Source organism: Mesorhizobium sp. 113-3-3 (assembly GCF_016756495.1).
Lineage (GTDB): Bacteria > Pseudomonadota > Alphaproteobacteria > Rhizobiales > Rhizobiaceae > Mesorhizobium.
Window position 1 is genome coordinate 1,079,981 of sequence record NZ_AP023243.1, and the last position, 224,181, is coordinate 1,304,161.

Below are 224,181 nucleotides of genomic sequence, written 5' to 3' on the forward strand. Positions count from 1 at the left end.
CAGGCGGCGGGCTTTCGCCAGATCGTAGCGGTGATCGGCGACGGCCATGCCGACAGCGCCTCGGTCAGGCTGCACGAAAAGCTCGGCTTTCGCCATTCAGGCCGGCTCGAAGGTTCCGGCTACAAGCACGGGCGCTGGCTGGACACGGTGTTCATGCAGCTGTCGCTGAACGGCGGTGCGTCACTGCCGCCCGATCCGGCCTCGCTGCCGGAACGGAAGTTTCGGGGAGGGAAAGAGGAATTGAAGAACTGAGGAATTGAAGGACTGAAGAAAAATGAAATAATATCAGGTGTTTAGCGCCTCAATTCCTCAATTCTTCAATTCTTCAATTCCCTAGTTCCCCAGTTCCCCTTCACGCCTCGACCACTCTCAGCTTGCTGTCGAAGACGCCGAGCACGCGGCCGAGCTCCTGGCCGCGCTTGAGGATGCGGCCGCCTGCGGCGATGACCGCGAAGGCGCCCTGCTTGCGCGCCAGTTTCGGATCCTTGACGATCTGGAACAGCGGCACTTCGCTGGCGCGGCGGAAGACGGAAAACACCGCCCGGTCGGTCAGATGATCGATGGCGTAGTCGCGCCATTCATTGGCGGCGACCATGCGTCCGTAGAGCCTGAGGATCTGGTCCAGTTCACGCCGGTCGAAGCGCACCGGCTGGTCGAGGCGTGCGCTGCGCGCCTCGTGCAGCGGGATTAATATTGCGGATGCGTCACCATCCCCCGTCCCGCCGCTGTCGTCAGTCATGCCTCGATCCTTCAAAATGAATCTTTGCCAACCAAAATTGGCCCCTTCGCGCGGCAATTGCAAGAGCCGGCGAAGCGGCGGCGGCGGCGCGCCGTTTCGGTCACGTCCAGTCACGTTTGCAAACCGCATGTTGGAATTGGTGATGCTTCGCCACATTTCTGCCTTTTTTTATCCGCGCTCATGCCCCAATGTCCGACGAATTTACCGGCGTTGCCTGAGACGGTTCGGTCCGGCACCGGCTCGTAAACCCCAAGCCCCCCGCCCACGGGTCTGCGTCGGATCGAACCAACCTCGGTTTTTCCTTGGAAAAATCGGGTGCGACGATCCCAAAACCTAAATGACCGGCGTCAGAAGCAAGCTGACGTCGGTTTTTTCATGCCTGAAGTCCGGACCGGGACAGATGTTGCCGAGCTTGCGCCACGGATCTTGCTTCGCATAGGTCGTTGTCCCAAAACGACCGCACGCAGATGACTGCATCGAGCCGCCCCGACCTGAGCGACATCCACCCCGGTGACTGGGTCGATCGCCGTTTGCCGTCGGCATGGCGCCCATACACAAGGCTGGCGCGCCTGGATCGGCCTGTCGGAATATGGCTCACGCTTTTTCCTTGCGTTGCCGCGCTCATCCAAGCCTCGCATGGATTTCCTGCCTTCTGGCAATTGATCGTCTTTTCTCTCGGCGCCCTGCTGATGAGAAGCGCCGGCTCCACGGTCAACGATATCGCCGATCGCAAGTTTGATGCGCATGTTGAGCGGACACGCTTTCGACCGTTGGCAAGCGGGCAGTTTGGGATCCGCCAGGCCGTTATCTTCCTGATTGTCGAACTCGCTCTCGCGGGCGCACTGCTGGTTTTCTTGAGCCCATACACGCGTTTGATCGCAATTTGCGTGCTGCCGCTTGTCTTCATCTATCCGCTTTGCAAGCGGTTCACCCACTGGCCGCATGCGGTCCTGGGGGCATCGTTCAACTGGGGAATGCTGATGGCGTGGGCCGAGGTGACCGGGCACGTGCCTACAGGTGCCATTGTCATGTGGGCCGGCGCCATCGCATGGCAAATCGGCTACGACACCGTCTACGCCTACGTGGATGTCAAAGACGACACGCGCCTCGGCTTGAAGTCGACAGCAATCCTGTTCGGCCGGAGGGGCAAGACCTATATTGGCCTGTTCTACGCTCTCACGGTCGCATTGTGGTCGCTGGGAGGCTGGCTGTCAGGCATGTCCCTGCCATACGCCGCCGGAATGGCGGTGATCGCCGCTCATTTGGCCTGGCAGGCCTGGTGTATTGTCCTCCAGCGCCCGGCGCTGAATTTCAGGCTTTTCCTGTCAAACATTTTGACCGGCGTGCTGCTGGCATGCACGGCACTCGCCGGAACATGGTGAGGGTTATCCGGCTTGCCGGAGATGGCTATAGTTCCTGAGCCTTGTTCTATGGCTTGTGGATGAAGGCGGCGCCGAGGATGGGGCCAGGCATGCCGTCCTTGCCGACAGACTGCAGAAGCACGGCGCAGCCGCCCTTCTTGGCGATCTCGCTCATCGGCAATTCATAGCGCTGCGCCTTGCCGTGCCACATGCCGGCGGTCTGGATGCCGGTGACGGCGTTCCAATAGGTCATCTTGCGGCCGGAGTTCTCGCCCTGGGCGATCTTGACCGTCTGCGGCGGCTCGAAATAGACGATGACGACATGGGCGTCGTTCGGACCGCCGCCCGCATCGCCGGCATCGATGATCACGCGATCGCTGGTGCGGCTGACCTTGACGGGCACACGCATGCCTTCGCCGGATTTCGCCATGCGGGCGAGCGCGCCGTCGACCTCGCCACGATTGGCGCCGTTGACATGCGCGCGGCCATTGAGGACCGCTTGCGGCGTATAGACCGAGCGGCTGCCGAAGGCGCGCATGTAATCATTTTGACGCTCGGTGTTTTCCTTGCGGCTCAGCGTGTCCTTCCAGCCGAGATAGTCCCAATAGTCGACGTGATAGGAGAGCGCGACAACGTCTTCCTTGGTGGCAAGCTCGGCGAAGAAGGCATCGGCCGGGGGGCAGGAACTGCAGCCCTGGCTGGTGAACAGTTCGACCACGCCAAGCGGCCTGTCGGATTGAGGTTTATCGGCCTGGATTCTCTCGGACTCCGCGGCATGGCCGGCACCGGCAAAAGCCGAGAAGGCCAGCGCAAAGGCTGCCAGCCAAAGTGATCTTCGCCAGGCCATGACCATTCCAATTCCCGCCGGTGGCGCCGGCTTTGTTCTGATTGTCAGAAATATGTGGCAGAAGCGGAAGTCAACGGGAAGTCACGTTGCGGTGAAATTTTGCCGTTGCAGCCGCATGTAAGGCCGCAATAGGAGAGACACTGCATTTTACGACGCGGTTCGATTCGGGAGTGGCATCAACACCATGTGGCAGATTCTCCTGACCCCGGTCGATCTCTATTGCGAGCGGACCGGGCCTGGACTTTGGGCCGAGCCGATAAATGCTTTGACCAATCTCGCTTTCATTGCCGCGGGATTATGGGGCGTGCGGGAAGTGCGCCGATGCAAGGCCGGCACCTTCGCCGAGGTGTTGGCCTGGTGGGTGGTGGCGATCGGCATCGGCTCGACGATCTTCCATACCTTTGCCACCAGGGGGACGATCTGGGCCGACATCCTGCCGATCGCCGGCTTCACGCTGGCCTATACGCTGTTCAATCTGCGTCGCTTCCTGCGCATGGAATGGGGCAAGGCGATCGCGGTCTTCGTCGTCTTCTATGCCGTGGCCGGGGCGATTGCCTTCGCCGTGCCGGACTGGCTGCGCCAGGCATCGAACGGCACGACGAGCTACCTGCCGCCGTTCCTGGCGCTCGCCTTCTTCGGCATCTGGGTGGCGGCAAGCGGCAACCGGGCCGGCTGGTACAATCTGGCGGGGTCGGCGATCTTCGTGGTGTCGGCTATCTGCCGGATGATCGACCCGATGGTCTGCGCCGGCTTTCCGCTCGGCACGCACTTCCTGTGGCACATGTTCAACGGGCTGATGCTGGGCGTGCTGCTGGCGGCGACGGCGCGGTTTGGGGCGCCGAAAGGTAGGGCAGTAGGGCAGTAGGGCAGTAGGGCAGTAGGGAGATGATTTCCTTGCCCTACTCCCTTACTGCCCTACTGCCTTATTCCCTTACTACGCGGCCAGATCGCGCAGCACGTACTGCAGGATGCCGCCGTTCTTGAAGTAGTCGAGCTCGTCCAGCGTATCGATACGGCAGATGATCGGCACGTTCTTCACGCTGCCGTCGCCATAGGTGACCTTGGCGGTCATCGTCTGGCGCGGCTTGATGGCGCTCAATCCGTCGATCTCGACCAGTTCGTCGCCCTTGAGGTTGAGCGAGGCCCAGGACGTGCCTTCCTCGAAGACGAAGGGGATGACGCCCATGCCGACCAGGTTCGAGCGATGGATGCGCTCGAAGGACTGGGCGATGACCGCGCGGACGCCGAGCAGATTGGTGCCCTTGGCGGCCCAGTCGCGTGACGAGCCGTTGCCGTATTCGACGCCGGCGAAGATGACCAGCGGCACGCCTTCCTTCTTGTATTCCATCGCTGCGTCGTAGATCGATTCCTCTTCCTTCGACGGGTAGTGGATGGTGTAGCCGCCCTCGCGGCCGTTCTCGCCCAGCATGTGGTTGCGGATGCGGATGTTGGCGAAGGTGCCGCGCATCATCACCTCATGGTTGCCGCGCCGCGTGCCGTACTGGTTGAAGTCGGCGACGCCGACGCCATGGTCGGTGAGGTATTTGCCGGCCGGCGAGGCGGCCTTGATCGAACCCGCCGGCGAGATGTGGTCGGTGGTGATCTTGTCGCCGAACAGGCCGAGCACACGGGCGCCCTTGATGTCACCGATCTTGCCGAAACCGGCGGTCATCCCTGCGAAATAGGGCGGGTTCTGCACATAGGTCGAGTTGTCGTCCCAGGCATAGGTCTGGCCTTCCGGCGCCTGCACCTTCTGCCAGTGCTCGTCGCCCTTGAAGACGTCGGCATATTTGCGGGCGAACAGCTCTCGCGTAACGTTCTTCTCGATGAACTCCTGGATCTCGGCCGAGCTCGGCCAGATATCCTTGAGGTAGACCGGATTGCCGTCCTTGTCCTCGCCGAGCGGTTCGGTGGTGAGATCCTTGGTGACGGTGCCGGCCAGCGCGTGCGCCACGACCAGCGGCGGTGACGCCAGGTAGTTGGCCTGCACGTCGGGCGAGACGCGGCCTTCGAAGTTGCGGTTGCCGGACAGGACCGCGGCGGCAATCAAACCCTTGTCGTTGATGGTCTTGGAGATCGGCGCCGGCAGCGGGCCGGAATTGCCGATGCAGGTGGTGCAGCCGAAGCCGACCAGGTTGAATCCGATCTGGTCGAGCTCCTTCTGCAGGCCGGACTTTTCGAGATATTCGGCGACCACCTGGCTGCCCGGAGCGAGCGAGGTTTTCACCCACGGCTTCTGCTTGAGGCCGAGGCGGTTGGCGTTGCGGGCCAAGAGCCCGGCGCCGATCAGCACGCTCGGGTTCGAGGTGTTGGTGCACGAGGTGATGGCGGCGATGACGACGTCGCCATGGCCGAGATCATGGTCGGTGCCTTCGACGGCGTAGCGCTTGGAGATCTCCGCCGCCTTCTTGTATTCGGTCTCCATCGCCTTGGCGAAGCCGGCCGGAATGCCTTCCAGCGCGACACGGCCCTCGGGGCGCTTGGGGCCGGCCATCGACGGCACGACGCTGCTCAGTTCGAGTTCGAGCAGGTCGGTGAAGACCGGGTCGGCGGAGCCAGCCTCGCGCCACATGCCTTGCGCCTTGGAATAGGCCTCGACCAGCGCGATGCGGCTTTCCTCGCGGCCCGACATCGTCAGGTAGCGGATGGTTTCCGAATCGACCGGGAAGAAGCCGCAGGTGGCGCCATATTCCGGCGCCATGTTGCCGATGGTGGCGCGGTCGGCGAGCGTCATGTTGGACAGGCCCGGGCCGAAGAACTCGACGAACTTGCCGACGACGCCCTTCTTGCGCAGCATCTGGGTGACGGTGAGCACGAGGTCGGTGGCGGTGACGCCCTCCTTGAGCTTGCCGGTGAGGCGGAAGCCGATGACTTCGGGCAGAAGCATGGAGACCGGCTGGCCGAGCATGGCCGCTTCGGCCTCGATGCCGCCAACGCCCCAGCCGAGAACGCCAAGGCCGTTGATCATGGTGGTGTGCGAATCGGTGCCGACGCAGGTGTCGGGATAGGCGGTGGTTTCGCCGTCCTCGGTGTTGGTCCACACGACCTGGCCGAGATATTCGAGATTGACCTGATGGCAGATGCCGGTGCCGGGCGGCACGACGCGGAAGTTGCGGAACGCCTGCTGGCCCCATTTCAGGAACTTGTAGCGTTCCTCGTTGCGCTCATATTCGAGCTCGACATTGCGGGCGAAGGCCATCGGCGTGCCGAATTCGTCGACGATGACGGAATGGTCGATGACGAGGTCGACGGGAACCAGCGGGTTGATCTTCTGCGGGTCGCCGCCGAGCGAGGCCATGGCGTCACGCATGGCGGCAAGGTCGACCACGGCCGGAACGCCGGTGAAATCCTGCATCAGCACGCGGGCCGGGCGATAGGCGATCTCGACGCCGGCGGTGCCCTTGTCGGTCAGCCAGCCGGCAACCGCCTGGATCGATTCCTTGGTGACGGATCGGCCGTCCTCATTGCGCAGCAGGTTCTCCAGCAGCACCTTCATCGAATAGGGCAGCTGGGCGATGCCGGTGAGGCCGTTCTTCTCGGCCTCGACGAGGTCGAAATAGGCATATTCGGTGCCGCCCGCGGTCAGCGTGCGACGGCAATTGAAACTATCGAGGGATTTTGACACGTGCGATCCGTCCTTGTCTGTTCAGCCTGAAAGGGAACGGACGCCGATGGCATGCAATCACGCGCAAAGGTGCGGGTACGGCCATTTCCGCTGTCCGTTCCCAAGCAACCCGAGCCGTTCAAGGCGGCGCGTGCGCTGGTTCGGCGCTAATTCTGTTCCCGCGCCGACCGCTGGCACGGATGCACCGCATATAGAGAATTTTCTGGAATAGTTCTAGACAGTCAAAAAGCAAATTTGTGCGATGCGGCAGCGACCGCGGAACATTGTTTTCGGGGCAAGCGAGGGATGCGGCTTATCGCCGAGAATCTAGGCGGCGAACGCGGTGGCGAGGCGGTTTTTTCCGGCATCGGCTTTGCGCTCGATCCAGGCCAGGCGCTGGTCGTCACCGGACCGAACGGATCAGGCAAATCGACCTTGCTTCGGATCGTCGCCGGGCTGCTGCCGAAGGCCGAAGGCCGGCTGCTGCTCGACGGCGGCGGCGATGACTTTCCGTCTGTTGCCTCGGCTTGCCACTATCTCGGCCATCAGAATGCGATGAAGACGGCGCTGAGTGTCACGGAAAACCTGCGGTTCTGGCGCGACTTCAACGGCAGTGGCGATTCGAGCGTCGAAGAGGCGCTGGACACGGTTGGACTGGGCGGCATCGGCCATCTGCCGTTCGGATATCTCTCGACCGGGCAAAGGCGGCGCGCGGCGATCGCCAAGCTTTTGGTCAGCCGCCGGCCGCTGTGGCTGCTCGACGAGCCGACGGCGGGATTGGACAAGGCGTCGGAGGCGCGGTTCGCCGGGCTGATGGCAAGGCACTGTGCCGGGGGCGGGATGATTGTGGCGGCGACGCATCTGCCGCTGGGGCTGGATGGGGCGAAGGAATTGGTGATGGGGGGCGCCACAGAACGCCGTCCTCAACAGGGGGCCACATCGTAATGTGGTCCCTCCTGCTGCGCGACATCCGCCTCAACATCCGCGCCGGCGGTGGCGCGCTGACCGGCGTCATCTTCTTCCTCGCCGTCATCGCCACCATCCCGTTCGGCGTCGGGCCGGACCTGAAGCTGCTTGCCCGCATCGGGCCGGCGATACTGTGGATCGGCGCGCTGCTTTCCTGTCTGCTCGGGCTCGACCGGCTGTTCCAGGCCGACCGCGAGGACGGCTCGCTCGATCTCCTGGTGCTGGGCAACGACCGGCACATGCTGGCGCTGACGGTGCTGGTGAAATGCCTGGCGCATTGGGCGGGCAGCGTCTTGCCGCTGGTGATCGCCGCGCCGCTGCTCGGCCTGTTCATGAACATGGAGCCGCTCGGCATCGGAGCGACGGCGCTGACGCTGCTGGTCGGCACGCCGGCCATCACCTTCATCGGCGCCGCGGGTGCCGCGGTGTCGGTGGCGCTGCCGCGCGGCGGGCTGTTGATCTCGGTGCTGGTGCTGCCGCTGACCATTCCGGTGCTGATCTTCGGCGTTTCGGCGAGCTATGGCGCGACGGCCGATCCCGATCCTTTCCTGCAGCCCTTCCTCATTCTTGCCGCGCTGACGCTGTTTCTTGCCGTGCTGGGGCCGGTATCAGCGGCACTGGCACTGCGGCATGGAACCGATTGAGCGAGGTTTGGCATGGTTTGCGCGACATCAAGGGCGGCGGCGCGGCGGCCATGTATGTTTGAAACCACGGTGCGTTGCGCAGCCATGGGCATGTCGCTAAGGGAAAGCATGATCGAACGAGGCAGACGGCTGAAAAGAGGCGCGCCGATGGGGCGGCGGCCATGAGTGTGCACGCACTCTATGTCACGGCCGCCTATGGCATCACGGCGGTTGTGCTGGCCGGGCTGATCGGCTGGATCCTGCTCGACCAAAAGGGGCGCAAGCGCGATCTCGCCGAGCTGGAAGCAGCGGGCGTGCGGCGGCGTTCCGACAAGGCGGAGGTAGAGAAGTCGTGAGCAGCGAGACAGAAACACCGACGCGCGGTCGCCGCCTGTTCGTGCTGTTGCCGCTGCTGGTCTTCCTCGGCCTGGCCGGCCTGTTCCTGTCACAGCTGCTTTCCGGCCGCGATGTTTCCGAAGTACCTTCGGCGCTGATCGGCCTGCCGGCGCCGCAGACCAATCTGCCGGCGCTGGAAGGGTCAAACCTGCCAGGGCTCGATTCCAGGGCGTTCGCCGGCAAGGTCACGCTGGTCAATGTGTTTGCGTCGTGGTGCGCGCCGTGCCGGGAAGAGCATCCGGTGCTCCTGGCGCTGTCGCAGGACAAGCGGTTCGTGATGGCGGCGTTGAATTATAAAGACCGGCCGGAAAACGCCCGCCGGTTCCTCGGAGACCTCGGCAATCCGTTCCAGGCCATCGGCGTCGACGAAGCCGGCCGCGCGGCGATCGACTGGGGGGTCTACGGCGTGCCGGAGACCTTCGTCATCGGCAAGGACGGCAAGATCGCCTACAAGCATGTCGGCCCGCTGACGGCGGAGGCGGCACGGGATCTTTTGCTGCCGCAGATCGACAAGGCACTTGCGGCGCCCGGTTAGACGCTAGCGCCAGGCCCCCTCATCCGGCCGCTACGCGGCCACCTTCTCCCCGTGGGGGAGAAGAGGAAGGCGTCGGCGCGATACAGATCCTCTCCCCTCGGGGAGAGGTCGGATTGCCCCGAATTGCCCTTGCAATTTGGTCTTGGCAATCCGGGTGAGGGGGACTCCCTCCAGCCAGACTCAGCCGTAGATCTGCTTGTGGATCTGGTAGAGCATTTCCGAGCGGTCGGCGCGCATGTCGGCCAGATCGCGGCTGGAGAAGCTGTCGATTTCGGCGACGAGGCGGTTGTAGTGCTTGCGCTTGGCGATGTTGTTGCGAGCGCGGGTCATGAGATCGTTGAAGATCATAGCAAGGTTCCTTTCGTGCCGCGTTCTGGCGGCCGGTTTCTTCCTCCCTTGATCGATACGGAACATGACATAGGATTGGTGCGTTGCAAAAAGAAGATGTTGCAATGCACCATTGCATGCAGCGCATAGCCGGTTAATCGAACCCTAAGGTGCGGTGGCTGGACGCTCGAGGGCTGGAATTGCCCGGGCGGCGGGTTCCTCTCCGTTTTGTCATACAAATTGCGAAGGCCGCGTCTTGCCAGATCGATCGCGGGCTGGCTTGATCCGGCATCACGTGATGCCGGGAGGAAATGCATGGCGGCCGCAGACTATTACGAAATTCTCGATCCGCGCTTTGCGCGGCTGTTCAACGGCAACGCGCAGGTGGAGAAGCTGTTCACCGGATGCCGCTGGGCGGAAGGGCCGGCCTGGTTCGCCGCCGGCCGTTATGTCGTCTGGTCCGATATCCCGAACAACCGCATGCTGCGCTATGACGAGACCGACGGCAGCGTCAGCGTCTTCCGCCAGCCGTCGGGCAATTCCAACGGCAACACCGTCGACCGGCAGGGCCGGCTGGTCACCTGCGAGCATTCGGGGCGCCGCGTCAGCCGCACCGAATATGACGGCTCGGTCACCACCATTGCCGCCAAATGGAAGGGCAAGCGGCTGAATTCGCCCAATGACGTGGTGGTGAGGTCCGACGGCTCGATCTGGTTCACCGACCCGACCTACGGCATCGACACCGACTATGAGGGCGACAAGGCCGAGAGCGAGATCGGTGCCTGCTACGTCTACCGGGTCGACCCCGACAGCGGTGAGATCGAGGCGGTCATCACCGATATGGTGCGACCCAACGGGCTCGCCTTCTCGGTGGACGAAAGCCTGCTCTATGTCGTCGACACCGGCCGCACGCATGGCGCCGAGAATCCCGCGCATATGCGGGTGTTCAACGTCGGCAAGCACGGCAAGAAAGTGTCCGGCGGCAAGGTCTTCGCCGACTGCACCGCCGGCCTGTTCGACGGTTTCCGGCTCGACGCCGACGGACGCATCTGGACCAGTGCCGCCGACGGCATCCATTGCTACGATCCGGATGGCACGCTGATCGGCAAGGTCAAGGTGCCGGAGGTGACCGCCAATTGCGTGTTCGGCGGCGCCAAGCTGAACTGCCTCTACATCGCCGGCACCACCTCGCTCTATTCGGTGCGGCTGATGGTGAACGGGGCCAAGACTTTTTGAGACTGCTCGAAACGCTTCTGCGGCGAGTCTTGATGGCGTTGCTGCGCATACAAGTGGCGCCAGTCGCGCCTCGGCCGCCGGAGCTGCCGTCATCCAGTTCTCCGGAGAGGATATCGAAGCAGGCTCTTGCCGGTATCAGACACAATTCAAGGGGAGGTCGTCATGCCATTCGTCAACATCCGCATCGTCAAGGAAGTGATCGCCGCCGATCCGGCAGGCAAGAAGGCTGACATCGCCAAGAAAGTCACGGCGGCCATCATGGAGGCGACCGGGCTCGGCAATGACGATGTCTGGGTGGTTTTCGAAGAGGTCAACGCCCGCGACTGGTATGTCGGCAAGACCGATGTCGAGACGCTGCGGAAGGGGTAGCTCTTCCCTTCTCCCCTTCTTGTGGGAGAAGGGAAAGGCCGCGCCGCTCAATGCGAGCGAATGAAATTTGCGAAGCCCTGCACCGCATCGCGCATCGCCAGCACATTTCCCGGCTCGGCCAGAATAGCCTCCACCTCCGGCGGCTTCTTGCCGAGCAGGGCGATCTCCAGCCCGTCCTCATACATCGCGAACGACATCGTCCGCATGATCTCGGCCAAAGCGGCACGGGCGAACAGCGAGCGTGGCGAGGCGTGAGCCAGCATGGCGGGCTTGGCGACGGCGGCGTCGCGCGAGACCAGCCAGTCGAGCGCGTTCTTCAGCCCGCCCGGCACGCCATGGGCATATTCGGGACAGGAGACGATGATGCCGTCAGCGCCGGTGACGGCGTCGATCAGCCCGGCGGATTCGCGCGGCGTGCGCTCGCCCTCATCGTCGGGATTGAAGATCGGCAGGCGGCCGAGCCCGTCATAGACGGCGACGCGGCAACCCGAAGGCGCGTTGCGCGCCAGTGCCGCGACCAGGGCCGAATTGGTGGAGGCCGCCCGCAGGCTGCCGGAGATGGCAAGGATGTTCAGCAAGGTGGAACCAGTCAGGACGAATCGTCGTCCGAAAAAACTACCACATCGTCTGCTTGTATTCCTCGTCGAGCCAGCGGTCGGTCGCATCGGCCGACTCGGCAACAACCAGCTGGTCACGCAGGATCTGGCCGAGCGTCGGAAGCGTCGCGCGGTCGTACCAGCTCTCCGGTTTCCACAGATCGGAGCGCATGAAGGCCTTGGCGCAATGCATGTAGGCCGCCTTGACCGTAACCACGACCACGCTTTGCGGCGCCTTGCCGTCGACGGCGAGGCGCTCGCGCAAACCGGCGTCGACGGTGATGCGGGCGTCGCCATTGACGCGCAGCGTCTCGTTCATGCCGGGGATCAGGAAGAGCAGGCCAACCGAGGGATTGCGCAGGATGTTCTCCAGCGTGTCCAGCCGGTTGTTGCCGGGCCGGTCGGGGATGGCGATGGTCCTGTCGTCGAGAACGGCGGCGAAGCCGGGCTTGTCGCCCTTCGGCGTCACGTCGGCATTGCCTTCGCCGTCGGACGAGCCGATCAGCACGAACGGGCTCTTGCCGATGAAGGAGCGGCAGTGGCCGTCGAGCGCCTTCAATTCCTTGCGGATCGAGCCGTCGGTCGGGCGCGGCGTCTTGTAGATCGTCCGCAATTCCTCGCGTGTGGTGACGAATTCCATGGCTCCCCCTATTTGACTACTTGCCGGCCTTCTCTTCCCCGCCTGCCTTGTCGTCCAGCGAATGGCGCAGGATCAGCGGCATCTGGCTGAAGGTGAACAGAAGCGTGATCGGCATGATGCCCCAGACCTTGAAGGTAACCCAGGCGTCGGTGGAAAAATTGCGCCACACCACTTCGTTGACGATGGCCAGGAACAGGAAGAACAGGCCCCACCGGAAGGTGAGCTTGCGCCAGCCCTCGGCATCGAGCTTGAAGGCAGAATCGAAGACATAGCCGAGCAGCGACCTGCCGAAATAGAGGCCGCCGAGCAGCACGCCGCCGAACAGCGTGTTGACGATGGTGGGTTTCATCTTGATGAAGATGTCGTCCTGCAGATAGAGCGTCAGCGCGCCGAAGATGAAGACGACGACGCCCGACACCATCGGCATGATCGGCAAGGTGCGCGTCAGCAGCCACGAGGCGATCAGCGCTATGGCCGTCGCGGCCATGAACAGGCCGGTGGCGACGAAGATCGGGCCGCCGAATTCGCCCAGAACAGGGAATTTCTGCACCAGCCACTCGCCGCGCGCATTGGCGAAGAAGAACACCAGCAGGGGTCCAAGCTCCAGCACCAGCTTGAGCACGGGGTTCACGCCTTCCTTTTTCTCTTTTTGCGGGTCGGACGGATCGCGTTCGAGAATGGGTGGGTTCATGATCTTCCTTCTTACGCGCAATCCCGTTGAAAAGGGATCATGCCGTTACGCCACTCCAGCGATCGCCCTGGCGAATTCGCTTGCCGAGAAAGGTTCGAGGTCGTCGACCTGTTCGCCGACGCCGATGAAATAGACCGGCAATTTGTGCTTTGCCGCGATCGCCACCAGAATACCGCCGCGCGCCGTGCCGTCCAGCTTGGTCATCACCAGGCCGTTGACGCCGGCGATGTTGCGGAAGATCTCGACCTGGTTGAGCGCGTTCTGGCCGGTGGTGGCGTCGACCGTCTGCAGCACGGTGTGCGGCGCTTCCGGGTCGAGCTTGCCCAGCACGCGCACGATCTTTTCCAGTTCCGCCATCAGCTCGGTCTTGTTCTGCAGACGGCCGGCGGTGTCGATGATCAGCACGTCGGAGCCGGCCTCCTTCGCCTTCTCGAAGGCATCGTAAGCGAGGCCGGCGGCGTCGGCGCCGAGCTTGGAGGCGATGACGGGCGATTTCGTGCGCTCGCCCCAGATCTTCAGCTGTTCGATGGCGGCAGCGCGAAAGGTGTCGCCGGCGGCAAGCATCACCGACAGGCCGCCATCGGTCAGTTTTGCCGCCAGCTTGCCGATGGTCGTGGTCTTGCCGGTGCCGTTGACGCCGACCACCAGGATGACATGCGGCTTGTGCGAGAGGTCGAGCTCCAGCGGCCGGGCGACCGGGGTCAGCACCTTCTCCACCTCGGCCGCCATGACGGTGCGGACATCCGTATCGGAGACATCCTTGCCGTAGCGGCTGGCGGCCAGCGCGTCGGTGATACGAAGCGCGGTTTCCATGCCGAGGTCGGCCCGGATCAGCACGTCCTCCAGATCCTGCAGCGTCTCTTCGTCCAGCTTGCGCTTGGTGAAGACGCCGGCGATGTTGCCGGTCAGTTCGCGCGACGAACGGGCAAGCCCGTCCCGCATACGCTGGAACCAGGAGCGCCGCGGCGCCGGCTCCGGCGCTTTTACCGGCTCGGCCTTCTGCTCGACTTTTTTGGCGACGGTCACCTTGCCGGGAGCGGGTTTCGGCTCGGGCTGCGGTTGTGGGACAGGTGGCGCGACGGGCGTGCGCTTTACCTCCCCCTCGATGGGGGAGGTCCCAAGCGCAGCTTGGGGGTGGGGGTGACTGGTGCCAGCGTCGGCGCTGTCACCCCTCCCCGCCACTTCGTGGCGACCCTCCCCATCGAGGGCAGGGTGGGGCGTCGGCGCTTCTTCCTTCTCCCCGTCCCTATACGGGGAGAAGGTGCCGGCAGGCGGATGGGGGGCGGCGCTAATCTCCGAAGTTGGCTGCACCACAGGCGAGGCCGGTGGTGGCACCTCGACCGGTGCCGGTGTTTCGACCGGAATCTCGGCAGGCGGGGCCGGCACTTCGATCGGCGCCGGTTCGGGCTGCCCTTCCGGGCGCGGCGGTGCAATCTCCGGCCCGGCTGGTGACGGAGCAGGAACTTCTTGCGGCTGCGGCTCGGGAGCGGGCTCCGGGGCGGCGGGAGGAAGCGGAATTTCCTCAGGTGCCTGCGGCTCTGGTTTTGGCGCGGGTGCCGGTTCTTCGACCGGCGCGGGCTCAGGCAGCGGTTCCGGTTCAGACGGAACGACTGGCTCCGGCTGAGCCGGAATGGATGGAGCGGGTTCGGGTGCCGGCCCTTCAACAGGCGCCGGCGCACTCTTTACCTCCCCCTCGATGGGGGAGGTCCCAAGCGTCGCTTGGGGGTGGGGGTGACTGGCACTGGCGTCGATGTCTGCGCCATCACCCCTCCCCGCCACTTCGTGGCGACCCTCCAGGGGAGGGTGAGGCGCTGGTTCTGGCTCGGTCAGCGCGACCTCCGCCTCGGGCAGGGGCTCCTCGCGCTTCAAAAACTCCGGAACGACCTGTTCGGCGGCCGGTTTCAGCGCATCGAGCTGGTCCCATTTGATCGGCGGCAGCGGGGCGGTCTCGTCAACGCGCTCCTCGACAACCTCTTTCTTGCCGAACGAAAATATCTTCTTGAAAAAACCAGCCATGCTTTGCGTTTCTCAGGCGGCGCGGGCGGCAAGCGGCACTGCGTTGAGCCGGGCGCCATCGTGGCCAGTAATTGTCGCTTCGACGATCTCGCCCGGCGTGCCGGTGCCGAGCGCGGCAAGCGTGAAGCCTTCGGTGCGGCCAAGCCCGTCACGCTCGATCAGGATCGACTGACGGGTTCCAGGCAGCGAGGAGAGATGCCGCCGATACGCGGCCTCGCCGGCGGCACGCAAGCGGGCGGCGCGCTGCTTGACCAGTTCGCGGCGGACCTGCGGCATGCGCGCGGCGGGCGTGCCTTCGCGCGGTGAAAACGGGAACACGTGAAGGTGAGTCAGGCCACATTCCTCGATGATCTTTATCGAGTTCTCGAACATCGCGTCGGTCTCGGTCGGGAAGCCGGCGATGATGTCGGCACCGAAAACGATTGCCGGGCGCAGTTTGCGGACATCCTCGCAGAAACGGATCGACTGGTCGCGCAGGTGCCTGCGCTTCATGCGCTTCAGGATCATGTCGTCGCCGGATTGCAGCGACAGATGCAGATGCGGCATCAGCCTGGATTCGCTGGCGATGGCGTCGAGCAAGTCGTCATCGGCCTCGATCGAATCGATCGAGGATAGCCGCAGGCGCTTCACGTCGGGTACCTGCTTCAAAATAGTCTTCACCAGTTTGCCGAGTTTCGGCGCGCCCGGCAGGTCGGCGCCGAAAGAAGTCATGTCGACGCCGGTCAGCACGATCTCGGCATAGCCGTTGCCGGCGAGCCGCTTGACCTGCTCGACCACGGCGCCCATCGGCACCGAGCGCGAATTGCCGCGGCCGTAAGGGATGATGCAGAAGGTGCAGCGGTGGTCGCAGCCATTCTGCACCTGGACGAAGGCGCGCGCCCGGCCCTCGATGGCGTCGACCATGTGACCGGCGGTCTCGCGCACCGAGAAGATATCGTTGACGCGGGCTTTCTCGGTGTCGTTGACACCGAAATCCGGCAGCGCGCGGTACGAGTTTGCCTTCAGCTTCTCCTCATTGCCAAGCACGAGATCGACCTCGTCCATGGCGGCGAATTTTTCGGGCTCGGTCTGGGCGGCGCAGCCGGTGACGATGATGCGCGCCTGCGGGTTGTCGCGGCGCGCCTTGCGGATCGCCTGTTTGGCCTGGCGCACCGCCTCGCCGGTGACGGCGCAGGTGTTGAAGATCACGGCGCCGCCTTGCAGCGCGCCGAGCCCAGCGCTTTCGGCCTCGCGCCGCATCACTTCGGATTCATAGGTGTTCAGCCGGCAGCCGAAGGTCACCACGTCGATGCGGCTGGGGGCCTCGGAAAGGGAGCCGTCGACATCCTGGCTCCTGGACAGAGCAACCGACATCAGGCCGCGCTTTCGGTGTCGCGGGCCCAGGTGCCGGTCGAGGGATCGAAGCTGCCGGAAAATTCCCATTCGGCCGCACCGGTCAGGATGACGTGGTCGTCATCGCGCCATTCGACATGCAGCGTGCCGCCGCCCGGGGTCAGCAGGTTGACGCTGCGGCCGGTGCGCCTGGTGCGGGCCGCGGCCACAACTGAGGCGCAAGCCGCGGAGCCGCAGGCCTTGGTCAGGCCGGCGCCGCGCTCCCAGGTGCGGATGATCATGCTCTCGGGCGAGGTCACCTGGGCGATGGTGATGTTGGCGCGCTCGGGGAAGATCGGATGGTTTTCGAGCAGCGGGCCGAAACGCTCGAGCTCATAGGACCAGACATCGCGGTCGACCCAGAAGATCGCATGCGGGTTGCCCATCGACACGGCGGAGGGTGAGTGCAGCACCGGCGCGTCGATCGGGCCGATCTGCAATTCGATCATGCGGGTGTCGCGGAACTCCTCGGCCAGCGGGATCTCCTGCCAGCCGAAATGCGGTATTCCCATGTCGACCGAGATCGTGCCGTCGGCATGTTCCAGGGCGTTGAGGATGCCGGCGCGCGTCTCGAAGGTGAAGGTCTTCTGGCCGGTCTCGGCGGCGAGCGCCTGGACGACGCAGCGCATGCCGTTGCCGCAAGCCTGCGCACTGGTGCCGTCGGAATTCAGGATGTCGACATAGTAGGCGGTGCCCGGCGTCTTCGCATCGTGGATCGCCATGATCTGGTCGAAGCGGGTCGCGGCATCCGCGTTCATCGCAAGGGCTGCGGCCGCCGTCACCTGATCGGCACGGCCGCGCATATCGGCGACGATGATCTCGTTGCCGATGCCGTTCATCTTGGCGAAAGGGGCAGTGCTTGCCATTGCTCCGCGAAATTCCGTGTCCGTTTGGCGCTATATGGCGGAAACGGGCGGGAATTACCAGTGCAGAGCAACCTTGGAGACCGTTTCGAAATTCGCTCTGGCGAGTCATATGAGGTGGTTTCGAGAACCGGAGCGCAGCGGACTTTTGGTCCATGAGCACCGGAAGCGCAGAAAACGCCTTCAGATGGCCGCCAGAGCAGAGTTTCAAACGGTCTCTTATGTCACGGCAAAGATGCCTAGCACCACCAGCAGGAAGATGACGAGAACGATGCCGATGAGGATACGCGCGCCGGTGGCGGCGGCTCCGGCCAGCGCCGGCATGCCGAGCAGGCTCGCCGCGGCGGCGACGATAAGCAGAATGATGATCCATTTGATCATGGGAATGCCTCGCAAACCGACAGATTTCAACCGCATGAAAACGCTTCCGTCGCGCTTGGGTTCCCGCCGGCCTGCGAGGCGATGTTAGTGTCAAAACTAGCCGGCGATCTCGATGTCGGTGCTGAACGGCGCCGTCTTGGTCGAGTTCTGGTCGTGCATGAGGAAATTGCACTTGTATTTCCCGGCCGGCAGACCATCGAGGGACAGGTCGAGCTTGAAGAACAGTTCGCGGTTGTGCGAGCGGGAAGCGACCTGAACGCTGCCGATCTTCTCGAAAGTGCCCAGGGCATCGCCCGTGTCGGAAAGCACGGTGAGGTCTACGGAAAGCGCGATCTGGCTGTTGCCCAGCCCGTCCGAGCCATAGCCATAGCCGACCGGCTCCATATAGAGCACGACCTTCTCGCCGGGCTTGTAGATGTGATTGGCGCGCTCGGTGTAGATGCCGAAGCCGCCAGCCGAATCGACCTGTTTGACATTCTGCACGGCGAGCGGCATCGCTTGCCACAAGGCCTCCTCGGCGCCGCGGAATTTCTCCAGCGCGCCGGCTCCGTCACCGGCCTGCAGCGCCTTTTCGGCATCGGCGGCCCGATCCGCGATGTCACCGGCGAAAGCCGCCGGCGCAGAAATTGCCACCACCATCAAAGCTGCAATGATTGATTTCATCCGAGGTCCCCTTTTGCTGGCCGGACCATCTGTGAAAATAATCGTGCCGTAAATGGCCAATACGGATTTCAGCGCTGCTCGATCTCCGGCACGTGCCAGACCTCGCCGGGTTGCAAGGCGCGAAAGCGTTCCCGCGGCAGGCCCTCGGCGTCCAGCGCCTCGGCCAATTTGCGGACCGGCTCGTCCATCGGTTCGTCGGTGAGCTGAAAAGTGCCCCAGTGGCAGCCGGCGGCGAAGGCTGCCTTGCACAGCTTCATGCCTTGCACCGCTTCGTCCGGGTTCTGGTGCTGCGGCGCCATGAACCAGCGCGGCTCGTAGGCGCCGATCGGCAGGATGGCGAAGCGGAAGCCGCCATGTTTGTCCGCCATCAGCCGGTAGTTGATGCCGTCATGGAAGCCGGTGTCGCCGGCGAAATAGAGTTTGCCGCCCGGCGCCTCGATGACGAAGCCGGCCCACAGCGCCATGCGCCGGTCGCGGGCGCCGCGCGCCGACCAGTGATGCGCCGGCTCGATGTGGATGGCGGTGCGGTCTGCGATATCGACCCGCTCGCCCCAGTCATGCGCCGCCAGCCGCATGCCGGGAACCGCCTCGCCGATCAGCACGTCGTTGCCGAGCGGCGTCACCACCAGCGGATCGTGTCTTTGCTTCAGCCGCTTCAGCGTGGCGAGGTCGAGATGGTCATAATGGTTGTGGCTGACCAGCACGAGGTCGATCGGCGGCAGATCGTCAAAGGCGATGCCCGGCGCATTGACGCGTTTTGGCCCGGCGAAGGAAAACGGCGAGGTGCGCTGCGACCAGACCGGGTCGGTGAGGATGTTCAGCCCGGCCGTTTGGATCAGCAGCGTGGAGTGACCGACCATGGTCACGGTCAGAACGGAGCCGTCTACCCGCGCGGCTGGCCTTGCCTGCGGAAAGGGGCTCGGACTGGTCGCCGGCCATTTCGCGCGCTGGCCGTTGAACTGCCATTTCATGAGATCGGTGAAGCGGCCAGGCATCCGGCCGCCGGGATTGAAGAACAAAGTGCCATCGAAATGGTCGCTGGGCGGACCTCTGTAATAGCGGTTGGCGGCTTTCTTTCCTGCGGCCAAGCTCGGTGCTCCAGCGGGTTTCGGCTCTTTGACATAGGTACCGCGCCGGTCGGCGCAAGCATCGCGTTGCCGAATTCCTGGGTCGCGGCGCGTGGGCAACAGGCTCGCGTGCTGGTGACGGCCACACCTTTCAGTGTACCATCGCCAGGCGCAAGGAGGGTCTCGCCATGCGGCGGCTGGCAATTCTGGTGGTCATCGCAACCGCGTCGATGGCATCGATGGCTGTGGGGCAGACACGGCAAGACAAGCCCAGTGCTTGCAGCCATGCGCCAGCCATCATGGCAGCGGCCGATTTTCTGCTCGCAGAGCCGGCAAAATTCCCGAATTTCTGGCGCGATCGTTTCGGCGACGACGCCGCTTATCTGAAGATACGCTATGGCGATCTCAGCCATGCCGAGGGCTTGGCGCTTCTGGCTGACTTGGAGAAACGCAGCCATCCGCCGCTGCGCATTGTCGAACTGAGGCTCGCCCACGCAACGACGCCGGAGCGGGCAGCGATGCTTGCCGGCATACAACCGCAACCCAACGCGAATTCCATTGTGCCTCAGCTTGGCCCATCTGCCTGGCGCGCGCTTGTCACCGAGGATGGTGGCGACTGGCTGCTGGGTGAAGTCGCGCGCTGGCAGACATCCGATGGCTACAATGCATGGGCCGCCATGGAGGGGATCGCGCCGGCCCTTGCCGACCTCGATGATGAGGCGAAGTCGCGCTTTGCCAAAAGGGCGGAAGATGCTGGCCTTTGGCGGCTGGCGCTTCGGTTACGGGCAACCCAGGATGATCTCGCCGATTATGTCGCATATCTCGATCGGCTTCCGGCCGCGGCCGAAAAGGACGCTCGCGCGTAATTGATACGCGAGGCGCTATACGTCGCTGATCTTCGTCCTTCCTTCGATATTTCCAGGCAGCCGGCAGAGGTCCAGGCGATCGACCGCAAGAATGGCATGGGTTCGGTTCTGCGCACTATCGGGCGCCTTGTTGCGGATGTTCCTCAAACCGCGATGCTGCTGCAGGTGATAAATTACAGCGGTGACCTGCGCGTCGGCACAACAGTGGCCGAAGCCCTCAACGCGCGCATTGCCGCGAAACAGTTCGACCCGATCAACAATCCCGATGCCGTCACGGCTGCCATGCTCGATGGGCTCGACTATATTCTCGGCCGCAAGGAGCGGGAGAATATCTTGGCTGGCTTTGGGGTTTCCGAAATGCGGGGCGAAACAGCGGAGTCTTTCGTCGAAAGGGCGTTGACGCGGTTTGCCCTGGCGCCCTTCATGCAAGGTGGTGCGGTGCAACCGCCACCTCGTCCGCAACAGCTCGCAGCCGCCTTCCCCTGGGAACAGTGGGTCGGATTGGCCACCAAGCTGAAGGCTGGCGAACCGGTCTCTCCGCAAGATCGAGTCGTCGCGGCGGATGTCATGATCGCAGCCGACCGCCCTTCAGATGCCTTGGCTTTGCTAAAAACAGCCGATGACTGGAAGACGGCGCTGCTGCGAACTCATGACTTGGCGCTCGCGCTGGACCGCCGATGCGCCGATCTCCTGCGGCCAGCAGTGGCTCTTGCGCAACCACTCTACCGCTTCGATCCGCGCTAGCCCGGGCAGGAGCCGGCAATAAGGATCGACGCCGCCCGAGCGCCCTTTGAGAAAATGGACTTTTGGCCGGCAGGTATTTTGCGATAAATTTGCAACAATCTTGCCGCAAACCCTATTTTAACCATATCGGGTTGAAATTTCGCCACCTTCTCCATCTTGGTGGAGGGTGATATTGCGCGGACGGCATTCCCCCCAGCCGGATCCGACGGAGGTTGTAATGAATTTTTCGAAAAGCGGTCTGGTGGCCGTATCGCTGGCGGCGCTCGTTGCGAGCGGCTGCTCAACCTCACGCTTCTCGTCTATGGACGACCAGCAGCCGGCGCCGCTGCAGCCGGCGCCGGCTGGCCAGGTGACCGCCAACCAGCTGCCGCCACCGGCTTCGCCGGGCGCCACCGACCCGTCGAAGTTCCCAACCGCGCCGGCGAACACGCAGGTTGCATCCTTGCCGCCCGACGGCCAAGCGCCCGCCGGAGCTTCGGATCTCAGCGCGGCAAGCGTCGCCGGCGTCTGGAACGCCAGCGTGTCCGGCCAGAGCTGCAAGATCGCGACGCCGCAGACCAAGTTCGGCGCCGGCTTCCGCGCCGGGCCGCTGCATTGCCCCGCGCCGATCGACGGCATCAAGTCGTGGAACGTCGCCGGCAAGCAGCTGACGCTTTACGATGAGAATGGCGGCTCGCTGGCGCGGCTCTATTCCTCGGGCGGCTCGAAATTCGACGGCCAGACTTCCAACGGGCAGCCGATCTCGCTTACAAGGTAGGCCCGACTTCTCAATGCATATCGTCCAGAAGGTCCCCCTTTGGGACGGCGACATGCATAGAACAAACGACGTGACCGATGCATCTGCGTGACGGCCTCCAGACCCATGCGACCGTCAGGCAGCGCTACGACCATCTGGTGGAGACCGGCGCGATCGAACGCGATCCGGCGCAGGAACGCATCGCCGCGGCACTCGACCGGCTGACATCGGAAATCTCGGCAAAGCGGCTGGCGCACAAATCAAGTGCGCTGGGCTGGCTGTTCGCCCGCAAGCGCGAGACGCGGGACATCGTCAAGGGCCTCTACATCCATGGCGGTGTCGGCCGCGGCAAGACCATGCTGATGGACATGTTCTTCGAGCTGCTGCCGGTCCGGCGCAAGCGCCGCGTGCATTTCAACGACTTCATGGCCGACGTGCAGGACCGCATCCAGAAGCACCGGCAGGCGCGCAAGAACGGCGATGTGAGGGAAGACGACCCGATCCCGCCGGTGGCAAAAGCCCTGGCCGAGCAGGCCTGGGTGCTGTGCTTCGACGAATTCTCGGTCACCGACATTGCCGACGCGATGATCCTGTCCAGGCTGTTTTCGGCGCTGTTCGCCAATGGCGTGGTGTTGATCGCCACCTCGAACGTGGCGCCGGAAAATCTCTACCGCGATGGGCTCAACCGCCAGCTCTTCCTGCCGTTCATCGGCATTCTGGAGCGGCACGCGCAGGTGCTGTCGCTCGACAGCGACAAGGATTACCGGCTGGAAAAGCTCGCCCGCACGCCGGTCTATGTCACGCCGGCCGATGAAGCGGCCGACAAATTGCTCGACGAGGCCTGGCGGACGATGACGCGCGGCGCGCCGACAGAAGCGACCTCGCTGACGCTGAAGGGCCGGCAGGTGGTGGTGCCGGCCGCTGCGGGAGACGCGGCGCGGTTTTCCTTCGCCGATCTCTGCGAAAAACCACTCGGCGCGCGCGATTTCCTGGCCATCGCCGGGCGCTTCTCGACCGTTTTCATCGACCATGTGCCGGTGCTGGGCGAAGGCAAGCGCAACGAGGCCAAGCGCTTCATCCTGTTGATCGACACGCTTTACGATCATCACGTGCGGCTGGTGGTGAGCGCCGAGGCGGCGCCGCAAGAGCTCTATGTGGCCAAGCGCGGCGTCGAAGTGTTCGAGTTCGAACGCACGGCCTCACGCCTGATCGAGATGCAGAGCCGCGACTGGCTGGAGGACTGGGCGGAGCGGCGGAAAGAAAAGGCGCCGCCGGCCGAGGCGCCGCGGGCTCAGGCCCTGCCTTCGTCGCCCTAAGCAGCGGAGACGCAGGGCAAAAAGAGGACCCTGGCCGCTAGAGCCTGTAGGCATACATGACGAAACCCTCGGCTTCTCCATGCGGCTCCTTGCCCGACTCGTAGAGTGCACGGGCCGGGAGGTTGTCGGGTTCGGTGCCGACCCAGGCTTCCTCGCAGCCATTCTCCCTGCCGATCGCGAACATCGCGTCGAGCATTTCGCGTGCGATGCCCTGGCGCTGGAAGGCGGGCGATACGCCGACCTCGTCGATATAGAGTTCGCTGACCTTGTCGGGATGGCGGTGGATGACGGCGGCACATTGACCGACGACCACGCCATCGGCGAGCGCGACGACCATGAAATGGCCGGGTTGGCCGAGATAGGCCGACAACCGGTCCGGCCTGACCGGCTCGTCGAACACATCCTCGGCAACCCGCATCACAAGGGCGTCATCACCGGCCTCAAGCCTTACGATCTCCATCTTCATTGTGTAAATTCTCCCAAGTCGGCTTACAAACTTTGACGTTTACGTAAATCCCAATCCATCTAACCGATTGAAAATGCTCACTCCAAAATAATCGTTTGAATTTATCTTGCACCGGGGCTATTGGGTGCGGCGAAATCTCGCGGGTTTCCTCGGCATTCCGGCCTCTTCCTCGACGCCGTCATCAAGTCGTCAAAGATTTGGGCGCAGTCACAGACAAAGGGAAAACATCCTCACATGGCACGCAACAAGATAGCGCTTATCGGCTCGGGCATGATCGGCGGCACGCTGGCCCACATGATCGGCCTCAAGGACCTCGGCGACGTGGTTCTGTTCGATATTGCCGAGGGTATTCCGCAAGGCAAGGGGCTCGATATCGCGCAGTCGTCGCCGGTCGATGGTTTCGACTCCCGACTGACCGGCGTCAACGACTATGCCGGTATCGAGGGTGCTGACGTCTGCATCGTCACCGCCGGCGTGCCGCGCAAGCCGGGCATGAGCCGCGACGACCTGCTCGGCATCAACCTCAAGGTCATGGAGCAGGTCGGAGCCGGCCTGAAGAAGTACGCGCCGAAGGCCTTCGTCATCTGCATCACCAACCCGCTCGACGCCATGGTGTGGGCGCTGCAGAAGTTTTCCGGCCTGCCCAAGACCCATGTGGTCGGCATGGCCGGCGTGCTCGACAGCGCGCGCTTCCGCTACTTCCTGGCCGAGGAATTCAAGGTGTCGGTCGAGGACGTCACCGCCTTCGTGCTCGGCGGCCACGGCGATTCCATGGTGCCGATGATCCGCTATTCGACGGTGTCGGGCATTCCGCTGCCCGACCTCGTCAAGATGGGCTGGACCTCGAAGGAGAAGCTCGACCAGATCGTGCAGCGCACCCGTGACGGCGGCGCCGAGATCGTCGGCCTGCTCAAGACCGGCTCGGCCTACTACGCGCCGGCGGCCTCGGCGATCCAGATGGCCGAAGCCTATCTCAAGGACAAGAAGCGCGTGCTGCCTTGCGCCGCGCACCTCTCCGGCCAGTATGGCGTCAAGGGCACCTATGTCGGCGTTCCCGTGGTGATCGGCGCCGGCGGCGTCGAGCGCATCATCGAGATCGACCTCAACAAGGCCGAGCAGAAGATGTTCGAAAGCTCGGTGGCGACGGTGCAGGGCCTGACCGAGGCCTGCGTCAAGATCGCGCCGCAGCTCGCCTCGAAGTAAACCCCGCCAAAACGTCCACCCCGGCAAAAAAGACCTGGAGATCGTTCCCGATGAACATCCATGAATATCAAGGCAAGGCGCTGCTGAAGAGCTTTGGCGCGCCGGTGGCCGAAGGCGTGCCGGTGTTCAAGGCAAGCGAGGCCGAAGCCGCGGCACGAGCGCTGCCCGGCCCGCTCTATGTGGTGAAGAGCCAGATCCATGCCGGCGGCCGCGGCAAGGGCAAGTTCAAGGAACTGTCGCCCGACGCCAAGGGCGGCGTGCGGCTGGCCAAGTCGGTCGCCGACGTCGTCGCCAACGCCAACGAGATGCTCGGCCACACGCTGGTGACCAAACAGACCGGCCCGGCCGGCAAGCAGGTCAACCGCCTCTATATCGAGGACGGCGCCGACATCGAGCGCGAGCTTTATCTGTCGATCCTGGTCGACCGTTCGGTCGGCCGCATTGCCTTCGTCGTCTCGACCGAAGGCGGCATGGATATCGAGGCGGTCGCCCACGACACGCCGGAAAAGATCATCACCGTCGCCATCGATCCGGAAAAGGGTGTGACGGCGGATGACGTCAAGGCACTCAACAGCGCGTTGAAGCTCGACGGCGACGCCGCCAAGGATGGCGGCACGCTGTTCCCGATCCTCTATAAGGCCTTCGTCGAGAAGGACATGAGCCTGCTCGAGGTCAACCCGCTGATCGTCATGAAGAACGGCCGGCTGCGCGTGCTCGACGCCAAAGTGTCGTTCGACAACAACGCGCTGTTCCGCCACCCCGACGTGCTCGAACTGCGCGACACCACCGAAGAGGACGAGAAGGAAATCGAGGCGTCGAAATACGACCTCGCCTATGTCGCGCTCGACGGCAATATCGGCTGCATGGTCAACGGCGCCGGCCTTGCCATGGCAACGATGGACATCATCAAGCTCTATGGTGCCGAGCCCGCCAACTTCCTCGATGTCGGCGGCGGCGCGTCCAAGGAAAAAGTGACGGCGGCGTTCAAGATCATCACCAAGGACCCTGCGGTCAAAGGCATACTGATCAACATCTTCGGCGGCATCATGAAGTGCGACATCATCGCCGAGGGCGTGATCGCCGCGGTCAAGGAAGTCGGGCTCAAGGTGCCGCTGGTGGTGCGCCTGGAAGGCACCAATGCCGAGCTCGGCAAGAAGATCATCAACGACAGCGGCCTGAACGTGGTGTCGGCCGATGATCTGGACGACGCAGCCAAGAAGATCGTGGCGGCGGTGAAGGGCTGAGCCTGTGCCTCCGCGCAAGATAAACCTCGTCGAGGCGGCGGATCAGAAGATCGAGAAGGTCTTCGATCCGCATATCGCCGGCGACGTCAATGACAGCCAGGCGAAGGTCGCCAAGTTCGGCGAGGCTTTCGACTGGCACGCTCATGACAATGAGGACGAGGCGTTCCTGGTGCTGCGCGGGCGCATCGCCATCGATTTCCGCGACGGTCCGGTCGAGCTTGGCGAGGGCGATTTCATCGTCGTGCCGCGCGGTGTCGAGCACCGGCCGCGTTCGCTGACATCAGAACCCGTGGTGCTGATGTTCGAGCCGGCGACGACGCTCAACACCGGCAACGCCAAGAGCGATCTCACCGTCACCGATCTGAAGCGGCTCTGACCCATGAACGCTGCATCCTTTTCTTCGCTTTCGGCCGATCACCAGCGCTTGCAGGTGTTGGTCGGCGCGTGGCGCGGCGAGGAAGAGGTGGCGGACACACAATGGGCCGATGGCGGCTCGGCGACTTCCGAAGTGCTGGCAGAGGCACAGTTCGGCGGCCTGTTCGTGGTGCAGCGCTATCGCCAGCGCCGCGACGGCACGATTTCCTTCGGCGCGCACAGCGTGTTCGGCTTCGACCAGCAAAACAGCCTCGTCACCATGCATCAGTTCGATTCGATGGGCTTCGTGCCGGCCTCGCCTGCCACGGGCACATGGGACGACACCACGCTGACGCTGCTGCGCTCATCACCGCGCGGGGCCGCACGCGTGACCTACGATTTCGACGGCAGCGACAGCTATCGTATGCGGTTGCAATTCCGACCCGTTGGCAGCGATGGCTGGCAAGACATGGTGAGCGGCGTCTATCGGCGCGTCCCGCCCTCTGAGTTCGGGGAAGGCTGAGCGATGGAGATCGTGGGCAAGACGGTTGAAGGATTACACATAATCACACATATTATGGCTGTGTGTTTATGTGGAGACGCGCGATGAAGAATGTCACCCTGGCCATGGACGAAGCTCTGCTCGAACAGGCGCGAGGCCTTGCCGGGCGCCGCAAGACGACCCTTAACGCCCTCATTCGTTCACTGCTTGCCCATGAAGTGGAGCAGGAAGACCGGATTGCCTGGGCCAAAGCAGGAATGAGGCGGCTCATGGACGAGGCCGCGAAACGGAGCGATAGCGCCGACACCCCTTACAAGTGGGATCGAAGGGACGCCTATGCCGACCGGCAAGATCGACTGCTTTCTCGACACGAACGTCCTGATCTACGCGGCTTCGGAGAAGAATCGTGACCCACGCCGCGCTCCAATCGCCGGGGATCTGGTGTCGAGCACTGTCTTCGGCGTGTCGGGGCAGACTTTGGCCGAATTCGCCGCGGTGGCGCGTGGGAAATCCCTTCTGGGGGACGATCTGCTCGACCAATGGCTGGTCCTCCTCGGGACCTGTCCGTTGGTGCCTGTCGATGAAAGCTATGTTCGCTCGGGACTCGACCTCGCGCGCCGTTACGAAATTCACTATTACGACGCCGCGCTTCTTGCCGCGGCTGAATATCTCGGCGCGCCGATTTTCTACACCGAAGATCTCAACCACAACCAGGTTTATGGCTCGGTCCGAGCCGTCAATCCTTTCTTGTAATCGCTGAATCCAGAGGCGTAATCACCCATGTCCATTCTCGTCGACAAGAACACCAAGGTGCTGGTGCAGGGCCTGACCGGCAAGACCGGCACGTTCCACACCGAACAGGCGCTGGCCTATCACGGCACCAAGATGGTGGGCGGCATCCATCCCAAGAAGGGCGGCGAGACGTGGACCGGGTCGAAGGGCGAGAGCTTGCCGATCTTCGCCACCGTCGCCGAAGGCAAGGAGAAGACCGGCGCCAACGCGTCCGTCGTCTATGTGCCGCCGGCGGGTGCCGCCGAAGCGATCCTGGAAGCGATCGAGGCGGAAATCCCGCTGATCATCTGCATCACCGAAGGCATTCCGGTGATGGACATGGTCAAGGTCAAGGCGCGGCTCGACCGCTCGACTTCGCGGCTGATCGGCCCGAACTGCCCAGGCGTGCTCACGCCCGACGAATGCAAGATCGGCATCATGCCCGGAAACATCTTCCGCAAGGGCTCGGTCGGCGTTGTTTCGCGCTCGGGAACACTTACCTATGAGGCTGTGTTCCAGACCACCAATGTCGGCCTCGGGCAGACCACAGCCGTCGGCATCGGTGGCGATCCGGTCAAGGGCACCGAGTTCATCGACGTGCTCGAGATGTTCCTCGCCGACGACGAGACCAAGTCGATCATCATGATCGGCGAGATCGGCGGTTCGGCCGAGGAAGACGCCGCGCAGTTCCTCAAGGACGAAGCCAAGCGTGGCCGCAAGAAGCCGATGGCCGGCTTCATCGCCGGGCGCACGGCGCCGGTCGGCCGCACCATGGGCCATGCCGGCGCGGTCATCTCCGGCGGCAAAGGCGGCGCCGAGGACAAGATCGCGGCGATGGAATCGGCCGGAATAAAAGTATCGCCCTCGCCGGCACGGCTGGGCACGACCTTGGTCGAGGCGATCAAGGGTTAAGACAGTAAGGGAGTAGGGCAGTATGGCAGTAGGGGAATAGGAAGAACGGGACGAGCGGCGGCAACGCCACTTTCCTACTGCCCTATTGCCTTACTGCCCTACTCCCCTCCAAACGCAAGGAGACGGAGCCAGGCTCCGCAGGCAAAAAATGGCAAGACAAGATCAGGCCAACGACCAATTTTCGCTCACCTCTTTCCTCTATGGCGGCAACGCCGATTACATCGACGCGCTCTATGCCGCCTATGAGGACGATCCGGCCTCGGTCAATCCTGAATGGCAGGAGTTCTTCGCCGGGCTGAAGGACGATGCCGGCGATGTGCGCAGGAATGCCAAGGGCGCTTCCTGGGCCAGGCCTTCCTGGCCGCTGCAGGCCAATGGCGAACTGGTGTCGGCGCTCGACGGCAATTGGGGCATCGTCGAGAAGCACCTGGAAAAGAAGGTCAAGGACAAGGCGGTCACCAACGGCGTCGTGCTCTCCGATGCCGACGTGCACCAGGCGACGCGCGATTCCGTGCGCGCCATCATGATGATCCGCGCCTATCGCATGCGTGGCCATCTGCACGCCAATCTCGATCCGCTCGGCATCGCCAAGCCGCTCGAAGACTATAACGAACTGTCGCCGGAGAATTACGGCTTCACCGCAGCCGATTACGACCGGCCGATCTTCCTCGACAATGTGCTGGGGCTGGAATTCGGCACCATCCGGCAGATGCTGGAGATCCTCACCCGCACCTATTGCTCGACGCTCGGCGTTGAGTTCATGCACATCTCCGATCCCGAGGAGAAGGCCTGGATCCAGGCGCGCATCGAAGGCGCCGACAAGGAAATCTCCTTCACCACCACCGGCAAGAAGGCGATCCTGCAGAAGCTGGTCGAGGCCGAAGGCTTCGAGCAGTTCATCGACGTCAAGTACAAGGGCACCAAGCGCTTCGGCCTCGACGGCGGCGAGGCGCTGATCCCGGCGCTGGAGCAGATCGTCAAGCGCGGCGGCCAGCTCGGCATGAAGGAGATCGTGCTTGGCATGGCCCATCGCGGCCGCCTCAACGTGCTTTCCCAGGTGATGGCCAAGCCGCACCGCGCCATCTTCCACGAGTTCAAGGGCGGCTCGGCCGCCCCCGACGAGGTCGAGGGCTCGGGCGACGTGAAGTACCATCTCGGCGCGTCGTCGGACCGCGAGTTCGACGGCAACAAGGTGCATCTGTCGCTGACCGCCAACCCCTCGCACCTGGAAATCGTCGATCCCGTTGTCATGGGCAAGGCGCGCGCCAAGCAGGATTATCTGTTCGGCCGCGGCCGCGAGGAAATCGTGCCGCTGGAGGAGCGCGCCAAGGTGCTGCCGCTTCTGTTGCATGGCGACGCCGCCTTCGCCGGCCAGGGCGTGATCGCCGAAATCCTCGGCCTGTCGGGCCTGCGCGGCCACCGCGTCGCCGGCACGCTGCATTTCATCATCAACAACCAGATCGGCTTCACCACCAATCCGCGCTTCTCGCGCTCGTCGCCCTATCCGTCCGACGTCGCCAAGATGATCGAGGCGCCGATCTTCCACGTCAATGGCGACGACCCGGAAGCCGTGGTGCACGCCACCAAGGTGGCGATCGAATTCCGCATGAAGTTCCACAAGCCGGTGGTCGTGGACATGTTCTGCTACCGCCGCTTCGGCCACAATGAAGGCGACGAGCCAGCCTTCACCCAGCCGATCATGTACCGCAACATTCGTACCCACAAGACGACGGTGCAGATCTATGGCGACCGGCTGATCGCCGAGGGCCATATCACCCAGGCCGAGCTCGACCAGATGAAGGCCGACTGGCGCGCGCATCTGGAATCGGAGTGGGAAGTCGGCCAGCACTACAAGCCCAACAAGGCCGACTGGCTGGATGGCGCGTGGTCGGGCCTGCGCACGGCCGACAACCAGGACGAACAGCGCCGTGGCAAGACCGCCGTGCCGGTCAAGACGCTGAAGGAAATCGGCAAGAAGCTGACCGAGGTGCCGAAGGGTTTCGAGGCGCACAAGACGATCATCCGCTTCCTCGAAAACCGCCGCGAAGCCATCGAATCCGGTGAAGGCATCGACTGGTCGACGGCCGAGGCGCTGGCTTTCGGCGCCATCCTGCTCGATGGCAACCCGATCCGCCTGTCTGGTCAGGATTCCGAACGCGGCACCTTCTCGCAGCGCCATTCCGTGCTCTACGACCAGCGCGACGAAACCCGCTACATCCCGCTCAACAATCTGTCGGCGGCACAGGCCGGCTACGAAGTCATCAACTCGATGCTGTCGGAAGAGGCGGTGCTGGGCTTCGAATATGGCTACAGCCTGGCCGAGCCGAAGGCGCTGACACTATGGGAAGCGCAGTTCGGCGACTTCGCCAACGGCGCCCAGGTGGTGTTCGACCAGTTCATCTCGTCGGGCGAACGCAAGTGGCTCAGAATGTCGGGTCTCGTTTGTCTCTTGCCGCATGGCTATGAAGGCCAGGGTCCGGAACATTCCTCGGCCAGGCTGGAGCGCTTCCTGCAGCTTTGCGCCGAAGACAATATGCAGGTGGCCAACTGCACCACGCCGGCCAACTACTTCCACATCCTGCGCCGGCAGCTGAAGCGCGACTTCCGCAAGCCGCTGATCCTGATGACGCCGAAGTCGCTGCTGCGCCACAAGCGGGCGGTGTCGACGCTGCCGGAAATCTCGGGCGAAAGCTCGTTCCACCGGCTGTTGTGGGACGATGCCCAGCTGTTGCCCAACCAGCCGATCAAGCTCACCAAGGATTCGAAGATCCGCCGCGTCGTGCTGTGCTCGGGCAAGGTCTATTACGACCTCTACGAGGAGCGCGAGAAGCGCGGCATCAACGACATCTATCTCTTGCGCGTCGAACAGCTCTATCCGTTCCCGGCCAAGGCGCTGATCACCGAATTGTCGCGTTTCCGCAACGCCGAGATGGTGTGGTGCCAGGAGGAGCCCAAGAACATGGGCGCCTGGTCATTCATCGACCCGTATCTGGAATGGGTGCTGGCCCATATCGACGCCAAGCATCAGCGGGTGCGCTACACCGGCCGGCCGGCGGCCGCGTCGCCGGCGACCGGATTGATGTCCAAGCACCTTGCCCAGCTCGCCGCCTTGCTCGAAGACGCGCTCGGCGAATAAAGCAGGCGAATAGAACAGAACCGACAAGAACGGACAGGCACAATGGCTACCGAAATCCGCGTTCCCACTCTCGGCGAATCCGTCACCGAGGCGACCATCGGCAAATGGTTCAAGAAGGTCGGCGATGCCATTGCCGTCGACGAGCCGCTGGTCGAACTCGAAACCGACAAGGTGACGATAGAGGTTCCGGCCGCCGCCGCCGGCACGCTGGGCGAAATCGTCGCCAAGGAAGGCGAGACGGTCGGTGTCGGCGCGCTGCTGGGCTCGATTTCGGCTGGTGGCGCTGCTGCCCCAGTGACCAAGCCGCAGGCGGTGTCGCAGGCCTCCTCGCCGGATGCGGCGTCGACCAGCAAGCAGGCCGCGGCCGAGACCGCCAAGATCGCCGGCGATGCCGGCGCGGTCGAGCCGCGCAGCATGCCGCCGGCGCCGGCCGCGGCGAAACTGATCGCCGAGAACAATCTGTCGGTCGACCAGCTTTCCGGTTCGGGCAAGCGCGGCCAGGTGCTGAAGGGCGACGTGCTCGACGCCATCTCCAAGGGCGCGCCGTCGCAGCCGGCCGAGACGCCGAAGGCAGCGCCGGCACCGATTGCCGTTCGCGCGCCGTCCTCCGGCGACGATGCCTCGCGCGAAGAGCGCGTGCGCATGACCAAATTGCGCCAGACCATCGCGCGCCGGCTGAAGGAAGCGCAGTCGACCGCCGCCATGCTCACCACCTTCAACGAGGTCGACATGTCTGCGGTGATGGCGCTCAGGACCAAATACAAGGACGTGTTCGAGAAGAAGCACGGCGTGAAGCTCGGCTTCATGGGCTTCTTCACCAAGGCCGTCACCCACGCGCTGAAGGAAATCCCGGCGGTCAATGCGGAGATCGACGGCACCGACATCATCTACAAGAACTTCGCCCATGTCGGCGTCGCCGTCGGCACCGAGAAGGGGCTTGTCGTGCCTGTCGTGCGCGACGCCGACCAGATGTCGATCGCCGAGATCGAGAAGGAGATCGGCCGGCTGGGCATCGCCGCGCGCGACGGCAAGCTGTCGGTCGCCGACATGCAGGGCGGTACGTTCACGATCTCCAATGGCGGCGTCTACGGCTCCCTGATGTCGACGCCGATCCTCAACGCGCCGCAGTCCGGCATTCTGGGCATGCACAAGATCCAGGACCGGCCTGTGGTGGTCGGCGGCCAGATCGTGATCCGGCCGATGATGTATCTGGCGCTGAGCTACGACCACCGCATCGTAGACGGCAAGGAAGCCGTGACCTTCCTGGTGCGCGTCAAGGAGAGCCTTGAGGATCCGGAACGGCTGGTGCTTGATCTGTGAGCAAGGCTGACCCCCGATGAGCGGCTGGCTGGAGCGGTTCGGTTACAGCCTGGGCCGGCGAGCCGGTGGCGTCCTGCGGTCTATTGGCCTGGCCGCCGCCGTCGTTCCGTCGCTGGCGACGGCAGCCCAATGGGACCCTTCGCAGGCGAGCAGCAATCTTGGCATTTTCGCTTTGAGCGATGCTCAACTGGAAGAGCGGAAGATCACCGTCACTCCGATCGGCGAACTCGAATTGCCGACCGGTGAAATCATCGCGTGCGATCCTCTGATCAGCGATACCGAGATGCCGGCCTTGAGCCGTAGGGTCAAACCGGGGCGCTACCCGGTTTCGCTGCTGGAAGCCCAGGGCCGCGTCGCGATTTCGGTGCTGCGCTTCAAGCCCGGCACGCCGGTTCGCTGGGAACTGGCGACAGTGCCCGGCCAGGATGCGTCGACCTTGAAGGGCGACGAGATCTTCGGCTATCCCGTCGATGCCGGCCTTGGCTCGTTCATGGACAAAACGGCGATGGCGCTGATGTCGGGTGAGCAGGACAAGCTCAAGGCCGAGCAGAATTACTATGACGACGTGCTGGCGGCCGAATTCGCGCCCAACCAGGACAGGTTCGTCATGCATCATCCGGTTGCCGGCAACCCGCTCAACATCGCCATGTTCTGGAGCGGCTGGGGTGACGGATTCTATCCATCGTTCTGGGGGCTGGACGCGGCCGGCGAGCCGCTGCTGCTGATGACCGATTTTGGCGTTCTGGAAAACGCCGATGGCCGCGAGAGCCAGTAGGGCACCGCGATGCAAAGCGCAATGTCGCCCACCATCCGATGTCTCGCTGGATTGCTGGCGATCTTGTTTACCAACTCTGCCGCTTATGCCGCCTGCCCGATCGAACTCGCCGTCTATGGTGACGCGCAGAGTGGCAGCGAGATCGACTTTACGCCGACCGGGACCTCAGCTGTTGTCACCAACAGTTACCGCATGATCCTCGACAACAATGTGGTGCTGAACGGCATTGTGATGTGGAGCTCGGGTGAAGCGCGGCCGAACGGTTCCTTGATGTACAAATGCCCCGAGGGCGACGTCACCGGCGGCGAACTTGCCGCCTGCACGCTGTGGAACGGTGTGATCTATACGTCGGATGAAAAGGGCGCGATTGGGCTGTTGCCGGCCGAAGGTGTCGATGCGCCGAAGACACTGATCTTTCCCGATCTTGGGCCGTCATTGCGGCATTCGCTGGCCTATGGTGGCAGCGGATTCTCAAAAGTGCCGTCGGATGTGTTTACGCTGAAGGGATGCCAGGAATGAGCGAGACGCAAAAGGTGCTGTTGGTCACCGGCGGCAGTCGCGGCATTGGCGCCGCGGTCTGCCGGCAGGGGTCCAAGGCGGGCTATCGCGTGGCGGTCAACTATGCCTCCAACAAGGCTGCCGCCGACGCGCTGGTCGGCGAGATCAAGGCTGCCGGCGGCGATGCTTTCGCGGTCAAGGGCGATGTCGGCAGCGAGGCCGATATCCTCTCCATCTTCGAGGCCGTCGACCGCGCCTATGGCCGGCTCGACGCCTTCGTCAACAATGCCGGCATCGTTGACGTCAAGGCGCGCGTCGACGAAATGAGCGCGGCACGGCTGGAGCGCATGATGCGCATCAATGTCGTCGGTTCCATCCTGTGCGCCCGCGAAGCGGTCAAGCGCATGTCGACGCGACACGGCGGCAAGGGCGGATCGATCGTCAACATCTCATCGGCGGCCGCGGTGCTCGGCGCGCCGGACAATTATGTCGACTATGCCGCCTCCAAGGGCGCCATCGACACGTTCACCGTCGGGCTCGCCCGCGAGGTGGCGCTGGAAGGCATCCGCGTCAACGCGGTGCGGCCCGGCATCATCGACACCGACATCCATGCCTCCGGCGGGCAGCCGGACCGGGTGGCGCTGATCCAGGACTCGCTGCCGATGAAAAGAGCCGGCACATCAGATGAAGTCGCAAACGCGGTCCTCTATCTTTTATCCGACGCCGCGTCCTATACGACCGGCGCGATCCTGAATGTCAGCGGCGGCCGCTGAGACCCAATCAAGAAGGGAAGTATCATGGCTTATGACGTCGTTATCATCGGATCTGGACCCGGCGGCTATGTCTGCGCCATCAAGGCGGCACAGCTTGGGCTGAAGGTGGCGGTGGTCGAGAAGAACGCTACCTTCGGCGGCACCTGCCTCAACATCGGCTGCATCCCGTCGAAGGCGCTGCTCCATGCCTCGGAAATGTTCGCCGAGGCCGGCCATTCCTTCGACACGCTGGGTATCGAGATACCGGCGCCCAAGCACAATCTGAAGAAGATGATGGCGCACAAGGATGCGACGGTGGCGTCCAACGTCAACGGCGTCGCCTTCCTGTTCAAGAAGAACAAGATCGACTCCTTCCGCGGCACCGGCAAGGTGGTCGCGGCGGGCAAGGTCTCGGTCACCTCCGAGGACGGCAAGGTTGAGGAGATCGAGACGAAAAATATCGTCATCGCCACCGGTTCGGATGTCGCCGGCATTCCCGGGGTCAAGGTCGATATCGACGAGAATATCATCGTGTCGTCGACGGGCGCGCTGTCGCTGGACAAGGTTCCCGGCCATCTGGTGGTGGTCGGCGGCGGCGTCATCGGGCTCGAGCTCGGCTCGGTCTGGGCGCGGCTCGGCGCCAAGGTCACCGTCGTCGAGTTCCTCGACACGATCCTCGGCGGCATGGACGGCGAGGTCTCCAAGCAATTCCAGCGGCTGCTCTCCAAGCAAGGCTTCGAGTTCAAGCTCGGCGCCAAGGTCACCGGTGTCGCCAAGGCCAAGAAGGGTGCCACCGTCACCTTCGAGCCGGTGAAGGGTGGCGCCGCCGAGACCATCGCCGCCGATGTCGTGCTGATCGCCACCGGCCGCCGCGCCTATGCCGACAGTCTCGGGCTGAAAGAAGCCGGCGTCGAGGTCGATGAGCGCGGCCGGGTCAAGACCGACGGACACCTGCGCACCAACGTCCCCGGCATCTATGCCATCGGCGATGTCATCGCCGGGCCGATGCTGGCGCACAAGGCCGAGGACGAGGGCGTGGCGGTGGCCGAAACCATCGCCGGTCAGGCCGGCCATGTGAATTACGAGGTTATCCCGAGCGTCGTCTACACCAGCCCGGAAATCGCCTCGGTCGGCAAGACCGAGGAAGAGCTGAAGAAGGCCGGCATCGACTACAGGATCGGAAAATTCCCGTTCAGCGCCAATGGCCGCGCCCGCGCCATGCTGCACACGGACGGTTTCGTGAAGATCCTCGCCGACAAGGCCAGCGACCGCGTGCTCGGCGTGCACATTGTCGGCTTCGGCGCCGGCGAGATGATCCACGAGGCGGCCGTGCTGATGGAGTTCGGCGGCTCGTCGGAAGACCTCGCCCGCACCTGCCACGCGCATCCGACGATGTCGGAAGCGGTGAAGGAAGCGGCGCTGGCCACTTTCTTCAAGCCGATCCATATCTAAAGGCCTTTCATAAACTCTACTCCGGCGGCCATCTGGTGCGGGTTTCTGCGCTTCTCACAGCGCCGCGCGCCCTCTTGGACGCGCAAAGGACGCTGTGACACTTTTGACTGGCGCATGATCCTTTCCGAAAATCGGACCGATTTTCGGGGTCATGCGCTGCTCACGGACCTGAATGTCCGCTGCGCTCCGGTTCTCGCAAATCACACCAGCTGACTCACCGGAGCGAGTTTCTGGAAAGGCCTTTCAGGCGCTATCGCCTCAAAACAAAACGGCCCGCCTTTCAGCGGGCCGTTGGTATCTGGTGCCGGGCCGATCAGTTGGCCGGTGCAGGCGCCGGAGCGGGAGCAGGCGCTGGTGCCGGAGCAGGCGCGGGTGCTGGCGCAGGGGCCGGAGCTGGCGCAGGAGCCGGTGCTGGCTCGGGTGCCGGAGCGGGCGCAGGCGCCGGGGCCGGTGTGCTGGCCGCTGGCGGTTCGGCGGGTGCCGGATGCTCGCCGCTTCTGCCGAAAACATAATACGCGACAATCGCCAGGATAACGACGACCAGCGCAATCAGCCAGGGGCTGCCGCCCCCGCCGCTTGGCCTGGGAGTGTCGTTCGATGGATTCGCCATAAAAGTGTCCTCCGTGGATGAAAATGATCAATCAACAGCCATCAACGCGCAACCGTTGAATGGGTTTCACGCTAGGGAAGGAAAGCGCCGAAAACGCGGCGTTTGGGCCCCTCACCGCCATCCGACTCAATTGACGGCGGTGACAGTATAGCCGGCTTTGCGGAAATCCTCGACCAGTCCTCTCCGGGCCGGCGGCGTTTCGCCACGCAGCGAGCCAAACCAACCGATGCTATCGTTGGTTGCGAGGGATTTGCCGATATGACGCCCACTGCACAAACCTTTCCCGATCCCGAAAGCGTTCTTGCCGGCGCTCAGTTCGCCGACCGGTACGTGCTGACAACCGATGGTCTTGCATTGACCGCCATGGGCGCGGCCGAACGCGCCCTGGCGCGAACACCGCGATGGGTCGGCCGGCTTACGGCGCTGCGCAACCTTGCCGTCAGGCCATTTGGGCTGAAAGGCGGGGCTGACCCCGACGCGCCGCCGGAAAGCAAGGTCGGCATGTTTCCGCTCATCAGCCAGGCGCCCGGCAGGGTCGTCCTTGGGCTGAACGACCGGCACCTCGATTTCCGCCTCCTGGTGGAGGTGAACGACCTCGGCGCGGGCCGGCAGGAGGTGGCCGCATCGACAATCGTGAAGACGCACAATCTGTTTGGGCGGACCTATCTCGCCATCATCATGCCGTTTCACCGCATCATCGTTCCGGCGATGCTGGCTCAGGTCTTGATCAAATAGGGGTCAAAGCCCCACTGCCGTGACAGTATAGCCAGCTTTGCGGAAATCCTCGACCAGTCCCTCGGGGCCTGGAAGATGCAGCGCGCCCACCGCCATGAAGACATTGCCCCTGGCCAGGATCGGCCCGGCGTGATCGACCATCACCTTGTTGCGGCTGGTGATCATGGTTTCCTCGAAGGCGGCATAGCCCGAGGCGTCGTTCTGCTCTTCGGGCATGGCGGCGCGGAACAGCGGCCAGAACATGCCGGTGTCGCCGCGCTGGTAGAGCACGATCATGGTCTCGTTGATGTCGTTGACCTTGTCGCCGAGCTTCAGCGTGTCGACCAGGCCCTTCATGTGGAAGGCGAGCGGCAGCGAGGCCATGGCGCGCAGCTGGCTCTCGGCCGTTTCCAATCCTTCCACCGGCTTGCCGGCCGCCTTGGCGCTCTCGGCCAGCTTGACGTCTAGCACCGGCGCGCCGCCGGACTGGCGGGCAAGCTCGCACGCCGGAAGCGCCATCATCGCGGACAGCATCCACGGCTTCATCTTGGCGACGCTCGCCGGCGGAATGCCGCGCGCGTCGAGCGCTGCATTCATCGCCGCCGCTTCGTCCGGTTTCAGCAAGGACGACAGCGTCGTGGAGTCGGTGAACATCATCAGGTCCGGCTCCTTCAGCATCGCTGACATCATCTTCTGCTTGTCGAGCACGTCGGTGGTTTCGATGATGAGGGTGCCGGCGGCGTCAAAAGCCTTCTGTGCTTCCGGAGGCAGCGTGGTGACGCGCGAGTCGGTCATGTGCATGGTGCCGAACAAATAGGAGGGCTGTTCGCCTGGCTTCTCCAGCTTCCACAGCAGGCCCCTGCCATTCAGCGTGGCGGCGGCTTCCGCCTCGATCTTGCTGTAGGTGGCAGGGCTGCTCTTCTGCAGGGCCGACAGCATGTCGGCGCCGCTGCAGGTCGGGACTTCCGCATGCGCCCTGCCGGCCGCGAACAGCAGCACGGCGAGGAAGGACAGGAAAAACAGCACGTTGAGCGCGACAAGCAGCTTCAGAGAGACGGAAGCAGCGCGGTCGGCGATGGCAATTATGCGTTTCATGATCCCATTCCTAGGACCGAAAAGCGGCAAAACGGTTAATTGGCACCGCGAAATTGAAGGGGTTACGCCCTCGGATGGGCCGATTCGTAGATTTCGAGCAGCCTTGCGGTGTCGACGCCGGTGTAGATCTGCGTCGTCGACAGGCTGGCGTGGCCGAGCAGTTCCTGGATGGTGCGCAGATCGCCGCCACGGCCGAGCAGGTGCGTGGCGAAGGAGTGGCGCAGCGCGTGCGGCGTCGCGGTGTCGGGCAGGTTGAGCGCCGAGCGCAGTTTGGCCATGTCGCGCTGGATGATGGCCGGGTTGAGCGGGCCGCCGCGCGCGCCGCGAAACAGCAGGCCCTTGGGGTCGAGATGGTAGGGGCAGAGCCGGCGGTATTCGGCGATTGCCCTGAGCGCCACCGGCAGCACCGGCACCAGCCGCGTCTTGCCGCCCTTGCCGGTGACGCGCAGCACGGTGTCAGCCTCCGATACCAGATCGGCGCCGGCGAGGCCGAGCGCTTCGGAAATGCGCAGGCCCGAGCCGTAAAGCAGCGTCAGCACGGCGGCGTTGCGGGCGGCGATCCAGGGCTCTTCGGCCAGCTGGCCTTCCACCGAGACGACCTGCTTGGCGTCGCTCGCCGTCAGCGGTTTTGGCAGCGATTTGGGCTGGCGCGGCGCGCGCAACGCGGCGGCGCCAGCGGCATTGGCCAAGCCACGCCGTTCGAGAAAACGCAACAGCGAGCGGATGCCGGCCAGACCTCGGCCCAGCGTGCGGGCGCCGGCGCCGGCGTTGCGGCGGGCGGCGAGGAAGCCCCGCAGATCGGCCGGGCGCAGATTGGCGATGTCGGAAATGCCGGGCGAGCCACCGCAATGGCCGGTGAGGAAATGCAGGAACTGGCGCGTGTCGCGCTCATAGGCCTCGACCGTTTCCGGTGACAGTCGGCGTTCACGCGCCAGCATCTTCAGCCAGTTTTCGCGCGCCGCCTGCAGATCGGGTTTCGCCGGGATGAGGAATTCCTGCATGGCGGCATCTTCCTGTATCCGGGTTAGGAAGCGGTGAAGAGCCCGTCATTGAAATGACAGCCGCGCGGGGTTAGAGCAGGCCAAAGGATATTTCGCGATGAGCAAGCCGCAAAACCCCGTCCAGATGGCCGTGATCGGCGCCGCCCACGGCATCAAGGGCGAGCTCCGGGTGAAGACCTTCACCGGCGAACCGATGGCGCTGGCCGATTATGGGCCGCTCTATGCCAGGGATGGCCGCGCCTTCCAGATCACGGACATCAGGCCGGCCAACACTGTCGTGGTGGTGCGCTTCAAAGGCATCAGCGACCGCAATGCGGCAGAGGCGCTCGCCGGCACCGAACTGTTCGTCGACCGCTCGATGCTGCCGGATGATGGCGAGGAGGATGAATTCTACCATGCCGACCTGGTCGGGCTGGAGGTTCGCGACGACACCGGCACCGCGCTCGGCAAAGTGGTCGCGGTGCATAATTTCGGTGGCGGCGACATTCTCGACGTGACGCTTGCCGGCCGCAAGGGCGTACTGATCCCGTTCACCCAGGCCGCCGTGCCTGACGTGTCGATCGCCGAGGGCTTTGTCCGCGTCGATCCGGTGGCGGCCGGGCTGGTCGAGGACGAGGACGGCGATGCGCCGCGGGAGGAAGATTTCGATCCGAAGGGCAGGCCGCGCGGACCGCGCGACGCCGGGGGCAACCGGTGAGTTTTGCTGCCTCGGTGCTGACGCTCTACCCCGAGATGTTTCCGGGCGCGCTCGGCCTGTCGCTGGCGGGCCGCGCCTTGGAGGCGGGCACGTGGTCGCTTGCAACGATCCAGATCCGCGATTTCGCCACCGACAAGCACCGCACCGTCGACGACACGCCGGCCGGCGGCGGTGCCGGCATGGTGATGCGCGCTGACGTGCTGGCCAGGGCGATCGACCATGCCTCGCCGCCAGGCGATACCCGTCCGCGCCTTTTGATGAGCCCGCGCGGCAAACCGCTGACCCAGGCGCGCGTGCGCGAGCTTGCCGCCGGGCCGGGCGCCGTCATCCTGTGCGGCCGCTTCGAGGGCGTCGACCAGCGGCTGATCGAGGCACGAGGGTTGGAGGAAGTCTCGATCGGCGACTTCATCCTGTCGGGCGGCGAGCCGGCGGCGCTCGTACTGCTCGATGCCGTGGTGCGGCTGCTGCCCGGCGTCATGGGCAACGCCGTGTCCGGCGAGGAAGAAAGTTTCGAAAACGGCTTGCTCGAACATCCGCACTACACAAGGCCGCAGGAGTTCGAGGGCCGGGAGATTCCGCAAGTGCTGATCTCCGGCAACCACAAGAAGATCGCGGCATGGCGGCGGGAGCAGTCCGAGCGGCTGACCCGGGAGCGGCGACCGGATCTTCTCAGCGCTCACCCCTTGGCAAAATAATAAAACGCAAGAAACAGGCCGACGGCGACGACGAAGCCGCGCACGACGTTTTGCGGCACGCGCTTGGCGATCCAGACGCCGGCATAGCCGCCAAGCGCGCCGCCGGGGATCATGACGATCGCCTGCGGCCAGGCGACGACGCCGCCCGAGACGAAGACGGCGATGGCGACAGCGGCGATGACCACGGCCAGCATGTTCTTCAGCGCGTTCAGCCGGTGGTAGTCGCCGGCCTGAGTCAGGCCGAGCGTCGCCAGCATCATCACGCCCATGCCGGCGCCAAAGAAGCCGCCATAGATGGCGGTGACGAACTGCGCCAGCGAGCCGGCGAGGGAGCCGACCGCCGCCTCATGACCGGGTTTTGGCGCCGGCTTCAGCCACGGCCCGGCGGCAAACAGGGCGGTTGCAGCCAAAAGCAGCCACGGCACCATGACGCGGAAGGACGGGTTGGACAGCGCCAGCAGGATCAGCGCGCCGACCAGTGCGCCGACCGCCGATATGGCGCACAGCAGCAGGGCGCCGCGCCAGAAGTGGCGGATATCGGTCCAATAGGCGAGCGTCGAGGTGATGTAGCCCGGGAATTGCGTGACCGAGGAGGTGGCGTTGGCGACGATTGGCGGCACGCCGACCAGTGTCATGGCGCCGAAGGTGATGAAGGTGCCGCCGCCGGCGACCGCGTTGGCGGCGCCGGACAGGAAGCCCGCCAGGAACAGCAGGATGGCGTCGAAGACAGACATGGAATGCCGCCGCTCAAAAACTGTGCTATGTCAGGCTTAGAAAGCCGCGGAGAGCGGCGCAACCCGGCACGAAGCGATTACGATGATGCCATGCCGGCAAAAAAGACTCGCGCCCGGGCGTGACAAAGCGCTGAAATAGCTGTATGTGCCCGCCGAACCGGAAGAAGAATCTGCCGGACCCGTCAACAATGACGGTGTAGTCGCCCCTGTCCGATGTCATCTCGACAAAGGACATAGCCGAGCGGTCAATGGAACTGCAAGGCGAGTGTCGGACGCTCTGACTGTCGGAAGAACAAGAAGTGGATTACTAGAGATGGATCTCATCCGTCAGCTCGAGGCCGAGCAGGCCGCCAAGATCGAAGCCAAGCGCAAGCTCCCCGAATTCCAGCCCGGCGACACCGTGCGCGTCCAGGTCCGCGTGACCGAAGGCACCCGCACCCGCGTCCAGGCCTATGAGGGCGTCGTCATCGCCCGCGCCGGTTCCGGCTTCCAGGAAAATTTCACCGTCCGCAAGATCTCCTACGGCGAAGGCGTCGAGCGCGTGTTCCCGGTCTACTCGCCGATGGTCGAGGGCGTCGAGATCGTGCGCCGCGGCAAGGTGCGCCGCGCCAAGCTCTATTACCTGCGCGATCGTCGCGGCAAGTCGGCCCGTATTTCGGAAAACACCGGCGTGCGCGCCCGCAAGCTCAACGATGAGGAGCGCGACGCGCTGAACGCCGAGAAGGCCCGCATCGAGGCCGAGAAGGTCGCCGCCGCCCAGGCGCTGGCCGCCGAGACGGCCGCCAAGGAAGCCGCCGAGAAGAAGGCCGCCGCCGAGGCAGCCGCCGCCGCTGAGGCCACTCCGGCCGAATAAGGCTTTCGACGAACGAGTTTCTGAAAAGGCGGCTTTGGCCGCCTTTTTTCGTTTCACCAGACTGTGAACGTATTCAGCCCCGGAGACAGCATCCGGTCGTTGACTTTGCATTATCTTGTGTACTAAACAATCGTACACAAGATAATTGGAGATTTGAAATGGCACTTTACACAACCCAGGCTCACGTCACCGGCGGTCGCGCCGGCCATGGCGAGACCAGCGACGGCCTGCTCAAGGTCGACCTGGCGATGCCCAAGGAACTCGGCGGGCCGGGTGGCGCGACCAATCCCGAGCAGCTTTTCGCCATCGGCTACGCCGCCTGCTTCGAAAGCGCCATCCGCTTCGTCGCGCGCAAACAGAAGCTGCAGCTGACGGATGCCGGGGTAACCTCCACCGTCAGCCTGCTTCCCAATGGCGAAGGCTTCAGGCTCGGCGTCGCGCTCGCGGCGGAGACGAAAGGCCTTGATCAGGCGGCCGCCGAAGCGCTTGTATCGGAAGCACACAAGATCTGCCCCTATTCCAACGCCATCCGGGGCAATGTCGACGTGGCGCTTTCGGTAAAGGCGGCATGACGGGAAGGACCACAGAGAGCGCCAGCGACGTCCCGGCGGAGGCCGCCGGGACGCTTCACGTGCCGCGGCTCGACCAGCAGCTCTGTTTCGCGCTTTATTCGGCAAGCGGACTGATGACCAAGCTCTACCGGCCGTTGCTCGATCCGATCGGCCTGACCTATCCGCAATATCTGGTCATGCTGGCGCTGTGGCAGCACGCGCCGAGCACGGTGGGCGCGCTTGGCGAGGCGCTGGGGCTCGATTCCGCGACGCTGACGCCGCTGCTCAAGCGGATGGAGGCAGGCGGGCTGCTTACCCGCCGCCGTGATGCCGCCGATGAGCGCCGCGTGCTGGTCGAACCGACGGCCAAGGGCCAGGCGTTGCGCGCGCAAGCGAAGGATGTGTCGGTGGCACTTGCCTGCAGCGTGCCGATGCAGCCTGGCGAGGCGAAAGCGCTGCACGCGACGCTCACTCATCTCGTTGCCGGTCTGCGCAACGCCGTAGCGGAAGACGCCTCGGCGGATGCGGAGGCGCTGGTTTCTGGTTCGAGATAGCCAGATCATCGCGAAATCCCTGGATACAGGGCATCCGAATCCCTTTTCACGCGCGCTGACGCAGCGGACCGTCTTGCATGGCGCATGCGGAAAGCTAAAGTCGGCGCCGGATTTTCCTTGGAAGCCCGGCCGATATCCGGGCGCTTTCAATTTTCGGGAGTGTGTCATGACCAAGTCGAAACTGCTGCTGGCCGGCCTGCTTGCCCTCGTGCTGGCGCCCGTTGCCGCCTTCGCGCAGGCGCTGCCCGATCTCGCCGGCAAACAAGTGGTGGTGGTCACCGAAAACGCCTATCCGCCGCTGCAATTCATCGATCCCAAGACGGGCAAGCAGATCGGCTGGGAATATGATGCGATGAACGAAATCGCCAAGCGGCTCAACTTCAAGGTCGAGTACCGGAACACCTCCTGGGACGCGATGATCCAGGCGGTTTCCGATAACCAGTACAACATCGGCATGACCGGCATCACCATCAAGGACGACCGCAAGGAGAAGGTCGATTTCTCCGACCCCTATATGCGTTCGGAGCAGTTCATGCTGGTGCGCGGCGACGAAAGCCGCTTCACCGACGCCAAGACCTTCGGCGCCTTCAAGGACGGGCTGATCGGCGCGCAGCCCGGCACCACGCCCTTCTACACCGCCGTCTACAGCGTGCTCGACGGCAATGAGCAGAACCCGCGCATCAAACTGTTCGAGACTTTCGGCGCCACGGTGCAGGCCCTGAAGTCGGGCGACGTCGATGTCGTGCTGACCGACGGTACCGCCGGCAAGGGCTATGTCGATGCTTCCGAGGGCAAGCTCAAGCTGATCGGCGGCCCGCTCGGCACCGAGGATTTTGGCTTCATCTTCCCGAAGGGATCGGATCTGGTGAAGCCGGTCAACGCCGCGATCGCCGCGCTCAAGGCGGACGGCACGTTCGATGCACTGAACAAGAAGTGGTTTCTTGATTACAAGATGGGGCAGTAGTTTCGTTGGCGCGCGTGCTTGCTGATGATGGTGCGCCGCAAATCGCGCTGACCCTGCGCCAGGGCATACCTCTCTGTCCTGCCGGAGCCTGCCCTTCGCTGTCGCTCCGGGCGTTCGTCGTTCGAAAAGCCAAGCAGTTGGCTGTTCGTCCGCTGCGCGGACCTCTCCTCACCCCCCTCAAGTGGGGAGATTGGCAGTCCGTTCGGCTTTCGCCAATTTTGGGCGATGCAAGATGTGCGACGGCGCTGAACCTGCTGATCTCCCCCCTCGAGGGGGAGATGGCCGGCAGGCCAGAGAGGGGGGCCTTGGCGCTATCCTCTCGGGACGTCAGATCCACCGGCATCGCCTGATGGCTGCACCCGCATCCACCAAATCCGAATTCCCCTGGTGGCTTGCCGCTGCCGCCGTGCTTGCACTGGCGGCGGCCTTGTTCATCGCGGCCAGCGATCTCTATGCCCATGTCTTCGCCACGGTCGCCAAGGGCATCGGCATCACCGTTTTCGTCACCGTGATCGCCTTCGCGCTGGCGTCGATCATCGGTCTCGGCATTGCGCTGATGGGCCTGTCCGCGTCACCCTGGCTGCGGCAGATCGCGCGGTTCTATGTCGAGATCATCCGCGGCGTGCCGATCCTGGTGCTGTTGTTCTGGATCGCCTTTGCCGGCGCGCCGGCCTTCGTCGCGGCCTGGAACATGCTGACCGCGCCGCTGCAAAGTGCGGGCTATTTCGGCGAACTCTTGGTGCGCGACGTGTCGCTGTTGTGGCGGGCCATCATGGCGCTGACCATCGGCTACTCCGCCTTCATCTCGGAGGTCTTTCGCGCCGGCATCCAGGCGGTCGAGAAAGGCCAGATCGAGGCGGCCAAGGCGCTGGGCTTGAGCCGCTCGCAGCGCTTCCGGCTGGTCGTCTTTCCGCAGGCGATCCGCACCATATTGCCGCCGCTCGGCAATGATTTCGTCGCTCTGGTCAAGGATTCATCGCTGGTCTCGGTGCTCGGCGTCGCCGACATCACCCAGATGGGCAAGGTCTATGCCGCCGGCTCGTTCCGCTTTTTCGAGACCTATTCGATCGTCGCCTATATCTATCTCATCCTCACCGTCGGCCTGTCGCTGGCGCTCAGGGCGCTGGAGCGGCGCCTGCGCCGCCAGCACGAGGAATAGTTTTTGGGCGAAGACAGGGTTACGATCCTGTCGACATCGAGGGAGGTCTCATGATCGTCGACAAGGCCAATGCGGCGCTGGATTCCGTCTATGGCGCCGACACGCCGGAAACGCTGGCGCAGGCCTATGCCGCCTGGGCCGCGACCTATGATAGCGAGACCGCCTCGCTCGGCTATTTGCTGCCGTTCCTGATCACCGCCTGGGTTACGCGCTATGTTCCGGCCGGCGAAGGGCCGCTGCTCGACGCCGGCTGCGGCACCGGCCTGTCGGGTCCGTCGCTGAAGGCGTTGGGTTATAGCGATATTGCCGGGCTCGACCTGTCGGACGACATGCTCAGGATTGCCGGCAGCCGCAACGCCTACAGCGAGTTGAAACAGGCGATGCTGGGCGGGCCTCTGCCCTGGCCGGACGGTCATTTCCGCGCCTTCTTCTCGACAGGGGTGTTCACCATCGGCCACGCGCCGGCCTCGGGCCTCCACGAACTGGTGCGCATCACCAAAAAGGGCGGCCACGCCATCTTCACGGTGCGCGACCAGGTGTTTGAGAGCGGTGGCTTTCAGGCCGTGTTCGACGAGCTGGAGCAGGCGAAGAAATGGCGCCTGGTCGAGCAAAGCCCGTGGTTCAGGTGTTACGCCATCGCTGAGCCGGATGCGCTGGTGAAGACGTTTGTGTTCGAGGTGATTTGAGCGGTGCGTTCTTCCTTCTCCCGCAAGGGGAGAAGGGAAGACGCCTCGCCACGCCGCAATTGCCGAAAAGCCAAAACATTGGTATGAGCCACGCCATGGAAGAGCTTTTTGGCGATCCGGCTTACAAGGGGTTCGTGCTGCAGGACAGAAAACGCCTGCCGTCGCGCTTCTCCGCGCGCGTCTGCGGCGCGCTGACCAGCCGACTTAGCTAGGCCGCTTTCGCCGGGCCAAGGCCCTGCGGCGTTAAACTCTTCCCATTCTCATATCGACGGATTTACGCACATGAGCGCACCGCGCACCCTCTACGACAAGATTTTCGACGACCACGTCGTCGACCGCCAGGACGACGGCACCTGCCTGCTCTATATCGACCGCCATCTCGTCCATGAAGTGACCAGCCCGCAGGCTTTCGAAGGCCTGCGCATGAGCGGCCGAAAAGTCCGGCATCCGGAAAAGACGCTGGCCGTGGTCGATCACAATGTCTCGACCTCGCCCGAGCGCAAGTTCGGCATCAAGAACGAGGAAAGCCGCATCCAGGTCGAGGCGCTGGCCAAGAACGCCAAGGATTTCGGCGTCGAATATTATTCCGAGAACGATATCCGCCAGGGCATCGTCCACATCATCGGCCCGGAGCAGGGCTTTACCTTGCCCGGCATGACCATCGTCTGCGGTGACAGCCACACGTCGACGCATGGCGCGTTCGGCGCGCTGGCGCACGGCATCGGCACGTCGGAAGTCGAGCATGTGCTGGCGACGCAGACGCTGATCCAGCGCAAGGCCAAGAACATGCTGGTGCGTGTCGACGGCCAGTTGCCGGAAGGCGTCACCGCCAAGGACATCATCCTGGCCATCATCGGCGAGATCGGCACCGCCGGCGGCACCGGCTATGTCATCGAATATGCCGGCGAGGCGATCCGCGCGCTGTCGATGGAAGGCCGCATGACGATCTGCAACATGTCGATCGAGGGCGGCGCGCGCGCCGGCCTGATCGCCGCCGACGAGACGACCTTCGCCTATGTCAAGGACAAGCCGCGCGCGCCGAAGGGCGCGGCCTGGGATGCCGCGCTCGCCTACTGGAAGACGCTGCAGTCCGACGAAGGCGCGCATTTCGACAAGGTCATCGTGCTCGACGCCGCCAAGCTGCCGCCCATCGTCTCCTGGGGCTCCTCGCCCGAGGATGTGGTTTCGGTGCAAGGTGTCGTTCCCAATCCGGAAGAGATCACGGACGAGAACAAGCGCACCTCAAAGATCCGCGCGCTCGACTATATGGGCCTGACGCCGGGCACCAAGATCACCGACATCGCGCTCGACCGCGTCTTCATCGGCTCCTGCACCAATGGCCGCATCGAGGATCTGCGCGCGGCCGCCAAGGTGATCGAGGGCAAGACCGTCAATCCGCGCGTCAATGCCATGATCGTGCCGGGCTCCGGCCTGGTCAAGGAACAGGCGGAAGCCGAGGGTCTCGACAAGATCTTCCGCGCCGCCGGTTTCGACTGGCGCGAGCCGGGCTGCTCGATGTGCCTCGCCATGAACGACGACCGGCTGAAGCCGCATGAACGCTGCGCCTCGACCTCGAACCGCAATTTCGAGGGACGGCAAGGCTTCAAGGGCCGCACCCACCTGGTCTCGCCGGCCATGGCGGCGGCGGCGGCGATCGCCGGCCACTTCGTCGACATTCGCGACTGGAAGTAACCGCCAGTCCACACGTTCCGATGACTGCCAGACCCCGGACCGCATTGCGGTTCCGGGGTCTTTTCGTTCGCGCGGTGCGCATATTCGCTCGGGCTTAACCGCTTGTTTGGGCTTGCGCTCTAAGCTCTTCCCTCACGTCAAACGAGGGGAAGTCACCGTCCTTTGGACACCGGCCTGTTGATAGCGCTGCTCAACCCGACGATCGCGCTGGCCCTCGGCGCGGCCTTCTTCGTGCTATGGATCTATCAGCGCCACCGGCCCTATCTGGCCGTGCTGGCGCTCAGCTACTGCGCTTCGGCGTCCGGCTTCCTGTTCCAGTATTTCACCTTGCCCATCGGCATGGTGCTGACCAAGCTGGTGTCCAATATCTGCTTCACTATCGCCGGCTGCTGCCTGTCGGCCGCCATCGTCGCCCGCTATGGCCGCAAGGTGCCCTATGTGGCGATCGGCGTGCTGGCCGGTGGTGGGCTGGCCTCGTTCTGCTGGTTTCTCTTCGTCGCGCCGGATCTCACCTGGCGCATCCTGGCGATGAATTTCGCCTTCGGCGGACTCAGCCTTCTGGTCGCCGCCGAACTCAGGCCGGTGCGCAACAACGGCCCGACCGAGAAAATCCTGTTCGTGCTGTCGCTGCTGTCGGGCCTCAACTTCTTCGTGCGTACGCTCGTCGTGGTCATCGCGCACGGGCCGTTCACCAGCTATGACGGGTTCTACGGCTCCTCCTATTGGACGACGGCGCTGCTGTCGCATGCGCTCTTGTCGCTGCTGATCGCGCTTTGCCTGTTCACCGCCGCGGCCCTCGACGTCATGAAGGCGCTGAAGGCCGAGACGCATACCGATCCGCTTTCGGGCCTGCTCAACCGTCGCGGCTTCGAGGAGCGCGCGGCCCAACTCCTGCAGCACTGCGCGATGGCCAGGTTTCCCGTGGCGCTGGTGCTGGCCGACCTCGATCATTTCAAGGCGCTCAACGACGTGCACGGCCATGCCGCCGGCGATCGGGTGATCGCCGATTTCGCCGCCAAGCTCCGCTTGGCCACCGGCGCGCGCGGCGCTGCCGGACGCATCGGCGGCGAGGAGTTCGCCGTGCTCCTGCCCTTGACCGATCTCGCCGCCGCGCGGCTGTTCGCCGAGGCGGTGCGCACGCTCTACTCGGCCGGCGGCGTCGATGGGCTTCCCGCCGGCACCAAGGTCACCGCCAGCTTCGGCGTGGCGGCCCGCAGCGGCGAGGAAGCGCTGGAGCCGTTGATGCGCCGTGCCGACGAGGCGCTCTACAAGGCCAAGAAGAACGGCCGCGACAGCGTGCGCCTATCTTACGAACGGCCCGAAACGCTGTTCGTGCCGGAGCCGTCCAGGGCCGGCTGAAGCCGCACATCCCGGCCCACGTTAACGTCTTTTTCGCCCGTCGGTGTTTAGGTGAGGCACGGGGTGGGAAAGAGATGAGCGGCGCGAACTTCATCCTGTTGATCAATTTGTCGGTTGCCGGCCTGCTGGCGGCATCCTTCATGGCGGTCGCGTTCCATGATGTCGGCCGCACTCCGGCGCGCTGGTTTGCTTCCGGCTATGTCCTGGGCATGATCTATTCGGCGATCGAATTCAGCATTCCCGCCTTCACCGATGCCCGGCTGCCGGTGGTCACCGCCTTCGCGGTTTTCCTTGGCGCGACAATGGCCTTCAACGCCGGACTGGCCCGCAAATACGGCGTGTCGCCGCCATGGTCGCCGATGCTGCTCTTCCTGGTCGCCGCCACCAGCCTCGTCTATTTCGTCCAAGATCTGCCGCGCCAGTCACTGGTGCGCATGATGGCCTACCAGCTCCCCTATGCCGTCATGCAATTGGTCGGATTGGCCATCGTCTGGTCGTCCAGGCAAAGGCGTGGCCGGCTCGATCGCATCCTGATGGCGGTGCTCGCCGCCAGCGCTGCGCAGTTCGCGTCAAAGCCGTTCATCGCGCATGCGCTCGGCGGCTGGGGCGCCAATCCGCAGGCCTATCTGCAAAGCAACTACGCGCTGGTGTCGCAATCGCTCGGCACGGTCTTTGCCCTGGCCGTGGCGCTGCTGGCTCTGGCTATCCTGGTCCGCGATGTGTTGGCTGAAGTGACGTCGCGATCGGAGACGGACACACTTTCGAGACTGCTCAATCGCGGCGCCTTCACGCGCCAGGGCGAGCAGGCCGTGCTTGGCGCCATGCGGCAAGGCGTGCCGGTGGCGCTGGTCATCGCCGATCTCGATCACTTCAAGAGCATCAACGACAATTTCGGCCATGCTTCCGGCGACCGGGTGATTGAGACCTTTGCCGGTTTCCTGCGCGAAGCCGCCGCCGGGCACCATGTCGCGGGCCGCATCGGCGGTGAGGAATTCGCCATCATCCTGCCGGGAACCAATCTGGCCGCCGCCCGGCTGTTCGCCGAAGGCACGCGCAGCGCGTTCGGCGCGCTGCCCATCGACGGGCTGCCGGCGGACAATCGCTGCACGGCGAGTTTCGGGGTTGCCGAACTGCATCCGGGTGAAACCATCGCCGATCTCATGCGCCGCGCCGACGAGGCGCTCTATCTGGCCAAGAATGCCGGGCGCGACTGCGTCCGGGTCTCGTCCGGGCCTGGAGGCGAGTGGTCGTCCAGCGCCATCGTCATCAATTCCAGATCGGGATGACGTCCGGTTCGATCGTCACCCTGATCCATCTCTTCGCCGTCTCAGCGAAACGATGAAGTGTTCTAGCGGCAGGGGCTGAGTTCCGGCATCTCGCCGTCGGAAAGCCCGTACATGTAGCTGCGGCCCTTGACGAAGACCGGCGGCCGGTAGCAATCGCCGTAGCCTGAAATCTCGTCGGATTCGTTCTGGTAGATCACCTTGGGCTGGCCGGCGCTGGTGTAGTCGGACAGCTGTTTGGCCAGCTTGCCCTCGCCGACGATGATGCGCTTGTAGCCGGCGGCGCTGTCGATAACGAGATTGCCGAAAGAATCGGCATAGACGCGATCCTGGTGGCGCCCATTGGCCAGCGTGGGCGTCGCCAGGCCGGCGAGCGAGACCGCCACCATAAGCGCCGAGAGGCGTGATCTGCTTGAGTTCGAACGCATGGTGTCTTCCTGATGGCTAGAGGAAAGCCTCCTCGAATCAGAAATTAACTCTTTCTTAACCTTTGTTAAGAGGCCGGCGCGTCGCGCGGCGATGTCTCGTCAAACATGGTTAATTTCCGACTGGAGGGAAAACCCGACGGCCATCATTCGGCCATGCTTGGCGGCACCATCGCGGCCGGCATCGAATGGGATCCAAAGGTGGCGTTGGGCGACCTTGATCTTGGCGCGGCATCGTGGCTAGTCTGCCGCGCGGGAGGACAGCATATGGCGCTACGCCGGACGGTTGGGGTGTCCGTTTTGCCGTTGCTTGCCATCGTTGCGGCCTGCGTGCCGCAGGATGGCGCGCCGAAGGCGGCCAATGTCGTCTCGCCCGCGCCGGCTCAGCAGCCCATCGCAGCCGCCGCGCGCCCGGCATCCGCGCCTCCAGCAGCGCCAACCAAGATCACCACCGATCTCACCGCGCCGCGATCCTCGGTGGGTACGGCGACCTATGGATGCGGCAATGGCAGTGCGATCACCATTCAGAATCTCGGCTCGTCGTTGCGTGTGATCGAGCCGAACGGCGCGACCGAAGAGTTTGCGGCGTCGCCCGCCAACCAGTCCAGCCGCTACCAGGAAGCCGCCACGCATAACGCAATCGTGATCGACGGGCGCGAGGCGCTGGTGATGAAGAGGGGATCGACGCCGCAGACCTGCAAACGCTAGTTCGACTCTTGGCACCAGCCGAGCCTGAACCAGATATGCTGCACTGCAGCGATATCGAGCCGGCTTCGGGTCCTCGACCCCTAATCGATTGAAGCCTCGACCTGCCTTTTTGTCAGACTAAATGACGTTTCCAAAACGATTTTCTGGCTTTGACGCGGTGCAAAAAGAGCATTAGAAACCGGCTGTCCGAAGTCGCAACCGGAAGCGGCAATGCCGCATTTCCACCTGAGGCTCCAGAGACGCCGAACCTGGGGGAGCCATGAGCAAATCACCAGCCACCCGCGAATTCGCCAGACGTGAACGGCCGCTGTCGCCGCACCTGACGATCTACCGGCCGCCGATCACGATGACGATGTCGATCATCCATCGCATCACCGGCGGGGCGCTTTACTTCGGCACGCTGCTGGTCGCCATCTGGCTGATGGCGGCGGCAAGCTCGCAGGCGACATTCGACTGGGTCAACTGGGCTTTCGGCACCTGGCTCGGCCGGCTGATCCTGTTCGGCTACACCTGGGCGCTGATGCATCACATGCTGGGCGGCGTGCGCCACCTGGTCTGGGATACGGGCGCCGGGCTGGAGAAGCACACCGCCTCGAAGATCGCCTGGGCGACGCTTGTAGGTTCGGTCCTGCTCACCTTGCTGATCTGGATCGCCGGCTATATGGCACGGGGAGCCTGATCATGAGCGGCAAGAACAACACCGACATGCGTACGCCGCTGGCGAAAGTCCGCGGTCTTGGCTCCGCCCGTGAGGGTACACAGCATTTCTGGCGTCAGCGCCTGACAGCCATCGCCAACATCCCGCTGACGCTGTTCTTCGTCGGGTTCCTGATCGCGCTCAACGGCGCCGGCTATACGGAAGTGCGCGCGGCCCTTGCCAACCCGTTCGTTGCGCTGGTGCTGGCCCTGGTGCTCATCTCCGGGCTCATCCATATGCGGCTCGGCATGCAGGTGATCATCGAGGACTACATCACCGGCGAAGGCCTGAAGCTGGCGACGATCGCACTCAACACATTTTTCACCGTAGCGGTCGGCGTCGCCTCGATCTTCGCCCTGCTCAAGCTGGCATTCGGAGGCTGAAGTTGGCCAAGGACGCGAAATCAGCCAACACGGCAGGTTATAATTTTGTCGACCACAAGTTCGACGTGGTGGTCGTCGGCGCCGGGGGGGCTGGCCTGCGCGCCACGCTCGGCATGGCCGAGCAGGGGCTGCGCACCGCCTGCATCACCAAAGTGTTCCCGACGCGCTCGCACACGGTGGCCGCGCAAGGCGGCATCGCCGCTTCGCTGTCCAATATGGGTCCCGATTCCTGGCAGTGGCACATGTACGACACCGTCAAGGGGTCGGATTGGCTGGGCGATGTCGACGCCATGGAATATCTGGTGCGCGAAGCCCCGGCCGCGGTCTACGAGCTCGAGCATTACGGCGTGCCGTTCTCGCGCACCGAAGAAGGCAAGATCTACCAGCGGCCGTTCGGCGGCCACATGATGAATTACGGCGAAGGCCCGCCGGTGCAGCGCACCTGTGCGGCTGCCGACCGCACCGGCCACGCCATCCTGCACACGCTCTACGGCCAGTCGCTGAAGAACAACGCGCAGTTCTTCATCGAGTATTTCGCGCTCGACCTGATCATGGAACCGGACGGCACCTGCACCGGCGTCGTCGCCTGGAACCTCGACGACGGCACCATCCACCGCTTCTCGGCCAAGATGGTGGTGCTGGCGACCGGCGGCTATGGCCGCGCCTATTTCTCGGCGACCTCGGCGCACACCTGCACCGGCGACGGCGGCGGCATGGCGGCCAGAGCCGGCTTCCCGCTGCAGGACATGGAATTCGTGCAGTTCCACCCGACCGGCATCTACGGCGCCGGCTGCCTGATCACCGAAGGCGCGCGCGGCGAGGGCGGCTATCTCGTCAATTCCGAGGGCGAGCGCTTCATGGAGCGCTACGCGCCGTCGGCCAAGGACCTTGCCTCGCGCGACGTCGTCTCGCGCTGCATGACGCTGGAGATCCGCGAGGGCCGTGGCGTCGGCAAGAACAAGGACCATATTTTTCTCCACCTCGATCACCTCGATCCGGCGGTCTTGCACGAAAGGCTCCCGGGCATCTCGGAATCGGCAAAAATCTTCGCCGGCGTCGATCTCACCAAGGAGCCGATCCCGGTGCTGCCGACGGTGCACTACAATATGGGCGGCGTGCCGACCAATTATTGGGGCGAGGTGCTGAGCCCGACGGCCGAGAATCCAGACCGGGTTTCGCCCGGGCTGATGGCGGTGGGCGAGGCCGGCTGCGCCTCGGTGCACGGCGCCAACCGGCTGGGCTCGAACTCGCTGATCGACCTGGTGGTGTTCGGCCGCGCCGCCGCGATCCGCGCCGGGCAGGTCATCGACCGCAAATCGGCGATCCCGTCGCCCAACGAAGCCTCCGTCGAAAAGATCATGGATCGCTTCGACGGGCTGCGCCACGCCAATGGCTCGACGCCGACGGCGGTGCTGCGCGAGAAGATGCAGAAGGCGATGCAGGATGACGCCGCCGTGTTCCGCACGCAGGAATCGCTGGAAAACGGCTGCAAGCGCATTTCGCAGATCTGGGGCGAGCTCAAGGACATCAAGGTCTTCGACCGCTCGATGATCTGGAATTCCGACCTGGTCGAGACGCTGGAGCTGGAAAACCTGATGGCCAACGCCATCACCACCGTCTACAGCGCCGAGGCCCGCAAGGAGAGCCGCGGCGCGCACGCGCGTGAAGATTTTGCGTCGCGCGACGATGCCACCTGGCGCAAGCACACGCTGGCGCGCGTCGCCGAAGACGGCAAGGTGACGCTGAGCTACCGGCCTGTGCATACCGAGCCGCTGCTGGCCGAAAAGGACGGCGGCATCAGCCTCGCCAAGATCGCGCCCAAGGCCAGGGTGTACTGACGATGGCGCCGGCGGCCACGGGATATTCCGGCACGCCCCTTCCGGCCAAGCTCGGCCTGAAGGACGGCATGACTGCGGCCTTCATCGCGCTGCCGCCGGAACTCGCCGACCTGACGGACGCCGTGGCATTTGCCGAAGTCGATCGGCTGGCCGAATGGTCCGACATTTCGGGCAGCCATCAGAGATACGACGCCGTCCACGCCTTCACCCGGCAGCGTGCCGAGATCGAGGATCGCCTCGGCGATATCGAGGCGGCGATCAAGCGTAACGGCATGGTCTGGGTGTCCTGGCCGAAAAAGGCATCGAAAGTGCCGACCGATGTCACCGAAGGTGTCGTGCGTACCGAGGCGCTGAAGCGCGACCTTGTCGACGTCAAGGTCGCCGCTGTCAATGAAATCTGGTCCGGGCTGAAGCTCGTCATCCGAAAGGACCTGAGGTAATGGTCGAACTGACGCTCCCCAAGAATTCCAAGATCCAGCAGGGCAAGACCTGGCCGAAGCCGGAAGGCGCTACCAATCTGCGGGAATACCGCATCTACCGCTGGTCGCCGGATGATGATGAGAACCCGCGCATCGACACCTATTTCGTCGACATGGACGATTGCGGGCCGATGGTGCTCGACGCGCTGCTCTACATCAAGAACAAGATCGACCCGACGCTGGCTTTGCGCCGCTCCTGCCGCGAAGGCATTTGCGGCTCCTGCGCCATGAACATCGACGGCTCCAACACGCTGGCCTGCACCAAGGGCTGCGACGACATTTCCGGTGCGGTTAAAGTCTATCCGCTGCCGCATATGCAGGTGGTCAAGGACCTGGTGCCCGACCTCACCAATTTCTACGCCCAGCATGCCTCGATCCAGCCCTGGCTGCAGACGGTGTCGCCGACGCCAGCCAAGGAATGGCTGCAGAGCCATGAGGACCGCGAGAAGCTCGACGGGCTCTATGAGTGCATATTGTGCGCCTGCTGCTCGACCTCGTGCCCGAGCTACTGGTGGAATGGCGACCGCTATCTCGGCCCGGCGACGCTGCTGCAGGCCTATCGCTGGCTGATCGACAGCCGCGACGAGGCCAAGGGCGAGCGGCTCGACAATCTCGAAGACCCGTTCCGGCTCTATCGCTGCCACACCATCATGAACTGCGCACAGACCTGCCCCAAGGGCCTGAACCCGGCCAAGGCGATCGCCGAGATCAAGAAGATGATGGTGGAGAGAAGGGTTTAGGCCTAGCGGATTTGCTGCTACCTCGGACGTAGCGATCCGTGGCGCCCCCCTCTGTCCTGCCGGACATCTCCCTCATGAGGAGGGAGATTGGCCGTTGTTGCGGCTTTCGCCAATCTCCGAGGTTGAAGGATGACGCGCTGTCGACGAAGCTGCTGATCTCCCCCCCATGTGGGGGAGATGTCCGGCAGGACAGAGGGGGCGCTGTCCCTCCAGCCCAGAAAGGATAGCCACCCAGTGAGCGAAGACCTTCCCATCCTCAATCCCGTCGAAGTCCGCGTTCTCGGCTGCCTGATCGAGAAGAAGGAGCTGACGCCCGACGTCTATCCGCTGACGCTCAACAGTGCCCTTGCCGCCGCCAACCAGAAAACGGCGCGCGACCCGGTCATGGCGCTGGAGCAGACGGAGGTGCATCGGGCGCTGAAGCTGCTGGAGCAGAAGGGGCTGGTGCGGCAGATGTTCGGCTCGCGCGTCGAGCGCTACGAACATCAGATGGCGCAGCGCTTCTCGCTGACCACACCGCAGACCGCCTTGATCGGCCTGCTCCTGCTGCGCGGACCGCAGACGGCGCATGAGCTCCTGGCGCGAGCCGAGCGCATGGCGCGGTTTTCGTCGATAGAAGACCTTCGCGCTGAACTCGACATGCTGATCGGCCGCCGGCCGCCGCTGGTCCAGGAAATCCCGCGTGGGCCGGGCCAACGCGAGGACCGCTACGTGCATCTCCTCGCCGGGCCGGTGGACGTTGCGGCGCTGTCGGCGCAGCGCAGCGCGCCGGCCATGCCTCATTCCGACCTGGAAGCGAGAGTGGAGGCACTGGAGCAGGAAGTCGCGGCATTGCGCGCCCGGCTTGACGCGCTGGGGGCGTAAATGCGGTCTAGGCAATCCGGTTTCAATTATTGCCGAAGTTCGCGCCGCCCCTCATTGCCCTGCCGGGCATTTCTCCCCGTATAGTGACGGGGAGAAAGGATATGGCCGCGCCGCCGGCGCTTTCTTTGCAACGCTGGTGATTGGCGAAGCTGGCGACGACAGCGTCCCTCTCCCCGTCACTATACGGAGAGAGGATGCCGGCAGGCAGGTGAGGGGCAGCGCCGGCTTTTGAAATGAATAACGCTCGCAGACGGTAGTATCTTCTCACCCCAATTTCGCGTCGAGCGACACCTTGATGGCGCCGAGCGCCTTGGAGACCGGGCATTCGGCCTTGGCCTTCTCGGCCAATTCCTTGAATTTCGCCGCATCGATGCCGGGCACCTTGCCGACCAGCGTGATCGCGCTGCCGGTGATGCCGGTGCCTGGAACCAGCGTCACCACGGCCTTGGCGTCGAGCTCGGCGGCGGGCGTGCCGTTCTCGGCCAGGAAGTGCGAAAGCTGCATGGCGTAGCAGCCGGCGTGCGCGGCCGCGATCAGCTCTTCGGGATTGGTGCCGGATTTTCCGCTTTCGTCCTCGAAGCGCGCCTTGAAGGAATATGGCGTGCCCTTGAGCGTCCCGCTCTGGCTGTCGAGCGTGCCCTTGCCTTCTTTCAGATTGCCTTTCCAGACGGCGGTTGCGGTGCGGTCCATGAAGTCCTCCTTGGTTGTCGCTAACTTGGGGTTGTCGTGAACTTGGCCGGGCGAGCCCCGGCGTCGGGTCAACTATAGCGCGGGCGGGCGCGAAGACCACTGCGCTGTTTGGACCACGGCACGACGACGGCTCATTGCCTCCGGAAAAAATTCTGGGCCGCCTGTAAAAAATATTCGCGCAAGAATGTCGACTTCCATCCGGCCCGACCGTCCTGCGGGCGGCCATGGGATTGTGGCCTGATGGAGGTTCACTTGGACAATCTGTTTTTCGCACTGTGGAAGACACCGGGCCGCAAGTCCGGGCGACAGGAAGATTTCTGGCTGGACCCGCCGGCCCCTGTCTTCGGCAAGCTGCTGGCGGCGGTCGCCATCATCGGGGTCGCGGCGTGCCTTCTCGACCATGCGGCGGCGGTCGAAGGCAAGGCTGACACGCTCGTCGTCGCATCCTATGGTTCGTATCAGCAGGAGAGCTCGCGATGAAATATGTCTGCCTGGTCTATGGCGAGGAAAAAGACCTCTACGCGTTGACCGCGGAGCGCGGGGCCAAGCTCGACGCGGATTCACTGGCCTATGACAGATCCCTGGACCAGGAGGGCAAGCTGATCATCGCGCAGGCGCTGCAATCGGTGAGGACGTCGAAGTCGGTGCGACGGCGCGAGGGCAAGCGCCTCGTCACGGACGGCCCGTTCGCCGAAACCAAGGAGCAGCTGCTCGGCTTCGTCATGGTCGAGGCCGACAGCCTCGACGAAGCGCTGGACATCGCCGCCGGCATTCCGCTGGCCGAACTCGGTACGATCGAGGTCCGGGCGATCTACGACATACCGGGCTCATAGGCAGCACCTGGCTTGGCGGCCGGGCCTGCAGCCCGGCTTGTTTGATCGCCCAAGCTTCACCAGCCGCAATTGAATTTTCTTCGCCGGTGGCAACCCGTGCGTGTTGAAGCAACGCGGCAGTTCTCTTATCGTCGCACGCATTCCTGGGGGATTTCGACATGCCTTTCCTGATTGCTGTCCTTGGCGTGCTCGGGGCGGCGGCGTTCTGGTGGTACCGGATGAAGGCGATGAACGACGCCGCGCGCGAGGTCGCCGATGTCGTCGGGCGCGTGCAAGGCAATATCAGGCGCAAGAAGCTGCGCAAGCAGGCGGCCCTGTCGCCACTGACGGCCATCGACGATCCGGTGGTGGCCGCCGCGACGCTGATCACGGCGATCGTCTCGGAGAACGGGCCTATCCTGCCGCAGCGCGAGGCGGTCATCCGCGCCGTCATTTCCGAGATCGCCGACAAGAAGAAGACCGATGAGGCGGTGATCTACGCCAAATGGGCGGCTGCACAGATCGACGACACCACCATCGTCATCGACAAGCTGGCGCCGTTTCTGCGTGAACGTCTCGACGTCACCGAGCGCAACGATCTGCTGCAGATGGTCAACCGTGCGGCCCAGGGCGGCGAGAAGCGTCTGGAGATCGCCGATCAGCGCATTCTGCGGCTGCGGCAGAAGCTGGGTTTCGAGGTCAATTGAGGGTGTGCTGATATTCAGGTGAGGCCGGCCTGCAAACGACGGCTTCCTGCGCTTCCGGTGCTCACGTACTTAAGTACGCTCCGCTCCGGTTCTCGTAAGCCATCGTTTTCGACTCGGCCTGACCTGAATCTCAACACACCCTGGCGTGTGCGTGAGACAGTCAGATCGCCTCGCCCTTCAGCAGCCTCGGCGTGGCGGCTGACAGCCCCGATGCCTGGCGGATGAAGAACGCCTTCAGGCGCGGCATGCGCTCGACGAGGCCGAGGCCGATATCGCGGACGGTGCGCAGCGGGGTGATGTCGTTGGAAAACAGCCGGTTCAGCACATCCGTCGTGACACCCATCTGCACCGTGTCGAAGCGGCGCCATTGCTGGTAGCGTTCGAGCACGTCGAGCGCGCCGATGTCCTGGCCGAGCCGGTCGGCCTCGACGATCACTTCGGCAAGGGCTGCTACATCCTTGAAGCCGAGATTGAGGCCCTGGCCGGCGATCGGATGGATGCCGTGGGCGGCGTCGCCGGCAAGGGCGACGCGCGGGCCGACGAAGGCGCGAGCGATAGTCAGGCCAAGCGGCCAGGCGCGCGGCTTGTCGGCAACGCGGATCTCGCCGAGCTTCAGCCCGAAGCGCTGTTCCAGTTCATGCTCGAAGACGAGATCGTCGCCTTCGACGAGCGTTTTGGCATCTTCCGTGCGTTCGACCCAGACGATCGACGAGCGGTTGGTGCCGTCTTCATCGGGCTTCAGCGGCAATGTGGCAAAGGGGCCGGCCGGCAAGAAGTGTTCTTCGGCGCGGCCATTGTGCGGGCGTTCATGCGCCACGGTGCAGACGATGCCGGACTGGCCATAGTCCCATTTCACCGTCTTGATGCCGGCCATGTCGCGCAGCTTCGAATTGACGCCGTCGGCGGCGACCAGCAGCCGGGCGGTCAGCGCGGCGCCGTCGGCCAGATGCACCGTGATGCCGGCGCCATTGGTCTGGAAAGCCTGCACCGCGACGCCTTCGATGATGTCGATGCCGAGCTTTTCGGCCCTGGCGCGCAAGGCGCCGTTCAGCGACTTGTTGGCGACCATATGGGCGAAGGGCTCGCCCGGCGCCACTTCGCCGCCGAAGGTCAGGAAGACCGGGCGCACCGGATCGGCGCTGCGCGAATCGGTGATGATCATCTCGGTGATCGCCTGCGCCTGTGGCGCGATCTCGGCCCAGACGCCGAGCTGGTCGAGCATGCGGCAGGCGGCCGCCGCTATGGCCGAGGCGCGGCCGTCGCGTTGCCAGGCGCCGGCGGGCGCGGCATCGACCAGCGCCACGGCCAGATGCGGCCGCGCCTGCTTCAGCGAGACGGCGGTGGCCAGTCCGACATAGCCGGCGCCGGCGACGAGAACATCGAGCCCGGATCTGGTCTTGGCGTCCGCCTTGCGTTCCATGGTCTTGGCTCCTTGCGCGCCGGCCCGGCCTCGCGCCCTTGACGGCTCGTTCTTCCTGTCGGAAACCGCCATAGCAATTTTGCGGCGAGGTCACAAAACATGACGGCGGCGATGGACGAGCTTCTGAGCATTCTCGACCTCGAGAGGCTGGAACACAATCTGTATCGTGGTCGCAGCCCCCAGGTGGAGTGGCAGCGCGTGTTCGGCGGCCAGACCATCGCCCAGGCGCTGGTGGCGGCGCAGCGGACGGTGGAGCCGGACCGCTTCGTGCATTCGCTGCACGGCTATTTCATGCGGCCGGGCGACATCAGGGTGCCGATCGTCTACGAGGTCGACCGCATCCGCGACGGCGGCTCCTTCACCACCCGCCGCGTGCTGGCGATCCAGCACGGACAGGCGATCTTTTCGCTGGAAGCCTCGTTCCAGGTCGACGAGAAGGGGCTGGAGCACCAGTTCGCGCTGCCGGACGACGTGACGCCGCCGGAAGGGCTGCAGACGCAGCGCCAGCTGCTCGAAAGGGCCGAACGTGTGCCGGAGGCGGTGCGCCGCTTCTGGGCGCGCGAGCGGCCGCTGGAACTCAGGCCGGTCAATCTCCAGCACTATGAAAGCCGCGACAAGCTGCCGCCCCGGCAGAATGTCTGGATCCGCCTTGCCGGCCCGGTTCCCGACGACCGTGCGCTGCAGTCGGTGCTGCTCGCCTATCTCTCCGACATGACGCTGCTGGACACCTCGACCTTCGCGCATGGGCGCGGCCTGTTCGATCCCGACATCCAGGCGGCGAGCCTCGACCATTCGATGTGGTTCCACCGGCCGCATTCGCTCGACGGCTGGCTGCTCTATGCGCAGGACAGCCCGTCGAGTTCGGGATCACGCGGCTTCAGCCGCGGCACGCTCTATGCGCGCGACGGCACGCTGATCGCCTCGATGGCCCAGGAAGGGTTGATCCGGCTCAAGCGTTGAGCATTGCTGAGTCTTGTTTGAGCAGGATCACTGGGCAAACGAAAACCGTTTGTCCGGGAAAACCGGGCACGGCTTTTCGGGATCATGCTCAAAGCCGGCAAATTAGGCAAAATCAAAAAATTGCATAATTTTTGAGCACATGCCGTGCCGCAGGCATTGGCACCTGCTGCCTCCAATCGCCTCATTCCCTTTGTTTACAACAGGTTAACACGCTGCTTCGGCACTTGGCACGGAGCTTGAATCCTTGTGGGCACTCTCCGGCTCTTTGGGATCGGTGAAGGTGTGCAAACGCGGGGGACCGCAACAGCAAAGGGTGAAACCTTATGAAAATCGTGATGGCAATCATCAAGCCGTTCAAGCTGGACGAGGTGCGCGAAGCGCTTACCGCCGTCGGCATCCAGGGCCTGACCGTCACCGAAGTCAAAGGCTACGGGCGTCAGAAGGGACATACGGAAATCTATCGCGGTGCGGAATACGCGGTCAGTTTCCTGCCGAAGATCAAGATCGAGGTCGCGGTCAGTGCCGACACGGTCGACAAGGCCGTCGAAGCCATCACCGCCGCGGCGAAGACCGGCCAGATCGGCGACGGCAAGATCTTCGTTTTCGGCATCGATCAGGCGGTGCGCATCCGCACCGGCGAAACAGACACCGACGCGCTCTGAGCGGCGAACACGTATTCCAATGGAGAGTTCAATGAATATTTCTTCCACCTTGAAGACGACGGGACGGGCGGCCCTGCTGGGCTCGCTTGCTCTTGCAGCATTGGGCAGCGTCGCCGCCTTTGCGCAGGAAGCCGCTCCGGCCGCTGCCGCCGCCGCGCCGGCTGCCGCTCCCACCCCGGTGCTCGACACCGGCAACACCGCCTGGATGCTGACCTCGACGGCCCTGGTGCTGATGATGACCATTCCGGGCCTGGCGCTGTTCTACGGCGGCATGGTTCGCAAGAAGAACGTGCTCGCCACCGTCATGCAGAGCTTTGCCATCACCTGCCTGGTGACGGTGCTGTGGTTCATGTTCGGTTATTCGCTGGCCTTCTCCGACGGCGGCGGCATGAATGCCTATCTCGGCGGCTTCTCGAAATTCTTCCATCACGGCATCACCACCTCGACGCTGTGGGCGCCGGGGGTCGCGAACATTCCTGAATTCGTCTTCTCGATGTTCCAGATGACCTTCGCCATCATCACGCCCGCCCTCATCGCCGGCGCCTTCGCCGAGCGCATGAAGTTCTCGGCGCTGCTGATCTTCATGGCGCTCTGGCTGCTGGTCGTCTACGTGCCGGTCGCGCATTGGGTCTGGGGCGGCGGTTTCCTCGCCGGTTGGGGCGTGCTCGACTTCGCCGGTGGCACGGTCGTCCACATCAACGCCGGTGTCGCGGGCCTGGTCTGCGCGCTGGTCCTGGGCAAGCGCGAAGGCTACGGCACCACCAACATGGCGCCGCACAACCTGGTCTATTCGGTGATCGGCGCCTCGCTGCTGTGGGTCGGCTGGTTCGGCTTCAACGCCGGTTCGGAACTGGCGGCCGACGGCCTTGCCGGTGCCGCCATGCTCAACACCCAGGTCGCCACCGCTGCCGCGGCGCTCGCCTGGATGTTCGCGGAATGGATCGTCGCCAAGAAGCCCTCGGTGCTCGGCATCATCTCGGGTGCCGTCGCCGGTCTCGTCGCAGTGACGCCGGCTTCCGGCTTCGTCAACCCGACCGGCGCCTTCATCGTCGGCATCGTCGCCGGCGTGCTCTGCTACATCTCGGCGGTCAAGGTGAAGCACATGTTCGGCTATGACGACTCGCTCGATGCCTTCGGCGTCCATGGCGTCGGCGGCATCATCGGTGCGTTGCTGACCGGCGTGCTCGCCGATCCGGCAATCAACAGCCTGTCGTCGGGTGCTTCGCTCGTGAAGCAGTTCTACGGCGTTGCTGTCACCATCATATGGACGGCGATCGCCACCTTCGTGATCCTCTACATCGTCAAGGCGCTGGTCGGCCTGCGTCCGACGACCCAGGAAGAGGTCGAAGGCCTCGACATCTCCCAGCATGGCGAAGTGGTGCCGTAAGGCGAGCTTTGCCAACGGGGCCGGCGGATCCTCCTCCCGCCGGCCCCATGGTTCCCAGCGCATTTCCAGGGAAAACCGCAATCCGGCTTTGTCTGGAACTGCTCAAGAAATCCCGTCGTGATGCTCCCGCAAGGAGGTCACGCCTTGAGGCCCGGATTGTTTCCGGGCCTCTTTTTTGGTAAAATGTTCTGGCTATACCCCTGGTTCACGCAATCACGTTCGCGTGATGGACCTTTGGGAAGAAACATCGACCGCATTGGTTCCGAACTGTGGGGGCGACCGTCGTTTTGACGCTCGTGCAAAAAAACAGGGAAGGAACTTTCTCATGAACCTCAAGAATATCTGCCTCGGAGCGCTCGCTCTTTCCATGGTTGGTGGCGTGGCATTTGCCGGTGCTCTGGACGAACCGGACAACATGGCGCCGTTCTTCACCGATTCCAGCATGAAAACCATGAAGCCCAAGGCCGAATTCAAGGCCGCCTGGGATGCGATGGCGAAGGACAAACAGGGCGCGATGATGAAGGAATGCCAGGACGCGGCCATGAGCAAGCCGCACGCCGAGTTCTGCGCGAACCTGCAGGCGCTTGGCGGCGCCAACTAGCAGGCGGCTCGATCCGGCCGAGGCCAGATCGTTTTCTTGCAAGCGAACGAATGATGGCGGGCCAAAGCGCCCGCCATCACTCGGCTTGGCGGACTTCGTACGCAGCGCCGCGCTTCCAGGAAAGTGTGGGACGGGTCGGTGGCAGGCTATCCGCCGGCGCCGTCGTCCATCATGGTGTTTGTCAGCGTCTCATAGGCGCTGCTGCACATCTGGGAACGCGGGCAATCGCGGACGATCAACGTCGGCGCCACCGTCAGGGTGGCTGCAATCAGAACCTGCAGGGCAAGAGCCGGCACCCCAAATCCCTTGCCGAAGAGAGCCCTGCACAGAAAGTACAGGCCCTGTATCAGGCAGGCCGAGGCGAGCAGGTGCAGGAGTGGGCCGGTCGCCCTGGCAAAGGGCGTCACGTGACCATCCGGAAAGCCCACCATCCCGAGCTCGACAAACCAGTGCGTGGCAAGCAGCAGACTAAGCCCTGCCCAGGCCAGGGCCGCCACGCGAAGGAAGATGGACCGCATGCTTCTATCCACCCTGACGGCCGCACGGCGATGTTGCGCATCCGCCGGCTTCCGCTGCAACCTGAAGTGACAGGTTTGATGATCTCAACCTCTTATAGTTAATGCGCCCTTAACCTTCCCCCCGATAGTCTGGCATCCGAATCTGCCGGAGTGCGTCATGCGCTGCGGCCAGGCAATCACTGACGGGGAAGAGCATGCGTTCAGGGGCTTCAGCACCGCTCGCGATGACCGACACGGGGCACGGCATCCAGGCTTTCGCGCGGCGCCAGGTCGGCCGGCTGGTCGGCGTCGGCCTGTTTCTGGCTGTAGCCTTCGGGATTGCCAGCCTCGCCACCTGGAACGTCGCCGATCCAAGCTTCTCGCACGCCACCAACAACACCGTCACCAACGCCATGGGCTATGCCGGCGCGGTCTTCTCCGACCTCGCCATGCAGTTCTTCGGTCTTGCCGCGGTTGCGGCGCTGGTTCCGGCGGTGATCTGGGGGTATCTCCTGTTTTCGGCGCGTGGTGTCGACAGGCTGCCCAAGCGCGGGCTGTTCTGGTTCGGCTTCGCGCTGCTCGCCGCCGCGATCGCCGGCTGCATCGTTCCGCCCAAGACCTGGCCGCTGCCCACCGGCCTCGGCGGCGTGTTCGGCGACATGGTGCTCAAGATTCCCGGCGTCCTCATCGGCGGCTATCCGACCGGGCTGATCGCCAGCGTGCTAGCCGTGCTGCTGGCCGGGCCGACGCTCTGGCTGTTCGCCTATGGCTCGGCGCTGATCGGGCGCAAGAACGGCTTCGCCGTGATGGAAGAGCCGGCGGCCGCGGACCCGCGCGAGGATGATCTTCTGTTCGACAATGAAGAGGATGAGGGTGACGAGGGCATATTGGCGCTCGGCGCCATCACCCATTGGTGGCTGTCGCTGCGCGCGTGGATGCATCGCCGCGCGGTGCGCCGCAGGCAGGAGCGCGACGAATACGAGCCGGAGATGGAGCCGCGCCCCAGCGCCTGGCGACGCGCCGCCGAGCGCGTCGAATCGGCAGAGTTCGCCGAGCAGCGGATGAGCCATGACGGCCGCGCCCGCGTCGAGCCGGAATTCTTCGCCGCCCTGGTCAATGATCGCAGCGTATCGGTCGATCCGGACGATGACGATATCTTCGACCGCGACGACGAGGACATGGATTTCGACGACGAGCCGGTCGCCCAGCGCCGTGCTGCGCCAACGGCCAAGGTGCAGCAGTTCCGCTCCGACGCCGCGACCCGCGTCGAGGCGCCGGCGCCGCGCCCGGCGCCGGGCGCGCGCGTCCAGCGCGAGGCGCAGACCTCGCTGATCGGCTCGGACAAGTTCGAAATGCCGTCGCTGCATTTCCTGTCCGAACCGAAGAACGTCGCGCGCGACCCAAGTCTCTCCAAGGATGCGCTGGAGCAGAACGCGCGTCTGCTCGAAGGCGTGCTGGAGGATTTCGGCGTCAAGGGCGAGATCATCGCCGTACGGCCCGGCCCGGTGGTCACCCTCTATGAGCTGGAACCGGCGCCCGGCATCAAATCGTCGCGCGTCATCGGCCTCTCCGACGACATCGCCCGCTCGATGAGCGCGATCGCGTGCCGCGTCGCCGTGGTGCCCGGCCGCAACGCCATCGGCATCGAATTGCCGAACGCCAAGCGCGAGACGGTCTACCTCAGGGAGATCATGGCCAGTCGCGACTTTGAAACCACCAAGGCAAAGCTGGCGCTGGCGCTGGGCAAGACGATCAATGGCGAGGCCGTCATCGTCGACATCGCCAAGATGCCGCACGTGCTGGTCGCCGGCACCACCGGTTCGGGCAAGTCGGTCGCCATCAACACCATGATCCTTTCGTTGCTCTACCGGCTGACGCCGCAGGAATGCCGGCTGATCATGATCGATCCGAAGATGCTGGAACTCTCCGTCTATGACGGCATCCCGCATCTGCTTACGCCCGTCGTCACCGATCCGAAGAAGGCGGTGGTGGCGCTGAAATGGACCGTGCGGGAAATGGAAGACCGCTACCGCAAGATGTCCAAGGTCGGCGTGCGCAACATCGACGGTTTCAACGCCCGCGTTCAACTGGCCGAGAAGAAGGGCGAAAAGATCTCGCGCACCGTGCAGACCGGCTTCGACCGCCAGACCGGCGAGGCGATCTACGAGACGGAGGACCTCGATCTCGAGCCGATGCCCTACATCGTCGTCATCATCGACGAAATGGCCGACCTGATGATGGTCGCCGGCAAGGACATCGAGGGCGCGGTGCAGCGCCTGGCGCAGATGGCGCGCGCCGCCGGCATCCATGTCATCATGGCGACGCAGCGCCCGTCGGTCGACGTCATTACCGGCACCATCAAGGCCAACTTCCCGACCCGTATCTCCTTCCAGGTCACCTCCAAGATCGACAGCCGCACCATTCTGGGCGAGCAGGGCGCCGAGCAGCTGCTCGGCATGGGCGACATGCTCTACATGGCCGGCGGCGGCCGCATCCAGCGCGTGCATGGTCCCTTTGTCTCCGACGACGAGGTCGAGAAGATCGTCGGGCACCTGAAGTTGCAGGGCGTGCCCGAATATCTCGACGCCATCACCGAGGATGACGGTGAGGACGAGGACGAACCGTCCGGCAAGGGTGGTGGCACCAGTGGCGGTGGCGGCGGCAATTTCGAAGATTCCGACGACCCCTACGACCAGGCGGTGGCGGTGGTGCTGCGCGACGGTAAGGCGTCGACCAGCTACATCCAGCGCCGGCTCGGCATCGGCTACAATCGCGCCGCCTCGATCATCGAGAAAATGGAAAAGGAAGGCATTGTCGGCCCGGCCAACCATGCCGGAAAACGCGAAATCCTGGTGCCCACCGAGGACGACAAGTTCTGATGGCGGGGCGCTCACGGCAACCTTGAACTCTCTGGCGCGTTGAGGCGAAGCAGCGCCGCTCTACCGCCAAACTTCAGCCCAACTGGGGGTTCAGGACAGCGACGGATACAGGAATCACCACGAGAGTGACCAACATGAAAAACGATCTTTCCAAGCTCAGCGATTTCGCCCCGACGCGCCGCCAGCTCCTCGGCCTCGGCCTTGTCGCAGCGGGTGCAGCCGCCTTCAACGTGGTGCCCGGGTTCGAGCTTCTGGCCTCGGCGCAGGCGGCCGTGCCCGCCGCCGCGCAGAAGATCGCCGACCATTTTTCCTCGGTCAAATCGATGAGTGGCGAGTTCGTGCAATTCGGCCCCAAGGGCGAGCAGACCGGCGGCAAATTCTTCCTCGAGCGGCCGGGCAAAATCCGCTTCAACTATGACGGGGCGTCGAATTTCAAGGTGATTTCCGACGGCAAGTCGGTGGTCATCCTCAACAAGAAAATGAACACATCGGACCTCTATCCGTTGTCGAAGACGCCGCTGAAGCTGCTGCTCGATGACCGGATCGACCTCTCCGGCGACCGCGTCAAGAGCGTCAAGGAAGAGGACGACCTCACCACCATCAAGCTTGCCGACAAGTCGGTGTTCGGCAATGCGACGATCACCATGATGTTCGATCCGAAAACCTATGATCTGCGCCAGTGGACGATCACCGACGCGCAAGGCAAGGACACCACGGTGATGATCTTCAACACCAAGGAAGGCGTCAGCTTCGCGCCCGACACATTTGCGATCGACTATACGGCGAACCGCGAGCTGAACACGAAGACGCGCTAAGTACGCAGATATTCAGGTGAGGCCGACCTGCTGATGGCGGGCGCCTTAGGCGGCCGCGCCTGAGCAGGTTTCCCAGCATGGCCCGGCTTGTCTTTGCGGCGCTTGGCTGGCAGTTTCCGGACTGACTCCCTCAAAAGGCGTCTTCCGCGTCAGGGTCCATCGGTCCTGGCTGGGAAGCACGCTGTCCCGGATTGCCAATGCCCTTTTCCATCGCCACCTGGAACATCAACTCGGTTCGCCTGCGCATGCCGATCGTGGAGCGATTGCTCGATGAATACGCGCCAGACGTGCTCTGCCTGCAGGAAACCAAGGTTCCCGACGAACTGTTTCCCGAAAAGGCGTTCCGCAGGCTCGGCTACCAGCACATCGCGTTCCATGGCCAGAAGGGCTACCACGGCGTGGCCACGGTGGCGCGGCGGCCGATCGAGGTGGTGGAAAAGCGCCGCTTCTGCGAGATCGAGGACAGCCGTCATCTGTCGGTGACGGTGCGCGCCGGCGGCAAGACGATCCTGCTGCACAATTTCTACGTGCCGGCGGGCGGCGACGAGCCCGATCCCGAAATCAACAAGAAATTCAAGCACAAGCTCGATTTCGTCGCCGAGATGAACGCCATCCGCGCCGAGCACAGCGAAGTGTCCGCCTCGGTGCTGGTCGGCGATCTCAACATCGCGCCGCTCGAGCACGACGTCTGGTCGCACAAGCAATTGCTCAACGTGGTCAGCCACACGCCGGTCGAGACCGAAAATTTCGAAGCGATGCGGCTCGCCGGCAACTGGGTCGACCTGATGCGGCACAACGTGCCATTGGACGAGAAGCTCTACACCTGGTGGAGCTATCGCGCGCAGGACTGGGAAGCGTCGAACCGGGGCCGGCGGCTCGACCATGTCTGGTCCTCGCCCAATCTGGTGCCTGATTTCGCCGGCTACGAAATCCTGCGGGCGGCGCGCGGCTGGGAGCGGCCGTCGGACCATGTGCCTGTGATCGCGCGGTTCGATCTGGATTAGGCCGCAGGCCAAAGGGGTCGTTGAATGGAAATAGTGGCAGCACGAGAGCCGGACGTGACATCGGCGGCCGACTGTCTGGCGGCTGCCTTTGCCGATGATCCGCAGATGGCTTTTTTCTTTCCGGGCGATCCTCCGCTGCGTCGGGACCTGGTGACGGAATTCTTCTCGATCCTGATGGCGGCGCGCCTGGCGCTTGGAATGCCTGTGCTGCTGTTAAAGAGCGATGGTCGCATCCTTGGTGCGGCGATGGGCTATGATACGCAGCGGCCTGAATGGCCTCCGGCGCACCAGCAGAGATGGGCTTTGCTTCAGCAAAGGCAGGCATCGATGGCTTTGCGCTTCGAGCGGGCAGACGCCATAAGTGAAGAATACAAGCCGCAGGAACCGCATTTCTACCTTGGGGTCTTGGGCGTTCACCCCTCGATGCAGGGAAAAGGGGCTGGCGGCGCGCTGATCAAGGCTTATTGCGATCTTGCCGAAAGAGATCCTGTCTCGGCAGGGACGTTTCTCGAAACCGCACAAAGCAAGAATTTGGCTTTCTATAAGCACTGCGGGTTTCAACTCCTCGGCCAAGGTGAACTTGCGCCAGGGAAGCCATTCTGGTGTCTGTTCAGGCCAAAACCTGTTCGAGACGGCAATTAGATTTACCCACTAAACCGTGGCGCCAGCTTCTCGATGCGTCGGATCATGGCCTGGAATTCCTCGGAGATGCGCTGGTGCAGCTTCACCGCCACCTCCGGATATTCCTCCAGGATGCGGCGGAACATCTTGCGGCTGAGCCGGATCACTTCCGAGTCGATTTCGGCCGACGCACTGGTCAGCCGGTTGGTGTCGGCGATCAATGCCAGTTCGCTGAGGATGGTGCCGGGGCCGGCGGTGCCGATCGGGATGCGCTCGCCGCCCTGCTCGCGATAGAGCACGATGCGCCCGCTGACCACGACATAGGCCGAATCGGCCTCGTCATCCTCGCGGTAGAGCTTGTGGTTGGCCAGCAGCAAGGTGTTCTCGGCGCCGAAGGCGAGCAGACGCAGCTGTTCCTGCGTGAAACCCTCGAAGAGCCCCACGGCGGACAGGATGCGGATGTCGTCATCCAACGCCATCTCTAGCTGCGTCCCCGAACGGTCAGTCCAATCCCTCCTTCACGAGTCGATCCTTAATCCCCTCCACAGGATCGCACCCGAAAGCGGTCCCGCCCAGACCGCTTATTGGATAATGAAATGTTTAAGGAACCAGCTTGTAGCCACCGCTTTCTGTCACAAGAATTTCCGCATTGGAAGGATCGCGCTCGATCTTCTGGCGCAGCCGGTAGACATGGGTTTCCAACGTGTGCGTGGTGACGCCGGAATTGTAGCCCCAGACCTCCTCGAGCAGCACGTCGCGCGTCACCACCTTCTGGTCGGCGCGGTAGAGATATTTGATGATCGAGGCTTCCTTCTCCGTCAGCCGCACCTTGCCGCCACGCGGGTCGATGAGCAGCTTCTGGCTGGGCTTGAAGGTGTAGGGGCCGACCGAGAAAGTGGCGTCCTCGCTCTGCTCGTGCTGGCGCAGCTGGGCACGGATGCGCGCCAGCAGCACCGCGAAGCGGAACGGCTTGGTCACATAGTCGTTGGCGCCGGCCTCGAGGCCCAGAATCGTGTCGGAATCGGTGTCGTGGCCGGTCAGCATGATGATGGGCGCCTTGTAGCCGCCCTTGCGCAGGATCTTGACGGCCTCGCGGCCGTCCATGTCGGGCAGGCCGACATCCATGATGAGCAGGTCGATGAGGCCGCCGCGGGCCGCGGTGACGCCTTTTGCCGCAGTCGCTTCCTGCAGCACGTCGAATTCCTCGTAGAGGGCGAGTTGCTCGACCAGTGTGCCGCGCAGGTCGTCGTCGTCGTCGACGATTAGGATGGTGCGTGAAGTCATGGATCAATCCGTTGTTTTGAAAATGAAATTCAGTTGACCGCTGCGTATTTATGCGGAAGCTGGCCGACACAATAGCCGATCACAGTGATTTGTTCCGTGGCACGATCATACAAGAAAAAATGCGATCGCAATGCAGCCGGCGCAATTTTGCCGAAACGGCTGCGTGTGCTGACCGTGCGGGCAAGGCCCGGCCACCCCAGCCAGGGCCTGCTGCAGGCCGGAAAAGCAGTGTTTGCCTGCGCGTTGGGGCGCGGCGGCATCTCGGCCGACAAGCGCGAGGGCGATGGCGCCACGCCGCTCGGCTCGATGCGGATCCTGTCGGGTTATTTCCGGGGCGACCAGTTTGCCGGCGGCCGCCGGACGCGGCTGGCGATGACGCCGATCGGGCCCGATCTCGGCTGGTGCGAGGTGCCGGACGACCGCAATTACAACAGGCCGGTCAAGATCCCCTATGGCGCCAGCCATGAGCGCATGCGGCGCGACGACCGGCTCTACGATGCCTGCCTGGTGCTCGACTGGAATATTTCGCCGCGCCGCCGGGGGCGCGGCAGCGCCATCTTCTTCCATCTGGCGCGTGATGGTTACACGCCGACGCAAGGCTGCGTGGCGGTCACCGCGCGCACGATGGCGCGGCTCTTGCCGCTGCTGTCGGATAGGACGGTGATGAGGGTGGTGAGATAGGGCAGTAGGGCAGTAGGGCAGTAGGGCAGTAGGACTGTCTCTCGGCGCCCGACTTCCCCTATTGCCGTACTGCCCTACTGCCTCACTCCCCTATTTCCGCCCCGGCTTCTGCCAACCCGTGCCCAGGAGCCCGATTTCGCGAAGCTCCCGGTCCATCGCCTTGGCGATGTCGCGGCGTTCGCCGCCGATATCGCGCAGTCCATGGTCGGAGAGGTCGTCGACCGATTCCAAGGGAAGCCTGGCGGCGACGTTGGCCTGGCGCAGCCAGTCGATCGTGGCGCGCAGCCACTGCGGGAGAGATGATTTCAGGGCGGTGTGGGACTTCAGAGCGATCTCGATCATGGCTTTATCCGGTTTCTCCGGATGTCAAATCCGGTTTGAAGGTATCTCGATGCCGGGATCATGCCGGATTGAAAAACAAACGGGAAACGAGTAGTTCTTTTCAGATCATCAAGTTTTGTTGGAGATCAGATGGCCCGCCTCCTGCCCGGGACGCGCGCGCTGAGGACCTTCGAGGCGGCGGCGCGTCACCTCAATTTCACCCGCGCCGCCGACGAGCTTGGGCTGACGCCGGCCGCGGTCAGCCACCAGGTCAAGGAAATCGAGGATCAGCTCGACCTGGTGCTGTTCACGCGCACCAGCCGCACCATGAGGCTGACGGAAGCGGGAAACGTGCTTCATGAAGCGTCGATCGACGCGCTCGACCTGCTCAACCGGGCGGTATCCCGCGCCCGCAAGATGACGCGCGGCACGGCGCTCTTGAAAGTGACGCTCGACGCCCAGTTCGCGACGAAATGGCTGATGCGCCGCATCGACGATTTCCGCCATCAGCGGCCAGGCATCGAACTGCGCTTCGACATCACCTACGATGTCAGGGACTTCGAGCGTGACGACGTCGATATCGGCATCCGGTTCGGCACCGGCAAATATCCGGGGCTTGCCGCGCACCGGTTGTTCGACAACATCATCATCCCGGTGTGCAGCCCGGCCCTGCTCGCTTCAGGCCCGCCGCTCAATGAACCGCGCGACCTCTTCCGGCACACGCTCGCGCATATCGAATGGTCGCGGCAAGGCGTCACCTGGCCGAACTGGAGCATGTGGATGCAGGCGGCCGGCGTCGACGATTTCGACGACAGCCGCACCCTCGTCTTCGGCTCCTCGACCGATGCCACCCAGGCGGCCCTCGACGGAAATGCCGTGGCGCTGGCCGACTTCGCCATGGTCGCCAACGATTTGTCGCAGGGGCGCCTCGTGCGCCCCTTCGAGCTCGGCATCAAGGTCGCGCCGGAATTCGCCTATTTCCTGGTCTATCCTCAAACCGTGAAGGACGATGCCCGCATCGCGGCGTTTCGTGAATGGCTTCTCGAGGAGGCGGCAAAGACGCACGGCACGGAGAAGGCATAGGCGGCCGCCAGGCCTGTCTTTCGGTCACGACCGGGCGTTATGGCCGAAGATCATGCGCGTGTATTTCTTCCACGTCCATTTCACGCTCTTGTAGAGACGCGGGTATCTTTTCGCCGAAATGGACGTCTCGAACGCCCCGTTTTCGCTGCCCTGTTCGACAATCGGCCGTTCGAACCACAGCATTTCAATGCCGAGCTTCTCATCCATCTGTTCGACCTGGTGATCGATCGAGGTGTAGATCTTGTTCTGCTCGATCCAGGCGCAACGGGCTTCAGCGACGGGGCGGGTGATGAGGTAGGAATCCGTGCATCTGGCATGCAGCGCCGGGTAGAGCCATTGGCCCTTCCGCAGTTTCCAACTCGGCGTGTAGTAGTTGCTGCCGTTGCCGAGATAGATGACAGCCTTGCGCGCAGGGCTGCCGAGTTCGGAAAGCCCCTGCCGGAACTTGGCGACGAAGTCGCGGGCGAGGAAGACGTCGTCCTCGAAGACCAGGCAATAGGGCAGGTCGGTTTCGAGGAAATCGCGCCAGATGCCGACATGTTTCAACGCCAGCGAAACGGCCGCCGGGTGGGTAAAGGCGGGCGCGACCAGCTCGTCGCGGATCTGCGGGGTGATGTCCGGCCGGTCCCAGTCCGTGTAAAAATAGACCGGCACGCCGCGCCGCTCGAATTCCCGCACGATGTGGCGGCGCCGGTCGTCATAGCCCTGTTTGACGTGGCAGATTCGGGTGAACACCTGGTCGCGTGGAAATCCGGACTCGTCGGCCATCGTCAGCGCGGCGCCTCAGCTAGCTGCGGCGCCGAACCAACCGATCACCGCGCCGATGATCAGCAAGACACCCAGCCAGTGGCCGCCGTCGATGAGGGTCAGGTCCCAGCCGAAATTCTCGTAGCGATGGTTGACCGACAGCGTCGTGGCGACAAAACCCAGCCAGAGGACGAAACCGAAGACAAGCCCGGCAACCAATGTCGGTTCACCGCCGGTCATCGCGGTGACGATCAGCGCCATGACGAGCGCCATGACCAGTTCGGCGATGAAGCTGATGACGAAAGGCAGCGGCGATTTCTTCATCGTCGCCGCATCGAGCTTGGCGGCTTTCAGCCACGGCTTGCTCAACGCCATGTACCAGGCGGCGCCGAACAGGCAGGCCAAGACGGCGGCGGCGATGACTGCCAGCCAGTTCACTGCTGAAAAATCCATGAGCTTCCCCCTCCAGATGCAGGTCGCGTGACATCTTTTTGTTTTGCCGCAATTCCGGTGGGAAAACCGCTAAGCACTTTTCCTGGAATTGCTCCATGAACTTTGTATCAGGCGCTTCGGCGATGGCGTCAAGCAAAGCGCCAGACGGTGGTGCGCTTGACCAGGGAATCCTCCAGCGCCCGCGTGACTTCGACTTCATAGACCGCAAGCGGCTCCAGCCCTGTTTTCGGCATATACGATCGGCCGGGATCGCCGACGAAGATCTCGGCGCCACGCGCCTTGAGCGTCGCGAACCACGGCATCAGGCGGTCGGCGAAGGATTTGTCGTAGAAAACATCGCCGGCCAGAATCACGTCCCAGCCCGCATCGGTGCCGATGCAGTCGGTGCCGAGGAAGTCGATCCCGACGCCGTTGGCCTCGCCGTTGAGGCGGATCGCCGTGGCGCAGAACGGGTCGATGTCGGCGGCGATCACTTCGGCGGCGCCCGCCCTGACGGCGGCGATGGCGACAAGGCCGGAACCCGAGGCGAAGTCGAGCACGCGCTTGCCCCGCACCGTGCCGGGATTGTCCAGGACATAGCGGGCGAGGCCCTGTCCGCCGGCCCAGGCAAAGGCCCAGAAGGGCGGCGGCAGGCCGATCTCGACCAGCTCGTCCTCGGTCCGCTGCCACAGATCGTGCGCTTCATCGGCCAGATGCAGCAGAATCTCAGGCACATGCGGCGGCGCCATCAGCGCCGTATTGTCGAGGATGAATTGCTTCGCGCTATGCGGGGTCAGCGCCGTCACGGCGCGGGCGTCAGGCCGCCCATGCGGCAGACTTCCTTCCATTCGGCCGGAGTGACCGGCTGCACGGAAAGCCGGCCAAGCCGCACCAATGCCATTTCGGCAAGCTTCGGATTGGCTTTCACCTGTTCCAGCGTCGGCGGGTTCGGCACATCGCGAACCGCGCGGATGTCCACGCATTCCCAGCGCGGATCGTCCGACGTGGTGTCGGGGTGGGCCAGCGCGCAGACTTCGGCGATGCCGACGATGTTGAGCCCCTCATTGGAATGGTAGAAGAAGCCGAGATCGCCGATCTGCATGGCCTTCATGTTGTTGCGGGCGGCGTAGTTGCGCACGCCGTCCCACTGCGTGCCGGCCTTGCCCTTGGCCTTCAACGCCTCGAAGGAGAAAACCGAGGGTTCGGATTTGAACAGCCAGTAGTTCATGTTTTCTCCTCCGTGCGATCCAGGTGCGGCAACCGGAATTAACTAGCCGCCGGCTTGTTGAACGTCCAGTTCCACTGGCGGATTTCGACGCTTTCGAACAGGCCGGCCTCGGCATAGGGGTCAGCGGCGGACAAGGCCTGCGCAGCGGCCAGATCGGGCGCCTCGACGACCACGAGGCTGCCATTGGGCTTGCCATCGGCATCGAGGAATGGACCGGCGAAGGCCAGCTTCTTCTGCGCATTCAGCCCTTCGAGGAAGGCGAGATGCTCGGGCCGCGTGTCGAGGCGCACCTGCAAGCTTCCGGGTTTATCCTTGCAAACAAAAGCAAACAGCATGGGTCTCTCTCCTGGTTGTTGGGATTGAAGTTGGGGATCAATCGTTGATTTCGGTCTTCAGCGGCCGGGTCATCAGGGCCGTCACCGCCTGGCGAATGGTGATGGCGCCGTCCAGTATGGCTGCGACAGCGGTAATGATCGGCGCGTCGATGCCGCGCTCGGCGGCAATACGGGCGGCGATCGCCGCCGTCGGCACGCCCTCGGCCAGCGGCAGCCCGGCAAGCGCCTTGCCTTGTCCAAGCGCCAGCCCGTAGGCGAAATTGCGCGATTGCGTGGATGAGCAGGTCAGCAGCAGGTCGCCAAGGCCGGAAAGCCCCATCAGGGTCTCCGGCCTGGCGCCGAAGGCCGCGCCGATGCGGCGCAGTTCGACGAAGCCGCGCGTTACCATTGCGGCCTGGGCGCTGGCGCCGAGCCCGGCGCCGGTGACCGCACCTGCGGCAATGGCAAAGACATTCTTCAAGGCGCCGCCGATCTCGACGCCGATCAGGTCGTCGCTGGAATAGCAGCGCAGGTTTTCAGCGGAAAAACGGGCGGCAAGGTCAGCTGCTAGCGCCTCATCATGGGCGGCGACCACCACCGCTGTCGGCAGGCCGCGGGCGACGTCGGTGGCGAAGCTCGGGCCGGACAGCGCGGCGACCGGATTTCGCGGCAGGATTTCCTCGACAATTGCCGACAGCAGGGCGCCTGTGTCGCGCTCGATGCCCTTGGCGCAGAGAACGAGCGGGATGCCGTCGGGCATATGATCCTTCGCTGCCGCCAGTGTCGCACGTAGCGATTGCGCCGGCGTCACCGCCAGCACGCAATCGGCCCCGGAGAGCGCCGTCGCGATGTCCGATGTCGCCTCGATGCCGGGCGCGATGGCGATGCCGGGCAGGTAGCGCGGGTTCTGGCCACGGCCGATCGCCGCCACGGTTTCCGGGTCGCGCGCGAACAGGCGCACCTTATGGCCGGCGCGCAGCATGGCCAGCGCCAGCGCCGTGCCCCAGGCGCCGCCGCCGAGCACGGCAACTCGCCAGCTGCCGTTGCCGGGATCGCCGACGTCTTGGCCGCGCATCGCTTCACCAGTCATGCCTTGGCTCCGCGCCGGCCCGAACCAACCATCGGCGCCGAGATGCTGTCGAGCGGCCAGCGCGAGCGCGGCACGAAGTCGAAGCCGTTCTCCTGCGCCATGCCTTCGCGCAGCCGTTCGATGCCGGCCCAGGCGATCATCGCGGCATTGTCGGTGCAAAGTTTCAGCGGCGGTGCGACGAAGGTGAAGCCGGCGTCGGTGCAGAGCCGTTCCAGCGTTGCCTTGATGGTGCGGTTGGCGGCGACGCCGCCGGCAACCACCAGAGCCGGGTTCTTCGTGCCCGGAAATGTCTGGCTGAACCGAGCCAAAGCGCGCGAAACGCGGTCGGCCAGCGCATCGGCGACCGCCGCCTGGAAGGAGGCGCAGATGTCGGCGACGTCCTGGTCGCTCAAGGGTTCGATCGCCGTCGCCGCCTGGCGCACGGCGGTCTTCAGGCCGGAGAAGGAGAAATCGGGTTGCGCCGAACCCTTCATCGGACGCGGGAAGGCGAAGCGCTTGGCGTCGCCCGTCTGCGCCGCCTTCTCGACATTCGGCCCGCCGGGATAGGGCAGGCCGAGCATCTTGGCGGTCTTGTCGAAGGCTTCGCCGAGCGCGTCGTCGATGGTGGTGGCCCAGCGCTGATAGTCGCCGACGCCGCGCACGGCCAGGATTTGCGTGTGGCCGCCGGAGACCAGCAGCAGCAGATAGGGGAATTCAAGCCCGTCGGTCAGCCGCGCCGTCAAGGCATGGCCTTCGAGGTGATTGACGGCGATCAGCGGCTTGCCTGCGGCGGCGGCGATCGCCTTGGCCGTCATCAGCCCGACGATCAGGCCGCCGACCAGGCCGGGGCCGGCCGTGGCGGCGATCGCATCGATATCGGCAAGGGCCGTACCCGAATCGGCAAGGGCGGCCTCGACGATACCGTCCAGCGCCTCGACATGGGCGCGCGCGGCGATCTCGGGCACGACACCGCCGAAGGCGGCATGTTCCTCGATCTGGGACAGCACGATGTTGGACAGGATTTTCGGCGCGGCATCGCCCTCCAGCGCCACGACGCTGGCGGCGGTTTCGTCGCAACTCGTCTCAATGCCCAGAACGCGGATCAATTCGTCGCTGTCTCCAGAGATTGTGTAGCCAGGCGTTCCCCTTTAGGAGAGTGCCCGGAGAAGGCCTCGGTTATTTTAGCCGCATTTCTGCGACGCCAAGTGGCTCCACTTGGCTGCAAAATGCTCCGGCCGGGGGTTATCACGGACCGCGCGTCATGCAAACAACCTTGAAAATCGGAACACGCGGCAGCCCGCTGGCACTGGCCCAGGCGCATGAAACTCAGGCGCGGCTGATGGCCGCGCACGGCCTGCCGGCGGAAGCGTTCGAAGTCGTCGTCATCTCGACCAGCGGCGACCGCATCCAGGACCGGCCGCTGTCGGAAGCCGGCGGCAAGGGCCTGTTCACAAAGGAGATCGAAGAGGCTTTGCTGGCGGGCAAGATCGACATTGCCGTGCATTCGTCGAAGGACATGCCGACGCGATTGCCCGATGGCCTGGAACTCTCCGCCTTCCTGCCGCGCGAGGACCCGCGCGACGCCTTTGTCGGCAAGGCGGCGAAGACCATCGCAGAGCTGCCGCGCGGAGCCAAGGTCGGTTCGTCGTCGCTCAGGCGGCAAGCACTGATCCGCCGCATGCGGCCGGATCTCGACGTGGTGATGTTCCGCGGCAATGTGCAGACGCGGCTGCGCAAGCTCGACGAAGGGGTCGCGGCCGGCACCATCCTCGCCTTTGCCGGGCTGAAGCGGCTTGGCCTGGAGCATGTCGCCACCGATCTGATGCCGCTCGACATTTTTCCGCCGGCACCTGGCCAGGGGGCGATCGGCATCGAGACGCGCATCGGCGACCCTGACGTCGAAAAGATGCTGGTCGCCATCCACGATGTGCCGACCGGACAGGCGCTCGCCTGCGAACGCGCCTTCCTGGCGGCGCTCGACGGTTCCTGCCGCACGCCGATCGCCGGCTATGCGGCGATCGAGACCGGAAAGCTTTCTTTCGCCGGGCTGATCATCTCACCCGACGGTACGCAGTCGCACACGATCGAACTGCAGGGATCCGCAGCTGATGCCGCAGGCATCGGCGAGGAGGCCGCACGGTCGGTGCGGGCCAAGGCCAGTGAAAAGTTCTTCGACGGCTGGCTCTGAACATGCTTCGCGTCCTGGTGACCAGACCGGAGCCGGGCGCCTCGCGCACGGCGCGGCGGCTTCAGCATATAGGGTTCCAGCCGATTCTCCTGCCGTTGACCGAAACGGCGGCCTTGCCGGCCGATACGGGGTTCGTCACCGGCGATGCCATCGCGGTTGCCGTCACCAGCGCCAATGCCGTGCGCCATGCCTCGAAAGAGGTGATCGCGGCGCTGGCTGACCTGCCTTGCCATGCCGTGGGCGCCAGGACCGCCGAGGCAGCGCGCAAGATGGGGTTCTCTTGCGTCATTGAAGGCTCCGGCGATGCCGAGGCGCTGGCCGAAAGCATCGCGGCATCGCATCCCGGCAAGGCAATCGCCTATCTCTGCGGACGCGTGCGGTTTCCGGTGTTCGAACAGAGGTTGAAGGAGGCGGGAGTCCAGGTCCGCGCCGTGGAGACCTACGACACGCTGCCGGTGCGGCATTCCGACGAGACCGTCCTCGCGCTGCTGTCCGGCCAGCCAGTCGATGCTGTACTGCTCTATTCGGCCAAGGCGGCCGCCGCGATGCAGGGCTTGACCAAACGGCCTGCACTGCAAGGAGCCTTTGAAAAGACTATGTTTTTCGCACTTTCCGCGCGCATCGCCGCTGCTTTCGACGGCGGCGCCGGCACAGCAATCCGCATTGCCGCACAGCCCGACGAGGAGGCGTTGCTGGCGCTTTTGCCGGTGCTGCCCTGAGCCGCGTCATCACACCGCCCCTTTTCACCGCTTGGTGATGTGCTAGACCCTTTCTGAACCATCACGCGCCCCCAGGCGTTGAGACGAAGCGAATTTTGCGGAGCCCAGGCATGGTCAAGACGCCGAAGATGCGACACTCGAAAAGCCGCCGCGAGCCGGTGACCATCGATCTCGAGCCCGGTGCCGTCTCCCGCATCGTCGACGAGGATGCCGCCAAGGCAGCGGCCCAGGCCGACGAGGCGAAGGAAGCCGCCGATGCCTCGCAGCCGGAGGCTCCCGAAGAGCCGGTGCACGCCGACCAGACCGATCTCGAACCCTGGGAGCATGCCGATGGCGTGGGGCAGGCCGGGGCGGAGCCGTCCGCGCAGGCCAAGGCCATTGAGCCGGAACTGCCCTATCCCGGTTCGGATAAGCCAGCCGATCGCCCTGCCGCCTCCGACTACAATTTCGAGGACGCATCGGCCAAGCGCAGCGACGACAGGCAGGAAAAAACCCAGACGCGGGAGGAAAAGATGGCGCCGACACCTCCGGCAAAGCGTGGCGGTCTCAACGGCATTGCCGCCGGCATTATCGGTGGCGTCATTGCGCTCGCCGGCGCCGGCGGCTTGCAATTTGCCGGCGTGCTTGGCGCGCCGGGTTCCGGCGCGGGAGTCTCGCTCGACGGCGTCAATGGCGAGATTGCTTCGCTGAAGAGCGACATCGCCAGTCTCAAGGAAGCCGGCGGCAACAACGATGCAGCGGCGAAGGTGGTCGGGCTTTCCTCTGGGCTGGAGCAGGTAAAGGCCGATATCGCGGCGCTGAAATCGGCGGTCGAAAAGGGCGGCGCTGGTGACAATGCCGGGCTTGCCGCCCTTGGCGACAAGGTCAAGCAGATCGAGACCGCGGTCGCGGCCCTCGGCAAGGCCGGCAGCGCAGCACCGGTCGATCTCGCCCCGCTCAACGAGAAACTGGCCGGTCTCGACGCGCTGGTGAAATCGGCGGGCGAGGCGGCCAAGGCGCAGGACGGCCGGCTGACCGCGCTGGAACAGTCGGTGTCGCAGCTTTCCGGCAAGGTCGACGCCCAGGCGTCGCAGCCGAAGATCGCGCTCGCCATCGCCGCTTCGGCGCTCAAGTCGGCACTCGACCGCGGCGCGCCATTCTCGGCCGAACTCGATACGCTGGCGGCGATCTCGCCCAATGCTCCGGAGCTTGCGACCTTGCGGCCCTATGCCGAAAAGGGCGTGCCGACCCGCACCGAGATCGCCGCGCAGATGGATGCCGCCGCCAATGCCATGGTCGCCGCCGCCACGCCGGTGGACCAGAATGCCGGTTTCCTGCAGAACCTGATGTCGAGCGCCGAATCGCTGGTCAAGGTCCGGCCGATCGGCGCCGTCGAGGGTCCGGGCGCGCCGGAAACCGTGGCGCGCATGGAAGTGGCGGTCACCCAGGGCGACTACGCCAAGGCGCTAAGCGAATACAACTCGCTGCCCGAGGCCGTGAAGGCCGCCGGCGCCGACTTTGCCGGCAAATTGAAGGCGCGCATCGAGGTCGAAACCCAGGTCGACGCGCTGATCTCCGGCGCGATGAAGGCATGAGGGCAACAATATGATCCGCCTGCTCGCCTTCCTCATCGTCGTCTTCGCAGTCGGGCTGGGCTTTGCCTGGCTGGCCGACCGGCCCGGCGACATGGTCGTCACCTTCAATGGCTACCAATACCAGGTCAGCCTGATGGTGGCGGCGGTAGCCATCGTCGCGGTCGTTGCCGCGGTGATGATCGCGTGGTGGCTGCTCAAGTCGCTGTGGAACAGCCCCTACACCATCTCGCGCTATTTCCGCGTGCGCCGCCGCGACCGTGGTTACCAGGCGCTGTCGACCGGCATGATCGCCGCCGGCGCCGGCGACGGCGCGCTGGCCCGCAAGAAGACCAAGGAAGCGGCCAAGCTGATCCGCTCCGACCAGGAGCCATTGATCCATCTGCTCGAAGCGCAGGCGTCGCTGCTCGAAGGCGACCATGAAGGCGCTCGGCAAAAGTTCGAGAGCATGCTCGACGATCCCGAAATGCGGCTGCTTGGCCTGCGCGGGCTTTATCTCGAAGCCGAAAGGCTGGGCGACCGCAACGCCGCGCGGCACTACGCCGGCCGCGCCGCCGCCGTTGCGCCGCAACTCGCCTGGGCGGCCGAATCGACGCTGGAGGAATTGACCGCGCGCGGCGACTGGGACGGCGCCTTGAAACTGGTCGACGCGCAGAAGTCGACGCGGCAGATCGAGCGCGACGCCGCCAATCGCCGCCGCGCCGTGCTGTTGACCGCCAAGGCGCAGTCGCTGGCCGACAGCGATCCCAATGCTGCCAGGACAGCGGCGCTCGAGGCCAACAAGCTGCAGCCGGATTTCGCGCCGGCAGCCGTTGCCGCGGCGGCAGCGCTGTTCAAGCAGAACGACGTGCGCAAGGGCTCGAAGATCCTGGAGACGGCCTGGAGGGCCGAGCCGCATCCGGAGATCGCGGAGCTCTACACCCACGCCCGTCCGGGTGACGCCGTGCTCGACCGCCTCAACCGGGCGAAGAAGCTGCAGGAGCTGAAGAAGAACCACGCCGAATCGTCGATGACGGTGGCGCGGGCCGCGCTCGACGCGCAGGATTTCTCGACCGCCCGCCGCGAGGCCGAGGCGGCGATCCGGATGGACCGCCGCGAGGGCGCCTATCTGCTGCTTGCCGATATCGAAGAGGCGGAGACCGGCGACCAGGGCAAGGTGCGGCAGTTGCTGTCCAAGGCGGTGCGGGCGCCGCGCGATCCGGCTTGGGTCGCCGACGGCGTCGTGTCGGAGCGCTGGGCGCCGGTGTCGCCTGTCACCGGACGGCTCGACGCCTTCGAGTGGCGCGCGCCGATGGAGCGGCTTGGCCAGTTGATCGACAGCCGCGACGATGCGCCTGAGACCACGGCGCCGGTCATCGGGGCGCTGGCGAAGCCGGCCAGTGAAAAGCCGATCGACGCGATCGAACCGGCCACGGCGGGCAGCGAGACGACGGCAAAAGGGACCGACAGAAGCGAGGACCACGTCACGCCGGTCACGGCGGCGGCCTTCGCGGCGGTGCCGGACGATGCCGAGGCGGTCGAGCCGGCGGAAGAACTGGCGCGCCTGCCGGACGATCCGGGCGTCGATCCGGACGAGGAAGCGGAAAAGGCGCCGCGCCGGTTCCGGCTGTTTTGAATTTGGGCCGGCTCTTGGGCCGTTGGGGAATGGATTGATGTTCGAACGCGTTCTGTCGTTTCTCAGGGATTTGCCGGCCGGCGCCGGCGCGCAACCCAGCACGGACGATCCGCGTGTCGCGGCTTCGGCGCTGCTCTACCATGTGATGAACGCCGACGGCGTGCGCCAGGACGTCGAATGGGAGCGGTTCAAGGCCGTGCTCTCGGAGAGCTACTCGATCAGCGGCGCCGAACTCGAAGCGCTGGTCGCCGCCGGCGAACGGGCCGACAATGAGGCGATCGACCTCTATGCCTTCACCAGCGTGCTCAAGCGCCATCTCGACGCGGAAGGGCGCAAGGCCTTTATCGGCCTGATGTGGGAGATCGTCTATGCCGATGGCGAACTGCACGAGCTCGAGGACAATACGGTTTGGCGCGTCGCCGAGCTGATCGGCGTCGAGCGCCACGACCGGGTCGAGGCGCGCCGCAAGGCGGCGGCGCACGCGCCGGGCGCCCGTGGAACATCCAGCGACGAATAGACGGGATTTCGCCTGACGATGCCGCGCGCAACGAGCTCGAAGCCAAAAATCCTGATCGTCCTGCATCAGGAGAATTCGAGCCCCGGACGCGTCGGCCACATGCTCATCGAAGAGGGTTTCGAGCTCGACATCCGCCGCCCGCCGCTGGGCGATGCCTTGCCGGAAACGCTGGACGGCCACGCCGGCACGGTGGTGTTCGGCGGGCCGATGAGCGCCAATGACGAGGACGAGTTCGTCCGCCGCGAGACCAGCTGGCTGGAAATCCCGCTGCGGGAGAACCGGCCATGCCTCGGCATCTGCCTCGGCGCGCAGATGCTGGTCAACCATCTCGGCGGCAAGGTCGAGGGGCACGGCGAGGGGCTGGTCGAGATCGGCTGGTATCCGCTCAAGGCGACCGAGGCCGGCAGGAAGCTGATGCACTGGCCCGACATGGTCTACCAGTTCCACCGCGAGGGTTTTTCCTTGCCCAGGGACGCGACGCTGCTGGCGACGGCCGAGACCTATCCCAACCAGGCCTTCCGCTATGGCGACAATGCTTGGGGCATCCAGTTCCACGGCGAGTTGACCCGGGTGATGATGCAGCGCTGGGTGGTGCGCGGCGCGCATCGCTTCGAACTGCCGGGCGCACAGCCCGGCCGCGATCACCTCGGCGGCCGGCTGATCTGGGACATGCATCTGAAACGCTGGCTGGACGAGTTCTTGCGGATGGTGTTTGGCAGATCGGCAGTGCGGTAGCTCTATCGTCACTCTGGACGGAGAACCGCTCTTGCGGCTCCTCTAGGGTTCGAGCACCGGCCGAAGGAAGCTGCGCTCGTAGCTTAGGATGCTGCGATTGCGGTTTTCCGTTTCAAACACCTCCTGGCATTCCGGGTCGGCGGCCATCCGCTTGCGATAGTCCTCGTAGTCGGCAAGGCTCGGAAAGCTGAACATGGCGTAGGCGATATTGTTGGCTCCTTCGCTCGGGAGGAAATAGCCATGATGGTTTCCGCCGAGGCGATTGACCAGGCCGATCCAGCGACGGCCATATTCTTCAAACTCGGCAAGCTTGTACGGATCGATGACATATTTCAGGTAACAGGTAATCATGGCAGCTCCTGTGACAGGGTAATCATGCTGAGCATCAGTTTCGCCCGTTGAGGTGGCGCACCTTGCGCAACTGCGGGAACAGCCACGCCCACAACCCCGCCACCGCGATCGCACCAACACCGCCGATCACCACGGCAGGCACCGTGCCGATCAGCGCCGCCATGGTGCCGGCGCGGAATTCGCCGACTTCGTTGGAGGCGCCGACGAAGACCTGGTTGACGGCGTTGACGCGGCCACGCACCTCGTCCGGCGTCCACAACTGGATCAGCGTCTCCCTGATATAGACGCTGAACATGTCGGTGGCGCCGAGGAGGGCGAGTGCGACGATCGACAGCCAGGTGACGGTCGACAGGCCAAACAATACCGTGCAGGCGCCGAAGGCCGCGACGAAGCCGAGCATGATCTTGCCGGCATTGTCGCGAAGCGGGTGCCCGGCCAGCCATACCGCCACGCAGATGGCGCCGATGCCGGGCGCCGAGCGCAACAGGCCGAGGCCCCACGGGCCGAGTTCAAGAATGTCGCGCGCATAGACCGGCAGCAATGCCGAGGCGCCGGACAGGAGCACCGCGAAGAGGTCGAGCGAGATGGCGCCGAGCACGATCTTCTCGCTCCAGATGTAGCGGAAGCCGGCAAACAGCGTCTCCATGGAAGGCTTGTCGGTGGCGGTCCGCTGGGCGGGCCTGGGAATGGTGAAAATCAAAAGGGCGGCAACCAGCATCAGGATGGCGGCGGTGCCATAGGCCGCTTCCGCCGACACGCCGTAGAGCAGGCCGCCGGCAACCGGTCCAACGATGGTCGCCGTCTGCCAGGCGGACGAGTTCCAGGCAATCGCGTTGCCGAAATCCTCCGGCGGCACCAGATTGGCGAACAGCGACGAAGAGGCTGGTCCGTAAAAGGCGCGCGCCATACCGAACAGCGCTAGAACCACAAAGATCGGCAGCGGACTGACGAGGCCGCGAAGCGTGAAGTACAGGAGAACGAGCGCGCAGCCTGCCTCGGTCACCGTCGACAATGCCATGATCAGCCGGCGGCCGAAACGGTCGGCGACGACGCCGGTGACCAGCACCAAAAGCAGGGACGGCAGGAACTGGACGATGCCGACGATGCCGAGATCGAAGGGATCGCGCGTCAGATCATAGATCTGCCAGCCGACGGCGACAGAGACGATCATGGTCGCGAAAGTGGTGAGGAAGCGCGCCGTCCAGTAGCTGAGGAAGGCTTTGTGCCGGAAGGCAGCGTAGCGCTGCTCAGGTGAAGTTTGTGCTGATGTCATGGAGAGAGGCCCCGTTGCGATGGCATTGATCGGCGGGGCACTTCCCGGATGGGCGCTGGTCCGACCAATGGAACGTCTAACAAAGTTCGCGGCGGGATGTGCGCTAAAATCAGGCCTGGATCAAGGGATTTCCGGACTGTTCCTTCGATCGCACAAGGACGTTACTGCCGAAGCGCGGCCGAAATGGCGTCCAGCCCGCCCCTCAATTCAGCTTCCGTTGGCCAGCCGAAACCGACGCGGAAGAAGCGTTTTTCCATCTCGAACCAGTGGCCCGGTCCGACATAGGTGCCATGGTTTTCCAGCAGATTGAGATAGAACTTGTCGAGGTCGAAGCCTGGTTCGACGTTGAGGCGCGGGAAGCCGACGACACCGCCCTCGGGCCTGATCCAGTCGACCAGCGGCTCGCGGTCGATCCAGGCCTGGACGATGTCGCGACGCTTGGCCATTTCGGGCAGCAGGGCTCCGAGGAAAGCTTCCCGGCGCTCCAGCATGCCGCGCGCAATGCCCTCGTCGATGACGCTGCCACAGATTCCGATCTGCTCCTTGGCGGCGAGGAATGTCTCCTGAAGCGCTGCATCCCTGGTGATCAGCCAGCCGATGCGGATGCCGGGAATGCCGAAGGCCTTCGACAGCGACGAGACGCTGATCGCCTTCTTGCTGAGCGAAGCCGCCGATGGCAGGCGCCGGCCATAGGAGAGGTCGCGATAGGTCTCGTCGACCAGCAAATGGCAGTTGCGGCTCTCCGCGAGCGCCACCAGCGCGTCGAGATCGGCTTGGCCCATCATCGTGCCGGTCGGGTTGTGCGGGCAGGTGACGCTGATCAGTTTCGTGTTCGGCCGAATCGCCGCCCTGACAGCCTCGACATCGATGGCGAAGCCGTCCTCGAAAGCGAGGTCGACAAAGCTGATGGCGCAGCCGATCGCGCGCGGGGTTTCGATGTTGGTGGCATAGTTGGGCCTGATGACGACGAGATGATCGCTCGCCGACAGAAGCGATGTCGAGATGATGAACAGCGCGCCGGCGGCACCGGCGGTGACCAGGACATCGTCAGGCGAGACGCCGGCATCCTGCGCCGCGATCAGCGCGCGCAGTTCCTTGTCGCCGCGATGCTCGCCGTAGAACAGCGTGAGATCAGGCAGCGACAGGCCGATGTCGGAAAGCTTCTGGTCGGCGATCGAGCTTTCGGAGAGATTGAAGCGGATGCGGTCGTAGCCGTATTCCTCCGGCGCTTCCTTCTCGATCACCATCCTGGTGTAGTTCATGGCTTCCCCCGGATCACCCTTGCCTGGTCTATCCAAGCCACAAAAACAGGAAGCCTGCCAAGGCGGTTTCGCCGGCAGGCTCCTGTTCCAGTCGTTCTAAATATTGGCTCAGGCCTGAATGCTCAGGCCGAAACCTTGACCTTGCGGCCCTTGGTCTTGACGGGCACCACTTCGACGGCCTTGCGGCCGAGGCCGATCGACTTCGCCAGTTGCGAGCGCGAGGCCGCGTAATTCGGCGCAACCATCGGATAATCCGACGGCAGGCCCCATTTGGCGCGGTAGGCGTCCGGCGTCAGGCCGAAATGCACGCCGAGATGGCGCTTCAGCGATTTGAACTTCTTGCCGTCCTCGAGGCAGATGATGAAATCCGGCGTCACCGACTTCTTCGGGTTGACCGCGGGAACCAGGGGGGCGGCCACCGGCACGGCCGGCTTGCCGAGCCCGCCGATCGAGGTGGCGACGCTGGCGATGAGGTCCGCCAGGCCGGAGGCGGGCAGGCGGTTCTTCTCAACGTAGGCGGATACGATGTGGGCGGTCAGCTCGAGAAGGTCGATGCGAGCGTCGTTGCTATCGTCGGTCAATGTTTCCTCCGTCTATGGTGCACGGCCTCGAAAATGGGGATCGTTTTCGAAAGGGCGAGGCACAAAATCGAAAAAGATGCTGAAGCGTCTCTGGCGTATCCAGTGAAGCACGCGGGGGCAGCGCGCGAAATTCCTAGTCGGCAAATCTGCGCAACGCAATGATCAAGCGCGGCGCCACACGTTATTTTGAACAACTATACTAAACTGTAATACTATCAGACAATCAGGACTTTGTCTCGCCACAGACGAAATCCGCCTTCGAAGGCGCGTGTGTTGTCACCGCGCCTGGCCTCGGCTGGTAACGTGTCGAGCTTGTCGACATTGCCGCCGCCAATGACGATATAGTCTGGCTGCAAGGCGGCGCGCAGCCGGGTGACGACGTCGAAGACATATTTGCGCCACTTCTTCTTGCCGCGCTTTTCCAGGCCGCGCTCGCCGACATAGTCCTCGAAACTCTGGCCTTTCCTGTAGGGAAGATGGGCGAGCTCCATCGGCTGCCCGACATTGTCGAAGACCATCGCCGCGCCGAGGCCGGTACCGAGCCCGAGGAACAGCATGCGCCCGCCTTCATAGCTGCCGATGGCCTGCATCAGCGCATCATTGACCACCTTGACCGGCTTGTTGAACTGCGCGGCGAAATCGAAGCCGGCCCAGCCCTTGCCGAGATTCTTGGGGTCGAGCACCGGCTTGTTGTGACGCACCGGACCGGGATAGCCCATCGAGATGACGTCATAGGACAGGCCCTCGGCGAGCTTCTTCACCTTGTCGATCATCTGCTGCGGCGTCAGGTCAGGGCCGGAATCGTCGCGGCGCTCCTCGCCGCCGGCGCTGGTCAGGATCTTGACGTGCGAGCCGCCAATGTCGATCGTCAGCACGATCTGCTCGGCGCCCAATGCCGGTTGCTTCACTGCCTTGGCCATCGTGTCCCCTCCACTTCTACCAACGGAACTCATGCCACCGGGTCGATCCAGCCATTGGGCGGCCCGAAGCCGGCCATGGCGTCGGCCGGTCCCCATGTCTTCGGCTCATAGAGATGCGGCGGCGTGGTGTCGCCAAGCACCGGGCCGACGATGCGCCAGGCGAGCTCGGCCGCGTCCTGGCGGGTGAAGAGCTGGCCATTGCCGTTCATGGCGTCGCCGATCAGCCTTTCGTAAGGCGGCATGTCGGCCTTGCTGTCGTCGAGCGCCGTCAACTCCACCTGCTCGCCGACCATGTCGTCGCCGGGCGCCTTGCGCTGCGCGCCGATGGCGATCACCACCTGCGGGTCGATGCGGAAGCGCACGTAGTTCTGGTCGGCGGGCTTGATCGGGTCGAAGACGTCGAGCGGCGGGCGCTTCAGCCGCACCACCACCTCGGTGACATGCACCGGCATGTTCTTGCCGGCGCGGATGAAGAACGGCACGTCCTGCCAGCGCCAGGTGTCGACGAAGAAGCGCACCGCCGCGAAGGTCTCGACCGGCGAGTTCGGCTTCACGCCGGGCTCGGCGAGGTAGCCGGTGAACTGGCCGCGTACGACATCGTCTTTCGTCAGCGTCCGGATTGCCCTCAGCACCTGGACCTTCTCGTCGATCAAATCGTCGGCGGAGCGGCCGACCGGCGGCTCCATGGCCAAAAGCAAGAGGATGTTGAGCAGGTGGTTCTCGATGACGTCCCTGATGCAGCCGACATCGTCATAGAATTTTCCGCGCCCCTCGATGCCGAAATCCTCGGCCATGGTGATCTGCACGCTTTCGACGAAGTTGCGGTTCCAGATCGGCTCGAGAAAGGAATTGGCGAAGCGGAAATAGAGCAGGTTCTGGATCGCTTCCTTGCCGAGATAGTGGTCGATGCGGAAGATCGACTGTTCGTCGAACACCAGATGCAGCACACGGTTCAGCCAGCGGGCCGATTGCAGATCGTGGCCGAACGGCTTTTCCACCATCAGCCGCGCGCCATGCGCGGTGCCCGATTGCTCCAACCCTTGCACGACCGTTTCGAACATGGTTGGCGGCACCGCCATGTAGTGCAGCGGCCGCCGGGCGCTGCCGAGTGCTGTCTTCAGCTTCTCGAAAGTGGCCGGATCGCGATAGTCGCCGCTGACATAGCGCAGCAGCGAGGCGAATTTGGCGAACACCTTCTCGTCGATCTTGCCCAGCGCATTGACGATGCCGTCGCGGGCGCGGGCCTGCAACTGCTTGATGTCCCAGGCGTCGAAGGCGACGCCGATCACCGGTTCGGTGAGCGTGCCCTTGGCGACCATCTGGTAAAGTGCTGGGAATATCTTCTTGTGGGCGAGGTCGCCGGTGGCCCCGAAGAGTACCAGCGTGTCGGACCGTTCCTGGCTCATGCGTGCGTCTCCCGCTGTGGCGTCACTTGCCGGCCTTCGGCTTTTCGACATGGCCGCCGAAGGCATAGCGCATGGCCGACAGAAGCTTGTCGGCGAATTCGGATTCGCCTTGCGAGGAGAAGCGGTCGAACAGCGCCGAGGACAGCACCGGTGCCGGCACGCCGGTGTCGATCGCGGCCTTCAGCGTCCAGCGGCCTTCGCCCGAATCCGAGACGCGGCCGCCGAACTGCGCCAGGCCTGGATCGCTCTTCAGCGCGCCGGCGGTGAGATCGAGCAGCCAGGAGCCGATCACACTGCCGTGCCGCCAGACTTCGGCCACCTGGGGAAGGTCGATGTCGAACTGGTAGTATTGCGGGTTTTCCAGCGGGCTGGTCTCGGCGTCCGCCGTGCGTTGCCGCTTGCCGGCATTGGCCGACTTCAGGATGTTCATGCCTTCCGCATACGCGGCCATGACGCCATATTCGATGCCATTGTGCACCATCTTGACGAAGTGGCCGGCGCCGCTCGGTCCGCAATGCAGATAGCCGAAGGGCGCGGTGCCGGCGGCCTTGTCGGGAGCCGGCGCGCCGGCATCGGCGCCGGGCGCCAGCGTGGCGAAGACCGAATCGAGGTGCTGCACCGCCACGTCGGGACCGCCGATCATCAGGCAGTAGCCGCGCTCGAGGCCCCAGACACCGCCGCTGGTGCCGACATCGACAAGATGGATGCCCTTGGCGGCCAGTTTCGCCGCCTGATCGACGGCCTCGTGATAGTAGGAATTGCCGCCGTCGATGACGATGTCGCCGGGTTCCATCAGGGCCGAGACCTGATCGATGATCTTGCCGGTGATCGCCGCCGGCAGCATCAGCCAGACACAGCGCGGCTTGGCGAGCTTGCCGACGAATTCCGTCAGGGAGGCCGCGCCGAGCGCGCCGTCGCTCACCAGAGCCGCGACGCTGGCCGGATTGATGTCGTAGACGACGCATTCATGGCCGTCGCGCATCAGGCGCCGCACCATGTTGGCGCCCATCCGGCCCAGTCCCATCATTCCGATCTGCATGGTTTCGTCCTGATTGCTTGAGGAAAGAGAAAATCGAGCGGCCCGGCTGCGTTAATCATGATGCGTCGATGCCGACGCTGAAGTCGACATTCTCCCAACGCATCGCATCGGGCCAGAAAAAAGTGAACACGATTGCTGTTCCCGCCGCCAATCCGGCGGCCGGCAGGTCGACCAGATGGACGCCAAAAGCGTTTTCCCTTGTCTTGTGGTCCTGGATCGTCAGCCAATTGTCGCTGCTCCAATGGACAACGCCGGGCGCCGAAAGCTCGACGCGCAAAGCCTTGCCGGCGGGAAAAGAGCGGATCTTGTTGTTGAAGCGCCATATCCTGAGCGGCGAGCCTGTCTTGCCCTTGATGTAGCGCTCGACGCCTTGCGGCGGCGTGTCGAAGACCACGCCGTCGCGCAGCGAGCGCAGCAGCTTGACGTGCTCGGCATGCGCCCAGACCAACGGCATGGCGCTGCCCGACGGTTTGCCCAGCCATAGCTCGCGGCCCGGCACATCCGGGCTGTCCCAGACCTGTTCCGGCAGCAGCCCGCCCAGGCCCGCCGAACGCTCGAAGGTCTCGAGAAGCTGCGCGGCTTTCTCCTTGCGGCCGGCGGCTAGCTCGTAATGCGCCCGCTCGCCGGTGAGCAGGGGCCAGGCACGTCCCTGGCCGGTGCCGTCGAAAGGCGTGCCATCCTCGTGCTCGCCATAACCGTCGTCGGTATAGCGGTACCAGACCGGGCCTTGCGGCAGATCGCAACGCAAAAGCGTATCGACGGCCTTGACGGTGTCGACGATGCGCGGATCGTCAGCCGCCCTGAGGCCAAAGCGAACCAGGGCCAGAGCGTCGGGGCTGATTATGGCTTGCGCCGGCTTGTCGGTGTCGCCCGGCGGCCGGTTCTTGATCGGCACGAAGCCGTCCCTGGGTGAAGCGGCGCCCGCATCATCCGGCGGCGCGATGCGGACATAGTAGCCTGTCACCCCCGCCTCGATGCAGAGCTGGGTGCCTGTGACGTAGGTCCAGCGTTCGATCTGGTCGTTCCAGCAATCAGCGGTTTCCCGCAGGTAATTTGCCGGCTCACTCTTTCCGGCGATATCCAGCATATCGGCGGCGGCAAGCAGCGCGGCGATCTCGACGGCCAGCGTGAACGGGCTGTATCCGGCGTCTTCCTCCCAGCGATCCTCGCCGGTGACGGGGCCGTTGCGCACGACATAGGAGGCGGCGGTTTCGATCATGGCCAGGAAATCGGCGAGCCTGGCGCGCGGCAGGTGGCCCGCCCGGCGCAAGGCGTCGGCCAGAAGCAGCGGAAAGGCGCATTCATCCATCTGGATGCCGGGCCAATAGGCTGACCCGTCCGACCAGACATTCTGCGGCCAGTGACCGTCCGGCTGCTGGATCGAGCGCAGATAGGTCAGGATCTGCAACGCCTGCTTGCCGTCGCCGGCGGCAAGGAAGCCGCCCGCGGTCTCGACCAGGTCGCGCGGCCAGACCAGATGGTAGCCGCCCAGATCGTCGTCTCCCTTGTTGAAGCCCCACGGGATCGACAGGCTGGCAACGGCGGCGCCCGGTCTGGCGACCGAGAGATGCGAGGCCAGGACCGCCGTGCTCACGCGATAGGTGTTCAGCCCGGAGGCAGCGTGTCGGTCGAGCTTCTCAAGCCTGGCCTGGAATGCCCTCCAGTTTTCGACATAGGTTTCGGCGGCGACTTCGAAACCCTGTTTGAGACTGGCCAGCGCCAGGTCGGCGGCTGCTTGCGGCGACGCGCCGAAGCCAAGCGCCAGCAGGGCCGTGGTTTTGCCGGCGGAAAAACCGATCTCGCCGGTCAGGGCGACATTGCCGTCTTCCGCCCGCTGGCAGGAGGGATCGAGCGCGCCGCCGTTGCGCAATTGCTGCCATCCGTCGGAGAAACCGACATAGCCGGCCGAACAGCCATTCCAGGGCAGTGAGGAGGCCAGCGCCAGGGATACGCCGCGCCCCGTGGCGAAGAGCATGCGCTGGCCCTTGTGTTCGCCGACCCAGGCAGTGTTGCCCATGCCGGCGTTGACGAGGTGCGGCGCAAGCAGTGCGTAGATCTGGTAGTCGGCCGCCGAATTTTTCAGCGGTACGAATGCAATCTCCTGCAGCAGGACAGGCCGTTTCGGGTCCGTAATGATACGCTTTTCGATACGGTAGTCGCCGTCCGCCGCGGTGTTGGTCAGCCTGTAGCCCGGCACGCCGTCCTCGAAGGGCGCCACTGCGTGCGCGGCGTCGCGCTTCTCTTCCGAGAAATAGCCATCGGGACCGGTGACGATCAGCTCCACGTCACGCGTGCAGGCGCTGTCGAGACGCGGATAGTAGATCTCGTTTAAGATGCCATGGCTGATGGTGAACCAGAGCGGGCTTTTGGCTGAAAGCGACGTCCCCACGCCACTCTTGGCGCTTGACGTCCAGCGCGCCGGAATACCCGGTGCGCCCGGGGGAACGATCGGCGTCACTGCCATTCCTGTCTGGCCTCCTGTGCGCATGCCTTACCCATCCACCGAGGCCATTTCAATCATTGCACCGCAAGTTGATCGCCTGGCTCATACTGATTGCAGTTGACAGGCCGCCGCGCCATCTGCATTTGTCTGACAATCGATAAAAAACAGGAATCCGGGCTCGACTTTCCACCTGAAATCCGCACGACCAGCAACTCTTGGGAGGAGTATGACATGAAGAAACTGTTCGTATTAGGCGCCCTTGCCGCGATGCTCGCATCCGGCACCGCACTTGCCGACACCAGCGGCAAGAAGATTGCATTCTCCAACAACTACGCCGGAAATTCGTGGCGGCAGGCCATGCTCGACAGCTATGGCATCGTCACCAAGAAGGCGGTTGAAGACAAGATCGTCGGCGCGGCCGACATCTTCACCACCGCCGACAAGGAAGTGCCGACGCAGGCGGCGCAGGTGCAGAACCTGATCCTGCAGGGCTATGACGCCATCGTCATCAACGCCGCCTCGCCGGATGCGCTCAACGGCGCCATCAAGCAGGCCTGCGATGCCGGCATCGTCGTCGTCTCCTTCGACGGCACCGTCACGGAGCCCTGCGCCTACCGCGTCGTCGTCGACTTCAAGGACATGGGCAAGCAGGAAGTCGAGCAGATGGCCAAGTTCCAGCCCAAGGGCGGGAACCTTTTGGAAATCCGCGGCCTGGCCGGCACCTCGATCGACGATGCCATCCATGCCGGCATCCTCGAAGGCGTCGCCGCTCATCCCGAATTCAAGATCGTCGGCTCGGTGACCGGCGACTGGGACCAGACGACGGCGCAAAAGGCGGTCGCGACCATCCTGCCCTCATTGCCCGACATCGTCGGCATCGTCGACCAGGGTGGTGACGGCTATGGCGCCGCACAGGCTTTCGCCGCCGCCGGCAAGCCGCGCCCGACCATCATCATGGGCAACCGGCAGGACGAGTTGAAGTGGTGGAAGGAACAGAAAGACAAGGACGGCTACAAGACCTGGTCGGCTTCGATCGCGCCCGGCGTGTCGTCGCTCGCCTTCTGGGTGGCGCAGCAGGTGCTCGATGGCCGCAAGGACATTCCGCACGACCTGCTGGTGCCGTATCTGGCCTTCACCCAGGACGATTTCGAGGCAGCCCTGCCGAAGATCAAGGAAGGCGGCGTCGCCACCCACGAATACACGCAGGAAGACGCCCTCGCGGCGATCAAGGCCAACATCAAGTAAATGTCGCGCCAGCGTTGCCCTTCGTACCATCGTGCGGATATTTCTAAGCATGCCTGAAGGGAACGCTGACTTCATCAGACTGAACGGCGCCGAAAAACATTTCGGCGCCGCCAATGTCGACATTGTAAGGCTTGACGGTGCCGAAAAGCATTTCGGCGCCGTCAGGGCGTTGGGCGGCGTGGACTTCCATGTCCGGCCCGGTGAATGCGTCGGCCTGGTCGGCCACAATGGCGCCGGCAAATCGACGCTGATGCACATGGTGGCGGGCACGCTCACGCCCGACAGCGGCACGATCGGCGTGCATGGCGGCAGCGAGGACAACTACTCGGTGTCGCGGGCGCAAAAGCTCGGCATACGCTGCGTGTTCCAGGAACTGTCGCTGTGCCCCAATCTCAGCGTCGCCGAAAACACGCGCATCAACCACGCCTCGCTCTCGGGCCTCGGCTGGCGGCGCAAGGCGGCCTCCCTGATCACCGCCAAGCTCGACGAGATCTTCCCGGACCATGGTATTTCGGCCTCAGACATTGTCGGCGACCTGTCGATCGGCCGGCGCCAGATGGTCGAGGTGGCGCGCGCCTTCACGGTCACCCAGGACCGGCTCGACCTCGTCATCCTCGACGAGCCGACCTCGTCGCTTGACGCGCATACTGCTGGCCAGCTGCTGGCCTTCGTGCGCCGTTTCACTGCCGGCGGCAAAAGCTGCATCCTGATCTCGCATGTGCTGGGCGAGGTGCTCAGGAATGCCGACCGCATCGTGGTGATGCGCGACGGCAAGGTGGTCGTCACCGACGCGGCGAATGCCTTCGACCGCGACCGGCTGGTGACGGCCATGGGCGGCGCGGAAGCGCGCCAGAAGATCGCCGCCGAGATTGCCGCCGCCAAGCCGGCGGCCGGTCCGCTGCGGGTGCGGGCGCGTCCCGCCGCGCAGAAGGACGGCGCCGACCTTGTCGCCCGGGCCGGCGAGATCATCGGCCTTGCCGGGCTGGCGGGGCACGGCCAGACCGACCTGCTGCTGGCGGTCTTCGCTGCCGCCTCACGCGCCAGGGCAGGCATCGAGGTAACCGCGCCGGTGGCGTTGGTGGCCGGCGACCGGCAGTCGGACGGCATCTTTCCGCAATGGTCGATCGCCGAGAACATCGGCATCCGATCGCTGGCGCGCCTGCGCAGCGGCCTGCTGATCTCGCCGCGGCGCGAGGCCGAACTGGCCCAGTTCTGGCAGAAGAAGATCGGCATCCGCACGCCCGACATGAACAACAACATCTTCTCGCTGTCGGGCGGCAACCAGCAGAAGGCGCTGTTTGCCCGCGCGCTCGGCTCCGATGCCCAGATCGTGTTGATGGACGATCCGATGCGCGGCGTCGACATCGGCACCAAGCTGGAAGTCTACGACCTCGTGCGCGAGGAGGCTGGCCGTGGCCGCACCTTCCTCTGGTACACCACGGAAACCGAGGAACTCGACAATTGCGACCATGTCTATGTCTTCAAGAACGGCCGCATCGTTGCCAATCTGGGTCGCGACGAATTGACCGAAGAGAAGATCATCCAGTCCTCCTTCGGCGACGCGGCCTGAGATGACCGCCGCCAGCCTCGACACCACAGCCAGGAGTTCCGCCGAGCGTGGCGCGCTGGCCCGTGCCCGCCTGCTGCGCGGGCTGCTGCCGGCGCTGTCGCTGGCATTGGTGCTCGCCGCCATCGCCTGGCTCAACCCGCGCGCCATCAGCTATTTCGGCTTCAGCCTGATGCTGAACCTGGCGATCCCGATCGCGCTGGCGACGATCGCGCAGATGTTTGTCATTTCAGGCAATGAGCTCGACCTGTCGATCGGCACCTTCGTCGGTTTCGTCGGCTGCGTCACCGCGACCTGGCTGAAGGACGCGCCGCTCATAGGCGTCGCCATTCTGCTCGGCTCGATCGGCGTCTATGCGCTGCTCGGCGCGCTGATCCATCTGCGCAATTTGCCGTCGATCGTGGTGACGCTCGGCATGAGTTTCGTCTGGCAGGGGCTGGCCATCCTCGTCCTGCCCAAGCCCGGCGGCAAGGCGCCGGACTGGCTGCTTGGCCTCATGGCGTTCAAGCCGCCTCTCATTCCCTTCCCGATCATCGCGGCGCTGCTGATCGGGCTCGTCGTCCATTTCGGCCTGATGCGCACCTCCTACGGCGTGATCCTGCGCGGCTCCGGCGGCAATCCGGCGGCGCTCAAGCGCGCCGGGTGGTCGCTGCTGAAGACCAAGATCGTGCTGTTCGCGCTGGCCGGCCTGTTCGGCGTGCTGTCCGGCATGGCGCTGATCGGCATCACCACCTCGGCCGATGCCAATATCGGCAATGGCTACACGCTGCTGGCGATCGCCGGCGTCATCCTCGGCGGCGGCGAATTCGTCGGCGGCCGGGTGTCGCCGATCGGCGCCGTGATCGGCGCGCTGACACTGGCGCTGGCGGCTTCGCCGCTGCTCACCTTCATGCACATCCCGCCGGACTGGCAGGTGGCCGCCAACGGCGCGATCCTGATCATCGTGCTGGCGGCGCGGGTGCTGATCAGCCGCAAGGAGAGGTGAGCGATGGTTTTGGTTAAATCGCTGGCCGGCAAGCCCTGGGTATGGTCGTTCCTCGGCGCGCTTGTCGTGTGGCTGGCGACGATCGCCTTCACCGGCGGCTATGGCGCCGGCGGCATGGTCACGGCGGCGTTGTCGCTTGCCGTGTTCACGGTCATCGTCGGTGTCGGCCAGATGTTCGTCATCACGCTGGGGCCCGGCAATGTCGACCTGTCGCTGCCGGCCAATATCGGGCTGGCCAGCGCGGTCGCCATGAAGGTGATGGCCGGCAGCGATTCGATGATCGTCGTCGGGCTGATCGCCGCGCTCGCATGCGGCGCGGCGATCGGCGCCGTCAACTATCTGCTGATCTGGGCGCTGCGCATTCCGCCGATCATCGCCACCTTGTCGGCGAGCTTCATCATCCAGTCGATCGACATCAGCTACGGGCGTGGGCTGCAGATCAAGCCGCCGCCGGGCTTCGCCGATTTCACCAACTGGCAGGTGCTGGGCATTCCGGTGCTGGCGGTGCTGACCGTGCTGTTCACCATCGGCGCGGCCATAGCCCTGCAGCGCATGATCTATGGCCGCTCGGTGCTGGCGATCGGCCAGAACATCCGCGCCGCCTGGCTGGCCGGCGTCAATGTCGGCCGCATCCGTTTCCTCACCTACACGCTGTCGGGCGCGCTCGGCGGCATCGATGGCGCGCTGCTTGCCGGCTATTTCCGCGGCGCCAATGTCGATATCGGCAATGAATACCTGCTCGCCTCGATCGCCGTCGTGGTTATCGGCGGCACCTCGGTCGCCGGCGGCAAGGCCAATGTGCCCGGCGTCTGGGGCGCCGCGCTGTTCCTGGTGCTGCTCTTGACCATGCTCAACACGTTCGGCGTCAGCGCCGGCGTGCGGCTGCTGCTGACCGGCCTGATCATTGTCGGCGTGATTACCGCGGCGGGTGGGGAGAAGGCACTGCGGTAGCGTGAGGGATCACGACGCATCGGCACTGGGTTCCCGGACAATCGTTAGTCCAGCCCGACAGCGGGTTCCCATTCGCGGCGCGCCCTAGTAAACCCTTCCGCGATCTCAGTCGGTCCCGGGAGGGCTCTGCTTGTCCAATTCTGTCAGTGTCGTGATCGACAATGGCGTTGCCATCGTCACCATCGACAATCCGCCGGTCAATGCGCTGAGTTTCCATGTCCGCGAGCCGCTGATGCAGGCGCTGTTCGCCTTGCGCGACGAGGCTTCGGTCACGGCCATCGTCATTGCTTGCGCCGGACGGACCTTCGTTGCCGGCGCCGACATCACGGAATTCGGCAAGCCGGTGCAGCAGCCCGACCTGCGCGCCGTCGTGGCGACGCTGGAAACCATCACCAAGCCGACGGTTGCCGCCATCCACGGCACTGCGTTCGGCGGCGGGCTGGAACTGGCGCTCGGCTGTCATTTCCGCGTCGCCGACGCCGGCGCCAGGCTCGGCCTGCCGGAGGTGAAACTTGGCCTGCTGCCGGGCGGTGGCGGCACGGTGCGGCTGCCGCGCCTGGTCGGGGCGGTGAAGGCGCTGAAGATGATTGTCTCGGGTTCACCGGTTGGTGCCGACGAGGCGCACGCCGCCGGTCTGGTCGATGCCGTTTTCGAAGGCGATTTGACCACGCATGCCGTGAACTTCGCTCGCGAAATCGCCCGCAAGGGTGGTCCGTTCACACCGGTGCGCGATCGCGATGAGCGGCTCGGGGAAACCGACCTCGCGGCTTTCGATGCCGAGGCGGCGGAGCTCGCCAAAAAGGCACGCGGGCTGGAAGCGCCGGTCGCCTGCGCGCAAGCGGTGCGCAACACCCTCACGCTGCCCTTCGACGAGGCGCTGGCGGCGGAGCGAGCGCTGTTCGTGAAACTGGTCGCCAGCGACCAGTCGCGGGCGCAGCGGCACCTGTTCTTCGCCGAACGTGAGGCGGCAAAGCTTCCCGGCAAGGACACGCCCAAGCGCAGGATCGCGCGCGTCGGTGTCATCGGCGCCGGCACGATGGGCGGCGGCATCGCCATGGCCTTCGCCAATGGTGGTTTTTCCGTCACCTTGCTGGAGACCAGCGAGGAGGCGCTGCAGCGGGGGCTGGGCATGATCGAGAAGAACTATGCCGTCTCCGTTTCGCGCGGTTCGCTGGCCGAAGACGCCAGGCGTCAGCGGCTCGCCCAGTTCAAGGGCTCGACCGATTATGCCGATCTCGCCGAATGCGACCTGATCATCGAGGCGGTGTTCGAGGACATGGCGGTGAAGAAGGAGGTGTTCGGCAAGCTCGATGCCGTGGCCAAGCCTGGCGCCATCCTGGCCACCAATACGTCCTATCTCGACATCAACGAAATCGCCGGCTCGATCTCGCGGCCGCAGGATGTGCTTGGCCTGCATTTCTTCTCGCCGGCCAATGTCATGAAGCTGCTCGAGATCGTGCGGGCCGACAAGACCGCGCCGGACGCGCTGGCGACCGTCGTCGACCTCGCGCGGCGGATCGGCAAGGTGGCGGTCGTCGTCGGTGTCTGCCACGGCTTCGTCGGCAACCGCATGCTGGCGGCGCGCGGGTCGGAATCGGAAGCGCTGCTGCTGGAGGGCGCGACGCCCAGCCAGATCGACAAGGCCTTCACCGATTTCGGCTGGCCGATGGGGCCGTTCCAGATGGGCGATCTGGCCGGCCTCGACATTGGCTGGCGCAACCGCAAGGCGCGCGGCCTGAGCGCCGTCATCGCCGACACGCTGTGCGAACAGGGCCGTTTCGGCCAGAAGACCGGCCGGGGTTTCTACCTCTACGAGGCCGGCGCGCGGGCAGGCGTCCCCGATCCCGAGGTCGAGGCGCTGATCCGCGAAAAGGCCGCCGAGAAGGGCATTGAGCCGCGCGCGATCAGCGCGGACGAAATCATCGAGCGCACGCTCTACCCCCTGGTCAACGAGGGGGCGAAAATCCTCGAGGAGAAGATCGCGGCCCGCGCCTCCGACATCGATGTCGTCTGGGTCAATGGCTACGGTTTTCCCATCGGCAAGGGTGGCCCGATGTTCTGGGCCGGTCTGGAAGGGGCAGCAAAGATCGTCGAACGGCTCGACCACTGGCACCAGCGGACCGGCAAGGACGTGTTCAAACCTGCCCCGCTGCTGAAGCGGATGGCCGATACCGGCTCTTGGGAGGTCGAGGCCACAGCCTGACCAGATGACCGCTCAAGGCGAGGGCGATTATCGGATGCGCGCGTCGATGATCTCGACGAAGCGGGCGAACAGGCCGGCCTGCGACTTGATCTTGAGCTTGCGGTAGATGTTGCGGCGATGAACCTTCACCGTTCCCGGCACGATGCGCATGGCCCGGGCGATCGATTCGGTGGAATGGCCCTGCAGCACCAGGTCGACGACATGCTTTTCGCGCGGCGTCAGCGACAGGCTCTTCCAGATATGGGCGCGGTCGAACTCGTTGACCGAAGCGATTGTCTCGTCCTGTTTCGCCTGGGCCGGTTCGTCGGCCGGGAGAGAAGGCCAGCGCAACCTGATGAAATTGATCACTGCCGGCGCCATGTCGCGCAGCAGCCTGGCGTCGGCGGTGCCGAACGGGCCCGAGGCGCGCAACCGCATCAGCGACAGCACCAGCGCGTCCTTGCCGGGCAATGGCACGAAGAAACCGACCTCCTCGGCCAACCGGGTCTGGCTGTAGTAGGAGCGGAAATATTCGCTGGCGTAGAAGCGGTCGGGCGCGAGTTCGCGCATGCGCCAGAACCCTTCCTTGCGCTCGACCGCCGCGTGGTGGAACGGGTCGAGCAAATAGGGCCCTTCCTGGTAGAGCGCGACGAAGACATGGCTTTCCGCCGGCGAGAAGGTCTCGAACAGCAGCGGTGGGCGTGAGGCGCCGCGATAGCCGAAGACCACGCAGTGGTCGAAGCTGACATGCTGGCGAAGCCAGTCGACCATCGCCTTGCCGAATTGATCGCCGGCCGTCTCCCGCGTCGCCGCGACCAGGGCGGCGAGCCGGCTGTATTCGTCGCTGCGCGATGCGCTCAATCCATACCCCTCTAAACGAGAAAATAGATCAGATATACCACCTGCGAGGTATATACTAGCGGCCATTGGCTCTGGTAGCGTTCTGAAATTGCCCTGTCGCTGGAGTCCGCAGCCTTTGACCGCAGTGCCCGACATCGAGTTTCGCGGCGTCACCAAGCGCTATGGCGCGGTGACCGCGGTCAGCGGCATCGATCTCTCTGTGCCGCCCTCCGCTTTTGTGGCCCTTCTCGGGCCGTCCGGCTGCGGCAAGACGACGTGCCTGCGCATGATCGGCGGCTTCGAGCAGCCGAGCGAAGGCCAGGTGCTCATCCGTGGCCAGGACATGGCTGGCACGCCGCCCTACAGGCGGCCGGTCAATATGGTGTTCCAGCAATATGCGCTGTTCCCGCATCTCGATGTGGAAGCCAATGTCTCCTACGGGCTGCGCCAGGCACGGCCGCGCCTGTCGTCGCAGGAGATCGGCCGGCGCGCCGGTGAAGCGCTCGAAATGGTGCGGCTCGCCGGTTATGGCGGCCGAAAGATCCACGAACTGTCCGGCGGCCAGCAGCAGCGCGTCGCGCTGGCGCGTGCGCTGGTCAACAAGCCGGCGGTGCTGCTGCTCGACGAGCCGCTGGCCGCGCTCGACAAGAAGCTGCGCACCGACATGCAGATCGAGCTGCAGAACCTGCAGCGCGAGATCGGCATCACCTTCGTGCTGGTCACCCACGACCAGGAGGAAGCGCTGTCGATGAGCGATTTCGTCTGCGTCATGAATGGCGGGCGCATCGTCCAGCTCGGCCAGCCGAGCGAAATCTATGACGAGCCGGCCGACCTGTTCGTCGCCGATTTCGTTGGCAAGACCAATCTGCTCAGCGGCAAGGTCACCGGACACTCGGGCGATCTGGTGGATGTGGCGCTGGCCGACGGCACAATCATCGCGGCGCGCAAGCGCACCGCCTTGCGCCAGGGCGAGAGCGTTTCGGTCAGCCTGCGTCCTGAATCGCTCAGCCTCGGCGCTCCGCAAAACGGCCCGCTGAAGGGCATCGTGCGCAATCGCATCTTCCTGGGCTCGACGGCGGAATACGCCATCGAGGTTCAGGGCATCGGAACGTTGCTGGCCAAGGCCGACCATCTGATCGGCCAGGGCAATCTCTTCAAGCCGGGTGAACCCGTCGCCATCGGCTACGCCACCGGGACGCCGCTGGCGTTTCCGGAGACCAAGAACAACGGGACCAACCAGAGGGTAAACCAAAATGTCGAAATCATATCGTGACGGACTGCCGATAAGCCCCGAGAACTTCGTCGACCAATTGATGCGCCTCAAGCGCGGCTCGATCGGCCGCCGCGACTTTCTTGGCCTCACCGGTCTTGGCATTGCCACGGCCCTGATGGCGCGCGAGATCGGCATCATGCCGACGCCGGCCTTCGCCGCCGAAAACCTCGGCGACCGCATGTCGATCGCCACCTGGCCGAACTATCATGACCCGCAGACCTTCGAGAATTTCAAGAAGGACACCGGCGTCGCCGTCGAGGTCAACGTGTTCGGCTCCAATGAGGAGATGCTGGCCAAGCTGCAGGCCGGCGCCTCGGGCTGGAGCCTGTTCGTGCCGACCAATTATACGATCTCGACCTACAAGAAGCTCGGCATCATCGAGCCGCTCGACATGGCGAAGCTGGCGAATTTCGACGGCACGCAGGAAGATCCGCGCTTCACCTCGGAGGGCACGATCGACAAGGTAATCTACGCCGTGCCGAAGAACTGGGGCACGACGGGCTTTGCCGTCAACACCAAGAAGCTGACCAAGCCGATGACGAGTTGGAAGGAATTCTGGGACACGGCCATGGCCGAAGGCGACGGCCGCACCATGGTGCACGACTACCAGTTGACCACGATCGGCAATGCGCTGAAGTACTTTGGCTACTCCTTCAACTCGCTGAAGCAGGACGAGCTCGCCAAGGCCGAGGAACTTCTGCTCAAGGTCAAGCCGCATCTGTTCGCGGTGTCCTCCGACTATCAGCCGGGCATGCGCGCGGGCGATGCGTGGATGACCATGTGCTGGACCAATGACGGCGCGCAGCTCCATCGCGACATTCCGGAGATCGCCTATGTGCTGGGCAAGGAAGGCGGCGAGATCTGGACCGACTTCTACGCCATCCCGAAGGACGCGCCGAACAAGCCGGCGGGCTATGCCTTGCTCAACTACCTGATGAACCCGCAGGTCGCGGTGAAGGAGCATCTCGCCAACGGCGCGCCCTCGACCGATGCCCGCGTCAACAAGCTTCTGCCCAAGGAAGTGCTGGACAATCCGATCCTCTATCCGGCGGCGGATCTGTTGACACCGCTGGAGTTCGGCGCCGCGGCAACGCTGACCGATCCGGGCCGTGCCGAACTGATGGCGCGCTTCAAGTCGGCCTGACGCGGACAATTGACCGGCGGGCACATGCCCGCCGGAATCGGGGCGGTTTCAATGCACGGCAACAGATTTCGTCACAATTTCCTGACCGCCTTGCTGCTTGCCCCGGCAACGGCGTGGCTGGTGGTGTTCCTGGTGCTGCCGTTCATCGCGATCGCCATCTTCAGCGTCGGCGAGCGGGCGCCGGAAGGCGGCTATCAGGCCGCCTTCACGCTGGCGCAATATGCCAATCTGCCGGCTCGGGCGACCGCCTTCTGGAACACGATGGTGCTGGCGCCGGTCGGCGCGCTCGCCTGCCTGCTCGTCGCCTATCCGGTCGCCTATTACCTCGCCTTGCAGGCGCCGCAGCGCTGGCGGCTGATCCTGCTGGCGCTGGTCGTCATTCCGTTCTGGACCAGCCTTTTGATGCGCACCTATGCCTGGATGTACATTCTGGGCGGGCGCGGCATCCCTGCTCTGCTCGCTCTTGTCGGCATCGAGGATGTCAGGCTGATCAACACGCCCGGCGCCGTCCTGCTCGGCATCGTCTATGGCTACCTGCCGCTGATGATCCTGCCGATCTATGTCAGCCTCGAACGGCTCGACCGAAGGCTCTTGGAAGCCTCCGCCGATCTCGGGGCGACGCCACTGTCGACCTTCCTGGGCGTGACCCTGAAGCTGTCGCTGCCGGGCGTGATGACCGGTTTCTCGCTGGTGATGATCCTCTTGCTCGGCGAATACCTCATTCCGACGCTGCTTGGCGGCGGCAAGGTGTTCTTCATCGGCAATGCGCTGGTCGACCTGTTCCTGCAGTCGCGCAACTGGCCGTTCGGATCGGCCATCGCCATCACGCTGGTGCTGGTTTCGGTCGTGGTGCTGATCGCCGCCAACCGCATCTCGACCCGTGTCTCGGGCGCTCGCCGGGTGGATCTGATCTGATGCGCGCCTTCGTCATTGCCGTCTTTGCCTTCCTCTATTTGCCGATCGCGCTTGTCGTGCTGTTTTCCTTCAATGCCGGCCACCATGCCAGCGAGTTCACCGGCTTTTCGGTGCAGTGGTACGGCAAGGCGCTGTCGAACCCGTTCCTGGTCGAGGCGCTGAAGAACAGCCTGTTCATCGCCACCACCAGCGCGCTTCTGGCGGCAGTGTTCGGCACTGCAGCAGCTCTCGGCCTGGCGCGCGTTGGTGTGCGGACCCGTGCGGTCTTCGACGCGCTGCTGGGTGCGGCGATCGTCGTCCCCGGTGTCGTCATCGGCATCTCGACGCTGGTCGCGCTCGTCCAACTGTTCGGCGTGGTCAATCCGTTCCTTGCCTCGATCTGGCCTGACGATCAGCCGCCCAAGCTGTCGCTTGGCTATGGGTCGATCATCGCCGCGCACGGCCTGTTCTCGATGGCGCTGGTGACGATGATCGTCGGCACGCGGCTGGGCAGTCTAGACCGCAACCTGGTCGAGGCCTCGAGCGATCTCTACGCCACGCCGCTGACGACGTTCCGTTCGATCGTCCTGCCGCAGATCATGCCGGCGGTGGTCGCCGGCTTCCTGCTCGCCTTCACCTTTTCCTTCGACGATTTCATCATCGCCTTCTTCGTCGCCGGCGCGCAGACGACGCTGCCGATCTATGTCTTCGCCTCGATCCGGCGCGGGGTGACGCCGGAGATCAACGCCATCGCGACGATCGTGCTCGTCGCTTCCGTGCTGCTCGTGGTGCTTGCCCAATGGCAGCTGCGCCAGCGCAAGCCGTCCAACTGAAAGCCGCATCATGATCCTCAAAGACCGCATCGCCGTGGTGACAGGCGCCGGTTCCGGCATCGGTCGTGCCGGCGCCATGATCATGGCCAGGGAAGGCGCAGTGGTGGTCATCGCCGACAGGGACCATGCCAGCGGCGAGGCGACGGCGTCGGATATCCGCGCGGCTGGCGGCAGGGCCGAGGCCATTGCCACCGACGTCTCGGATGACGCTGATGTCGACAAGCTCCTTGCCGGCACGCTCGACAGGCATGGCCGTATCGACATCCTGCACAATCACGCCGGCATCCAGGTCGGCGGCACGCTGACCGAGGTCGGGACCGATGGCATGGATGCGTCGTGGCGCGTCAATGTGCGGGCGCAGTTCCTGGCGGCGCGGATCGTCATGCCGACGATGATCGCGCAAGGCGGCGGCGTCATCCTCAACACCGCTTCCAATTCGGGCGTGTTCTACGATCGCGAGATGATCGCTTATGCGACGTCGAAACATGCGGTGGTGGCGATGACCAGGCAGATGTCGCTCGACTATGCCCGCCACAATGTCCGCGTCAACGCGCTCTGCCCCGGCTGGGTCGACACGCCGTTCAATGAGCCTTTCATCGCCCAGATGGGCGGCCGCGAGGCGATCGAAACCTATGTCCGCACCAAAATCCCGATGGGGCGCTGGGCGAGCGCGGAAGAAATCGCCGAGGCGATCCTGTTCCTGGTCTCCGACCGCTCATCCTTCATGACCGGCCAGGCGCTGGTGATCGACGGCGGCGAGAGCATTGGCTGATTGAGTTGCCTCGGCTCTCAGCCAGTCGGAGAAGGTGGTCATCGCCTGTGAGTGCTGGCGCCGGCGCCTTGCCGACAGCCAGTAGCGTCCGACATCGACCGTGCTGGCGAAGGGTTGCACCAACTGGCCGGAGCCAAGCTCACGGCTGAACATCGAGACCGGCAACAGCGCCACGCCGGCGCCCTGGACAGCGGCGTTGGCCATGGTGACGGAGGAATCGAAGACGATGCCCTTGATCGGCGGGCAATGCCGTCCCGCCGCCTCGAACCAGCGCAGCCATTCGTCCTCCCGGTAGGAGCAGAGCAGCGTTTCGCGCACGAGATCGGAGGGGTCGCGCAGGCGCGCGGCGATGTCGGGCGCGCAGGCCGGCGAGAACGAACCCGGCAGCAGCGGCGTGTTGTCGGTTCCCTGCCAGGAGCCGTCGCCGAATCGGATGGCGAAGTCGAGACCGTCGGCGGCGAGGTTGACCCGGTTGTTGTTGGTCGAGATCCGCAATTCGATATCCGGATAGGCCTGGTGGAACAGCGGCAAACGAGGGATCAGCCAGCCCGAAGCGAAAGTGCCGACGACACCGACGGTGACGATGTCGTGGAAGCGGCCGCCCTCGAAACGGTCGAGCGTCACGCTGATCCTGTTGAAGGCATCGCTCAGCACCGGAAGCAAGGCCTCGCCTTCCTCGCTCAGGGCAAGACCGTGCGGCAGCCGGCGGAAAAGCCGGACGCCAAGCACCTCCTCGAGGCCCTTGACCTGATGGCTGACGGCGGCCTGGGTGACGCGCAGTTCGAGACCGGCGCCGGTGAAGGAGAGATGCCGGGCGGCGGCCTCGAAGGCGCGCAAGCCGTTCAGCGGAAGATGCGATCGTTTCATCGACGCAAGCCCTAGTTTTTCTAATGGCAGAGGCGACGTTTACTCGTTTGCGGCAGCGCCGGATCCGGTCCAGTTCTGCGGCGCGGGGCAACAGAGAGTATGGACATGACGAGCAGACGCAGTTTCATCGGTGGTCTCGCAATGGTTTTGACGGCCCCCATCACGCTTGGCGCGATGGCGAAGGCGGCAACAAGCCCGACAAAATTTGATGGGCTGGCGCCGAAAATAAGGCGGATCGAGGCGAAAAGCGGTGGCCGGCTTGGCGTGGCCTGCCGGATCGCCGGAACGACGGTTCAGTTCGGCTATCGCGAGAACGAGCTGTTCCCGATGTGCAGCACCTTCAAGGCGCTGGCGGCCGCACTGATCCTGCATCGTGTCGATGGCGGCATCGAACAACTCGACCGCAGCATAGAGGTGCCGCATGACGCCATCATCGCCAATTCCCCGACGACCAAGAAGTTCGCCGGCGGCACTATGACGGTGGCACAGCTCTGCGAGGCCGCGGTGACGGTCAGCGACAATGGCGCGGCCAATCTGCTGCTGGCTTCCTTTGGCGGGCCGCCGCAGCTGACCGCCTATCTGCGCTCGATCGGCGACACGGTGACGAGGCTCGACCGGATCGAACCGGAGCTGAACGAGTCGACACCGGGCGACGCGCGCGACACGACCTCGCCGCTGGCCATGATCGACGACTACGAACGTCTCACCCTCGGCGACAGCCTCTCGCAAAGGGGCCGGGCGCAGCTTGTCGAGTGGCTGGTGGCCAACAAGACCGGCGACGACCGCATCAGGGCAGGATTGCCGAAAGACTGGAAATGCGGTGACAAGACCGGCACCGGCGCGCATGGCAGCACCAATGACGCGGCGGTCATCTGGCCGACGTCAGGCAGTCCAGTTCTGATGTCGGTCTACCTGACCGGCACCGAGCAAAGCCTGGCCAAGCGGAATGCAGTGATTGCCTCGGTCTCGCGGGCTTTGGTCGAAGCGATCGAGGCGTGAGCCTTTCGAGCAGCGCGGAGGTACCGCGCTGCATCTCCTCCCGGGTTTGACGCAATTCCCAAGGGAGAGCGCTACGTGCTTTTCCCGAGAAAACCGCGTCACACTTCTCCTGGAATTGCGTCACACGTGCTTGCGGCCGCCGGTCTCGCGGAACCAGCTGTCCGGGTAGGGGTACCACCAGTCCTGGATCGCCGGCTTGTGGTCGATGATGACCATTTTGGAGCGGCGGAAGGCGTCGAGCCCCTGGCGGCCGAGTTCGCGCCCGAGGCCTGAGGCTTTCCAGCCGCCGAAGGGCAGGGCGTCGTTGTCGATCAGTGGGTTGTTGACCCAGACCATGCCGGCCTCCAGCCGTTCGGCCGCCTCATGCGCTTCGGCGAGATCCGTGGTGAACACCGAGGCGCCGAGCCCGAACGGGCTGTCATTGGCCTGCCGGATCGCCTCGTCGAAATCCTTGACGCGGCAGATGGCGGCGACCGGGCCGAAGCACTCTTCGCGCACTATGGCCATGTCAGGGGTGACACTGGTCAGGATGGTGGGCTCGTAGAACCAGCCGGTGTTGTGCGCCGGCGGGATGCGCCCGCCGGTGACGGCCTTGGCGCCGTGCGCGATGGCATCGTCGACGAGACGCATGACCTTGGCACGAGCCGCCTCACTGACCAGCGGACCGATCTCGGTCCTGTCCATGCCATTGCCGATGCGCAACGCCCGCGTCTTCTCGGCGAACAACTCGACGAAGCGGTCATGCACGGCGTCGACGACGAAGAAGCGTTCCGCCGAGGTGCAGACCTGGCCGGTGAGGTGGAAGGCTGCGGTGACGCTGCCGGCCGCGGCGACGTCGAGCGGGGCGTGCTTGCTAATAATCAGCGGATCGCTGCCGCCGGCCTCGATGACGCAAGGCTTCATGCGCTCGGCGCAAGCGACCGCCACCGCCTTGCCGGCGGCAACCGAGCCGGTGAAGGCGACCGCATGGGTGCGATCGGAAGCTATCAGCGCCTGGGCGGTCGCGGCCGCGCCGGGCAGGCAGGAGACCAGGCCCTCAGGAAGCGAGCGGAACACCGCCATGTAATCCAGCGTCGACAGCGTCGTCGCTTCGGCCGGCTTGATGATGCAGGCATTGCCGGCGGCGAGCGAGGCCGCAACGGTCCAGCACATCAGCAGGATCGGAAAGTTGTAGGGCATGATGTGGACGGAGACGCCGTAGGGCTCGTAGCGCGCATATTGGAACGAGCCGGCCTGCGTCGTGCCGGCGACCTTGCCGGCATCGTCGCGCGCCATCTCGGCATAATAGCGGAAGATCGGCGCGCAATTGGCGATCTCGCCGATCGCTTCCGGATAGGGCTTGCCCATCTCGCGCACCATCAGCTCGGCGCAGCGGGTGAAGTCAGCCGTCTCGATGGCGTTGGCGACCGCATGCAGATGTTTTGCCCGGCTCTTGGCGTCGAGCTTTTTCCAGGCGACTTGCGCCTTGGTTGCCGCGGTGAGCACGGCGTCGATCTCGCCATCGCTAGCCGCCGCGATGGCGCCGACCGTTTCCAGCGTTGCCGGATCGATCACTGCTTTGCTTGCACTGGCCATCGGCCGGTAGTCCGGATTGACGAAGAAGGTCGGCCGGTCAGGGTCGAAATCCATGGTCGTCCTTTCAGGTCCGCTCAGCGGATCATGTAGACCTTCTTGATCGTCTCATGGACGGTGCAGATGCCCTTCCAATCCTGCGGGAAGAAGGCCGCCGTGTCCGGCTCGATCTCGATCACTTCGCCGGATTCGTGCACATAGGTGCAGCGGCCTTCGAGGAAGTGGCAGAACTCGTCGCGCGTGACGTGGCAGTGCCATTTGCCAGGGGTGCAGACCCACAGGCCGCATTCGGAGCGGCCTTCGGGTCCCTTGTGGAGCAGCTTGCCCGAAGTATGGGACTGCCCCTCGATCATGGTCGGGATGACGCCCCAGTCGACGAGGTCGGTGACGGCGAGAGGCGATTGCATGATTGGCGTGGTCATATCGAATTCCTTGAAAAGATGCTCACCGGCACATGAAGGCCTTGGTCAGCGTTTGCGTGATGACGGAGATGCCGGTCCAGCCGGCGGGGAAGAACACGAGCGTTCCGGCCGCGACCGGGATTTCTTCGCCATTGTCGTGGACATAGCTGCCGTGACCCGACAGGAAATGGCAGAACTCGTCGGCGGCGAAGGTGACCTTGCGGGTGCCCGGCGTGCAGGACCACAGGCCACACTCGCTCGATCCATCCGGGTTCTGCGACAGGATCTTGCCGGAGGCGCGCGGCGCGCCGGCAAGCGTGTTGCTGCCCGCGCCCCAATCCTCCAGTTCCACGGTCGAGGCCTGCAGCCAATGCGGTGTCGACATGTGATCCAGCTCCGTTGCTTTCAAGCCAGCATGTAGACGTTGCGCATGGTCTCGTGCACCGCGCATTCACCCGTCCAGCCGGCAGGGAACATGACCACGGTCCCGGCCGACACTTCTATCACTTCGCCGACATCCGAGCGGTAGGTCGCGCGGCCGGCGACGAAATGGCACAATTCATCGCGCGGGATCGAGAGCCGCCAGCGGCCCGGCGTGCACACCCAGATGCCGGATTCCGGCTGGTTGTTCGGCCCCTTATGCACCAGCCTGCCGGTGGAATGCGAGGCGCCTTCCAATGCGTCGGGCTGGGCGCCCCAGTCGACGAGATCGGTGCGGGTGGATGCGTGGTGGAGGTGCGGGGCGGAGGAGGTCACAGCAGCGCCTCCAGCAAACCCGCTGCCTTCTCAGGCCCGTTCTGCGCGTGCATCTGCGCCGATGTCTTCGCCAGCTTCGCCTTCATCTGGGGATCGGTCAGGCAGGTCTCGATCTTGGCGACCAGCTCGGCATCGCTCCAGTCATAGCGCGGCATGCCAAAGCCATGGCCGGTTTCCTCGACGCGGGTGGCGTTGTCGTGGCCGTCCCAGACATAGGGCATGATGATGGCGGGCTTGCCGAAATACAGGCACTCGGTGAACGAGTTGTTGCCGCCATGGTGGATGACGGCATCGACCTGCGGGATGACCGAAGGCTGCGGGAACCAGCTCTCGACGATGACGTTGCCGGGCGCGTCCGTATACTGGTCCTTGTAGCCGCCGACATTGACCAGCGCGCGGTAGCGCGTCTTGCCCAGAGTGGCGATGATGCGCTTCAACAGCTCGACATCGCCGGCGCCGAGGCTGCCGAAGGAGACGTAGAGCAGCGGGCCGTCATTATTCTCAGTGAAGGTGGGTACCGCAAAAGGCTTCTCCTGCCGCACGCAGCCTTCGAGATACTGGAATTGTCGGGGGGCGAGCGGATGGCGGCGCTTGAACTTTGCCGCTTCAGGGTAGAGCAGCAGATTGAGATAGGGCGACGCCTCGAAGAACTGGCCGACCGGGTAGGGCGCCTCGTTGTTGGCCTTCAGGAAGGCGTTGAAGTCGTCATGGATCGGCTTGATCACCGCGTTGAAATGGTCGCGGTAGCGCTGGTGCCCGGCATGGTCGTTCTCGCCGCAGCCGGAGAGATGCGGCGGGATGTCCTCGTCCTCGATCTCGTTTTCCGAGCAGGAGATGACGCGCACCCATGGCTTGCCGAACTGCTTGATGGCCGGAAACAGGATGACATTGTCGACGCAGATCACGTCGGGCTTGATGGCGGCCAGCACGCCCGGCAGGTCCTTCTGCGCCCATTTGGCGCTGTCGACGATCGCGGTCCAGCAATCCTTCACGTAATTGTCGACCTGGTCGTAGGGCGACTTGCGGAAATTCGGGATGTGGCCGTTGATGAAATCCTCCCAGAATTTCGCCATCTGCTCGGGCGGCATCGGTTCGGAGAGGTTCACCGGATGCGCCTCGAAGCCGTAGCCTCTATAAACCTCGACGAAGCCGGGATCGGACAGGAACACGGCCTTGTGGCCGCGCGCCTCGACGGCTTGCGCGATGCCGACGGAGTTGAGCGCCGGGCCGTAGGCTGCTTCCGGGAAAAACGCGATCGTCTTCTGCGCCATCAGGCTGCTCCTCTCATTCTGCGAAAATTCTGACATCGGCGGGATCCCAGCCGAGTTCGACCTGGTCGCCTGACGAAACCGGCCTGCGGTCGGCGGCATCGGCGGTGACACGCACCAGGAACGGTTTGGGCGACAGGGCAGTGCGGACATGCAGCTGCAGGTCGAGGCCATGATAGGCCAGCGCCTCGACCGTGCCGGTCGTGCGGTTGGCGGTCTCAGCCTCGGGAAACAGCCGGATACGTTCGGGCCGCACCGAGGCAACCGCGGATGCACCTGGGGAAAGTATGGCGGGAACCTTGCCGGTGATGCGCGCGCCGTTTGCCGCGACCACGCCGTCAGCGGCGGCCTTGCCGGGCACGAAATTCATCACGCCGATGAAGTCTGCGACGAAGCGGTCGGCGGGATGTTCATAGATCGCGTGCGGCGTGTCGCATTGCAGCAGCCTGCCGTCCTTGAGCACCGCCATGCGGTCAGCCATGACCAGCGATTCCTCCTGGTCGTGGGTGACGATGACGAAGGTGATGCCGACTTCATGCTGCAGGCGCTTCAGCTCAAGCTGCATGGCGCCGCGCAGCTTCTTGTCGAGGGCGCCGAGCGGTTCGTCGAGCAGCAGCAGCCGGGGCCGTTTGACCAGGGCACGGGCCAAGGCGACGCGCTGCTTCTGTCCGCCCGACAATTGCTCCGGCTTGCGGTCTGCGAAAGGGACGAGTTCTGTGGTCGCCAGGATGGCGTCGACGCGGGAGCGGATTTCCTTAGCCGGCAGACGTTCCATCTCCAGGCCGTAGGAGACATTGGCGCGCACGCTCATATGCGGGAACAGCGCGTAGGACTGGAACATCAGGTTCACCGGCCGCTTGTTGGGCGGGGTCCTGGCGATGTCCTTGTCGTCGAGCAGGATGCGGCCGTCGCTCGGCGTCTCGAAACCGGCCAGCATGCGCAAGAGCGTGGTCTTGCCGCAGCCCGAGGGGCCGAGCAGGGCGAAGAATTCGTTTTCCCTGATGTCGAGCGAGATGCCGTCGACGGCGGTGACCCGGCCGAAATTCTTCGACACATGGTCGATGGCCAGGAGCGTGCGCGGTTCGCTCATTGGCCGATCATTCCCCGGTTGAGCCGCTGCGACAGGGTCAGCGCGGTGATGGAGACCGCCATGACGATGGTCGCCAGCGCGTTGATCTCCGGCGTGATGCCGAAGCGGATCATGGCGTAGATCTGCATCGGCAGCGTGGTCGAGGCGCGGCCAGCGCCCGCGGTGAAGAAGGCAATGATGAACTCGTCGACCGACAGCGTGAAGGCGAGCAGCGCACCGGCGATCACCGCCGGCAGGATGACCGGCAAGGTCACGCGCCGGAACGTGGTGAGCGCGGAGGCGCCGAGATCGGCGGAGGCCTCGACGATCGACCAGTCGAAGCTCTTCAGCCGGGCACGCACCACCGAGCAGACGAAAGCGAGGTTGAAGACGACATGGGCGAGGATGATGGTGTGCAGGCCCATGGTCAGGTTGAGCATGGAGAAGAACGACAGCAATGCGATTGCCAACACGATGTCGGGAATGATCATCGGCGCGAAGATCAGCGCTTCCAACCCTCTGCCATATTGCCGGCGCATCTCGACGCCGATCGCCAGCAGCGTGCCGAGCAAGGTGGCGATGGCCGTGGAGACCAGCGCCACGATCAGCGTGTTGAGCGCGGCGGACAGGATCGCGGAATTGTGGGCCAGCGCGGCGTACCATTTCAGCGAAAAGCCCGACCACGCCGTCGGCAATCCGCCTTCGTTGAAGGAGAGTGCCACCAGCACGGCGATCGGGATGTAGAGGAAGGCGAAGACGAGGGTGAGCACAAGCCAGAGCGTGCGCCGCGTCGCCGGAGAGCGCTCAGCCATCTGTGTCTCCCGCAGCCTGCGCTGCCTGCCCCGAGGCGCGATTGGCGGCCATCGCTTGCGCCATCAGCACCAGCAGCATGATGGCGATCAGCGCCATGGCGAGCGCGGCGCCGAACGGCCAGTCATTGGCGGTCAGGAACTGGTCGTAGACGAGATTGCCGATCATCTGGAAACGGCCGCCGCCGAGCAGCGCCGGGGTGACGAAATTGCCGATCGACAGCACGAAGACGAAGACCGCGCCGGCGGCGATGCCGGGCACGGTCAGCGGCAGGATGACACGGCGGAAGGTGGTGGCGGCCGAGGCGCCGAGATCGCGCGAGGCTTCGGCGAGTTCCGGGTTGAGCCGCGACAGCGGCGCGTAGCAGGCGAGGATGACGAAGGGCAGATAGTTGTAGACCAGGCCGGCGATGACCGCGCCTTCGGTGTAGAGCATCGATGGCGGTTCGCCGGTATAGCCGAACCAGCGGAGGAGTTGGGTGATCAGGCCCTCGCGGTTGAGCAGCACGATCCAGGCATAGGTGCGGATCAGATAGTTGGACCAGAACGGCAGCACGGCGAAGAACAGGAACACGGGCTGCCAGCGGCGCGGTGCGGCTGCGATGGCGTAGGCGGCGGTATAGCCGATCACCACCGCGATCAGCGTGGCGGTGCCGGCGATGCGCGCGGATTTGAGGAAAATGCCGGCGTAGAGCGGGTCGAAGACCAGCCCGAAATTCTCCAGCGTGAAAGTGTAGTCGATGCCGCCATAGATGCCGCGCCGGAAGAAGGCGAGCGCCAGCACCAGCGCGCACGGCACCACCATCAGCGCGGTCAGCCAGACCAGCGCCGGGGCCATCAGCAGGGAGGAGCGGGATGGGCGCGTCAAGCGGCACCCTTGCCGATCATCTCAACGGCGTCGAAATGGTGTCTCGGCAGTCGCCCCCTCACCCGGATTGCCAACCGAATTGCGAAGAGCAATTCGGGGCAATCCGACCTCTCCCGGAGGGGAGAGGTCGTTGCTGACGCCAGCGCCTTCCTCTTCTCCCCCACGGGGAGAAGGTGGCCGCGGAGCGGCCGGATGAAGGGGTGTTGGGACAAGGAACGCAAGCTCAATTCCAAGATGCTGCTGGAACGCCGCCTACTGCGCGGCCTTGATCTCGCTGACGATCTTGGAATAGTCGCGCTGGGCTTCGCCGACGTCACGCAGCTGCTCGAACTTGACGAGATCGGCCACCGGCATCGCCATGTTGGGGAATTTGGCCAGGAAATCCGCCGGCAGGCTTTCCATAGCCGGCTTGTTCGGCACCTTGTAGTCGATGTTCTGCGCCGCCCAGGCGTGGTTCTTGGCGTCGAGCATGAAGTTGATGAACTTGAACGCGTCGTCCTTGTGCTCGGATGCCTTCATCACCACCATCGTGTCGACCCAGAGGTCCGAGCCTTCCTTCGGGATGACGTATTTGATCTCCGGCTTCTCGGCGATGCCGTAATTGCACCAGCCGTCCCAGGCCTGCACCATCAGCGCTTCGCCGGACACCAGCTTGGAATAGAAGGTGGTGTCGTCATAGGCGAGCAGGGTCTTCTTGGCCGAAATCAGCAGGTCCTTGACCTCGGCCATCTTGGCCGGATCGGTCTCGTTGACGGAAAAGCCCTTGTCGAGCTGGCCGGCGGCCAGCAGCCAGCGATCGGTCGCCAGCATGGTGGTCTTGCCCTTCAGCGCATCGGAAGGCGCGAGCAGGTCGCTCCAGCTCGTCGGCGCCGTCTTGACCAGGTCCGAGCGGTAGCAGAGGCCGGTCGTGCCCCAGGTGTAGGGCACGGAGAAAGCGTTGCCGACATCGTGCGGCAGCTTGGTCGCTTCCGGATAGAGGTTGGCGAGGTTGGGGATCTTGGCGTGGTCCATCGGCTCGGTCAGGCCGAGCTTGTTCAGCACTTCGGCGAAGGGCGAAGAGACGAAGACCACGTCGTAGCCCTTGCCGCCGGCAGCAATCAGCTTGCCCATGATCTCCTCATTGGTGGCGTGCACCACCACTTCGCCGGAGACGCCGGTGGCGGTCTTGAAGGCGGCCATGGCGTCGGGCGCCATGTAGCCGTCCCAGTTGGAGATGACGAGGTCGGCGGCGATTGCCGGCGCCGACAGCGCCAGGGCAAGGCCGAGAGCGATTGAAGAGACCTTGAGCGCACGGCGCCGCGGGCTGGTAGCGGTCATGGCAGACTCCCATTCCGGTTGATCGTCGAATTCTGTGCTGGATCGGGCGCGACCCTTGCCGCTGCCTTCGATCCTGTTCCCTCGGTCTTTTTATCGCCGATTGCGCAGACAGTACTATTGCAGAAAAAAGTACGTCAATCCATAATTTGTCGAGCGACCCAGGAATCTGGGCGACCGAGGAATCTGGCCGATTGCGTCCGCGAGGCCGATCGGCCAAAGCATATCGACCTACGTCCGTCCACCGAGACCACATATGCAAGCCGCAGCCCGACGACCTCGCACCAACCATCTCGACCTGGCGCAGCGCATCCTGGATGTGGCGCGCCAGCGCGGCTTCGAGCCCGGCGCGCGCCTGCCCGAACAGCAGATCGCCTCTTTGTGCAATGTCTCGCGCACGCCGGTGCGGGCCGCACTCAGTCTGCTCGCCGAACGGGGCGTCGTGCGCTGGGAGGCCGATACCGGCTATCATCTGGCCGTCGACCTCGCCGCGCAGCCGGCCATATCGGCCGAGCTTCCCAGCGCGGAGGAGGACGAACTGGCCGAGGCGATCCTGCGCGACCGCTCGGCGCGGCGATTGGATCAGACGGTTACCGCGGCCGGGCTGATGAGGCGGTACAGTGCCGAGCGAAAGACGGTACTAAAAGCGCTTAATAAACTGACCGACGAGAATCTACTGGACCGCGCGCCCGGCCAGTCCTGGCTTTTCCGCCGCACGCCCGACGATCCCGAGGCGCAAGGCGAAAGCTACGAGTTCCGCTTGCTGCTGGAGCCGGCGGCGATCCTGACGCCAGGCTTCCGGCTGGACGGCGCGCGGGCGGCCGCGTTGCGTCAAGGCATGGACGCTTTGTCGGCGCTGCCGGATGCTGCCTTCGACACGCGAGAGTTCCAGCGGCTGGACATGGATTTCCACGGCATGATCGCCGAGGGCTCAGCCAACCGCTTCATCGCCGACGCGCTGGCCGATCATCTCAGGCTGCGCCGGCTGCCGGGCATCTATGCCGGCGTCAACGTCTTCCGGCTGCGGCAATCCTTGCTGGAACATCTGAACATACTCGACCATCTCGAAAGCCGGCAGTATGAGGTGGCTGCCGATCTGCTTCGCATCCACCTGCGGCTCTCCCGCAACCAGCGACCGCAAGCGGCCAGCCGCGGGGCGCCCGCCCTGTTCGGCATGATCAGCCGGCCGGAATGAAGAGGATTAATTGACGCGCAAAGCCAGCCCGACCATCGCGCTGTTTCCCGAAGCCAGCTTCGGCGCCGCGTTGAATTGCGTCGGCATCGCGCAGGCCTTGCGTGCCAGGGGCGCCCGGCCCGTCTTCATCTGCCATGCCGGCTTCTCCGGCGTCTTTGCCGACTACGGCTTCCAGGAATACCAGCTGCCGACCGACGAGCCGCTCAGCGACAGCGAGCGCCAGAGCTACTGGCAGGCCTTCGTGCGCCGGCACCTGCCGCATTTCCGGCTGAGCCCGATCGACCAGCTCGAAACCTATGTCGCGCCGACCTGGCAGGCGATCGTCGACACGGCGGTCAATGCCGAGGCGCCGCTGCGGCAATTGCTGGCGCGGCTGAAGCCGGACGCGGTGGTGCTCGACAATGTCATCATGTTCCCGGCGATCGCCGCCGCCGGCTGTCCCTGGGTGCGCGTCGTCTCCTGCGCCGAGACGGAACTGCCGGACGCCGAAGTACCGCCCTACCTTTCAGGGATGGCTGCCGACGATCCGCAACGCGCGGCGTTCGAGGCGCGCTATCTCTTGGCCTCGGCGCCGGCGCATGACCGCTTCAACCGATTTCGAGTGGATGCCGGCCTGGCGCCATTGCCCAAGGGCCTGTTCCTGGAAAGCTCGCCAGACCTCAATCTGCTGCTGACGCCGGCGATCGTGCGGCGCGAGCGCGCCGAGCCGCTCGATCCGCAGCGCTTCGTCTATCTCGAAGGCTGCGTGCGTTCGGAAGGGCCGTTCGAGGTGCCGGTGTTTCCGCGCAACAAGGGACCGCTGGTCTATGTCGCCTTCGGCAGCCTCGGCGCCATGGATGTCGGGCTGATCGAGCGCATGCTTGCCGTCTTCGACAGGCTGCCGGCGCGTTTCATCGTCAATGTCGGCGGCCTGCGCGACGCCTATCGCAAGGTGCCGGACAATGTCTATCTCGACGCCTGGTTTCCGCAGCCTTCGGTGGTGGCGAAGTCGGACCTGTTCATCCACCATGGCGGCAACAACAGTTTTTGCGAAGCGCTGCGCTTCGGCGTGCCGTCGCTGATCATGCCCTATTGCTGGGACGGTCACGACAATGCGCGCCGCGCCGAAGAGACCGGCACCGGCGGCCATATCGGCCGTGACGGCTGGACCGAAGGAGTATTGGAGAGAGCCATTCTCGGCCTGCTGGCCGACGACGCCATGCGCGCCCGCCTCAGGGATAATGCAGCTGAGATGGCGCTGAAACCAGGAACGGACGTGGCCGCGCAAGCCATACTCTCTCTGATACGGACTTGAACGACATGCTTGATAAGAACACGAATACCGCGACCAACGACCCCAAGGCCTGGCTGGCCCAGCACGGCATCAACGAGGTCGAATGCCTGGTGCCCGACATGAACGGCGTGCTGCGCGGCAAGGCGCTGCCGACGGCGAAATTCCTCAAGGCGCTGGAAGACCGCGCGCTCTATCTGCCGAGCAGCGCTTTTCTCGTCAGCATCGACGGCCGCTATTCCGGCTCGATCGACGAGGGCTTTGCCTATTCCGACCCGGACATGCGCATGGTGCCTGACGTTTCGACGCTGTGCCTGGCACCGGGCGCGGGCGCTGGCAAAGCCTATGTCTTCGCCGACGCCTTCCACATGGACGGCAGGCCGTGGATGGCCTCGCCGCGCCATGTGCTGCGCGCCGTGCTCGATCTCTACCGCCAGCGCGGCTGGCGCGCGGTGGTGGCGCCGGAAGTCGAATTCTACCTCACCGCGCCCAACCCCGATCCGGACAGGCCATTGACCGCGCCGGTCGGCAGCAATGGCCGCGCGGAAACTGTGCAGCATCCCTATGACATGGTGGCACTGGAAGAATTCGAGCCGGTTATCCGCCGCGTCTATGATTATGCCGCGGCCGCCGGTCTGCCGCTCGATACGCTGATCCATGAATCGGGGACGGCACAGCTGGAGATCAATCTCCTGCATGGCGACGCGCTGCCGCTGGCCGACCAGGTGCTTTTGTTCAAGCGGCTGACGCGCCAGGCCGCGCAGCAATGCGGCATGCACGCCACTTTCATGGCCAAGCCGATCGCCGCGCAAGCGGGCAGCTCGATGCACCTGCACATGTCGGTCATCGACGAGGCGGGCAACGCGCTGTTTGCCAGCGACGATGATGCCGACACCGAGATGTTCGGCCATTTCATCGGCGGCCTGCAGACATACGTGCCGGAGATCATGCCGCTGTTCGCGCCCAACGTGAACTCGTTCCGCCGGATCCGGCCGAACCACAGCGCGCCGGCCAACATCGAATGGTCGCACGACAACCGCTCCTGCGGCCTGCGCGTGCCGGCCGGTGGGCGTGCGGCACGGCGCGTGGAGAACCGGCTGCCGGGCGCCGATTCCAATCCCTATCTGGCGATCGCCGGATCGCTGCTTGCCGGCTATCTCGGCGTCGAGCAGAAACTCGCGCGCTCGGCGGAAGCCACGGGCAATGCCTACAAGATCAAGAGCACGCTGCCGAAAACCATGGAGGAGGCGCTCGACCGATTCACCGCCTGCGAGCCGGTGCGCAAACTGCTGGGCGAGGACTTCTTCCAGACCTATCTGCGCGTCAAGAGCGTCGAGCTCGACCTGTTCCAGAGCGTGGTGACGAGCTGGGAACGCGACCATCTGCTGCTGAAGGTGTGATCATGGCATCTTCGACAGGTTTCAACTCCGGTCTCGATATCGGCAAATCCTACTATGTCGCCACCGCCAATCCGGCGCCGGACCATCCGGCGCTGGTGGGAGATGTCGAGGCCGACCTGGTGGTGGTCGGCGGCGGCTGCACAGGCCTGTCGGCCGCCCTTCACGCTGCCGAGCGCGGCCTGAAGGTGGTGCTGCTCGAAGGTGGCAAGATCGGTTGGGGCGCCTCGGGCCGCAATGGCGGCCAGATGATCCCCGGCCTGCGCAAGGGCGCCAAGGGTCTGGTCAAGCTCTACGGGCCGGAGCGGGCGAAGGTGCTGTTCGACCTCGCCTTCGAGGCGCGCGGCCTGGTGCTCGACATCATCGAGCGCCATGCCATCGATTGCGATCTGCGGCTCACCGGCCATCTGGTCGGCGCGGTCAACGGCTCCGACCTCAAGGATTTGGAGGAAGAGGCCAGGTGCCTCGAAAGCGCGATGAAATTCCGCGATGTCGAGATCCTCTCAGCGGCGGAGGCGCGGGCCAAGGTCGACACGCCCTATCACGGCGCGATGTATGAGCCGCTCGGCGGCCACATGCACCCGCTGAACTACACGCTCGGCCTTGCCCGCGCGGCAGTCGCCGCCGGCGTCGTCATCCACGAGAATTCGGTGGCGGTGAAGCTGGAGCGCGAGCCTTCGATCCGGGTCTCGACATCGAAGGGATCGGTGCGGGCCAAACATGTCGTGCTGGCGGGCGATGCGCTGCTCCATGGGCTGGAACCGCGCGTCAACAGCCGCATCATGCCGGTCGGCAACTACATCGTCGCCACCGAGCCGCTGGAAGGCAAGCGCAATGTCATCCCGGCCAATGTCGCGGTGTCGGACACGCGCTTTGTCGTCAACTATTACCGCATGTCGGCGGACGGCCGGCTGCTGTTCGGCGGCGGCGAGCGCTACACGCCATCGCCGCCGGCCGACATTGCCGGCTTCGTGCGGCCGCATATGGAAGCCACTTTCCCGCAGCTCAGGGGCTGTCGCATCGATCATGCCTGGGGCGGGCTGGTGTCGGTGACGACATCCAGGCTGCCGCATGTCGGGCACTATGGCGAGGTCTATTTCGCGCATGGCTATTCCGGCAAGGGCGTCATCCTGTCGACGCTGTCGGGCAAGCTGCTCGCCGAGGCCATCACCGGGGATGCCTCGCGACTGGATCTGTTCTCGACGCTGACACCGATGCCGTTCCCGGGTGGCACGGCGCTGCGCGGGCCGCTCTATGTGCTGGGCATGCTGTGGTACGCGATGCGGGACCGGATCAAGCATTGAGGGGGTAATTTTCGACGGCAGCGCCGCCCCTCACCTGCCTGCCGGCATCCTCTCCCCGTATAGAGACGGGGAGAGGGGCGCTGCGATCGCTGCTTTCGCCAATCACCAACGTTGCAGAAGAGGTGATGGCGTTGAGGCCAGCCACTTTCTCCCCGTCTCTATACGGGGAGAAATGCCCGGCAGGGCAATGAGGGGCGGCGCTGGCGTGGAAAGTCTCGGGCGATTTGATTAGACGACGAAGAAATCCTCGATCCGCTCCCTTGCCCCAAGCAGCGCCGGCAGGATCTCCCGCTCCATCTCGGCGACGGTAAATCGCGCCGACTGCGTCGAGACATTGATCGCCGCCACCGTGCTGCCAGCGCGGTCGCGGATGGGCACGGCGATGGAACGCAGGCCGAGTTCCAGCTCTTCGTCGACGATGGCAAAGCCGTCGGCCTTCGCCTTGCCGATGGCGCCGGCCAGCAGCCCGATGTCGGTGATCGTCTTCGGCGTCCGTCTCTCGATGGTCGCCTGGTCCAGAAATTTGTCGAGATCCTCAGCCGTTAGGCCGGCGAGCAGCATGCGCCCCATCGAGGTGCAGTAGGCGGGCAGCCTGGTGCCGACATCGAGCGACACGCTGAGGATGCGGCGGCCGGGAATGCGGGCGACATAGACGACATCCTGGCCCGACAGGATCGCCGCCGAGCAGGCCTCGTTCAGTTGTGTCGCGACGGTCCGCATGATCGGCGCGGCGAAGCTCCACAGCGAGCCGCCACCGAGCCAGGTGCGGGCAACGGCCAGCAGGCGCGGCGACAGCGAGAACACACGGCCGTCCTGCGTGGCATAGCCTGATGCGACAAGCGTCAGCAGGAAGCGGCGGGCGCCGGCACGGGTCAGGCCGGCTTCGTCGGCCATCTCGGTCAGCGTCATGCCCTGGGGGTGGCGGGCGAGGATCTCCATCACGGCAAGGCCGCGCTCCAGCGAGCCGACATGGTCACGGGAAGCAGCCTCTTCGTCCATTTCACCTCCGCCAGACGGCATCGTCGCCAGGATTGACTCCGCTCCATACGATAGCTTAGAAAGTATCCCATGTAAAACAAATGTTCGCAATGCGAACTTTCTGAACCCGGAGCCCGATCGATGGTCAAGTTCCTGCCGCTCAAACAGGCCGTGGCCGAGAATTTGAACGATGGTGACTCCGTCGCCTTCGAAGGCTTCACCCATCTGATCCCGACCGCCGCCGCGCATGAGGCGATCCGCCAGGGGTTTCGCGACCTGACCCTGATCCGCATGACGCCGGACCTGATCTACGACCAGATGATCGGCATGGGCATGGCGAAGAAGATCGTCTTCTCCTATGTCGGCAATCCCGGCGTCGGCCTGCTGCGGCGCGCCCGCGATTCCATCGAGAACGGTTTTCCCCGGGCGATCGAGGTCGAGGAGCACAGCCATGCCGGTATGGCCAATGCCTATGAGGCGGGCGCGGCCGGACTGCCCTGCGCGGTGTTCCGAGGCTATCGCGGCGCAGGCCTTGCGGCGGTCAATCCCAACATCAAGTCGGTCAAATGTCCGTTCACCGGCGAGGTGCTGGCGGCCGTGCCTTCGATCCGGCCCGATGTCACCTTCATCCACGCGCAGAAGGCCGACAAAAACGGCAATGTGCTTGTCGAGGGCATCATCGGCATCCAGAAGGAGGCCGTGCTGGCGGCCAGGCGCGCCGTGGTGACGGTGGAGGAAGTGGTCGACAATTTCGACGATCTGCATCCCAATCTCACCGTGCTGCCGCGCTGGACGATCGCGGCGATCTCGGTCGTGCCCGGCGGTTCGCACCCGTCCTACGCCCATGGCTACTATGCACGCGACAACGCCGCCTATCTGGAATGGGACGAGATCGCCGCCGACCGCGATAAATTCCAGGCCTGGATGCAGGCGAACGTCATCGAAAAGAGCGCCGACGATTTCGCCGGCCGCGTCGAGCATCTGAGGAAAGCGGCATGAGCGAGCTGGGCTTCACCCCCAACGAAATGATGACGATCGCCGCCAGCCGCGCGCTGCGGAATGACGACGTCTGCTTCGTCGGCATCGGCGCGCCGTCCGCCGCCTGCAACGTGGCGCGGCTGACGCATGCGCCCGACATCACGCTGATCTACGAGAGCGGCACGATCGGCACCGCGCCCGACGTGCTGCCGCTGTCGATCGGCGATGGCGAATTGTGCGAGACCGCCGTCACCACGGTCGCGGTGCCGGAAATGTTCCGCTACTGGCTGCAGGGCGGCCGCATCTCGATCGGCTTCCTCGGCGCGGCACAGCTCGACAAGTTCGGCAACATCAACACCACGGTCATCGGCGACTATCTTCACCCCAAGACCAGACTGCCTGGTGGCGGCGGCGCGCCGGAGATCGCGACCTCGTCGAAGGAGATCTACATCACCATGGCGCAGACCAAGCGCGGCATGGTCGAAAAGATCGACTTCTTCACCTCCTTCGGCCATGGCGAGGGCGGCGATCACCGCAAGCGGCTTGGGATAGACACGGCCGGGCCCACGCTGCTGATCACCGATCTCGCCATCTGGAAGCCGGATCCGCTGACCAAGGAATTCACGGTCGTGTCGCTGCATCCCGGCGTCACCCGCCAGCAGGTGCAGGACAGCTGTGGCTGGGTGGTTAAGTTCGCCGAGGCGCTTGACGAAACACCGGCGCCAAGCGAACTCGAACTCAACACATTGCGCGACCTGCAGGCCCGCACCAAGGCGGCGCATGAGGGAACCGGAAAAGCAAAGGCTGCATGACATGGCCGAGGCCTATATCTGCGACTATATCCGCACGCCGATCGGCCGCTTCGGCGGTTCGCTGTCTTCGGTGCGCGCGGACGATCTCGGCGCCATCCCGCTGAAGGCGCTGATCGAGCGCAATGCCGGCATCGACTGGCAGGCGGTGGACGACGTCGTCTATGGCTGCGCCAACCAGGCCGGCGAGGACAACCGCAACGTGGCGCGCATGGCGCTGCTGCTGGCCGGCCTGCCGAAGGAAATCCCGGGCTCGACCGTCAACCGCCTGTGCGGCTCGGGCATGGATGCGCTGACTATCGCAGCTAGAGCCATCAAGGCCGGCGAGGCCGAGTTGATGATCGCCGGCGGCGTCGAATCGATGAGCCGGGCGCCCTTCGTCATGCCCAAGGCCGACACGGCGTTTTCGCGCAATGCCGAGATTTACGACACCACCATCGGCTGGCGCTTCGTCAATCCGCTGATGAAGAAGCAGTATGGCGTCGATTCGATGCCCGAGACCGGCGAGAACGTGGCAGAAGAATTCGCCGTCACCCGCGCGGCCCAGGACGCCTTTGCCGTGCGCAGCCAGGACAAGGCGGTCGCGGCGCAGGCAAATGGAAGGCTGGCCAAGGAAATCACTGAAGTGACCATCCCGCAGCGCAAGGGCGACGCGGTGGTTGTCTCGAAGGACGAGCATCCCCGCGCCGGCACCACCGTCGAGGCGCTGGCCAAGCTGCCGACGCCGTTCCGCCAGGGCGGCACGGTGACCGCTGGCAACGCGTCCGGCGTCAATGACGGCGCGGCTGCGCTGATCGTTGCCTCGGAAGCGGCGGTGAAGACATACGGACTGACGCCGATCGCCCGCATTCTCGGCGGGGCCGCCGCCGGTGTTGCGCCGCGCATCATGGGCATCGGGCCGGCGCCGGCGACGCAGAAACTGTGCGCGCGGCTGGGCCTGACGCCGCAACAATTCGATGTCATCGAGCTCAACGAAGCCTTTGCCTCGCAAGGCATCGCCGTGCTGCGCCAGCTCGGCATTGCCGAGGATGCCGAGCACGTCAACCCGAATGGCGGTGCCATCGCGCTCGGCCATCCCCTGGGCATGTCGGGCGCGCGTATCTCCGGCACGGCGGCGCTGGAGCTTCGCGAACGCGGCGGCCGTTATGCGCTGGCCACCATGTGCATCGGCGTCGGCCAGGGCATCGCCATCGCGCTTGAGCGGGCCTGATTGCGCGACCTCTTGACTTGCTGACAACATGGTCAGATTCGGGGCGTCGCCAAATTTGACCATGTGGACAAAAGTCTGGACCCGTTCCATAGTTCCCCGTCTGATTTTTAGAACGGCCGGCTCGACACGGCTGTCGAACAGAGGGGAATGCAATGGAAAACCGGAAGAACAAATTTTCGTCGACACCCGAAGGTCTTTCGCGGCGCAATGTGCTGGAGCTCGGCGCGCTTGGCCTGGCGGCGGCCATGCTGCCGAATGCGGCCTTCGCCAAGGACAAGAAGCTGAAAGTGGCGGCGATCTTCGCGACGCCGATCGAGGAGCCGTGGGACAACCAGATCCATGTGGCCCTGCAGAAGGCGGAGAAGGAACTCGGCATCGAATACAAATGGTCGGAGAAGGTGCAGACCGCCGACTTCAGCCGCGTCATGCGCGAATATGCGCAAGGCGGCTACCAGCTGGTGCTGGGCGATGCCTTCGCCGCCGAGCGTGAATCGCGCCGCACCGCAAAACAGTTCCCGAAGACGGCCTGGCTGTTCGGTTCGGGTGCCGGTCCGGCCGAACCCAATTTCGGTGTCTTCGACAACTGGATCCACGAGCCCGCCTATCTCTCCGGCATGATCGCCGGCAAGATGTCGAAGTCCGGCACGGTCGGCGCCGTGGCGGCGATGGGCATTCCGGAAGTGAACCGGCTGGTCAACGCCTTCTTTGCCGGCGCCAAGGAGGTCAATCCGAACGTCAAGAAGAAGGTCGCCTTCATCGGCTCGTTCTTCGATCCGCCCAAGGCCAAGGAAGCCGCGGTGGCGCAGATCGACGCCGGTGTCGATGTCATCTACGCCGAGCGCTTCGGCGTCATCGAGGCGGCGGTCGAGAAGAAGATCCTCGCCATCTCCAACATGTCGGACCAGTCGAGCCTCGGCCCCGACACGGTCATCACCGGCCCGGTCTGGGACATGTACCCGACGGTCGAACAGGCGATCAAACTGGTCAAGGCCGGCGTCTACACCGCACAGGACTACGGCGATTTCTCGCGCATGGCCAAGGGCGGCTCCTATCTCGCCCCCTACCACAAGTTCGACAAGACGCTGCCGGCGGACGTCAAGGATCTGGTCGAGAAGAAGAAGGCCGAGATTCTGGAAGGCAATTTCCGGGTGGATGTGGACGAGAACACGCCGGTTTCGGATTGAGTTCTTTACCCTCCCCCCTTGTGGGGAGGGTCGATGCGCGAAGCGGATCGGGGTGGGGGCTTCGGCGCCGCACCCCCACCCCGTCTCGCGATCTTCGCTTCGCTGCGATCGTGAGCCGACCCTCCCCACAAGGGGGAGGGTGAAGAGCTGCTTCAACGCCACCTCTCAACGGGAAATGCCCCCTTGCCGACGCCCGCCCCCCTCATCGAAATGCGCGGCATCACCAAGAGCTTCGGCGCCGTCAAGGCGAACGAGGCTGTCGACCTGAGCGTGGCGCCGGGCGAGATCCTCGGCCTGCTGGGCGAGAACGGCGCCGGCAAGACGACGCTGATGAACGTGCTGTTCGGCGCCTACGCGCCGGACGCCGGCGAAATCCTCATCCAGGGGCAGCCGGTGCGGATCACCAGTTCGGCCGATGCGCTGGCCGCCGGCATCGGCATGGTGCATCAGCATTTTCATCTGGCCCCAAGGCTGACCGTACTGGAGAACCTCTTGATCGGCATTCCCGGCAAGGGCGGGCGGATCGACCGTGCCGGCGGGCTTGCACGGCTGGCCGAAATCGGCCGCCAGCACGGGCTGACGCTCGATCCCGACCTGCCGGTTTCGGCGCTGTCGGTCGGCGAACAGCAGCGGCTCGAAATCGTCAAGGCGCTGTTTCGAGGCGCCAGGCTCCTGATCCTCGATGAGCCGACGGCGGTGCTCGCGCCAAGCGAGGTCGACGGGCTGTTCTCGGCGCTGCGCTCGATGGCGGCGCAGGGCCTGGGAATCATCTTCATCTCGCACAAGCTCAACGAGGTGCGAGCGCTGACCCATCGCTGCACGGTGCTGCGGCATGGCCGCGTCGCCGGGCGTGTCGACGATCCGGCCAACACGACATCCGCCGCAATGGCGCAATTGATGTGCGGCCACGAGATCGTGCCGCCGGCAAGGGGATCATCGACGCCGGGTGCGGCGGTGCTGACGCTCGACGGCATTTCGACCTCGAAGCATGCGGGCACGATGTTGCGCGACGTCTCGCTTGCCGTCCGAGCCGGCGAGATCCTCGGCATTGCCGGCGTGTCGGGCAATGGTCAGCGCGCGCTCGCCGAAGTGGTCTCCGGCGTGCGTGCGCCCGATGCCGGCCGGATGGCCATCGCCGGCCAGACGGTCACGCGGTTTTCGCCGCGCGAGGTGCAGGCGCTCGGCCTCGGCCGCATCCCGGAGGACCGCATGACGACGGGTCTGGTGACCAATTTGCCGCTTGCCGATTCCATGGTGCTGCCGCGCATCGGCACCGCAGCCTTTTCAGCCAAGGGCCTGCTCAAACCCGACGCCATCCGCGCCTTCGCCGAAGAGCAGATCAAGGCCTACGACATCAGGTGTCCCGGACCGATGACCCGCGCCGGGGCGCTGTCCGGCGGCAATTTGCAGAAGGCGCTTTTGGCGCGCGAACTCGCCTTCGACCCGAAGGTCTTGATCGTCTCGCAGCCGACACGCGGCCTCGACATCGGTGCGGCCCGCTTCATCCACGAAAAGTTCCTCGACATGCGCGCCAAGGGCTGCGGCATCATCGTCATCGGCGAGGATCTGGAAGAGCTGCTGGTGCTCTGCGACCGCATCGCGGTGATGTATGAGGGCCGCATCGTCGGCACGCTCGACAGCGCCGATGCGACCATCGCGCGGCTCGGCCTGCTGATGACCGGAGCGGAGGGGAGGGCATAGCATGGATTTTCCCCCTCGGTTCTTCGCAGAGATCTCAAATGATTTCGCCCGCTTTTGGCTGACTTTAAATGTCGGCGCCGCCCCTCACCTGCCTGCCGGCATCCTCTCCCCGTATAGAGACGGGGAGAGGGGCGCTCTCATCGCTTTCGCCAACCACCGACGTTGCAGGAAAAATGCCGAGGTTGCGGGCAGCTCCCTTCTCCCCGTCTCTATACGGGGAGAAGGTGCCGGCAGGCGGATGAGGGGCGGCGCCAGCGTCGCAATCATCCGTTGGACTGCTGCGCCGAGCGCGGAGGGCCACAGCTGATGTTTCGCCTGGAAGTCCGCACCTCGACGCCGACCTGGTTCAATCTGGCGCTGCCGTTGGTGGCGATCGCGGCGACTCTTCTCCTGTGCAGCGGCCTGATCGCGCTGGCCGGTGCGGGCGTGCTCGAATCCTACGGCGTGATGTTCACAACTTCGCTCGGCGACAGCTACGCCATCACAGAAACGCTGGTGCGCGCCGCACCGATGATATTCACGGGGCTCGCGGTCGCCGTCGCCTTCCGGGCCAAGTTCTGGAATATCGGCGCCGAGGGGCAATTGCTGGCCGGCGCGGTGGCGAGCTGCTTTGTCGGCGCCATCCCGATGCCGGGAGCGCTCGCCATATTGTTTATGGCCGTGGCGGGCGCCGCTGCCGGAGCCGTGGTCGCGCTGGTGCCGGCGACGCTGCGGGTCAAATTCAAGGTCGACGATGTCGTCAGTTCGCTGCTGCTCAACTCGGTCATCTACTATGCGCTGATGGCGCTGATCGAGGGGCCGTGGAAGGACAGTTTCAGCGGCTATCCGATCTCGCCGCCGATCGAGGATTCGGCCAATTTCCCGGTGCTGATCGAAGGCACGCGGCTGCATCTCGGCGTCGTCGTGGCGCTGATCGCCGCACCGTTGATCTGGTTCCTGATTGCGCGCACGACGCTTGGTTTCCGCATCAGGGTCACCGGCGAGAACCCGGAAGCCGCCCGCTACGGCGGCATCCATGTCGAGCGGGTGCTGCTCTCGACCGCGCTGTTGTCAGGCGCGCTGGCGGGGCTGGCGGGTGTCGGCGAGGTCGGTGGCGTGCATTTCCAGGTGATGAGCGACATTTCACCGGGCTACGGCTACTCCGGCATCGTCGTCGCCATGCTGGCGCGGCTCAATCCGCTGGGCGTCGTGCCGGCGGCGATCTTCCTCGCCGCCGTGATGACCGGCGCGGAGGCGATGTCGCGGGCGACCGGCGTGCCGGCGTTCCTCAGCGACGTGATCCAGGGCACCGCTTTGCTTGCCATGCTGGTGGCGCTGCTGTTCACCGCCTATCGCATTCGCCGTGTGGGGGCTGCCCGATGAGCGTGGTGCTGGAACAGATCTTCCAGGTCGGCTTCCTGGCCGCCATCATCCGCATCGCCACGCCGCTGGCCTTCGCCACGCTCGGCGAGATGTTCTCCGAGCGGGCCGGCGTGCTCAATCTCGGCATCGAAGGCATCATGCTGCTCTGCGCCATGACCGGTTTCACCGCCACCAGCCTCAGCGGCAGCCTGTGGCTCGGCGTGCTGGTGGCGGTGCTGACCGGCATGCTGATGGGCGCGCTGCATGCGCTGTTCACGGTGGCGCTGGGCTTGAGCCAGCATGTCTGCGGCATTGGCGTCACGCTGTTCTCGTCGGGGCTCGCCTATTTCCTCTACCGGCTGATCTTCGGCCAGCAGTCGGTGCCGCCAAGCATCAAGGGTTTTCAGACGCTGCCGATACCCGTCCTGTCCGACATTCCGGTGCTGGGGCCGGCGGTGTTCAACCAGTTCGCGCTGGTCTACATGGCGATCCTGGCCATACCGCTCGCCGCCTTCGTGCTCTACCGCACGCCCTGGGGCCTGTCGGTGCGCATGGTCGGCGAAAACCCGCGCGCGGCGGACTCCGCCGGCGTCAGTGTCATTGCCACGCGCTTCCAGGCCGTCATCCTCGGCGGCGCGCTGATGGGGCTGGCCGGCGCCTTCCTGTCGATGGCGCAGTTCAACGCCTTCACCTTCGGCGTCGTCTCGGGGCGCGGCTGGGTGGCGATCGCGCTGGTGGTGTTCGGCCGCTGGGATCCATGGCGTTCGGCGGGTGCCGCACTGCTGTTCGCCTTCGTCGATGCGCTGCAGCTGCGCATGCAGGCGAGCGGGCTCGGGCATATCCCCTACGAAGCGTTCCTGATGCTGCCGTTCATCTTCACCATCGTTGCCATGGCGGTGATGTCGCGCAACGCGGTGGCGCCCTCGGCGCTGTTGAAGCCGTTCCGACGGGAGGAGCGGTAGGGCTTGTAGCTCATCCCTGCGAGACCTTCAGCGTTCGCGCTGCCCCTCATTGCCCTGCCGGGCATTTCTCCCCGTATAGTGACGGGGAGAAAGGTCGCTGCCGTCGACGGTTTCGCCAGTTTTCAGCGTTGCAGATTGGGCGCCGGCGTTGCGGCCAGCCATCTTCTCCCCGTTCACGGAGAGAAGATGCCGGCAGGCAGATGAGGGGCAGCGCCAACCTCAACGGAAAGCCTCACATCGCGGTAAAACCATTGTCCACGAACAGATGGGCGCCGTTGACGAAGCTGGCCTCGTCGCTGGCGAGATACAGCGCTGCCTTTGCCACCTCTTCCGGCTCGCCGATGCGGCCCTGCTGTGCCGCAAGCGCCGCATCGGAAACGTCGACGCCAAGCTTGCCGAGGTCGGCGACCTCGCGCAGGCCGTGGGGCGTCCTGATGAAGCCCGGACAGACGGCGTTGCAGCGTATGTTGCGGTCGCGGAACTCCACCGCGATGGCGCGGGCGAACATGTGGCAGGCGCCCTTGGTGGTGTCGTAGAGCACCTCGTTCGGTGTCGCCGCCACCGCCGAGATCGACGAGGTGCAGACGATCGAGCCGCCGCCGGCCGCGATCATGCCGGGCAGCACGGCGCGCGTCATCAGGAACATCGAGCGCACATTGACGGCGTGCAGCCAATCCCACTCCTGCACGGTCGTCTCCAGGAACGGCTTTATCACGATGGTGCCGGCATGGTTGAACAGCACCGTGACCGGGCCGAGTTTTTCGGTCGCGCCCTTCACCGCTGCTTCGACCTGCGCCTCGTCGGAGACGTCGGCGACAAAATGCTCGGCGACATGGCCGCGCGCGCGGATCGCTGCGGCCGTTGCGGCGGCCGCCTCGCCATTGCGGTCGATGATCGCGACCTTTGCGCCTTCGGCCGCGAAGAGTTCCGAGGCAGCCCCGCCCATTCCCGTCGCGCCGCCCGAGATGATGGCGACCTTGCCGGCCAGTCTTTCGCCCATTTTTGTTCCCCTGTTCATCCCAGTTCGCGTTTGCTTGTCGGGCGATGCTACAGCGCCCGCACCACGCGGCCAATGGACGAAATGGGTGCAGCGGGAACAAGGACATAGGTCCATTCACCGGCGTCTGGAGCGACGCTCATGCCGCGCCGATCGATCGCGCAGACAAGCGATCCCAGCAATTCATAACCAACTTGAGCCATGAAATGAGAAAATTATTCTGCCTATCGCTCAAAAATAGCAATCGACAAAGTCTACAAGTTTTATAGATTAACCGGCGAGACGGAGGTCGATATGTCCTATATCCAGAACGCTCAGACTGACAGCAACGGCCAGAGGCTGGCCAATGCCCAGACCTTTCGCCCGGCCTTTGCCGGAGCTTTCGCCTATCTCGTCTTTGCCCTTGCGTTCGTGTTCACCGGGGCCGTCGTTCTGGGCCTCATTCCCTAAGGCACAAGATCGACAGGGCTAGTTCCCCGTCTTCAGGCAATCGGAGTTGAATGAACCGCATCCCGGCGCGTTTGCGCGCGGCCGTGGTTCGCATTTCAGCGCATCCATGATTCCAGCGATGGAGGAGATGACAATGCCGATCGAATTCACCCATATCCCCGGCAAGACCGCCGCCGTACCCTTTTTCTATGACTTTGCCGAGACGGCGACCAAGCTCGGGCTGATCGAGGACGGCGGCTTCCAGAAGATCGTCGTCGACGATTCGGCCGGGCTGCTGACCAATATGGATCTTGCCGCTCAGGTGCTCGACCGCACCGCCTCGCTCGAGGTCGTGCTGACGCATTGGGCGGGTGTCGTCGAGCCGACCGTGGCGGCGCGCCAATTGGCATCGATCGACCGAAAAAGCGGCGGACGGTTGGCGCTCAGGATGATCAGCGAGCCGTTGAATGATGACGATGCCGAGTCACGGCCGGTGGGGCACAGCGTCATCTGGCAGCGCATGGATGAATATCTCGTGCTTTTGAAGCGGCTATGGTCGAACGAGCGGCCCTTCGACCATGAAGGCGCTTTCTACAGCATCAAGGGCGGCTATGTGCCGCGCAAAGGCCCGCACGGCGCGGACCTGACCCTCCGCATGGGCGGTCAGTCCGGAACGGCGCTGAAAGTGGCCGGCCGGCATGCCGATGTCTTCGAACTGGCGCCGGGCTCGATCGATGATATCAGGCAGCTGATGGAGCGGGTGCGTGGCGCCGCGGCCGAACATGGCCGGGCCGGCAAGCTGCGCTTCGCGCTTCCGGTCAGGATCCACCAGGGCGCTTCCGCCACCGGCCACAAGGCGGTCGACCTGTCCGGGCCGCCGGCCCAGGTCGCTTTGTCGCTGCTTGCCTATGCCGGGCTCGGGATCGATGAATTCATGTTCGTCGGCGTCGACACGCCGCGCGAGATCGCGACGGTCGGCCGCGAAACGATCGCGCTGTTGCGCAACTCGCTGGCACGGCGCGAACAGGATGCGTTCCAGCCGGGAGCCTATTCGCCTCGCACCGGGCTGGAGACGCGGGCAGCGGGCTGAAGGCCCTTCAATCCTCTTTTGCGTGAGGCCTGTCGCCAAGCCGCGACAGGCCGTCGATGACGGCGGCTGAATCGGCCAGGACGCCGAAGACGCCGTCCTCGACCGTCACCATGTGCAGGGCCGCCTCGTGTGCTCTCTGGTCGCCGCTGGCGCAGGCGTCCGGGATTGTCAGGCACTGAAAGTTGCGGTCGCAGGCCTCGCGCAGCGTGGTGTGGACGCAGACGTCGGTCGTGCACCCGGAAAACATCAGATGCGTGATGCCTTGCGCGCGCAGCACAAGCTCGAAATCCGTATAGGTGAAGGCGCTGTTGCAGGTCTTGTCGACGATGATGTCCTGCGGCGCGACATCGACCTCCGGAACGATCTGGAAGCCCGCGCCCGAGCGCAGCAGGACGTCGGTTCCGTCGAGCCCGGAGCGCTTGCGGCGCCATTTCTCATAGGGCGTCATGTCGGCCATGTCGGCGCGATAGCCTTGCCTGGTGTGGATGACCATGACGCCGGCTTTACGCGCGGCTGAGATAAGCAGGTTCACCGTGGGCAGGATCGCCCGCAGCGGAGAGGGGTCGTAACCCTTCCTGGCGAAATAGCCCGTGGTCGACAGGAAATCCTGCTGCAGGTCGATGACGACAAGTGCCGTGTTTTCGGCCACCAGCCTGCCATCATAGGGATAGTCGAACGGCGTTGCCTTGATCATCCGAAGGTGTCTCCTTACCGGTCGTGAGAAGCATCCTGACTGGCGAAGGCCAAGTCGTCCACTCAGGCCGCGGCTCTGATGCGAAGGAGCAGATGTTTGCGGGCATCGTGCAGCTGCTGGCCAACGCCATCGGCCGTCACACCAATTGTTGACTGTTGCGGTCATCTTCAATGTTGACTAGTAAGGTCATGTTTCATAATCAACCCGGACATCGGACCGCCGAGGCCAGAAATAGGAAATCGGCGGCCGCATTGGAGAAGGCCATGACCGTGGCTGGAGTTGAGACTGCCTTTCAGATCGACGCGGTGCGGTTTGCCGTCGGCGAGCGGACGCTGCTCGGTCCGGTCTCGCTCGAATTGCAGCGCGGGCGCGTCTATGGGCTGATCGGCCATAACGGTTCGGGCAAGTCGACGCTGATCAAGCTTCTGGCCCGACAGCAGCCGGCAAGCTCGGGCGCCATCACCTTCGCCAAGCGGCCATTGCCGCAATGGGGCGCCCGTGAGCTCGCCCGTGCGCTTGCCTATCTGCCGCAGACGACGCCGGCGGCGACGGGCCTTACGGTGCGCGAACTGGCGACGCTCGGCCGGTATCCCTGGCATGGCGCGCTCGGCCGCTTCAGCGTTCAGGACAGGCGCCATGTCGAGGAGGCGCTGGTGCTGACCGACATGGGAGGCTTCGCCGACCGCCTGGTCGATGAACTATCCGGCGGCGAGCGCCAGCGCGCCTGGCTCGCCATGCTGGTGGCGCAGAATGCCGGCGTCATGCTGCTCGACGAGCCGATCTCGGCGCTCGACATAGCCCATCAAGTGGAGGTGCTGGGGCTGGTCAAGGAGCTCAGCCGCAAACGCGATCTCTGCGTCGTCGTGGTGCTGCACGATCCCAACATGGCGGCGCGCTATTGCGACGAGCTGATCGCGTTGAAGGACGGCAAGCTGCTGACGCGCGGCACGCCAGGCGAAATCATGCGCGGCGACGTGCTCAAAGGCATTTTCGGCGTCGAGATGGGCGTGTTCGCGCACCCGGTCACCGGCCAGCCCGTCGGCTACGTGCAGTGATGCGATTTGATGCGGTGGCAGAATAGGAAGCGGCTGCCGCTGTGAGAACAAGGAAGAAGCTGTTGTCTAGAACCAGTTTGTTGGCGGCGTTGGTCGCTTCGGTGATCCTGGCAGGCGGCAACGCTACAGCGCAGGAGCAACCGGCCGGCGCCCCTGCCGCGCCGGCTGTGGCGGCGCCCTCTGTTCCAGCCGCGCCGGCGCCCATCGTAGCGGCGCCTGCAATACCAACGCCCACCCCACCAGCACCGGCCGCGGCAGCGCCAGCGGGGGCGATGGAACCGAACCTGCCGCACGATCTGTCGCCATGGGGCATGTTCATGGCGGCCGACATCATCGTGAAGGCCGTGATGATCGGACTGGCCTTTGCCTCGCTCGTCACCTGGACGATATGGCTGGCCAAATCGCTGGAGATTTTCGGCGGTAAGCTGCGCATCCGCCATGCCGTCCGCGCGATCGGCGATGCCCCAACCTTGAAGCAGGCCAGCCGCACGCTCGACCGCAGCGGCGGTCCGGGCGCGCTGCTGGTGCGGGCGGCGGAAGAAGAGACCGCGCTCTCAGCCGGCGCGCTCGATCATGCCGGCGGCGACGGGCTGAAGGAGAGGGTCGCCTCGCGCCTGTCGCGTATCGAGGCGGCGGCGTCGCGGCGCATGTCGCGCGGCACCGGCGTGCTGGCGACGATCGGCTCGACCGCGCCTTTCGTCGGCCTGTTCGGCACCGTCTGGGGCATCATGAATGCCTTCATCGGCATTTCGCAGGCGCAGACCACCAATCTCGCCGTGGTCGCGCCAGGCATCGCCGAAGCGCTGCTGGCCACGGCGATGGGTCTCGTCGCGGCGATACCGGCCGTCGTCATCTACAACGTCTTCGCCCGCTCGATAGCCGGCTACCGGCAGATCCTCGCGGACGCCTCGGCGGGCGTGGAGAGGCTGGTCAGCCGCGACCTGGACTTCCGCACGGTCGCGCCGGCGACGGCGCTGGCGGCGGAGTAGCGACGCCATGGGAAGCCGAATCCGACAGAGCATGGACGACGATCTCGAGGAGAGCCACGAGATCAACGTCACGCCCTTCATCGACGTCATCCTGGTGCTGCTGATCATCTTCATGGTCGCGGCACCGCTGGCGACGGTGGACGTCAATGTCGATTTGCCGGGCTCGACGGCGACCCCCGCGCCGCGGCCCGAAACGCCGCTGTTCCTGACCTTGAAGGATGATCTCACGCTGGCGATCGGCAACGACACCGTGCCGCGTCCGGCCTTTGCGGCGACGCTGGAAGCCAAGACCAGGGGCGACAAGCAGACACGCATCTTCCTGCGCGCCGACAAGGCGGTCGCCTATGGCGACCTGATGGAGGCGATGAACCTGCTGCGCGGCGCGGGCTATCTGAAGATCGCCCTTGTCGGGCTGGAGACGGCGCCCACTGCCGACGCCACGGCACCCGCTCCAGCGGGACCGGCCGCGCCATGACACGGGCCGCCGCCTTGCCCACGGTACAGCTGTCGCGCTTCGGCTGGCGCGATCTCGACTTGTGGACAGGTGCGGCAGCCTTCGTGCTCGGCGCTCATGTCGCGGTCGCCTATGCCGTGCAGAGCATCAGTCCGATCGAGATGGATGGCGGGCCGGCGCCCGCCCCGGTGATCGAAATGGCGCTGATGGTGGTGATGCCGGCCGTGCCTGAACAGGCCGCGATGCTGGATGCGGCGGTGCCTGACCAGGCCGAGCCTGTCGAAGAGACCGAAAAGGTCGCGAAAGCCGAGCCGGAGAAGGTGACCGAACAGGCCGAGCCGACCGTCGAGCATGCGGAAACGGTGCCGCCCGACGAGGCCGTGCCGACCGAGACAGCCGAGGCCGAACCGGTCGATCAGCCGCCGCCGGATGAGGTCATTCCCGACGTCGTCGAGGCGGTGAAGCCAGAGGTCGTCGTTCCGCTGCCGCAGCCCAAGCCGGTCGAGGAGCCCAGGGAAAAGAAGCCGGTCCAGGCCACAGCGAAAAAGCCGGTCGAAAAGCCCAGGCCGCGGCCAAGGAAGGAAAAGGCCGAGCCGGCAAAGACGGTTGCCACCGCAAGCGCACAGACAAGGCCGGCGACCAGGGCGGCCGCGCCAAAATCGGCGGCGGGGTTTTCAGGCGTCAGCCCGGCCAAGTGGGAGTCCCGGCTGGCGGCATGGATCAACCGGCACAAGCGTTATCCGAGTGGCGCGAAATCCAGGCGCGCGCAGGGAAATGTCAACGTGACCTTCACTGTGGACGTGTCCGGCCGGGTGACGTCGGCCCGCGTGGCCCGTTCTTCGGGCGATCCCGACCTCGACCGCGCCGCGCTCGCCGTGCTGCAGGGCGCGACGGTGCCGGCACCGCCGCCGGAACTCGGCGCGCGCGTCAGCCGCACGGCGCCGTTCGTGTTCAATTTGCGCGACTGAACACGGGATGCGGCTCGATCGGACGCTGGTGTGCCTTCGATCAATGGCTCATCGACCGGCACAGCGCTTCGACCTCTTCAAGGTAGAAGCGGCATTTCGTGCGCAAAGTCCTGAGGTTCGGATCGTCGGCGCCGTTGATTTCGATGGTCTGCATCATGAAGTCGAAATGGGCGTGAAAGGCGTCCGCCGCGCCCCACAGGCTGTCGGCCTGCCAGGTGTCGGTCATCGCCATGGAAATCAATTGCCGGGCCTCCGCGCGTGCGGCATCCGGCGATGCCGGCCGGCCGGCGATCAGGGTGTGGAGCCGGCCGAAGACGCTCTCCCTGGCGTCGGCGCTCCTGATGGGTGCGATCATGTTCATTGGCGGGTTCCCCTCGAATCTCTAATGCATTAAGTCCATTTGCGGGCTGCGGGCGATCAGGGCGGGGATCGCGGCGGCGTCGGATGGCCGGCACCTGTTGGCAAGCTCCGCGTCGGCCTGCTCGAACCAGTAGACCATGTCGGGGCGGTCAAGCTCGGCCGCGGCCCTTTTCAGGAGCGGCAGCAGGCTTGCAGCGCACACAGTGTCTCCCACCGGTTCGGCACAGAGCCCGCCGGCGCGCACAAGGCTGACGGTTGCATCCGCTACGCTCTCCTTGGCTGAGCGTGGTTGTCCTTCGGCTTGGGATGCATCGGGTTGCCGCTGAGCTGCGCATGCCTTGCCGGCCGTGCGCCGCGCAGGACATCGAAGGCTTCGGCATAGGCCATGCCGAGCAGGTAGGAGATCATGGGAAAACGGCTTGCTTCGGCCATCTGCACGAGCTCATTGGTCATCGTCGCGATATATTGAAGGCTATCGATCTCTGATTGACGTAGGGACTGATTTGCCACGAGCTTCTCCTGTCAATTGGTTGAACTCAGGGAACGCGTACTGGCTACAACGGACATACTGAGACGGCTAATTAATCGACTGGCCCGCTGAATGCGGGCTTCGCTCCGGGATCGAGAGGGTCAACGCATAGATGGGTGCATCGGTGAGGCGGTCGAGACCGAGAAGACGCTTGATCGCCGAATGGCTGAGCGCTGCCGTGGGGCAAGCCGACAAACCATGTCTGGTCGCCGCCAGCATCATGTTCTGGCCGATATGGCCAGCCTCGATCAGCACGACGCGATAGGCGTTGGCATCCTCATATTTCCACATAGTGCGGTCGAGCCGGGCGCAAAGCAGGATCAGGCAAGGCATGGCATCGGCCCATTCCTGCCCGCCGACCAGTTCGGAGATCTTCGGCAGATGGTTGGCCGAGATCCTGCCGAGGTCGTGATCGGCGGCGGAATAATGGTAGACGCCGGGCTCCAGGCCCTCGACGCCAAGCGCAACCACATAGGCCTCGTAGGGGTTGCGTGCGCCGCCCGAAGGGTCATGCCCAGCGGCAGGGTGCCGACGCAGTTGCTGGTCTCGCCAGTGATGCCCATGCCCGCGAACAGGCAGTCGGAGAGCTGCTGCGCGGTGATGGTTGGCGCGGCCGCGGTGCGGTTGGTGCGGCGCCGCGCCATCAGCGTCAGAAGCTCGTTGTCGTCGAGTGCGTTCTGCAACCGAATGGCGCCGGCGGCATTCCTGAGCAGGAGGTCGGGCTGCGCGACATGGCCGGCGCGTTCGATCTGGCGTGCCTCGGCCTGTTCAATGGTGATGAACTCCGAGTCCTGGACGCAGAAGTGCATCAGCGCGGTCGGGATGCCCCAGTTCCACTGTCCGGAGAATTTCGTTTCCTGCTCGTCCAGTGGCGAGCCGGCGGTGACAAGGGCCGAAAAATCCAGCAATTGCGGGACGACAGCGTTGAGTTCGGACTTCGACCAACCATGGGCGCGGGCGATTTCCGCCGTTGAGGCCCATTCGCCCCAGGATGCAAGAAGGCCGATCACCTCCGGGCTGCATTCGAAGACGCTTCTGGTCAGGAAATTGCAGGCCGTGACCTTGTTGGTCCCGGGATAGAAGACAAGCGTTTTTGAAGAGCGCATTTTCATGATGCTGAATGCCGTTCTGCGAATGTGAGGCGCCGACAGGCGAACAGCCCGTCGGCGCCGAACGGGTTCAGCGCTTGTTGTAGTGCATGCCCTGCGAGAAGAAGACGGTCTGCGTGCCTGCAGCGACCGTCAGCTTCGGGGCATTGTCCACTTTCTTGGCCATTTTCGTCCCTTTCCCGACCCCCAATGGGATCTGTTGAAAGATCCCCACAGCGGGATCCGCATGAAGAAAGGTAAGGTCGAAAGAGTTAATGGTTTGTTAAAATTGTAGTAAAGCCAACGTGGTCTAAAATATCTTTCTTGGCGGTAAAGTCTAAAATATCGATTTTGCTCAAATATGGAGTAGGCAATCGCTAACATACGCTTTTTCGGGATATTCTTATTCTTATTTAGCGTAAGCGAGAGGCCAACGCATGCCGCCCAAAGGGGCCTGCGGCTTTTGGGGGACGACATGCATCAAAACAAAGACCTGAAGCGCGTCGTCGCACCCTTCGCGCCGCTGCGGGCTTCAGCCCAGCCCATCCCGAGCGAGGCTGACGACGAGTTGATCGATGCCCGGATCGTCGAGCCTGACGACATGCGCCATGCGGATCGCATGGCGTGGCCGGATACCGGACATATCCTGCCGCATGATGACCGATACGAATGCCGGCCCGGCCTCGGTCAGAAGCATGGCCTTGCCCGTCAGCACCGGTTCGGAGATGGGAGCCCACTGCACGGAGATCAGCGACGGTTCGCCGGTCTGGCGACGGTTGACGCCGCTGAAATAGATCCAGTTCAGGCGCGAGATGGCCACGCCATAGTGGTTGCCGCGCGCCCGCGCCCATGTCGAGCCACGGCGCTCCGACCATCCGGTGACCCGGCGGAATGTGACCAGTTCGGCTTCGCGACGCACGAAGGTTACCGACCGCATCAAGAGGTCGGGGCGGGTGGGGATCGAAAAGTAGGTGAAATAGGTGCCGCCCGCGATCGACGGGGCGGGCGGGCGGATCATCTGATTGAACAGGCTTTCGGAAATCGGCGGCAGGCCGGGCTCCCTGTGCTCGGGGGCGCCGGGGTCCTGGTAGAGTTGCGCTTCGTCGATGCGAAAGTAGTCGCAGATCAGCTTGGCCGTGGCCTTGTTCGGAACGGTCTGCCCTTGCAGGTAACGCTCGAATTGCGTGCGGTTGATACCCAACTCACGGCACACCGCGCTAACGGAGGCATGGTCCTTGCAGAGCCGTCTGAGATTTGCAGCGAGGTTCTCGCGAATGGACACGTCTATGCTTTCGCAGGCGAATTCTTCATTTCGACTCAGGAATCCATATAGCGCCTTCGGTCGCCCCCGCCGAAACGCCTTGTCACAACACACAGAAAAAACTGATTTGATAACGCCACTCTAACGGGGCGACTTCCAAAAAAAATAGCGGCGATTCGGCAACGGCCATCGCCATAAGTCCAATTGACAATTGCCTTGCCCCGAGATCGCGCGAAACGGCTGTGGCTTTTGTTGGGGGGACATTGGCGCGGCGAGCCGCTTAACGCGATTTACCGCATGGTGCCCGCGTCTTGTTGGCGCGTAGAAAAGTGGAAACCGGAAATTCCGCTGGTGGAGCTGAGGAGGATCGAACTCCTGACCTCGTCATTGCGAACGACGCGCTCTCCCAGCTGAGCTACAGCCCCGTCCAACGGATGGCGCATTTATCGGGCGCGGCGGATTTCTGTCAAGGCGGCGTTTTGCCGAAATCCTCATTGCCTGGCGCGCCGGCCGGCGGCCCTTGCCGGTTTGGCGCGCAATGGCTACATGTCGGCAACAATTGGAGACCGGCATGCTCGCCCTCATTCAAACCATCGTCATGGCGCTTGACCTCTATTGGTGGATCATCATCGCCTCGGCGATCTTTTCCTGGCTCTACGCCTTCAACGTCGTCAATTCGCGCAACCAGTTCGTCGGCAGCATCGGCAACATGCTCTACCGGCTGACCGAGCCGGCGCTGCGGCCGATCCGCCGCTTCATGCCGGACCTCGGCGGCATCGACATCTCGCCGATCATCCTGTTGCTGCTGCTGTTCTTCGTCAGGCAGTTCATTCTCACGACGGTGGCACCGCTGGTGCTGTGAGTACGGCGACCGCATGAGCGCGCCGTTCCGCGTCCGCGAGAACGGTATCGACCTGTTCGTGCGGCTGACGCCAAAATCTTCCGTGGACAGGGTCGAAGGCGTTGAAAAGGCCGCGGACGGACGCAGCTATTTGAAGGCGCGGGTGCGCGCCGTGCCGGAAAACGGCGCCGCTAATCAAGCGCTGGAGAGACTGGTCGCCAAGGCGCTGGGCGTACCGACATCGGCTGTTTCGGTGGTCGCCGGTGGGACGGCAAGGCTGAAGACTGTGCGCATAGCGGGTGATCCGCAGGCGCTGGCGCGGGGTGCCGATGCACTCAGCGGTCAATCCCAGAGATGACGTTCAATCCCCCAGCGGCAGCCTTGGGTCGTCGACCTTCAACGTGTTCACGCTCTGCTTGATGCGGCGCAGATTCTCCAACACCTTCGGGCCGCGCGTTTCGGCCACCGACGTCACGATCATGTCGACGATCGCCAGCAGCGCGTAGCGCGAGGATGTCGGCTTGTAGATGTTGCCGTCCTCAAGCGGCTGCAGATGAATGACCGTGTCGGCGGCCTTGGCCAGGGCCGAATCGGGCGCGGTGATGGCGACCGTGGTGGCGCCATATTGCTGGGCGACTTGCACCGCCTCGATGACCGAGCGGGCATAGCCGGAGACGGAAAAGGCGACCAGCGTGGTTTCCGGCGTGGCGACGGCGGCGTACATGCGCTGCAACTGGCCATCGATCTGCGCCAGCACCGGCAGGCCGAGACGGAACATCCGGTTCTGCATCTCGGTCGCCATCATCGATGAGATGCCGCCGGAGCCGATGCACAGCACATTGCCCGACGTCGCCAGCCGCTCGGCGACGGCGACCAGCGTCGTCATGTCGAGGTTCTCGCTGGCGCGCTGGATGGCCGAGATCGCCGCTTCCGTGATGGCCGACGCGATGCGCTGTTCGCGGGCGTCGCGGCTCAGCGGTTCGGGCGACAGATACTGGCCGCCAATGGCGATGGCCTGGGCCAGGTAGAATTTGAAGTCGCGCAGGCCCTCGCAGCCGAGGTTGCGGCAGAAGCGGGTCACCGTCGGTTCGCTGACGCCGACGCGCGCGGCGATCTCGGAGATGGCCGCCTTGGAAGCGAAATCGAGATCGGACAGCACAAGGCCGGCCAGCCGGCGGTCCGACTTGGTGCCGTCCTGCGACATCAGCTGCAGCCGCGTGATGATGTCGGCCGGCGTCTTCATGCCCGTGTTTTCGTCCTCATCCTTGCGCCTCGGTCTTCATCTCGGTCACTTCACAACGGCAGGCCCGTCGCCTTGTCGAACAGATGGATGTTGCCGGGATCGACGGAGACCGGCAACAGGTCGCCCGGCCTGACAGGCACCCTGTCGCGGAACACGGCGCGTACCGTATCGGAGCCGATCGCGCCATAGACATGGGTTTCGGAGCCGGTCGGCTCGACGACATCCACCTTGAGCGCCATGGCGTCGGCGGCCTCGCCGATGATGAAGTGCTCCGGCCGGATGCCCGCCTCCACGGCACCGTCCGCCGGCACCGCCTTGCCGGCAAGTGCAAGCCGGCCGCCGCCGGCCGATTCGAACCAGCTTTTCCCGGGCGTCGACTTGAGAGCCCCGGAGACAAAGCTCATCGACGGCGAGCCGAGGAAGCCGGCGACGAACTTGTTGGCCGGCCGGTCATAGAGCTCGAGCGGCGCGCCGACCTGCTGGATCCGGCCACGGTCCATCACGACGATGCGGTCGGCCATGGTCATGGCTTCGATCTGGTCATGTGTGACATAGACGATGGTCGATTTCAGCCGCTGGTGCAGCGCCTTGATCTCGGTGCGCATCTGCACGCGCAACTGCGCGTCGAGATTGCTGAGCGGTTCGTCGAACAGGAACACCGAGGGTTCGCGCACGATGGCGCGGCCCATGGCAACACGCTGGCGCTGGCCGCCCGAAAGCTGGCGGGGATAGCGGTCGAGATAGGAGAAGAGGTTGAGCACGCCTGAGGCCTTCTTGACTTTGTCATCGATCGCGGCGCGGTTCTCGCCACGGATCTTCGGGCCGAAGCCGATATTGTCCGCCGCCTTCAAGTGCGGGAACAGCGCATAGGACTGGAACACCATGGCGATGTTGCGCTGCTGCGGCGGCAAATCGTTGGCGCGTGTGCCGCCGATGAGAAGATCGCCCGAGCTGATCGTCTCCAGGCCGGCCAGCATGCGCAGCAAGGTCGACTTGCCGCAGCCGGACGGGCCGACCAGCACGACGAACTCGCCGGTCTTGATGTCGAGATTGATGTTTTCCAGGATCTTGTGCTGCCCGAAGGATTTCGACAGATCGCGAAACTCGACGTCGGTCATGGTCACGCTCCCAATATGTCGTCGATGAACGGCAGGCAGCCGGCGGTCAGTCCGGCGTCCACTGGCATCACCACGCCTGTTACGCCCGAGGCGCGGTCCGAGGCAAGGAAAGCCACGGCTTCGGCCACTTCCGTGGCGTCGACGATGCGGCCGAGCGGATAGAGCCGCTTGAGCTTGCCCAGGATTTCCGGATCCTTGGCAAGGCGATGGTCCCAGGCCGCGGTGCGGATCGAGCCGGGGCAGACGACATTGGCGCGCACGCCGCTGCGGCCGAGCTCGACGGCGATCGATTTGGCATAGGCGTTGATGCCGGCCTTGGCGGCGGCATAGGCCGGATTGCCGAAATGCGCGATGGCGTTGACCGAGGAGATGAAGACGACGCTGCCTGAACCGCGCGCCGCCATCGCCTTCACAAGTGGGTCGGCGAAAGTCATCACCCCGGTCAGATTGAGGTCGAGCTCGTGCTCGATCTTGTCGGCGTTGAGCGCGGACATCGTCTCGGCGCGTGTCCAGCCGGCATTGTTGATCAGGATGTCGGGCACGCCGTCCTTGTCCAGCACGGCGGCGATCCCGGCCTCGATCGAAGCCCGGTCGAGAAGGTTGAAGACATGGCGCGAGGCAAGGTGCGGGCTTGCCAGCGCCTCCTGCGACTGGTCGCAGCCGACCACCCGGGCGCCCCTCCCAGCCAGCAATGCGACGATCGCCGAGCCAAGGCCGCCGCCGGCACCGGTGACGACGACAGTGCGGCCTTCGAATTCGGCTTTCGAAACCACGGCGCTTGCTCCTCCCACAAGTCAGGCAGATGCCGACAGGCTACTGAAAGGAATGTAATTAAGCAACATGATAATCCGCTTGCATGCGCTGAATTCCTCGATAATGTAGGAAAGTCACATAAATCTTGTGCCAGCCATCGGCACAAGTAGCGCAAATGCGCGAAACAATGGGAGAGATCAGATGAGCCTTGCCAAATGGACTGTCGGCCTGATGGCCGGAATGAGCATGCTGGCCTTCGCGGCGCAGGCGAATGCGGGTGAAGTGCGCGTCACCGTCGCCGAATACAGCGCCAAGACCGGTCCGTATTTCGAGGAGGTCAAAAAGGAGTTCGAGGCGAAGAATCCCGGCATCACCGTCAAGTTCGAAGTCGTGCCGTGGGACGTGCTGTTGCAGAAGCTGACCACCGACATCACCGCCGGCACCAATGCGGATCTGTCGATCATCGGTACACGCTGGCTGATCGACTTCGTCCAGCAGGATGTCGCCGAACCGCTCGACGGCTATATCACGCCGGAATTCAAGGGCCGCTTCATCGACACCTTCCTGTCGCCCTCGATCATGAGCGGCAAGACCTACGGCCTGCCCATCGCCGCCTCGGCGCGCGCCATGTACTACAACAAGGAGCTGTTCGAGAAGGCCGGTATCGCCAAGCCGCCGGCAACCTGGACCGAGTTGCAGGACGATGCGCGCAAGATCAAGGCGCTGGGAACCGGCGCCTTCGGCTTCGGCCTGCAAGGCAAGGAGATCGAGACCGACGTCTATTATTACTACGCCATGTGGTCGCAAGGCACCGAAATCCTCAACAAGGACGGCACGTCGGGCCTCGGCACGCCGGGCGCGCTCGAAGCCGCCAAGCTCTACAAGTCGATGATCGACGAAGGGCTGACCGAGCCCGGTGTGACTTCCAACAACCGCGAGGACGTGCAGAACCTGTTCAAGCAGGGCAAGGTCGGCATGATGATCACCGCGCCCTTCCTGTCCAACCAGATCAAGGACGAGGCGCCGAAACTGAAATACGGCGTGGCGGCCATTCCGGCCGGCCCGACCGGGGCGCGCGGTACCTATGGCGTCACCGATTCCATGATCATGTTCAAGAATTCCAAGAACAAGGATGAGGCCTGGAAGCTGATGGACTTCCTGTTCACCACGGAACAGCGCGCCAAGTTCACGCAAGGCGAAGGCTTCCTGCCGGTGAACAAGGAAGAGGCCAAGATGGATTACTACGTCAACAATGCGGATCTCGCCGCCTTCACCGCGCTGTTGCCCGACGCCCGCTTCGCGCCGGTCATTCCAGGCTGGGAAGAAGTTGCCCAGATCACGTCTGACGCAATGCAGAAGATCTATCTCGGCGGCGACCCCGAGGCAGGCCTGAAGGACGCGGCGGCCAAGGCCAACGCCGTGCTGAAGAAGTAGCTCGACAAATAGGGCGTATCTCCCTGCGCCCCGTGGCGCGCCCCAGACTCAGGCGGGGCGCGCCACTCCCTTGGATGAAGCATGCAGCGGCTCCCACGAGAATGGAGAAGGCCGACAAGGCAATCACTCCGGATAAAAGGATAAATCGCCAACGTCAGCGCCGCCCCTCATCGCCCTGCCGGGCATTTCTCCCTGTATAGTGACGGGGAGAAAGGGCTGGCCGCGACCCCGGCGCCCTTCTTGGCACGCTGGCGATTGGCGAAGGCAGCGATGGAAGCGCCCCTCTCCCCGTCACTATACGGGGAGAGGGTGCCGGCAGGCAGGTGAGGGGCGGCGCAAACGCCGGGAAAGAGTTGAAACTGAGCGCCTAAAAAGAACAAGTGAGTATTAGCCAGGCTGGCAAGCCAGCACTACGGATGCCTCGCAACGCGGTACGAACCAGCCGATGCAAAATCGTTTCCTGCCCTATCTCCTGACCTTGCCCAGCCTGTTCCTGGCGGCGGTGGTCATCTTCTGGCCGGTCTGGGACCTGATCCAGATCTCGACGCATGACGTCAACCGTTTCGGCCAGTTGCGCGAGTTCAGCGGCCTTGCCAATTTCGCCGCCCTTGCGGCCGATCCCGATTTCGTAGCGGCGCTCTGGCGCACGGGGCTGTGGACCGTGCTGGTGGTCGGCGGCGCGCTGCTCCTGTCGGTGCCGGTGGCGATGATCCTCAACACCGATTTTTATGGCCGTGGCCTCGCACGCGTCATCATCATGCTGCCCTGGGCGGTGTCGCTGACCATGACGGCGGTGGTCTGGCGCTGGGCACTGAGCGGCGAAAGCGGCATGCTGAATTCGGCGCTGCTTGGCCTTGGCCTGATCGACCACAACATCCAGTGGCTGGCCAGCGCCGAGACGGCGTTCCCGATGCAGGTGCTGATCGGCATATTGGTGACGGTGCCGTTCACCACGACGATCTTCCTCGGCGGCCTGTCCTCGATCCCGGACGATCTCTACGAGGCGGCGGCGCTCGAAGGCGCAACGCCGCTGCAGCAGTTCCGCGAGATCACCTTTCCGCTCTTGAAACCGTTCATCAACATTGCCATCGTGCTCAACACCATCTACGTCTTCAATTCCTTCCCGATCATCTGGGTGATGACGCAGGGCGGGCCGGCCAACTCGACCGATATCCTGGTCACCCACCTCTACAAGCTCGCCTTCCGCATCGGCAAACTGGGCGAAGCCTCGGCGGTCTCGCTGGTGATGTTCGCCATTTTGCTGGTCTTCACCATGATCTATGTGCGGTTGGCCATGCGGGAGCAGCGGGCATGAACAGCAAGCTGAAACGCACAATCATCGCCTGGCTGTTGCTGGCCCCCTTGATCGTGGTGACGCTCTTTCCCTTCGCGGTGATGTTCCTCACCGCGGTCAAGCCAAGGCAGGAGGTGCTGTCGCCGACATGGTGGCCGAGCGAGTTCCGCTGGTCCAACTTCTCCGACATGTGGGTGGCGACGGGCTTCGGCCAGGCGCTGGCCAATTCACTCTATGTCTCGGTGATCGCCACGGTCGGCGCCATCCTCATCTCCGTTCCCGCTGCCTATGCCATGTCGCGGTTTCGCTTTGCGGGCTATGGCGCCTTCCGCCAGTTCCTGCTGATCTCGCAGATGATCTCGCCGATCGTGCTGGTGCTCGGCCTGTTCCGGCTGATGGCGGCCTGGGGGCTGGTCGAATCGACCACGGCGCTCGGCTTCATCTACATGGCCTTCAACGTCGCCTTCACCGTGTGGATGCTGCAGAGCTATTTCGACACCATCCCGCGCGATCTAGAGGAGGCGGCCTGGATGGAAGGCGCCGGCCGCTGGCTGACGCTGCGAAAAGTGTTCCTGCCGCTCTGCCTGCCGGCGATCGCGGTCACCGCCATCTTCACCTTCATCAACGCCTGGAACGAGTTCGTCGTGGCGCTGACCATGCTGCGCAGCCAGGAGAGCTACACGCTGCCGATCCAGGTCTTTTCGCTCGTCGCCGGGCGCTACACGATCGAGTGGCATCACGTGATGGCGGCGACACTGCTGGCGACCTTGCCGGTGGCGATCCTGTTCATCTGGCTCCAGCGCTACCTGGTGCGCGGGCTGGCGCTCGGGGCCGTCAAATAGAGTTGCATTCCACGGAGCTTACATGCGCATCTTCACCGCCTCGCTGGCGACGGAAACCAACACCTTTTCGCCGGTGCCGACGGACCGGGCCTCGTTCGACATGGCCTTCTATGCCGGACCGGGCAAGCATCCGGAGACGCCGACTTTGTGCTCCTCGCCGATCGTCGCCTTGCGCCGGCGCGCGGCCAAGGAGGGGCTGACCGTGATCGAAGGCACCGCCACCTGGGCCGAGCCCGGCGGCCTGTTACAGCGGCAGACTTTCGAGGCGCTGCGCGACGAAATCCTCGACCAGTTGAAGGCGGCTTTGCCGGTCGACGCCGTCATTCTCGGCCTGCATGGCGCCATGGTGGCGCAGGGCTATGACGATTGCGAAGGCGATCTGCTGGAACGTGTGCGCGGGATTGTCGGGCCCGATGTGGTGATCGCCTCGGAGTTCGATCCGCACAGCCATCTGACGCCCAAGCGCGTGGCGGCGTCCGACATCATGGCCTATTTCCTCGAATTCCCGCACACCGATTTTTACGAGCGCGGCGAGCATGTCGTGGAACTCGGGCTGGCGGCCGCGCGCGGCGAGATCAAGCCGGTCATTTCGACCTTCGACTGCCGCATGATCCAGGTGCTGCCGACCAGCCGCGAACCGATGCGCTCCTTCGTCGACCGCATCAAGGCGCTGCACGGCAAGGACGGGGTGCTGTCGGTCTCCGTCATCCACGGCTTCATGGCGGCCGACGTGCCGGAAATGGGCACGCGCATCCTCGTCGTCACCGACAATGACAAGGCCAATGGCGACGCGCTGGCGGAGCGGCTGGGACGCGAACTCTACGAACTGCGCGAAAAGACGGCGATGACGATGCTGGATACCGCCGACGGCATCGACCGGGCGCTGGCGGTGCGCGCCATGAACCCCGCCAAACCCGTGGTCATCGCCGACGTCTGGGACAATCCCGGTGGCGGCGTTCCCGGCGACGGCACCTTCGTGCTGCGCCAGATGTTGGCGCGTGGGCTAGACAGATTCGGCGTGGCGACGATCTGGGACCCGATCGCGGTGACCTTCTGCCTGGCGGCGGGAGAGGGCGCCGTCATCGACCTGCGTTTCGGCGGCAAGGCCGGGCCGCAGGCGGGCGAGCCGATCGACGCGCGCGTCACGGTGCTGAAGGCCGTTGCCGAGGGCTGGCAGAGTTTCGGACCAAGCCGGGTGACGCTCGGGCCGACCGCGCTGATCCGCATCGAAGGCACCGAGGTCGACATCATCCTCAACACCAACCGCACCCAGACTTTCGAGCCGGATATCTTCTCCAATATCGGAGTCGATCCGCTGGGCAAGGACATGCTGCTGATCAAGTCGACCAACCATTTCTACGCCGGCTTCGAGCCGATAGCCGCCGAGATCATCTATGTCACGGCGCCGAGTTCTTATCCCAGCAATCCGGCGGTGACGGATTACAGGAAGCTGAAGCGGCCGGTGTGGCCGAGGGTGAAGGACCCGTGGCGTTGATAATCTCCCCCCTTGAGGGGGAGATGTCGCCGAAGGCGACAGAGGGGGTCGCCTAACGTAGAGCGCTAGCCTCCTCCGCCGCAGGAGGTTGAGTCCAGTCGGACCGACCCCCTCTGGCCGCTTTGCGGCCATCTCCCCCTCAAGGGGGGAGATTACCAGCGCTAAACCAGCCCGCGCTTCACCATCATCGCCTCCGGCGACGGCATCTTGCCGCGGAAGGCCGTGTAAAGTTCTTCCGGGTCCTTCGAGCCGCCGGCGGCGTAGATGTTCTTCCTCAGCCGCTCGGCCAATGCCGGATTGAAGGGATCGCCCGTCTCTTCGAAGGCGGAGAAGGCATCGGCGTCGAGCACTTCCGACCACATGTAGGAATAGTAGCCGGCCGAATAGCCGTCGCCCGAGAAGACATGGCCGAAATGCGGGGTGCGATGGCGCATCGCAATGGTGTCGGGCATGTCGAGTTTTGCCAACGTTTCGGCTTCGAAACGAAGCGGCTCGGCCGGGGCATCGGGCCGGGCGTGATAGGCCATGTCCATCAAGGCGGAAGACGTGAATTCCACCGTGGCGAAGCCGGCGCCGAAGGTGCGCGTGGCCAGCATCTTGTCGAGCAGCGCCTTGGGCATCGGCTTGCCGGTCTTGACATGCAGCGCGTGCTTTTCCAGCACCGCCGGCACGGTCAGCCAGTGTTCGTAGAGCTGCGAGGGCAGTTCGACGAAATCGCGGCTGACCGAGGTGCCCGCAACCGACGGCCAGGTGACGTCGGTCAGCATGCCGTGCAGCGCATGGCCGAATTCGTGGAACAGCGTCTTCGCCTCGTCGACCGACAGCAGTGCCGGCTCGCCTGCCGGCGGCTTGGCGAAGTTCATGATGTTGTAGATCACCGGCTTCGAGCCGTGGCCGAGCCTATAGCCGGACTTCAGCGCGCTCATCCAGGCGCCGGAACGCTTCGAAGGCCGTGCGAAATAATCGGCGAGGAACAGGCCGCGCTCGCTGCCATCGGCATTTTTCACCGCGAAGACGCGCGCGTCGGGGTGCCAGGCGGCGATGCCCTTCTTCTCCTCGAAGGTGATGCCGAACAGTCTTGTCGCGACATCGAAGCAGGCGTCGATGACGCGGTCGAGCTGCAGATAGGGCTTCAGCTCCGCCTCATCGAACGCGAATTTTTCCGCGCGCAGCTTCTCCTGGTAGAAGCGCCAGTCCCAGGCGGCGAATTTTTCGTTGCTGCCGGCTTCCGCCGCCAGCCGCTCCAACTCCTTCTGGTCGGCGGCGGCCTTTTCCAGCGCCTTTTCCCAGACGGGGTCGAGCAGGTCGTGCACGGCCTTCGGCGTCTTGGCCATGGTGTCGTCGAGCTTCAGCGCGGCGAAGGAGGCGTAGCCGAGCAGCTTGGCTTTTTCGGCGCGCAGCTTCAGCATGTCGCGCACGACCGACGTGTTGTCGGAGGCGCCGCCGTTCTGGCCGCGCATGGTGAAGGCCTTGAAGGCGATCTCGCGCAGGTCGCGGCGTTCCGAGAAGGTCGCGAACGGCTCGTAGATCGAGCGCGACAGAGTGACGGCGTAGCGGCCCTTCTGGCCGCGCATCTCGGCGGCCTCGGCCATCGAGCTGCGGACGAAATCCGGCAGGCCGGCAAGATCTGATACGTCGAGGAACAGCGCCCAGTCACGCTCGTCGGCCAGCACGTTCTGGCCGAAAGTCGTGCCGAGCGACGACAGATCCTCATTGATCCTGGCCAGCCGCTTCTTGCCCTCGGCATCGAGCTTGGCGCCCGAACGGACGAAGCCTTTCCAGGTCTTCTCCAGCACCCGCAGCGTCTCGGCGTCGAGGCCAAGGCTCTCACGGCGCTGGTAAAGGTCGTCGATGCGGGCAAACAGCTTCTCGTTCATCGAGATCGCCGAAAAATGCCTCGACATTTTCGGCGAGATGTCTCGCTCCAGCGCCTGGATGGTCTCGTTGGTGTGGGCGCCGGCGCGGCACCAGAAGATCGACGAGACTTGATCGAGCGCCTCGCCGCCTAGTTCCAGCGCTTCAAGCGTGTTCTCGATGGTCGGCGCATCCTCGTTGCCGGCGATCGCATCAATCTCGGCCTCATGCGCCTTCAGCGCGGCGTCGAAGACTGGGGAGAAATCGCCGTCGCCGATCTGGGCAAAGTCGGGCAGGCCGAGCGGCCCTTGCCACGCGGTCAGCGGATGGGCGGCGAGGTCGACGGCTTTGGTTGAGGGCATGGAGGGTCTTTCGCTGGCATCGAGGAGGAGGGGTGTCACCGATGTAGGGCGCGGCCGACGGGCCCGCAATATGGCAGCTGGCCGATCCGCCTCAATAGGCTTCGCAGTTTTCGGCGATCGCGGCTTGCGAGCTGGCGGTGATGCGGTTGTCGGCCACCGCGAAGGTTTCCTGCATCAGCATGTCATTGTCGGGGAAATCGTAGCAGGCGATCACCGTGGTGACGCCGCCCTCGCTCTTCTCGATGCGGTGGCGGATCGCGGCGCCCGCGACGGCACCTTTCCACTCGTCGAGCGAGGCGATGAACTCCTGCTTGCTCTGGACCACACCGAGGTCTTCGAGCTTGATGCGGACGTCGTCGGCAAGCAGGTCGGCGAGTTCGGTGCGGTCGGCGACCAGCAGCGCTGAATACCAGCGGTTGATGATGAAGCCGTCATCGGCGCGCGCGGCAGCGATCGCTATCAGCAGGGCGGCGGCGGTGAAAACGGCCGACCGGACGTTCCTCACCTGGCGCGCCGTGCCGTTCATTCCAGCACCGGCCGTTCGAAATCGCCGGTCTCCTTGTTCATCACCCAGAGCTCGCCGGTCGATATGTCGAACCAGGCTCCGTGCAGCGACAGCCGGCCCTTGCCCTCGAGGATCGAGACGCAGGGAAAGGTTCGGAGGTTGGCGATGGAATAGCGGATCGAGATGCGTTCAAGCGCCGTCTGGCGTTCCGCCGCCGTCATGAAAGTGCTGGAGGACACCGTTTCGGCGGCCGGCGCGATCAGGCTCATCCACTTGCCGATGAAGTCGCCGGGCGACAGCGGCGCGGAATTCGGGTCGAGCGCCGCGCGGATGCCGCCGCAACGGCCGTGGCCCATGACGACGATGTTCTTGACCTTTAGGCTCTGCACCGCGAATTCGAGCGCGGCCGAGGTCGAATGGAACTCGCCGTCCGGCTCGTAGGGCGGCACCAGATTGCCGACATTGCGCAGCACGAAGAGTTCGCCCGGCCCGGCGTCGAAGATCGCTTCGGGGGCCGAACGGGAATCGCAACAGGCGACGATCATCGTCTCGGGCGCCTGCCCCTCCCGGGCGAGCTCGCGGTAGCGGCCGCTCTCGGTGAGGTAGCGGCCATTCATGAAATTGCGGTAGCCGGCGAGGAGGTGGTCAGGAAGATGAGGCATGGGCGGCTAAGGCCTTTCCGGGGTTGGAGGCGGCAGCTCGTTGCGGTCGAGAAAGCCTCTAACGGTAAAAGCCCGTCACGAGCAATGCAGAATTGTGGGGTCTGGCCATAAACGCCATGCACATAAGCGGGATGCCCGCCGACATTGTCATGCCCAGATGGCGACCGGTATGCCAAAACCGTCAGCGAGTGGCGGGTTGGGAAACGGCCTCGCCTTGCCGCTGGCGATGCGGCCGGCGATCAGCATCATGACGGCCGCATCGAGGAAATCGTCGGCGGCCGCACCGCGTGGTGGCGCCTGGTCGAGGAAGTCGATGCCACAGCCGTGCCGGTACAGCAGCGCCTTGCGCTCCGCCATGCCGGCCGGATTGACGCTGCCCTTGATCTTCTTGGGCAGCTGCATCGCCCGGTCGCCATTCAGGCGGCAGAAGGCGACTTCCGGATGCGATTCGAAGATACGGCCGCGCAGATCGGGCCGCGCGATCAACAAGGCGTCGATCTCGCGGATCTTCGAAAAGATACCGAAGGCCTGGATGGAAACGCCGCGCGGCGGATCGGATGTCGCCCTTGCCACCTCGCTTGCCCTGCGATGCGCGGCATACCAGGCTTCGATCGTGGTGAAGTCGCTGGTGTCGGCATAGAGCGCGGCGCGCGACGGGATCGAGAAGACACTGGATTGGCGTGCCCCGAGCAGCGGCCTGACCAGCGCCTCCGGGCCTCGCCCGCCTTTGCTGGAGAACTCCGGCAGGCCGATCGGCATGTCGACGGCGACAACCGCATCGCCAGGATTTGCCGCAAGCAGCGCCGCGAAACTGGCGAAGATTTCGACCGAGGGTAATGAACCGGGCTCGCGCCGCACGGCGATCCAGCCGGCCTTGCAGCCGTCGGCGCCGACCAGCACGACCCCGGCCGAAGTCACGCCCGGCGGTCCCGCCCCGGATGCGTGAGATGGCGCAACTGCACCATGGCCATCGGGTGCGACAGGCTCTGCGCGTCGGTTTCCAGCTGCAGCTCGTCGCCGCCGCGTTTTGCCGTGCGCGCCAGGATCTCGTAGACCGCCGCCGTGGTCGACTGCAGCGCCTTGATCGGCGGCTGGCCGGAAAGGATGCGGGCGAGATAGACGGCGGCCGTCAGATCGCCCAGGCCGTTCGGCGGCTTGTCGATCAGGCGATGCTCGGCGAGCAGCGCCTGGGTGCCGTCGAGCAGCAGATTGCCGGTGCCGCCGATCATCATCGACTGTGCCGAGGTGACCAGCATGGTCGACGGTCCGGCGTGGAGCGCTGCCGCGATCACCGATTTCAGGTCCGGCAGCGGCGCGCCGGCCATCCATTCCAGCTCGTAGCGGTTGGGCGTGGCGATGTCAGCGATCGGCATCAGCCGGTCGCGCATGGCGGCGGCGGTGGGCTCGGGCACGTAGAGCCCGCCGGAATCGCCCATCACCGGATCGCAGATATAGACGGCATCCGGCGTCCTGGCCTTCACCGCCGATACCAGCGAGGCGACGGCCTCGGCCTGGCCGGCCTCGCCGAGATAGCCCGACAGAACCGCGCCGACCTCGCCCAGCCATGGCGCGCGCTCGAGATCGGCCATCAGCGCCTTGAACTGATCGAGCGGCGGAACGATGCGCGTCGCCCGCCCATGGCCGGGATGCCAGGGCAGGATGACTGTCGGCACCGCCCAGACCGGAAAGCCCAGTGTCTCCAGAGCAAAGACGGCGGCGCGATTGCCGACCGAACCCCGGGCGACATGGCTGGAAATGACGATGACCGCACGCGGCGCGTCGGGTTTTTCGGCGCTCATTGTTTTTTGATTCCTAGCTGCCCCGGGTGAGGAAAAGCACGAGCCAGACCATCAGGCCCAGCGCCAGAAGCAGGCCGAGTATCCGGCCAATGCGGGTGCCCCAGACCTCGATCGGGTCGGTGCGGTCGGCATCGGCGGCGGCGACATGGTCGCGCATGCCCTTCGTCGTCCGCGCCACGAAGGAATTCCCGGCCGGATCGGTCTCCTGCGCGACGCGCTCGAGGATGCGGCGCGATTCCCTGTCGCTGTCCTGGCGCCCTGCCATGATGATGTCCCGTTTTGACCGGACCTTATCGCGTTCGCGCGGCCAATCACAGGGGCTTGCGGCAAGGCGATGGATGGCCGGCCCGGTCCAGAGGGCCGAGGCCGTTTTCTTGCGCGCTGATTGTGGTAATGCTTCGCTTGCAACTTCTACCGAGGGACCCCATCATGCTTGCCCAGCGCCTTGCTCGACCATCGACATTCCGCACGCTGCCCGCCTTCCTGATGATGGCAATCGTGCTGCCGCTGCTTGCCGGCTGCGGCTACAACACGATCCCGACGGCGGAGGAAAACGCCAAGGCGGCTTGGAGCGAGGTGCTGAACCAGTATCAGCGCCGCGCCGATCTCATCCCCAATCTGGTCGAGACGGTCAAAGGCTACGCCTCGCATGAAAAGGACACGCTCGATGCGGTCGTCGAGGCGCGCGCCAAGGCGACGCAGATCACGGTGACGCCGGAAACGCTGAAGGATCCCGAGGCGCTCAAGAAGTTCCAGGATGCCCAGGCCGGGCTGACCAGCGCGCTGTCGCGGCTGATCGCGGTGTCGGAGGCCTATCCCGACCTCAAGGCCAACCAGAATTTTCTCGCGCTGCAGGCGCAGCTCGAAGGCACCGAGAACCGCATCGCGGTGGCACGGCGCGACTACATCCAGGCGGTCAGGGACTATAATCTGACGCTGAAGACCTTCCCGTCGGTGCTGTGGGCGACCTTCTGGTTCCGCAGCAACGAGCCCTTCGCCAACTTCACCGTCGACGAAGACAAGATGCAGCCGCCGAAGGTCGATTTCGGCACGAAGCAGGGCGGGTAACAGCCGGGGTCAAACGCCGTGATCTTGCTGGCCGATGAGGGACGGCGTCTGGGCCGCCTTGCCGCCATTGTGCTCTTCGTCCTGGCGCTTCCGTTCGCGGCCTTCGCCGCGGACCTGCCGGCGCTCACCGGCCGCGTCGTCGACAATGCCGGCATCCTCGACGCCGGCACCAGAGCGGCGCTGACGCAGAAACTCGCCGATTTCGAGACCAAGGGCTCCGACCAGATCGTCGTCGCCACCATCCCCAGCCTCGACGGCGAGGAGATCGAACCTTACGCCAACCGGCTGTTCCGCTTCTGGAAACTCGGCCAGGCCAAGGAGAACAACGGCGTGCTTCTGCTGGTCGCGCCGAACGACCGCAAGATGCGCATCGAGGTCGGCTACGGGCTGGAAGGCACGCTGACCGACCTGCACACCAAGCTGATCATCGAAAATGACATGGTGCCGGCCTTCCGCGCCGGCGATTTTTCCGGCGGCATCTCCAAGGCCGTCGACGACATGATCATGGTGCTGGAAGGCAATCCGGAGGAACTGGAGGCGCGTGGCCAGCGCAACCAGGAGGCGCCGTTCAATTCCGACGACCTGTTCTTCGCCATTTTCATCAGCATCTGGGCGATCATCTTCTTCGGCAGCATCGCCGCCTCCATCCTGCCGCCGATCTTCGGCCAGAAGCTCGGGCCCGGACGCTATCGCTGGCTCGGCATGACGTTCGAGCCTGGACGGCGCTCCTCATCCGGCGGCTGGTCTTCCGGCAGTTCCGGCGGCGGCTGGTCTTCGGGTGGCGGCGGTGGCGGCTTTTCCGGAGGCGGCGGCTCGTCCGGCGGCGGCGGCTCCTCGGGCAGCTGGTGACGGCATGACGGCACGCACCATCCGCCTACCGAGGCCTGGCCATTTCAACCCGGCGATCAACGCTGTCCTGACGGCTTTGATGCTGCTTTTGTCCTGCCTGGCGGGTTTTGCCGCCGAGCTGCCTGCCCTGACCGGCCGCGTCGTCGACAATGCCGGGATCATCGATGCCGGCACCAAGGCGGCGCTGACGCAGAAACTCGCCGCCTTCGAGACCAAGGGCTCCGACCAGATCGTCGTGGCGACGATCCCGAGCCTCGACGGCGAGGAGATCGAACCCTATGCCAACCGGCTGTTCCGCTTCTGGAAGCTCGGCCAGGCCGGCGAGAACAACGGCGTGCTTTTGCTGGTGGCCAAGAACGACCACAAGATGCGCATCGAGGTCGGCTATGGTCTGGAAGGCACGCTGACCGATCTGCACACCAAGCTGATCATCGAAAACGACATGGTGCCGGCGTTCCGCGCCGGCGATTTCTCCGGCGGCATCAGCAAGGCCGTCGACGACATGGTCATGGTGCTCGAAGGTCACCCGGAGGAGCTGGAAGCACGCGGCAAGCGCAATCCGGCCGACAGCAGCACCCCCGTGGACCCGATCGTCGTGATCTTTCTGATCTTGTGGGGCACGATGTTCTTCGGCGGGCTGGCGATGGCGTTCCTGCCGCCGATGTTCGGCACCAAGCTGTCGCCGGGCGTGTATAGGTGGCTCGGCATGACGTTTCGCTACGGCCGCGGGCCAAGCGGGTCCTCGGGCAGCAGCGGCTGGACATCGGGTTCTTCGGGCGGCGGCTGGTCGTCGGGAAGCTCCGGCTGGTCGTCCGGGTCGAGCAGCAGCGGCGGCGGGTTTTCGGGCGGCGGCGGCTCGTCCGGTGGTGGCGGTTCTTCAGGAAGCTGGTGAGACAATGGCAACACGACCGATCAGCCCGCAGGACCATGAGCGCATCGCCGACGCGATCCGCGCGGCCGAGGCCAAAACCGACGGCGAGATCTACTGCGTCGTCGCGCATGCCAGCGACGGCTATTTCGCCCCTGCCGCCTTGATGGCGACGCTTGGCATGCTGCTCGTCAGCCTTGCCGTCGCCTACGGGCTGGAGGCCTGGTGGCTGACCATCCGCCTGCCGCATTTCGTCATCGCCCAATTGCTGGCGCTGGCCTGCGTGCTGGCCCTGTTGTGGGCGGTTCCCGGGCTGCGCATCCATATGGTGCCCCGGCGGCTGCGCTATCAGGCCGCGCACGCCAACGCGATCAAGCAGTTTCTCGCCCGCAACGTCCACCGCACCACGGCGCGCACCGGCGTGCTGGTCTTCGTCTCGATCGCCGAACGCTATGCCGAGGTGGTCGCCGATTCGGGCATCGACGCCAAGGTCGGCCAGCATGTCTGGGACGGCGTGGTGCGGGATCTGACGGCGCATGCCGGCGACGACCGGCTTGCCGATGGTTTCGTCAAGGCGATCGAGCAGGTGGGGGCGGTGCTGGCCGAGCATTTCCCGGTCACCTCAGGCGATGCCAACGAGCTCGACGACCATCTGATCGAGATATGAGAGCCTGCTGGTAGACACCACTTTACCCATCCGGCCTGTTTCCGGACGGGCTTTTGCCCGATGTCAGCAATGTCAGGAACGCTGTTAGAAAGCGGCCGGCGGACCGCCCGGACTCTTGCAATCGGCCGATGCGGGTTTATGGTTAACAAATCATGAATACGCTGACGATCGACATCCGGAAAGCAGACCCGCGCGATGCAGGCGCCATTGCCGAAGTGCATCTGGAAGCCTGGCGCGGCGCCTATTCCGGCATCATTCCGCACCGCACGCTGACGTCGATGATCAACCGCCGCGGCGCCGACTGGTGGGCGAACGCGATTCGCCGCGCCGCCACCGTTCTGGTCGTCGAAATCGGTGGCACGATCGCCGGCTATGCGACGATCGGCAAGAACCGCGCCCGGGAGCTCAAGCAGCAAGGCGAGATCTACGAATTGTACCTGCGCCCGGAATATCAAGGCATCGGGCTTGGCCGGCGGCTGTTTTCGGCGGCCAGGGCGCGTCTTGCCGACCATGGCCTGAAGGGCATGGTGGTGTGGGCGCTGGAAGACAATCAGAACGCGCTGGCCTTCTATGCCGGCGCCGGCGGCCGCGATGTCGCCGAAGGTGTCGAGATCTTCGAGCAGAAGGCTCTGAAGAAGGTCGCCTTCGTCTGGGAATGACAACCGGGGGATGATCGCGCACAGCAAGGCCGGTAGGCGGTGCGTATCCCGGTGAAATCACGACGCTGAAACATCTTGTGCTCATGATTGAACGCGTCTGATACGATCGCGTATCGCCTGACGTGCGCGAGCACCATTCGCCGCATTGCGCCATTGTGCGACGCCCGCTATCTCCTCCCAACCGAGAGAGGGACAAATCCATGCGCATTGAAGCCATAGCCACCGGAAAGAATCCGCCCGAAGACGTCAACGTCATCATCGAAGTGCCGATCGGTGGCGAGCCGATCAAGTATGAGATGGACAAGGAGGCCGGCACGCTGTTCGTCGACCGCTTCCTGCACACCTCTATGCGCTATCCCGGCAATTACGGCTTCGTGCCGCACACGCTGTCGGGGGACGGCGATCCGATCGACGTGCTGGTCTGCAACACCCGCGCGCTGGTGCCGGGCTGCGTCATCAATGTCAGGCCGATCGGCGTGCTGGTGATGGAAGACAATGCCGGCCAGGACGAGAAGGTCATCGCTGTGCCGTCGCCGAAGCTGACGCTGCGCTACGAAAACGTCACCGAATACACGCATCTGCCCGAGATCACGCGCCAGCAGGTGCAGCACTTCTTCGAGCACTACAAGGATCTCGAACCCGGCAAATGGGTCAAGATCGAAGGCTGGCACGATTCCAAATATGCCAAGAAGATGATCGTCGACGCGATCGAACGGGCGAAAAAGGCCAAGTAGTCAGTTATCCACCCGTCCAAAAGCAGGCACTTTGCCGATGACGGTGTGCCTGTCCTTGCCGCAGGTGAAAGTGCGCGCCTTCTCGTCGGCGAGTTTGCGCGCCTGGTCGTTGGCCTGCGGGTTGCCGGTGGCCAGCACAAGGCCGACGGCGCAGCTTTCCCGCGCGTCCATCTGGCCGACCTTGGCGACGAGCAGCACGTCCGTCGATTTGTTCTGATCCTCGGCATCGCTGATCGTGCGGCGGTGGATGACGGCGAAGGGCACGGCCTTGTCGCCATTGGTTTCGATGCGCCACTCGACCTTGGCCGCGGATGAATTGAAGCCTGAAAAACTTTCCCAGGCGGACGTCATGTCGCCGCCAGGCGGAAACCCGTAGAAAAGCGACTCGCGGGCGTCGTCATAAGCGATGAGCACGGGGTAGCCGCGATAGCCCGAACAGGCGAGATCGGCCCAGTCGCCATCGCCTTGTTCGGCCTGCGCGTAGGTCACGCAATCCTTCTTCGAATCGAGGTCGGTGTAGGCGCTGGATATGTCGCCGGCATGAGCCGCCTGACACAGGCCGGCAAACGCAAGCGGGATCAGAATGGCGCGCATGACGAAAATCTCCGGTTCGGGCCGGAGCAACGTACCGCCAAACGCTATTTCTTCAAGCTTGCTAAGATCAGCAGATCGGCGTTCGTCGCCACCGACTGCGCGGGACCGCCAAGGCCGAACAGCTGGCCGCTGATATATGCGCCCTCGATCAAAAGCAGCAGCCCATCACCCAGCGTGTCGGCGTCCTGCGCGCCCATCGCGGCGGCCATGGCGCGCAAGCGGCGGCGCAGCTCCTGCTTGTTGGCCTCGCTGACGACACGCGCCGGATGGCCGCGCTCGGGATATTCCACCGCCGCGTTGGTCATGCCGCAGCCGCGATAGTCGGGCTTTTGTGTGCGCTTGCCGACGCGGGTCAGAAAGGCGCCGATCTGGGCGCGCGGGTCGCCGGGATGGGCGTCGATCGCCTCGTCGAAACGCTCCCAGAATTCGTGGTCATACTGACGCAGATAGGAAGCGGCCAACTCGTCCTTGGAAGGGAAGCTGCGATAGAGGCTGGGCTTGGTGACGCCGGCGCGCTTGACGATCTCGTCGACGCCGATCGCCCTGATACCGCGCCGGTAGAACAGGTCATAGGCCACGTCGAGGATCTTCTTGGCGGCCTTCGGCGGCGCCGATGCATGATCGTCGCTGATGGATAGTTCAATATTTTTGTCGGCTGGCATCATGGAACTCGATTGACAGTGTTACCGATCGGTACGTATACAGGCTCCCATCTTGCAACGTACCGGTCAGTAACATGATAGCTCAGTCCCGTCCGTTTGGCCAGCGCTACGCTTTCGTCGTGGTCGGTGTCATCTTCCTCTGCCTGCTGATAGCCGCCGGGCTGCGCTCGGCGCCCGCCGTCATGATGCTGCCGCTGGAAAACAGTTTTGGCTGGCGGCGCGATATCATCTCGCTGGCCGCCGGCGTCGGCATCCTGCTCTATGGTCTGACGGGTCCTTTCGCCGCCGCGTTGATGGAGCGGATCGGGCTGCGCCGCACGCTGATCGCATCGCTGGTGGTGATGTCGGGCTCGACCGCTCTCAGCCTGCTGATGACCGAGCCCTGGCATCTCTTCATCACCTGGGGCGTCTTCTCGGGCATCGGCTCCGGCGCCGTCGCCAGCGTGCTTGGCGCCACCATCGTCAACCGCTGGTTCAAGACCAATCGCGGCCTCGTCATGGGATTGATGTCGGCCTCCAGCGCCACCGGCCTGCTGGTGTTCCTGCCGCTGCTGGCCTCGCTGGCGCAATCGGGCGGCTGGAAGCCGGTCGCCATCGCGGTCGCGGTCGCAACGGCCTGTCTCCTGCCGCTGGTGTGGCTGCTGGTGCCAGAGCGCCCGGCCTCGATCGGCATGGTGCGCTATGGCGCCGAGGCCGACGACGTGCCACCGACTTCGCCCGCATCGCAGGGCAATTTCCTCGCGCATACGCTCAACACATTGCGCCGCGCGGCCGGTACCCGCGTCTTCTGGTACCTGTTCGCCACCTTCTTCGTCTGCGGTTTCACCACCAACGGGCTGGTCGGCACGCATCTGATCGCCTTCTGCGGCGACATGGGCATCGGCGAGGTCCAGGCCGCCGGCCTGCTGTCGATGATGGGCATTTTCGACCTGATCGGCACGACGCTGTCGGGCTGGCTCACCGACCGTTTCGATCCGCGCAAGCTGCTCGGCGTCTACTATGCCATCCGTGGCCTGTCGCTGATCTATCTGCCCTATTCCGGCTTCTCGGCGACCAGCCTGATCATCTTCGCCGTGCTCTACGGTCTCGACTGGATCGCCACCGTGCCGCCGACGCTGCGGCTCGCCAACGAGGCGTTCGGCGACCGCAGCGGCCCGATCGTGTTCGGCTGGATCGTCGCCGGCCATCAGGTTGGTGCGGCCACCGCGGCCGCCTTCGGCGGCACGATGCGCGAGCTGCAGGGCAATTACGAACTGGCCTTCCTGATCGCCGGCATGACCGCCATCGCGGCGGCCTGTATCTCACTGCTGATCAACACGAGCCGGCCGGCTTTCGACCCGGAGCCGCAAACCGCTTAAGACTGGTTAGCTCAAATTGCGGTCGAAGGCGATCGACGGCAGTCAGGTCGCCTTTGCGTTTAATAGAGCATAGATGATTGCTGCTGTTGGGACGGCAAATGGGCCGACCACTCAATCCGGGTAGCAGACCATCGGAATGTTCGGCCACACGGCGGTATCGCAGTTGGCCGCGTCCTGGCGTTGCTTGAAGGCGGCGGTGACCGGGCCGGTCACCACCGGGTCAACGCCGTCGGGCGCATCGGCAAAGGCCTGCTCGGCAGTCTGGTTGTCTGACTGCGCAACGGCGCGCGCGCCTTTCTGGGTCGCGGCAGCCGACTGCGCGGCGTTGGCCGCCAGCAGCAGGGCAAACGCCACGGAGGCGATGAGTGGCCAAAATCGGTTGAGTTTATCGGTCATGTCGGTCGAACTGCCCGGGCCCTGAAAGGTTCCCGCCTTGGTTAACAAAATCATCTCACACGCAGATGCTTAAGATTTGATGAGTATTTGGTGTCGCGCTTCCCCTTTCGCAACTGCGAAAAACCCTGTATGAGCCGCGCAACCGAAAGAGGCAGCGCCTTTGGCCTGCTGCCTGCAACGCTTCCGAGACCCAGAACATGAAACTCCGTAATATCGCGATCATCGCGCACGTCGACCATGGAAAGACCACCCTTGTCGACCAGCTTTTGAAGCAGTCCGGCTCCTTCCGCGACAATCAGCGCGTCGCCGAGCGCGCCATGGATTCCAACGACCTCGAAAAGGAACGCGGCATCACCATCCTGGCCAAGGCGACCTCGGTCGACTGGAAGGACACCCGCATCAACATCGTCGACACACCCGGCCACGCCGATTTCGGCGGCGAGGTCGAGCGCATCCTGTCGATGGTGGATTCGGCCATCGTGCTGGTCGACGCCGCCGAAGGCCCGATGCCGCAGACCAAGTTCGTCGTCGGCAAGGCGCTCAAGGTCGGCCTGAAGCCGATCGTGGTCATCAACAAGATCGACCGTCCGGACGCCAGGCATGTCGAGGTGGTCAACGAGGTGTTCGACCTGTTCGCCGCGCTCGACGCCACCGACGAGCAGCTCGACTTCCCGATCCTCTACGGTTCGGGCCGCGACGGTTGGGTCTCGGAAAATCCGGAAGGCCCCAAGGACCAGCAGCTGGCGCCGCTGTTCGATCTCGTCATCAAGCATGTGCCGGCGCCGACCGTTCATCCTGGTCCGTTCCGCATGATCGGCACCATCCTGGAAGCCAACCCCTTCCTCGGCCGCATCATCACCGGCCGTATCGAATCCGGCACGCTGAAGGCCAACCAGGCGGTCAAGGTGCTGCACCATGACGGCACCCAGATCGAAACCGGCCGTATCTCGAAGATCCTGGCTTTCCGCGGCCTCGAGCGCCAGCCGATCGAAGAGGCTCAGGCGGGCGACATCGTCGCCATTGCCGGCCTGTCGAAAGGCACCGTGGCCGATACGTTCTGCGATCTGACGGTGACGGAAGCGCTGCATGCGCAGCCGATCGATCCGCCGACCGTGACCATGTCCTTCCTCGTCAATGACAGCCCGCTCGCCGGCACCGAAGGCGACAAGGTGACCAGCCGCGTCATCCGCGACCGCCTGCTGCGCGAGGCCGAAGGCAATGTCGCGCTGAAGATCGAGGAATCGCCCGACAAGGATTCGTTCTTCGTCTCCGGCCGTGGCGAATTGCAGCTCGCCGTGCTGATCGAGACGATGCGCCGCGAAGGCTTTGAAATCGCCGTGTCGCGTCCGCGCGTCGTCATGCAGAAGGGTGAGAACGGCGAATTGCTGGAGCCGGTCGAGGAAGTCGTCATCGACGTCGACGAGGAGCATGCCGGTGTCGTCGTGCAGAAGATGTCGGAGCGCAAGGCCGAGATGGTCGAACTGCGCCCCTCCGGCGGCAATCGCCAGCGCATCGTCTTCCACGCGCCGACGCGCGGCCTGATCGGCTACCAGTCGGAACTTCTGACCGACACGCGCGGCACCGCCGTGATGAACCGGCTGTTCCATGCCTACGAGCCCTACAAGGGCGAGTTGCCGGGCCGCACCAACGGCGTGCTGATCTCCAACGAGCAGGGCGAATCGGTCGCCTACGCCATGTGGAACCTGGAAGATCGCGGCCCGATGGTCATCGATCCGGGCGTCAAGGTCTATCAGGGCATGATCATCGGCATCCATTCCAGGGACAACGACCTCGAAGTGAACGTGCTGAAGGGCAAGAAGCTGACCAACATCCGCGCCGCCGGCAAGGATGAGGCAGTCAAGCTCACCCCGCCGATCCGCATGACGCTGGAACGCGCGCTGGCCTGGATCCAGGACGACGAGCTGGTCGAGGTGACGCCGAAGACCATCCGCCTGCGCAAGCTCTATCTCGATCCGAACGAGCGCAAGCGTTTCGAAAAGTCGTCCAAGGCGGTCGGCGCGGCGTAATTTTTTCATCCGACGATTTTCGAGAGGGGCGGAGCACCAGATGCTCCGCCCCTCTCTCGTTTATCCGCCGGCCGCGCGGATGATGGCCTGGTGATCCGGCTCGCCGGCCAGGTCGATACGGATCGTCATTCCCTGACGGACCGGCTTGCGTAAGGCTTTGGCGCCGTCCGGATCGACGACCAGAAGGCGCCGTTCCTCCAGCGCCTGCAGCCGCGAGCGCGAAATGCCGAGTTCGCCGGCGAGCAGGCGATCAAGCCGCAGCGATGTCGGCATTTCCAGCCCAAGCTGGAGCTCCAGGGCCGCCGCTTCTTCCCCGGCGCCGCCGAGCAATCGCTTGTGCACGGCGACATCGGGAAACTCCTCGACGCGCCCCACCTGGTTGCGCAGGGCGACGATGTCGAAGGCATGGCGCCGCGCCAGCCCCGGATCGTTGCTCTCGAGCGCCCGTAGCAGGGCCGGTTCGATGTCGCGGCGGTTGCAGCGTTCGAAAATGCCGAAATTCCAGGAATTGTCGCAATCGACGCAGCGGTAGATCAGCCAGACGTCGATGCGCTTGCCGTTGGCGTTGACGCGGAATTTTCCGCTGCAGCGATAGGCCTTCACGCCGCCGCAGCGATTGCAATTGATCAGCGGTTTGGGGGCGATTTGGGGCGCGATCGCCCAGTGGATACGCACAGTAGAAGACATGCCGGTAAGCCCTTCCCGTCGGGAAGTTCATCAGGTCGGCACAATCGAGATGCCCCTGCGGGCGCGGCGTGGCGGGTGGCTGCGGAGATGGTGAAGTCAGGAGTCGCCGGCGGAAAGCGCGCGACAGCGGTTCAGCAGTGCCAAACCGGTCTCGAACCGCCGCCCAGAGGAACACGTGAACATGAACAGGCACCGCGGATGCGGCGCCATGCAGGTGTGTCGGGGGAGTTGACGAGACCGGCGGTTACTGAGGCAAAGTGAAGCTCGAAATTGTTTCGCGGCGGGTCTTCTAGCCGTAGTCGACGAGGACGGCAAGGATGCCAGTGGCTTGAAACGAATGACGGCAAACTTGTCTGGAGACGATCGATCGTCGAGGCGACGGGAAGGAGTGGCCAGCGGCGACGCCGGCGATCGATGCTTGTGACATGTCCAGCGCGAAATTACCGTCGGCTCCAGCCACTTGCGATCACCCTTCTGACGACGCTGGTGCCCAAGGGGGGTATGCCCTCTATGTCTTCAATGGTCCGCAAGACGGAATAGTGATCAATCTTTTCGGAGTAACGTCCTGAATCGATTCCGAATCCGTAAAATACAGTGAATATATGGTTCTCTGTATGGTAGTCGTCTTCATCGAACGTCACTATCAAAAGGCTGTTGTTTTTCTTCGTCCAGGCGGCGTAACCTCCAAGGTGATTTTTCAACCAAGTGTCAGCCGTCTCTATTGTGCCGTCATGCATGTCATTTTCGAGATTGGGAATCACGAAACTGACGGACGGTAGCTTCGCGTAGTCGCGAGGGAGGTCGGCAAGAGACTTCTCAAATCCCTTCGCGTCGGCGAACGATTCCCAGGGATTATGTTTTCGCGGCGACCCGGCCTCGACGTAGCCCGTAAATGTCTTGCCGTGAGCCCGAAGACGAGCGGCCAGGTTCGGCGCAGCAAAGGCGTGCATGCCATCGTCATGCACGCCTTGTGTTAAGCCGCTGAACAGCGCGAAATAATTGGGTTGGCTGGGGTGAGCAACCCCATAGGATCGATCGAACAGCGCGCCGCCTCTTGCCAGCCTATTCAAATAGGGAGCGGTTCGTCCCGCCAGAGAAATCTGCTCAAAGGTGTGGTTCTCCATGATCACGACAACGACGTGATCATATTTCGGTGGCTTCCTCGACGATGCTGCAGCCTGGGGCGCTTGGCTCGGCACCATGTTGGCGAGCAGAACAGCCAGCATGGAGAACCGTCGAACGACCCCGCGCCAACTTTGCACAATCACGAAAACTCCTCCTCCCGGCTGTGCGGCAAGATCGACCTGACTGCAAGTCGGGCATGACAGTCAAGGGCATGGCCAAACGTGGAGCCGGTCTGGGATCTGCTGCTATCGACATTGCAAGCGGTGATGTCGATCGGATATTGTGCGCCCTTCAACCGCTTGTAAGGCCCCGCCATGCATCTCGCCTCGCTGCTGATTTTCGCCGCCGCTCTCTTCGTTGCCGCCGGGTCGCCGGGTCCGTCGATCGCGGCGCTGGTGGCGCGCGTCATCGCGAAAGGGTTCCGCGACGTGTTTCCGTTCCTGCTCGCCATGTGGATCGGCGAGGGCATCTGGCTGTCGCTGGCGGTGTTCGGACTGGCCGTGGTGGCGCAGACCTTTCACTTCGCCTTTGTTGTCGTGAAATGGGTCGGCGTCCTCTATCTCGCCTACCTCGCCTGGAAGATGTGGACGGCGCCTGTCGATGCCAAAGAGGGCGAGATGCCGCGCGAGGATTCAGCCGTAAAGCTGTTCTTCGCCGGCATGGCGGTGACGCTCGGCAACCCGAAGATCATGATGTTTTATCTGGCGCTGCTGCCGACCATCATCGACCTCGCTTCGGTCAGCATCGTCGGCTGGGTCGAACTGACCGCGACCATGGCGGTGGTGCTGATCGCCATCGATCTCGCCTGGGTGCTCGCCGCCGCGCAGGCGCGCAAGCTTTTGAAAAGCAAGCGCGCCATGAAGATCGCCAACCGCGTCAGCGCGACCACGATGGCCGGCGCTGCCGCGGCGATCGCGGCTCGATCCTGAGACGAAGCGTCAACCCATCATATTGATGATCGGCGCGATCTCGACATTGCAGTTTGGCATGGCCAGCATCGGGCAGCCCTTGGCCTTCTCCGCGGCATCGTTTATATCCCTGGCCTCGATGATGGAGTAGCCGCCGGTCGGGTTGCTGCCGCCGTTGTTTTCTATCTTGCCGCCGGGCAGGACGGTCTTCGACATGCCGACCGGATTGCCCGGATCGACAACGGCCGAGCCAAGCTTTCCAAACCAGCCTGACCAGGCGTCGGTCATCGCCTTTCGCTCGGCTTCGCTCGTCGGCATCTTGCCCGAGCCGTGATAGACGTAGAGAAACTTCGCCATGTTCTCCTCCCTTGATGAGCGGCATCGAACCGGCATGCGGTCACGCCGCCTGACGATCATCGGACCAAACCGGCAAACAAGCAACGAGAATGCGCGATCGCTAATATACGGGGCGTTGGGGAGCGACGGTCCCTATCGCGCCATGGCGTGGTATTCGTCGTTCGGCCGCATGTCGATCGCCGCCGCCACCCGGTTCGACATGTTGAAGAAGGCCGCGGTCGAGGCGATGTCCCAGATGTCGCGGTCGCTGAAGCCGGCCTTCCGAAGCGCGGCCCGGTCGGCCTCGACGATCCTGGCCGGCTCCTCGGTCAGCTTGACGGCGAATTCGAGCATCGCGGCCTGCCTCGGCGACAGATCGGCGGCGCGGAAATTCATCACCATCATCTCGCCGAAGGCCGGATCACCGGACAGCTGGCGCACCGCGGCGCCATGCGCGGTCAGGCAATAGTAGCAATGGTTGATCGAGGAGACGGCGACCGCGATCATCTCGCGCTCCAGCTTCGACAGGCCGGATTCACCCAGCATCAGATCGTTGTACATGTCGGTGAAGGCGCGCAGTTTCTTGTCGTCGAAGGCGTAAGCCTTGAGCACGTTGGGAACGAGGCCGAGCTTCTCCTCGCATTTGGCGAAATAGGCCTTTGTCGGCTCGCTCAGCTTTCCCGAGGCCAGATCCAATGCTGATATTTTGCCGGTCATGGGGTCATTTCTCCTCGTCGGGCGCTGCCTTGTGATCGAATTCCGATAAATCGAGGCTAGCCGTCAAACCTTTGTCGCCAAACAGCGGTCATCTGCTACGATAGTCGTAAAAGCATTCGACGGGAGGGAATAGCGTCATGGCCAGCGTGAAATCCGCAGCGAAGCCGAAAAAAAAAGCCTCATCAGCGACAAAGACCGAGGAAAGGCCAGTCAGGCTTGCCGATTACCTGCTCGCCCGCGCGCCCGCGGAAGACATCGCCGCCTATGAGGCGACCGACCTGGCACGTGCCGCCGAACTCGCCGGCCAGGCCGTCGCCGGCCACAGGAAGGGCGGGTGCGTCGTCGCCGTCGAGGCTGATTCGGGCGTCGTCCGCGAAGGCCGTCCGGTCACGGTCATCACCGTCGTCAACGACAACATGCCGTTCCTGTTCGATTCCATCCTGGGTGAGATCACCGAGACATCGGGCGAACCGACCCTTGTCACCCACCCGGTCATCACCGTGCGCCATGGCAAGAACGGTGTCGAGGAAATCCTCGGCGACGGCAATTTCGCCAGGGACGACGGCAATCATGACCGGCTGAGCGTCATCCATGTCCACATACCGCGGCTGACAGCGGAGGCGGCGAGCGCTCTGACCGAAAGGCTGCGCAAGATGCTTGGCCAGGTCCACGCCGCCGTCAAGGACTGGAAGCCGATGCTCGCCCGGCTCGACCAGGCGATCTCCGAGTTCCGCTATTCGGCGGTGCCGCTCGACAAGAACAGTGTCGCCGAGGCGATCGCCTTCCTGGAATGGCTGCGCGACGACAATTTCACCTTCCTCGGCATGCGCGAGTTCAAATACTCGGGCGGCGAGGAAAGCGGCAATCTGGAGCGCGCCGACAAGCCCGGCCTCGGCATCCTCAGCGATCCCGATGTGCTGGTGCTGCGGCGAGGCACCGAAGCGGTGACGACGACGCCCGAAATCCGCGCCTTCCTGCACGGACCGGAACCGCTGATCGTCACCAAGGCCAATGCCAAGTCTTCCGTGCATCGGCGCATCTATCTCGATTACATCGGCGTCAAGACCTATACCCCGAAGGGCGCGCTGGCCGGCGAACTGCGCATCGTCGGCCTGTTCACCTCGACTGCCTACACGCGCTCGGTGATGAAGATCCCGTATCTGCGCTCCAAGGCCGAAACCATCATCGCCAAGTCCGGCTTCGACCGGAACGACCATTCCGGCAAGGCACTGATCAACGTGCTGGAAAGCTATCCGCGCGATGAACTGTTCCAGGTGCCGGTGCCGATCCTGCGCAAGCATGCCGCGGCCATTCTCGGCCTGGTCGAGCGGCCGCGCGTGCGGGCGCTGGTGCGCGCCGACCAGTTCGACCGCTTCGTCTCGATCCTCGTCTTCGTGCCGCGCGACCGCTACGACAGCGTCGTGCGCGAGAAGATCGGCGCCTATCTGAAAACCGTCTTCGAGGGCCGGCTCTCGGCCTATTACCCAGCCTTCCCCGAAGGCGGGCTGGCGCGCGTGCATTTCATCATCGGCCGCTCCGGCGGCAAGACGCCGAAGGTGGAGCAGGCGACGATCGAGGCGGCCATCCGCGACATCGTGCGGACCTGGGAGGATGCCCTTTCCGACGCGGCGGACGCGGGCGGCGGCGACCAGGCGTTGAAGGCCATCGCCGCAAGGCTGCCGGAAAGCTATCGCGACTCCTTCAGCGCGGCGGTGGCGCTGGTCGATGCCGGGCGAATCGCCAGGATTAGCGCCGACAATCCGATCGCCATCGACTATTATCGCCATGCCGAGCAGAAGCCGCACCAGGCGGCGCTGAAGATCTATCACCATGGCAGCCCGGTGGCGCTGTCGCGGCGCGTGCCGGTGCTGGAAAACATCGGCTTCCGCGTCATCAGCGAGCGCACCTTCGAGGTCGGCGACGGCCCGTCCGGCATGGTCTTCATCCACGACATGGAGCTTGAGAACGCCTACGGCAAGCCGATCGACCTTGCCGACGGCGGCGCGCTGTTCGAGGACGCCTTCCTGTCGGTGTGGCGCGGTGACGTCGACAATGACGGCTATAATGGCCTTGCCCAGACCGCCGGCCTGTGGTCCGGCGAAATCACCATCCTGCGCGCCTATGGGCGCTACCTGCAGCAAGTCGGCATTCCGCAAAGCCAGGATTTCATCGCCGCGGCATTGAACCGCTATCCCGAGATCGCGCGCGGCCTGCATGCGCTGTTCATCGCAAGGCTTGGCCCGACGGCCGAGGGTGAAGGCGTGGTGGCGGCAAAGCACCTCAAGGCCAAGATCAAGGACGCGTTGGAGGATGTGCCCAACATCGACGACGACACCATCATCCGCCGCTACCTCAACCTGATCGAAGCCTCGCTGCGCACCAATCATTTCGTTGCCGATACGAAGCAGAAAGGCCAGTCGCTGGCCATCAAGCTCGAATCGCAGGCGGTCGAGGGTCTGCCGGCGCCACGGCCGTGGCGCGAGATCTTCGTCTACGGTTCCGAGGTCGAGGGCCTGCATCTGCGCTTCGGCCCGGTGGCGCGTGGCGGCCTGCGCTGGTCGGACCGCGCCCAGGACTACCGCACCGAGGTGCTCGGCCTGGTCAAGGCGCAGCAGGTCAAGAATGCCGTCATCGTGCCGGTCGGCGCCAAGGGCGGCTTCTTCCCCAAGCGCCTGCCGGTTGGCGGCAGCCGCGACGCGATCTTCGAGGCCGGCACCTCGGCCTACAAGAATTTCGTTTCCAGCCTTTTGTCGATCACTGACAATATCGGGCTGGACGGTGTCATCCCGCCGGCCGGCGTTGTCAGGCGCGACCAGGACGATCCCTATTTCGTCGTCGCCGCCGACAAGGGCACGGCGACTTTCTCCGACACCGCCAACGCCATCTCCGAGAAGCATGGCTTCTGGCTCGACGACGCCTTCGCCAGTGGCGGTTCGGCTGGCTACGACCACAAGAAGATGGGCATCACCGCCAAGGGCGCATGGGAAGCGGTCAAGCGGCACTTCCGCGAGATCAACCGCGACATCCAGACCTCGCCCTTCACCGTTGTCGGTGTCGGCGACATGTCGGGCGACGTGTTCGGCAACGGCATGCTGTTGTCGCCGCAGACAAGGCTGATCGCGGCCTTCGACCATCGCGACATCTTCATCGATCCCGATCCCGACATGGCGGCCTCGATGGCCGAGCGCGAGCGCATGTTCGCGCTGCCGCGTTCGAGCTGGCAGGACTACGACAAGTCGAAGCTGTCGGAAGGCGGCATCATCGTCTCGCGCAGCCAGAAGTCGATCACCTTGCCGGCGGCGGCCGCGGCGGCGATCGGCCTTGCCAAGATCACCGCCACGCCGGCCGAGATCATGACCGCCATCCTCAAGGCGCCCGTCGATCTCCTGTGGTTCGGCGGCATCGGCACGTATCTCAGGGCCTCCGGCGAAACCAATGCCGAGGTCGGCGACCGCGCCAATGACGCCATCCGCATCACCGCGCTCGACGTGCGCGCCAAGGTGATCGGCGAGGGCGCCAATCTCGGCGTCACGCAGCGGGCGCGCATCGAGTTCGGCATGAATGGCGGGCGCTGCAACTCCGACGCCATCGACAATTCAGGCGGCGTCAACTGCTCCGACGTCGAGGTCAACATCAAGATCGCGCTGGCGTCGGCCATGCGCAAGGGTTCGCTGACGCGCCCGGCCCGCAACAAGCTGCTCGCCGAGATGACCGGCGAGGTCGGCGGGCTTGTCCTGTCCAACAACTACCAGCAAACGCTGGCGCTTTCGATCGCCCGCAAGCGCGGCCTTGCCGACATCGCGCATCAGGCCCGCTTCATGTCGGCGCTGGAAGCACGCGGCCTGCTCGACCGCGCCGTGGAGACGCTGCCGTCACCGGCGGCCCTTGCCGAGCGCGAGGCGCGCGGCGAGCCGTTGACCCGGGCCGAGCTCGGCGTGCTGCTCGCCTATGCCAAGATCGTGCTGTTCTCCGATATCGTCGCCAGCGACGTGCCTGATGACGCGCATTTCGACCGTGACCTGATGGGCTATTTCCCCGACCGGATGGCGAAGAAATATGCCGCCGAAATCCACGGCCACAGGCTGCGCCGCGAGATCATCACGCGTGTCGTCGCCAACGATTTGGTCAATCGCGGCGGCCCGTCCTTCGTCAACCGGCTGCAGGAAGCCACGGGGCGCACCGCCGCCGATGTGGTGCGCACCTTCGCCGTGGTGCGTGACGGCTTCGTGCTGCCGGCGCTCTACAGGGAGATCGACGCGCTCGACAACCAGATCGACGGCCAGGTGCAACTCGATCTCTACCAGATGGTGAGCCGGCTGATCTACGTGACCAGCGGCTGGTATCTCAAGAACGATGCCGGGACGGCACCGCTCGGCCAGCGCATCGCCGAGTTGCAGGACGCGCGCAAGGCGCTGGAACCGAAACTGGTTTCGCTGCTGCCGGCCTTCTCGCGAGAGCGGATCGAGGAGAAGCGGCACGGGCTGTTCAAGGCCGGTGCGCCGGAAAGGCTGGCCGAGCAGCTGGCGCTGAGCGAGGTGGCGGAACTGATCCCCGACATCGCGCTGACCGCGCGGATGGCAAATGCCGACATCGTGGCGGCGGCCAAGGCGTTCTTCGCGGTCAGCGATGCCTTCCGCATTCCGCGAGTCGAGGACGCCGCGCGCTCGATCACACCGTCGGACTACTATGACCAGCTGGCGCTGTCGCGCGCCACCGATACGATCGGCGCGGCACGGCGCGGCATCGCGGTCGCCGCGCTCACCGGCCACGCCAAGGCCGCCGATCCCGTTGCCGCCTGGCTGGAAGCCGGCGGCGAACGCGTGGCACGCATCCGCGAACGGCTGCAAGCGCTGACCGAAGGCGGCGACATCACCGTGTCACGGCTGTCGGTGGCGTCGGGGCTGATGAGCGATCTGACGGGGATGTGAGGGTTCTTGCGAAGGTTGGCGCCGCCCCTCATCCGGCTGCCGCCACCTTCTCCCCGTATAGTGACGGGGAGAAGGGAACTGGTCGCAAGGCCGGCGCCCATTCTGCGACGTCGACAATTGGCGAAAACCTTCGCGACAGCGTCTTTCTCCCCGTTACTATACAGGGAGAAATGCCCGGCAGGGCAATGAGGGGCGGCGCGACGCTTGTCATTTGCATGGCCATCGAAAACATGCAGACATGGCGCCCGATGCGGGCGCGGCCGGGGGAATCATCATGGCGGTAGAAACAGTGCAGCGTGCGTCCGGGCGCGGCATCTGGGGGTGGATGTTCTTCGACTGGGCGGCGCAGCCGTTCTTCACGGTCGTCACCACCTTCATCTTCGGTCCCTATTTCGTTTCGCGCATGGCGAGCGATCCCAACACCGGACAGGCGGTCTGGGGCTATGGCATCGCCGCCGCCGGGCTGGTCATTGCCGTGCTGTCGCCGATCCTCGGCTCGATCGCCGACCAGACCGGGCCGCGCAAGCCGTGGATCGCCTTCTTCGCCGCGATCAAGATCACCAGCCTCGCCTTGCTCTGGTTCGCCGCCCCCGGCTCGAACCTGTTCCTGGTCGTGGCGCTGTTCTCGCTGGCTTCGGTGGCGGCGGAATTCTCCACCGTGTTCAACGATTCGATGATGCCGCGCCTTGTGCCGAAGAGCGAGATCGGCCGCATCTCCAACATGGCCTGGGGGCTCGGCTATCTCGGCGGCATGATCGCGCTGATCTTCGTCGTCACTTGTCTCGCCGGCTCGCCGGAGACCGGCAAAACCATCATCGGCATCACCCCGCTGTTCGGCCTCGATCCGCATCTGGGCGAGGACGCGCGCGCCACCGGGCCGCTGTCGGCCGGCTGGTATTTCCTGTTCATCCTGCCGATGTTCCTGTTCACGCCGGACGCCATCAAGGGCATTCCGATCGGGCCGGCGGTGCGCGAAGGCCTGTCGGAACTGAAATCGACACTGGCCGAGGTGCGCAGGCGCGGCGGCATCTTCCGCTTTCTCGTCGCCCGCATGATCTACCAGGACGGCGTCAACGCGCTGCTGGCGCTCGGCGGCACCTTCGCGGCCGGTATGTTCCATTGGTCGATCACCGAGATCGGCATGTTCGGCATCATACTCAATGTCGTGGCCATCTTCGGCTGCTGGATCGCGGCGCGCCTCGACACCGCGCTCGGCTCCAAGGCCGTGGTCATGATCGCGCTGGTCATGCTGTCGGTCGCCACCGTCGGCGTCGTCTCGACCGGCCCGGGCTTCACGCTGCTCGGTCTGATCCAGCTGCCGACCACTGATTCCGGCGGGCTGTTCGGCACGGCGGCCGAAAAGGCCTACATCCTGTACGGCCTGCTGATCGGCCTGGCCTTCGGCCCGGTGCAGGCGTCATCGCGCTCCTACATGGCGCGTAGCGTGACGGCGGCGGAATCCGGCCGCTATTTCGGCATCTACGCGCTGGCCGGCCGGGCAACCAGCTTCCTGGCGCCGTTCCTGGTGGCGACCATCACCGCGCTCAGCGATTCGGCACGGCTCGGCATGGCGGTGATCATCCTGTTCCTGGCGATCGGCATGGCGATCCTGGTCAGGACGCCCTATCCGGCCGACCGGCCGGCGGAGTGAGCTCACCCTCCCCCTTTTGGGGAGGGTCGATCCGCGAAGCGGAGCGGGTGGGGGTGGCGCCATCACCCCACCCCGGCGCGCTCGCAAGCGAGCGCACCGACCCTCCCCATCGAGGGGAGGGTAAGGGCGCTCAATGTCTAAAATGCCTGACCCCGGTAAACACCATCGCGATGCCGTGCTCATCGGCCGCAGCGATGACGTCCTTGTCGTTCATCGAGCCGCCCGGCTGGATGACGGCGGTGGCGCCGGCAGCGACCGCGGCAAGCAGGCCGTCGGCGAAGGGGAAGAAGGCGTCGGAGGCGACGACCGAGCCCTTTGTCAGAGGCTCGGCCATGCCGGCAGCCTCGGCCGCGTCGAGCGCCTTCCGGGCGGCGATGCGGGAGGAATCGACGCGGCTCATCTGGCCGGCGCCGATGCCGACCGTGGCGCCGTCCTTGGCGTAGACGATGGCGTTCGACTTGACGTGCTTGGCGACGCGGAAAGCGAATTTGAGATCGGCCATCTCCGCCGGCGTCGGCGCACGCTTCGTCACCACCTTGAGCTCAAGGTCGTCGACCACGGCGTTGTCGCGGCCCTGGACGAGCATGCCGCCGGCCACGGATTTGACCGTCGTCCCCGCCGAACGCGGGTCCGGCAGGCCGCCGGTGACCAGCAGGCGCAGGTTCTTCTTGGCCGCGACGATCGCCGCCGCCTCGTCCGTGGCATCGGGCGCGATGATCACTTCGGTGAAGGTTTTCACGATCTCCTGCGCCGCTTCGGCGTCGAGGGTGCGGTTGAGGGCGACGATGCCGCCAAAGGCCGATACCGGATCGCAGGCGAGCGCCTTGGCATAGGCTGCCTTCAGCGAGATGCCCTCGGCGACGCCGCACGGGTTGGCGTGCTTGATGATGGCGACGGCGGCGGAACGGACGGGATCGAACTCGCCGGCCAGTTCGAAGGCCGCGTCGGTGTCGTTGATGTTGTTGTAGGAGAGCTGCTTGCCCTGCAACTGCCGCGCCGTGGCGACGCCAGGGCGCTTGTCGCCATTGACGTAGAAGCCGGCGCCCTGGTGCGGGTTTTCGCCGTAGCGCATCACCTCGGCCAGCCTGCCGCCAAAGGCGCGCCAGGTCGGATGCTCGATCTCCAGCGCCTCGGCGAACCAGCCGGAAATCGCCGCGTCATAGCTGGCGGTGCGAGCAAAGGCCTTGGCCGCCAGCTTCTTGCGGAAATCCAGCGACAGGGAGCCGATGTTCATTTCCAGCGCGTTCAGCACCGAGGCATAGTCGCTCGGATCGGTGACGATGGCGACATAGGCGTGGTTCTTGGCCGAGGCGCGGATCATTGCCGGGCCGCCAATGTCGATGTTCTCGACGATCGCCGCATAGTCGGCGCCGGAGCGACGGACTTCCTCGAACGGATAGAGATTGGAGACGAGGAGGTCGATCGGCTCGATGTGGTGCTTGCGCATCGCCGCCGCATGCTCGGGGTCGTCGCGCACGCCAAGCAGCGCGCCATGCACCGACGGATGCAGCGTCTTGACGCGGCCATCCATGATCTCGGGGAAGCCGGTGAGCTCGGAGACGTCGCGCACCGCCAGGCCTGCCTCGGCTAGAGCCTTGGCGGTGCCACCGGTCGAGACCAGTTCGACACCGGCGGCGGCCAATGCCCTGGCGAAGTCGATGAGGCCGGTCTTGTCGAACACCGAAAGCAAGGCACGGCGTACGGGGACGAGATCGGGTGCGGGAATGTTCTTGGCGGCGACGGCCATGGGCTGGCGGCCTTTCACGGCTGGAGGGGCAAGCCCGCGCCGTAGCACATGACATCAGGAAATCAAGCGGCAAGCTTGCCGGTGGCCGGCGCGGTCAGTTGTTATCCGGATAGCCGGCGATGCTGGTGCGCGTCAGCTGCCAGTGGACTTCGGACACGTCAGAGGCCTTGAAGGCAAGCACGATCTGCCGGCTGCGGCGCGGGCCGCCAAGACCGGCGAAATAGATCGATTCCTCGACCTCCGGCACCACTTCGTCTGCTGTGAACACCCAGCTGTCGGCCTGATCGGCTGTCAGCACCAGGCGGTCGTGCTCGTCCTGCAAAAGGTTGATGTCGGGGTGGACATGGAAACGCACGGTGATGAAGTCACGGCCATTGTTGCGGATCGCGGCTCCGCCGGGGCGCTGGAACCGGTCCCGGCCGGCCAGCACATTGCCGTTCGTCGACAGTTTCAGCTCGCGTTCATGCAGGAAGCCGAAGCGCGGGACATAGCCGTCATGGCGGGCGACAAAACCCTGGACGCCCTTCTGGTCGGTGCGCTTGCACTGCACATGCTGCGGGCCGCCGATCAATGGCGAGCCGAGCAGGTCGTTGACGCGCAGCGAATGGCTGAAGCGTGCCGACGAGGTGTCGTTGATGGTGGCGGTCGAGTGCGCGGCGGTGGCGCGCGCCAGCGGCCGGAACTCGGCGGCGCCATAGGTGTCGATGCCTGCATTGACGATGTAATGCTGGCGGCCGGACGACAGCTCGAAGGCGAGGCAGCCGGCGTGTGCTGCGTTGGACACGTCGACCGGCGGCGGCAGGCCGGTGTCGGCGATGACGGTGACGCCCCCCATCGACAGCCTCTCATAGCCCGAATGCGGGGCGTGCAGCAGCGGCGCGCCGGCGGTGTCGTCATGGCGCAATATTGTGGCGATGCGGTCATGGATGGTGGCGCCCATGCCGTTGAAACGGGCGAGGCTGCCATCCTGGTGGCGGAAGAAGCGCAGCGCCGGTAGCATGCGGTCGATGGCGCCGATCAGTGCCTGCGGCGGGGTCTCCGCCTGGTTGGCGTAGGTCTGGCGCAGCGGCAAAAGGTCGGCGAGGATTTCCAGCACCGACATTGGATTGCGTGAGATATGGCCGCCATCGGCGAGGATCTGGCGGTTGAGTTCCTCGGCGAGGTTGCGGGTGGCGCCGCGCAGCGCCGAAGCCGGCGCGGGCAGGGAAAGCGCGGCGAAGGCAAGGGCTATGCGGGCGCGCAGCCGGTCCTTGCCGTCGGGCATCTCGCGCGCCATCGACCTGAGATAGCGGATTTGGACGGCCAGCGATTTCAGGAAGGCGCGGTAGAAGGGGAATTCGGCGCCCTGCAGCACGACGGAAGAATGCTGCAACCAGGCAATGATGCGCTTGGCGGTCGTCCCGGGCTCCCAGGCGATGCCGGCAATGTTGTTGCCGTGCATGGCGATCCAGTCGGACACCAGGGCACGCGCATTGGCGGCGGCAAGTTCGGTACCGGCGGCGCGCATGTGGCGCAGCCAGCGAAAACCATGCAGCGTCTTTTGCCAGCCGTGATTGGGCACGTTGATCTGGAAGGGCGACTTGCCGCCGGTTTCGACCAGGTGCCCCGACAGGGGATAGCGGCCGTAATAGATCTCCAGCGCGATCTGCGGGTCGGCCAGCCGCAGGTCCGGCGGCGCGATCAGGACGCGTTCGGGCGTGCGGCCGGAATAGCGCCAGCGATAGACCGGCCCGGCGCGCAAGCGCCGGCGCGTCTTGCGCCAGAACTCCTTCGCGACCAGCGTCCACAGACGCGTCGTGTTGCTGGCAGCCAGTGCCAAAAGCCCTCCTGGTCGTCCTTTACCCCAGCGCAAGCTTATATGATTCAAGAACTTATGCGAAGGCGGATTTCTGCCAACCGACCCACTTCAGGCGGCCGTGGACGGGGTCGCCCCCAAAAAAGTCGCGCCTGCCGCGACTTATGTCCTCTTGTGGCGGCGGCGAAACTCGCTGGGCGAGCAGTTTTCGCGGTCGCGAAAGAGCCGGGAGAAGTAGAAGGCATCGCCGATGCCGACCGTCGACGCCACCGTCTCGACAGGCGAATCGGTGGCCGCCAGCAATTGCTTGGCGAGATCGAGCCGGATGCGCAGCTGAAATCCCTTCGGCGACAGCCCGGTGTGCAGGACGAACTTGCGCCGCAGCGTTGCCGGCGACATGCCGAATTTCGCGGCAAATGCGCTGACGTCCAGCGGTTCGGCGGCGCGGCGCCGCAAATCGTCGATCACAGACCGGAAGTCGGGGTGGTTCTCGCCGCTGCTCCGGGCGACCGTCTGCCGGGCGGCTCGCATGACCAGCGCATGCATGGTCGCGGCGGCTTCGGCCTGGCTCAGCGCCGTGTCCTGGGACAGTTCGGCATGCAGCCGGTCGAACAGAAGCTGTATGCCGCCAGGGTCGGACAAGGGAACGACCGGTGCCTGCTCGGCGATCAGCCGCATGCGCGTGAAATCGCGCGTCAACGCCCCGTCGAAGAGCGCCCAACGTTCGCTCCAGCCGGCCTCGTCCGGCCCGTAGGAATGGATCCTGTCGGGAAACAGCCAGAAAAGGCTGGGCCCGACGATCGCCTGCCTGCCGGCGGCCTTGGTTTCGAGCCAGCCTCGCCCTTCCTCCACCAGCACCACGGCAAAATCCGGGAGCTTTCGCCTGACGATGGCCCGGTCGACGCGGTGCCGGCCTGTTCCCGTCACCGACAGGCCGCCCATGCCAGCCGGCGGCGATCGGTACAAGGCATAGGGTCGGTCGATCATGAGCGAAAAGTCCAGGTCAGTTTTTCTGTCCATGGCAAGAAGCAGGATGGCAGCGTATTCCCTTGCCAGGATTGGGGCAATGAAGGTGATTGAAATGTCGATATCAGCCGATGTAAGGGCATTACCAGGCGCCCCGCCGGTTGCGCTGACAGCCAACGGCAAGGTGCTGTCGACGATGCCGAACAGGCTGGGGTACCTTTCCCCGACAGATCCTTCCGTCGGCGTCGAGGCCATTCGCCGCCTTTATGCGGCTCAAGGCTATGTCTGGCTGAAAGGCCTTTTGCCGCGCGGCGAGGTGATCGACTTTCGCGGCTGGGTGCTTTCGCATCTTGCCGAGAGCGGACTTTTGAAGCCGGCGACCGACCCTTCGCTCGGTGTCGCCTCCGACAGTGCCTTCGATCGCCAGCGCGCCGAGCGCCGCTTGATGTCGCTGGTCCGCTCGACCGCCTATGAGGGCTTTTGCGCGCAGCCGCGCCTATCGCGTCTGATGGACGCCTTCACAGGTGGCTTGTCCTACCTGCACAAGCGAAAGATCATGCGCTTCACCTTGCCAGGCAGTTCCACCACGACACCAGCGCATTACGACCTCGTCTATCTGCGCGGAGGCACCAGCCGCGTGGTGACGGCCTGGATACCGATCGGCGACACGTCGATCGACATGGGAGGGCTCGTCTACCTGGAGGGATCGCATGCCATCGGCACTGCCCTGGAAACACAGTTCGCCAGGGACAATGCCGATCTCAGCCCCGCGGAACGCATCAGTGCCTACAACCGCAACATGACCGAAGGCGGCTGGGTGTCGAAAGATCTGCCCGAAATGGCGGAACGGTTCGACACGCGCTGGCTGATGGCGGATTTCGAGGCGGGCGACATCGTCCTTCACTCGCCCTACATGATCCATGCCTCCACCACCAACCAGAGCAGGAACGGGCTGATCCGGCTGTCGACCGACATCCGCTACCAGAATGTCGACGACGAAATCGATGCTCGCTGGAGCAATCACTGGAGCCTGGACGACATGCTTTAGGCGGCGCGCCGTACCTCAGACCGCACGACGCATGCGGGCGGCGAAGAAGCCGTCCAGGCCAGAGCGCTCCGGCGTGCCGAGGTCGAGGTCGGCGGGCGTGGTGCGCAGCGTGCCTTGCGGCGTCAGGAAAGGGTCGATGCCGGCGACCTCGCCTTGCCGCAGCGGATCGTCGACGACCGTGGCCGTGTCCTTGAGAAAGGCACGATGCAGGTCTTCGCCTTCCAGCGGGTCGAGCGAACAGTTGGAAAAGACGATCCGGCCGCCGGGCCTGACCAGCGTGACGGCGCGGGCAAGCAACCGCCCTTGCAGGTCGGCGAGCTTTTCGACATCGGCCGCCGTCTTGGTCCACGGCACGTCGGGATGCCGGCGCACCGTGCCGGTCGACGAGCAGGGTGCGTCGAGCAGCACGGCGTCGAACAGTTCCTTCGGCTCATATTTGAGGAGGTCGGCCTGAACGATCTCGGCCGCCAGGCCGAGGCGGTCGAGATTCTGCGCCAGCCGCGCCAGCCGGTTCTTCGAGGTGTCGACCGCGGTGACCCTGGCGCCGGCCAGGATCAATTGCGCGGTCTTGCCGCCGGGCGCGGCGCAGAGGTCGGCGACGCGCAATCCCCCGACGTCACCGAAGAGCCGCGCCGGCAGGCTGGCCGCGGCATCCTGGACCCACCAGGCGCCTTCCGCGAAGCCGGGCAGGTCGGTGACGGCTCCGGCAAGATTTTCCACGCGCACCGTGCCGGTGGGCAGCACGATGCCGCCAAGCTTTTCGGCCCAGAGTTCGGGATCGGCCTTGACCGAGAAGTCGACGGGCGCCTCGTAACGGTGCGCAGCGAGAATGAGCTTCGCCTTGTCGGCGCCGTAGGCTGCTTTCAGCCGGTCGGAGAACCATTTTGGCGCTTCATCGGTGGCCGCAAGGGCGGCGGGCAGCTCGGTTTCCTTGGCCCGCGCCAGCGTGCGCAGCACGCCGTTAACGAAACCGGAGAAGCGCTGCGTGCGCGGATCGGACTTGGCGTGGGTGACCGCGAGGTCGACAGCGGCGCTGTCGGGAATGTCGAGGAACAGGATCTGCGCGGCCGCTACATGCAGTATGTGCGACAGTGCCGTGGCGTTGGGTGGCAGCGGCTTTTCCAGCCTGCGCGCCAGCAGCCCGGTGATGGTCATGCGGAAGCGCAGCGCGGTGACCAGGATGGCGCGCACCAGGCCACGGTCGCGCAAATCGAGCGCCTTGTATTGCGGGTGGCCGTTCTCATGGTCGGTCAGCCCGTCGAGCGGCGTCCGGGCATCGATGACGGCGGCAAGCAGCCGTGCCGCCGCCTTGCGGGCGGCGAGACCGGCGACGAATTCGCCGTCTCCATGATCCTGACTGCCTGAGCCTGCGCGCCGAGGTCCCGCCACGCTCACGACCATCGGCCTTTGGGCCCGGTCGGATTGCGACCCCATGGATTGGCCTTCGGCCTTTCGGGCTCAGCCGGCTGTTCCGCTTGCGGGGCCTGGCCCCACGGGCCGGACGACTGTTGTTGCTCCGCCTGCCGGGACGCCGGCGCCTGGCGCGAAGCGGCCTGGGTGCCGCCGCCTGCCATCTGCCCCGCCATCTCCTGCAACGCGGCGATGCGGTTGTCGGTGCTCGGGTGGGTGGAGAACAGATTGTCCATGCGCTCGCCGTGCAGGGGATTGATGATGAACAGATGCGCCATCGCCGGATTGCGCTCCGCATCGGGGTTGGGAATGCGTTCGGCGCCGCGGGCGATCTTGTCAAGCGCCGATGCCAGCCACAGCGGGTGTCCACAGATTTCGGCGCCGCGCCGGTCGGCCTCGTATTCGCGGGTGCGGCTGACCGCCATCTGCACGATCATGGCGGCAAAGGGCGCGACGATCATCGCCGCCAGCACGCCGACAAAGCCGAACGGGTTGTTGTCGCGGTTGCCGCCGAGGAAAAAGGCGAAATTGCCGAGCATCGAGATGGCGCCGGCAAAGGTGGCGACGATGGTCATGGTCAGCGTGTCGCGGTGCTGGACGTGGGCGAGCTCGTGCGCCATCACCGCCGCGACCTCTTCATGGGTCAGCCGCTGCAACAGGCCGGTAGAGGCGGCGACCGCCGCGTTCTGCGGGTTGCGGCCGGTGGCGAAGGCGTTGGGCTGCGGATTGTCGATCAGATAGGTTTTCGGCATCGGCAGGCCGGCCTGCTTGGCCAGCGCCTGGACGATGGCGTAATATTCCGGCGCGTTCTTCTCGTCGACCTCGACGGCACGGTTCATCGACAGCACCATCTTGTCGGCGTTCCAGTAGCTGAACAGATTGGTGCCGGCGGCGACCAGCAAAGCGATCATCATGCCGCCCGTTCCGCCGATCAGGAAGCCGACGCCCATGAACAGCGCCGTCATCGCGGCAAGAAGCATGGCGGTGCGAATGGTGTTCATCGTCTGCTCCTGTCCAGATGAAGAGGGATCGATTGTCGTGGGTTCATGGCTATATGATGGGAAACGCCTGCCGCTGTTTCAATCCGCGTGGAATATCGCATGACCGACGAAACCAGTAAAACGCCCGCTGGCCTGGATGATGATGCGCCGCCAAAAGAGCTGACGCCGGCGGCCCGCCGAGCGCTGGCCGAGGCCGAGGCTCGACGCACCGCGTATCGCGAGAAGGAAGCCGCCCTGCCGAAGGAGATCGGCGGGCGCGGCGGCAGGGAACCCGGCCGCTACGGCGACTGGGAAGTCAAAGGCCTGACCAGCGACTTCTAAGGTATGCTGATATTCAGGTGAGGCCGGCCTGCAAGCGATGGTTCCCTGCGCTTCCCCGTTCTACTGCGTCGCAGTAGAACTGAGCTCACGTACTTTAGTACGCTCCGCTCCGGTTCTCGGAAACCATCGCTTTCGACTCGGCCTGACCTGAATCTCAACACACCTTTAGGCGGACGTCGTGTCACATCGTTATGCAGCGTTGCGCTGAGCCTCAAGTGCCAGCCAGCCGCGTTCGTCGATGGTGATGCCGACGCCGTCATAACCGGGGATCGCGGCATGCGGTGTTTGCATCGGGTGCGAATGCGTGGCGCTGATCACCATGACCGCGGCTTGCGCGGCCTCGGCCGCTGCGATGCCGGCCGGAGCATCCTCGAACACAAGGCAGTCGCGCGCATCGAAGCCGAGCCGTTGTGCGCCAAGCCGGAAGCAGTCGGGGGCCGGCTTGCCGCGGGAAACGTCTTCGGCCGCAACGATGATCGCCGGGACAGGAATGCCGGCAGCCTCCATGCGTGCCAGCGCCAGGGAGCGCGGCGCCGAGGTGACGACCGCCCAGCTTTCGCCCGGCAGCGCCTTGAGAAAGGCCACGGCGCCGGCAATCGGGACAATGCCGTCCAGATCGGCGGCTTCGGCCTTCAGCAGCAGGTCGGCCTCATGCGCCGGGTCGACGCCTGGCAGGGCAAGGTTGGTAATGGTCTCGATCGCCCGCACGCCGTGGATCGTCGGCAGGAAGGCCGCGACGTCGAGGCCATGGCGGCGCGCCCAGTCGCTCCACACCCGCTCCGCCGAGGCGATGGAATTGATGAGCGTGCCGTCCATGTCGAAAAGGAAGGCCGCGAATTTTCTGCCAGCAAACATGATTTTCCTTGAAGTCCGGGGTGCGTGTCGAGGGAGGGCGCAACCGTAACGTGAAGGCGCGGACCTGGAAAGGCACGGGGGCATATTTTGCGACGGTCCAGGGAACCACAGCCACCTGGCGACGTTGCAACCGCATTGTTTTTCCATGACGATCGAAGGGGACGTGCGATGCTGATCCGGCTCGGCTACGAAATCGCCATTGAATGCGCCGAGGCCACTCCGGTGATTTCGCTGCTCGAGATTCACAAGGACAGGCAGGCCGACATCAAGCGGCAGACGCGCGTCCTGACTTCACCTTCGGTGCCGACGAGGCTCTATCAGGACCTGCATGGCAATGGCTGCCGCCGCTTCATTGCGCCCGCCGGCACCTTCCGCATCCTGTACGATGCGGTCGTCGAGGACAGCGGCGAGACGGATGAGGTCAACACGCTGGCCCGGGAAATGCCGGTGGCTGAATTGCCCGACGAGGTGCTTGGCTATCTTCTTGGCAGCCGCTATTGCGAGACCGATCATCTCAGCAGTCTCGCCTGGCAACTGTTTGGCCATCTTCCCTCCGGCTGGGCGCGGGTGCAGGCGATCGTCGACTATGTCCACAACCGGCTGTCGTTCGGTTACGGCTACGCGCGTTCAACCCGCACGGCGGCGCAGGCGCATGAAGAACGGGTCGGCGTCTGCCGCGATTTCGCCCATCTGGCGATCACGCTCTGCCGCTGCATGAACATTCCTGCGCGCTATGTGAATGGCTATCTCGGCGACATCGGCGTGCCGCTCGATCCGGCGCCGATGGATTTCTCGGCCTGGATGGAAGTGTTCCTCGACGGCAAGTGGTACACGTTCGATCCGCGCCACAACCGGCCTCGCACCGGCCGCGTCGTCATCGCCCGCGGCCGCGACGCCACCGACGTGCCCTTGCTGCACAGCTTTGGTCCGCACCGGCTCAGCCTGTTCAAGGTGTGGACCTACGAGCAGGAGGGCAATCTGTTCAATCCGCCCTATCACGGCATCGACAGGACGGTCAGTGCACAGACGTTGGCGTAGTCCTTCGCGCTGTTAGTGCCGCAATCCCGGGACAGTTGGTTCGGTTCGGCACAGAGAGCCTGTGCCGCAACAGCACGTCGCGGAACACTCAGCGGCTGCTTCAGGTTGAGCATGGTAAGCGGTTCGTAAACGCGACTGGGGCCACGTTGTTAGCGTTTACCGTTCGTTGACCCTTGTTAAGAGGGAAATCAAACAAAAACAACAGATTGATGGTTCACGGCTCGGTTCCGGCGCTCGGCGGGCGGCTTCCGGCTGGAATCCTGCATTGCCCCTATTGCGGCGACGAGGCCGAGGCATGCGGAGGCTGTTGGATGCGAAATTACGGGGGTCTTGTTCACGCGGTCGGCGGGTTCGCCAGACACAGCGGTGGAAATTTCACAATCCTGTTCGGCTTTGCTGCCTCGGTCCTGGCGCTGGCCGCCGGCTTCTCGGTCGACATCTCGCAGCTCTACAACGCCCGGTCGAGTCTGCAGGGCGTGGTCGACGCCGCGGTGACGTCAACGGCGCGCGACCTGACGACCGGCGTCATCAAGGAGGCCGACGCCAACAAGGCGGTGCAGAACTTTCTCGTGGCCAACAATACGGCGGGCATCCTGCAGCCCGACCAGATCGTGCTCGACAGACTGGTCGTCGACAGGACCGCCAAAACGGTGCAGGCGGATGTCCATGTCGATGTCGCCCTGTTCTTCCCGGTTTTCGGCATGGGCAATACGAAGCGCGTCACCGCGTCGACGACATCGCTTTATTCGGACAAGACCATCGAAGTGGCGATGATGCTCGATGTGACGGGATCGATGGCCGGTCAGAAAATCCAGGACCTGAAGACCGCCGCGGCCAATGCGGTGGATAGTTTCCTGGGCGGCCAGGACCCGAACAGGCCGCGGGTGCGGGTGTCCATCGTGCCCTATGCCAACTCGGTCAATGCCGGCCAGCTGGCAGCCAGCAGCGTCTATGTTGAAACCAACGCCGGCCAGCGCAAGCAGGCGCCCGGCAATGCGAGCCCTCAGCTTGCCTCGGCGTCGCCGCGTCCGGACAATTGCGCCACCGAACGCAAGGGGGTCGATCAGTATTCGGACGCGGGTCCCGACTCCAGCATGGTCAATCGCGACTATCTTTTGTCGGGCTTTGCCACGAAAACAGGCACCGCCGCTTGCCCGGTCGCCGCGCTCGTGCCTCTGACAGCCGACGCTGCCACACTCAAGAATGTCATCAAGGATCTTGTCGCCTCGGGCGGTACCGCCGGCCATATCGGCGTCCAGTGGACCTGTTATATGCTCTCGGAAAGCTGGGGCAGCGTGCTCAACGCTTCGCAGCGGCCAGCCAAGTTCGATCCGAAGAAAGTCGGCAAGTACGCAATCCTGATGACGGACGGCGAATTCAACCTGTCCTATTTCGACGCCACCGGCGTTGACGGGGTCTACAACGACGCCGGCAAGGAGACGACCCGCACGGCGGCGACAAAGCTCTGTGCCGCCATGCGCGACAAGGGCATAGAAATCTTCACGATCGGCTTCAAGCTCGATGAGGCGAATGCGGTCACGACGCTGCAGACCTGTGCCAGCCCCGATACGGGTTCAGCCAAGCACTTCTACCAGGCCGCCGACGGCGTCGAACTGGATACGGCCTTTCAGACCATCGCCCGCAACATCGAGACCCTGGCGTTGACGAAATAGGGCTTGGCCCAAAGGAAAAGGCCGCCGCTTCTTTCGAAGCCGGCGGCCTTCCGTGTTTCCGTCCATGGCGCGGCCTGTGGCGGCAACCCCTTCGGGTCACCTGCCGCGCATCTCGCGCCTTAACGGGAAGACTGCTTCCCGAAAGTGCAATCCGCTGAGGCCACGTTCTGGAAAACGAAATCACTCGACATCGGATCACCTCCTTTCGATTTGTTGAACACACAGACATGATGGGGTGCGTCGCGGGAAATGACAAGTGCCGGGCTGAAAAAGGCGTCCTGCCGGAAAATGCCGCCCAGTCCGGTCTGCGTGCTTAGGCTTGCGATCCACGGCTCAAATGGACAACATGGCGTCATCAGGTCACGGGAGGGACCATGGACGCCACCGAGAGGGCCGCGCGCATCGTTCGAACGGTGATCGAGGCGCTGAAGCCGGGTTTTGCCGTCAGGCTGTGGACCGGGGAACGGATCGGCCCAGCCGGCGGCCCGGTGCTTGCCATCAACGATCAGGATATCGTCTGGCAACTGGCCCGCCGGCCGAATTTCTCGACGCTGCTCGAAATGTGGATTTCCAGGACGATCGACGTCGAGGACGGCTCGCTGTTCGATCTCTACGCCCTGCCGTCACAGGGCAAGCTGAGGCTGAAGGCGCTGCCGAAACTGGCGATCCTGCGCGACCTGCCCGCCGTCTTGTTTTCGCGACGGCAGATGACGAAGCGGGCCGATCTTGCCGGGCACAACCCCTTTGTCAGCGGTTCGAACAAGCAAGCGATCGAACATCACTACGACATTTCCAACGCCTTCTACCGGCTCTTCCTCGACGAGCGCATGGTCTATACCTGCGCCTACTTCACCGATTTCGCCAACGGCATCGACCAGGCGCAGAAGGACAAGCTCGACCATATCTGCCGCAAGCTGAGGCTGAAGCCGGGTGACCGGCTGCTCGACATTGGCTGCGGCTGGGGCGCGATGCTGATCCATGCCGCCAAGCACTATGGCGCCATCGGCCATGGTGTGTCGCTGTCGGAGGAGCAGACCCGGCTGGCGCGCGAGCGCATCCGCGCCGAGGGGCTGGAGGACAAGATCACCATCGACATCAAGTCCTACACCGAGCTCGACGGCAGCTACGACAAGATCTCGTCCATCGGCATGTTCGAGGCGGTCGGCCTCGCCAATCACGCCACCTATTTCTCGACCGTCCACCGGCTGTTGAAGCCAGGCGGCATCTATCTGCATCATGCCATCACGAGGCGCGGCAAGGGCGGCACGCGCAAGACTTTGCGCAAGGGCGCGGAATACAAGGCGTTGATCAAATACATCTTCCCCGGCGGCGAGGTCGACACGATCGGCATGACATCAGGCAATCTCGAGGCGCATGGCTTTGTCATCGCCGACGTCGAGAATCTGCGCGAACACTATGCCCGCACCTGCAGGCTGTGGGCCGAGCGCCTGCAGGCGCGCTTCGACGAGGCGATCGCCGAGGTCGGCGAGCCCAAGGCACGGCTATGGCTGCTTTATCTCACCGGCTGTTCGATCACCTTCGATCGCGGCTCGGCGCAGATTTTCCAGACCGTCGTCACCAAGCGCGCGCGGGGGCCAAGCGGCCTGCCGCCGACGCGGGCCGACCTTTATCGGTAGCTACAGAAAGCGCATCGCGTCGCCGACCTTAATGCCGGCCGGCCTGTCCACCGTGCAGTAGACGCCAAGGTTGTGCGCGTTGTGGCGGACCAGATTGCGCAGGATACCGGGATCGTGGTCGAAGCCGTCCTGGCTGATGATGGTGAAGCCGCAGCGGCGGCAGGGTTCGGAAATCGTCAGGAGCAAGTCGCCGATGGCGAGCTTGCGGCCGATCCATTCGGTTTCGGGAAACGAGCCTTCGACCGCTGCCATGTCGACAATGATGTTGGGGCGGAAGCGGCGCGGGTCGGCGGCGCCTTCCGGATGCAGCGCTTTCAGCCGCGCCAGCGAGGCCGTGGTCAGAAGATGGATCGGCGCCTTTGCGTAGCGGGCCGCGGTGACGGGGCCGGCATAGGCTGGCGGCGCATTCTCTCGGCCAAACGGCCGAATCGAGGCGGCGAAGCCGAGATAGGTCGATAGGGCTCGGTCGCATTCGGCGCCGGGTGCGCTCAGCCAGTCGCCGCCGGGGATGGCGATCTCCAGGTCGCGATCATTGGCCAGCCGGGTGCGGATGCGCGGCACCTTGTGCCATTTCGCCTCGCGATCGGGCCGCGCGATCTCATTGTCCGAGGTATCGACGAGGCCGAACATGCGGTCGCCCGCCATGCCCGCCGGTCCGACCAGGATGGCGTCCTGGCGCTCGCCGGCGAGCGAACTCGCCGGGTAACGCCAGAGCTGGCTGACCGAGCCCAATGCCGCTTCGCCTGCCATCAGCCCTTCTTGTTCTGCCGGTTGGCGATGAGGTCGTCGACGACGGCCGGATCGGCGAGCGTCGAGGTGTCGCCAAGGGCTGCAAAATCATCCTCGGCGATCTTGCGCAGGATGCGGCGCATGATCTTGCCGGAGCGCGTCTTGGGCAGGCCGGGCGCGAACTGGATCTTGTCGGGCGAAGCGATGGCGCCGATCTCCTTGCGGACATGGGCGATGAGCTCCTTGCGCAGTTCTTCCGTCGGCTCCTCTCCCCTCATCAGGGTGACGTAGCTGTAGATGCCCTGGCCCTTGATGTCGTGTGGATAGCCGACGACGGCGGCCTCGGAAACCTTGTCATGGCTGACCAGCGCCGATTCGACTTCGGCCGTGCCCATGCGGTGACCGGATACGTTGATGACGTCGTCGACGCGGCCGGTGATCCAGTAATAGCCGTCGGCGTCGCGACGGCAGCCGTCACCGGTGAAATACTTGCCCTTGTACGTCGAAAAATAGGTCTGCACGAAACGGTCGTGATCGCCATAGACGGTGCGCATCTGGCCGGGCCAGGAATCGGTGATGCAGAGATTGCCGTCGGCCGCCCCTTCCAGCACCTTGCCTTCGCCGTCGACCAGCTGCGGCTTGACGCCGAAGAAGGGCCGCGTCGCCGAGCCTGCCTTGAGATCGGTGGCGCCCGGCAGCGGGGTGATCAGGATGCCGCCGGTCTCGGTCTGCCACCATGTGTCGACGATCGGGACCTTGCCGTTGCCGACGACGTTGAAATACCACTCCCAGGCTTCCGGATTGATCGGCTCGCCGACCGAACCCAGCACGCGCAGCGATTTGCGCGAGGTCTTCTTCACCGGGTCGTTGCCGGCGCCCATCAGCGCGCGCAGCGCGGTCGGCGCGGTGTAGAAGATGTTGACCTTGTGCTTGTCGATGACTTCCCAGAAGCGCGACTGCGACGGGTAGTTCGGCACGCCCTCGAACATCAGCGTGGTGGCGCCGTTGGCGAGCGGACCGTAGACGATGTAGCTGTGGCCGGTGACCCAGCCGACATCGGCGGTGCACCAGTAGATGTCGCCGTCATGGTAGTCGAAGACATATTGGTGCGTCATCGAGGCATAGACGAGATAGCCGGCGGTGGTGTGCAGCACGCCCTTCGGCTTGCCGGTCGAGCCTGAGGTGTAGAGGATGAACAGCGGGTCTTCCGCCTTCATCTTCTCGGGTTTGCACTCCGCCTTCACCGTCGCGACCTCGTCGTGGTACCAGACGTCGCGGCCGGGCGCCCAGCCGATCTTGCCGCCGGTGCGGCGCACGACAAGGACATTCTTCACCATGACGAAGTTCTTCGCGGCGATGTCGATGGCCTTGTCGGTGTTCTCCTTGAGCGGGATGGACTTGCCGCCGCGCAGGCCCTCATCAGCTGTGATGACGAAGGTCGATTCGCAATCGACGATGCGGCCGGCCAGCGCATCGGGTGAGAAGCCGCCGAAGACGATCGAATGGATGGCGCCGATGCGCGTGCAGGCCAGCATCGCGTAGGCGGCTTCCGGGATCATCGGCATGTAGATGGTGACGCGGTCGCCTTTCTTGACGCCGTGCTTCTTCATCACATTGGCGAGCCGGCAGACATGCTCGTAGAGCTCGTTGTAGGTGATCTTCTTGTCGTCGTAGGGGTTGTCGCCTTCCCAGATGATGGCGGTCTGGCTGCCGCGCTTCTTCAGATGGCGGTCGATGCAATTGTAGGAAACGTTGGTCAGCCCGTCCTCGAACCATTTGATCGAGACCTTGCCGTCGAAGGAGGTGTTCTTGACCTTGCTGAAGGGCTTGAACCAGTCGATGCGCTTGCCGTGCTTGCCCCAGAATTTGTCCGGGTTCTTGATGCTGTCGGCATACCATTTCAGGTAAGTGTCGTTGTCGATCAGCGCATTCTTCTTCCACGCCGGCTGGACGCGATGGACATGAACCTCGGACATTCCTGACTTTCCTCCCATACCAATCCGCCGGCTTGAACCGCCGGCTGGATCGCGGCGAAGCGGCCGCGAATTCGGCGGCATTATTACCAGTTCCGCCGTGACGGCAACATTAGACGTTGGATTCGCGCGGCGGGATGCCGCAGGGGCATCCTCAGACGTTGTCAGCACTCGGGGTGGCTCGCTGCTAACCGTATGTTTTCGCGTCGAAAAGCCAGTTTCGATCAGGAAAAATCAATAGACAGTTAAGCAACGGCGCGCACACTCTGACGTTGGGAGGAAAGGAGACTCAAGTTGGGGACCGCCATGCGCGACCATTCCGAAATGGACCTGATGCTCAAAGGCTATGGGCTGACCACGGCCAAGATTCTCTATCATTTTCCCGATCATCCGCACCTGCTGCAGAGCTTCATCTGGCAGGACTACGACATCGCTCCGCGGTTTCCGGTGCTGATCAAATTCATCGAATTCTGGAAGGCCAAACTGGATGGGCCGCTGCATTCGGTCGTCTACACCCACCAGAAGCTGATCGCGCCGAATGAATGGCGCAAGGTGGATGGGGAGTTCGTGCTGCACTAAGGCCTGCCGATATTCAGGTGAGGCCGGCCTGCGAATGGCGGCTTCCTGCGCTTCCGGCTCACGTACGAAAAGTACGCTCCGCTCCGGTTCTCGGAAGCCACCATTCTCGACTTGGCCCGACCTGAATCTCGACGCCTTAACTTTGGCGCGCGGTGGTCACACCGCCGGCGGGTTCAGCCGGGCAAAACCTTCCTGGCGGCGGTACGGAAAATACGGATAGGGCGCTGTGACTTCGCTGGCCGCGTCGAGTTTTTTCACCTGCTCCGGCGTCAGCGACCAGCCGACGGCGCCGAGGTTCTGGCGCAATTGTTCCTCGTTGCGGGCGCCGATGATGACGGAGGAAACGGTCGGGCGCTGCAGCAGCCAGTTGATGGCGATCTGCGGCACCGTCTTGCCGGTTTCCCGCGCCACCGCGTCCAGCGCATCCATCACCCGGTAGATATGTTCGTCCTCGACCGGTGGGCCGAAGCTTGCGGTGTCATGCAGCCGGCTCTTTTCCGGCAGCTTCTGGCCACGGCGGATCTTGCCGGTGAGGCGGCCCCAGCCGAGCGGGCTCCACACCAGCGCGCCGACGCCCTGGTCGAGGCCGAGCGGCATCAGTTCCCACTCATAGTCGCGGCCGACCAGCGAATAGTAGACCTGGTGCGCGGCGTAGCGCGGGTAGCCATGCTTGTCGGCCGCCGCAAGCGACTTCATCACCTGCCAGCCGGAGAAGTTGGAGACGCCGACATAGCGCAGCTTGCCGGAACGCACGAGTTCGTCCAGCGTCGACAGCACCTCCTCGATCGGCGTGCCGGCATCGAAGGCATGCAACTGCAACAGGTCGATGTAATCGGTGCCGAGGCGCTTCAGCGCGGCGTCCACGGATTTGATCAGGCGCGAACGCGAGGAGCCGTAGTCGGCCGGTCGGTCGCCCATCGGCAAGGATGTCTTGGTCGAGATCAGCACGGCATCGCGCCGGCCCTTGATGGCCTCGCCGAGCACCTCTTCCGAGGCGCCATTCGAATAGACATCGGCCGTGTCGAACAGATTGACGCCGGCCTCGAGGCAAATGTCGACCAGCCGCCGCGCTTCCCTGGCGTCGCTGTTGCCCCAGGCGCCGAACAGCGGACCAGAGCCACCGAAGGTTCCCGCGCCAAATGAGAGGGCGGGCACTTTCAGGCCCGATGCGCCGAGACGTCGATAGTCCATTTTCTTACTCCTGGTGGTTGGAAGAGGTGTCGAGAGAAATCCGTTCGCCAACGATCGTCAGGGCCGGACGGTGACCGGCGCGCCGAGCGCGCTGGCGCGATCGAGGCGCAGCGCCAGCCCGGCGACGCCGAGTGCCGCGACCGGCAGCAAGGCGGCGACCCAGGTGAGCGAACCCAATCCAAGCCCATGGGCGATGACCGCGCCGCCGAGCCACGCGCCGGCGGCGTTGCCGAGATTGAAGGCTGCGATGTTGAAGGACGAGGCCAGGCTCTGGCCGGCGCCTTGCGCCTTGTCCAGCACCCACATCTGCAGCGGCGCCACGGTACCGAAGGCGGCGGCCCCGAGCAGGCCGACATAGATCACGGCCATGACCTTGCTGTGGATGGCGAAGCTCATGGTGGCGAGCACCACGGCCAGCACCACGAGGCTGCCCAGCACCGCCGGCACCAGCCAGCGATCAGCGACCTTGCCGCCGGCGAGATTGCCGGCAATGAGGCCGCCGCCGAAGATGAGCAGGATCGGCGACACGGCCGCTTCCTTGAAGCCGCTGATCTCAGTCAACAGCGGGGCAATATAGGTGAAGACGGCAAAGACGCCGGCATAGCCGAGCACGGTGGTGGCGAGGCCGAGCAGGACCGGCGTGCGGCGCAGCACGGCAAGGTCGGCGCGCAGGTCGCTCTTTTCGGGCGCGACCTGGCTGCGCGGCACCAGGGCCAGGATGACGGCGAAGGCGGCTAGGCCGACCACGGTCAGGGCCCAGAAGGTCGCGCGCCAGCCGAAGGCCTGGCCGAGCCAGGTGCCGAAGGGCACGCCGAGGATGTTGGCGATGGTGAGCCCGGTAAACATCAGCGCGATCGCCGAGGCCTTCTTGTTGGGGGCGACCAGGCCGGTGGCCACGACAGAACCGACGCCGAAGAAGGTGCCATGGGCAAAGGCGGTGACGATGCGGGCGCCCATCAGGGTCCAGTAGTCGGGCGCCAGCGCACAGGCGAGATTGCCCAGCGTGAAGATCGCCATCAGTGCCAGAAGCACGGTCTTGCGCGGCCAGTTGCCGGTGGCGATGGTCAGCAGCGGCGCGCCGATGACGACGCCCAGCGCATAGCCGGAAATGAGCTGGCCGGCGGCCGAGATCGAGACGCCGAGGTCTTTGCTGACATCGATGAGCAGACCCATGATGACGAATTCGGTGACGCCGATGCCGAAGGCGCCGGCGGCGAGGGCGTAGAGAGCGAGAGGCATGGCGGTTTCCACTTCCAAGACGGCCCGTTAAGGCGACGAGCGCCTTGTCCAACCCGCGCCCCGACCCCTGAGATCGTGTCGCCATGCACTGTGAACCAGACTTGCGTTGGGCACATTTTCTGTGAAATAGATTCACAGATGGCGAGATCCGACATCAATCGCTCCGGCGAGATCGAAGTCTTCGTGCGCGTCGTCGAGGCGGGCAGCTTATCTGCCGCGGCACGTGCGTTGCGCATGACGCCATCAGCCGTCAGCAAGCTGATCGCGCGGCTGGAAGCCCGGCTTGGCGCGCGGCTGGTCAGCCGCTCGACGCGCAAGCTGCAGCTGACGCCGGAGGGAACGGCGTTCTACGACAGCGGGCTGCGCATCCTCGCCGACATGGCCGCGGCCGAGCGCGAGGCGGCGGCCGGTGCAGCACCGCGCGGGCGGCTGCGCGTCAACACCTACGTGCCCTTCGGCGTGCACCGGCTGATCCCGCTGCTGCCGCGCTTCCTTGAACGCTATCGCGAAATCTCGGTCGATCTGGTGCTGACCGACAGTGTCATCGACCTGATGGCGGAGCGTGCCGATGTCGCCGTCCGTGCCGGGCCGCTTGGCGAATCAAGGCTGGTGGCGCGCAAGCTCGGGCAGAGCCCGGTGGCGGTGGTCGCGGCCCCATCCTACCTCGAAGCGCACGGCACGCCGCTGACGCCGGCCGATCTCGACCGCCACAACCGCATGGGCTTCGGCTTCGTCAGGCATATCGACGGTTGGCCGTTCCGCGACGCGGAGGGCCGCGCCATCATGATCCCGATCACCGGCAACATGCTGGTCAGCGACGGCGAGGCGATGCGGCTGATGACGCTGGCCGGAACCGGCATCTCTCGGCTGGCGCGCTGGCATGTCGCGGCCGATATCGCCGCCGGGCGGCTGGTGGCGTTGCTGGAGGATTTCAATCCGGGCGACGAGGAGGCCACCCACGCCGTCTATGTCGGCCAGGGCCGGCATCTGCCGGCGCGGGTGCGGGCCTTTCTCGATTTCCTGGCCGAGACCGTGAGGCTCTAAGCAAATGCGCTTTTCAAGCGCCGTTCGACAACCCGGCGGGCGGGCTATGGAATCCCGTCCGGCCATCGCAGGTGCCGCCGCCCAGGCACTGGGAGCGTTGGCAGTTCAGGAGGCGTGAATTGGTCCGCGTGGTCACGGCATTCCTGCTTGCAATCGTGACATGGCTGCATGCCCCGACGATCTGCGAGGCTGCCGAGGTCGCCACACCTGCCGCGAACGCCAGTGACAACGACGTCAAGCAACTGCTCTCAGTAGTCCTGGCGCAAACGGAGGATTTCTGGGGCGCCACCTTCAAGGCCGGCGGATCGACCTATGAGGAGCCCAAGCTGGTGCTGTTCACCGGCTTCATCGCGACTGCATGCGGTGTTGTTTCTAGGACGTCATACTGCGCGGCGGACCAGAGAATCTATCTCGATCCGGCGTTTCCCGGGCTTCGAGAGATCGGGTCGATTGGCGACTTCGCCAAGGCGCTGATTCTCGCCCGAGAAGTTGGGCACCATGTGCAGAACATCTCGGCCGTTCCGCAGAAGCTTGTCGCTGACGGCGACCAGCAAGCCGCCATCATCCGGTCGGAACAGGTCGAACTGCAGGCCGATTGTTTTGCCGGACTGTGGAGCCACTATGTTCAGGACAAGGGGCTGTTAGAAGACACCGATCTGGCGCAAGCCAGAGAGCTGCTGCGATCTCTCGGAGACGATCAGCCCGCCAATGCCTTCGGAAATTCGACGGCCAAGAGGTACGGCACCTCGGAACAGAGGATCCGCTGGTTTGATCGGGGCCTTGCCGGAAAGGCGATCGCGGACTGCGATACTTTTGCGGATCCGCTTTGATGCCGAGCCAGCCGTTGCCCTGTCGGGGAGTTGCGCCTTCATTGGCCGACAGACTTCAAGGCTTTCCTGATCTTTTCGATGACCGTGCCGATGTCCGACCGCCCGGAAGTGTATTCTCCATCCGGGTCATAATATGCGTCCCGCAGCTGCTCCAAACGAGCAATGACAGTGGTTGCGTAGTCATGCGCCGTACCGGCGACGACGACCTTTTCGAATTCGCCCTGCGCGGCACTGACCGCGCCGACGCAGACTTTCCAATCGTAGGGGCTGGCTGAAGCAGCGGCGTGGCGATCAGCCATGATTGCCACGATTATGTCTCGAAATTGCGCGGCGGATGGTGCCATCGTCGTCTCCAGACATCGCTGCTTCGGCTTCATGATGGTAGCCGCAACCGCGTCCGGTACAAGGCGGCCGTGCGGGCGAAACGCTAAAAAGCCGCGCGCCCGAAGGAACGCGCGGCTTTCTGGAAAATCGCGTCTTGTTGGAGACGGACTATGCCTTCGCCACGAATGGCGCCGGGCGACGGCCGGCGGCCTGGCGCTCCAGCATCCAGCCGGGATATTCGGACGGCAGCGCGCTGACCTCGTCCAATTTGGCGAGATCGTCCGCGTCGAGCTTCACTGCAGCCGCGGCAAGGTTTTGTTCGAGCTGATCCATGCGGCTGGCGCCGATGATCACGCTCATCACGAAAGGTTTGGCCAGGACATAGCCGAGCGCCACGGTGGCGACGCTGACATCATGCTTCCCAGCGATCTCGCGCATGATGGCGACCGCCGCCCAGGCACGATCCTCGTTGACCGGCGGGAAGTTGAAGGATGCGCGGCGGCCTTCGCCATTGCCGGGCGCGCCGGGGCCGTATTTGCCGGAGAGCAGGCCGCCGGCCATCGGCGACCACACCATCAGCCCGAGTTTCTCCTCGTTGATGAGCGGCACGATTTCGCGTTCGAGATCGCGGCCGGCGATCGAATAATAGGACTGGATGGTCTCGAAGCGGGCAAGGCCCTTGCGGTCGGCGATGCCGAGCGCCTTGGCGATGCGCCACGCCGCCCAGTTGGAAACGCCGACATAGCGGACCTTGCCGCTGGCAACGAGATCGTCCAGCGCCCGCAGCGTCTCGTCGATCGGCGTCACCGCGTCGGTGCCGTGCAGCTGATAGAGATCGATATGGTCGAGTTGCAGCCGTTCGAGGCTGGCGTCGACCGAATCCATGATGTGGCCGCGCGAGGAGCCGCGATCGTTCGGACCCTGGCCCATGGCGCCATGCACCTTGGTCGCGATGACGACGTCCGACCTGGCGACGCCGAGGTCCCTGAGCGACTGGCCGAGCAGGCGCTCGGACTCACCGAAGGAATAGACATCGGCCGTGTCGAAGAAATTGACGCCGGCGGCGATCGAGCGGCCGACGATCTCGTTGACGCCCTTCTGGTCGAGGCTGGCGATCAGCCCCCACTGGGCATTCTGGCCGGCGGCGCCGAAAGTCATGGTGCCGAGGCACAGTTCGGAGACGAACATCCCCGTATTTCCAAGCTGGTTGTAACGCATGGCGAAGGCTCCAGGAGAAATGTGTGATGACACAAAACAAATAGGAACGGAACGTTTCGTTTCCAGTCGTGGCGCAGCCAGCTTATCGGACTGGCCCAAAGGCGTGGGTGTCAGCGGCTACCAAAGATCGCCGAGCCGACCCTGACGCTGGTGGCGCCGAAGGCGATGGCGGTCTCGTAGTCGCCGGACATGCCCATGGACAGCTTTTCGACGCCGGCCTCGCGCGCAAGCTTCTCCAGCAAAGCGAAGTGCGGACCGGGGTTCTCGTCCGCCGGTGGGATGCACATCAGGCCTTCGACTGCGAGGCCGTGGACATCGCGGCAGCGGGCGACGAAGGCCACCGCGTCTCGCGGCTCGATGCCGGCCTTCTGCGGCTCGGAGCCGGTGTTGACCTGTACATAGAGTTTCGGTGCGCGGCCTTGCCGTGCGATCTCCTTGGCGAGTTCGGCGGCGATCTTGTCGCGGTCGACCGTCTCGATGACGTCGAACAGCGCCACCGCTTCCTTGGCCTTGTTCGATTGCAGCGGCCCGATCAGATGCAATTCGATGGCGGGAAAAGCCTGCTTCAGATCAGGCCATTTGCCTTGCGCCTCCTGCACGCGGTTCTCGCCGAAGACGCGCTGGCCGGCCTCGATGACGGGGCGGATGTCGGCGGCGTCAAAGGTCTTGGAGACGGCGACCAGCGTCACCGCGCCGGCCTCGCGGCGGGCCTCCTGCTCGGCGGCGGCGATCTTCGCCTGGACCGCGAAAAACTGCTGAACGGTGTCACCCATATGCAAATCCCGCTGTTTTGACCCGCGTTTTTGGCCGCCGCGATGCCCATATGGTTGACGGGTTTGCCAAACCATGGTGAACACCCGGACCACATTCCCTGAACCGCAGAGTCAGTCGCCCGCGGTTCGCGCCTGCTTTTAAGTGAAAAACGTCCCATGGCAACCGAACGATACAATCCGCGCGCGTCAGAGCCCAAATGGCAGAAGGCCTGGGCCGAAAAGAAGCTGTTCGAAGCGCGCAATGACGACCCGAAGCCGAAATACTACGTGCTCGAGATGTTTCCCTATCCGTCAGGGCGCATCCATATCGGCCACACCCGCAATTATACGATGGGCGACGTGGTGGCGCGCTACAAGCGGGCCAAGGGTTTCAACGTGCTGCACCCGATGGGCTGGGACGCCTTCGGCATGCCGGCCGAAAACGCGGCGATGCAGAACAAGGTCCATCCCAAGGAATGGACCTACCAGAACATCGCCACCATGCGCGAGCAGCTCAAGGTCATGGGCCTGTCGCTGGACTGGGCGCGCGAGTTCGCCACTTGCGACGTTGACTACTACCACCGCCAGCAGATGCTGTTCCTCGATTTCGTCGAGAAGGGGCTAGTGACGCGCAAATCCTCCAAGGTCAACTGGGACCCGGAGGACATGACGGTGCTCGCCAACGAGCAGGTTATCGACGGGCGCGGCTGGCGCTCCGGCGCGTTGGTGGAACAGCGCGAACTGACGCAATGGTTCTTCAAGATCACCGATTTTGCGCAGGACCTGCTGGATTCGCTCGACGGCCTCGACGAATGGCCGGAAAAAGTGAAGCTGATGCAGCAGAACTGGATCGGCCGTTCGGAAGGCCTGCTGATCCGCTGGCCTCTGGCCTCGGACGTTGCCGGCGAGCACGAGCTGGAAGTCTACACGACGCGGCCCGACACCATTTTCGGCGCCTCGTTCATGGCCGTTGCCGCCGACCATCCGCTGGCCAGGAAGGCCGCCGAGACCAATCCGGAACTGGCGAAGTTCATCGACGATATCAGACATATGGGCACTTCGGTGGCCGCGCTTGAGACGGCCGAGAAGAAGGGTTTCGACACCGGCATCCGCGTCGTCCATCCGTTCGACGACAGCTGGACGCTGCCCGTCTATGTCGCCAATTTCGTGCTGATGGAGTACGGCACCGGCGCCATCTTCGGCTGCCCGTCCGGCGACCAGCGCGATCTCGACTTCGCCAACAAATACGGCCTGCCGGTGATCCCGGTGGTGATGCCGGAAGGCGGCGACGCCAAGACCTTCCAGATCACGGAAGAGGCCTATGTCGACGACGGCGTGATGATCAATTCGCGCTTCCTCGACGGCATGAAGCCGGACCGCGCCTTCGACGAAGTGGCGAAGCTGCTGGAGCAGAAGACGATCGGCAACCGGCCGATGGCCGAGCGCAAGGTGAATTTCCGCCTGCGCGACTGGGGCATTTCGCGCCAGCGCTACTGGGGCTGCCCGATCCCGATGATCCATTGCGAGGATTGCGGCGTGGTGCCGGTGCCGAAGGCCGACCTGCCGGTCAAGCTGCCCGACGACGTCGATTTCGACCGGCCGGGCAACCCGCTCGACCGGCATCCGACCTGGCGGCATGTGAAGTGCCCGCAATGCGGCAAGGACGCACGCCGCGAAACCGACACGATGGACACTTTCGTCGATTCGTCCTGGTATTTCGCTCGCTTCACCGCGCCCTGGGCGCATGAACCGACCGATCCCAGGGCGGCCAATGAATGGCTGCCGGTCGACCAGTATATCGGCGGCATCGAGCACGCGATCCTGCACCTGCTCTATTCGCGCTTCTTCACTCGCGCCATGCGCGAGACCGGCCATGTCGACCTGGCCGAGCCGTTCAAGGGCCTTTTCACGCAAGGCATGGTGGTGCACGAAACCTACCGCGCCGGATCGGCTTCGAACGGCCGCTGGCTGGCGCCGACCGAGGTGCGGCTGGAGGGCGTCGAGGGTGAACGCCGCGCCTTCGACATCGCCACCGGGGAGCCTGTCACCATCGGCCCGCTGGAGAAGATGTCGAAGTCGAAGAAGAACACGGTGAGCCCCGAGGACATCACCGACGGCTACGGCGCCGATACGGCGCGCTGGTTCATGCTGTCGGATTCGCCGCCCGAGCGTGACGTCGAATGGACCGATGATGGCGCCGCCGGCGCGCACCGCTTCATGCAGCGCATCTGGCGGCTGGTGTCGACGGCCGCCGAGACGCTGGCAGGCGTCAAGCCCGTAGCGGCTGACACCGGCGAGGCGGGAGCGGTCTCGAAGGCCACGCACAAGATCCTGAAGGCGGTCGGCGAGGACATCGAGAAGCTCGGCTTCAACCGCGCCATCGCCCGCATCTATGAACTGGCCAATGTGCTGACCACGCCGCTCAACCAGGTGGCGGAAGGCAAGGCCGATCCGGCACTGCAAGGCGCCTGCCGCCAGGCGGTGGAGATCCTGGTGCATCTGATCGCGCCAGTGATGCCGCACCTGGCCGAAGAGTGCTGGGAGGCGCTCGGCGGCACCGATCTGGTCGCCGAACGGCCATGGCCGGTCTTCGACCTGGCGCTGGTCGTCGACAATGAAGTGACCTATCCGGTGCAGGTCAACGGCAAGAAGCGGGGGGATTTGACAATTGCCCGCGACGCGGACCAAGGTGCGGTCGAAAAAGCGGTATTGGCTCTCGACTTCGTGCAGAAAGCGCTCGAAGGTAAGGCTCCGCGCAAGGTGATCATCGTGCCGCAGAGGATCGTCAATGTCGTTGCCTGATCGGGAAAAGACGGAGCTGAGCCGTCTGCTGCGCCGCGTCGCGCTTGCCGGCCTTGTCGGCTCGCTGGCGCTGGTTTCGGCCTGCACGGTGCGGCCGCTCTATTCCAACGCGCCGTTGTCGACGGGAGTGAGCGCCAATGCCGAACTGGCGTCGATCGCCATCAAGCCGGTCAAGACGCGTTACGCCCAGCAGGTGCGCAACAATCTGATCTTCGGCTTCGGGCGTGGCGCCGGCGAACCGGCGTCGCCGCTTTATTCGCTGGATCTCAGCGTGACCGAAGCTGTTGAATCCTCGGCCCTCGTGCAGGTCGGCACCGATGAGGACGAGCCGACCGCCGGCTCGGTGACGCTCACCGCCAATTATACGCTGACCGATGCGAAAACCGGCGCCGTCATCACAGTCGGCAAGCGTTCTATCACCTCGTCCTTCGACAGGCCGCGCCAGGAATTTGCCTCGTATCGCGCGCAGATCGACGCCGAGAACCGCGCCGCGCGCGAATTGGCGGAGGCGCTGCAGCTGTCCATCGCCCAAGATATGGTCCGGCACGGCAAGAAGGCTGGCTAGCGCCACCTTATTTCCACGCAAAACGTTGCCTCGATCCTGATGCACGGCCCGCTTCGCGACGGCCGGGAGTTTTCTTTTTTGACCCGACGCATGTGCATGAGTGGGTGATCGTGGATGACGATCACCCACTCGAATCCGGCACGTGCGCCATCGCCGCGAAAGATGCGTTTCGGCCGCTCCAAAAGCGCCGGCGGGAAGCAACTGTTAACCACTCGCTCCCTATGTCTCAGCAGACATTTCAGCGTGAGTCTTGAGAATGGAATCCAAGCGTTTTCCTCGGGTCAGTTCATTGAAGCCAGCTTCGCCCGATGACCCCGAGGGAAAGCGTTTCAGCGGCCCGGGCGGCAAGCTGGACGGCCAGCAGTCGGGCGCCGCCGCGGGCGGCAATTTCCCGCCGCCTGTCGATCTCGGCGGCAACGAAAGTCCAGCCTGGCAGGAGTATTTCTTCCTGGCGCCCAATGTGCGGTTTACCCGCACGCCGGACTATGAAGCCAGCCCGCGCCATCCGCGCCAGGTCACCTCCGAGCAGGACGAACAGCCGGCACCGCCGGCGCGGCAACCCGTCGCACAGCCTGCCGCGACCACGACGTCGTCCGTGCTCCCGTCCTCGGCATCGGCTGCGGCGATGAAGAGCCGGAACGCCGCTTTGGAAGCCGCCCGGCCGCCCGCCGGCGACAAAGCCGTGATGCATGAAAGATCGCCGGCCTCGGTTCCGCCAAGGCATACCAGCGAAAAGGCGCGGACTGTCGTGACGGCCGGTGCGAGGGCTGCCGCGACGGCACGTGCATCCGCACCGGCCGCGTCCGCCCAGGCAATGGCGGCGCCGGCCAGGACGACAGGCCGCGAAACCGTCCGCTGGCCCTATCTGTCGGATCACGTCTTCTTCGAGCTCATGGCGCCCTACATGATCGAAGGTTCGTCGCCCACGCCGCGAGCCGTCCCGGCGCCCCGCGTGTCCGCGCCTGTTGTTGTCCCTGGACGCGTCGACGCCCGCGCCGCGCCCACGGCCGACCCGACCGCGTCGTTCCGCGTCATCGACTGGCTTCCAGGCCAGCAGGCCCCTGCCGCTTTGCCGGATGTCCGGCCGGCCAACTCCAACGAAGCCGTGGTTCAGCCGGCGGCGGCAGGTGTGCCGCAGCGAGCCCGGGATCGGGTCGCAGCCCCGGCAGTCGCGGGCAATGCCGCTCCGGCGCAAGGTGCGCAAGTCGCGGAGGAGGCCGTTCAGGCCCCAGCTGCGCGCGCGTCTTCGCCGCTGCCAAGGGTCGGCAAGATCGTGCCGGCCACGACCGGCGAGGCGTATGAACTTCCCTCCGAGGAACTGCTGCAGCAGCCGCCGGAAGGGCAGGGTTTCTATATGTCGCAGGAGCGGCTCGAGCAGAATGCCGATCTCCTGGAAAGCGTGCTGGAGGATTTCGGCGTCAAGGGCGAGATCATCCACGTTCGCCCGGGTCCGGTCGTCACCCTCTACGAGTTCGAGCCGGCGCCGGGCGTCAAATCGTCCCGCGTCATCGGCCTCGCCGACGACATCGCCCGCTCCATGTCGGCGATCTCGGCGCGCGTCGCCGTCGTGCCCGGCCGCAACGTCATCGGCATCGAGCTGCCGAACGAAACGCGCGAGACCGTCTATTTCCGCGAGCTGATCGAATCGCAGGGTTTCCGCAAGACCAGCTGCAAGCTGGCGCTTTGCCTCGGCAAGACCATCGGCGGCGAGCCTGTCATCGCCGAACTGGCGAAGATGCCGCATCTGCTCGTCGCCGGCACCACCGGCTCCGGCAAGTCGGTTGCCATCAACACCATGATCCTGTCGCTGCTCTACCGGCTGAAGCCGGAAGAATGCCGGCTGATCATGGTCGATCCGAAGATGCTGGAACTCTCGGTCTATGACGGCATCCCGCATCTTCTGACGCCCGTCGTCACCGATCCCAAGAAGGCGGTCACCGCGCTCAAATGGGCGGTGCGCGAGATGGAGGACCGCTATCGCAAGATGGCGCGGCTCGGCGTGCGCAACATCGACGGCTACAATGAGCGCGCCGCCCAAGCCCGCGACAAGGGCGAGGCGGTCGTCATGACGGTGCAGACCGGCTTCGAAAAGGGCACCGGTGAGCCGCTGTTCGAGCAGCAGGAAATCGACCTTGCGCCGATGCCCTACATCGTCGTCATCGTCGACGAGATGGCCGACCTGATGATGGTCGCCGGCAAGGAGATCGAAGGCGCCATCCAGCGCCTGGCGCAGATGGCGCGCGCCGCCGGCATCCATCTGATCATGGCGACGCAGCGTCCCTCGGTCGATGTCATCACCGGCACGATCAAGGCCAACTTCCCGACCCGCATCTCCTTCCAGGTCACCTCCAAGATCGACAGCCGTACCATTCTGGGCGAGCAGGGCGCCGAGCAGCTGCTCGGCCAGGGCGACATGCTGCACATGATGGGCGGCGGGCGCATTTCGCGCGTGCACGGCCCCTTTGTCTCCGACGCGGAGGTCGAGCATGTCGTGGCGCATCTGAAGGCCCAGGGACGCCCGGAATATCTGGAAACCGTGACAGCCGACGAGGATGACGAAGAGGTCGAAGACGACCAGGGCGCGGTCTTCGACAAGGGATCGGTCGCGGCCGAGGACGGCGATTCCAGCTATGAGGAAGCGGTCAAGGTGGTGGTGCGCGACAAGAAGTGCTCGACGTCCTACATCCAGCGCCGCCTGGGCATCGGCTACAACCGCGCCGCATCCCTGGTCGAGCGCATGGAGAAGGAAGGCCTGGTCGGCGCGCCCAACCATGTCGGCAAGCGCGAGATCATCATGGGCCGGCGCCCGCCGGTGGCCGCGCCTGACGACGACGGCGTGGAATGATCGGCCGCCCTTTCGGCAATCGGACTTCTTCCCACGCATAATGAAAATGGCCGGTCACCCGGCCTTTTTCATTGAAGCGGCGCGATCTCAGCCGATCTTCTGGCCGGTCTTGGCCCAGTCGGCGAGGAACTGTTCCAGGCCCTTGTCGGTCAGCGGGTGCTTGACCAGCGCCTTCAGCGTCGCTGGCGGCGCCGTGATGACATCAGCACCGATCAGGGCCGCCTGCTTGACGTGGTTCACCGTGCGCACCGATGCCGTCAGGATCTCGGTCTGGAAATCGTAATTGTCGTAGATCTGGCGGATCTCCTGGATCAGCTCCATGCCGTCCGAGCCGGTGTCGTCGATGCGGCCGACGAAGGGCGAGATGAACGAGGCCCCAGCCTTGGCGGCGAGCAGCGCCTGGTTGGCCGAGAAGCACAGCGTGACGTTGACCATGCGGTTCATCTGGGTGCGGATCGTCTTGCAGGCCTTGAGGCCGTCCAGCGTCAGCGGCACCTTGATGCAGACATTGGGGGCGATCTTGGCCAGCACCTCGGCCTCAGCCATCATGTCCTTGTATTCGGTCGCCACGACTTCGGCCGAAACCGGGCCAGCAACGATATCGCAGATCTGCTTGGTGACGTCGGCGATCTTGCCGCCCGATTTGAGAATCAGCGACGGATTGGTGGTGACGCCGTCGAGCAGCCCCAGATCATTCAGCTCACGGATATCCTTGATGTCGGCGGTGTCGACAAAAAATTTCATGGCGGTCTCCTGACGATTTCCTCGTGCTTGGGAAGGCACGTTCAGCGTTGCTCTTTGATCTAGACCAAAGTCGGGGCAAGGTCACGCCTCATGATTGAAGATTCGCCCTTTGTCGCAGCCGCGCCGGTGCTGGTGCCGATGCCTGCCGAACGCCCCTACACCTATGCCGTGCCGGCCGGCATGCGCGTGGTGCCGGGGTCGATCGTGCGCGTGCCGCTCGGGCCGCGCCAGGTCGCCGGCATTGTCTGGGACGGCGTGGTCGAGACCGTCGACGCGAAAAAACTGCGCCCGATCGAACGGGTTTTCGACTGTCCGCCGATAGACCGTTCGATGCGCCGTTTCGTCGACTGGGTGGCGCAATACACATTGTCGGCGCCCGGCATGGTCGCGCGGATGCTGCTGCGAGCGCCCGAAGCCTTTGACCCGGAACCGTGGATCGAGGGGCTGCAGCGCACGCTTATCGTTCCCGACCGGATGACGGATGCGCGGGCGCGTGTATTGGAGACCGCCGAGGGCGGGCTGGCCTGGACACGATCCGGCCTTGCTCACGCCGCCGGCGTGTCGTCGACGGTGATCGAGGGGCTGAAGGCGCAAGGCGTGTTCGAGACGGTGATGATCCCGCCGCGCCCGGTGGTGGCAGCACCCGACCCGAGCTATGCCGTGCCGGAATTGATGCCGGACCAGAGTGACGCCGCATCGATGCTGCGCGCCAACGTCGCGGCCGGCGCCTTCAACGTCGCGCTGCTCGATGGCGTCACCGGGTCGGGCAAGACGGAGGTCTATTTCGAGGCGGTGGCGGCGGCACTCGACCGGGGCAAGCAGGTGCTGATCCTTTTGCCGGAAATCGCGCTGACCCACGCTTTCCTCGAACGCTTCCAGCAGCGCTTCGGCGCCAAGCCGGGCGAATGGCATTCCGACCTGCCGCCCAGGATGCGCGAAAAAGTCTGGCGGCAGGTGGCTGAGGGCACGGTGCGCGTCGTTGCCGGCGCGCGCTCGGCGCTGTTCCTGCCGTTCAAGGAGCTTGGCCTGATCGTGGTCGACGAGGAGCACGACCCCGCCTACAAGCAGGAAGACCGTGTCTTCTACAATGCGCGCGACATGGCGGTGGTGCGCGGCCATATTGGCGGCTTCCCGGTGGTGCTGGCGTCGGCGACGCCATCGGTCGAGAGCCGGGTCAATGCGAGCCAAGGCAAATACAACAGAGCCGTCCTCTCCGCCCGTTTCGCCGAGGCGGCGCTGCCGCAATTGAAGTCGATCGACATGCGGCGCGCCCCGCCGGCGCGCGGCGGCTTCCTGTCGCCAGTGCTGATCGACCATATGCGCAAGACACTGGAGAAGAAGGAACAGTCGCTGCTGTTCCTCAACCGGCGCGGCTACGCGCCGCTGACGCTGTGCCGGGTCTGCGGCCACCGTTTCGGCTGCCCGGTCTGTTCGGCATGGCTGGTCGAGCATCGCTTCCGCGGCCAGCTGGTCTGCCATCATTGCGGACACAATGAACGCCGCCCCGAAGCCTGCCCGGAATGCGGCACGCTCGATCATCTGGTTGCCTGCGGCCCGGGCGTCGAGCGCATCGCCGAGGAGGTCGTCACGCATTTCCCCGATGCGCGCACCATCGTTCTGTCATCCGACCTGATGGGCGGTGTGCGGCGGCTGCGGTTGGAACTGGAGGCCATCGCCGATGGTGAAGCCGACATCGTCATCGGCACGCAGCTTGTCGCCAAGGGGCACAATTTTCCCAACATGACGCTGGTCGGCGTCGTCGATGCCGATCTCGGTCTCGCCAATGGCGATCCGCGCGCCGCCGAGCGCACTTTCCAACTGCTCAGCCAGGTGACAGGCCGCGCCGGCCGCACCGGCAAGAAGAGCCTCGGCCTGCTGCAGACTTTCCAACCCGATCATCCGGTGATGCGGGCAATCGTCTCGGGCGATGCCGAGGCTTTTTACGAACGCGAGATCGCCGAGCGCGAACGGGCGGCACTGCCGCCCTTCGGCCGGCTGGCCGGCGTCATCGTCAGCGCGGTGACGCGCGCGGAAGCGGAAGGGCATGCGCGCGGCCTGCGCCGCGCCGCGCCGGAGGCCAAGGATCTGTTCGTGCTGGGGCCAGCCGAGGCGCCGCTCTCCCTGCTCGGCGGTCGCCACCGCTTCCGCCTGCTGATCCAGGGCGAACGGCGCGCCGACATGCAAGGCTTTATCCGCGCCATGCTGGCCAATGGGCCGAAGCAGCGCGGTTCGGTGCGGGTGCAGGTGGATATCGACCCGCAGAGCTTTTTGTAAGGTCGCGACGTCGGCGATAGGCTGCTGGCCAGCGAGAAACGGAAGATCATATGAAAACCCTTGGCTTGCTCGGCGGCATGAGCTGGGAATCGACCGCCATCTACTATCGCCTGCTCAACGAGATCGTGCGCGAGCGCCTTGGCGGGCTGCATTCGGCGAAGCTGCTTCTGTGGTCGTTCGACTTTGCCGAGATCGCCGAGCGGCAGCATCACGGCGACTGGGACGGCGCCGGCGTGCTTCTGGTCGAGGCGGCGCGCAAGCTGGAGGCGGGCGGCGCGCAAGGGCTGCTTCTGTGCACCAACACCATGCACAAACTGGCTGACCAGGTGCAGGCGTCGGTGTCGATCCCGCTGATCCACATCGCCGACGCCACCGCGACGGTGATCCAGCGCGCCGGCATGCAGCGTCCGGCGCTGCTGGCGACGCGCTTCACCATGGAGCAGGATTTCTACAAGGGCCGGCTCGCCGACAAATACGGCCTGTCGCCGGTTGTGCCCGATGCCGCGGGACGCGACATGGTGCATCGCATCATCTATGACGAGCTCTGTCAGGGCATCGTCACCGAAGCCTCGAAGGCGGCTTACATCGAAGAGGCCGAACGGCTGCGCCGTGACGGGGCCGCCGACAGCATCATCATGGGCTGTACGGAAATCACCATGCTGATCGGACAGGACGATTTCGACATTCCGGTGTTCGACACGACGCACATCCATGCCGAGGCGGCCGTGGAATTCATGCTGTCCTGAAGCAATCTGTCCTGAAGCGATTCAAGGGAAAGCGTGTCAGGGCGGGGCAGCCACGGCGACTGTTCCGCTGCCGACGACTTTCAGCTTCCATCCGTCCGCTTCCGTGCCGGCCAGGTTGAGATGGCCGGTGAGAAAGTACAGGCGATCGGTGTCGGGGCCCTTGGCGGTGCAGAACCGGTCCTGCAGATAGGATGGCGGCGTCGCCTGGTAGTAGAGATCCGCCTCGATGCTGGCAGGGCGTGCGCCCTTCGGCAGATCGGCAAGCGGGATCGAGTAGTTCAGCGTGTCGCTGCCGCCCTCGACATAGTCGGGGTCGTCCTCGACGGCCGTTGTGCCGACATCGACGGCGAGCTCTTCATCCGCGCCCAGGGCCTTGGCGATTTCCAGCCGGTCCGAGAGCGGCAGGAAGCCCGAAGGCAATATGCGGTTGTCCTTCACCTCCGTGCAGATCGACAGGAAGCTGGTGGTCAGTTCGCCCTCCGGCTTCGAATGGGCATTGCAGACAGGATTGGGCGTATCGGCCGGAGGGGTGGATACCAGCTCCTGATAGATCTGGACCTGATCCTGGCGCGTGATCTTCTGGTAGTGCGGCTGATGCGGCCGTTCGCCGGGGTGCACGCGGCCGGAACAATCGTCTTTCCACCAAAGTTCGCCATCGAGCGGCTTGCCGTTGGCGCCGACGATGACGCCGGCGGCGTTGGTGCGACCGGAGACCCAGAGCGGCTCGCCGTTCTGGTCGAACACGCTGAAGGTCACAAACGCGCGCCGGAAACCGACGCCGGAGGGAAATTTGTGACCGGCAAGGTTCTTCACCGTCACCTTGGCGTCGAGCGTGTCGGCGGTCAGGGCAAGGTTGCTGACGGCGACGGTGGCGGTTGCCTGCGAGGCCTGGTCGAGCATCGCCTGCTCGGTGAGGACGAGCGGATCGACGGCCTTGTTGCCCATCATCGGATCGCGCGTCCGGATGCCGAAGACATCGGGAAACTGCTGCGCCATCTTGACCAGGAATACATTGAGGCCAACCAGGGTGTGGCGGGCAAAGCCCTCGCGAGCCAGAAGGTCCGGCGCGTTGCTGGATTCCGTCTGCGGGAAATTCAGATTCTCCTGGATGCTGGCGATCTTGCTCGTCGTCGGCGATCCGTCCTTTTGCGTCGACGGCATGTGGCAGCCCTGACAACTGCGCGGCGTTGCGCCGGGGCCGAGCGGAAGCGGCCCGTCCGGGGTGCTGCCGGTTCGATAGGCGCTGAACGCCCATTCCGGATAGGTCGTCTGCTCATAGATATGCGCCAGCGTGCTGGTGCCTTGCAGAACCGGCAGATGGACCGTGTGGCAGGTCCCGCAAACCTCGGAACTCATGATCGTGGCGTCGTGAACCGGTTTGATGCCGAGAGCGGTATGCATCGGCCCGACCTCCGGTTTCTCGAAGGGGCCGATCAGCGTATCAGGCGAACCGACCATGAAGCTGCCGGTGAAGGTCTTGGCAAAACCGGTTGCGTGCGGATTGAGCAGCGCCTGACGCTCGTCGACGCAAGCATTCTGCGGCTGATCAGCGAGCGGTTCGCTGGCCTTGGTGTTGAGCACCATGCGGTGACACGACGTGCAGGTGATGCCGTCGCGGGCAAGCATGCCGTAATTGGCGTGCGCGGCGCTCGGATTGTCGGCCGGCCATGGCGTCGCATCGACCATTGCGCGCGAGAACGGTTCGCATTTGCCCGTGCGCGCCTTGTCGTCGATATGAAACTGCCGCTCTCCGGCTATGCCGTGGCAGCCGAGGCAGACGTCCTGCACCACGCCCGACATTTTGGGGTGAAAGCTCTGCGTTTCACTGGCCAGTTGCGCAAAAAATATGGGATCGCGGCCGCCCAACCCCATCGGCGAGGTTCGCCAGGTCGTAAAGGGCGACAGGTTGATCAGCCCGACACCATGCGGGTTCGGCTGGGTCATGTCGAACTGCAGCCCGGTGCTGCCGGCATCATGGCAGCCAAGGCACTGGCTGGAGGTCAGGAAAGTGTCCGATGCATCGGGGCCTTTGGCCCCAACCCAGGTGTTGTCGTAGGTCTCGGAAGGCATTCGCGAGACGGTGTCGTAGCTCGGCATCTCGCGGACATAGGCCTGCAGCGCGGCGATCACGTCGGCGTTCGGACTGTAGAGCGGTTGACCAAGGCGCGGGCTGGCATTGACCGGCAAAACGACGGTCTGGTGCAAAGTCGGAGCCGGCGCCGCGTCGAAGAAATCCTGTGCGAGATAGTTGAGCGGCTTGCCTGGCTCGCCGGCGATATTCTTGGGCGATGCGAAAGTCAGATTGTCGGCGGCCGAGGCATGACAGTTCATGCAATATTGGGCAAAGCCCATGTTGGGCAGGCTGTTGTTGTCGGCCGGCAAGGCTGGCCAATCCGGCGTCCAGCCGCTCTGGCTGCCAAAGCCGTACCACCCCCAGAACCAGCCGTCGTAAGAGGCGCTGGCATCGCGGATCATGATCGCAGCGCCGCTGGTTGGAAAAAGCTTGACGGAATCGACCGTCCGGCAATCGGATGCCGGCTCGGAAAACATCTCCTTCACCATGATAGCGCCATCGGGTACGGGCGGCGGATGATCGACCTCGCCCTCGGCCGAGCGGTTCTTGCGAAGCCAGTCCGCCATCTCGGGCGAGTACCAGATCATCACAGGCGCATGGGTTCCGAAATCCTTGCCCTGCCAGGCGCCGTTGACCAGGGTCGCGATGCGCGGTCCGGCCTGGCGCACGAATTTGTCGTGCACCCATCCGGCGGCCTCATCGCGGTAGCAATAGCCGCCGAGATATTGGTTGAGCTTGTTCTCGTAGTCCCCCAGGGGAAGCGCCGAGGGCTTCTTGATCGTGGCTTCGAGCTGGTGGCAGACCAGCGGATCGGCCGGAACCAAGGCTGTCGGCCGTCCCGCGATGCAGTCGGCGCGCGCGTCTTGCGTGATCCCGGCAAGGGCGGCCGCGGTGACCCAGATGCGGGCCAGATTCAACGCCCCACCGAGATTCGGCATGATCTTCTCCGCATTCGAGATCCTGCCTGCCGCACTCCGTCCGCACAGATTTCACAAGTGATCGTGAAACATGTGCAATTGCTAAAATGAACAAGCAGTCGACGAAATAAACATCGAGACCATAATACTTGGCTTACGTTGCGGCAAGGCACGCGATCTATACTGTCGAAGAAATTGCACTCAGCATGCTCGCGTCCGTGGATTTTCTTGCGCAACAGCCATATCCGCCGTGGAACCGGTGCTCACCAGTCGGGCATCCCCTGGGAGGCCTTGGCGAAACCTCGGCGTGCCGGCCGTGCGCTTGACTTCCGTCACGGGTGACATTCAATGCATCCGCAATTCTTGTGAGGGGGTGAGACACAATGGACTTTGCGCTTCCATGGCCGACGAGCCAGGGCGAATGGCTGGCCTGGTCGAGCGCCGTCTTCACCGTCCTGCTCGGACTTCTGTTTTTCCTGGCACCGAACCTCGCCTTCCGCATCCTGCGCCTGCAGGCCAAGCCTGAGAAAACGGCGGCGATCGCCGAGGGGCGCGGCAGGATGTCGGGCTTCTATCTCGGCGTCGGCCTGTGCTGCATCCTGTTGGCGCAGCCGCTGGTTTACATGGCGCTCGGCTTCTCCTGGCTGTTCACCGCCTTCGGCCGGCTGCTGTCGATGATGTCGGATGGCGCCAACACACCTTTCAATTGGGTTTCCATTGTGGTGGAATTGGTCCTGGCGGCGTTGCCGCTTGCCTTTGCCTTCGGCTTTGTGCCCTGAATCCCTAGCTATTCCGGCGCGCAGGACCCTGGTCTTTTGCCGGATGCGACAATAGTGCCTGAAAAGCATGCGGAACGACGCATTGCGGTCTTAAAATGCCTGTGCTAGACGGCAATCGACTTTCGGCCGGGGATAGCGGAAGCCGCGCCTCCGTGCTTGAAAAAATGCAGTAAGGTCAAAGATTTAGCCAGAGTTTTTGCTCGCGCCAACAATCTGCGGCCTGTCAGACAAGAGAAAAGACGGTCCGTGGCTCAATCGTCATCGCCAATCTCAGGTGTCGCAGAACGCTATGCGGGTTCGCTGTTCGAGCTCGCCCTGCAGGCAAATTCCGTGGCCAAGGTCGAGGCCGACCTCAACAGTTTCGAGGCGATGCTCGCGGGCAGCTCGGACCTGACCCGGCTCATCAACAGCCCGGTGTTCTCCAGCGAGGAGCAGGCCAAGGCCATCGCGGCGATCGCCGACAAGGCAGGCATAACCGGCCTCACCGGTAATTTCCTGCGCGTCGTCGCCCGCAATCGTCGCCTGTTCGCCGTGCCCGGCATGATCAAGGCGTTCCGCCAGATCGCCGCCGAACACCGTGGCGAGACCGCTGCTGAAGTGACGTCGGCGCACGAGCTGACGGCTGCCCAGCAGACCGAACTCAAGGCGGCGCTGAAAAGCGTTGCCGGCAAGGACGTGGCCATCTCCGTCACCGTCGATCCGTCGCTGCTCGGCGGTCTGGTGGTCAAGATGGGCTCGCGCCAGATCGATACGTCGCTCAAAACCAAACTCAATTCGCTCAAGCTTGCACTGAAAGAGGTCGGCTGATGGACATCCGCGCCGCGGAAATTTCCGCAATTCTGAAAGACCAGATCAAGAATTTCGGCAAGGAGGCCGAGGTCTCCGAAGTCGGACAGGTGCTGTCCGTCGGTGACGGTATCGCCCGCGTCTACGGCCTCGACAATGTCCAGGCCGGCGAGATGGTCGAATTCCCCGGCGGCATCCGCGGCATGGCGCTCAACCTCGAAGCCGACAATGTCGGCGTCGTCATCTTCGGCGCCGACCGCGACATCAAGGAAGGCGACACCGTCAAGCGCACCGGCGCCATCGTCGACGTTCCGGTCGGTCCTGGCCTGCTCGGCCGCGTCGTCGACGCGCTCGGCAACCCGATCGACGGCAAGGGCCCGATCAAGGCGACCGAACGCAAGCGCGTCGACGTCAAGGCGCCCGGCATTATTCCGCGCAAGTCGGTGCATGAGCCGATGTCGACCGGCCTCAAGGCCATCGACGCGCTGATCCCGGTCGGCCGTGGCCAGCGCGAGCTGGTCATCGGTGACCGTCAGACCGGCAAGACCGCCATCATCCTCGACACGATGCTCAACCAGAAGTCGGTGCACGACAACGGCCCCGAGAAGGAAAAGCTCTACTGCGTCTACGTCGCCGTCGGCCAGAAGCGCTCGACCGTCGCGCAGTTCGTCAAGGTGCTGGAAGAGCGCGGCGCGCTCGAATATTCGATCATCGTCGCCGCCACCGCGTCCGATCCGGCGCCGATGCAGTTCCTGGCGCCGTTCGCCGGGTGCACCATGGGCGAGTATTTCCGCGACAACGGCATGCATGCGCTGATCAGCTACGACGATCTGTCCAAGCAGGCCGTCGCCTATCGCCAGATGTCGCTGCTCCTGCGCCGCCCGCCGGGCCGCGAAGCCTATCCGGGCGACGTCTTCTACCTGCACTCGCGCCTGCTCGAGCGCGCCGCCAAGCTCAATGACGATCTGGGCAATGGCTCGCTGACGGCTCTGCCGGTCATCGAAACCCAGGCCAACGACGTGTCGGCCTACATCCCGACCAACGTGATCTCGATCACCGACGGCCAGATCTTCCTCGAAACCAACCTGTTCTTCCAGGGCATCCGTCCGGCCGTCAACGTCGGTCTGTCGGTGTCGCGCGTCGGTTCCTCGGCGCAGATCAAGGCGATGAAGCAGGTTGCCGGCTCGATCAAGGGCGAGCTCGCGCAGTACCGCGAAATGGCGGCCTTCGCGCAGTTCGGCTCGGATCTCGACGCCGCCACGCAGCGCCTGCTCAACCGCGGATCGCGCCTGACCGAACTCCTGAAGCAGCCGCAGTTCTCGCCGCTGAAGACGGAAGAGCAGGTCGCGGTGATCTTCGCCGGCGTCAACGGCTATCTCGACAAGCTGCCGGTCAACCAGGTCGGCAAGTTCGAGCATGGCCTGCTCAGCCACATGCGTGCGGCGGGCAAGGACGTTCTCGATGCCATCCGCAAGGAAAAGGCGCTGTCGGACGATCTGCGCGCCAAGCTGAAGGCAGAGATCGACGCTTTCGCCAAGACCTTCGCCTGAGCGAAGCGACAAGACGGGATCAGGTTTGAAGCATGCCTTCATTAAAAGACCTTCGTAACCGTATCGCCTCGGTCAAGGCGACGCAGAAGATCACCAAGGCGATGCAGATGGTCGCCGCGGCGAAGCTGCGCCGTGCGCAAGAGGCAGCGGAAGCGGCGCGCCCCTATTCGGAGCGCATGGGGTCCGTGCTCGCCAACATAACCCAGGCAATCGGCGGCGGCGGCGATGCCCCGGCGCTGATGACGGGCACCGGCAAGGACAACGTGCATCTGCTCGTCGTCTGCACGGCCGAGCGCGGCCTGTGCGGCGGCTTCAATTCGCAGATCGCCCGCCTTGCCCGCGATCATATCCGGCGGCTTCTGGCCGACGGCAAGCAGGTCAAGATCATCTGCGTCGGCAAGAAGGGTTTCGATATCCTGCGCCGCGACTATGCCTCGCTGATCCTCGACCGCGTCGACCTGCGTGAGGTCAAGACGCTCGGCTTCGTCAATGCCGACGCGATCGCCAAGAAGGTCATCCACCTCTTCAACGAGGGCGCTTTCGACATCTGCACGCTGTTCTATTCGCAGTTCAAGTCGGTGATCAGCCAGGTTCCGACCGCGCAGCAGATCATCCCGGCCGGCGTCGCTTCGGCTCCCGCCGCGGCGGTGGATGGCGGCAATGCCGTCTACGAGTACGAACCGGAGCCGGGCGAAATCCTCTCCGACCTCATCCCGCGCAACATTTCCGTCCAGGTTTTCCGGGCGCTGCTCGAAAACGCGGCCGGCGAAATGGGCGCCAAGATGAGCGCGATGGACAATGCGACGCGCAACGCCGGCGAGATGATCAACAAGCTGTCGATCACCTACAACCGCCAGCGGCAGGCGCAGATCACCAAGGAACTGATCGAAATCATTTCGGGCGCCGAAGCGCTCTAGGCGCGGTTCGCGGGCCATCGGCCCGCGACTGGACCGCGTGAGAAACAAAGGACGAAAAAGGGTAAAGACGATGGCGAAAGCAGCGACCCCCAAGACGGCGGCCCCCAAGGCCGCAGCCGCGAAGACCGCAGCCCCCGCAAAGGCGGCCAAGGCTCCGGCAGCCGCCGCGAAGGCAGCTCCGGCAAAGACGGCGGCAGCGCCGGCCAAGGCCGCGGCGGCCAAGACTTCGGCCGTGGCCGCCAAGGCAACCGGCGTTGTCGGCAAGGTCCGCCAGGTCATCGGCGCCGTCGTCGACGTGCAGTTCGGCGATCACCTGCCCGCGATCCTGAACGCGCTCGAGACGACCAATGTCGGCAATCGCCTGGTGCTCGAAGTTGCCCAGCATCTGGGTGAAAACACCGTGCGCTGCATCGCCATGGACTCCACCGAAGGCCTGGTGCGCGGCCAGGAAGTGCGTGACACCGGTGCGCCGATCACCGTGCCGGTCGGCCCGGGCATGCTCGGCCGCATCATCAACGTCATCGGCGAGCCGGTCGACGAAGAAGGCCCGGTAGACGCGATCGAGATGCGCTCCATCCACCAGCCGGCTCCGACCTATGTCGAGCAGTCGACGGAAGCGCAGATCCTGATCACCGGCATCAAGGTGCTCGACCTTCTGGCGCCCTACGCCAAGGGCGGCAAGATCGGCCTGTTCGGCGGCGCCGGCGTCGGCAAGACCGTGCTGATCCAGGAACTGATCAACAACATCGCCAAGGCGCATGGCGGCTATTCCGTGTTCGCCGGCGTCGGCGAGCGCACCCGCGAAGGCAACGATCTCTATCACGAGTTCATCGAATCCGGCGTCAACAAGAAGGGCGGCGGCGAAGGCTCCAAGGCCGCCCTCGTGTACGGCCAGATGAACGAGCCGCCGGGCGCGCGCGCCCGCGTCGGCCTGACCGGCCTGACGGTCGCTGAATATTTCCGCGACCAGGGCCAGGACGTGCTGTTCTTCGTCGACAACATCTTCCGCTTCACGCAGGCGGGTTCGGAAGTGTCGGCTCTGCTCGGCCGTATCCCGTCGGCCGTGGGCTATCAGCCGACGCTCGCCACCGACATGGGCGCGCTGCAGGAACGCATCACCACCACCACCAAGGGTTCGATCACCTCGGTGCAGGCCATCTACGTGCCCGCCGACGACTTGACCGACCCGGCGCCGGCGACCTCGTTCGCCCACCTTGACGCGACGACGACGCTGAACCGCGCCATCGCCGAAAAGGGCATCTATCCGGCGGTCGATCCGCTGGATTCGACCTCGCGCATGCTTGACCCGATGGTCGTCGGCGAAGAGCACTATGCCGTTGCCCGCCAGGTGCAGTCGATCCTCCAGCGCTACAAGTCGCTGCAGGACATCATCGCCATCCTGGGCATGGACGAGCTGTCGGAAGAGGACAAGCAGACCGTGGCCCGCGCCCGCAAGATCGAGCGCTTCCTGTCGCAGCCCTTCTTCGTCGCCGAAGTGTTCACCGGCGCGCCGGGCAAGCTCGTCGACCTCGCCGACACCATCAAGGGCTTCAAGGGCCTCTGCAACGGCGACTACGATCACCTGCCAGAAGCCGCCTTCTACATGGTCGGCGGCATCGAGGAAGCGGTCGAGAAGGCACAGCGCCTGGCGGCTGAAGCAGCGTAAAGAAGCGAATAGCGAATAGGGAGTAGCGAATAGGGCAAGGTGAGCCGAGCGAGTTTCTTCCCTACTCGCTACTCACTATCTCCTACTCGCTAAAGTGATCATGGCTGAAGCTTTCAAATTCGAACTGGTCTCGCCGGAGCGCCTGCTGGTTTCCGAGCAGGTCGAATCCGTCGTCATTCCGGGCGCCGAAGGCGAGATGACCGTTATGGCGCATCACGCGCCGGTCATGACCACGATCAAGCCGGGTGTCGTCACAGTGAAGACCGCCTCGGGCGGCGAAGAACGCTATGTCGTGTTCGGCGGTTTTGCCGACATCGTCCCGGCCGGCTGCACGCTGCTGGCGGAATCGGCAGTGGCGGTGAAGGATGTCGACCGGGCCGATCTCGCCCGCCGCATCCAGGAAGCCAAGGAAGATGCCGCCGACGCCAAGGACGACCAGGCGCGCAGCAAGGCCGAGCAATTCCTCAGCCAGCTCACGACGCTGGAAGGCGCGATCATTCCGGCCTGAAATCCATACCAATGACTTGATCAAAAGCGGGGCCTTGCCCCGCTTTTCTTATATGCCCAAGGCTGCGAAGGCCAATGTCGGGCCATCGCGCCGCAGGTGGACGAGATGCACGGCCACGAGTTCGATCAGCGTCTGGCGCTCGGCATGGTCTCCGGCGAAGCCGGCCAGGTCGAACACGGCCGTCACGGTTTCGTTCGCCGGCAATTGCTGGTCCAAAAGTGCCGTCAACGCCGCGTCTAGCGGATCGGTGAAATGGTTTTCGGGCAAGGTTTTTCCGCGCGCGGCACAGGCGGCGATCCAGGCCGCGACCACCAGCGTGAGATGCACGAACTCGGTGCCGGCTTCGAGGCACTCGAGGGCGGAAGCGATGATGCGCTGCGGCAGTTTCTGGCTGCCGTCATTGGCGATCTGCGCCGTGCGGTGGGCGAGCGCGGTGTTTGAAAATCGTTCGGCAAGCTCGGCTGTGTAGGTCGATGTGTCGAGCCCGGCATCTTCCGGCAATGTCGGGATGGCCTCTGCCCACAACCCATCGACAAATTGCCGGATCGCCGGATCGGCGAAGGCGCGGTCGACCGTGGCGTGGCCGCTGAGCAGGCCGAGATAGGCGATGCCCGAATGCGCGCCGTTGAGGAGCCTGAGCTTCATGTCCTCGAAGGGGCCGACATCGCCGACCATGGTGACGCCGAACTTTTCCCAGTCCGGCCGGCCGGCGGAAAAATTGTCCTCGACCACCCATTGGCGGAACGGCTCGGTCATCACGGGCCAGGCATCGTCGACGCCGAGTTCGCCGGCGATGCGTGCCCGGTCGGCGTCGGTGGTTGCCGGCACGATGCGGTCGACCATGCTCGACGGGAAGGCGACATGGTTGGCGATATGGTCGGCGATTCCAGTGTCGCCTGCCGTGGCAAGCGTGGCATCGCGCAATCCGGCGAATTCGGTCAGCAGCCGGTGCAGCGTGGCGCCGTTGGCCGGCAGGTTGTCGCAGCACAGCACGGTGAAGGGCGGTGTGCCGGCGGCCAGTCTTCGGGCAAGCGCCTCGGCGAGGAAGCCATGCGCCGTCTTTGGCAACTGTGGATTGGCCAGATCGTGGATGATGTCGGGATGGGCGGCGTCCAATCCGCCGCCCGCGGCCCGCAGATAGGCCTTTTCGGTGATGGTCAGCGTGACGATGCGGGTGCGCGGATCGGTCAGCGCGGCCAGCACCGCGCCCGGATCTTCCGGCGCCACCAGCATCGACTGGATCGAGCCGATGACCCGCAGCTCCTCCTCGCCGCTGCTGCGGATCGCCAGCGTGTAGAGCCCGTCCTGCGGCGTCAGCGCATCGCGCGTGTCGGGGCTGCGCAAGGAAACGCCTGTTATGCCCCACTCCGTTTCGCCCGCCGCAAGGCACTCGTCGACATAGGCGGCCTGATGGGCGCGATGGAAGGCGCCGACGCCGAGATGCACGATGCCCGGAGCAATGCGGCCGCGGTCATATGCAGGGACTTTGGGGCCGGCGGGCAGCTTGTGTAGCGTCGCGTCGGACAGATGGCTTCTGGTCATCACCATACCGGGGCTGGGAGGCTGTGGATGACAGGCGGCGTAACACCTGTTCGCGCCTGCCGCAAGGATGCCGCTTTGCCAACGCACATTGACATCGCCTTGGCCCGAACGTACCGCTATCGAGAGTGGAGGAGCCGCTTTCCCCATGGTCGCGCTGACCGATCCGGACCTGCTGTTTCCGCCAGAAGCGCATTCGCGCTCGCTTGCCCGCGACCTCTACGCCGGCATCAAGGACCTGCCCATCGTCAGCCCGCACGGCCACACCGATCCGCGCTGGTATGCGCTGAACGAACCGTTCCCGGATCCGGCGCAACTGCTCATCGTGCCCGACCACTACATCTTCCGCATGCTGTTCAGCCAAGGCGTGAGGCTGGAGGATCTCGGCGTGGCGACGCTCGACGGTGCGCCGGTGGAGACCGACGGCAGGACGATCTGGCGGCGCTTTGCCGAGCATTATTACCTGTTTCGCGGCACGCCGACGCGGCTGTGGTTCGACCATGTGCTGGCGCATCTGTTCGGCATAGAAGAGCCGCTGGATGCAGCGACGGCCGACCGCCATTACGACACTACCGCGACGGTGCTGCAGTGGGAGAATTTCCGCCCGCGCGCCTTGTTCGAGCGCTTCAACATCGAGGTCATCGCCACGACCGAAGGCGCGCTCGACGATCTCAAATGGCACAAGATGATCCGCGACAGCGGCTGGGAGGGCCGCGTCGTCACCGCCTATCGGCCGGACGCGGTCGTCGATCCCGATTTCGAAGGTTTTTCGGCCAATCTCGACCGGCTTGGCGAGATCACCGGCTGCGATACCGGCAGCTGGGCCGGCTATCTCGACGCGCATCGGCAGCGGCGCGCCCTCTTCAAGAGTTTTGGCGCGACCTCGTCCGACCATGGCCATCCGACGGCGGAGACCGCCAATCTTTCCGACGCGGCGGCGCAGGAGCTGTTCAACCGCGTCCGCCGCGGCTCGCAGGACGAGCGCGAGCGTAAACTCTTCCGCGCCCAGATGCTGACCGAAATGGCCAAGATGAGCAGGGATGACGGGCTGGTGCTGCAGATCCACCCAGGCTCCTGGCGCAATCATTCGCCTTCCATTTTCCAGAGGTTCGGCCGCGACAAGGGTTTCGATATTCCGACGCGGACCGACTATGTGACGGCGCTGAAGCCGCTGCTCGACTGTGTCGGGCTGGAGCGGGACCTGACGGTGATCCTCTTTACGCTCGACGAGAGCAGCTACGCGCGCGAACTGGCGCCACTGGCCGGCGTTTACCCGGCGCTGAAGCTCGGCCCCGCCTGGTGGTTCCACGACAGTCCGGAAGGCATGCGCCGGTTTCGCGAGATGACGACGGAAACCGCCGGCTTCTACAACACTGTCGGCTTCAACGACGACACCCGTGCGTTTCCCTCGATCCCGGCCCGCCACGATGTGGCGCGGCGAGTCGACTGCGCCTTCCTCGCGCGCCTTGTCGCCGAGCACCGGCTGCGCGAGGACGAGGCGCATGAGCTGGCACGGGAATTGGCCCATACGCTGGCGAAGAAGGCGTACCGGCTTTGATGGCGGCGGCTAAACAACGCCGGCCGTTGGATCAGCGTGACAGGCTGACGGTGCGCACGTGAACAATACCGGCATCGATCTCTCCGCCTTCGGCCTGGCCGGCAAGCGCATCCTGGTCACCGGCGCCAACACCGGCATCGGACAAGGCATTGTCCTTTCCATCGCCCGCGCCGGCGGTGTGGTGATCGGGGTTGGCCGCTCGCCGATGGACGATACGGCGAGCAAGGTGGCGGCCATTGGCGGCCGGTTCGAGGCGGTGAGCGCCGACCTTGCCGACACGTCGGCCGCCGGACCGATGCTCGATCGGGTGTGGGACGAAAGCGGGCCGCTCGACGGGCTGGTCAACAATGCCGGAATCATCCGGCGCGCCGATGCCGTCGATCTGACCGAGACCGACTGGGACGACGTCATGGACGTCAATTTGAAGACGGTCTTTCTGCTCTGCCAGTCGTTCGCCAGGCGCGCGCTTGCGGATGGCCGCCGGGGCAAGATCGTCAACATCGCTTCGGTGCTGAGTTTCCAGGGCGGCATCCGCGTCGCGTCCTACACCGCCTCGAAACATGGCGTGCTCGGCATTACCCGGCTGCTCGCCTGCGAATGGGCGGCCAAGGGCATCAACGTCAACGCCATCGCGCCGGGCTATGTCGAGACCAACAACACGCAGGCGCTGCGCGCCGATCCCGACCGCAGCGCCGCCATTCTCGGGCGCATCCCTGCCGGGCGCTGGGGCGAGCCGTTGGATATTGGCGATGCCGCCGTCTTCCTGCTGGCTCGGGCTTCCGACTACATGCATGGCGCGGCGGTGCCGGTGGATGGCGGCTGGCTGGCGCGGTGAGGAGAGGACAACGACGATGACGAAGCCCAAGATCTTCGCGCATGCCGGCGAGGGCGCCTGGACGCCGACCCCCGACGGCAACAGGCGGCGTGTTCTCCTCTCGACCGATGAGCTGATGCTGGTCGAGTTCGGCTTCGACAGGGGCGGTGTCGGCGCCTTGCATTCGCATCCGCATGTCCAGTCTAGCTATGTCGCCGAGGGCCGTTTCGAGGTGACCATAGACGGTGAAACCGAAATCCTCGAGGCGGGCGGCAGCTTCATCGTGCCGTCCGGCCTCGTGCATGGCGTCAAGGCGCTGGAAGCGGGACGGCTGGTCGACAGTTTTACCCCGCGCCGGGCTGATTTCCTCGCCTGAGATGGCCGCCGATTTCGCTGCTATTCGAAAATGAGAAAACCCGCGCCCCTTGGAAAAGGCGCGGGTTTGTTGCCTGGGCGCTTGTCGCGCCGCGGTACTCGAAACATCACCGCAGGACAGGAAACCTGCCGGATCATGGTGAATATAAACTTAATGCGCGGAGGCTCTCGGCGATTGGTCAGGTGATCCGTCGAAGCAAGCCGAAAAGCCGCTCGAACGTCTTGCCGTAGGGCGGTCGCAGCAGGGCGCCGGCGCTCAAGCGCGACTGCAGGAAAACCGGCTTCTCCTTGCTGAAGGTGCGGAAACCCCATTGCCCGTGATAGGCGCCCATGCCGCTGGCGCCGACACCGCCGAAAGGCTGGTTCTCCTGCACCAGATGCAGCATGCAGTCGTTGATGGTGACGCCGCCGGCGACCGTCTCGCGCAAGATGCGCTGGCGGTTGGTGCTGTCATTGCCGAACCAGTAGAGCGCCAGCGGCCGGTCGGCCTGGTTCACATGGCTGATCGCCTCGTCGACGGTGCCGTATTCGACGATCGGCAGAACCGGGCCGAAAATCTCCTCACGCATCAGCCGCAGGTCAGGTCCGGCGTTTCGAACCAGGGTCGGCAGAAGCTTGCGGCTCGCGGTGCCGAGATCTTCGCCGGCCGGGTTGATTTCGGTGACATCAGCACCGGCCTCGCGGGCTTCCGCGATCATGGCGCGCAGGCGCTGAAGGTGCCGGTCGCTGATGATGGCGGTATAGTCGGGGTTGTCGCGGAGCGTTGGGTAGAGCCGCGCCACAGCGGTTGCGAGTTTCGCGGCGACCGTGCCTGCCTGCCCCTTGGGCACCAGCAGATAGTCGGGCGCGATGCAGGTCTGCCCGGCATTGAGCAGCTTGCCATAGGCGATGCTGGCCGTTGCCGCGTCGAGATCGCAGGAGGGATCGAAGATCGCCGGCGACTTGCCGCCGAGTTCGAGCGTGACCGGGGTCAGGTTGGCGGCCGCGGCGATCGCGACCTGGCGGCCGACCGGGGTCGAGCCGGTGAACAGCAGATGATCGAACGGCATCGACACGAAAGCCTTGCCCATCTCGGCGTCGCCGGTGATGACGCTGAGCTCATCGGGGGCGAAGTGCTCGCTGGCCAGCCTGGCGAGCAGCGCCGAGAAGGCCGGTGTCAGTTCAGACGGCTTGACCAGCACGCGGTTGCCGGCGGCGAGCGCTGCCGTGACCGGCGCGACGGCAAGCTGGAACGGGTAATTCCACGGCGAGACGATGCCGACCACGCCAAGCGGCTGCGGCAGGAGCCGGTTTCGCCCCGGCAGGAACGGCAAGGTGGTGGCGACGCGACGCTCCCGCATCCAGCCTTTCACATGGGAAAGCGTATGGCGAATGCCGGCGCGCACGACAAACAGTTCGGCAAGGCGCGTCTCGTGCGCCGAGCGGCCGCCAAAGTCGGCGTCTATCGCGGCGCAGATGTCGGCCTCATGCCGCTCGGTCAGGGCCAGCAGGCGTTTCAGCCGGTCCTTTCGCACGCTGAGGTCCGGAAAGGGCTGCCTCTCGAAGGCGGCGCGCTGCAAGCGGAATCGCTCGCCGAGGACATCCTGTCTCACCTGCAGCATCGCGCCCTCCCTGGCTCGCCTGGCCAAGCTTACATCCTAGCGTGTGAAGGAATCCAGCGGAGGTACAGATGTCGCTGGGGAAGGTGCCATCCGAGCCTCCCCGTGCAAGCTTCTGGCGGCAAGAGACAGGATTATTTCGTACAGTTCGTCCCGGGCCTGGCCGGCGCTGATGTCTCCCATCGCAGCGGCTTCCGACACGGCATCCGCTGCCCCCAGCATTGCCCACAGGCCGGCTGTTGCAATTCCGGCATCTCCGGTGAAAGGGGCCAGCACGCGGCGGCACTTTTCGATGAAGCCTGCGCGATAGTCGCGCTTGATCCTTTCGAGTTCAGGGGAGCCGGCAAGGGCGGCGATCACGCCTGGGATCTCCCGGCCCTGGAGCAGGACGCAATCGACATAGGAGGATGCGATGACGGTGGCCTTGCTTTCCAGTGTCGGGTCGCTGTCCTCCAGCGCGACATCCATGAGTCTGGTCTGGCGCGCGTCGAAATCCTGGTAGAGCACGGCCAG

At 64.4% G+C, this 224,181-nt stretch carries 226 protein-coding genes and 1 tRNA gene (2 of these 227 only partly in view); 133 read left to right on the forward strand and 94 right to left on the reverse strand.

Going from position 1 to position 224,181, the window contains the following annotated elements:
- Window positions 1-252, forward strand: partial view of a GNAT family N-acetyltransferase gene (locus JG746_RS05055; protein ID WP_202357170.1) — the 3' end only. It extends 333 nt beyond the left edge of the window; only the last 252 of its 585 coding nucleotides appear in the window; its start codon lies off the left edge, out of view; the stop codon is at window positions 250-252.
- Between the two features lie 100 nt (window positions 253-352).
- Here JG746_RS05055 and JG746_RS05060 read toward each other — a convergent pair whose 3' ends face one another.
- On the reverse strand, window positions 353-739 hold the full coding sequence (locus tag JG746_RS05060) for a DUF2794 domain-containing protein (protein ID WP_027055166.1): 387 nt from the start codon (window positions 737-739) through the stop codon (window positions 353-355).
- A gap of 467 nt (window positions 740-1,206) precedes the next feature.
- On the opposite strand from JG746_RS05060, the gene ubiA reads away from it, so the two are divergent.
- Entirely contained in the window at window positions 1,207-2,121 is a 915-nt protein-coding gene (gene ubiA / locus JG746_RS05065; protein ID WP_202357171.1) for a 4-hydroxybenzoate octaprenyltransferase, read from the forward strand.
- Between the two features lie 46 nt (window positions 2,122-2,167).
- Here the strand turns inward: ubiA and JG746_RS05070 are convergent, their stop codons facing one another.
- Entirely contained in the window at window positions 2,168-2,953 is a 786-nt protein-coding gene (locus JG746_RS05070; RefSeq protein WP_202357172.1) for a DUF1223 domain-containing protein, read from the reverse strand.
- A 178-nt stretch (window positions 2,954-3,131) separates the two neighbouring features.
- Here JG746_RS05070 and JG746_RS05075 point away from each other — a divergent pair, with 178 nt between their 5' ends.
- Entirely contained in the window at window positions 3,132-3,812 is a 681-nt protein-coding gene (locus JG746_RS05075; RefSeq protein WP_202357173.1) for a ceramidase domain-containing protein, read from the forward strand.
- A 69-nt stretch (window positions 3,813-3,881) separates the two neighbouring features.
- Here the strand turns inward: JG746_RS05075 and acnA are convergent, their stop codons facing one another.
- Entirely contained in the window at window positions 3,882-6,572 is a 2,691-nt protein-coding gene (gene acnA, locus JG746_RS05080) for an aconitate hydratase AcnA (protein ID WP_202357174.1), read from the reverse strand.
- Window positions 6,573-6,857: 285 nt separating this feature from the next.
- Between acnA and ccmA the strand changes: the two genes are divergently transcribed.
- The 4 genes from ccmA (at window position 6,858) to JG746_RS05100 (ending at window position 9,071) form a co-directional block, all read left to right on the forward strand.
- Complete coding sequence (gene ccmA, locus JG746_RS05085) at window positions 6,858-7,496, forward strand: heme ABC exporter ATP-binding protein CcmA (protein WP_202357175.1); 639 nt, start codon at window positions 6,858-6,860, stop codon at window positions 7,494-7,496.
- Window positions 7,496-8,161, forward strand: coding sequence for a heme exporter protein CcmB (gene ccmB / locus JG746_RS05090; RefSeq protein WP_202357176.1), 666 nt, complete (start codon window positions 7,496-7,498; stop codon window positions 8,159-8,161). Before ccmA ends, ccmB begins: the two co-directional genes overlap by 1 nt.
- 161 nt (window positions 8,162-8,322) lie before the next feature.
- A complete protein-coding gene (gene ccmD / locus JG746_RS05095) occupies window positions 8,323-8,496 on the forward strand; it encodes a heme exporter protein CcmD (RefSeq protein ID WP_202357177.1) in 174 nt (57 codons plus the stop codon).
- Window positions 8,493-9,071 carry a DsbE family thiol:disulfide interchange protein gene (locus JG746_RS05100; protein ID WP_202357178.1) on the forward strand — a complete coding sequence of 193 codons (579 nt, stop codon included), beginning with the start codon at window positions 8,493-8,495 and terminating at the stop codon, window positions 9,069-9,071. The genes ccmD and JG746_RS05100 overlap by 4 nt, the downstream gene beginning before the upstream one ends.
- Before the next feature lie 180 nt (window positions 9,072-9,251).
- On the opposite strand, the gene JG746_RS05105 is transcribed toward JG746_RS05100, so the two are convergent.
- On the reverse strand, window positions 9,252-9,419 hold the full coding sequence (locus JG746_RS05105) for a hypothetical protein (RefSeq protein ID WP_019862058.1): 168 nt from the start codon (window positions 9,417-9,419) through the stop codon (window positions 9,252-9,254).
- 294 nt (window positions 9,420-9,713) lie between these two features.
- Between JG746_RS05105 and JG746_RS05110 the strand changes: the two genes are divergently transcribed.
- Together JG746_RS05110 and JG746_RS05115 are read left to right on the forward strand one after the other, a co-directional pair.
- On the forward strand, window positions 9,714-10,634 hold the full coding sequence (locus JG746_RS05110; protein ID WP_202357179.1) for an SMP-30/gluconolactonase/LRE family protein: 921 nt from the start codon (window positions 9,714-9,716) through the stop codon (window positions 10,632-10,634).
- Between the two features lie 162 nt (window positions 10,635-10,796).
- Entirely contained in the window at window positions 10,797-11,003 is a 207-nt protein-coding gene (locus JG746_RS05115) for a tautomerase family protein (protein WP_010912352.1), read from the forward strand.
- Window positions 11,004-11,050: 47 nt separating this feature from the next.
- On the opposite strand, the gene JG746_RS05120 is transcribed toward JG746_RS05115, so the two are convergent.
- From JG746_RS05120 to JG746_RS05160, 9 genes are all read right to left on the reverse strand, one after another.
- Complete coding sequence (locus tag JG746_RS05120) at window positions 11,051-11,581, reverse strand: NADPH-dependent FMN reductase (RefSeq protein ID WP_202357180.1); 531 nt, start codon at window positions 11,579-11,581, stop codon at window positions 11,051-11,053.
- Window positions 11,582-11,618: 37 nt separating this feature from the next.
- Window positions 11,619-12,239, reverse strand: coding sequence for a pyridoxamine 5'-phosphate oxidase family protein (locus JG746_RS05125; protein ID WP_202357181.1), 621 nt, complete (start codon window positions 12,237-12,239; stop codon window positions 11,619-11,621).
- Between the two features lie 16 nt (window positions 12,240-12,255).
- Window positions 12,256-12,930: a septation protein A gene (locus JG746_RS05130; RefSeq protein ID WP_202357182.1), complete on the reverse strand. Its 675-nt coding sequence runs from the start codon at window positions 12,928-12,930 to the stop codon at window positions 12,256-12,258.
- 45 nt (window positions 12,931-12,975) lie between these two features.
- Window positions 12,976-14,562, reverse strand: coding sequence for a signal recognition particle-docking protein FtsY (ftsY, locus tag JG746_RS05135; protein ID WP_446721202.1), 1,587 nt, complete (start codon window positions 14,560-14,562; stop codon window positions 12,976-12,978).
- 396 nt (window positions 14,563-14,958) lie between these two features.
- A complete protein-coding gene (mtaB, locus tag JG746_RS05140) occupies window positions 14,959-16,299 on the reverse strand; it encodes a tRNA (N(6)-L-threonylcarbamoyladenosine(37)-C(2))-methylthiotransferase MtaB (RefSeq protein ID WP_202357184.1) in 1,341 nt (446 codons plus the stop codon).
- Window positions 16,299-17,183, reverse strand: coding sequence for a diaminopimelate epimerase (dapF, locus tag JG746_RS05145; protein WP_202357185.1), 885 nt, complete (start codon window positions 17,181-17,183; stop codon window positions 16,299-16,301). The genes mtaB and dapF overlap by 1 nt, the downstream gene beginning before the upstream one ends.
- 216 nt (window positions 17,184-17,399) lie before the next feature.
- The gene (locus JG746_RS05150) at window positions 17,400-17,561 is read right to left on the reverse strand and encodes a DUF1328 family protein (RefSeq protein ID WP_010912345.1); all 162 of its coding nucleotides are present in this window, start codon (window positions 17,559-17,561) and stop codon (window positions 17,400-17,402) included.
- A 96-nt stretch (window positions 17,562-17,657) separates the two neighbouring features.
- Window positions 17,658-18,224 carry a hypothetical protein gene (locus JG746_RS05155; protein ID WP_202357186.1) on the reverse strand — a complete coding sequence of 189 codons (567 nt, stop codon included), beginning with the start codon at window positions 18,222-18,224 and terminating at the stop codon, window positions 17,658-17,660.
- 68 nt (window positions 18,225-18,292) lie between these two features.
- The gene (locus JG746_RS05160) at window positions 18,293-19,312 is read right to left on the reverse strand and encodes an MBL fold metallo-hydrolase (protein ID WP_202357187.1); all 1,020 of its coding nucleotides are present in this window, start codon (window positions 19,310-19,312) and stop codon (window positions 18,293-18,295) included.
- A 167-nt stretch (window positions 19,313-19,479) separates the two neighbouring features.
- Between JG746_RS05160 and JG746_RS05165 the strand changes: the two genes are divergently transcribed.
- The 4 genes from JG746_RS05165 to zapE all read left to right on the forward strand — a co-directional run bounded on the left by JG746_RS05165 (window position 19,480) and on the right by zapE (window position 22,953).
- Window positions 19,480-20,157 carry a hypothetical protein gene (locus JG746_RS05165; protein ID WP_202357188.1) on the forward strand — a complete coding sequence of 226 codons (678 nt, stop codon included), beginning with the start codon at window positions 19,480-19,482 and terminating at the stop codon, window positions 20,155-20,157.
- Entirely contained in the window at window positions 20,158-20,901 is a 744-nt protein-coding gene (locus JG746_RS05170) for a hypothetical protein (RefSeq protein ID WP_202357189.1), read from the forward strand. It begins immediately after the preceding gene.
- 217 nt (window positions 20,902-21,118) lie between these two features.
- Entirely contained in the window at window positions 21,119-21,658 is a 540-nt protein-coding gene (locus JG746_RS05175; RefSeq protein WP_202357190.1) for a protease inhibitor Inh/omp19 family protein, read from the forward strand.
- Window positions 21,659-21,735: 77 nt separating this feature from the next.
- A complete protein-coding gene (gene zapE / locus JG746_RS05180) occupies window positions 21,736-22,953 on the forward strand; it encodes a cell division protein ZapE (RefSeq protein WP_202357191.1) in 1,218 nt (405 codons plus the stop codon).
- Between the two features lie 37 nt (window positions 22,954-22,990).
- Here the strand turns inward: zapE and JG746_RS05185 are convergent, their stop codons facing one another.
- On the reverse strand, window positions 22,991-23,419 hold the full coding sequence (locus JG746_RS05185; RefSeq protein ID WP_202357192.1) for a GNAT family N-acetyltransferase: 429 nt from the start codon (window positions 23,417-23,419) through the stop codon (window positions 22,991-22,993).
- A gap of 234 nt (window positions 23,420-23,653) precedes the next feature.
- Here JG746_RS05185 and mdh point away from each other — a divergent pair, with 234 nt between their 5' ends.
- The 14 genes from mdh to JG746_RS05255 all read left to right on the forward strand — a co-directional run bounded on the left by mdh (window position 23,654) and on the right by JG746_RS05255 (window position 37,683).
- Window positions 23,654-24,622, forward strand: coding sequence for a malate dehydrogenase (mdh, locus tag JG746_RS05190; RefSeq protein WP_056574603.1), 969 nt, complete (start codon window positions 23,654-23,656; stop codon window positions 24,620-24,622).
- A 50-nt stretch (window positions 24,623-24,672) separates the two neighbouring features.
- A complete protein-coding gene (sucC, locus tag JG746_RS05195; protein WP_202357193.1) occupies window positions 24,673-25,866 on the forward strand; it encodes an ADP-forming succinate--CoA ligase subunit beta in 1,194 nt (397 codons plus the stop codon).
- A gap of 4 nt (window positions 25,867-25,870) precedes the next feature.
- Window positions 25,871-26,242, forward strand: coding sequence for a cupin domain-containing protein (locus JG746_RS05200; protein WP_202357194.1), 372 nt, complete (start codon window positions 25,871-25,873; stop codon window positions 26,240-26,242).
- Window positions 26,243-26,245: 3 nt separating this feature from the next.
- Window positions 26,246-26,743: a DUF1579 family protein gene (locus tag JG746_RS05205; protein ID WP_202357195.1), complete on the forward strand. Its 498-nt coding sequence runs from the start codon at window positions 26,246-26,248 to the stop codon at window positions 26,741-26,743.
- An 83-nt stretch (window positions 26,744-26,826) separates the two neighbouring features.
- Window positions 26,827-27,132 (forward strand): hypothetical protein, encoded by a 306-nt coding sequence (locus JG746_RS05210; RefSeq protein WP_202357196.1) that lies wholly within the window; start codon window positions 26,827-26,829, stop codon window positions 27,130-27,132.
- Window positions 27,059-27,475: a PIN domain-containing protein gene (locus JG746_RS05215; RefSeq protein WP_202357197.1), complete on the forward strand. Its 417-nt coding sequence runs from the start codon at window positions 27,059-27,061 to the stop codon at window positions 27,473-27,475. The genes JG746_RS05210 and JG746_RS05215 overlap by 74 nt, the downstream gene beginning before the upstream one ends.
- Window positions 27,476-27,502: 27 nt before the next feature.
- Window positions 27,503-28,405: a succinate--CoA ligase subunit alpha gene (gene sucD, locus JG746_RS05220; protein ID WP_202357198.1), complete on the forward strand. Its 903-nt coding sequence runs from the start codon at window positions 27,503-27,505 to the stop codon at window positions 28,403-28,405.
- 148 nt (window positions 28,406-28,553) lie between these two features.
- Window positions 28,554-31,541: a 2-oxoglutarate dehydrogenase E1 component gene (locus JG746_RS05225; RefSeq protein ID WP_202357199.1), complete on the forward strand. Its 2,988-nt coding sequence runs from the start codon at window positions 28,554-28,556 to the stop codon at window positions 31,539-31,541.
- A 42-nt stretch (window positions 31,542-31,583) separates the two neighbouring features.
- A complete protein-coding gene (gene odhB, locus JG746_RS05230; protein ID WP_202357200.1) occupies window positions 31,584-32,861 on the forward strand; it encodes a 2-oxoglutarate dehydrogenase complex dihydrolipoyllysine-residue succinyltransferase in 1,278 nt (425 codons plus the stop codon).
- A gap of 16 nt (window positions 32,862-32,877) precedes the next feature.
- The gene (locus JG746_RS05235; RefSeq protein ID WP_096451685.1) at window positions 32,878-33,636 is read left to right on the forward strand and encodes a DUF4241 domain-containing protein; all 759 of its coding nucleotides are present in this window, start codon (window positions 32,878-32,880) and stop codon (window positions 33,634-33,636) included.
- Between the two features lie 21 nt (window positions 33,637-33,657).
- Window positions 33,658-34,155: a hypothetical protein gene (locus JG746_RS05240; RefSeq protein ID WP_244730675.1), complete on the forward strand. Its 498-nt coding sequence runs from the start codon at window positions 33,658-33,660 to the stop codon at window positions 34,153-34,155.
- Window positions 34,152-34,907 carry an SDR family oxidoreductase gene (locus tag JG746_RS05245; protein ID WP_202357201.1) on the forward strand — a complete coding sequence of 252 codons (756 nt, stop codon included), beginning with the start codon at window positions 34,152-34,154 and terminating at the stop codon, window positions 34,905-34,907. Before JG746_RS05240 ends, JG746_RS05245 begins: the two co-directional genes overlap by 4 nt.
- A 24-nt stretch (window positions 34,908-34,931) precedes the next feature.
- Window positions 34,932-36,338, forward strand: a complete 1,407-nt coding sequence (gene lpdA, locus JG746_RS05250; RefSeq protein WP_202357202.1) for a dihydrolipoyl dehydrogenase — start codon at window positions 34,932-34,934, stop codon at window positions 36,336-36,338.
- A gap of 868 nt (window positions 36,339-37,206) precedes the next feature.
- Window positions 37,207-37,683, forward strand: a complete 477-nt coding sequence (locus tag JG746_RS05255) for a DUF2867 domain-containing protein (protein WP_202357203.1) — start codon at window positions 37,207-37,209, stop codon at window positions 37,681-37,683.
- Between the two features lie 3 nt (window positions 37,684-37,686).
- Here the strand turns inward: JG746_RS05255 and JG746_RS05260 are convergent, their stop codons facing one another.
- Together JG746_RS05260 and JG746_RS05265 are read right to left on the reverse strand one after the other, a co-directional pair.
- Window positions 37,687-38,757: a TraB/GumN family protein gene (locus tag JG746_RS05260; RefSeq protein ID WP_202357204.1), complete on the reverse strand. Its 1,071-nt coding sequence runs from the start codon at window positions 38,755-38,757 to the stop codon at window positions 37,687-37,689.
- 62 nt (window positions 38,758-38,819) lie between these two features.
- Window positions 38,820-39,758 carry a tyrosine recombinase XerC gene (locus tag JG746_RS05265; RefSeq protein WP_202357205.1) on the reverse strand — a complete coding sequence of 313 codons (939 nt, stop codon included), beginning with the start codon at window positions 39,756-39,758 and terminating at the stop codon, window positions 38,820-38,822.
- 97 nt (window positions 39,759-39,855) lie between these two features.
- On the opposite strand from JG746_RS05265, the gene rimM reads away from it, so the two are divergent.
- Both rimM and trmD read left to right on the forward strand, forming a co-directional pair.
- Window positions 39,856-40,455: a ribosome maturation factor RimM gene (gene rimM, locus JG746_RS05270; protein ID WP_032932242.1), complete on the forward strand. Its 600-nt coding sequence runs from the start codon at window positions 39,856-39,858 to the stop codon at window positions 40,453-40,455.
- Window positions 40,452-41,150, forward strand: coding sequence for a tRNA (guanosine(37)-N1)-methyltransferase TrmD (trmD, locus tag JG746_RS05275; RefSeq protein WP_202357206.1), 699 nt, complete (start codon window positions 40,452-40,454; stop codon window positions 41,148-41,150). The genes rimM and trmD overlap by 4 nt, the downstream gene beginning before the upstream one ends.
- Here trmD and JG746_RS05280 read toward each other — a convergent pair.
- Window positions 41,132-41,884, reverse strand: coding sequence for a sulfite exporter TauE/SafE family protein (locus JG746_RS05280; protein WP_202357207.1), 753 nt, complete (start codon window positions 41,882-41,884; stop codon window positions 41,132-41,134). The genes trmD and JG746_RS05280 overlap by 19 nt on opposite strands.
- Window positions 41,885-42,197: 313 nt before the next feature.
- Here JG746_RS05280 and rplS point away from each other — a divergent pair, with 313 nt between their 5' ends.
- The 10 genes from rplS to JG746_RS05330 all read left to right on the forward strand — a co-directional run bounded on the left by rplS (window position 42,198) and on the right by JG746_RS05330 (window position 50,988).
- Window positions 42,198-42,737 (forward strand): 50S ribosomal protein L19, encoded by a 540-nt coding sequence (rplS, locus tag JG746_RS05285; RefSeq protein ID WP_202357208.1) that lies wholly within the window; start codon window positions 42,198-42,200, stop codon window positions 42,735-42,737.
- A gap of 158 nt (window positions 42,738-42,895) precedes the next feature.
- A complete protein-coding gene (locus JG746_RS05290) occupies window positions 42,896-43,309 on the forward strand; it encodes an organic hydroperoxide resistance protein (protein WP_202357209.1) in 414 nt (137 codons plus the stop codon).
- Window positions 43,306-43,842, forward strand: a complete 537-nt coding sequence (locus JG746_RS05295) for a MarR family winged helix-turn-helix transcriptional regulator (RefSeq protein WP_202357210.1) — start codon at window positions 43,306-43,308, stop codon at window positions 43,840-43,842. Before JG746_RS05290 ends, JG746_RS05295 begins: the two co-directional genes overlap by 4 nt.
- Before the next feature lie 166 nt (window positions 43,843-44,008).
- A complete protein-coding gene (locus JG746_RS05300) occupies window positions 44,009-44,806 on the forward strand; it encodes a transporter substrate-binding domain-containing protein (RefSeq protein ID WP_202357211.1) in 798 nt (265 codons plus the stop codon).
- 349 nt (window positions 44,807-45,155) lie between these two features.
- Complete coding sequence (locus JG746_RS05305) at window positions 45,156-45,965, forward strand: amino acid ABC transporter permease (protein WP_202357212.1); 810 nt, start codon at window positions 45,156-45,158, stop codon at window positions 45,963-45,965.
- Between the two features lie 50 nt (window positions 45,966-46,015).
- On the forward strand, window positions 46,016-46,651 hold the full coding sequence (locus JG746_RS05310; RefSeq protein WP_202357213.1) for a class I SAM-dependent DNA methyltransferase: 636 nt from the start codon (window positions 46,016-46,018) through the stop codon (window positions 46,649-46,651).
- Window positions 46,648-46,863, forward strand: a complete 216-nt coding sequence (locus JG746_RS05315) for a hypothetical protein (protein WP_202359568.1) — start codon at window positions 46,648-46,650, stop codon at window positions 46,861-46,863. The genes JG746_RS05310 and JG746_RS05315 overlap by 4 nt, the downstream gene beginning before the upstream one ends.
- A 70-nt stretch (window positions 46,864-46,933) precedes the next feature.
- Window positions 46,934-48,343 (forward strand): 3-isopropylmalate dehydratase large subunit, encoded by a 1,410-nt coding sequence (gene leuC, locus JG746_RS05320; RefSeq protein ID WP_202357214.1) that lies wholly within the window; start codon window positions 46,934-46,936, stop codon window positions 48,341-48,343.
- A gap of 162 nt (window positions 48,344-48,505) precedes the next feature.
- Window positions 48,506-49,702: a GGDEF domain-containing protein gene (locus JG746_RS05325; protein WP_202357215.1), complete on the forward strand. Its 1,197-nt coding sequence runs from the start codon at window positions 48,506-48,508 to the stop codon at window positions 49,700-49,702.
- 74 nt (window positions 49,703-49,776) lie between these two features.
- Window positions 49,777-50,988 carry a GGDEF domain-containing protein gene (locus JG746_RS05330; RefSeq protein WP_202357216.1) on the forward strand — a complete coding sequence of 404 codons (1,212 nt, stop codon included), beginning with the start codon at window positions 49,777-49,779 and terminating at the stop codon, window positions 50,986-50,988.
- 62 nt (window positions 50,989-51,050) lie between these two features.
- On the opposite strand, the gene JG746_RS05335 is transcribed toward JG746_RS05330, so the two are convergent.
- On the reverse strand, window positions 51,051-51,413 hold the full coding sequence (locus JG746_RS05335; RefSeq protein ID WP_202357217.1) for a hypothetical protein: 363 nt from the start codon (window positions 51,411-51,413) through the stop codon (window positions 51,051-51,053).
- A 153-nt stretch (window positions 51,414-51,566) separates the two neighbouring features.
- Here JG746_RS05335 and JG746_RS05340 point away from each other — a divergent pair, with 153 nt between their 5' ends.
- The 7 genes from JG746_RS05340 to JG746_RS05370 all read left to right on the forward strand — a co-directional run bounded on the left by JG746_RS05340 (window position 51,567) and on the right by JG746_RS05370 (window position 57,119).
- Complete coding sequence (locus tag JG746_RS05340; protein WP_342216533.1) at window positions 51,567-52,118, forward strand: hypothetical protein; 552 nt, start codon at window positions 51,567-51,569, stop codon at window positions 52,116-52,118.
- A gap of 259 nt (window positions 52,119-52,377) precedes the next feature.
- A complete protein-coding gene (gene sdhC / locus JG746_RS05345) occupies window positions 52,378-52,797 on the forward strand; it encodes a succinate dehydrogenase, cytochrome b556 subunit (protein WP_010912305.1) in 420 nt (139 codons plus the stop codon).
- Between the two features lie 2 nt (window positions 52,798-52,799).
- Complete coding sequence (gene sdhD / locus JG746_RS05350; protein WP_202357218.1) at window positions 52,800-53,198, forward strand: succinate dehydrogenase, hydrophobic membrane anchor protein; 399 nt, start codon at window positions 52,800-52,802, stop codon at window positions 53,196-53,198.
- Between the two features lie 2 nt (window positions 53,199-53,200).
- Entirely contained in the window at window positions 53,201-55,036 is a 1,836-nt protein-coding gene (sdhA, locus tag JG746_RS05355) for a succinate dehydrogenase flavoprotein subunit (protein ID WP_202357219.1), read from the forward strand.
- Window positions 55,037-55,038: 2 nt separating this feature from the next.
- The gene (locus tag JG746_RS05360) at window positions 55,039-55,476 is read left to right on the forward strand and encodes a DUF3052 family protein (RefSeq protein ID WP_202357220.1); all 438 of its coding nucleotides are present in this window, start codon (window positions 55,039-55,041) and stop codon (window positions 55,474-55,476) included.
- Window positions 55,476-56,255, forward strand: a complete 780-nt coding sequence (locus JG746_RS05365) for a succinate dehydrogenase iron-sulfur subunit (protein ID WP_202357221.1) — start codon at window positions 55,476-55,478, stop codon at window positions 56,253-56,255. Before JG746_RS05360 ends, JG746_RS05365 begins: the two co-directional genes overlap by 1 nt.
- A 234-nt stretch (window positions 56,256-56,489) precedes the next feature.
- Window positions 56,490-57,119, forward strand: coding sequence for a YceH family protein (locus JG746_RS05370; protein WP_202357222.1), 630 nt, complete (start codon window positions 56,490-56,492; stop codon window positions 57,117-57,119).
- A gap of 264 nt (window positions 57,120-57,383) precedes the next feature.
- Here the strand turns inward: JG746_RS05370 and JG746_RS05375 are convergent, their stop codons facing one another.
- Window positions 57,384-57,809: an OsmC family protein gene (locus JG746_RS05375; protein WP_069090493.1), complete on the reverse strand. Its 426-nt coding sequence runs from the start codon at window positions 57,807-57,809 to the stop codon at window positions 57,384-57,386.
- A 252-nt stretch (window positions 57,810-58,061) separates the two neighbouring features.
- Between JG746_RS05375 and JG746_RS05380 the strand changes: the two genes are divergently transcribed.
- The 3 genes from JG746_RS05380 to JG746_RS05390 all read left to right on the forward strand — a co-directional run bounded on the left by JG746_RS05380 (window position 58,062) and on the right by JG746_RS05390 (window position 59,328).
- Complete coding sequence (locus JG746_RS05380; RefSeq protein WP_202357223.1) at window positions 58,062-58,289, forward strand: hypothetical protein; 228 nt, start codon at window positions 58,062-58,064, stop codon at window positions 58,287-58,289.
- Entirely contained in the window at window positions 58,286-58,642 is a 357-nt protein-coding gene (locus tag JG746_RS05385) for a YciI family protein (RefSeq protein ID WP_202357224.1), read from the forward strand. Before JG746_RS05380 ends, JG746_RS05385 begins: the two co-directional genes overlap by 4 nt.
- A 158-nt stretch (window positions 58,643-58,800) precedes the next feature.
- Window positions 58,801-59,328 (forward strand): hypothetical protein, encoded by a 528-nt coding sequence (locus JG746_RS05390; protein WP_202357225.1) that lies wholly within the window; start codon window positions 58,801-58,803, stop codon window positions 59,326-59,328.
- A 160-nt stretch (window positions 59,329-59,488) separates the two neighbouring features.
- Here JG746_RS05390 and JG746_RS05395 read toward each other — a convergent pair whose 3' ends face one another.
- Window positions 59,489-60,748 carry a ubiquinone biosynthesis hydroxylase gene (locus JG746_RS05395; protein ID WP_202357226.1) on the reverse strand — a complete coding sequence of 420 codons (1,260 nt, stop codon included), beginning with the start codon at window positions 60,746-60,748 and terminating at the stop codon, window positions 59,489-59,491.
- Window positions 60,749-60,847: 99 nt separating this feature from the next.
- Between JG746_RS05395 and tesB the strand changes: the two genes are divergently transcribed.
- The 4 genes from tesB (at window position 60,848) to JG746_RS05415 (ending at window position 64,358) form a co-directional block, all read left to right on the forward strand.
- Window positions 60,848-61,708, forward strand: coding sequence for an acyl-CoA thioesterase II (gene tesB, locus JG746_RS05400; protein ID WP_202357227.1), 861 nt, complete (start codon window positions 60,848-60,850; stop codon window positions 61,706-61,708).
- Between the two features lie 323 nt (window positions 61,709-62,031).
- Window positions 62,032-62,370, forward strand: a complete 339-nt coding sequence (locus JG746_RS05405; protein WP_010912291.1) for a P-II family nitrogen regulator — start codon at window positions 62,032-62,034, stop codon at window positions 62,368-62,370.
- 205 nt (window positions 62,371-62,575) lie between these two features.
- The gene (locus tag JG746_RS05410) at window positions 62,576-63,757 is read left to right on the forward strand and encodes an ammonium transporter (protein WP_446721203.1); all 1,182 of its coding nucleotides are present in this window, start codon (window positions 62,576-62,578) and stop codon (window positions 63,755-63,757) included.
- A gap of 325 nt (window positions 63,758-64,082) precedes the next feature.
- Window positions 64,083-64,358 carry a hypothetical protein gene (locus JG746_RS05415; RefSeq protein WP_202359263.1) on the forward strand — a complete coding sequence of 92 codons (276 nt, stop codon included), beginning with the start codon at window positions 64,083-64,085 and terminating at the stop codon, window positions 64,356-64,358.
- Window positions 64,359-64,504: 146 nt separating this feature from the next.
- On the opposite strand, the gene JG746_RS05420 is transcribed toward JG746_RS05415, so the two are convergent.
- Window positions 64,505-64,876 carry a hypothetical protein gene (locus JG746_RS05420; RefSeq protein WP_202357229.1) on the reverse strand — a complete coding sequence of 124 codons (372 nt, stop codon included), beginning with the start codon at window positions 64,874-64,876 and terminating at the stop codon, window positions 64,505-64,507.
- A gap of 194 nt (window positions 64,877-65,070) precedes the next feature.
- On the opposite strand from JG746_RS05420, the gene JG746_RS05425 reads away from it, so the two are divergent.
- From JG746_RS05425 to JG746_RS05440, 4 genes are all read left to right on the forward strand, one after another.
- Window positions 65,071-67,734: a DNA translocase FtsK gene (locus JG746_RS05425; RefSeq protein ID WP_202357230.1), complete on the forward strand. Its 2,664-nt coding sequence runs from the start codon at window positions 65,071-65,073 to the stop codon at window positions 67,732-67,734.
- A 134-nt stretch (window positions 67,735-67,868) separates the two neighbouring features.
- Window positions 67,869-68,549: an outer-membrane lipoprotein carrier protein LolA gene (locus JG746_RS05430; RefSeq protein ID WP_202357231.1), complete on the forward strand. Its 681-nt coding sequence runs from the start codon at window positions 67,869-67,871 to the stop codon at window positions 68,547-68,549.
- A gap of 197 nt (window positions 68,550-68,746) precedes the next feature.
- Window positions 68,747-69,553, forward strand: a complete 807-nt coding sequence (gene xth, locus JG746_RS05435; RefSeq protein WP_202357232.1) for an exodeoxyribonuclease III — start codon at window positions 68,747-68,749, stop codon at window positions 69,551-69,553.
- Between the two features lie 24 nt (window positions 69,554-69,577).
- Complete coding sequence (locus tag JG746_RS05440; protein ID WP_202357233.1) at window positions 69,578-70,195, forward strand: GNAT family N-acetyltransferase; 618 nt, start codon at window positions 69,578-69,580, stop codon at window positions 70,193-70,195.
- Window positions 70,196-70,197: 2 nt separating this feature from the next.
- On the opposite strand, the gene JG746_RS05445 is transcribed toward JG746_RS05440, so the two are convergent.
- Together JG746_RS05445 and JG746_RS05450 are read right to left on the reverse strand one after the other, a co-directional pair.
- Window positions 70,198-70,653, reverse strand: a complete 456-nt coding sequence (locus tag JG746_RS05445) for a Crp/Fnr family transcriptional regulator (RefSeq protein WP_202357234.1) — start codon at window positions 70,651-70,653, stop codon at window positions 70,198-70,200.
- 121 nt (window positions 70,654-70,774) lie between these two features.
- The gene (locus JG746_RS05450; protein ID WP_010912284.1) at window positions 70,775-71,458 is read right to left on the reverse strand and encodes a response regulator transcription factor; all 684 of its coding nucleotides are present in this window, start codon (window positions 71,456-71,458) and stop codon (window positions 70,775-70,777) included.
- 144 nt (window positions 71,459-71,602) lie between these two features.
- On the opposite strand from JG746_RS05450, the gene JG746_RS05455 reads away from it, so the two are divergent.
- Window positions 71,603-72,139, forward strand: a complete 537-nt coding sequence (locus JG746_RS05455; protein ID WP_202359264.1) for a L,D-transpeptidase family protein — start codon at window positions 71,603-71,605, stop codon at window positions 72,137-72,139.
- A 90-nt stretch (window positions 72,140-72,229) separates the two neighbouring features.
- Here JG746_RS05455 and JG746_RS05460 read toward each other — a convergent pair whose 3' ends face one another.
- Window positions 72,230-72,481, reverse strand: coding sequence for a hypothetical protein (locus tag JG746_RS05460; RefSeq protein WP_202357235.1), 252 nt, complete (start codon window positions 72,479-72,481; stop codon window positions 72,230-72,232).
- A gap of 129 nt (window positions 72,482-72,610) precedes the next feature.
- Here JG746_RS05460 and gcvA point away from each other — a divergent pair, with 129 nt between their 5' ends.
- Window positions 72,611-73,543, forward strand: a complete 933-nt coding sequence (gene gcvA, locus JG746_RS05465) for a transcriptional regulator GcvA (RefSeq protein ID WP_202357236.1) — start codon at window positions 72,611-72,613, stop codon at window positions 73,541-73,543.
- Between the two features lie 24 nt (window positions 73,544-73,567).
- On the opposite strand, the gene JG746_RS05470 is transcribed toward gcvA, so the two are convergent.
- The 7 genes from JG746_RS05470 to tsaD all read right to left on the reverse strand — a co-directional run bounded on the left by JG746_RS05470 (window position 73,568) and on the right by tsaD (window position 78,436).
- Window positions 73,568-74,311 (reverse strand): glycosyltransferase family 25 protein, encoded by a 744-nt coding sequence (locus JG746_RS05470; protein WP_202357237.1) that lies wholly within the window; start codon window positions 74,309-74,311, stop codon window positions 73,568-73,570.
- A 15-nt stretch (window positions 74,312-74,326) separates the two neighbouring features.
- Window positions 74,327-74,743 (reverse strand): DUF1761 domain-containing protein, encoded by a 417-nt coding sequence (locus JG746_RS05475; RefSeq protein WP_202357238.1) that lies wholly within the window; start codon window positions 74,741-74,743, stop codon window positions 74,327-74,329.
- A gap of 128 nt (window positions 74,744-74,871) precedes the next feature.
- Window positions 74,872-75,570, reverse strand: a complete 699-nt coding sequence (locus JG746_RS05480) for a class I SAM-dependent methyltransferase (protein ID WP_202357239.1) — start codon at window positions 75,568-75,570, stop codon at window positions 74,872-74,874.
- Complete coding sequence (locus JG746_RS05485; RefSeq protein ID WP_019861976.1) at window positions 75,525-75,950, reverse strand: EVE domain-containing protein; 426 nt, start codon at window positions 75,948-75,950, stop codon at window positions 75,525-75,527. The genes JG746_RS05480 and JG746_RS05485 overlap by 46 nt, the downstream gene beginning before the upstream one ends.
- 38 nt (window positions 75,951-75,988) lie before the next feature.
- Window positions 75,989-76,285, reverse strand: a complete 297-nt coding sequence (locus JG746_RS05490; protein WP_202357240.1) for a YciI-like protein — start codon at window positions 76,283-76,285, stop codon at window positions 75,989-75,991.
- 37 nt (window positions 76,286-76,322) lie between these two features.
- Window positions 76,323-77,354, reverse strand: a complete 1,032-nt coding sequence (locus tag JG746_RS05495) for an NAD(P)H-dependent glycerol-3-phosphate dehydrogenase (RefSeq protein WP_202357241.1) — start codon at window positions 77,352-77,354, stop codon at window positions 76,323-76,325.
- A complete protein-coding gene (gene tsaD, locus JG746_RS05500) occupies window positions 77,351-78,436 on the reverse strand; it encodes a tRNA (adenosine(37)-N6)-threonylcarbamoyltransferase complex transferase subunit TsaD (RefSeq protein ID WP_202359265.1) in 1,086 nt (361 codons plus the stop codon). The genes JG746_RS05495 and tsaD overlap by 4 nt, the downstream gene beginning before the upstream one ends.
- A gap of 158 nt (window positions 78,437-78,594) precedes the next feature.
- Between tsaD and hemC the strand changes: the two genes are divergently transcribed.
- The 6 genes from hemC (at window position 78,595) to JG746_RS05530 (ending at window position 84,678) form a co-directional block, all read left to right on the forward strand.
- Window positions 78,595-79,521, forward strand: coding sequence for a hydroxymethylbilane synthase (gene hemC, locus JG746_RS05505; protein ID WP_202357242.1), 927 nt, complete (start codon window positions 78,595-78,597; stop codon window positions 79,519-79,521).
- 2 nt (window positions 79,522-79,523) lie between these two features.
- Window positions 79,524-80,240: a uroporphyrinogen-III synthase gene (locus JG746_RS05510; RefSeq protein WP_202357243.1), complete on the forward strand. Its 717-nt coding sequence runs from the start codon at window positions 79,524-79,526 to the stop codon at window positions 80,238-80,240.
- Window positions 80,241-80,350: 110 nt separating this feature from the next.
- Entirely contained in the window at window positions 80,351-81,814 is a 1,464-nt protein-coding gene (locus JG746_RS05515; RefSeq protein ID WP_202357244.1) for a COG4223 family protein, read from the forward strand.
- 10 nt (window positions 81,815-81,824) lie between these two features.
- Entirely contained in the window at window positions 81,825-83,426 is a 1,602-nt protein-coding gene (locus JG746_RS05520; RefSeq protein WP_202357245.1) for a heme biosynthesis protein HemY, read from the forward strand.
- 37 nt (window positions 83,427-83,463) lie between these two features.
- Window positions 83,464-83,943: a tellurite resistance TerB family protein gene (locus JG746_RS05525; protein WP_202357246.1), complete on the forward strand. Its 480-nt coding sequence runs from the start codon at window positions 83,464-83,466 to the stop codon at window positions 83,941-83,943.
- An 18-nt stretch (window positions 83,944-83,961) separates the two neighbouring features.
- The gene (locus JG746_RS05530) at window positions 83,962-84,678 is read left to right on the forward strand and encodes a glutamine amidotransferase (RefSeq protein WP_202357247.1); all 717 of its coding nucleotides are present in this window, start codon (window positions 83,962-83,964) and stop codon (window positions 84,676-84,678) included.
- A 42-nt stretch (window positions 84,679-84,720) separates the two neighbouring features.
- Here the strand turns inward: JG746_RS05530 and JG746_RS05535 are convergent, their stop codons facing one another.
- From JG746_RS05535 to JG746_RS05570, 8 genes are all read right to left on the reverse strand, one after another.
- A complete protein-coding gene (locus JG746_RS05535; protein WP_202357248.1) occupies window positions 84,721-85,029 on the reverse strand; it encodes an NIPSNAP family protein in 309 nt (102 codons plus the stop codon).
- Window positions 85,030-85,063: 34 nt separating this feature from the next.
- Window positions 85,064-86,302, reverse strand: coding sequence for an MFS transporter (locus tag JG746_RS05540; RefSeq protein ID WP_202357249.1), 1,239 nt, complete (start codon window positions 86,300-86,302; stop codon window positions 85,064-85,066).
- 161 nt (window positions 86,303-86,463) lie between these two features.
- Window positions 86,464-87,564, reverse strand: coding sequence for an aminotransferase class I/II-fold pyridoxal phosphate-dependent enzyme (locus JG746_RS05545; RefSeq protein ID WP_202357250.1), 1,101 nt, complete (start codon window positions 87,562-87,564; stop codon window positions 86,464-86,466).
- Between the two features lie 122 nt (window positions 87,565-87,686).
- Entirely contained in the window at window positions 87,687-88,145 is a 459-nt protein-coding gene (locus tag JG746_RS05550) for a MucR family transcriptional regulator (protein WP_202357251.1), read from the reverse strand.
- 215 nt (window positions 88,146-88,360) lie between these two features.
- Window positions 88,361-89,065: an ROK family protein gene (locus tag JG746_RS05555; protein WP_202357252.1), complete on the reverse strand. Its 705-nt coding sequence runs from the start codon at window positions 89,063-89,065 to the stop codon at window positions 88,361-88,363.
- Window positions 89,066-89,094: 29 nt separating this feature from the next.
- Window positions 89,095-90,471 (reverse strand): glucose-6-phosphate dehydrogenase, encoded by a 1,377-nt coding sequence (gene zwf / locus JG746_RS05560; protein ID WP_202357253.1) that lies wholly within the window; start codon window positions 90,469-90,471, stop codon window positions 89,095-89,097.
- A 22-nt stretch (window positions 90,472-90,493) separates the two neighbouring features.
- Window positions 90,494-91,510 carry a phosphogluconate dehydrogenase (NAD(+)-dependent, decarboxylating) gene (gnd, locus tag JG746_RS05565; RefSeq protein ID WP_202357254.1) on the reverse strand — a complete coding sequence of 339 codons (1,017 nt, stop codon included), beginning with the start codon at window positions 91,508-91,510 and terminating at the stop codon, window positions 90,494-90,496.
- 55 nt (window positions 91,511-91,565) lie between these two features.
- Window positions 91,566-93,974 (reverse strand): glucan 1,4-alpha-glucosidase, encoded by a 2,409-nt coding sequence (locus JG746_RS05570; protein WP_202357255.1) that lies wholly within the window; start codon window positions 93,972-93,974, stop codon window positions 91,566-91,568.
- A 210-nt stretch (window positions 93,975-94,184) separates the two neighbouring features.
- Here JG746_RS05570 and JG746_RS05575 point away from each other — a divergent pair, with 210 nt between their 5' ends.
- The 5 genes from JG746_RS05575 (at window position 94,185) to JG746_RS05595 (ending at window position 100,904) form a co-directional block, all read left to right on the forward strand.
- A complete protein-coding gene (locus JG746_RS05575; RefSeq protein WP_202357256.1) occupies window positions 94,185-95,198 on the forward strand; it encodes an ABC transporter substrate-binding protein in 1,014 nt (337 codons plus the stop codon).
- Window positions 95,199-95,247: 49 nt separating this feature from the next.
- Window positions 95,248-96,768, forward strand: a complete 1,521-nt coding sequence (locus JG746_RS05580; protein ID WP_202357257.1) for a sugar ABC transporter ATP-binding protein — start codon at window positions 95,248-95,250, stop codon at window positions 96,766-96,768.
- A gap of 1 nt (window position 96,769) precedes the next feature.
- Window positions 96,770-97,750 (forward strand): ABC transporter permease, encoded by a 981-nt coding sequence (locus JG746_RS05585; protein WP_202357258.1) that lies wholly within the window; start codon window positions 96,770-96,772, stop codon window positions 97,748-97,750.
- A 3-nt stretch (window positions 97,751-97,753) separates the two neighbouring features.
- Window positions 97,754-98,701, forward strand: coding sequence for an ABC transporter permease (locus tag JG746_RS05590; RefSeq protein ID WP_202357259.1), 948 nt, complete (start codon window positions 97,754-97,756; stop codon window positions 98,699-98,701).
- A gap of 130 nt (window positions 98,702-98,831) precedes the next feature.
- Window positions 98,832-100,904, forward strand: a complete 2,073-nt coding sequence (locus JG746_RS05595) for a 3-hydroxyacyl-CoA dehydrogenase NAD-binding domain-containing protein (protein WP_202357260.1) — start codon at window positions 98,832-98,834, stop codon at window positions 100,902-100,904.
- A gap of 27 nt (window positions 100,905-100,931) precedes the next feature.
- Here JG746_RS05595 and JG746_RS05600 read toward each other — a convergent pair whose 3' ends face one another.
- The gene (locus tag JG746_RS05600) at window positions 100,932-101,744 is read right to left on the reverse strand and encodes a helix-turn-helix transcriptional regulator (protein ID WP_202357261.1); all 813 of its coding nucleotides are present in this window, start codon (window positions 101,742-101,744) and stop codon (window positions 100,932-100,934) included.
- Window positions 101,745-101,859: 115 nt separating this feature from the next.
- On the opposite strand from JG746_RS05600, the gene JG746_RS05605 reads away from it, so the two are divergent.
- The 5 genes from JG746_RS05605 to JG746_RS05625 are packed head-to-tail and all read left to right on the forward strand — an operon-like array spanning window position 101,860 to window position 106,639.
- Window positions 101,860-102,996 (forward strand): ABC transporter ATP-binding protein, encoded by a 1,137-nt coding sequence (locus tag JG746_RS05605; protein WP_202357262.1) that lies wholly within the window; start codon window positions 101,860-101,862, stop codon window positions 102,994-102,996.
- Window positions 102,977-104,140, forward strand: coding sequence for an ABC transporter substrate-binding protein (locus JG746_RS05610; protein ID WP_202357263.1), 1,164 nt, complete (start codon window positions 102,977-102,979; stop codon window positions 104,138-104,140). The genes JG746_RS05605 and JG746_RS05610 overlap by 20 nt, the downstream gene beginning before the upstream one ends.
- A 51-nt stretch (window positions 104,141-104,191) precedes the next feature.
- Entirely contained in the window at window positions 104,192-105,055 is an 864-nt protein-coding gene (locus JG746_RS05615) for an ABC transporter permease (RefSeq protein WP_202357264.1), read from the forward strand.
- Window positions 105,055-105,867, forward strand: a complete 813-nt coding sequence (locus tag JG746_RS05620) for an ABC transporter permease (protein WP_202357265.1) — start codon at window positions 105,055-105,057, stop codon at window positions 105,865-105,867. The genes JG746_RS05615 and JG746_RS05620 overlap by 1 nt, the downstream gene beginning before the upstream one ends.
- Window positions 105,868-105,877: 10 nt before the next feature.
- On the forward strand, window positions 105,878-106,639 hold the full coding sequence (locus JG746_RS05625) for an SDR family NAD(P)-dependent oxidoreductase (protein WP_202357266.1): 762 nt from the start codon (window positions 105,878-105,880) through the stop codon (window positions 106,637-106,639).
- On the opposite strand, the gene JG746_RS05630 is transcribed toward JG746_RS05625, so the two are convergent.
- Window positions 106,583-107,506, reverse strand: a complete 924-nt coding sequence (locus tag JG746_RS05630; RefSeq protein WP_202357267.1) for a LysR family transcriptional regulator — start codon at window positions 107,504-107,506, stop codon at window positions 106,583-106,585. The genes JG746_RS05625 and JG746_RS05630 overlap by 57 nt on opposite strands.
- Window positions 107,507-107,605: 99 nt before the next feature.
- On the opposite strand from JG746_RS05630, the gene bla reads away from it, so the two are divergent.
- Window positions 107,606-108,505, forward strand: a complete 900-nt coding sequence (gene bla / locus JG746_RS05635) for a class A beta-lactamase (protein WP_202357268.1) — start codon at window positions 107,606-107,608, stop codon at window positions 108,503-108,505.
- 120 nt (window positions 108,506-108,625) lie between these two features.
- Here bla and JG746_RS05640 read toward each other — a convergent pair whose 3' ends face one another.
- From JG746_RS05640 to JG746_RS05680, 9 genes are all read right to left on the reverse strand, one after another.
- A complete protein-coding gene (locus JG746_RS05640; RefSeq protein ID WP_202357269.1) occupies window positions 108,626-110,134 on the reverse strand; it encodes an aldehyde dehydrogenase family protein in 1,509 nt (502 codons plus the stop codon).
- Window positions 110,135-110,154: 20 nt separating this feature from the next.
- Window positions 110,155-110,499 (reverse strand): cupin domain-containing protein, encoded by a 345-nt coding sequence (locus JG746_RS05645; protein WP_202357270.1) that lies wholly within the window; start codon window positions 110,497-110,499, stop codon window positions 110,155-110,157.
- Between the two features lie 22 nt (window positions 110,500-110,521).
- Entirely contained in the window at window positions 110,522-110,863 is a 342-nt protein-coding gene (locus JG746_RS05650; protein WP_202357271.1) for a cupin domain-containing protein, read from the reverse strand.
- A 20-nt stretch (window positions 110,864-110,883) separates the two neighbouring features.
- Complete coding sequence (locus tag JG746_RS05655; protein WP_202357272.1) at window positions 110,884-111,234, reverse strand: cupin domain-containing protein; 351 nt, start codon at window positions 111,232-111,234, stop codon at window positions 110,884-110,886.
- On the reverse strand, window positions 111,231-112,505 hold the full coding sequence (locus tag JG746_RS05660) for a glycosyltransferase (protein ID WP_202357273.1): 1,275 nt from the start codon (window positions 112,503-112,505) through the stop codon (window positions 111,231-111,233). The genes JG746_RS05655 and JG746_RS05660 overlap by 4 nt, the downstream gene beginning before the upstream one ends.
- A gap of 13 nt (window positions 112,506-112,518) precedes the next feature.
- A complete protein-coding gene (locus tag JG746_RS05665) occupies window positions 112,519-113,592 on the reverse strand; it encodes an ABC transporter ATP-binding protein (protein ID WP_202357274.1) in 1,074 nt (357 codons plus the stop codon).
- Window positions 113,589-114,383, reverse strand: a complete 795-nt coding sequence (locus JG746_RS05670) for an ABC transporter permease (protein WP_202357275.1) — start codon at window positions 114,381-114,383, stop codon at window positions 113,589-113,591. Before JG746_RS05670 ends, JG746_RS05665 begins: the two co-directional genes overlap by 4 nt.
- Window positions 114,376-115,218: an ABC transporter permease gene (locus tag JG746_RS05675; RefSeq protein WP_202359266.1), complete on the reverse strand. Its 843-nt coding sequence runs from the start codon at window positions 115,216-115,218 to the stop codon at window positions 114,376-114,378. The genes JG746_RS05670 and JG746_RS05675 overlap by 8 nt, the downstream gene beginning before the upstream one ends.
- 282 nt (window positions 115,219-115,500) lie before the next feature.
- Entirely contained in the window at window positions 115,501-116,565 is a 1,065-nt protein-coding gene (locus tag JG746_RS05680) for a polyamine ABC transporter substrate-binding protein (RefSeq protein ID WP_202357276.1), read from the reverse strand.
- A gap of 253 nt (window positions 116,566-116,818) precedes the next feature.
- On the opposite strand from JG746_RS05680, the gene JG746_RS05685 reads away from it, so the two are divergent.
- The 4 genes from JG746_RS05685 to JG746_RS05700 are packed head-to-tail and all read left to right on the forward strand — an operon-like array spanning window position 116,819 to window position 121,728.
- On the forward strand, window positions 116,819-117,757 hold the full coding sequence (locus JG746_RS05685) for a GntR family transcriptional regulator (RefSeq protein WP_202357277.1): 939 nt from the start codon (window positions 116,819-116,821) through the stop codon (window positions 117,755-117,757).
- Window positions 117,758-117,767: 10 nt separating this feature from the next.
- On the forward strand, window positions 117,768-119,051 hold the full coding sequence (locus JG746_RS05690; RefSeq protein ID WP_202357278.1) for a glycosyltransferase: 1,284 nt from the start codon (window positions 117,768-117,770) through the stop codon (window positions 119,049-119,051).
- Between the two features lie 5 nt (window positions 119,052-119,056).
- On the forward strand, window positions 119,057-120,427 hold the full coding sequence (locus JG746_RS05695; RefSeq protein WP_202357279.1) for a glutamine synthetase family protein: 1,371 nt from the start codon (window positions 119,057-119,059) through the stop codon (window positions 120,425-120,427).
- A 2-nt stretch (window positions 120,428-120,429) separates the two neighbouring features.
- Window positions 120,430-121,728: an NAD(P)/FAD-dependent oxidoreductase gene (locus JG746_RS05700; protein WP_202357280.1), complete on the forward strand. Its 1,299-nt coding sequence runs from the start codon at window positions 120,430-120,432 to the stop codon at window positions 121,726-121,728.
- 228 nt (window positions 121,729-121,956) lie between these two features.
- Here JG746_RS05700 and JG746_RS05705 read toward each other — a convergent pair whose 3' ends face one another.
- Window positions 121,957-122,727, reverse strand: coding sequence for an IclR family transcriptional regulator (locus tag JG746_RS05705; protein WP_202357281.1), 771 nt, complete (start codon window positions 122,725-122,727; stop codon window positions 121,957-121,959).
- A 120-nt stretch (window positions 122,728-122,847) separates the two neighbouring features.
- On the opposite strand from JG746_RS05705, the gene JG746_RS05710 reads away from it, so the two are divergent.
- From JG746_RS05710 to JG746_RS05740, 7 genes are all read left to right on the forward strand, one after another.
- Window positions 122,848-123,705, forward strand: coding sequence for a CoA transferase subunit A (locus tag JG746_RS05710; protein ID WP_202357282.1), 858 nt, complete (start codon window positions 122,848-122,850; stop codon window positions 123,703-123,705).
- Window positions 123,702-124,496 (forward strand): CoA-transferase subunit beta, encoded by a 795-nt coding sequence (locus tag JG746_RS05715; protein WP_202357283.1) that lies wholly within the window; start codon window positions 123,702-123,704, stop codon window positions 124,494-124,496. The genes JG746_RS05710 and JG746_RS05715 overlap by 4 nt, the downstream gene beginning before the upstream one ends.
- A 1-nt stretch (window position 124,497) precedes the next feature.
- Window positions 124,498-125,703 (forward strand): 3-oxoadipyl-CoA thiolase, encoded by a 1,206-nt coding sequence (gene pcaF, locus JG746_RS05720; protein ID WP_202359267.1) that lies wholly within the window; start codon window positions 124,498-124,500, stop codon window positions 125,701-125,703.
- Between the two features lie 152 nt (window positions 125,704-125,855).
- Entirely contained in the window at window positions 125,856-126,887 is a 1,032-nt protein-coding gene (locus JG746_RS05725) for a BMP family protein (RefSeq protein ID WP_202357284.1), read from the forward strand.
- A gap of 210 nt (window positions 126,888-127,097) precedes the next feature.
- Entirely contained in the window at window positions 127,098-128,588 is a 1,491-nt protein-coding gene (locus JG746_RS05730) for an ABC transporter ATP-binding protein (RefSeq protein ID WP_202359268.1), read from the forward strand.
- Window positions 128,589-128,894: 306 nt separating this feature from the next.
- Window positions 128,895-129,950 carry an ABC transporter permease gene (locus tag JG746_RS05735; protein ID WP_202357285.1) on the forward strand — a complete coding sequence of 352 codons (1,056 nt, stop codon included), beginning with the start codon at window positions 128,895-128,897 and terminating at the stop codon, window positions 129,948-129,950.
- A complete protein-coding gene (locus JG746_RS05740) occupies window positions 129,947-130,891 on the forward strand; it encodes an ABC transporter permease (RefSeq protein WP_202357286.1) in 945 nt (314 codons plus the stop codon). Before JG746_RS05735 ends, JG746_RS05740 begins: the two co-directional genes overlap by 4 nt.
- Before the next feature lie 232 nt (window positions 130,892-131,123).
- Here JG746_RS05740 and JG746_RS05745 read toward each other — a convergent pair whose 3' ends face one another.
- Window positions 131,124-131,891, reverse strand: coding sequence for an SDR family NAD(P)-dependent oxidoreductase (locus tag JG746_RS05745; RefSeq protein ID WP_202357287.1), 768 nt, complete (start codon window positions 131,889-131,891; stop codon window positions 131,124-131,126).
- A gap of 47 nt (window positions 131,892-131,938) precedes the next feature.
- Window positions 131,939-132,091: a hypothetical protein gene (locus tag JG746_RS05750; protein ID WP_202357288.1), complete on the reverse strand. Its 153-nt coding sequence runs from the start codon at window positions 132,089-132,091 to the stop codon at window positions 131,939-131,941.
- A 91-nt stretch (window positions 132,092-132,182) separates the two neighbouring features.
- Here JG746_RS05750 and JG746_RS05755 point away from each other — a divergent pair, with 91 nt between their 5' ends.
- Window positions 132,183-132,338: a hypothetical protein gene (locus tag JG746_RS05755; protein ID WP_202357289.1), complete on the forward strand. Its 156-nt coding sequence runs from the start codon at window positions 132,183-132,185 to the stop codon at window positions 132,336-132,338.
- 133 nt (window positions 132,339-132,471) lie between these two features.
- On the forward strand, window positions 132,472-133,407 hold the full coding sequence (locus tag JG746_RS05760) for an LLM class flavin-dependent oxidoreductase (RefSeq protein ID WP_202357290.1): 936 nt from the start codon (window positions 132,472-132,474) through the stop codon (window positions 133,405-133,407).
- A 7-nt stretch (window positions 133,408-133,414) separates the two neighbouring features.
- On the opposite strand, the gene JG746_RS05765 is transcribed toward JG746_RS05760, so the two are convergent.
- Window positions 133,415-134,101 carry a cysteine hydrolase family protein gene (locus JG746_RS05765; protein ID WP_202357291.1) on the reverse strand — a complete coding sequence of 229 codons (687 nt, stop codon included), beginning with the start codon at window positions 134,099-134,101 and terminating at the stop codon, window positions 133,415-133,417.
- A gap of 263 nt (window positions 134,102-134,364) precedes the next feature.
- Between JG746_RS05765 and JG746_RS05770 the strand changes: the two genes are divergently transcribed.
- The 4 genes from JG746_RS05770 (at window position 134,365) to JG746_RS05785 (ending at window position 137,567) form a co-directional block, all read left to right on the forward strand.
- On the forward strand, window positions 134,365-135,156 hold the full coding sequence (locus tag JG746_RS05770; protein WP_202357292.1) for an ATP-binding cassette domain-containing protein: 792 nt from the start codon (window positions 134,365-134,367) through the stop codon (window positions 135,154-135,156).
- A 62-nt stretch (window positions 135,157-135,218) separates the two neighbouring features.
- Window positions 135,219-136,145 carry a tonB-system energizer ExbB gene (exbB, locus tag JG746_RS05775; RefSeq protein ID WP_202357293.1) on the forward strand — a complete coding sequence of 309 codons (927 nt, stop codon included), beginning with the start codon at window positions 135,219-135,221 and terminating at the stop codon, window positions 136,143-136,145.
- 7 nt (window positions 136,146-136,152) lie between these two features.
- Complete coding sequence (gene exbD, locus JG746_RS05780; RefSeq protein ID WP_202357294.1) at window positions 136,153-136,620, forward strand: TonB system transport protein ExbD; 468 nt, start codon at window positions 136,153-136,155, stop codon at window positions 136,618-136,620.
- On the forward strand, window positions 136,617-137,567 hold the full coding sequence (locus JG746_RS05785; protein WP_202357295.1) for a TonB family protein: 951 nt from the start codon (window positions 136,617-136,619) through the stop codon (window positions 137,565-137,567). Before exbD ends, JG746_RS05785 begins: the two co-directional genes overlap by 4 nt.
- 40 nt (window positions 137,568-137,607) lie before the next feature.
- On the opposite strand, the gene JG746_RS05790 is transcribed toward JG746_RS05785, so the two are convergent.
- From JG746_RS05790 to JG746_RS37100, 4 genes are all read right to left on the reverse strand, one after another.
- Window positions 137,608-137,928, reverse strand: coding sequence for a hypothetical protein (locus tag JG746_RS05790; RefSeq protein ID WP_202357296.1), 321 nt, complete (start codon window positions 137,926-137,928; stop codon window positions 137,608-137,610).
- Between the two features lie 21 nt (window positions 137,929-137,949).
- Complete coding sequence (locus JG746_RS05795; protein WP_202357297.1) at window positions 137,950-138,129, reverse strand: hypothetical protein; 180 nt, start codon at window positions 138,127-138,129, stop codon at window positions 137,950-137,952.
- Between the two features lie 62 nt (window positions 138,130-138,191).
- Window positions 138,192-138,437: a hypothetical protein gene (locus JG746_RS05800; RefSeq protein WP_202357298.1), complete on the reverse strand. Its 246-nt coding sequence runs from the start codon at window positions 138,435-138,437 to the stop codon at window positions 138,192-138,194.
- 67 nt (window positions 138,438-138,504) lie between these two features.
- Window positions 138,505-138,927 (reverse strand): SagB/ThcOx family dehydrogenase, encoded by a 423-nt coding sequence (locus JG746_RS37100; protein ID WP_244730678.1) that lies wholly within the window; start codon window positions 138,925-138,927, stop codon window positions 138,505-138,507.
- 20 nt (window positions 138,928-138,947) lie between these two features.
- Between JG746_RS37100 and JG746_RS37105 the strand changes: the two genes are divergently transcribed.
- Window positions 138,948-139,430 carry a hypothetical protein gene (locus JG746_RS37105; protein WP_244730680.1) on the forward strand — a complete coding sequence of 161 codons (483 nt, stop codon included), beginning with the start codon at window positions 138,948-138,950 and terminating at the stop codon, window positions 139,428-139,430.
- Between the two features lie 646 nt (window positions 139,431-140,076).
- On the opposite strand, the gene JG746_RS05810 is transcribed toward JG746_RS37105, so the two are convergent.
- Window positions 140,077-140,826 (reverse strand): helix-turn-helix domain-containing protein, encoded by a 750-nt coding sequence (locus JG746_RS05810; RefSeq protein WP_202357299.1) that lies wholly within the window; start codon window positions 140,824-140,826, stop codon window positions 140,077-140,079.
- A 328-nt stretch (window positions 140,827-141,154) separates the two neighbouring features.
- A tRNA-Ala gene (locus tag JG746_RS05815) sits at window positions 141,155-141,230 on the reverse strand.
- A gap of 146 nt (window positions 141,231-141,376) precedes the next feature.
- Between JG746_RS05815 and JG746_RS05820 the strand changes: the two genes are divergently transcribed.
- Both JG746_RS05820 and JG746_RS05825 read left to right on the forward strand, forming a co-directional pair.
- The gene (locus tag JG746_RS05820) at window positions 141,377-141,667 is read left to right on the forward strand and encodes a YggT family protein (protein WP_202357300.1); all 291 of its coding nucleotides are present in this window, start codon (window positions 141,377-141,379) and stop codon (window positions 141,665-141,667) included.
- 13 nt (window positions 141,668-141,680) lie between these two features.
- Entirely contained in the window at window positions 141,681-142,004 is a 324-nt protein-coding gene (locus JG746_RS05825; protein ID WP_202357301.1) for a DUF167 family protein, read from the forward strand.
- A 3-nt stretch (window positions 142,005-142,007) separates the two neighbouring features.
- On the opposite strand, the gene JG746_RS05830 is transcribed toward JG746_RS05825, so the two are convergent.
- From JG746_RS05830 to JG746_RS05840, 3 genes are read right to left on the reverse strand one after another with little or no spacing between them, the layout of a single operon-like run.
- A complete protein-coding gene (locus JG746_RS05830; protein ID WP_202357302.1) occupies window positions 142,008-142,889 on the reverse strand; it encodes a MurR/RpiR family transcriptional regulator in 882 nt (293 codons plus the stop codon).
- Between the two features lie 50 nt (window positions 142,890-142,939).
- Window positions 142,940-144,007: an ABC transporter ATP-binding protein gene (locus tag JG746_RS05835; protein WP_202357303.1), complete on the reverse strand. Its 1,068-nt coding sequence runs from the start codon at window positions 144,005-144,007 to the stop codon at window positions 142,940-142,942.
- 2 nt (window positions 144,008-144,009) lie between these two features.
- A complete protein-coding gene (locus JG746_RS05840; RefSeq protein WP_202357304.1) occupies window positions 144,010-144,780 on the reverse strand; it encodes an SDR family NAD(P)-dependent oxidoreductase in 771 nt (256 codons plus the stop codon).
- Between the two features lie 181 nt (window positions 144,781-144,961).
- On the opposite strand from JG746_RS05840, the gene JG746_RS05845 reads away from it, so the two are divergent.
- The 4 genes from JG746_RS05845 to JG746_RS05860 all read left to right on the forward strand — a co-directional run bounded on the left by JG746_RS05845 (window position 144,962) and on the right by JG746_RS05860 (window position 149,825).
- Complete coding sequence (locus JG746_RS05845; protein ID WP_202357305.1) at window positions 144,962-146,194, forward strand: ABC transporter substrate-binding protein; 1,233 nt, start codon at window positions 144,962-144,964, stop codon at window positions 146,192-146,194.
- Window positions 146,195-146,639: 445 nt separating this feature from the next.
- Window positions 146,640-147,509, forward strand: coding sequence for a carbohydrate ABC transporter permease (locus tag JG746_RS05850; RefSeq protein ID WP_056574965.1), 870 nt, complete (start codon window positions 146,640-146,642; stop codon window positions 147,507-147,509).
- Window positions 147,506-148,330 carry a carbohydrate ABC transporter permease gene (locus JG746_RS05855; protein WP_202357306.1) on the forward strand — a complete coding sequence of 275 codons (825 nt, stop codon included), beginning with the start codon at window positions 147,506-147,508 and terminating at the stop codon, window positions 148,328-148,330. Before JG746_RS05850 ends, JG746_RS05855 begins: the two co-directional genes overlap by 4 nt.
- A 22-nt stretch (window positions 148,331-148,352) precedes the next feature.
- Window positions 148,353-149,825, forward strand: coding sequence for a M81 family metallopeptidase (locus JG746_RS05860; RefSeq protein WP_202357307.1), 1,473 nt, complete (start codon window positions 148,353-148,355; stop codon window positions 149,823-149,825).
- A 161-nt stretch (window positions 149,826-149,986) separates the two neighbouring features.
- Here the strand turns inward: JG746_RS05860 and JG746_RS05865 are convergent, their stop codons facing one another.
- From JG746_RS05865 to JG746_RS05890, 6 genes are all read right to left on the reverse strand, one after another.
- Entirely contained in the window at window positions 149,987-152,041 is a 2,055-nt protein-coding gene (locus JG746_RS05865; RefSeq protein WP_202357308.1) for a M3 family metallopeptidase, read from the reverse strand.
- 91 nt (window positions 152,042-152,132) lie between these two features.
- Complete coding sequence (locus JG746_RS05870; RefSeq protein ID WP_202357309.1) at window positions 152,133-152,567, reverse strand: nuclear transport factor 2 family protein; 435 nt, start codon at window positions 152,565-152,567, stop codon at window positions 152,133-152,135.
- Window positions 152,564-153,208, reverse strand: a complete 645-nt coding sequence (locus JG746_RS05875; RefSeq protein WP_202357310.1) for a carbonic anhydrase — start codon at window positions 153,206-153,208, stop codon at window positions 152,564-152,566. Before JG746_RS05875 ends, JG746_RS05870 begins: the two co-directional genes overlap by 4 nt.
- Before the next feature lie 147 nt (window positions 153,209-153,355).
- Complete coding sequence (locus tag JG746_RS05880) at window positions 153,356-154,126, reverse strand: DUF429 domain-containing protein (RefSeq protein WP_202357311.1); 771 nt, start codon at window positions 154,124-154,126, stop codon at window positions 153,356-153,358.
- On the reverse strand, window positions 154,123-155,007 hold the full coding sequence (pdxY, locus tag JG746_RS05885) for a pyridoxal kinase PdxY (protein WP_202357312.1): 885 nt from the start codon (window positions 155,005-155,007) through the stop codon (window positions 154,123-154,125). The genes JG746_RS05880 and pdxY overlap by 4 nt, the downstream gene beginning before the upstream one ends.
- A gap of 13 nt (window positions 155,008-155,020) precedes the next feature.
- A complete protein-coding gene (locus JG746_RS05890) occupies window positions 155,021-155,272 on the reverse strand; it encodes a hypothetical protein (protein WP_202357313.1) in 252 nt (83 codons plus the stop codon).
- A 164-nt stretch (window positions 155,273-155,436) separates the two neighbouring features.
- On the opposite strand from JG746_RS05890, the gene JG746_RS05895 reads away from it, so the two are divergent.
- From JG746_RS05895 to ppa, 6 genes are all read left to right on the forward strand, one after another.
- Window positions 155,437-156,075, forward strand: coding sequence for a LemA family protein (locus tag JG746_RS05895; protein ID WP_115140015.1), 639 nt, complete (start codon window positions 155,437-155,439; stop codon window positions 156,073-156,075).
- Window positions 156,076-156,102: 27 nt separating this feature from the next.
- Entirely contained in the window at window positions 156,103-156,924 is an 822-nt protein-coding gene (locus JG746_RS05900; protein ID WP_446721204.1) for a TPM domain-containing protein, read from the forward strand.
- 4 nt (window positions 156,925-156,928) lie between these two features.
- On the forward strand, window positions 156,929-157,816 hold the full coding sequence (locus JG746_RS05905) for a TPM domain-containing protein (protein WP_202357315.1): 888 nt from the start codon (window positions 156,929-156,931) through the stop codon (window positions 157,814-157,816).
- A 4-nt stretch (window positions 157,817-157,820) separates the two neighbouring features.
- Window positions 157,821-158,459: a TPM domain-containing protein gene (locus JG746_RS05910; RefSeq protein WP_202357316.1), complete on the forward strand. Its 639-nt coding sequence runs from the start codon at window positions 157,821-157,823 to the stop codon at window positions 158,457-158,459.
- A gap of 152 nt (window positions 158,460-158,611) precedes the next feature.
- Window positions 158,612-159,118 (forward strand): GNAT family N-acetyltransferase, encoded by a 507-nt coding sequence (locus JG746_RS05915; RefSeq protein ID WP_010912199.1) that lies wholly within the window; start codon window positions 158,612-158,614, stop codon window positions 159,116-159,118.
- A 200-nt stretch (window positions 159,119-159,318) separates the two neighbouring features.
- Complete coding sequence (gene ppa / locus JG746_RS05920; protein ID WP_202357317.1) at window positions 159,319-159,852, forward strand: inorganic diphosphatase; 534 nt, start codon at window positions 159,319-159,321, stop codon at window positions 159,850-159,852.
- On the opposite strand, the gene JG746_RS05925 is transcribed toward ppa, so the two are convergent.
- Window positions 159,853-160,446, reverse strand: a complete 594-nt coding sequence (locus tag JG746_RS05925) for a hypothetical protein (protein ID WP_202357318.1) — start codon at window positions 160,444-160,446, stop codon at window positions 159,853-159,855.
- Window positions 160,447-160,490: 44 nt separating this feature from the next.
- On the reverse strand, window positions 160,491-161,108 hold the full coding sequence (locus tag JG746_RS05930; protein WP_202357319.1) for a TetR/AcrR family transcriptional regulator: 618 nt from the start codon (window positions 161,106-161,108) through the stop codon (window positions 160,491-160,493).
- Between the two features lie 74 nt (window positions 161,109-161,182).
- On the opposite strand from JG746_RS05930, the gene JG746_RS05935 reads away from it, so the two are divergent.
- Entirely contained in the window at window positions 161,183-162,466 is a 1,284-nt protein-coding gene (locus JG746_RS05935) for an MFS transporter (RefSeq protein WP_202357320.1), read from the forward strand.
- Window positions 162,467-162,577: 111 nt separating this feature from the next.
- On the opposite strand, the gene JG746_RS05940 is transcribed toward JG746_RS05935, so the two are convergent.
- Complete coding sequence (locus JG746_RS05940; RefSeq protein WP_202357321.1) at window positions 162,578-162,916, reverse strand: hypothetical protein; 339 nt, start codon at window positions 162,914-162,916, stop codon at window positions 162,578-162,580.
- Window positions 162,917-163,059: 143 nt separating this feature from the next.
- On the opposite strand from JG746_RS05940, the gene typA reads away from it, so the two are divergent.
- Window positions 163,060-164,889 carry a translational GTPase TypA gene (typA, locus tag JG746_RS05945; protein ID WP_202357322.1) on the forward strand — a complete coding sequence of 610 codons (1,830 nt, stop codon included), beginning with the start codon at window positions 163,060-163,062 and terminating at the stop codon, window positions 164,887-164,889.
- Between the two features lie 60 nt (window positions 164,890-164,949).
- On the opposite strand, the gene JG746_RS05950 is transcribed toward typA, so the two are convergent.
- Entirely contained in the window at window positions 164,950-165,576 is a 627-nt protein-coding gene (locus JG746_RS05950; protein ID WP_202357323.1) for a DUF1062 domain-containing protein, read from the reverse strand.
- A gap of 440 nt (window positions 165,577-166,016) precedes the next feature.
- The gene (locus tag JG746_RS05955) at window positions 166,017-166,802 is read right to left on the reverse strand and encodes an alkaline phosphatase family protein (RefSeq protein WP_244730682.1); all 786 of its coding nucleotides are present in this window, start codon (window positions 166,800-166,802) and stop codon (window positions 166,017-166,019) included.
- 213 nt (window positions 166,803-167,015) lie between these two features.
- On the opposite strand from JG746_RS05955, the gene JG746_RS05960 reads away from it, so the two are divergent.
- The gene (locus tag JG746_RS05960) at window positions 167,016-167,630 is read left to right on the forward strand and encodes a LysE family translocator (protein ID WP_202357324.1); all 615 of its coding nucleotides are present in this window, start codon (window positions 167,016-167,018) and stop codon (window positions 167,628-167,630) included.
- A gap of 9 nt (window positions 167,631-167,639) precedes the next feature.
- Here JG746_RS05960 and JG746_RS05965 read toward each other — a convergent pair whose 3' ends face one another.
- Both JG746_RS05965 and JG746_RS05970 read right to left on the reverse strand, forming a co-directional pair.
- Entirely contained in the window at window positions 167,640-167,966 is a 327-nt protein-coding gene (locus JG746_RS05965; RefSeq protein ID WP_202357325.1) for a hypothetical protein, read from the reverse strand.
- A gap of 132 nt (window positions 167,967-168,098) precedes the next feature.
- Window positions 168,099-168,662 (reverse strand): peroxidase-related enzyme, encoded by a 564-nt coding sequence (locus JG746_RS05970; RefSeq protein WP_202357326.1) that lies wholly within the window; start codon window positions 168,660-168,662, stop codon window positions 168,099-168,101.
- A gap of 137 nt (window positions 168,663-168,799) precedes the next feature.
- On the opposite strand from JG746_RS05970, the gene JG746_RS05975 reads away from it, so the two are divergent.
- Both JG746_RS05975 and JG746_RS05980 read left to right on the forward strand, forming a co-directional pair.
- Window positions 168,800-173,590, forward strand: coding sequence for an NAD-glutamate dehydrogenase (locus tag JG746_RS05975; protein ID WP_202357327.1), 4,791 nt, complete (start codon window positions 168,800-168,802; stop codon window positions 173,588-173,590).
- 274 nt (window positions 173,591-173,864) lie between these two features.
- Window positions 173,865-175,241: an MFS transporter gene (locus tag JG746_RS05980; protein ID WP_202357328.1), complete on the forward strand. Its 1,377-nt coding sequence runs from the start codon at window positions 173,865-173,867 to the stop codon at window positions 175,239-175,241.
- A 130-nt stretch (window positions 175,242-175,371) separates the two neighbouring features.
- On the opposite strand, the gene purH is transcribed toward JG746_RS05980, so the two are convergent.
- The 3 genes from purH to JG746_RS05995 all read right to left on the reverse strand — a co-directional run bounded on the left by purH (window position 175,372) and on the right by JG746_RS05995 (window position 179,770).
- On the reverse strand, window positions 175,372-176,988 hold the full coding sequence (purH, locus tag JG746_RS05985; protein WP_202357329.1) for a bifunctional phosphoribosylaminoimidazolecarboxamide formyltransferase/IMP cyclohydrolase: 1,617 nt from the start codon (window positions 176,986-176,988) through the stop codon (window positions 175,372-175,374).
- 94 nt (window positions 176,989-177,082) lie between these two features.
- Window positions 177,083-178,807 carry a heparinase II/III family protein gene (locus tag JG746_RS05990; protein WP_202357330.1) on the reverse strand — a complete coding sequence of 575 codons (1,725 nt, stop codon included), beginning with the start codon at window positions 178,805-178,807 and terminating at the stop codon, window positions 177,083-177,085.
- A gap of 138 nt (window positions 178,808-178,945) precedes the next feature.
- Entirely contained in the window at window positions 178,946-179,770 is an 825-nt protein-coding gene (locus JG746_RS05995) for an AraC family transcriptional regulator (RefSeq protein WP_202357331.1), read from the reverse strand.
- A 94-nt stretch (window positions 179,771-179,864) separates the two neighbouring features.
- Between JG746_RS05995 and JG746_RS06000 the strand changes: the two genes are divergently transcribed.
- On the forward strand, window positions 179,865-180,797 hold the full coding sequence (locus JG746_RS06000; RefSeq protein ID WP_202359270.1) for a phytanoyl-CoA dioxygenase family protein: 933 nt from the start codon (window positions 179,865-179,867) through the stop codon (window positions 180,795-180,797).
- Between the two features lie 15 nt (window positions 180,798-180,812).
- On the opposite strand, the gene JG746_RS06005 is transcribed toward JG746_RS06000, so the two are convergent.
- The gene (locus JG746_RS06005) at window positions 180,813-182,198 is read right to left on the reverse strand and encodes an RsmB/NOP family class I SAM-dependent RNA methyltransferase (protein WP_202359271.1); all 1,386 of its coding nucleotides are present in this window, start codon (window positions 182,196-182,198) and stop codon (window positions 180,813-180,815) included.
- Window positions 182,189-183,208, reverse strand: a complete 1,020-nt coding sequence (htpX, locus tag JG746_RS06010) for a zinc metalloprotease HtpX (protein ID WP_202357332.1) — start codon at window positions 183,206-183,208, stop codon at window positions 182,189-182,191. The genes JG746_RS06005 and htpX overlap by 10 nt, the downstream gene beginning before the upstream one ends.
- Before the next feature lie 99 nt (window positions 183,209-183,307).
- On the opposite strand from htpX, the gene JG746_RS06015 reads away from it, so the two are divergent.
- Window positions 183,308-183,529 (forward strand): DUF1674 domain-containing protein, encoded by a 222-nt coding sequence (locus JG746_RS06015; protein WP_202357333.1) that lies wholly within the window; start codon window positions 183,308-183,310, stop codon window positions 183,527-183,529.
- 189 nt (window positions 183,530-183,718) lie between these two features.
- Here JG746_RS06015 and JG746_RS06020 read toward each other — a convergent pair whose 3' ends face one another.
- Window positions 183,719-184,384: an HAD-IA family hydrolase gene (locus JG746_RS06020; RefSeq protein WP_202357334.1), complete on the reverse strand. Its 666-nt coding sequence runs from the start codon at window positions 184,382-184,384 to the stop codon at window positions 183,719-183,721.
- A 168-nt stretch (window positions 184,385-184,552) separates the two neighbouring features.
- Here JG746_RS06020 and JG746_RS06025 point away from each other — a divergent pair, with 168 nt between their 5' ends.
- The 3 genes from JG746_RS06025 to JG746_RS06035 all read left to right on the forward strand — a co-directional run bounded on the left by JG746_RS06025 (window position 184,553) and on the right by JG746_RS06035 (window position 188,732).
- Complete coding sequence (locus JG746_RS06025; RefSeq protein ID WP_202357335.1) at window positions 184,553-185,422, forward strand: transglutaminase-like domain-containing protein; 870 nt, start codon at window positions 184,553-184,555, stop codon at window positions 185,420-185,422.
- A gap of 311 nt (window positions 185,423-185,733) precedes the next feature.
- On the forward strand, window positions 185,734-187,095 hold the full coding sequence (locus JG746_RS06030; protein WP_202357336.1) for a pilus assembly protein: 1,362 nt from the start codon (window positions 185,734-185,736) through the stop codon (window positions 187,093-187,095).
- Between the two features lie 374 nt (window positions 187,096-187,469).
- On the forward strand, window positions 187,470-188,732 hold the full coding sequence (locus JG746_RS06035; RefSeq protein ID WP_202357337.1) for an SAM-dependent methyltransferase: 1,263 nt from the start codon (window positions 187,470-187,472) through the stop codon (window positions 188,730-188,732).
- Here JG746_RS06035 and JG746_RS06040 read toward each other — a convergent pair whose 3' ends face one another.
- Both JG746_RS06040 and acs read right to left on the reverse strand, forming a co-directional pair.
- The gene (locus JG746_RS06040; RefSeq protein ID WP_202357338.1) at window positions 188,733-189,482 is read right to left on the reverse strand and encodes an MOSC domain-containing protein; all 750 of its coding nucleotides are present in this window, start codon (window positions 189,480-189,482) and stop codon (window positions 188,733-188,735) included.
- Entirely contained in the window at window positions 189,482-191,437 is a 1,956-nt protein-coding gene (gene acs, locus JG746_RS06045) for an acetate--CoA ligase (RefSeq protein WP_202357339.1), read from the reverse strand. Before acs ends, JG746_RS06040 begins: the two co-directional genes overlap by 1 nt.
- 303 nt (window positions 191,438-191,740) lie before the next feature.
- On the opposite strand from acs, the gene JG746_RS06050 reads away from it, so the two are divergent.
- The gene (locus JG746_RS06050; RefSeq protein WP_202357340.1) at window positions 191,741-192,013 is read left to right on the forward strand and encodes an usg protein; all 273 of its coding nucleotides are present in this window, start codon (window positions 191,741-191,743) and stop codon (window positions 192,011-192,013) included.
- 156 nt (window positions 192,014-192,169) lie between these two features.
- On the opposite strand, the gene JG746_RS06055 is transcribed toward JG746_RS06050, so the two are convergent.
- The gene (locus JG746_RS06055; protein ID WP_202357341.1) at window positions 192,170-193,204 is read right to left on the reverse strand and encodes an aldo/keto reductase; all 1,035 of its coding nucleotides are present in this window, start codon (window positions 193,202-193,204) and stop codon (window positions 192,170-192,172) included.
- A gap of 57 nt (window positions 193,205-193,261) precedes the next feature.
- Window positions 193,262-194,443, reverse strand: a complete 1,182-nt coding sequence (locus JG746_RS06060) for an MFS transporter (RefSeq protein WP_202357342.1) — start codon at window positions 194,441-194,443, stop codon at window positions 193,262-193,264.
- Window positions 194,444-194,581: 138 nt separating this feature from the next.
- On the opposite strand from JG746_RS06060, the gene JG746_RS06065 reads away from it, so the two are divergent.
- Both JG746_RS06065 and JG746_RS06070 read left to right on the forward strand, forming a co-directional pair.
- Window positions 194,582-195,487 carry a LysR family transcriptional regulator gene (locus JG746_RS06065; protein WP_202357343.1) on the forward strand — a complete coding sequence of 302 codons (906 nt, stop codon included), beginning with the start codon at window positions 194,582-194,584 and terminating at the stop codon, window positions 195,485-195,487.
- Between the two features lie 128 nt (window positions 195,488-195,615).
- Complete coding sequence (locus JG746_RS06070) at window positions 195,616-196,317, forward strand: neutral zinc metallopeptidase (protein ID WP_244730870.1); 702 nt, start codon at window positions 195,616-195,618, stop codon at window positions 196,315-196,317.
- A 38-nt stretch (window positions 196,318-196,355) separates the two neighbouring features.
- On the opposite strand, the gene JG746_RS06075 is transcribed toward JG746_RS06070, so the two are convergent.
- The 3 genes from JG746_RS06075 to JG746_RS06085 form a co-directional block, all read right to left on the reverse strand.
- A complete protein-coding gene (locus JG746_RS06075) occupies window positions 196,356-196,694 on the reverse strand; it encodes a hypothetical protein (RefSeq protein WP_202357345.1) in 339 nt (112 codons plus the stop codon).
- Between the two features lie 115 nt (window positions 196,695-196,809).
- Entirely contained in the window at window positions 196,810-197,859 is a 1,050-nt protein-coding gene (locus JG746_RS06080; protein WP_202357346.1) for an aldo/keto reductase, read from the reverse strand.
- 110 nt (window positions 197,860-197,969) lie between these two features.
- Entirely contained in the window at window positions 197,970-198,632 is a 663-nt protein-coding gene (locus tag JG746_RS06085) for a YggS family pyridoxal phosphate-dependent enzyme (protein WP_202357347.1), read from the reverse strand.
- Window positions 198,633-198,788: 156 nt separating this feature from the next.
- On the opposite strand from JG746_RS06085, the gene leuS reads away from it, so the two are divergent.
- From leuS to JG746_RS06100, 3 genes are all read left to right on the forward strand, one after another.
- Complete coding sequence (gene leuS, locus JG746_RS06090) at window positions 198,789-201,413, forward strand: leucine--tRNA ligase (RefSeq protein WP_202357348.1); 2,625 nt, start codon at window positions 198,789-198,791, stop codon at window positions 201,411-201,413.
- Window positions 201,400-201,978, forward strand: a complete 579-nt coding sequence (lptE, locus tag JG746_RS06095; RefSeq protein ID WP_202357349.1) for an LPS assembly lipoprotein LptE — start codon at window positions 201,400-201,402, stop codon at window positions 201,976-201,978. The genes leuS and lptE overlap by 14 nt, the downstream gene beginning before the upstream one ends.
- A 256-nt stretch (window positions 201,979-202,234) precedes the next feature.
- Window positions 202,235-204,823 (forward strand): DNA translocase FtsK, encoded by a 2,589-nt coding sequence (locus tag JG746_RS06100; RefSeq protein WP_202357350.1) that lies wholly within the window; start codon window positions 202,235-202,237, stop codon window positions 204,821-204,823.
- Between the two features lie 87 nt (window positions 204,824-204,910).
- Here the strand turns inward: JG746_RS06100 and fsa are convergent, their stop codons facing one another.
- Window positions 204,911-205,567, reverse strand: coding sequence for a fructose-6-phosphate aldolase (gene fsa / locus JG746_RS06105; protein WP_019861850.1), 657 nt, complete (start codon window positions 205,565-205,567; stop codon window positions 204,911-204,913).
- Between the two features lie 90 nt (window positions 205,568-205,657).
- Here fsa and JG746_RS06110 point away from each other — a divergent pair, with 90 nt between their 5' ends.
- Window positions 205,658-207,841, forward strand: a complete 2,184-nt coding sequence (locus JG746_RS06110) for a primosomal protein N' (RefSeq protein ID WP_202357351.1) — start codon at window positions 205,658-205,660, stop codon at window positions 207,839-207,841.
- Between the two features lie 50 nt (window positions 207,842-207,891).
- Window positions 207,892-208,587, forward strand: coding sequence for an aspartate/glutamate racemase family protein (locus JG746_RS06115; RefSeq protein WP_202357352.1), 696 nt, complete (start codon window positions 207,892-207,894; stop codon window positions 208,585-208,587).
- A gap of 36 nt (window positions 208,588-208,623) precedes the next feature.
- Here the strand turns inward: JG746_RS06115 and JG746_RS06120 are convergent, their stop codons facing one another.
- Window positions 208,624-211,599 (reverse strand): hypothetical protein, encoded by a 2,976-nt coding sequence (locus JG746_RS06120; protein WP_202357353.1) that lies wholly within the window; start codon window positions 211,597-211,599, stop codon window positions 208,624-208,626.
- Between the two features lie 362 nt (window positions 211,600-211,961).
- Between JG746_RS06120 and JG746_RS06125 the strand changes: the two genes are divergently transcribed.
- The 6 genes from JG746_RS06125 to JG746_RS06150 all read left to right on the forward strand — a co-directional run bounded on the left by JG746_RS06125 (window position 211,962) and on the right by JG746_RS06150 (window position 217,784).
- On the forward strand, window positions 211,962-212,357 hold the full coding sequence (locus JG746_RS06125) for an AGROH133_08824 family phage infection protein (RefSeq protein WP_202357354.1): 396 nt from the start codon (window positions 211,962-211,964) through the stop codon (window positions 212,355-212,357).
- A 246-nt stretch (window positions 212,358-212,603) separates the two neighbouring features.
- Window positions 212,604-213,164, forward strand: coding sequence for a F0F1 ATP synthase subunit delta (locus JG746_RS06130; protein ID WP_202357355.1), 561 nt, complete (start codon window positions 212,604-212,606; stop codon window positions 213,162-213,164).
- On the forward strand, window positions 213,164-214,693 hold the full coding sequence (gene atpA / locus JG746_RS06135) for a F0F1 ATP synthase subunit alpha (protein ID WP_019861845.1): 1,530 nt from the start codon (window positions 213,164-213,166) through the stop codon (window positions 214,691-214,693). The genes JG746_RS06130 and atpA overlap by 1 nt, the downstream gene beginning before the upstream one ends.
- Window positions 214,694-214,725: 32 nt before the next feature.
- Window positions 214,726-215,610: a F0F1 ATP synthase subunit gamma gene (locus JG746_RS06140; protein WP_202357356.1), complete on the forward strand. Its 885-nt coding sequence runs from the start codon at window positions 214,726-214,728 to the stop codon at window positions 215,608-215,610.
- A 70-nt stretch (window positions 215,611-215,680) separates the two neighbouring features.
- The gene (gene atpD, locus JG746_RS06145) at window positions 215,681-217,276 is read left to right on the forward strand and encodes a F0F1 ATP synthase subunit beta (protein ID WP_202357357.1); all 1,596 of its coding nucleotides are present in this window, start codon (window positions 215,681-215,683) and stop codon (window positions 217,274-217,276) included.
- 100 nt (window positions 217,277-217,376) lie between these two features.
- A complete protein-coding gene (locus tag JG746_RS06150) occupies window positions 217,377-217,784 on the forward strand; it encodes a F0F1 ATP synthase subunit epsilon (RefSeq protein WP_202357358.1) in 408 nt (135 codons plus the stop codon).
- A gap of 48 nt (window positions 217,785-217,832) precedes the next feature.
- Here the strand turns inward: JG746_RS06150 and JG746_RS06155 are convergent, their stop codons facing one another.
- Window positions 217,833-219,332 carry a mannitol dehydrogenase family protein gene (locus tag JG746_RS06155; RefSeq protein ID WP_202357359.1) on the reverse strand — a complete coding sequence of 500 codons (1,500 nt, stop codon included), beginning with the start codon at window positions 219,330-219,332 and terminating at the stop codon, window positions 217,833-217,835.
- A 139-nt stretch (window positions 219,333-219,471) separates the two neighbouring features.
- Here JG746_RS06155 and uxaC point away from each other — a divergent pair, with 139 nt between their 5' ends.
- From uxaC to JG746_RS06170, 3 genes are read left to right on the forward strand one after another with little or no spacing between them, the layout of a single operon-like run.
- Window positions 219,472-220,881 (forward strand): glucuronate isomerase, encoded by a 1,410-nt coding sequence (gene uxaC / locus JG746_RS06160; RefSeq protein ID WP_202357360.1) that lies wholly within the window; start codon window positions 219,472-219,474, stop codon window positions 220,879-220,881.
- 58 nt (window positions 220,882-220,939) lie between these two features.
- Window positions 220,940-221,716, forward strand: a complete 777-nt coding sequence (gene kduD, locus JG746_RS06165; RefSeq protein ID WP_446721179.1) for a 2-dehydro-3-deoxy-D-gluconate 5-dehydrogenase KduD — start codon at window positions 220,940-220,942, stop codon at window positions 221,714-221,716.
- Between the two features lie 16 nt (window positions 221,717-221,732).
- Window positions 221,733-222,071: a cupin domain-containing protein gene (locus JG746_RS06170; protein ID WP_202357361.1), complete on the forward strand. Its 339-nt coding sequence runs from the start codon at window positions 221,733-221,735 to the stop codon at window positions 222,069-222,071.
- Window positions 222,072-222,249: 178 nt separating this feature from the next.
- Here the strand turns inward: JG746_RS06170 and JG746_RS06175 are convergent, their stop codons facing one another.
- Window positions 222,250-223,671 carry a coniferyl aldehyde dehydrogenase gene (locus JG746_RS06175; protein ID WP_202357362.1) on the reverse strand — a complete coding sequence of 474 codons (1,422 nt, stop codon included), beginning with the start codon at window positions 223,669-223,671 and terminating at the stop codon, window positions 222,250-222,252.
- A 36-nt stretch (window positions 223,672-223,707) separates the two neighbouring features.
- Window positions 223,708-224,181 carry the 3' portion of a TetR/AcrR family transcriptional regulator gene (locus JG746_RS06180; protein WP_342216536.1) on the reverse strand. The gene runs 198 nt beyond the window's last position, so the window shows 474 of its 672 coding nt (coding positions 199-672); its start codon lies off the right edge, out of view; its stop codon occupies window positions 223,708-223,710.

Bases quoted from the DNA above. Each gene is read 5' to 3' on its own strand.
- leuS (WP_202357348.1), top strand. From the start codon at position 198,789: ATGGCAACCGAACGATACAATCCGCGCGCGTCAGAGCCCAAATGGCAG.
- JG746_RS05770 (WP_202357292.1), top strand. From the start codon at position 134,365: ATGACCGTGGCTGGAGTTGAGACTGCCTTTCAGATCGACGCGGTGCGG.
- JG746_RS05235 (WP_096451685.1), top strand. From the start codon at position 32,878: ATGAGCGGCTGGCTGGAGCGGTTCGGTTACAGCCTGGGCCGGCGAGCC.
- JG746_RS05415 (WP_202359263.1), top strand. From the start codon at position 64,083: ATGAACCTCAAGAATATCTGCCTCGGAGCGCTCGCTCTTTCCATGGTT.
- JG746_RS05790 (WP_202357296.1), bottom strand. From the start codon at position 137,928: ATGAACATGATCGCACCCATCAGGAGCGCCGACGCCAGGGAGAGCGTC.
- sucD (WP_202357198.1), top strand. From the start codon at position 27,503: ATGTCCATTCTCGTCGACAAGAACACCAAGGTGCTGGTGCAGGGCCTG.
- JG746_RS05765 (WP_202357291.1), bottom strand. From the start codon at position 134,101: ATGATCAAGGCAACGCCGTTCGACTATCCCTATGATGGCAGGCTGGTG.
- JG746_RS05260 (WP_202357204.1), bottom strand. From the start codon at position 38,757: ATGAAACGCATAATTGCCATCGCCGACCGCGCTGCTTCCGTCTCTCTG.
- JG746_RS05855 (WP_202357306.1), top strand. From the start codon at position 147,506: ATGAACAGCAAGCTGAAACGCACAATCATCGCCTGGCTGTTGCTGGCC.
- JG746_RS05850 (WP_056574965.1), top strand. From the start codon at position 146,640: ATGCAAAATCGTTTCCTGCCCTATCTCCTGACCTTGCCCAGCCTGTTC.
- atpD (WP_202357357.1), top strand. From the start codon at position 215,681: ATGGCGAAAGCAGCGACCCCCAAGACGGCGGCCCCCAAGGCCGCAGCC.
- lpdA (WP_202357202.1), top strand. From the start codon at position 34,932: ATGGCTTATGACGTCGTTATCATCGGATCTGGACCCGGCGGCTATGTC.
- odhB (WP_202357200.1), top strand. From the start codon at position 31,584: ATGGCTACCGAAATCCGCGTTCCCACTCTCGGCGAATCCGTCACCGAG.
- JG746_RS05625 (WP_202357266.1), top strand. From the start codon at position 105,878: ATGATCCTCAAAGACCGCATCGCCGTGGTGACAGGCGCCGGTTCCGGC.
- JG746_RS05155 (WP_202357186.1), bottom strand. From the start codon at position 18,224: ATGAAATCAATCATTGCAGCTTTGATGGTGGTGGCAATTTCTGCGCCG.
- JG746_RS06170 (WP_202357361.1), top strand. From the start codon at position 221,733: ATGACGAAGCCCAAGATCTTCGCGCATGCCGGCGAGGGCGCCTGGACG.
- JG746_RS05510 (WP_202357243.1), top strand. From the start codon at position 79,524: ATGCTTCGCGTCCTGGTGACCAGACCGGAGCCGGGCGCCTCGCGCACG.
- mtaB (WP_202357184.1), bottom strand. From the start codon at position 16,299: ATGTCGGTTGCTCTGTCCAGGAGCCAGGATGTCGACGGCTCCCTTTCC.
- JG746_RS05620 (WP_202357265.1), top strand. From the start codon at position 105,055: ATGCGCGCCTTCGTCATTGCCGTCTTTGCCTTCCTCTATTTGCCGATC.
- JG746_RS05910 (WP_202357316.1), top strand. From the start codon at position 157,821: ATGGCAACACGACCGATCAGCCCGCAGGACCATGAGCGCATCGCCGAC.
- JG746_RS05340 (WP_342216533.1), top strand. From the start codon at position 51,567: ATGCTTGGCGGCACCATCGCGGCCGGCATCGAATGGGATCCAAAGGTG.
- JG746_RS06140 (WP_202357356.1), top strand. From the start codon at position 214,726: ATGCCTTCATTAAAAGACCTTCGTAACCGTATCGCCTCGGTCAAGGCG.
- JG746_RS05785 (WP_202357295.1), top strand. From the start codon at position 136,617: ATGACACGGGCCGCCGCCTTGCCCACGGTACAGCTGTCGCGCTTCGGC.
- JG746_RS05895 (WP_115140015.1), top strand. From the start codon at position 155,437: ATGCTTGCCCAGCGCCTTGCTCGACCATCGACATTCCGCACGCTGCCC.
- JG746_RS05430 (WP_202357231.1), top strand. From the start codon at position 67,869: ATGAAAAACGATCTTTCCAAGCTCAGCGATTTCGCCCCGACGCGCCGC.
- JG746_RS05705 (WP_202357281.1), bottom strand. From the start codon at position 122,727: ATGGACGAAGAGGCTGCTTCCCGTGACCATGTCGGCTCGCTGGAGCGC.
- sucC (WP_202357193.1), top strand. From the start codon at position 24,673: ATGAACATCCATGAATATCAAGGCAAGGCGCTGCTGAAGAGCTTTGGC.
- JG746_RS05575 (WP_202357256.1), top strand. From the start codon at position 94,185: ATGAAGAAACTGTTCGTATTAGGCGCCCTTGCCGCGATGCTCGCATCC.
- JG746_RS05905 (WP_202357315.1), top strand. From the start codon at position 156,929: ATGACGGCACGCACCATCCGCCTACCGAGGCCTGGCCATTTCAACCCG.
- htpX (WP_202357332.1), bottom strand. From the start codon at position 183,208: ATGAACACCATTCGCACCGCCATGCTTCTTGCCGCGATGACGGCGCTG.
- JG746_RS05915 (WP_010912199.1), top strand. From the start codon at position 158,612: ATGAATACGCTGACGATCGACATCCGGAAAGCAGACCCGCGCGATGCA.
- JG746_RS05825 (WP_202357301.1), top strand. From the start codon at position 141,681: ATGAGCGCGCCGTTCCGCGTCCGCGAGAACGGTATCGACCTGTTCGTG.
- JG746_RS05650 (WP_202357271.1), bottom strand. From the start codon at position 110,863: ATGTCGACACCGCATTGGCTGCAGGCCTCGACCGTGGAACTGGAGGAT.
- sdhD (WP_202357218.1), top strand. From the start codon at position 52,800: ATGAGCGGCAAGAACAACACCGACATGCGTACGCCGCTGGCGAAAGTC.
- rplS (WP_202357208.1), top strand. From the start codon at position 42,198: ATGGATCTCATCCGTCAGCTCGAGGCCGAGCAGGCCGCCAAGATCGAA.
- JG746_RS05830 (WP_202357302.1), bottom strand. From the start codon at position 142,889: ATGAAGACGCCGGCCGACATCATCACGCGGCTGCAGCTGATGTCGCAG.
- JG746_RS06175 (WP_202357362.1), bottom strand. From the start codon at position 223,671: ATGCTGCAGGTGAGACAGGATGTCCTCGGCGAGCGATTCCGCTTGCAG.
- JG746_RS05640 (WP_202357269.1), bottom strand. From the start codon at position 110,134: ATGGATTTCGACCCTGACCGGCCGACCTTCTTCGTCAATCCGGACTAC.
- JG746_RS06065 (WP_202357343.1), top strand. From the start codon at position 194,582: ATGGCGAGATCCGACATCAATCGCTCCGGCGAGATCGAAGTCTTCGTG.
- exbD (WP_202357294.1), top strand. From the start codon at position 136,153: ATGGGAAGCCGAATCCGACAGAGCATGGACGACGATCTCGAGGAGAGC.
- JG746_RS05535 (WP_202357248.1), bottom strand. From the start codon at position 85,029: ATGATTACCTGTTACCTGAAATATGTCATCGATCCGTACAAGCTTGCC.
- JG746_RS05750 (WP_202357288.1), bottom strand. From the start codon at position 132,091: ATGGCTCAAGTTGGTTATGAATTGCTGGGATCGCTTGTCTGCGCGATC.
- JG746_RS05450 (WP_010912284.1), bottom strand. From the start codon at position 71,458: ATGACTTCACGCACCATCCTAATCGTCGACGACGACGACGACCTGCGC.
- JG746_RS05995 (WP_202357331.1), bottom strand. From the start codon at position 179,770: ATGATCGACCGACCCTATGCCTTGTACCGATCGCCGCCGGCTGGCATG.
- JG746_RS05950 (WP_202357323.1), bottom strand. From the start codon at position 165,576: ATGTCTTCTACTGTGCGTATCCACTGGGCGATCGCGCCCCAAATCGCC.
- zapE (WP_202357191.1), top strand. From the start codon at position 21,736: ATGCATCTGCGTGACGGCCTCCAGACCCATGCGACCGTCAGGCAGCGC.
- JG746_RS05725 (WP_202357284.1), top strand. From the start codon at position 125,856: ATGGAAAACCGGAAGAACAAATTTTCGTCGACACCCGAAGGTCTTTCG.
- JG746_RS05305 (WP_202357212.1), top strand. From the start codon at position 45,156: ATGGCTGCACCCGCATCCACCAAATCCGAATTCCCCTGGTGGCTTGCC.
- gcvA (WP_202357236.1), top strand. From the start codon at position 72,611: ATGGCCCGCCTCCTGCCCGGGACGCGCGCGCTGAGGACCTTCGAGGCG.
- JG746_RS05680 (WP_202357276.1), bottom strand. From the start codon at position 116,565: ATGACCGCTACCAGCCCGCGGCGCCGTGCGCTCAAGGTCTCTTCAATC.
- JG746_RS06115 (WP_202357352.1), top strand. From the start codon at position 207,892: ATGAAAACCCTTGGCTTGCTCGGCGGCATGAGCTGGGAATCGACCGCC.
- mdh (WP_056574603.1), top strand. From the start codon at position 23,654: ATGGCACGCAACAAGATAGCGCTTATCGGCTCGGGCATGATCGGCGGC.
- JG746_RS05210 (WP_202357196.1), top strand. From the start codon at position 26,827: ATGAAGAATGTCACCCTGGCCATGGACGAAGCTCTGCTCGAACAGGCG.
- JG746_RS05615 (WP_202357264.1), top strand. From the start codon at position 104,192: ATGCACGGCAACAGATTTCGTCACAATTTCCTGACCGCCTTGCTGCTT.
- JG746_RS05445 (WP_202357234.1), bottom strand. From the start codon at position 70,653: ATGGCGTTGGATGACGACATCCGCATCCTGTCCGCCGTGGGGCTCTTC.
- JG746_RS06055 (WP_202357341.1), bottom strand. From the start codon at position 193,204: ATGGACTATCGACGTCTCGGCGCATCGGGCCTGAAAGTGCCCGCCCTC.
- hemC (WP_202357242.1), top strand. From the start codon at position 78,595: ATGCAAACAACCTTGAAAATCGGAACACGCGGCAGCCCGCTGGCACTG.
- JG746_RS06025 (WP_202357335.1), top strand. From the start codon at position 184,553: ATGCTGATCCGGCTCGGCTACGAAATCGCCATTGAATGCGCCGAGGCC.
- JG746_RS05165 (WP_202357188.1), top strand. From the start codon at position 19,480: ATGCGGCGGCTGGCAATTCTGGTGGTCATCGCAACCGCGTCGATGGCA.
- JG746_RS05940 (WP_202357321.1), bottom strand. From the start codon at position 162,916: ATGATTTTGTTAACCAAGGCGGGAACCTTTCAGGGCCCGGGCAGTTCG.
- JG746_RS05845 (WP_202357305.1), top strand. From the start codon at position 144,962: ATGAGCCTTGCCAAATGGACTGTCGGCCTGATGGCCGGAATGAGCATG.
- JG746_RS05495 (WP_202357241.1), bottom strand. From the start codon at position 77,354: ATGACTGGTGAAGCGATGCGCGGCCAAGACGTCGGCGATCCCGGCAAC.
- purH (WP_202357329.1), bottom strand. From the start codon at position 176,988: ATGGCCGTCGCCGCCAAGAACATTCCCGCACCCGATCTCGTCCCCGTA.
- JG746_RS05375 (WP_069090493.1), bottom strand. From the start codon at position 57,809: ATGGACCGCACCGCAACCGCCGTCTGGAAAGGCAATCTGAAAGAAGGC.
- JG746_RS05410 (WP_446721203.1), top strand. From the start codon at position 62,576: ATGCTGACCTCGACGGCCCTGGTGCTGATGATGACCATTCCGGGCCTG.
- xth (WP_202357232.1), top strand. From the start codon at position 68,747: ATGCCCTTTTCCATCGCCACCTGGAACATCAACTCGGTTCGCCTGCGC.
- JG746_RS05585 (WP_202357258.1), top strand. From the start codon at position 96,770: ATGACCGCCGCCAGCCTCGACACCACAGCCAGGAGTTCCGCCGAGCGT.
- JG746_RS05965 (WP_202357325.1), bottom strand. From the start codon at position 167,966: ATGGCGAAGTTTCTCTACGTCTATCACGGCTCGGGCAAGATGCCGACG.
- JG746_RS05925 (WP_202357318.1), bottom strand. From the start codon at position 160,446: ATGCGCGCCATTCTGATCCCGCTTGCGTTTGCCGGCCTGTGTCAGGCG.
- JG746_RS06125 (WP_202357354.1), top strand. From the start codon at position 211,962: ATGGACTTTGCGCTTCCATGGCCGACGAGCCAGGGCGAATGGCTGGCC.
- JG746_RS05330 (WP_202357216.1), top strand. From the start codon at position 49,777: ATGAGCGGCGCGAACTTCATCCTGTTGATCAATTTGTCGGTTGCCGGC.
- JG746_RS05440 (WP_202357233.1), top strand. From the start codon at position 69,578: ATGGAAATAGTGGCAGCACGAGAGCCGGACGTGACATCGGCGGCCGAC.
- JG746_RS05610 (WP_202357263.1), top strand. From the start codon at position 102,977: ATGTCGAAATCATATCGTGACGGACTGCCGATAAGCCCCGAGAACTTC.
- JG746_RS05175 (WP_202357190.1), top strand. From the start codon at position 21,119: ATGAATTTTTCGAAAAGCGGTCTGGTGGCCGTATCGCTGGCGGCGCTC.
- JG746_RS06150 (WP_202357358.1), top strand. From the start codon at position 217,377: ATGGCTGAAGCTTTCAAATTCGAACTGGTCTCGCCGGAGCGCCTGCTG.
- JG746_RS05745 (WP_202357287.1), bottom strand. From the start codon at position 131,891: ATGGGCGAAAGACTGGCCGGCAAGGTCGCCATCATCTCGGGCGGCGCG.
- JG746_RS06015 (WP_202357333.1), top strand. From the start codon at position 183,308: ATGACCGACGAAACCAGTAAAACGCCCGCTGGCCTGGATGATGATGCG.
- JG746_RS05545 (WP_202357250.1), bottom strand. From the start codon at position 87,564: ATGAACTACACCAGGATGGTGATCGAGAAGGAAGCGCCGGAGGAATAC.
- JG746_RS05385 (WP_202357224.1), top strand. From the start codon at position 58,286: ATGAAATATGTCTGCCTGGTCTATGGCGAGGAAAAAGACCTCTACGCG.
- JG746_RS05665 (WP_202357274.1), bottom strand. From the start codon at position 113,592: ATGAGCGAACCGCGCACGCTCCTGGCCATCGACCATGTGTCGAAGAAT.
- acs (WP_202357339.1), bottom strand. From the start codon at position 191,437: ATGTCCGAGGTTCATGTCCATCGCGTCCAGCCGGCGTGGAAGAAGAAT.
- JG746_RS05070 (WP_202357172.1), bottom strand. From the start codon at position 2,953: ATGGTCATGGCCTGGCGAAGATCACTTTGGCTGGCAGCCTTTGCGCTG.
- JG746_RS05215 (WP_202357197.1), top strand. From the start codon at position 27,059: ATGCCGACCGGCAAGATCGACTGCTTTCTCGACACGAACGTCCTGATC.
- JG746_RS06030 (WP_202357336.1), top strand. From the start codon at position 185,734: ATGCGAAATTACGGGGGTCTTGTTCACGCGGTCGGCGGGTTCGCCAGA.
- JG746_RS05150 (WP_010912345.1), bottom strand. From the start codon at position 17,561: ATGATCAAATGGATCATCATTCTGCTTATCGTCGCCGCCGCGGCGAGC.
- JG746_RS05730 (WP_202359268.1), top strand. From the start codon at position 127,098: ATGCGCGGCATCACCAAGAGCTTCGGCGCCGTCAAGGCGAACGAGGCT.
- JG746_RS05570 (WP_202357255.1), bottom strand. From the start codon at position 93,974: ATGGCAGTGACGCCGATCGTTCCCCCGGGCGCACCGGGTATTCCGGCG.
- JG746_RS05820 (WP_202357300.1), top strand. From the start codon at position 141,377: ATGCTCGCCCTCATTCAAACCATCGTCATGGCGCTTGACCTCTATTGG.
- JG746_RS05865 (WP_202357308.1), bottom strand. From the start codon at position 152,041: ATGCCCTCAACCAAAGCCGTCGACCTCGCCGCCCATCCGCTGACCGCG.
- JG746_RS05365 (WP_202357221.1), top strand. From the start codon at position 55,476: ATGGTCGAACTGACGCTCCCCAAGAATTCCAAGATCCAGCAGGGCAAG.
- JG746_RS05960 (WP_202357324.1), top strand. From the start codon at position 167,016: ATGCATCTCGCCTCGCTGCTGATTTTCGCCGCCGCTCTCTTCGTTGCC.
- JG746_RS05645 (WP_202357270.1), bottom strand. From the start codon at position 110,499: ATGACCACGCCAATCATGCAATCGCCTCTCGCCGTCACCGACCTCGTC.
- JG746_RS05240 (WP_244730675.1), top strand. From the start codon at position 33,658: ATGTCGCCCACCATCCGATGTCTCGCTGGATTGCTGGCGATCTTGTTT.
- JG746_RS06050 (WP_202357340.1), top strand. From the start codon at position 191,741: ATGCGCGACCATTCCGAAATGGACCTGATGCTCAAAGGCTATGGGCTG.
- JG746_RS05630 (WP_202357267.1), bottom strand. From the start codon at position 107,506: ATGAAACGATCGCATCTTCCGCTGAACGGCTTGCGCGCCTTCGAGGCC.
- JG746_RS06020 (WP_202357334.1), bottom strand. From the start codon at position 184,384: ATGTTTGCTGGCAGAAAATTCGCGGCCTTCCTTTTCGACATGGACGGC.
- ccmD (WP_202357177.1), top strand. From the start codon at position 8,323: ATGAGTGTGCACGCACTCTATGTCACGGCCGCCTATGGCATCACGGCG.
- JG746_RS05530 (WP_202357247.1), top strand. From the start codon at position 83,962: ATGCCGCGCGCAACGAGCTCGAAGCCAAAAATCCTGATCGTCCTGCAT.
- JG746_RS06110 (WP_202357351.1), top strand. From the start codon at position 205,658: ATGATTGAAGATTCGCCCTTTGTCGCAGCCGCGCCGGTGCTGGTGCCG.
- JG746_RS05335 (WP_202357217.1), bottom strand. From the start codon at position 51,413: ATGCGTTCGAACTCAAGCAGATCACGCCTCTCGGCGCTTATGGTGGCG.
- JG746_RS05390 (WP_202357225.1), top strand. From the start codon at position 58,801: ATGCCTTTCCTGATTGCTGTCCTTGGCGTGCTCGGGGCGGCGGCGTTC.
- JG746_RS06035 (WP_202357337.1), top strand. From the start codon at position 187,470: ATGGACGCCACCGAGAGGGCCGCGCGCATCGTTCGAACGGTGATCGAG.
- JG746_RS05115 (WP_010912352.1), top strand. From the start codon at position 10,797: ATGCCATTCGTCAACATCCGCATCGTCAAGGAAGTGATCGCCGCCGAT.
- ccmB (WP_202357176.1), top strand. From the start codon at position 7,496: ATGTGGTCCCTCCTGCTGCGCGACATCCGCCTCAACATCCGCGCCGGC.
- JG746_RS05835 (WP_202357303.1), bottom strand. From the start codon at position 144,007: ATGACCGACGTCGAGTTTCGCGATCTGTCGAAATCCTTCGGGCAGCAC.
- JG746_RS05540 (WP_202357249.1), bottom strand. From the start codon at position 86,302: ATGACATCAGCACAAACTTCACCTGAGCAGCGCTACGCTGCCTTCCGG.
- pcaF (WP_202359267.1), top strand. From the start codon at position 124,498: ATGGCCGAGGCCTATATCTGCGACTATATCCGCACGCCGATCGGCCGC.
- JG746_RS06155 (WP_202357359.1), bottom strand. From the start codon at position 219,332: ATGGTGATGACCAGAAGCCATCTGTCCGACGCGACGCTACACAAGCTG.
- fsa (WP_019861850.1), bottom strand. From the start codon at position 205,567: ATGAAATTTTTTGTCGACACCGCCGACATCAAGGATATCCGTGAGCTG.
- JG746_RS05265 (WP_202357205.1), bottom strand. From the start codon at position 39,758: ATGCAGGAATTCCTCATCCCGGCGAAACCCGATCTGCAGGCGGCGCGC.
- JG746_RS05300 (WP_202357211.1), top strand. From the start codon at position 44,009: ATGACCAAGTCGAAACTGCTGCTGGCCGGCCTGCTTGCCCTCGTGCTG.
- JG746_RS05740 (WP_202357286.1), top strand. From the start codon at position 129,947: ATGAGCGTGGTGCTGGAACAGATCTTCCAGGTCGGCTTCCTGGCCGCC.
- JG746_RS05875 (WP_202357310.1), bottom strand. From the start codon at position 153,208: ATGCCTCATCTTCCTGACCACCTCCTCGCCGGCTACCGCAATTTCATG.
- JG746_RS05295 (WP_202357210.1), top strand. From the start codon at position 43,306: ATGACGGGAAGGACCACAGAGAGCGCCAGCGACGTCCCGGCGGAGGCC.
- JG746_RS05520 (WP_202357245.1), top strand. From the start codon at position 81,825: ATGATCCGCCTGCTCGCCTTCCTCATCGTCGTCTTCGCAGTCGGGCTG.
- JG746_RS06100 (WP_202357350.1), top strand. From the start codon at position 202,235: ATGGAATCCAAGCGTTTTCCTCGGGTCAGTTCATTGAAGCCAGCTTCG.
- tesB (WP_202357227.1), top strand. From the start codon at position 60,848: ATGACGGCGGCGATGGACGAGCTTCTGAGCATTCTCGACCTCGAGAGG.
- pdxY (WP_202357312.1), bottom strand. From the start codon at position 155,007: ATGAGCGCCGAAAAACCCGACGCGCCGCGTGCGGTCATCGTCATTTCC.
- JG746_RS05555 (WP_202357252.1), bottom strand. From the start codon at position 89,065: ATGGCCAAGGCAGTGAAGCAACCGGCATTGGGCGCCGAGCAGATCGTG.
- JG746_RS05060 (WP_027055166.1), bottom strand. From the start codon at position 739: ATGACTGACGACAGCGGCGGGACGGGGGATGGTGACGCATCCGCAATA.
- rimM (WP_032932242.1), top strand. From the start codon at position 39,856: ATGAGCAAGCCGCAAAACCCCGTCCAGATGGCCGTGATCGGCGCCGCC.
- JG746_RS05425 (WP_202357230.1), top strand. From the start codon at position 65,071: ATGCGTTCAGGGGCTTCAGCACCGCTCGCGATGACCGACACGGGGCAC.
- JG746_RS06005 (WP_202359271.1), bottom strand. From the start codon at position 182,198: ATGGTCGTGAGCGTGGCGGGACCTCGGCGCGCAGGCTCAGGCAGTCAG.
- JG746_RS06085 (WP_202357347.1), bottom strand. From the start codon at position 198,632: ATGGGTGACACCGTTCAGCAGTTTTTCGCGGTCCAGGCGAAGATCGCC.
- JG746_RS05420 (WP_202357229.1), bottom strand. From the start codon at position 64,876: ATGCGGTCCATCTTCCTTCGCGTGGCGGCCCTGGCCTGGGCAGGGCTT.
- dapF (WP_202357185.1), bottom strand. From the start codon at position 17,183: ATGGCAAGCACTGCCCCTTTCGCCAAGATGAACGGCATCGGCAACGAG.
- JG746_RS05675 (WP_202359266.1), bottom strand. From the start codon at position 115,218: ATGGCCCCGGCGCTGGTCTGGCTGACCGCGCTGATGGTGGTGCCGTGC.
- JG746_RS05360 (WP_202357220.1), top strand. From the start codon at position 55,039: ATGGCGCCGGCGGCCACGGGATATTCCGGCACGCCCCTTCCGGCCAAG.
- JG746_RS05695 (WP_202357279.1), top strand. From the start codon at position 119,057: ATGCTTGATAAGAACACGAATACCGCGACCAACGACCCCAAGGCCTGG.
- JG746_RS05470 (WP_202357237.1), bottom strand. From the start codon at position 74,311: ATGGCCGACGAGTCCGGATTTCCACGCGACCAGGTGTTCACCCGAATC.
- lptE (WP_202357349.1), top strand. From the start codon at position 201,400: ATGTCGTTGCCTGATCGGGAAAAGACGGAGCTGAGCCGTCTGCTGCGC.
- JG746_RS05525 (WP_202357246.1), top strand. From the start codon at position 83,464: ATGTTCGAACGCGTTCTGTCGTTTCTCAGGGATTTGCCGGCCGGCGCC.
- JG746_RS06075 (WP_202357345.1), bottom strand. From the start codon at position 196,694: ATGAAGCCGAAGCAGCGATGTCTGGAGACGACGATGGCACCATCCGCC.
- JG746_RS05975 (WP_202357327.1), top strand. From the start codon at position 168,800: ATGGCCAGCGTGAAATCCGCAGCGAAGCCGAAAAAAAAAGCCTCATCA.
- JG746_RS05970 (WP_202357326.1), bottom strand. From the start codon at position 168,662: ATGACCGGCAAAATATCAGCATTGGATCTGGCCTCGGGAAAGCTGAGC.
- JG746_RS05715 (WP_202357283.1), top strand. From the start codon at position 123,702: ATGAGCGAGCTGGGCTTCACCCCCAACGAAATGATGACGATCGCCGCC.
- JG746_RS05955 (WP_244730682.1), bottom strand. From the start codon at position 166,802: ATGCTGGCTGTTCTGCTCGCCAACATGGTGCCGAGCCAAGCGCCCCAG.
- JG746_RS05475 (WP_202357238.1), bottom strand. From the start codon at position 74,743: ATGGATTTTTCAGCAGTGAACTGGCTGGCAGTCATCGCCGCCGCCGTC.
- zwf (WP_202357253.1), bottom strand. From the start codon at position 90,471: ATGAGCCAGGAACGGTCCGACACGCTGGTACTCTTCGGGGCCACCGGC.
- JG746_RS05185 (WP_202357192.1), bottom strand. From the start codon at position 23,419: ATGAAGATGGAGATCGTAAGGCTTGAGGCCGGTGATGACGCCCTTGTG.
- JG746_RS05935 (WP_202357320.1), top strand. From the start codon at position 161,183: ATGATAGCTCAGTCCCGTCCGTTTGGCCAGCGCTACGCTTTCGTCGTG.
- JG746_RS06080 (WP_202357346.1), bottom strand. From the start codon at position 197,859: ATGCGTTACAACCAGCTTGGAAATACGGGGATGTTCGTCTCCGAACTG.
- JG746_RS05670 (WP_202357275.1), bottom strand. From the start codon at position 114,383: ATGGCTGAGCGCTCTCCGGCGACGCGGCGCACGCTCTGGCTTGTGCTC.
- JG746_RS05105 (WP_019862058.1), bottom strand. From the start codon at position 9,419: ATGATCTTCAACGATCTCATGACCCGCGCTCGCAACAACATCGCCAAG.
- ppa (WP_202357317.1), top strand. From the start codon at position 159,319: ATGCGCATTGAAGCCATAGCCACCGGAAAGAATCCGCCCGAAGACGTC.
- gnd (WP_202357254.1), bottom strand. From the start codon at position 91,510: ATGCAGATCGGAATGATGGGACTGGGCCGGATGGGCGCCAACATGGTG.
- JG746_RS05405 (WP_010912291.1), top strand. From the start codon at position 62,032: ATGAAAATCGTGATGGCAATCATCAAGCCGTTCAAGCTGGACGAGGTG.
- JG746_RS05660 (WP_202357273.1), bottom strand. From the start codon at position 112,505: ATGGCGCAGAAGACGATCGCGTTTTTCCCGGAAGCAGCCTACGGCCCG.
- JG746_RS06060 (WP_202357342.1), bottom strand. From the start codon at position 194,443: ATGCCTCTCGCTCTCTACGCCCTCGCCGCCGGCGCCTTCGGCATCGGC.
- JG746_RS05480 (WP_202357239.1), bottom strand. From the start codon at position 75,570: ATGGAAGGAAGTCTGCCGCATGGGCGGCCTGACGCCCGCGCCGTGACG.
- JG746_RS05890 (WP_202357313.1), bottom strand. From the start codon at position 155,272: ATGGCAGGGCGCCAGGACAGCGACAGGGAATCGCGCCGCATCCTCGAG.
- JG746_RS05075 (WP_202357173.1), top strand. From the start codon at position 3,132: ATGTGGCAGATTCTCCTGACCCCGGTCGATCTCTATTGCGAGCGGACC.
- atpA (WP_019861845.1), top strand. From the start codon at position 213,164: ATGGACATCCGCGCCGCGGAAATTTCCGCAATTCTGAAAGACCAGATC.
- JG746_RS06040 (WP_202357338.1), bottom strand. From the start codon at position 189,482: ATGGCAGGCGAAGCGGCATTGGGCTCGGTCAGCCAGCTCTGGCGTTAC.
- JG746_RS05755 (WP_202357289.1), top strand. From the start codon at position 132,183: ATGTCCTATATCCAGAACGCTCAGACTGACAGCAACGGCCAGAGGCTG.
- JG746_RS05580 (WP_202357257.1), top strand. From the start codon at position 95,248: ATGCCTGAAGGGAACGCTGACTTCATCAGACTGAACGGCGCCGAAAAA.
- JG746_RS05125 (WP_202357181.1), bottom strand. From the start codon at position 12,239: ATGGAATTCGTCACCACACGCGAGGAATTGCGGACGATCTACAAGACG.
- JG746_RS05225 (WP_202357199.1), top strand. From the start codon at position 28,554: ATGGCAAGACAAGATCAGGCCAACGACCAATTTTCGCTCACCTCTTTC.
- ccmA (WP_202357175.1), top strand. From the start codon at position 6,858: ATGCGGCTTATCGCCGAGAATCTAGGCGGCGAACGCGGTGGCGAGGCG.
- typA (WP_202357322.1), top strand. From the start codon at position 163,060: ATGAAACTCCGTAATATCGCGATCATCGCGCACGTCGACCATGGAAAG.
- JG746_RS05700 (WP_202357280.1), top strand. From the start codon at position 120,430: ATGGCATCTTCGACAGGTTTCAACTCCGGTCTCGATATCGGCAAATCC.
- JG746_RS05290 (WP_202357209.1), top strand. From the start codon at position 42,896: ATGGCACTTTACACAACCCAGGCTCACGTCACCGGCGGTCGCGCCGGC.
- sdhC (WP_010912305.1), top strand. From the start codon at position 52,378: ATGAGCAAATCACCAGCCACCCGCGAATTCGCCAGACGTGAACGGCCG.
- JG746_RS05860 (WP_202357307.1), top strand. From the start codon at position 148,353: ATGCGCATCTTCACCGCCTCGCTGGCGACGGAAACCAACACCTTTTCG.
- JG746_RS05515 (WP_202357244.1), top strand. From the start codon at position 80,351: ATGGTCAAGACGCCGAAGATGCGACACTCGAAAAGCCGCCGCGAGCCG.
- ubiA (WP_202357171.1), top strand. From the start codon at position 1,207: ATGACTGCATCGAGCCGCCCCGACCTGAGCGACATCCACCCCGGTGAC.
- JG746_RS05485 (WP_019861976.1), bottom strand. From the start codon at position 75,950: ATGAACTACTGGCTGTTCAAATCCGAACCCTCGGTTTTCTCCTTCGAG.
- bla (WP_202357268.1), top strand. From the start codon at position 107,606: ATGGACATGACGAGCAGACGCAGTTTCATCGGTGGTCTCGCAATGGTT.
- JG746_RS05245 (WP_202357201.1), top strand. From the start codon at position 34,152: ATGAGCGAGACGCAAAAGGTGCTGTTGGTCACCGGCGGCAGTCGCGGC.
- JG746_RS05590 (WP_202357259.1), top strand. From the start codon at position 97,754: ATGGTTTTGGTTAAATCGCTGGCCGGCAAGCCCTGGGTATGGTCGTTC.
- uxaC (WP_202357360.1), top strand. From the start codon at position 219,472: ATGGTCGCGCTGACCGATCCGGACCTGCTGTTTCCGCCAGAAGCGCAT.
- JG746_RS06120 (WP_202357353.1), bottom strand. From the start codon at position 211,599: ATGCCGAATCTCGGTGGGGCGTTGAATCTGGCCCGCATCTGGGTCACC.
- leuC (WP_202357214.1), top strand. From the start codon at position 46,934: ATGAGCGCACCGCGCACCCTCTACGACAAGATTTTCGACGACCACGTC.
- JG746_RS05870 (WP_202357309.1), bottom strand. From the start codon at position 152,567: ATGAACGGCACGGCGCGCCAGGTGAGGAACGTCCGGTCGGCCGTTTTC.
- JG746_RS05205 (WP_202357195.1), top strand. From the start codon at position 26,246: ATGAACGCTGCATCCTTTTCTTCGCTTTCGGCCGATCACCAGCGCTTG.
- JG746_RS05490 (WP_202357240.1), bottom strand. From the start codon at position 76,285: ATGCTGTTTGCTTTTGTTTGCAAGGATAAACCCGGAAGCTTGCAGGTG.
- JG746_RS05685 (WP_202357277.1), top strand. From the start codon at position 116,819: ATGCAAGCCGCAGCCCGACGACCTCGCACCAACCATCTCGACCTGGCG.
- JG746_RS05760 (WP_202357290.1), top strand. From the start codon at position 132,472: ATGCCGATCGAATTCACCCATATCCCCGGCAAGACCGCCGCCGTACCC.
- JG746_RS05110 (WP_202357179.1), top strand. From the start codon at position 9,714: ATGGCGGCCGCAGACTATTACGAAATTCTCGATCCGCGCTTTGCGCGG.
- JG746_RS05130 (WP_202357182.1), bottom strand. From the start codon at position 12,930: ATGAACCCACCCATTCTCGAACGCGATCCGTCCGACCCGCAAAAAGAG.
- JG746_RS05255 (WP_202357203.1), top strand. From the start codon at position 37,207: ATGACGCCCACTGCACAAACCTTTCCCGATCCCGAAAGCGTTCTTGCC.
- JG746_RS05930 (WP_202357319.1), bottom strand. From the start codon at position 161,108: ATGCCAGCCGACAAAAATATTGAACTATCCATCAGCGACGATCATGCA.
- JG746_RS06000 (WP_202359270.1), top strand. From the start codon at position 179,865: ATGTCGATATCAGCCGATGTAAGGGCATTACCAGGCGCCCCGCCGGTT.
- JG746_RS05735 (WP_202357285.1), top strand. From the start codon at position 128,895: ATGTTTCGCCTGGAAGTCCGCACCTCGACGCCGACCTGGTTCAATCTG.
- JG746_RS05710 (WP_202357282.1), top strand. From the start codon at position 122,848: ATGGTCAAGTTCCTGCCGCTCAAACAGGCCGTGGCCGAGAATTTGAAC.
- JG746_RS05310 (WP_202357213.1), top strand. From the start codon at position 46,016: ATGATCGTCGACAAGGCCAATGCGGCGCTGGATTCCGTCTATGGCGCC.
- JG746_RS05980 (WP_202357328.1), top strand. From the start codon at position 173,865: ATGGCGGTAGAAACAGTGCAGCGTGCGTCCGGGCGCGGCATCTGGGGG.
- JG746_RS05460 (WP_202357235.1), bottom strand. From the start codon at position 72,481: ATGATCGAGATCGCTCTGAAGTCCCACACCGCCCTGAAATCATCTCTC.
- JG746_RS05395 (WP_202357226.1), bottom strand. From the start codon at position 60,748: ATGGAACGCAAGGCGGACGCCAAGACCAGATCCGGGCTCGATGTTCTC.
- JG746_RS05280 (WP_202357207.1), bottom strand. From the start codon at position 41,884: ATGTCTGTCTTCGACGCCATCCTGCTGTTCCTGGCGGGCTTCCTGTCC.